Origin of the sequence: Actinotalea sp. Marseille-Q4924 (genome assembly GCF_916618755.1) — a bacterium.
GTDB lineage: Bacteria > Actinomycetota > Actinomycetes > Actinomycetales > Cellulomonadaceae > Actinotalea.
In genome coordinates this window covers 626514-855966 of sequence record NZ_CAKAKB010000001.1, presented here as the reverse complement: position 1 = coordinate 855966, position 229453 = coordinate 626514, and the positions used below count along the sequence as shown (strand labels likewise).

Below are 229453 nucleotides of genomic sequence, written 5' to 3'. Positions count from 1 at the left end.
GCGCACGGCGGGCAGTCGGTGGTCACTGACGCGACCCGCGCCCTCGTCGCCGCCCATCCGGTACCGGGCGTGCGGTTCACGGATCTCGGTCCGCACCGCCTCAAGGACCTGCCCGAGCCGGTGCACGTGCACCAGCTGTGCGTCGACGGGCTGCCGGCGACGTTCCCCCGCCTCAAGAGCCTCGGCTCCCCGTCCACCCTGCCCACGCCCGCGACCTCGCTCGTCGGGCGGACCGAGGAGCTCGGCACGTTGGCTGCCCTGCTGACCGCACCGGACGTGCGGCTCGTGACCCTCACCGGTCCTGCCGGCACGGGCAAGACCCGTCTGGCGCTCGCCGTCGCCGCCCGCGTCGACGAGCACTACCGCGACGGGGTCTACTTCGTGCCGCTGGCGCAGGCGCGGACCTCCGACGTCCTGTGGACGACGGTCGCGGACGCCATGGGGGTGCCGGGCGAGTCCAAGCCGCCGCCCGCGTTCCTGGAGCACCTCGCCGACCAGGAGGTGCTGCTCGTCCTCGACAACCTCGAGCAGCTGCCCGACGCGCCGTGGGTCGTCCGCGCCCTCCTCGGCGCCGGGACCGGCGTGCGGGTGCTCACCACGTCGCGCCGTCCGCTGCACCTCGCGGCGGAGCGCGAGGTGCCGGTCCCTCCCCTGCCCACGACTCCTGCCGCGACCGACGGCCACGAGTCCGACGCGGTGCGGCTCTTCGTCGAGCGTGCCCGGCTCGTGCGGCCCGGCTTCGCGCTGACGGACGAGAACCGGGACGACGTCGTCGAGGTCTGCCGCCGGCTGGACGGGCTGCCCCTGGCGATCGAGCTCGTGGCGGCCCGTACGCGGCTCCTGGGCCCCGCCGCGCTGAGGGCCCGGCTGGACCGGAGCCTGGACCCGCCGGGGCCCTCCGGCGCGGCGGTCGACGCGCCGGACCGCCAGCAGACGTTGCGGGCCGCGCTGGACTGGAGCCACGACCTGCTCGACGAGGACCTCGCGCGCGCCTTCCGCCGCCTCGGCGTCTGCGTGGGCGCGGTGGACCTCGCCGCGGTGGCCGCCGTCGTCGGCGACGGCGGCGACGCGGCGGACGCCGTGGACGTCGTCGGCAGGCTGGCAGACGTCAGCCTGCTCACGGTGCGGGACGGGCCCGACGGCGAGCCGCGGGCGCGGATGCTCCAGACGATCCGCCGGTACGCGCGCGAGCGCCTCGCGGCCGCGGGCGAGCTCGAGGCGGCGCACCGCCGTCACGCGGAGCACTTCGTCGGACTGGCCAGGGCGGCCGCGGAGGGTCTGCGCGGCGAGCACCACCTCGCCGCCCGCGACCGGATCGAGGCGGACCTGGACGACCTCCGTTCGGTGCTGACGTGGGCGTTCGGGCCCGGGACGGCCACGGTGACGGACGACGACGAGGGTCGCCTCGCGCTCGGCCTGCGGCTCGTGCAGCACCTCGCGTGGTTCTGGTACGGCTGCGGCTACCAGGCGGAGGGCCGCCGCTGGCTGCAGACCGCCGTCGACGCGGCGGGGACCCGCCGGACGCCGCAGGTCATGACGGCGCTGCACGGGCTCGGCGTCCTGGTGCTCCAGCAGGGTCACGCCGAGCGCGCCCGGGACATGCTCACGGTGTGCCTGGAGCACGCCCGGACCACCGGCGACCCCGCGCTGGTCTCCAAGGAGCTCAACAGCCTCGCCATGGCGCACCGGGCGCTGGACGAGCCGCGGCTCGCGACGGCGGTCGCCGAGGAGGCGGTCGCGGCGGCGCGCACGGCAGGCGACCCGCGCAACGAGGTGAACGCCGTGTCGAACCTGGCCCTCCTCGCCGCGGACGACGGCCGGCACGACGAGGCGATCGCGCTCCTGCGCCGGTGCCTCGAGCTGGACACGGAGCTGCAGGACGCGTGGGGGCTCGGGGCCGACCACGTGAACCTCGTGGGCTCCCTCCTGCGGGCCGGCCGGACCGCCGAGGCCCACGCCCACCTGCGCGAGCACGCCGCGAGCGCCGTGGCGCTCAACGACCTGGAGATCACCGTCGACGTGCTCACCCTGTTCGCCGTCGTGGCGGCGCGGCGCGGGGAGGCCGTCCGGGCCGCGCGACTGCTCGGCGCCTCGACCCACCTGCGCGAGGAGGCCGACCTGCCGATGGCGCCGGTCGACGCGGCCTGGGTCGGGGCCGCGATCGACTCCGTCCGCGACATCACCCCGGCGGACGCGTGGCAGCGCGACGTCGACACGGGCCGGGACTGGGGCGTGGAGGCGGCGCTGCGCGAGGCGGTGGCCGACTAGCGTGGGCGGCGCCGGCCGACGCGGTGCGTGGACGTCGGCCCGCTCGACCGTCCGTCATCGCTCAGGGGGAGCGCCGTGAGACCTGGACCCGTCCGTGCTGCTCTGGCCGTGGTCGTCACGGCCCTGGCCTCCGTCCTCGCGGGCGTCGGCGCCGTCGTCGTCGGACCCGGCCCGGTCCGGGTCGCCATGATCGTCGTGGCCGTCCTCGGCGTCGTCGCCGCCGGGGCGGCTCTGGCGGTGGCGGTATCACGCGCCGCGGACGGCGGCTGAGCCACCTACGCGTCGGGCGTCGCCGCCGGGCGCGCTGCGTCCGCGAGGAGGAACGTGCGCAGCGCGGAGACGAAGACCTCCGGCTGCTCCGAGTGGACCCAGTGACCCGCACCGCGCACCGTCACCAGGGTGGTGCGCGGGAACAGCGCGCGCATGACCGACCCGTGCTCGTCGCGCACGTACGGCGACCGCTCACCGGCGACCCACAGCACCGGGTGGTCGAAGGTGGCGTCACCGACATCCGGGAAGCCACCGATGGCCGGCAGCTCGCGGCGCAGGAGGCCCAGGTTGGCGCGCCACCGGAAGCCGTCGCCGTCGGGACGCAGGTTCTGCAGGAGGAAGCCGCGGACGCGGGCGTCGTCGACCCGCTCGGCGAGCTGCTCGTCGGCGTCGCCACGTCGCGTGATCGTCGAGAGGTCGAGGGCGACGAGGCTGTCGAGCAGGTGCTCGAACTCCCCCAGGGAGCCGCCCGACGCGGGCGCGATGTCGACGACGACGAGCCGGTCGACCAGGTGGGGGTGGCGCAGCGCGAGGACCATGGCGACCTTGCCGCCCATGGAGTGACCGACGACGTGCACGGGCCCGTCGGCGGCGAAGCCGGCCGCGAGGTGCTCGGCGACGAGGTCGGCGATCTCGACGTAGTCGAACCGCTCCGTCCACGCGGAGCGGCCGTGGTTCGGCAGGTCGACGAGCAGCGACCGCGCCTCGGGCTGCAGGTCCTTGGCGATCTGCGCGAAGTTGCGGCCCTGGCCGAACAGCCCGTGGAGGAACACCACGGGGACGCCGGTCTCGCCGACGGCGGTCGAGCTCACGGTGGTCACGGGCACCGAGCCTAGGCGCCGCTCGGTGGGGCCGGCAGCCCGCGACGGCCCTCAGCGCTGGGGCGCGCCGCCCCGGAGCACGACGACCGGACGCAGGTCCGCGTCGGTGAGCACGACGTCGGCGCGGGCACCAGCCGCGAGGGCCCCACGGTCGCCGAGGCCCAGCACGGCCGCGGGCACCGCGGACGCCATGTGCACCGCGTCCGCGAGCGGCACTCCCGCCGCCACCGTCACGCGAACGACGTCGAGCAGGTGCGCGGTACCTCCGGCGATCGCTCCTCCCCCGGCCAGGCGCGCGACGCCGCCCGTGACGACGACGTCGCGCGAGCCGAGCCGGTAGGCGCCGTCGGGCATGCCGGCCGCCGCCGTCGCATCGGTGACGAGCGCGACGCCGTCCCGGCCCACCAATCGCGCCACCTCGCGGACCACCGCGGGGTCCACGTGGGTGCCGTCACCGACGAGCTCGACGACCGCGCGTCCCTCCCGCGCCGCGACGAGGAGCTCGCCCGCCGGGCCGGGATCACGGTGCATCCACGGGCGCATGGCGTTGAAGAGGTGCGTCACGGTGGGTCGCCGGCCGGCGTCCGCCGGGTCGCCGAGGAGCCGGAGGGACTCCGCGAGCGCGCGGGCGGCGGCGGCGGGGTCGGCGTCGGTGTGACCCCACGAGGGCAGCGCGCCGCCGCGGACCAGGGCTGCCGCGACGCCGTCGGCGCCCAGCGCACCGCGCTCCTCCGGGGCGAGCGTCATGGTGCACACGTGACCGCCACCGGCCTCGAGGAGGGCGCGGGTGAGCACCGCGTCCGGCGGCAGGATCAGGGCGGGGTCCTGAGCACCGCACCGCGCGACCGAGAGGAACGGGCCCTCGAGGTGGATGCCGGCGATGTCACCGTCCTCAGCCAGCCCGGACAGCAGTGCGACCTGCCGCAGCAGGTCCGCCGGCGCCGCGGTCACGAGGGACGCGAGCATCGTCGTCGTCCCGTGCCGCCGGTGCTCGCGGACCGCGACGAGCGCCTCCTCGGCGTCCACCGCGTCGGGGAACGACGCCCCTCCCCCGCCGTGGCAGTGGAGGTCGACCAGGCCGGGCAGGACGTGACCGCCTGGCGGGGCCGCGAGCACCGGTGCGACGCGGAAGGCGTCTGGCAGGTCCGCCGCCGGCCCTACCCAGGCGATCCTCTCCCCGTCGACGACGACGGCGCCCGCGGGCAGCACGCCCGTCGGCAGCACGAGCCGACCTGAGACCACGGTGATCGGCACGGGACCTCCGGGAGCGGCGGGGACGTCGCCGACAGGCTACGGAACGGCACCGGATCGTCCGGCACCGTCGACGGCTACGCTCCGAGGATGCAGAGCGGACCCAGCGCCTCGTGGGACCTCGCCGGCCGCCTGCACGTGCGGTCCGAGGGCCTCGACCCGGCGCAGCAGCGTGCGGTCACGGCGGAGCTCGACCCCTTCGAGCCCGGTCCGCCGAACGGCTCGGAGCCCGACCTCCTGCTCGGCCGCCTGGCCCGACCCGAGCTCGTCGAGGTGCAGGGACCGGCCAAGGACCGGCTCACGACGGCCGTCGACCGGGACGGCCGGCTGCTCGCGCGGTACGGCGGGCACTGGATCCAGGTACCGGCACCGCGCACCACGCCGGTCCACCTGCACCTCGAGCCCGGGCTCGCCGTGCGGTCGTGCTGGAGAGAGCTCGTCCGCCCGGCCGCGCACCAGGCCCTGCGGGCCACCGGGTCGGTGGCCCTGCACGGTGCGGCGGTGGACGACGCCGGTGAGGCGACCGTGATCAGCGGCTGGTCCGAGACGGGCAAGACCGAGGTCGCACTGGCGATGGTCGAGGCGGGCGCGCACTTCCTGAGCGACAAGTGGACGGTGGCGGGCGTCGACGGGCAGGTCTCCGCCTTCCCCGTCGGCGTCGGGGTCCGCGGCTGGGTCCTGCCCGCGTTGCCCACGCTGCGCGCCTCCCTGCCGCCCCGCGCCCGCCTGCGTCTCGGCGCCGCCCGGGCCGCCCGGGTCACGGCCCTGCCGGCGCTCGACCGGGCACGGGGCGTGCGTGTGCTGGCGCGGGGCTCGGGCCTCGCCGCGCACGCGGTGGAGCTCGGGGACCGGGCGGGGCTGTCGCCCTCGGAGCTGCGGACCGTGTACGGGCAGTCGGACGACCCGGGCCGCCGGTCCCGGCTGAGCACGCTCGTCGTCCTGCTGACGGGCGCTGACGACCGGGTCCGGGCGGAGGAGGCGCCGCCGGAGTGGGCCGCCCAGCGGCTCGCACGGACGGCGGCCTACGAGCGACGCACGTACTACGACCTGCAGGAGCGAGGGGCCTACGCGGGCCTGCCCGGACGGGCCGGCGCCCGTGACGCGGCCGTCGCCGAGGAGGAGTCGTTCCTGACCGCGCTGCTGGACGGCGGCGTCCGTGTGCTCCGGGTCACGTGCCCGTTCCCCGGTGACCCGCGGCGTGTCGCCGAGGCCGTGGCGGCGCTGCGGTGACGGCCGAGGTGGACGTCTACCAGGCGGCCGAGGGGCTCCGCCTCGGTGTGACCGGCGCCCGCTCGGCCCGCGACCACTTCGCAGCCGAGTACGGCGGCGCGAGACGCGTCGCCGCGCCGGACGTCGAGGTGCTGGTCGACGTCCGGTTCGTGCGCTCCCTTCCTCCGACGCTCCGCGCCGACCGCCACAAGACCGTCCGATGGGCGGTCGACGTCGACGCCCCCGACGCACGCCCCATCACGGCACGCGTCTCGATCACCGGCCGTCCCCGGCGGTTCGCGCTGTCGCTCGTGCAGGGCTTCGTCGTCGAGCCGCTCGTCTCCGTGGCGGCGGCGCGCGCGGGCCTCGTCCTGCTCCCCGCCGCAGCCCTCGCCGACGACGACGGCGCCGTCGTCGTCCTGGGGCGCTCGCGCTCCGGCAAGACGTCCGTGGTGGCGCGTGCCCTCGTCACCGGGCACGGTGCGCTGGGTGACGACCAGGTCCTCGTCGACCGTGCGGGCGCCGTCCGTCCGTGGCCGCGCCGGCTTCGGGTCTACCCGGACCTGCGCCTCACCGCCCCGCGGGCCGTGGCCGCGCTCCCGGCTCGCCGTCGCGCCGCCCTGACGGGCCTCGGCTGGCTGCAGAAGGCCTCCCGCGGCGCCGTCGCACCGTCGCTGCCCCTGGCCTGGGGCGACCTCGGCGCGGCGCCCGTCGCCGGACCGGTCCCCGCGGTGCGGGTCCTCGTCGTCGAACGAGACGGCGCGGTCCCGGACGTCACCGTCGGGCCGCTGAGCACCCCCGAGGCGGTCGGGACGGCACAGGAGATCCTGGAGCAGCAGCGGGTGCGGCTCCGCCGGGTCACGGACGCGTCCTGGGACGCGGAGCTGCGGGCCGTGGAGCTCGTCGAGCGGGACATCCTGCGTGCCGGACTGAACGGCGTGCCGGTCCAGCGGTGGGCCGTGCCGGACCACTGGCCCGCGACCGTGGCGGTCACCGCCCTGGCAGAGGGCCTGGGGGTCCGCGGCTAGGGCCGCCGGCCGGGCGGCCCGCGCCTCACGCAGAGCTCACACGGTCGTACCACCGCTGCGTGGCCCGCGGCGACCGCAGCCGCACCACAGCGAGGTGCCGGTGCTCCGGCTCGGCGAACATCCGGAGGTACGTGCGCCGCTGCCCACGGTGCGACCGGAGAGCCGTCAGCACGCCCCGTGCACCTCGGACGAGCTGCTTGGGCAGCGACGACGTGGCTCCCCCGGCGGCCGCCTGCTCCGTCAGCGCGGAGGCCCGGCGGAGCCCCCGCTTGCCGAGCCTCCACGCGGTCACGACCAGCGGGTAGTCGAGCCAGACCACCGTGTCTGCGCGTGGCCAGACGAGGTCCCGCGTGGCCCGCTTGTTGCCGTCGATGACCCAGCGCTCCCCCGCGATGACGGCGCTCGTCCGCTCGCGGAGGACGGGCAGCGGCACCGTGCTGAAGTCGGCACCGAAGAACAGCGCGTCGAGCTCCACGTGCGGGACGCCGAGGGACGCGGACAGCCGGCGCGCGAGCGTCGTCTTCCCCGAGCCGGTCCGGCCGAGGACCAGGATCCGCTCGCACCCGTGCAGGTCACGGGACGGGTCCCGACCCGACGCCCCGTCGTTCCCAGCGGTCATGTCCTGGTCTCCATGCCCTCGCCCGGTGCAGCGACGGCGCAGCAGCGTCCGCCGGCACAGAGCCTAGGGACCGGTGGTCGCTCCTGTCCCCGACGGGGCCGTCCAGGTGCGGTCGAGCAGGCCCGCACCGATGACCGCGGCACCGCTAGAGCATGATCAGGAACAGGCGGAGCGCCACCAGGACGATGACGGCGACGAGGAGGGCGCGCACCGCTCGGGTCAGGATCACGGTGACCTGCTCGTGGGGGTCCCGGTGGAGCCGGAGCACCTCCCTGACCACGACCAGCACGATCACGAGCACCACGGCGACGCCCAGCAGGACGGTCGCGACGGGCGCCAGGAGGACGCTGAGCGCGGGGACCACGCCGTCGTCCCTCACGGCTCGACCGCTCGTCGGCGGCTCAGGTGGTGCGACGCGGCACTGATCAAGGACCCGACCACGAGCACGGCGAGCACCCGATCGGGGGACCACCAGCCGGCGTACAGCAGGCCCGTGGCGACGAGGGTGACCAAGGACACGCTGCACGCGACGACGGCCGTGGCCCACAGCAGCCAGGACCAACCGGGCGCGCCCCCGACCAGGGATGCACCGGGCACGACGAGGAGGAAGGCGGCGATGACGACCGGCTGCACGGGCGGACCGGCCTCGAGCAGCCGGACGAGGACGGCGGCGGCGGTGAGGCCCACGACCCAGAGGGTCCGGCGCTCCGCCCGGGTCATGACTCCGCCCCCGCGACAGGAGCCAGGATGACGGCGTCCTCGTTCTCGAAGACGACGCGGAAGCGCTCGTCCGCGCGCAGGGAGGTCTCGAGCTCCGCCAGCGTCCACGGGACCTGCCGACCGAGGAGCTCCTCGTAGTCGCGGTTCTGGCGGGTCAGGATCAGCAGCCCCGTGGGACGGGACCGCGTCAGCGTGCCGTGGATGAGCCCCTGCAGTCCGCGGACGTCCGCCACGTCGCCGTTCCTGATGAGTCGCGTGAGCGTGAGGTGCCGGTGGTCCGCGTACTCCTCGCCACGCCACGGGGTGTTCTCGTTGCCCGCCACGAGCACCGATCCCTCGGGGGCACGCTCGTAGAGCGCGCGGACGGCGAGCACCTCCGCGGCGCTGCGCTGGTCGATCCGCTGGTTGCCGTACCGCACGAGGACGGACGCCGGCGCCAGCACGAGTGTGGCGACGAGGAACAGCACGGCTGCGCCCCGCAGCGAGCGGGCCGGGGGCGCCGTCGGGGGCGTCGTGGGCCGTGCCCTGGGCCTGGCCTTGGCCCCCTTGGCCGTCGCGGCTCGCTTGGCCCCCTTGGCGGTCGCGGCTCCCTTGGCCCCCGTGGCGGTCGTGGCTCCCGTGGTCCCCGTGGCGGTCGCGGCTCCCTTGGTCCCCGGTGCCGTCCGGGCGGTCTTCGCCGCCTTGGCGCCATGGGCCCGCTTGGCGCCCCTCACCGCCTTGGCCGTCGTGGCCGTCGTGGTCGGGCTCCGCCGAGCACGGGGCACGAGCGCCGCTGCGATGAGCATGCACGTGAAGGGCAGGGAGAACAGGAAGATGCGCAGCAGCATCTCCCCGCCGTAGCTCTGGAGCGGGAAGAGCAGACCGGGCGCCACGGCGAGGGCCATGGTCGTGACGTACGGGCCACCCCGACGCCAGACCCGGAGCGCTGCCACCGCACCCAGACCCCACAGCGCGGCACTGAAGAGCAGGCGGGCGTTGACCACGAGGAGGTGCCCAGGACTCCCCTGCACCCGCTCGACGAGGTTCCCCTGCGTCGCGCCCGTCAGGTCCCCGACCTGATCGAGCAGGACCTCGAAGTTGCCCTGCATGTACGTCGCGGCCGGCAGGGCGAGCCACGCGGCCGTGATGAGCGCTGCCACCGACGGCAGCCCCCGGACGCCGGTCGCCCCCGTGACCGCGAGCGCGACCAGTGCGAACAGCAGGGCGAAGGGGGTGAGCTGGTGGCTGGCGGTCACGGCTGTCGTGATGATGACGACGGCGACCACGGCGCGCCCGCGCGCCCCGTGCTCCGTCCCGGCGACCGGCTGTCCCGCCCCGCCGCCCGTGGGATCGGGCTGGAGGCGTCGCCACCGTCGCGGGACGAGGCGCATCAGCAGCGGCGGGACGCGCTCCGGCGTGCGGAGCACGGTGAGCAGCAGCGCGAGGACGCAGAGGTAGAGGAAGAAGCCCGTCGCCTGAGGTGCCAGGTAGTCCTGGTCCACCCAGTTGCCCAGGACGAACAGGACGCACGCGCACCACGCGGCGCGCCGGTCCTGGGTCAGCACGCGGGCGATGACGAGGAGCGGTGCGAGGAAGAGCAGGTTGTTGACGACCGGCGCCCACTTCATCAACGCTGCGGCGTCGTCCAGGCCGGCCATGCCGGTGTACGACGCCAGCAGGGCGAAGTAGCCGGGCCAGTTGAAGTACGCGTCCACCTGCGGGTCGACCTCGCCGGTCGCCCCGATGTACGCGGCGATCCCGACGTGTCGCCACGGGACGGTCCCCCGGGGGTACGGCGAGACGGCTGCGGCGGCGCCGTAGAGCACGACGACCAGCGCGACGACGTGGGCCGCGACCCACCCCTCGTGCAGCGTCGGGCGCCAGACCGCAGCGCTCGTCCCGACCAGCAGCAGCGCCAGGGCGACCCAGTACCCGGCGGGCAGGACCGGCAGGAGCCCGACGTCCCCGACGTCGGCGAGCGAGACGCTGCCGATCGATGCGAGCCACACCGCCGACCCGACGACCAGCGGGAGCGCCGGCCACAACGTCGCGGCGGGACGCCACCGCTGCCACGTCCGGGGTGGGCGACGGCGGAGGACGTGCCCTGGTCGACGGGGAGGCGTCCCCGGAGCGTCCGGACGCCGCACGGGAGCGGCGACACGTGCGGCGTCGGCGGGCCTCATGCGCCCCGCCCCGCGGCGACGTCGGGCTCCGCCACGGGGCGGCTCGCCGGCATCAGCGCCCGGAGCCGGAACCCGGCCCACACCGACGCGACCACCTGCACGGCGAGCCAGGCGACGGCGATGCCCACCAGACCGTGCTCGGCCCCGGCCAGGGCAGCCCCGACGAGCGTCGCCACCGCGGTGAGCGACCCCGCCGCCACGGCCTCCCTGACCCGCGAGACCGCGCGGCAGATGGCGTAGTACGCCTGGATCACCAGGACCGGGACGACCCCGAGGAGCAGCCATCGCAGCGGGGCCGTGCCGGCGTCGGCGTACACCTCGCCCATGAGCCGGAGCACGAGCGGACCGACCAGGGCGACCGCGACCGCAGCGCCGACGCCGAGGACCAGGCCGGTCCGCACGCCCCGACGCAGACCGGCGCGCATGGCCGCCGGCTCCCTGGCGACCTGGGCCATCAGGGTCAGCCCGAACGAGACCGGGATGATCAGCACCGCCCAGGCCATCATCCATGCCACGTACCAGGAGGCGTTGAGCGCCGGGGAGAGGACCTCGGTGACCACCGCCGGCAGCAGGAGGTTCGGCGTGCGCTCGACGAGAGTGAGGGACTGGTTCGCCAGGCCGGTGCGCAGCAGCTCCCCGGTGAGCGGACGCGGCAGGCCCGGGTGGTAGGTGTAGCGGTCGAGTCGTCGGTGGAGCTGCAGCGCGCCGATGCCGCACGCCAGTGCGGCACCGAGCACCCAGCAGCCGAACAGCGCCTCCGGTCCCGGCCGCCATCCCACCACCAGGGCCACCGCGAGGGGCACAGCCGTGACCAGGCCACCGATCGTGTTGCGGACGAGCACCTCTCCGCCGCGGTCGAGGGCCACGGAGACGTGGTCGAGCAGGATGCCGAGCGTTCCCAGGGTGGTCATCACCACGAACAGGACGGCGAAGAGCGGCTCCGTCGCGATCGGGCGCAGCTGGTCCGACACGGCCGCCACCAGCCCGAGGGTGACGGCGGAGACGGCGGCGCTCGCCAGCAGCACGACGGTGATCGCCGCGTCCAGGAGACGGGCACGCTGGGCGGTGTGGGAGGCGTGCCGGAGGACGAACGACGATCCGGTTCCGGCGACGGCGAACTGGGTGCCGAGCATCATCAACGACACGGCGCCCGCGGCCAGCCCGACCGCGGGCGCCTCGGCGGCTCGTGCCGCGAGCAGCCAGAACAGGAACCCCGTGGCCATGGAGGCGAACCGGCCCGTGACGAGACCGAGGCTGGTGGCGAGGAACCCTCCCCCTCGGCGCCGTCGGCCCCGTGCCGAAGCCCGCGTCGTCGTCAACGCAGTCGCACCATGCCCCAGTAGTTGTAGACGGCGAAGCACACGTAGTAGGGGACGAACCTCATCTGGCGACCGGCGAGCGCCAGGGCGATCCCTCGGACCGCCGCCGCGGCGGGGAGGGCCACGAGACCGGCCCCCCGCCAGCCCTGCTGCCGCACCATCCGGCCGAGTCCGCGTCCGTCCATGAGGAACTGGTCCCGGGCGAACGCGAAGTCGTCGCCGGCGTACCGGTGCTGCACGGAGGTCCGCCTCGACACGCCGATCCGGGCCCCGGCCGCCTCCAGGCGCCACCGCAGCTCGATGTCCTCGCCGGAGGCGAAGTCGGGGTCGAAGCCGTGGTGGAGCAGGACCTCCCGCTCGAAGATCGTGCACACGAGCCCGAACCAGTAGCGGCTCCGCCCCGTGCGGTGGTGGTGCACCAACGCCTGGCCCCAGTAGCCGGGGCCGGAGACGCTCTCCTGGCCGGCCTGCAGCGCGGTGTAGCCCCCTTCGACGAACTCCGTCGCGAGGTCCTCGAGCGTGTCGGCGTCCGGGAGCACGACGTCGGCATCCACGAGCGCCACCAGACGCGTCGTAGCGGCCTGCGCGCCGAGGAGCCGAGCCGCCGGCAGGCCGCGACCCTCGTCGGAGAGGACCGTCACGGGGTAGTCCTGCAACCTCTCGAGCGTCCCGTCGGTGGACAGTCCGTCGACGACGACGACGGCGGCCGGGCGGCAGGCGAGGACGGACCGGAGGCACTCGTCCACCAGGTCCTTCGCGTTCCGCACGGGGACGACGACGGTGAGGTCGTCGCAGAGGCGTCCAGCGGACGGCCCACCGGCGGCACTCGGCAAGGGGGCGGTCATGGCTCCTCCGTGTCGCGTCCGGCCTCGTCCGGCCGACGGTGGCCGAGCCCGTTCATTGTGTCCCGCAGCCGTCCCATGTGTAAGGCCATCGCGAACGCCCGGTGACCCCGCGTGCGGCGGGGACCGTCCCGCGCCCACGGGGGCCACCCGTCCGGCCGAACGACGCCAGGCCGGTGTCTGCAGGCCGTGGGCGCATCGCGGGGCGCACGGCGAGAAATGCCCCAAATGGACGCTTCCGCCCGTTCTGTCCGAAATATAGGCTCGGACCTCGAGGACCCGCGGGCTCAGGCGTTTCGGCGTCGACCACGCGCCGAAGGGCTGGCCCGCTCGTTCTCCCGGACCCGAGGACCACCATGCCACTGGACGCATCCCCCACCGCCGGGTCGAGCCGCGGCCGCCGCGTCGTCGCCCGCCTGCTCGTCATCCTGCTGTCGCTCGCCGGCAGCGCGACGCTGCCCGTCGTCGCCACCACCCCCGCGAGCGCCGCCGCCGACGTCGGCTACCGGGACTTCTCGTACGGCTCCGGCACGTCCGCCCCGACGGCGGAGAAGGCCCAGAGCAAGCTGTGGTTCGCGGGCGGGTCGTGGTGGGGTGCGCTGTACAACAGCAGCGCGACGGACTTCCACATCTACCGCCTCGACTGGGCGACGCAGACCTGGAGCGACACCGGGGTGCTCGTGGACGCGCGGCCGCACGTAAAGATCGACACGCTGTGGACGGGGACCCACCTCTACGTGGCCGCGGCGGGCCAGAGCTCGAGCTCCAGCGGCGACAGCCCCCAGATCACCCGGTACACCCTCACCAACGGCCAGTTCTCCCGGGACCCCGGATACCCGGTCACGCTCGTGACGGGCGGCATGGACTCGATCGTCATCGACCAGGACTCGACGGGCCGCCTGTGGGCCACGTGGGTCAGGGGCTCATCGGTGTACGTCACGCACAGCACGACTGCTGACACCTCGTGGGTCACGCCGTACGTGCTGCCGGTGCCCGGCGCGAACGACGTCAAGGCGGAGCCCGACGGCGACAGCTCCACCCTGGTCTCCTTCGGCGGCAAGATCGGCGTCCTCTGGGGCAACCAGAACGCGAGCAGCCCGTCCGGCAACAGCTACTGGTTCGCCATCCACCGGGACGGCACCGACGACTCGGCCGCGTCGTGGACCAGGGAGCTCGCGTACGGCGGCGTGCCCTCGGACGAGAACGCGGACGACCACATGAACATCAAGTCGCTCCAGAGCGACGCGGAGGGTCGCATCTTCGCCGCGGTCAAGACGTCGCTCAACAACAGCACGGACCCGCTCGTCGTGCTGCTCGTGCGGCAGCCCGACGGCACGTGGGACCGCGACAACGTCTACGGCCGCGCCGGGGAGAACCACACGCGGGCGATCGTCCTGCTCGACGACGAGAACGACGACGCGCACGTCCTCGCCGCCGCGCCGTGCTGCAGCGGTGGCGTCGTCTACCACAAGAAGGTCAGCTTCCAGGCGCTGGCCAACGGCAACCCCTTCGCGAACGGCCTCGGCGCCCCGTTCATCAGCTCCTCCCTGGACACGGCGATCAACAACCCGACGTCGACCAAGCAGACGCTGAGCAGCGCGACCGGCCTGGTGGTCCTCGCCGGGGACGACGGCTCCCACATGTACCTGCACAACAAGCTGGACCTCGCCGGGGCGAGCACAGTGCCCGACACCACCCTGCTGTCCGGGCCGGCCGGGACCGTCGGGAGCACGACGGCCGAGTTCACCTTCACGGCCACCTACGGCGGTGCCACCTTCGAGTGCGCGCTGGACGGCCTCCCCTTCGCCCCGTGCACCTCGCCGAAGACGTACTCGGGCGTCGGCGCGGGAGCTCACCAGTTCCAGGTGCGTGCCATCAGCGCCGCCGGGACCGACCCCACACCGGCCACCGGGTCCTGGACCGTGGACCTCACCCTTCCGGTCACCGTCTCCCCCGCGGCGGACGCCAACGTCCAGTCGAGGTCCCCGAGCAGGAACTTCGGCACCGCGACGCAGCTGCTCGCCGACGCCTCCCCGCAGGAGGAGAGCTACCTGCAGTTCGACGTGCCGGCGAACGCCCCCACCGTGACGAGTGCGAAGCTCCGTCTGTTCGTGACGAACGGCTCCACGAACGGGCCCGCGATCCACTCCGTGCCGGACCAGTCGTGGACGGAGTCGGGGATCACGTGGAGCACCAAGCCGGCCCGTTCCACGACCGCGCTGGACAACAAGGGCACGCTCAAGACGAACACCTGGGTGGAGTACGACGTCACCCGCGCGGTCACGACACCCGGACTGCACAGCTTCGCGCTCGTCGCCGACAGCGGGGACGGGACGGTCGCCAGCGCGCGTGAGGCCGCGACGAACCGGCCGCAGCTGGTGGTGAGCTACCCCGCCGACTCGACCGCACCGGCGGTGACGGCGCGCAGCCCGCAGGACGGCGCGGCGGCCGTGGCGGTGGACGAGCCGGTGACGGCCACGTTCAGCGAACCGATGAACGAGGCGTCGCTGGCCCAGGCCGTCACCCTGACCGGGCCGAGCGGTGCGGTGCCCGGAACCCTCACCTACGACGCCGGCTCCAGGACCGCGACGCTGACGCCCGGTGCCGACCTCGTCGGCAGCACGACGTACACCGCGGCCGTCAGCACGTCCGCCACGGACCTGGCCGGCAACCCGCTGGCCGCTGCGGTGAGCTGGACCTTCACCACCGCCACGGTGGTCGACACCACGCCGCCGGACACCTCGATCACCGGCGGTCCGTCCGGGACGGTGCGCACCACCGAGGCCACGTTCGAGCTCGCCGCCTCGGAGGACGGGTCCACCTTCACGTGCAGCCTGGACGGGGCCGCGGCGGCGCCGTGCACCTCGCCGGTCACCTACGCCTCGCTGGCCGAGGGCGAGCACACGCTCACCGCCACCGCCACCGACGCCGCCGGGAACACCGACGCGTCACCGGCGAGCCGCTCCTGGGACGTGGACCTCACCGCCCCCGCCGTCACCGCCCAGAGCCCGCAGCCGGACGCCACCGGCGTCCCGGTCACGGGCACGGTCGTCACCGCGACGTTCAGCGAGGCCATGGACGAGGCGTCCCTGGCCGGGGCGGTCACCCTGACCGGGCCGAGCGGTGCGGTGCCCGGCGCCATCACCTACGACGCAGCCTCCAGGACCGTCACGCTGACGCCCTCCGGGACGCTCGCAGGCGGCACCGCCTACACGGCGGCCGTCAGCACCGCTGCCACCGACCTGGTCGGCAACCCGCTGGCTGCCGCGGTGACATGGAGCTTCGTCACTGCGACACCTCCGCCCCCACCGTCCGGACCGATCGACGACGACTTCGAGTCGGGGGCTTTCGGGAAGTGGTCCACCGTGCGGCTCGGTGGCGACGGGACCGCTGCGGTCCTGGCGACGGGCGGCCTCAACGGCACGGCCGGCGCCTCCCTGAGTGCGACGGTCAACACCGGGTCGCTGGCCTACATCCGGAAGACGTTCGAGTCGACCGCCGACCTGACCGTCGACCTGGACGTCACCGTGACGAAGGAAGGCCTGAGCGGCGCCAACGTGCCGCTGCTCCGCCTCTTCGACCCGTCCGGCAGACGCGTGCTCAGCGTGTTCCGTCAGAACCTGGCGTCGAACAGGGTCTACGTCTCGGACGGGTCGGCGAACGTCCTGACCAGCGGCACGCTCCCGCTCAACCGGTGGTCGCACCTGACCGTGGCCGTCACGGGCGCCGGCACGGGCAGCGCGACGATCCAGGTCCAGCTCGACGGCGTGACCATCCACTCCGTGAGCGCCAGCGCGATGGGAAGCGTGGGGGCGCTCCAGATCGGCAACGAGACGGCGAAGCAGGCATTCGCCCTCACCGCCGACAACGTCCGAGCCACCATCCCCTGAGGCGCGACGGACGGGCCCGGGCCTCGACGGGGCAACGGTCGGCCCCCACACCCGTCCAAGTCGCCACTCTGCGTCCGACCCGCATGGCACAGCATGCGGATCGGACGCAGAGTGGCGGATCAGGCGGCGTGCAGCTGCTCCTCGGCCTGCTGCGCCCCGCCGCACCGGGGCGGTGGCTGGCGGCAGTCGGGCTGACCCTCCGCGCCCTGGTTGGCGGCCTCCTGGTACCGCTGCCGCGGGGGGCCGCCGCAGTCCGACGACGGCCCGCGGGGACACCCTCCTGGGACCCGGGCGGCTGACGCGGCTCACACCCACGCCCCTCGTCCGGTCCGCCACCTCCCGTCCTTCTCGCACGGTGCGACTGGCGGACAGGAGGGAGGGTGGCGGGCAGGACGGGGGTGCCGGCTGGACGTCGTGCGGAGCGGAGCGGGGAAGGCGCCGGCGAGCGCCAAGCAGGGGCCTCGCCGAGGGCGCACGCGGAAGACCCCCGTCGGTCGAGGCGAGCTCCCTGGGGAGCTGCTGCCTGGACCGACGGGGGTCTCTCGAGCCGCGCCGTCTGGCGCGGCAGCGACGCGGGCCTGCGGTGGGGCTATGCCGGTTCGGGCGTCGGCATCGACGCGAACGGCGGGGCGAGGTCCAGCATGGACGGCTGCGTGGCGGCCGGCTGCGGGACGGGCCGGAGCGAGCCTGCCCGCTGCGGGCCGAACCGCTCGTCGAAGATCGTCCGCAGCACCCGTACACCGTCACGGAACGTGTTGAGGTTGCTCTCGCCGAACCGACGCTCGGCCTCGTAGGACGGGACCTCGACGACCCGGGCACCTGCCAGGACCACCCGAATGTTGATCATCGTCTCGATCTCGAAGCCGTCGCCCCAGACGGCCTCTCCGGGGGTCGTCGCATCCGGGAGGGCGAATGCCGCTACACACTCCCGCGAGAAGGCGTTGTAGCCGTAGCACAGATCGGAGTAGTCGCTCCCGAAAAGGGCGTTGGTCAGTCCGTTGAGGAACCTGTTGCCGGCCCGTCGCAGCACGGTGATGTCGTCACTCCCGCCACCGGCGGTGAATCGCGACCCCTTCGCGTAGTCGGCGCCCGCGAGCAGCGCGTCCACGAAGGCCTCGATCTCCGCGGGCGCCATCGACCCGTCCGCGTCGATCATCACGATGAGGTCGCTGGTCGCGAGCTCGAAGCCTCGAGCGAGCGCGTTGCCCTTCCCGCGGCGCGCCTGGTGAGCCACGATGATGTCGGGCCGATGACGCAGCGCGACCTCCACCGTGTCGTCCACCGAGCCGCCGTCGACGAGGATGACTTCGTCGATGAAGTCAGGAAGCCTGTCCAGGACCCAGCCGATGTTGCGACTCTCGTTCCGTGTAGGAATCACCACGGAAACCGATTTCAGCACATTCCCACACGCACGGACCATCGGAGTACCCCCGAGCACTGGCGCCATTGCCGACGTCACCCCGGTGCGGAGCGACAGGATCTTGTCATGGTATGTATCCGGACAACTCGGACACAAGGGGCACATCAGACATCACTCGCTTGGCCCATGCGCGTGTCCGCGGGCGACGCTGCCCGGAGCGCTGTACCGTTCGAGAGCAAACTGCGCGCGGCGGGCGAGGTTCTCCGCTCCGCGCGGCAGGTGTCCGCGACGTCCGACAGGTCACGAGGAGCGCCCGGGAGGTGCTGTGAGCAGGGGACCTACTGTCGAGGCCTCGACAGGCCGACCGGTGATCACGGTGGAGCGGCTCGCGCTCGGTTGGCGCGCGTCCTCAGCAGCGCTCCCCCGACCGCGCTTCGGCCTCACCGCCGCGGGCGCCACGCGCCGTATCCAGTCAGACCTCGACTACGAGTGGCATACCGGTCGCCAGCGGAGGCGGCAGCGCACTCCGCTCTGAGCAGCCGGCGCGCCGAACGTGAGCGAGCTCCCGTCGCCCTGATCGCGGTGAGCCGCGGCTGATCGTCACCCTCATGGGCCTTGTCATCGCTCCTCGGTGTCCCTGTAATCGGACGGAGCAGGACGGTCGAGCTCTCCTGTGCCCGAGCCGCAGGGTGAACGCTGTCGCTCCGCGTCGTGGCGGACACGGTCGGGGACTGCCACGGGACGTCTTGCCCAGGAGGAGCGATGGTGCCGAGCAGGATGACTGCGGCGGTCGTGGTCTGCGCGTACACGAACGACCGGTGGGACGAGATGTCCGCAGCCCTCCGGACGGCCGCGACCCAGGAGCCGGCACCTGACGAGCTCCTGCTGGTCGTCGACCACAACCCCGACCTCTGGCGTCGTGCGATGGAGGAGCTGCGGCCGGGCCTGCCGGTGCTGGAGGTCGTGGAGAACTCGCGGAGGAAGGGGCTGTCCGGCGCCAGGAACACCGCACTGCTCGCGGTGTCCAGCGACGTCGTGGTGTTTCTCGACGACGACGCCGCAGCCGAGCCGGGCTGGCTCGGCCGCCTGCTGGCGCACTACGACGACGACGCCGTCCTGGCGGTGGGAGGCTCCGCCGTGCCCGAGTGGCCGCCGGGGCAGGGCCGACCCGTCACCCTGCCGTGCCCGCCGGGGGCGACCCGCGGCGAGCTGGACTGGGTGGTGGGGTGCACGTACCGGGGGCAGCCCGAGGCCGCGGCCCCCGTGCGGAACCTCATGGGCTGCAACATGTCGTTCCGCCGGTCCGTGCTCGCCCGCGTCGGCGGGTTCGCGGAGAGCCTGGGACGCGTGGGCCGGACTCCCCTGGGCTGTGAGGAGACGGAGCTGTGCATCCGGGCACGCAACGCGTACCCGGGCCACTCGATCGTCTTCGAGCCACGCGCCGTCGTCCACCACAGCGTGAGCGTGGACCGGCTGACGTGGGCCTACCTGCGGCGCCGGTGCTTCGCCGAGGGCCTGTCCAAGGCCGCTGTCGCCGTCCTGCAGGGGCAGGAGCAGGCTCTGGACACCGAGCGACGCTACGCGTCCCGAGTGATCCCCTCGGGGCTGATCCGGGAGCTCACCGCCGCGGTGCGGCCGGCCCACAGTGCGCGGTCCCGTCACCTCCAGGGCGCCGCCGCCCTGGTCCTCGGCCTCGCCGTGACCACGCTGGGTTACCTGCGCGGCTCCGTCGCCCTGCGGGTCGGCGCGGGCGGCGGTGCGCTGGTGCGCGAGAGCCACGACCGCCTGGAGCTGCGCGGGACGTAGGACGCCGCCCTGCCCGCCGACCCCGAGCCCCCCGGACTACTCCCGGCCCTCGTCCAGCGGGATGAGCATCTCCCGGAACGGCCCGCGGGTGGTGTGGATCCGCCAGATGCGCTCCGCGACGTCGTCGAGCCCGCGCTCGAGCCTCAGCTTCGGGATGGCACCCGGGATGACGAGCTGACCGACGCGGATGCCCTCGCCGTCCAGCGCGTCGTGGAGCATCTCGCCGTACGCACTCTCGGCAGGGAACGCGACCGAGGTGCCGGCGAAGTCGCTGCGCGCCTTCACCGAGGTCCCGCCGTTGACGAGGACGATGGTGCCCTCCCCCGCCGTCCGCATCGCCGGCAGCACCGAGCGCACGGCGTGGATCAGCCCCAGCGCCGAGAACTGCAGCGCGTCCAGGGCCAGCTCGGGCGTCAGGTCGAGCACCGGCTTGAGGTACTCCCGCGCCGGCAGCGGGCTGTACTGCAGCACGGAGATCGGGCCCAGCTCGTCCGCGGCGCGCCGGAGCGCGGTCTCGAGGGCCGCCGGGTCCCGGACGTCGGCCGCGTACCCGCGCGCGACGAGGCCGGCGTCCTGCAGCCCGGCCGCCATCTCGTCGAGCTTCGCCTGGTCCCGCGAGATCAGTGCGACCGAGAACCCCTCGGCACCGAACCTCCGAGCCACCGCGGCGCCCAGGCCAGGTCCTGCGCCGATGATCGCGATCGTGGGCATGGCAGTCCCTTCCGCAGGTGTGTCGATCGACCCTAACCGGAGGCATGCTCGTCCCGTCCGGCTTCGGGGGCCGACAGACGTCCGCCGGCTCGGCGACGTCGGGACGTCGAGCGACTCCCGGGACATTCGGCCCTCGCGACGGCGCGCCGGCCGCGGCCACGCTGGGAGGCACCGACCGCCTCGGGAGCTCTCATGTCGCAGCTGGTGCCCTGGCTCGTGCTCTGCCTCCTCGTGCTCGCGGCAGCGCTCATCCGTCCCCAGGGGACGAGGTACGTCGTCGGCGTGTTCTTCATCGTCATGGGCGTCGGCGTCAACTGGGTGCTGAGCGTCGCAGCACCCGAGCAGTTCGTCGGTCTCGGGGTGAACGACCCGCTGCTGCCGGCCTACGCCTGGTTCTTCGAGAACGTGGTCGCCGCAGCTCCCGCAGCGGTCGGCATCCTCGCCGGGGCCGGCGAGATCGCCGTCGGCGTCCTGATGCTCGGTCGGCGCGGTGCGGCGCGGCTCGGACTGCTCGCCGGCGCCGCGTTCCTGCTCGTCATCACCCCGCTGGGACTGTGGACCCTGCCCAACGTCGTCCTCGCCGGCGCATTGGCCGTGCTGTCCCGCCACACGTACGACCACAGCATGGTGGACGCGCTGCGCCGGCACGTCCGCGCGCCCGCCCACGGGGTGCACCCGGCATCCTGAGCCGACGAGAGCCGGCTCGCCGGGGAGACGCGGGGCGGTGCGTCCCCGTGCTCAGGTCCGAGGGATCACCGTCAGGACGCGCTCGACGTGGATCCGGAACTCCTCCATGAAGGTGCGCAGGAACCCGGCGGTCTCCTCGTCGGTGACCTCACCGGACTCGTCGTAGACCTCCGGCCGGAAGTAGATATAGGCCTCCGGCGCAGTCATCTGCCGAGCGTTGCAGAAGCTCAGCACACCTCGCAGGCTCTGCTGCGCGACGGCGGTCCCGATCTGTCCGATCGAGGCGCCGATGACCGCGGCGGGCATGTGGTCGAAGGAGTTCTGTCCCCACGGGCGCGAGGCCCAGTCGATGGCGTTCTTCAGCGCTCCGGGGATCGACCGGTTGTACTCCGGCGTCACGAAGAGGACCGCGTCGGAGGCGGCGAGCGCGTCCTTGAGCGCCTGGGCCTCCGGCGGGTAGCTGCTGTCGAAGTCCGGGCTGTAGAGCGGCAGGTTGCCGATCGGGACCTCGGTGAACTCGAGGTCGTCCGGGGCCAGCTTGATCAGCGCACGGCTCAGCGTGCGGTTGATCGAGGTGGACGAGAGGCTGCCGACGAAGTACGCGACCTTGTACCCGCTCATGATCACTCCAGTCCTGGCGAGCCACCTCGACGGGTCGCCGAGATGCCGAGCCCGCTCACCCACCATCGCAGGGCTGACGCCATGCCGCCACAGGCGTGGACGGGCGTGCTCGGGGCTCCGGTCACCCATCCCGCTTCGGTGCGTCCTCTCCGAGGAAACGGGCCGCGTTGTCCGTGCTCATGCGTCGCACGGCGTCGGGCCCACGGTGCGAGACGAGACCGATCGGGTCGGCGCTGCCCATGGGGAACGGCCAGTCACTGCCCACGAGGACGTGCTCCTCCCCCACGACGGCGATCGCAAGGTCCACCGCGGACGGGTCGTGAGCGAGGGCGTCCACCCAGAGGCGTCGGGCCTCCGAGGCGAGGTCGGCGGACGGGCGATCGATGCCCGGCCGGGCGGTGTCGACCCCGCGCTGCCACCGACCGACGAGTGCAGGAGCAACTCCGCCGCAGTGGACCAGGCCGATCCGCAGACTCGGGTGCCGGTCGAGCACACCGCCGAGCAGGAGCTGCGCCACGGCGAGCCCCGTCTCGACGGGGTTCCCGAGGAGGTTCTCCAGGTAGAAGTCGCGCATCCGCATGTCGGGCGTCGCACCGGGATGGAGGAGGAGCGGGCGGTCCCTCGTGGTGAGCAGCGTCCACAGCGGCTCGAAGGCGTCGTCGGCGAGCGATACGGAACGCCCACCCGCGCAGCCGGACAGACCTGCCCAGCCGTCGCTCATCAACCGCTCGGCCTCGGCCAGGGCCACAGCGGGGTGCTCGAGCGGAAGGTGTCCCAGCGGGACGAGTGCCTCGTGCGCCGCCGTCACGTCCAGGAGCGCGTCGTTGACCGCGCGCACCCATGCTGCCGCCACCCGAGGATCGTCGTGCTGGCGGTACAGCGGTGGCGGCACGGACACCAGTGCCCGGTCGAGGCCTGCGCCCCGCAGCCACTCCACGAGCCGTTCCGGGCGGTAGAGGTCGCGGGGGCCGACGACGTGGTCCCCGGCCGCGACCGCGCCGTCGCGGGCATCCAGGCCCACGGAGGCGAGGACGGCGGCCGGGATGGGCGGGACGAGGTGCGTGTGCACGTCCGTTCGCACGGGTCCTCCTGGGTCAGCGGTGATCGGCGCGCGGCGAGTACCCGGCGAGGTCCGTCAGCACCATGGTGTTGCGGAGCTCGCCGAGTCCCTCGACGCGTGTGACGAGCTCGTCCCCCTCCGCCAGGAAGACCTGCGGTTCCCGCGCGTTGCCGATCCCGCTCGGGGTACCGGTGAGGACGACGTCGCCCGGGAGGAGCGTCATCCCGGCGCTGAGCTCGGCGACGATCTGGGCGACGCTGAACGCCATCTGCCGGGTCCGCGCGGACTGCAGCTCGTGCCCGTTGAGCTCGAACCGGATCTGGAGGTCCTGCACGTCCGGCACGTCGTCGGCCGTCGTGACCCAGGGACCGAGCGGCATGGTGCCGTCGATGCTCTTGCCCTTGAGCCACTGCCCCCCGTGTGCCCGCTGGAGGTCACGCTGCGAGACGTCGTTCGCCACCAGGTAGCCCGCGACGTGGTCGAACGCACGGTCCTCGGGGATCGACCGTCCGGCACGGCCGATGACGAGCGCCACCTCGGCCTCGTAGTCCCACTTCGCCGACAGGTGCGGGTCGAACGCTATGGGGTCGCGGGGACCGATCGCTGTGAGCGGGCCCTTGGTGAAGAACGTCGGGTGACTGGGCCGCTCCGCGGGGTCCTGGCCCTCCCGCTTGCCCGCCGACTCCTCGAAGTGGTCCCAGTAGTTCCACCCGGTGCAGAGGATGTCGCGATTGAACCGGCTCAGCGGGAGGAGCAGCGGAAGGTCCTCCACCGCTGCGCGCGGCGCGGCGATCACGAGGCCCTCGACGACCCCCCGGGCGGACGGCTCCCGGACGACGTCGTCCGGGGTGGGCGCACCGTCGGGGAGGACGGCCGCCTCCGCACCGGGACCACCGTCACCCAGGACGACCACGGTGCGCGTCCCCTGGTCCACGCGCGCGCGGCCGATCCTCACGGCTGCCCCTCCAGCACGGCGATGGCATTGATCTCGATGAGGTAGTCCTTGTTCACGAACTTGGAGACCTCGACCATCGTCGAGGCGGGCGCGACCCCGGTGAAGTACTGCTCGCGCACGGCATGGATGGCGCCGAAGTCCTCCATGTTGCGCACGTACACGTCGAGCCGCGCGATGTCCGCGAGCGTGCCGCCCGCCTCCTCCACAGCCGCCTGGAGGTTCTGGCAGACCTGGTGGGTCTGCGCACTGACGTCGCCGACGCCCGTGACCCCGCCCTCCTTGTTGCGAGCCGTCATGCCCGAGATGAACACCAGTCGCCCCGCCGCCGGCGTCCAAGTGGCCTGGGAGAAGTGGCCGTTGGGGACGGCAAGGCGGTCGCTGCGGATCTCGTGGACGGTCATGGTGTGTCTCCTGAGTCTCGTGCGCACCCGCTGGGCGCGCTCGGTGCGGGGAGGTGTCTCCCCTGGGCGTGGTGGCGCGGGTCAGCGCGCGTCGTCCGGGTTCGTGTACCAGCTCGGCTGGGTCGGGTAGTGCGGGCCGTCGTAGACCTCGAGCAGCACCGTCTCCTCCTCCGCGAGCGTCGGCCCGTGGAGCGAGCCCCGAGGGTTCCAGTAGAAGGAGCCCGCCGTCAGGGTGACCGCGGTGGGGAGATAGGTGTACCGGCCGGACAGGCAGAACATGAACTGGTTCGACGCGTGCGAGTGGCGGTCCGGGATCCCGCTGCCCGCCATGAAGCGGACGAGGGTGATGGAGGCGCCGGTGTCCTCGTTGCGCCACAGGGTCTTGTGGCTGAGTCCGGCGAGGGTCTTGTCCACCCACTGCAGATCCTGGGTCTCGAGGAGGATCTCGCGGAACCGGTGCGCCGCCGCGCCGTCGGACGTCGTCGCACGCTCCTCGCGCGAGCGGTCCGGGCCCTCGCCGCCGTAGCGCGCCGGCTCGGACAGGTTTGCGATCCATTCGGCGTCACCGACCGCCTCGGGCCGGGGGGGCCGAGGGACAAGGGGCGCGTCTGCGTCGTAGGCGGTCTCCAGGCCGGCGCTCATCGGTCCTCCAGGTAGTCCAGCGCGACGACGAACCACGTCCGCGGCTCCTCATCGGTGTTCTCGAGCGTCAGCGGTCCACCGGGGTGCTCGGTGACGGACTCCGCGAGCTCGTCGTCCTCCAGGTCCGCGTCGATGCGGGCCACGACGTGCGGCACGTGGTCGAGGTCGAGCTTCTGCTCGGTGCCGGGGTCTGCGCTGACCGTCCAGACGGTGACGTAGTCGGTGCGCAGCACGGGCCGGCGTCCGTCGGGCAGGGGCGCCGTGCCGTCCGGCAGCACGCCCTCCTCGCTCTGGGCGCCGCGGCCGACGTCCACCACCTCGGCGAGGTTCTCGCCGAGGTCCTTCAGCTCGACCAGCCGGTTCCGGTAGCGCTTGCCGCCCGTCTCGGTGAGCCGGTGCACCGGCGAGACCGGGCGGAAGACCGCGCCACCGGTGTACTCGCGGATGTGCCGCGGCTCGCTGCCGTCGAGCCAGTCCATCCGGCCCGTCGACCCGTCGATCGAGAGGACGACGTACGGGTTGTGGTGGAGGTGCCAGGGGTGGCGCCCGTGCGGCGGCAGGTGCACGTCCCAGACCCGCACCCGCGGGCTGTCGAGCACGACCGAGCTGCCGACGCCGACGAGGACCACCTCGGTCCCGTCCGGCGCAGCGACGACGTCTCCTTGCATCCTTCAGTCCTCCTGGTCGGCGTCGGGGTGGGTGATGCGGCGGTACACGTCCGCCGCTTTCAACCCCTCGGTGGGCCACGGCAGCACCGCAGCCACGTGGGCGTCCGGGCGGAGCAGGACGACGGCGTCCTCCTCGAGCCCGAGGCGGCGACGCACACGGTCGCCGGGGTCGAAGAACGACCGGTCCCGCAGGCCCGAGTCGTGCGGTGCGTCCCATCGGCTGACGACGACGTGCCGCAGGCCCGGCAGGGTGTCGTCCGGCAGCGCGGGCCGACGACGGGAGTCGGTGAAGTGGAGCGCGACGAAGCTGTCACGCACCAGCTCGTGCAGGTGGGTACGCCCCCCGGCCGGGTCGAAGAGCGGCAGGTCGGGCGCGCGGTCCCCGGCGCGCACGGCACCCGGCTCGTCGCCGGTCTGCACCATCGTCCACTCGCCCGTGCCCTCCACGTCGAGCCGGACCCCGAGGAGCGTGCGGGTCATCGCCCAGCCCCAGTCGGCCTGGTCGGCCGCGACAGCCGGCGCACCGCCGGACCCCATGGCCTGTCGGGCCGCCTCTGCCATCTGCCCGGAGCCCTTGATCGCCACGCTGGACTGCTCGTTCTCGTAGGCGTCCAGGAGTGCCGGTGAGCCCCAGCCCCGCACCACCCACGCGAGCCGCCACGGCAGGTTGGAGGCGTCGAGCACGCCGGTGTTGAGACCGAGGGCCCACATCGGCGTGATGAGGTGCGCGGCGTCGCCCATGAGGAAGATCCGGCCGTCGGCCCAGCGGTTCGCCACCCGCTGGTGGACCGCGTAGATGTTGGAGCCGAGCACCTCGACGTCGCGCACGTCGCCGATGAAGTGCAGGGCCTTGTCGCGCAGCTCGTCCGGACCCGGCTCGGGCGCCCCTTCCTTGAGCGGGAAGAGGAACCGCCAGCAGTGCGGCTGGCGGACGAGGATCATCCACTCCTGCGGGTCGGCGAAGTAGGCCAGGTAGGGGTAGTCCCGCGGGTTGTCGACGTCCAGGTCGGCCTTGAGGTCGACGAGCATGTACCGCTCCTCGAGCGTGCGGCCCTCCACGGTGATGCCGAGGGCCGTCCGCAACGGAGAGCGGCCGCCGTCGCAGCCCAGCACGTAGCGCGCGTCCATCGTCCGCTCGCCCTCGGGCGTGCTGATCGACAGCGTCACGTGGTCCGGGTGCTGCGTGAAGCCGGTGACGCGGTGCTGCATGTGCAGCACCTGCGGGGACCGCTGCTTGAGCGCGTCCTCCAGCACCGCCTCGAAGGAGTTCTGCGGGATGTTGACGACGAACGGGAACCGGGTCTCCTCGGTCAGGACGTGGGTCCTGACACTCATCCCGGCCCGTCCCGTGGGACGGTCGATCTCGCCGATCTCGTCGATCCGCAGCGACGCCGCCAGCACTGGCGCCGACGCCTCGTAGCGGTCCAGCACCTCCAGCGTCCGGGTGAGCACGGTCCCCGCCTTGGTGTCCAGGGAGAGCCGGTCGTCCTCCTCGAGCACGACGACGGGCACGCCGTGGTGGACGAGACCGAGCGCCGTGACCAGTCCGACGGGCCCGGCGCCGACGACGACCACCGGCAGGTCGGACGTCGCGCTGGCGACGTGCTGAAGGGGCGTGCTGACGGTCACCGTCACTCCTTGGGGAACGCGCGGTCGCGGGAGAGCGTCGAGCCGGTCATGGTCGCGGCCCCGGACAAGAGGTAGAGGAGCGGCCCGACGACGTCGTCGGGCGTGCCGATCCCGGTCGAGCGCAGCCAGTGCTCGCGCTCGCTGCCCGGGTTCGCGCGGCGGAACTGGTCGGTGTCGACCACGCCGGGGAACAGGACGTTGACCCGGACGCGGTGGTCGAGGACCTCGGCAGCCAGGGACTTGGCGAACGGCACCATCGCGCCCTTGGTCGCGGCGTAGGCCGACGCCTCGGCACGTCCCATGTGGGCAAGGCCCGAGCTGAAGAGGACGATGGACCCGTCCCGCCGGGCGATCATGCTGGGCAGGACCGCCTGACAGGCCCAGACGACCCCGTCGAGATTGACCGCGCGGACGCGGTGCCACTCCTCGGGGTCCATGTCCGCCACCGCGGTACGCGGCTGGACCGCGGCGCCGGCCACCAGCCCCGTCACGGCACCGTGGCGCTCAACGACGTCGCCCACCGCGGCGAGCACGGCGTCCCGGTCGGCCACGTCCACCTCGACCGCGTCGACGCCGTCCCGTGCCGGTCCCGGCGCGACGTCGAGGACGACCGCTGTCCCACCCGCCTGGGCGACCGCAGAGGCCAGGGCGGCCCCGATGCCCGCTCCTCCCCCGGTGACGACGACGACGTCGCCCGTCGCGTCGAACGTCGCCCTCATGCCGCCGCCCCCTCCGGCAGCGAGGCCCCCACCTCGTCCGCCGTCGCCCGCAGGGCCTCCAGCACCGCACGTGGCAGCACGACGCCCTCGGCTCGCTGCTGCTGCGCCCGCTCGCTCTCGCGCTGCCCCGGGAGCACCACCGAGGGGACGCCGTCCCGAGGGCGGGAGCCGACGACGAAGTCCATGAGAGCTCCGACCCGCTGGTCGAACCCCGCGGCGTCGCCGAAGTGCCCGACGTGGATCGCGAGGAACATGTGGGCGCAGTCGTTCGGTACGGACATGTCCGCGTACAGGCCGCGGACGCCCGCGCCCGATGCACCGCCGGACAGGACGCCGGTGAGCACGTCGACCATGAGGGCGAGGCCGAAGCCCTTGGGCCCACCGGTCGGCAGGAGCATGCCGGCGACGGCCTCGGCGGCGTCCGTGGTCGGGTTGCCGGCAGCGTCCGTGGCCCAGGTCTCCGGGATCGGCGTGCCCGCCGCCTCAGCCAGGCGGATCTTGCCCAGGGCCGCTTCCGACAGGGCCATGTCCAGAGCCACCGGACCGGCCGGCGTGGGGGCGACGATCGCCAGAGGGTTGTTCCCCACGACGGGCTCGGCGCCGCCCGGGGCGGGCATGAGCGGCCGGGTGTTCGACATCGCGATGCCGATGCAGCCGGCGGCAGCGGCCTGCTCCGCGTACGAGGAGGCGCGGCCGAAGTGGAACGCGTGGCGCACGACCGTCATGCCCAGCCCGTGCTCGCCTGCGGACTCGATCGCCAGCGCCATCGCCTGGTGACCCGTGAGCTGCCCCAGCGCGTGGTGGGCGTCGAGGACCGCCACAGCACCGTGCCGGTGCACGACCTCGCCCTCCTCGCGACGTGACACCGAGCCGGTCCGGAGCCGGTCGACGTACATGGGGACGAGCATCGTCCCGTGCGACGTCACGCCGGCCAGGTCCGCGCCCACGAGCACGTCGGCGACACGGCCCGCCGCGGCGGGGCTGAAGCCCTCCGCCTCGAAGACGCGTCGTACCGACTCGGAGAGCCATCGCTCGGCGACCACGACCTGCGTCTCGGCGCTCACCGCTCTGCCCCGCTCTCGGTCATGGCCGCGCGCATCCGGCTCATCGCCCCTTCGAGGTGGACCCGCATGGCCTCCTCCGCCCGGCGCGGGTCGCGGGCGCGGCAGGCGTTGAGCAGCTCGACGTGCTCCTCGTGGCTCCGGTCGCTGTAGGCGTCCTCGTGCTGGTGGGAGAACCGGTAGCGCTCGCTGTTCTGCCAGCCCGGCTCGATCGCACGCAGCAGCCACTTCGAGCCGGCGGCCTGGTACAGCAGGAAGTGGAACTCGGTGTGCGCCCGGCGTGCCTCGTCGTTCTCGCCGCGCGCGAGGTGCGTCTCGTGCCGCGCCAGCGCCTCCTGGGCCATGGCCGCCTGCTCCTCGGTGAACGTCGCCGCCGCCTCCGCGACGACAAGGGTCTCCAGGGCCAGACGGGCGCGGTACGTATCCTCGAGGTCGTCCACCGACAGCTCCCGTACCCGGGCACCCCGATGCGGGACGAGGTCGACCAGTCCGAGGGCGGCGAGCTTGCGCAGCGCCTCCCGCACGGGCATCGAGCTCGTGTCGAAGCGCTCCGCGAGCTCCTGGATCCTCAGGTGGGACCCTGCCGGGAGCACGCCGCGGAGGATGAGGCGGTGAAGCTCGCTGGCGACCTGCTCGGCCAGCGTGCGCTGCACGCCCTGGCTGTTCTCCGGGGAGAGCTGGAACATCGTCGGACCGCCGTTCGAGCCGTTCACCGGTTCTCCTCCGCCCACGGCAGCAGCAGCTTCTCGACGAGCTCGATCGCGTAGAAGAGGACGATGCTGATGAGGGCCAGCAGGGAGATGGCCGCGAAGGCCAAGGCGGTGTCCGCGCTGGCGCCGGACTGGACGATGACGTAGCCGAGGCCGGCGGACGACCCCACGAACTCCGCGATCACCGCGCCGATGACGGCGAGCGAGATCGCCGTCTTGAGCCCGACGAAGATCTGGGGCAGCGCCCACGGGAACCTGACCTTGACGAACTCCTTGAGCTCGCCCGCGTCGAGCGAACGCGACAGCTCGACGAGCTCGGCCGGGGTGGAACGCAGGCCGGCGACCGTCGACAGCACGATCGGGAAGAAGCAGAGCAGGACGACCATGACGACCTTCGGGGTCAGGCCGAAGCCCATCCACACGACGAGGATCGGCGCGATCGCCACCTTGGGGACCGCGTTCACCGCGAGGAGCAGCGGGTAGAGCATCTGCTCGAGGGTCCTGAACCGGGCGATGGCCATCGCGACCGGGACGCCGATGAGGATCGCCAGGGCGAACCCGATCACCGTCTCCCTGAGGGTCACCAGGGTCTGCGTGCTCAGGTAGCCGGCGAACTCCGCGAGCTTCGCGACGACCAGGTCCGGCCCGGGCACGAGGTACGACGGGATCGCGAGCACTCTCGTCGCGGCCCACCACAGCACGATGATGATCACCAGCGCCAGGACGGGCAGCCCGATCGCGCGGGCGCGGCCGGTGCCGCGACGGCTGCGCCGCAGCGAAGGTGCGACCGCTTCGGTCACCGGTGCCACCATCGTGGCCTCCTTCTGATCGGTGTCGCTGACGGGGGGGTGGGCGGTGCTGCGCCGCCGGGTGCCGAGCGCCGTCACGCCGCCGCCCTCGGCCCGGGCTGGAGGAGGTCGTGCAGCTCCGCGCTGATGTGCGAGACCTGGTCAGCGTGCGCGTTGCGGCCGAGGGTCCGGGGGCGCGGGATCGGGACGTCGACGATCTTCTGCAGCCGGCCCGGACGCGGGCTCAGGACCACGACCCGGTCGGCGAGGAGAACGGCCTCGTCGATGGAGTGCGTCACGAAGACGATGGTCGTGCTCTCCTCGGCGACGATCCGCTGGAGCTCCACGGAGAGCTCCTCACGCGTCAGGGCGTCGAGGGCGGAGAACGGCTCGTCCATGAGCAGCACCTTGGGCTGCTGGATGAGGGAGCGGACCAAGGAGACGCGCTGCTGCATGCCGCCGGACAGCTCGTGGGGCAGCTTCTCCTCGAAGCCGGCCATCCCGGCGAGCTCGAGCAACCCGTGGGCACGGTCCAGGTACTGCCGCTTGTCCAGTCCCAGCATCTCGAGCGGCAGCAGGACGTTCTTCAGGACGTTCCGCCAGGGGAGCAGGGCGGGGCGCTGGAACATGACACTGACGTCCCGCCGCGGACGGGTGACCACCTCATCCCCGACGTGGACCGCGCCCTCCGTCGGCGCGATGAGCCCCGAGATGATCCGCAGCAGGGTCGACTTGCCGCACCCGGACCGCCCGACGAGTGTGACGAACTCGTTCTCCCGCACCGTGAGGTCGATGTCCTCGAGCGCGTGCACCTGGCCGCGGGCCGTCTCGAAGACCTGGGAGACGCCGGCCACCGTGATCATGTCGCCGGTCACGAGCCGGGCACCAGGTCGAACGAGACGAGGTCCTCGGGCGTCACGTCGCCGGTCAACGCGTCCGCCATGATCTCGATGATCTTCTCGACGCGCTCCGGCTCGATGGACCCGATCGTCTCGGCGTCACCCCGGACGTACTCGGCCATGATCTCCACCTCCGCCGCGGCGACGTCGGCGTTCTGCGTCGGCTGCGCCTTCTGCAGGATCTCGCCGGTCTCCTCGGGGTTCTCGATCGAGTACTCCAGGCCCTTCATCAGCGCCCCGATGAAGCGCTCGACCAGCTCGGGGTCGGACTCCGCGAGCTCGTCGGAGGTGAGGATCACGTTGCCGTAGAGATCGGGGAGCACGTCGCCGTAGGGGAGCACCACGACCCCCTTGCCCTGCGCGGCGGCGGCGATGAGCGGCTCGCCGACCACGAACTGGCCGATCGCGTCCACCTGGTTGCTCACGAGCAGCTGCGGCAGGGAGGGCGGCGCGGACGGCACGAACTCGACGGCACCGGCGTCGATGCCGGCCGCCTCCGCGTAGGTCGGGAAGATGACCTGGTTCGTCGACCCGGGCTGATCGCCGATCTTCTTCCCCTCCAGGTCCGTCGGCTCGGAGATGCCGTACCCGTCGAGGGAGACGATCGCCGCCAGCGAACGCTGGTGGGTCACGCCGACGGTGGTGACCGGGAGCTGCTCGTTGGCGACCGTCACGACTGTGGCGGAGAAGTCGGCGGCGCCGAATTCGGCCTGGCCGCCGGCGATGAGCTTCATGACGTCCACCGATCCCGTGCCCGGCTCGATCGTCACGTCGAGGTTGACCTCCTCGAAGAAGCCCTTCTCCTGGGCGACGTAGGCGTAGGCGTCGCGGCCGAACGTGCTGAACGATGTCAGGTAGGTGACCGAGGCGGGCTCGTACTCGACGGCCTCCTCCGTCTCCTCGGACGTCGGCGCGTCGCCTGCTGCGTCCTCCGTCTGGTCCTCCTCCGCCGCTCCGGGCGCCGGATCGGCGTCGCCGCCGGCCCCGCACGCCGCGAGCACCAGGGCACCCGCCATGACGAGGGAGGAGATCGCTGCGTTCTTCCGTGTGTTCACTGCACACCTCTCGCTGGTTCGTCGACGAACCGGCAGACCGGTCGGCACTGACCGGCACCAGCCGGTTGGACTGGGCTCCTGCTTGGCGGCGGGTGACCGCCATCACGTTCACTGTCAGCATCGTCTGACATTTGATCAGATGTCAAGTGTCACGATGATCCGCGACGGGACGTCGCCCGGCTTCCGCGGACACCAACCGAGGTTCGCCGACCGTCGACCGCGAGCGTCAGCGTGCGGCAGCGACCAGACGCCGCGCCTCCAGCGCGAGCGCGAGGGCCAGGCGCGTGCGCGGTTCTCGCAGGTCGGCCCCGAGCAGGTCGCCGATCCGCTGGAGCCGGTGCTTCATCGTGTTGTAGTGCACGAACAGACGGCGTGCGGCCTCCGCCGCGTTGCCCAGCCCGAGCACCTCCTCGAGCGTGCGGCACAGCTCGCCGTCGGCCTGCTCGTCGTGACGGACCAGGGGCCCGATCTGGTCCTCGACGAACGCCTCCAGCTCGGCGCGCGGCAGGCTGAGGACGAGCCGCTCGAAGGCGAGGTCTGGGTACCGCACGGCCGTGCGGTGGGTGACGTGGGCGATCCGGAGCGCCTCCTGCGCGGTCGCGTGCCCCGCCGGCAGGTCGGTCAGCTCCCGCGCGGGCGCCCCGGACGCGACGACCGTCCGACCGGCGCCCGTGGCCTCGAGCGCCCGCGCGAGAGCCTCCTCCCGGGTGGTCCCCGTCGTGCCCGCCGCCGCGGTCGGCGCCAGCGCGATCACCTGGGTACCACGCAGCCACGCCACCGCTCGTGGACCGAGAACCCGCCGAGCCGTCGCCTGCAGCCCGGCCTCGAGCGGTTCGGTGGTGCAGGCGGCGACCAGCACGGTGGTGCCGCCGTCCAGGTCCCAGCCGAACAGGCGGGCCCGGCGACGCAGGGCGGCGGCGTCCAGGCGCGTCCCGGTGACGAGCTCCTCGAGGAAGACGACGCCGAGGCGCCGGTCCAGCTCGATGCTCGCGAGCGCCTGGGCGATGTGCATGCCGGCGGCGAAGCACGCCTGCCGGATGAGGCGCCGCTGCCCGAGGGTCGGTTCCTCCTCACCGCCGACGAGCACACGGCCGCGCGGGACCCCGGCGACGGTGATGGGGAACTCCCAGCGCCCGTGGTCGGCGTCCGGAGGCCCGACCTCGACGGTGGCGCGAGGCCGGCCACCCAGGACGACGGCGTCGTCGTCGACGATGGTCACGGAGCGGTCCAGCGCGCCGGCGAGCGTCCGGGCGATCTCCTCCAGGCCGCCGCCGGACAGCGCGATGCCGGTGAGGCGTTCCCGGATGGCCTCCGTGCGCGCGGGTTCCGCGCCGTACTCGGCGAGGACGACCGCGAGGACGGACCCGATCACCTCGTTGAACGAGGTGCCGTCGGGGACGATCAGCACGGGGAAACCCAGGGCGTCCGCCTGCTGCGCGAGGCGGTCCGGCAGTCGCTCGAGGTAGCGGAGCGGCTTGATGGCCAGACCGGCCAACCCCCGGGCGCGCAGCACGGGGAGGAGCTCGACGAGGCGCTCCGGCCGGTCCCGGACGGGGTACGCGGTCGTCAGGAGGAGCTCGCCCTCCTTGACGTACTCCTCGATGTCCGGCACCTCCATGACGTTGACGCCGGTGACCACCCGGTCCAGCCCTGAGGCACCAGCCAGGACGTAGGTCCCGTGCAGCGGCGCGAGCGTCATGATCTCGCGCACCGTCACCATCGCCACGCAGGTCCTCCCTTGTCCCTTTCGGACGATCACCTCGCCGAACGCGGTCCGATCCGGACGCAGCGCGGGAACCCTGACCGTCCGTACGGTCCCAGTATGGCGACGCAGCAGATCGACAGCCCTCGCGCTCTCCGCGTGGCGTCGCCCATGCCCGGCGCAGCGCTGGTGGCCGCACTCACCACCGTCCATGTCGGACAGTCCGCCGTCCTCCTGCGGACCACCACGGGCGACCTCCTCCCCGTGACCTCGTCGGCCCACGGCCTCGTCCCCGGCGGGTGGTGCCTCCCCGACGACCGGGAGTTCGCCGCCCTCGCCACCGCGGCGCGGCAGCGTGCCGTGCTGGACCTGCGCTCGTGGCAGGGGGTCCTCGCTGCGACCGCGGCGACGGACCTCTCCGTCCGGCCCGGCGCCGTCGACGTCGTCGCCGCTCGCGCTCTCGCGGACGCAGCGTTGAGCCGGACGGTCGGCGACGGCGCGAGCGCCCGTCCAGCCCGCCCCGACCACGGCCCCATGGACCCGTTCCCGCTCCGGCGCTGCGCCCGTGCCCTGGTCCGGGCCGCCGCTGCCGGCGACGGCGCGGCGGTGCATGACCTCCTCGAGCGCCTCGTCGGCGTCGGCCCCGGCTCGACCCCGAGCGGGGACGACGTCGTCGTGGGTGTCCTCGCGGGACTGGACCGCCGGGCCGACGGCGCCGCACGTTCGGCGGCGGCGCCCGTGCGGCAGGCGCTCCCCCACCTCCTGGACCGCACCACCAGCGTCTCCCGGCACGACCTCGTCGCGGCCCTGCGGGGCGAGGTCGCCGAGCGCGTCCACCACCTGCTCGCGGCGGTCGGCGACCGCAGCCTCGTCCCGACCGCCGTCGACGCTGCCCGCACGTGGGGCGCCACCTCGGGCCTGGACCTCGCCGCCGGCGTCGCCGCCGGCTCCCTCGCGCCCGCGCACAGCGCCCTGCGCCCGCGCGCCGCGACCCCGTCCCCCTTCGTCCCCCTCAGGAGGAGTGCATGAGCACGACCACGACCGAGACGCTGGCCGCGCGCGTCTTCCCCCGCCTCTACCGCGACTCCGTGACTCTCATGGCCCTCGCCTCCACGGTCGAGAAGCGCGACGGCGTCGAGCGCGTCGGTGCCGTCATGGGCACGCCCGGCAACCTCACGATCCTCGAGCGCTCCGGCATGCGGCCGGACGACCTCGCGCCCGCGCCCGACGACCTCGTCGTCGTCGTCCGCGGTGTCGACGAGGAGACGGTCGCAGCCGCGCTCGACGCTGCCGAGGCCGGCCTGACCGCCGTCGAGTCCGCACGCAGCTCCCACGAGGCCCCCGCGCCGCAGACCATCCATGAAGGCCTCGCCGTCGGTGACCGGGCGACCGTGGCGACCGTCTCGACGCCCGGCACGTACGCGCCGGTCGTCGTGGAGCAGGCGCTGCGTGCCGGTCTGCACGTCTTCTGCTTCTCCGACAACGTCCCGCTGGAGGACGAGGTGCGGCTCAAGGCCCTCGCCGCCGAGCAGCGCCTGCTGCTCATGGGGCCGGACTGCGGCACCGCGATCCTGGAGGGGGTGCCGCTCGGGTTCGCCAACGCCGTCCGCCGTGGGCCGGTGGGGATCGTGGCCGCCTCCGGCACCGGGGCGCAGGAGGTGTCGTGCCTGCTGCACCGCGCCGGCACGGGCGTGTCCCAGCTGGTCGGGGTCGGCGGGCGCGACCTGTCCTCCGCCGTCGGCGGCACGATGACGCACCTCGCGCTCGACCTGCTCGCCGAGGACGAGGCGACCCAGGTCGTCGTCGTCGTGTCGAAGCCACCGGCGGCCGAGGTCGCCGAGCGGCTGCTCGAGCGCCTGACGGGCCTCGGGAAGCCCGCCGTCGCGTGCCTGCTCGGCGAGGACGACCGGGATGGTGCCGTACCGGTCCGCGGCACGCTCGAGGGCGGAGCCCGCGCCGCCGCGGAGCTCGCGGGCGCCACGCTGCAGCTCGGCGAGGACGTCGCCGTCCCCGACGCGTCCGCGCTGCCGGCGGCGCGCGGCGTGCTCGGCCTGTACACGGGCGGCACGCTGGCGTCGGAGGCGAAGGTCGTCCTGCGGCACGCGGGGGTGCCCGCGGAGGTCCTCGACCTCGGCGACGACGAGTACACGGCCGGCCGGCCCCACCCGATGATCGACCCCTCCGGCCGCTCCGAGCAGGTCGTCCAGGCCGGGGGCCGCCCGGAGATCGGCATCCTCCTCGTGGACCTGGTCCTCGGGTACGGCGCCGCGACGGACCCTGCCACCCCGCTGGCCGAAGCGGTCGCCGAGGCCATGGCCGTCGCCCGCGCGGACGGCCGGGACCTGCTGGTCCTCGGCTCGGTCTGCGGCACGGACGCCGACCCCCAGGACATCGCCCACGCGCGCCGCACCCTGGCGAGCGCCGGCGTCCTCGTCCACCCCTCCAACGCCGCGGCGGCCCGCACGGCCGTCGCCGTCGCCACCCGGAAGGAGCTCGCATGATCACCGGAGGTGTCCGGGTCCTCAACGTCGGGCTGCCCGTCATCGTCGAGGGCGTCCCGCCCGAGGACGTCGTCCAGCTCGACTGGCGCCCGCCGGCCTTCGGCGACGCCGAGGCGGCCCGTCTCGCCGTCGCCCTCGACGACGACGTCACCCGTGCGGCGAACCGCCGTGCCATGGCGGCCATCCACGCGGTGCGGCCCCAGCTCGTCCGCGTCCGCCCCGCGCGCGACGTCGTCCCAGGCATCGGGGAGGGTCGCACCCTCCTGCACGCCGGCCCGCCGTTGGAGATGGCACGGATGTGCGGCCCCGTCCGCGGTGCGCTCGTCGGGGCCACCCTCTTCGAGGGCTGGGCCGACACCCCCGAGGAGGCGGAGCGCCTGCTCGACAGCGGGCAGATCGCCATCGACCCCTGCCACCACCACGGCGCCGTCGGCCCGATGGCGGGCGTGATCGCCCCGTCGATGCCTGTCCTCGTCGTCGAGGACGGCGACCGCCGCGCCTACGCCACCCTCAACGAGGGCCTCGGCAAGGTGCTGCGCTTCGGGGCGTTCGACGCCGAGGTCGTCGACCGGCTGCGCTGGATGCGCGACGTGCTCGGCCCGGTGCTCGACGCGGCCGTCCAGGCCGCCGGACCGCTCGACGTCACCTCGCTCATCGGCCAGGCGCTGGCGATGGGCGACGAGGGCCACAACCGCAACATGGCCGCCACCAGCCTGCTGAGCCGCAGGCTCGCGCCGTTCATCGCCCAGGAGGCGCGAGGGGTCGAGGTCCTGCGGTTCCTCGCGGGCAACGACCACTTCGCGCTCAACCTCTCCATGGCCAACGCGAAGCTGGCCATGGACGCGGCGGTCGGCGTGGAGCACTCCACGGTCGTCACCGCGATGGCGCGCAACGGCGTGGAGTTCGGGCTGCGGGTCGCCGGCACGGGCGAGCGCTGGTTCACCGCCCCGGTCGGACCGGCGGACGGCCTGTTCTTCCCCGGGTACGGGATCGAGGACGCCAACCCCGACCTCGGCGACTCCGCCATCACCGAGACGCTCGGCATCGGCGGGTTCGCCATGGCCGCCTCCCCGGCGATCACCCAGTTCGTCGGCGGCACGCCCGACGACGCCCTGGAGACCACCCGCTCGATGCGGCGCATCACGACCGGGCCGCACCCCGCGTTCCCGCTGCCCCCGCTGAACTTCGCCGGGACGCCCAGCGGCATCGACGTCCTCAAGGTGCTGGACACCGGCGTGCTCCCGGTGATCAACACCGGCATCGCGCACAAGGAGGCCGGCGTGGGCCAGATCGGCGCCGGCATCGTCACCGCCCCGTCGGAGGTCTTCCTCCTGGCGGTCCGGGCGCTGCACGAGGCGAGGGCCGGGCGATGAGCCGCACCGCCCTGGTCGCCATCGGCGGCAACGCCCTCGTGCTGGACGGCGAGCCGGGCTCCGTGGTCAGGCAGCAGGAACGGGCCGCCCACTTCGCCGAGCAGGTCGCCGACCTCGTCGCCGACGGCTGGACGATCCTGGTCACGCACGGCAACGGCCCGCAGGTCGGGTTCATCCTGCGCCGCGGCGAGCTCGTGGCCCCCGAGGCGACCCTGGAGGGCCTGCCGGAGCTGCCGCTGTGGCTGGCGGTCGCCGACTCGCAGGGCGGCATCGGCCACATCCTCGCGGTCGCGATGAACACCGAGCTCGAGCGCCGGGGCCTCGCCGCGCGCGCGATCGCGGTCCTCACGCACGCCGAGGTGGACGCCGACGACCCGGCGTTCGCCCGGCCGACCAAGCCCATCGGGTCGACCATGACGGCCGAGACGGCGCGCCTGCGCGAGGCCGAGGAGGGCTGGGCGGTCACCGAGACCTCCCCCGGCACGTTCCGCCGCGTCGTCCCGAGCCCGCGTCCGCGCCTCATCGTCGAGTCCGAGCAGATCCGTTCGCTCATGCTCGCGGGCGCCGTCGTCATCGCCGCGGGCGGCGGCGGGATCCCGGTCGTCCGGCAGGACGACGCGTGGCACAGCGTCGACGCGGTGATCGACAAGGACCGCGCCTCCGCGCTGCTCGCGGCGTCCGCCGGTGTGGAGACGCTGGTGCTGGTCACCGGGGTCGACGAGGTCTACGTCGGGTTCGGCACCCCCGACCAGCGCGCCCTGCGCGACGTCGACCCCGAGGAGCTGCGTGCGCACCTCGACGCCGGGCAGTTCCCGGCGGGGTCGATGGGGCCGAAGGTCGAGTCCGCGCTGCAGTTCGTCACCGGCGGCGGCCGTCACGCCGTCATCACGTCCCTGCCCCGCCTGCGCGACGCGCTGGAGGGCCGGGCCGGGACGCACCTCACCGTCCGGGACCGTCAGGGTTCCGCCGCATCAGCAGGAGCCTCACGATGAGGACACCAGGAGAACCGATGATCACCGTGCCCGCCGATCCCTTCCCGTTCGCGTTCGACCCCGACCACGTCGCGCTGCTGTGCATCGACTTCCAGCGCGACTTCATGGAGGCCGGCGGTTTCGGGGAGTCCCTCGGGAACGACGTGTCGCGGCTGCGCAGCACGATCGAGCCCACCGGCCGCGTCCTCGACCTGTTCCGCAGGCAGGGGTGGCCCGTCATCCACACCCGCGAGGGTCATCGCCCGGACCTGACCGACCTGTTCGCCGCCAAGCGGGACCGGGGCAACCCGACCCTGCGCATCGGCGAGGAGGGTCCGATGGGCCGCCTCCTGGTCCGGGGCTCCGCCGGGCACGGCATCGTGCCGGAGCTCGCACCGGTCGAGGGCGAGGTCGTCCTCGACAAGCCGGGGAAGGGCTCGTTCTACGCCACCGACCTCGAGACCATCCTGCGGGCCCGCGGGATCACCAGCCTCGTCGTCACGGGCGTCACCACGGAGGTCTGCGTCCAGTCGACCGTCCGCGAGGCGAACGACCGCGGCTTCGAGTCGCTGATCCTCGCCGACTGCACCGGGTCGTACTTCCCGGAGTTCCACCAGTCCGCCCTGGCCATGTTCTCGGCCCAGGGCGGGATCGTCGGGTGGGTCGGCACGTCCGACGCCCTGCTCGACGCCGTCCCCACCGCCACGGCCGGCACGGCCGCGGCGACCACCACCGACGAGGAGGTCGGGCAGTGAGCACTGCAGCACCGGCGGCACCCGCCGCCACCGGGTCCACGGGGCCGCAGGTCCGCCTCGCGTGGTGGACCAAGGGCGACTGGAACGGCCTCTTCGGCCTCGGCACCAACGTCCTGCTCAACGTCATCGTCCTGACCGGCCTGTGCCTGGTCGTCGTGCAGATCCCGTCCGACACGGTCTACGGCCGCATCCTGCCCGCTCTCGGCATCGCGCTCCCGCTGGGCAACATCTGGTACGCCGTCCTGGCCCGCCGTCTGGCGCGCCGCGAGAACCGCACCGACGTGACGGCCCTGCCCTACGGCCCCAGCGTGCCGCACACGTTCATCGTCGTCTTCGTCGTCATGCTGCCGGTCTACCTGCAGACGCAGGACGCGATCGCCGCGTGGCGCGCCGGCCTGGCCTGGGCGTTCATCATCGGCTGCATCGTCCTGCTCGGCGCCGTCTTCGGACCGTGGATCCGGCGCTGGACGCCGCGCGCCGCGCTGCTCGGCGCCCTCGCTGGCATCTCGATCACCTTCATCTCCATGAGTCCCGCCGCCCAGATGTGGCAGGCGCCCTGGATCGCCCTGGTGGCCTTCGGCTTCATCCTCGTCGGGTGGCTCGGCGGGCGCCGGATGCCCTTCGACGCGCCGGTCGGCCTCATCGCCGTCATCGTCTCGACCGCCATCGCCTGGGTCGCCGTCGCGGCCGGCTGGTCCGGAATCCTCGAGCCCAGCGCCGTCGCCCAGTCGCTCAGCGACCTCGCCCTGCGCCTGCCCTTCCCGACGACGGACGTCGTCACAGGCCTGCAGGACATCGCGCCTCTGCTCGCGTCGGCCATCCCCCTCGGCATCTACAACTTCACGGAGGGCATGACGAACGTCGAGTCGGCGGCCGCCGCCGGTGACCGGTACTCCACCCGTCAGGTCCTGACCGCGGACGGCCTCGGCGCCGTCGTCGGTTCCTTCCTCGGCTCGCCGTTCCCGCCCGCGGTGTACATCGGCCACCCGGGCTGGAAGGCCGTGGGCGGCCGGGTCGGGTACTCCCTGGCCACCGGCGTCATCGTCGCCGTCGTGTGCTTCACGGGTCTGGTCGGCACGTTCCTGGCGATCTTCCCGATGCAGGCCCTCGTCCCGGTCCTGCTGTACATCGGTCTGGTCATCGGGGCGCAGGCGTTCAACGTCAACGCCCGGCGGTACGCGCCGGCGATCGTGCTGGCCATCATCCCCAGCCTCGCCGAGTGGGCGACCGGCCTCATCAACAACGCGCTCGCCGCCGCCGGGACGAACGCCGGGGAGGTCGGCACGGAGACGCTGGTCGCCAACGGCGTCGTCTACGACGGCCTGCTGCTGCTGGGCCAGGGCGCGGTGCTGGTCGGCATCCTGCTCGGAGCGATCGCCTGCTTCGTCATCGACCGCCGGCTGTACGCCGCGGCCATCACCGCCGGCATCGCCGCCGTCCTGTCCTTCTTCGGTCTCATCAACGCGGTCGAGGTCGGCGTCAACGCCTCACCGGGCGTCACCCTCGGCTACCTCTTCCTCGCCGCCCTGCTCGCCGCGTTCGGCTGGCGGCTGCGGCACGAGAAGGACGAGGCGCTGGACGACGAGCTGCTCTTCGTCAACGGCACGCTGATGCGTGGTCTCGAGCTGCACGGCAACCTCTCCGGGGCCGAGCTCGTGGAGGAGACGACGACGGCGCCGCGCTACCGCGTGCACACGATCGGCGACGTGCACCCGGGGATGTACCGCGTCGGCGACGACGAGGAGGGGGCCGCCATCCAGGGCGAGCTGTACCAGGTGCCCGCGGAGGTCCTGCTCAAGGTCATCGAGGGCGAGCCGCCGGGGCTGTACCGGGGCGCCGTCGAGCTGGCCGACGGCCGGCTGGTGCCCGGGATCCTCTACCGGCGCGAGCTGGCCGAGCAGCACCCGGAGATCACCGAGCACGGCGGCTGGCGGCAGTACCGCGCCACGGTCGCGCCCTCCGCGCACTGACGGACGCGCGTCGCCCCTGATCGCACGGAGCCCGGTCGCCCTGAGGGACGACCGGGCTCTGGCGCGACGGCGGAGCACCGCCGGCGCCTCGGGGCGGTCAGGAGCACCACTCTTCCGTCCCGCGGGCGAGGGGCTTGAGGACCTGACCGAAGGGGGATCGCCACCCGGTCGGGCATCACGCCTCGCACCGTACGCAAGCACCTCGAGGGCACCTTCGCCGTGACGGGTTGCTCCAACCGGACCGCCGTAGCCCTCTGGTGGCAGCGGCACGCATGACCGCGGCCGTGGCCGTCCAGCGCCTGGGGGTGATCCCATCGGTCTCCGGAGGCGCTGCCGCGAGGGACCGGTCGGAGCAGTGCTTCGTGGCCATGGTTCCTGAGTCATCGGGGTTCCCCAGCACGTGCTCGACTCACCGTGCCCGCGAACCGAGGCCGGGCCCGCAGGTCACTCCGCCGGTCGGGAGCCCTTGACGAAGGCGAGCGCCGCGAGCACCCGACGGTGCACATCGGGTCCGGCCCGCAGACCGAGCTTGGGGAGGATCCGTGTGAGGTGGGCCTCGACGGTCCGTTCGGTGATGAACAGCCGCTCGGCAATGGCCTTGTTCGAGAGACCCTCCGCGACGAGGGCGAGCACCTCGACCTCGCGCTCCGACAGCCCGGCGAGCGGTCCTGGGTCCCGCTGCCGCCGCATGAGGGTCCGGACGATGGTGGGGTCGACGAGGGACTCGCCCTCGGTGAGCCGGTGCACGGCGTCGACGAGGACGGCCGCGTCGGAGATCCGCTCCTTGAGCAGGTATCCCACGCCGTCGGGACGCTCCTGGAGGAGCGTGAGGGCGTACCCGGGCTCGATGTACTGCGAGAGGACCAGCACCGCGACGCCGGGATGTGCACCCAGGATCGCGCGTGCGGCCTCGATGCCTTCGGTCGTGTGCGTGGGTGGCATCCGGACATCCACGATCACGAGGTCGGGAGCATCGACGGCCACCGCCGCGAGCAGCGCCTCGGCGTCACCGACCTGAGCGGTGACCTCGTTGCCCGCCCGTGCCAGGACGTGCACGATGCCCTCCCGTGTCAGCAGGCTGTCCTCGGCCACGACTACGCGCACGGGAGCTCCAGGTGCCAGGTGGCCTCCATGCCCTCCATGGTGCCGCCCAGTGCTCCTGAGCGATCGACCAGCGGGCGCACGTCGTGGTCGTCGAGCGGCACGCCGACGACGGTCAGCCGGAGGGTGTCGTCGTCATGGCTGACGGCCAGTCGGACCTGCCCGGCCCCGGCAGCACGGACCGCCGCCGCAGCGACGAGGTACGCCGTCAGCTCGACCGAGGGGTCCACGCGGGGCACAGGCGTGGCGTCCAGGGTCACGACGCCCTCGCTCTCCCGCGCGAGCCCCTCGAGCGCCGGCACCAGTCCGGAGTCGCCGAGCAGCACCGGGTAGATCCCGTGGGCGACGTCCCGTATCTCCCGGGCGGCCTCCGACACCTCGGAGGCGACGGTCGCCAACCGCTCCGCGCGGTCGGGGCGACCCGCCGAGCGCGCGAGCCGGAGCGCCTCCTGGAGTGCGAAGGAAGCGGCGAGCAGCAGGTGCTGCGCGCCGTCGTGCAGGTCGCGCTCGGCCCGTCGGCGCGCGAGGTCCGCCGTCCGGACGGTGCTCCGGCGGCTCTCCGTCAGGTGGCCGAGTCGGAGCATCTGCTCGGCACGGGTCCGCTCGGCCTCGAGCGCGAGGAGTGCGGCAGGACCTAGTGCGTCCTGCAGGTCCCCGGCGCGCGACCGCGGGCCGGCCGTGGTCAGCCGCGCCACCACGTCACCCCCGCGACGGAGCAACGCGCTCCGTCGCGCGGGATCGTCCTGCGGCGGCTCCGAGGGTCGACCGTCCTCGTCGACCCAGACCTCGTCGCCTGCGACGAAGTAGTCCAGACGCGCTCGCGGGTCGCCCAGGCGGGCGGCGACGACCTCGCTCACCGTCGTCGGCGGCGTCACCTCCGTGATCTCCCGTGCAAGGCGCCGCAGTGCCGCGCGCCGCCTCAGGCGGAGCAGCACCCCGGCGGTCAGGCATCCCGCGAGAAGCGCAAGGGCCCCGGCGCGCGTCACCAGCAGGTGCGCGGAGTCCCGAGGAAGCGGACCTCCGACCACCCGTGAGCCCGGCCACCAGGCCCATGCGGCCTCGACGGCAGCGGTCAGGGCGAGCACCAGCTGCGTCACCCGGGATGGGAGGCGATCCGCCCGCGCGTCCACCGATGCCACCGCAGAGGCGCTCGCGGCGACCGACCCCATCAGCACGAGGAGTGCGACGCCGGAGGCGTGAGCCAGCCGAGGCGCGTCGAGGACAGGGGTCACCGATTCGCACCGGACGAGACAACCGACGTCCGAGAAGGGGTCTCGCGAGAGAGCTGTCAGCAGTCCCGACGCACCGAGCACCAGGTAGGCGACGGTCGCGGTGAGCCTCGTGCGCTGCTCCACCGCAGCAGTCGCCTGTTGGGCGCGGCTGGCCAGCGCGAGGTGCAGCAGGGCAGCGGGCAGCAGGCTCGTGAGCGCGAGGCCGGCGCCGCGCACCCACGGCGTGGTCGCCCACAGCGCCGGGGCCAGGGAAGCCCAGCCCACCGCCGCGACCGTCGTGGCGAGTGCCACGTCGGGCGAGGCCGCGCGGCCGCCGGCCACCGTTGCCATCAACGCCGCGCAGGAGAGGCTGACGAGGGCGGTCAGGAACGCGGCTCGCTGGCCCCCGGAGGAGAGCCATTCCAGGGAAGCAGGGCTCCCGGCGAGGTCATCAGGGATCAGCTGCAGGGTGAACGCCGCCACTGAGATCGTCAGGACGGTCGCCAGCACCGCGACGACCACGGTCACCCAGTCGGGCGGGACGGTCCGAGTCACGTCCGTACCGCCTCTCGGACGGGCACCGTGAGGCTGACCCTCGTCCCCCGACCTGGGCGCGAGTCGATCTCCACGCGACCGCCGACCTCCCTGGCCCGGTCCCGCAGGCCGGTAAGGCCGGCGCCCGGCGTGCCGAGCAGGCCCGTGCCGTCGTCGCTGACAACCATCTCCACGACACCGTCGACCGGGTCGTCGACGCGCAGACGCACCCGCACCGCACGTGCCTCGGCGTGCTTCACCACGTTGGCGAGGGCCTCCGCCGCGACGTAGTACACGCAGGCAGCGACCCGCGGCGGCACCGCGTCCCACGACGTCCCGTCGGGCACCTCCAGGGACACCTCGGCCGGCGTCGCCGCGACGAGGCGCGCGAGCGCGGTGCCGAGCCCCGCGGCCAGCGCCTCGGGTGCCAGTCCTGCACCCAGCCCGTCGATCTCGGCGATGGCGAGGCGCAGGTGGTGCAGCGCGCGGACGACAGGGTCGGTGCTCGCGGACGAGGTCGAGGCGTCGCCGGCCAACGCCTCCAGCTGACTCACGGCGTTCTCCAGCCTGACGACCGCGACCTCGTCGAGGGCGCGTCGGATCGCACCACGCTCCTGCGCGTCCACACGTTCGAGACGACGCCGCGACCCTTCGATCTCCACCAGGGTCGCCGCGAGCCGCTCCTGACGCCTCGCCAGCCGACGGTGCAGCTCGTCAGCCGCCGCGCGCGCGATCTCCGCCTGCTCGAGGACGGTCCGTGGGTCCCTGCTGGTCGTCGCGAGCGCCTGCAGCAGTCGCTCGTGCGGTGCCTCGCCGAGCTCGACGGCGATGTCCGTTGCCCACGGCGGCGACCCGGGGCGGACCGCCGCCACGAGCAGGGCGATGACGAGCGCCTGGGTCAGGGCGTATCCGAGCAGCACGGGGACGGCCCAGCTCCGCGACAGGCCGGCTGACGCGAGCAGCGGCGGTGCCGCGAAGGACAGGGATGCCAGGGCGGTTGCGGCGCGCCAGGGGCTCGCCCCGGGTGACTCCCGGCGTCGACGACGCTCGACGGCCGCTGCGAGGAGGATCCCCAGGGCCAGCGTCGTGGCAAGCCATGGCCGGGCCCACGGCCACGGCGTCAGTGCCGCGGCATAGCCGGCGGCGACGACGGAGCGGGCCGTCCGAGAGCGGGGCAGCCAGGTCCCACCGGCGAGGAGGACGTGGACCAGGGGCCCGCGGTGCCAGAGCACGGCCACCGGCAGTGCCAGGCTCGCAAACCACGCGAGAGCGGCGAGCCCGGCGAGCACCGCGAACGTGCGACGGCCGCGCCCGACGACGAGCGCCGCGATCCACGCAGCGCCGACGGCGAGGGCGACCAGGTCGTTCACTCGAGCCGGGTCCAGGCAGTCGAGCCGAAGATGCCCGTGATGAGCAGGTCGCTGCCATGGCCCGACCGCACATCGGTGAGCATGAGCTGGTCGCCGTCGAGACGCCAGCCCGCCGAGTACAGCACCTGCCCCGCTGCTTCGCCGCAGCCCGGTCCTTCCGGACCGAGGGTGACCACGATGCGTCCGTCGACGACGTCGTAGGTGCTGCCGGGACATTCCTGGTCGTCCTCGGGTCCGTACCGTCCGTCGCGGATCACCATCATCCAGACGCCCGCGTGGGCGTGCGCATCCGCGGCGGTGACCCCGACGTCGATCAGCTCCTCGGCGGTGATCTCCTTCCGGTAGACACCTTCGGGGAAGTCGACCGGGATGTTGGCGCTCTGTCCGTCCGTCGAGGACCCGGCGTCGCCGTCCGCGTCGACCTCGGCGCCGTGGCACGGCCGCACCGCCGGTGCCGGCTCGGTCCGGTCGGCGAGGGCGTCGATGCGTTCGGCGAGGGCGTCCACGGCCGGGTCCGCCCGCAGCCCGCCGACGACGTCTGCGGCCGCGTCCTTCCAGGACCGGACCGCGTCGGGGCCGGCCAGCACGACCTTTGCCCGGGGGGCCCGCTCGCACAGCTCCTGCGCCTCCTGGGCCTCCGACGGGCGGGTGCTCGCGGCCCAGGCCGTCGTGTCCACCGCGGCGTCCCGCAGGGCTTGCCGATGTCCGACCGGCAACCGCTGGAGGCGTCCGTCGTTGACGACCAGCGTGAAGGCCAGGGGGTAGGGCGCCACGTCGCCGGCCGCGGCCGGCGCCCCGAGGGGGCCGTCCGCCAGCGCGAACATGCTGTCGAGGACGGTGACGCGGCCGGCTCTCAGCTCCTCGCCGACCTCGGCCCCGTTCGGGTCGTCCGGAGAACCTCCGAAGGCCTCGATCATCGACCAGACCGTCGTCGACAGGGCGGACCGCACACCCACCCCGTCGAGATCGTCCGGGACGACGGGCGGCGCACCATCCGCGAAGAAGTGCCGCATGCCGCCGGGCAGGAGCCCGAGACCGGTGACGCCGCTCCCGTCGAGTCCGGCCAGGAGCTCGTCGGCCACGTCGCCGGTCGCGAGAGCGTCGAGGTGCTCCTCGTCGCGCACGAGGAAGGGGACGTAGAGCGCCGTCAGCGATGGGACGTCGAGCACGTCCCAGGTCTGGGCGGGAAGCAGGGTGAGGTCCAGGTCGCCGTCGACCGCGCGCCGGGCCAGGGCCTGGTTCCAGCCCCTGATCTCGTCGCCCTGCGTCACCTCGATCTCGATCGCGCCGTCGGTCTCCGACGCCACCCGCCGGGCGAACTCCTCGGCGAGGGTCCAGGAGTAGAACCCGGGCGGATCCGCGACCCCGAGCGTGAGACGGACGCTCGGCGCGGCGAAGCCGGCCTGGGAGATGCCGCCGGGCGCACCACACCCGGCTGCGAGGAGTGTGGTCGCCAGCCCCACGACCACGGGGCCGAGCGACCGCGATGCTCCGCCCGGCACGGTGACCTCTCTCGGGCACGCGGAAGTGACCACGAGGCTACTCCTCCAGCCGCTCGAGCGGCTTGGTCCCGAGCAGGGCGCGCGTGAACCACCCGACGTCGGGCGTCGGCGAGAGCTCCCAGTCCGACAACGTCAGGTCGCCGTCGGCCAGGCGCCATGCTGCGTCCGCCACCGTCTGCCCCAGCCCGTCCCCGCAGTCCCACTCGCTCGGCACGGTGGTGGCGGTGAGGACGACGCGGTCGCCGTCCACGATGAACGTGCCGGGGCAGGAGTCGCCGAGTGCCGTGTAGACCAGGTCGTAACGCCCGCGGTCGAAGGTCAGCTGGATGGTGCCCGCGTTGTTGCGTGCGTCCTGCTCAGCGGTGGGGTTGTCCTCCCCGCCCAGGGCCTCGGTCAGGTCCTCGACCGTCCAGGTGATCGCGTAGGTCCCGTCGAGCTCCGTCGGTGCCCCGGCCGGGGCCGCACCCGGCTCCGCCGTGTCACCACCGGGCCCTGTCGTGCCGTCGCAGCCGTCGGGCACGGTGGGCAGCTCGGTCTCGACGTCACGGGTCAGGGCCTCGATCTCGTCGAGGTACAGAGCGACCGTGTCGTCGGCGCGGAGACGTTCGTGGACTGGCTCGACCGCGGCCCTGATGTGGGCCAGCTCCTCCGCCGGGGCGAGACCGAAGGTGAAGCCGTTGGCACAGGCCTGGTCGACGAGCTCCTGCTCGTCGGGCAGCCGGTCGAACGCTGTCGAGCTGGTGGCTTCGACGACATCCAGGAGCGCCGTGCGCTGCTCGGCGCTCAGACCCGCGAGGGTGTCGGGGTTGGCGACCAGCACGCTGACGGACGGCCAGAGCCCGACGTTCAACGACATCGCCCGGGTGGCCCAGTCCGTCTTGTCCGCCATGAACAGCAGCGTGTTGTCGAAGGCGTGGATCGTCCCGTCCTCGATGCCGGCGTTGCGCTCCTCGGGTGTGACCTCCACGGCCGTGGCTCCGAGCGCCTCGACGGTCAGCTCGCTGACGTCCCCGTCCCAGACGAAGAACGGGACGTCCTCGAAGTCGGCCCGGCCGATCAGCGGTTCACCCGCGGCGACAGGGCGTCGCACCGGGCCAGGGAACGCGGCGAGACCGGTGACGCCGACCGACCCCAGACCGTCGAGCATCCGGTCCACGAGGTCCGTCGACCAGACCGCCTCCTGGGCTTCGACGCTGGTCAGCACCATCGGGGCGACGAGCGCGTCGAGGTCGTGCGCGCCCAGCTGACTGAACACCCGCGCACCGACCACCGCCAGGTCGATGGTGCCGTCGGCGACCGCCTGGACGATCCGCTGCTCGCCGTCGCGGGTGTGCTGGACGTCCGCGGACTGGTCGACGGTCATCGAGAGCCCGGAGTCCTCCTGCGTCGCGATCGCGTCCTGCAGGGCCTCGACGTGCGCGTCAGCAAGTCCGCTCGTGAAGGCGAGGCGTAGCTCCGCAGGGGCGGCAGGTGATGTGCTCGCCTGCGCGGGCTCGAGGTCGTCCCCGCCCGAGCAGCCCGCGACGAGCATCGCGGAGACGACGGACATGGCCGACAAGCGGGTGAAGTGAGTCGTGTTCATGCCCTCCACGGTCTGACGTGACCGTCACCGCAGGCATCGGTGCGAGCACCACACTCCGGCGCCCCGGTACGTGGCCAGCCACACACCCGAGGCACACTCCCATCACCTGATCCCGACGGTGAGGTGTTCGTCGCAGGCACGGGACGTGTCCGGTTCGACGAGAAGCACGGCACGACATCCCCACGGTCCCCACAGCGGCCGTGGCGGCTCTGCTCGTCCAGCGCCGGCAGGTCGCCTGGGGACGACGGACCGCGGGGCGCGCGGCTCCGTGCCCGACGACGAAGGCCCGGACCATCAGGTCCGGGCCTTCGTCATGAGTAGCGGGGGCAGGATTTGAACCTGCGACCTCTGGGTTATGAGTGCAGGCCCTCTTGCCAGGGGACGACGCCTGAGTAGGCTCAATGCATGCATCTACCCACATCAGCATGGGTTTCGCGTACGCCGGCGTTCGCCGCTGTTCGCCAGTGCCCGGCGGCGTCTGCCCACATTGGGCCCACATGTCGGCCGGGGTGGTCGAGATGGCGTGGGTGACCGTGCGGCGGGCCGAGGACGGCAAGAAGCGGTACCAGGGCCGCTACCGCGACGCCTCAGGAGCCAAGCGCACCGTCGGGACTTTCAGCACCGACAAGGCCGCCATGCAGGCCGCTGTCCGCGCCGAGATCGCGCTCGCCGAGGGGACGTGGATCGACCCACGGGCCGGACGCATCACCTTCAAGGAGTATGCCCAGAACGTGTGGCTGCCCTCGCGCCACCTGGAGGTCACCACCTACGCCGCGTACGCCTCGAACCTGCGCATCCACTTCGTCCCCTTCTTCGGGGACTACCCAATGGCGCGGATCATGCCTGCCCTGGTCCAGGAGTGGGTCAACCAGGCGGCCAAACCCACGACGATCGCCGACAAGCGACGCAAGGGCCTGTCCGCGCGGTCCATCGTCAAGTACCACGTGATGCTGCACTCGATCTTCGCCCGAGCCGTGGCCGACCGGATCATCCCCTTCAACCCCTGCGCGGCGACCGACCTTCCGAAGGTGATCACCACCAGGACCCGCACCCTCACCCCGGATGAGTACACCCGGCTGCTGGCGCAGATCCCGCCGCGCTTCACGGTCATGGTCATGACGGCCATCGAGACCGGCCTGCGATGGGGCGAGCTCGTCGCGCTACGACCCCGGCACGTGGACACCGAGGCCCGCACGGTGACCGTGCAGGACACCATCGTGGAGGTGTCCACCAAGGACTCCCCAACCGGGCGCCGTATGATCGTCAAGCCCTACCCCAAGGACGACGAGCCGCGCACCGTCGCGGTCTCCCAGGATCTGATCGACGCCCTCCTCGCGCGGATCGATGACCTCGGCCTGGGACCGGCCGACCTGCTCTTCCCTTCCCGTGAGACCGAAGGAGGCCAACCCCTCTCGCGGGGCACGTTCAACACCCGCTACTGGCGGCCGGCCGTTCAACGCTCCGGCATCGACTTTCCCGTTCGCATGCACGACCTACGTCACGCACACGCATCCTGGCTGCTGGCCGGAGGAGCGGACCTTCTCTCCGTGATGGAGCGAATGGGCCACGCGCAGATCCAGACCACCCAGAAGTACCTGCACACCCTCGGCGACGCCGATCAGCGCGCACTCGCCGCCTTTCACGCCACCCGCTCCCGCGCCTCGAGGTGACCCACCCCGGGCTTCAAGCGAAGCGGTTCCGCGGGCCTCGGGCGCGTGGCGGGTTCAGGGTCCGGCTGGAGCTCGCGCGCACAGATCGCTGTCGAGACACGCACTACCCGCGTTGCTGGCCCACCGCGCTCTCCCGGCCGGTGTCACGGTGGTCATTCGTGACGGGTGGTGTCGGGCCACCGCCGGAGACGCCTCCGTGCCGGGCGAAGTGTTCGACGTCGACCGTGATGAACACCGCGCTCGACGTGGCCACGGTGCGTTCATCCAGGTCGCTCACGGTGGCGACGACGAAGACCTTGCGGTCCTCCCGGCTCGTCACCGTCGCCTCGATCCGGTAGGTGACTCCGACGAGCACCGGTGACAGGTAGTCCACTGTGAGCTGGCGGGTGACGGCCGGCGTTCCGACCAGGTAGGGCAGGAACCCGAACAGGTCGTCAAGGACGGTGGCGACGGCGCCGCCGTGCACGACTCCGGGAGCTCCGACGTGGCGCTCGTCGAAGACATGGTCAGCCATCACCCCGTCCCCACGGCGGTGGACCTGGAGGTGATGGCCGTGGGGGTTGTCCGGGCCGCAGCCAAGGCACCGTTCATGGTGCGGTTGCAGGAGCGCGCCCTCTGAGTGGGGCCCGGCCCTCTCGGTCCAGTGCGCGAGCATCGTTGCCATGTCAGGCATCAACTTCGTTGACCTTTCGCCATGCCGCGACCAGCGCCGCGGTCCGTGTTTGCCGGAGGGATCAGGTGGTGGCGGCCAACAGCACGACCGCGAGGCCCCGGCCGCGGGCGGGCCAGATCGGCGGCACCGAAGGGTCGGCGGCGTCGGTCACCGTCAGGCGCGCAGAGGGCAGGGAGCGTCGTCGAGGGCTCGCCTACATCCTCACTGTCAGGCGGTGGGGGCGTTGGTCAGCTTCTTCATCACCTCGCCGAAGATCTGTTCGATCTCGGGGTCGGGGCGGCCGACGCCGCCACCTGCGACCCAGCCGCCGTCGACGACCAGGTTCGCACCTGTGACGTAGTCCGCCTCGTCCGAGCACAGGTACACAGCTGCCATGGCGATGTCCTCCGGCCGCCCCACGCGCGGGTTGAGCAGTGCGCGTTCGACAGGTGCGCGCCCGCCGGCCTCCAGCAGCGGTCGTGTCGCGGGGGTGTCGATGAACCCTGGGGAGACGGTGTTGACGCGGATGTTCCACGGTGACAGCTCGACGGCGAGATTGGTCGTCAGGCGCAGGACGGCGCCTTTGGCGACGTTGTGCACGAGGTTGCCCGCGACGTTGCCGGGCATGGCCGAGCCGACCATCGCGGCGACCGAGCCGGTGTTGAGGATGGTGCCGCGGCCCTTGCGCTTGAAGACCGGCAGGGCCTTCTGGATGGCCAGGAACAAGATGGTGACCTCGTTGGTCATGTCGAAGTCCCAGTCCGCGCGGGTCAAGGACTCGATGGTGCCGCCGCGGACACCCGAGGCGTTGTTGTACAGGATGTCGAAGTCGCCGTACTGCTCGACGGCGAAGTCGATCCAGCGCTGCACCGCGGCTTCGTCGCCCAGGTTCAGCGGCTGCATCGAGACCATCTCACCGCCCTGCGCCCGGACGAGCTCGACGGTCTGTTCGGCTAGTTCCGCCTTGAGATCGCACCCGACGATCTTGGCGCCTTCAGCGGCGAAGGCGAGGGCGGCGGCCCGTCCCTGACCGTCCGCCGTACCGGTGATGAGGGCAACCTTGCCCTCGAGTCGTCCTGCCATGAGGCACTCCTCCTTGAGTGATCTTCGGATCGGGCGCGGACCGGAGAGTCGGGCCGCGGCGTCTTTGCCCGCTCAGGTTTTCGCTCTGAGCGAACGCGTCGAACCAGTTGCGTATGCGTAGGACGCCCGGACGAGGCCGGCGGCGATGTCCGCCTCGTGCGCGTCCCGTGGCGCGTAGACCATGACCGCACCCGGCGAGATGAGCCCGAGGCGGGCGATGGGGTGCTGCTCGGCCCAGCCGGCGTCGATGGCGGCTTCGGCGGCCGCCGACGGCAGTACCAGGTGAAGGGAGTGGTCAGGGGCCGGGTGGAGGTGGGCGAACTCGGTGTCGATCATGAACGCGTCGGGTGGCCCTCGGTGTGGGCCCCGAGGCAGCGTGAGCGCTTGTGCACCCGGGACAGAGATCGTCGAGGCCGCCCAGACCACATCCGGCAGGTCGGCGAGCTGCCCGATGAGGCGCTGCCGTGGTCGGTCGTCGCTCGGCTGCTGGTCGAGCTGGGTGTGCGGGTTGGTCGGGGTCGTCGAGGGTCGCGGGCCCGGGCGCTCGGGCATGGCCACGGGAACCGCGCCGCTCATGACAGGCTGAACAGCGGGCCGACCAGGACCAGGCCCAGATCGTCACCGAGGTAGGCGAAGACGGCGAACATCACCAGTGCCGCTCCGGCCAGGGCCAGGTCCTTGAGAAACTGAGTCTGCTCCATGGCCTTGGCGCCGGGGTCGGTCTCGGCCCAGAAGCCGTGCATGATGAAGGCTGTGGGCACCAGGAAGGTCACCAGCAGGAGGGCGCCGACGTCGGGCCAGATCCCCAGGGCCACCATCAGTGCGCCGGCCAGGAGCTGCAGCCCGGTCAGCGGGACCATCAGGTTGGCGGCAGGCACTCCCTTGCCGGTGGCGTAACCGGCCATCATCTGCCGCTGTGTGAGGTGGCCAAAGCCTGAGCCGAGGAAGAGCAAGGCGAAGACCACCCTGCCGATGAGCACCAGGACCTCCACGTCACCCTTCCAGGTCGCCGCTTACCAGATGTAAGTGATTGAGGTATAGCAGTACCCTGGGCGCGGGTCAATCACCCTTGAGCGGACGTGGAGGGCGAGGTGGCGGACGAGGCGGTCGGTCCCGCGGGCGACGACTGCGGTCGCTACTGCCCGTCGTTCCACCAGACCGTCGAGCTGCTCGGTCGACGGTGGAACGGTGTCATTCTTCACGCCCTGATGGCCCACGCGGAGCGCTTCAGTGAGATCCGCGCCGTCATCCCCGGGCTCTCGGACCGCCTGCTGGCCGAGAGGCTACGGGAGCTGGAACGCGAAGGACTCCTCTCGCGCACGTGCCCGATCGGCGCAGGCGCACCGCGCTACGTGCTGACGGCGAAGGGGCGGGCCCTCGGACCGGTCATCGACGCGATAGCTTCCTGGGCAGCAGAATGGAGCCGGGCGGCTGACTAGCCCGGACCGGGTCATGTCTGCTGTCTTCGGCCAGGCGGTGATGGCGGCGGGCGCCGCGTCAGCGCATGGTGCCGCTCGCCGTGGCAGACGCGCCTAGCGGGACGTGGACGAGTGTGCTCAAGGGATCAGGACGGCACGGCCCTGGACCTGCCCGGCGGCGAGGCGCGCGAACACGTCGTTGATCTCGCCCAGCGGATACCGCTCGATCGTGGAGACCAGGCGCCCGGTCCGGGCCATGGCGAGGACCTCCTCCAGCTCGTTGCGGCTGCCCCAGCTGCTGCTGGTCAGCGTCGCCTGGACGGGCAGGGAGAAGAACGAGAACGGGAAGGAACCTCCCGCCAGGCCCACCAGGACGAACAGGCCCTGCGGGCCCAGCGACGAGGCCCCCAGCCTCATCGTCGCGTCGGCCCCGACGAAGTCCAGCGCGACCGCCGCGCCTTCGCCGTGGCTGGCGGCCTTGATCTGCTCCATGGCGTCGGCGTCTGCCGGGTCGACCACCTGGTCGGCACCGAGTTCCAGGGCGAGGCGCCGCTTGTCCGCCGAGCTGTCGACGACAACCACCGTCGCCGGGGAGAGGAGCTTGAGGAACTGCAGCCCGTACTGGCCGAGCCCACCGGCGCCCACCAGCACCGCCGTGGTGCCGGGCACCAGACGCGGGAGGGCCTTCTTCACCGCCGAGTACGGGGTGAGCGCCGCGTCGGTCAGCGGGGCAGCGAGCGCCGGGTCCAGGTCGCCAGCGGCCAGCAGGTGCCGGGTGCTCGGCACGACCATGTAGTCCGCGTAGCCACCGTCGGGGCCGATACCGCCCCACCGCATGGTGTCGCACAGCTGCTCCTGGCCACCCAAGCACACACGGCAGCGGCCGCAGCCCCACCCACCGAACACCACGACGGGCTCACCGATCTCAAAGCCCTCGGCGCCCGGACCGATGGCGTCCACCCACCCGGCGTTCTCGTGCCCCAGCAGGGCGGGAAGGTGGACGGGGATCTCCCCCGCCCGGACGTGCAGGTCGGAGTGGCACGCGCCGGACCCGCCGACGCGGACCCGAACCTCACCGGCACCGGGCTCCGGCGTCGGAACCTCCTCCACCACGAAGTCACCGCCGAACTCGTGCAACCGCGCTGCCTTCATCGCCTAACCCCTTCGTTGAGGTCGTGCTGCAGGAGCCTGACCCGGTATCCCGGACGGCTCGTTGATCGTGCCACGGCCACTGCGGCGGTGTGAAGGTCCGCCAAGTCGTTCGGGCACCGGTAGCTGAGGCCGGGGTGGCGCCGGCACTCGAAGGTCGCCGAGGCGCGCTCGGCCTGGTTGGCACAGGTGCGCCGGTCCACGGTCGACCGGAACGGCTGTGAATCACGACCCGCCGGAGACCGCCGGGGGTGTCAGTGTCAGGCTGGGAGGGTGGTGGCCGTCCGGCGGCCTCGGCGCTCACGCAGGGCCGCGCTGGCGCGTTCGGTCAGGTTGTACAGGACCGGGACGAGCACCAGGGTCAGGAGGGTGGAGGTGGTCAGCCCGCCGATGACCACCAGGGCCAGCGGCTGGGAGATGAAGACGCTGCCGCCTGTCAGTCCCAGTGCCATGGGGGTCAGGGCGCCGATGGTCGCTGCGGCGGTCATCAGGATCGGCCGCAGGCGGTATCGGGACCCCTCGATCACGGCGTCGACCACGCTCAGGCCCTGCTCGCGCTTCTGGTTGACCAGGTCGATGAGCACGATCGCGTTGGTCACCACGATGCCGACCAGCATGAGGAGCCCGATCAGCGACGGCACGCCCAGGGGTGTGCCGGTGAGCAGCAGCAGGGCCAGTGCTCCGGTGGCGGCGAACGGCACCGACACCAGGAGGATGAGCGGCTGCAGCAGGGAGCGGAACGTGGCGACCATCACCAGGTAGACGATGGCGATGGAGGCCAGCAGGGCCACGTACAGGTCGGCGAACGCTGACTGCTGCTCGGCGCTGACGCCTGCGATCTCGGCTTCTGCGCCGTCGGGCAGGTCGAGGGCGTCGAGCTGTTCCTGCAGCCGGGTGGTGATACCGCCGAGGTTCTGATCGGTCGCGGTGGCGGTCACCGTGGCCGTGCGCTGCCCGTCCTGTCGGGTCAGGCTGGTGGGCTGCTGGACCTCGCTGACCTCGGCGACCTGCCCCAGGGGAACGATCCCGGTGGCGGTGGGGACAGGGGTGTCGCGCAGGGCCTGGACGTCGCCGGGGGCCTGGCCCAGGAGCACCACGACGTCGGTGGTGCGCCCGGCGATGTCCGCCTGGCCGATCGGCGCACCACGGAGCAGGCCGGCCACCGCCTGCCCGATAGCGCTCTCGCTGGTGCCAGCCTGGGTCGCTGCCGCCCGGTCGACCTGGATCTGGACCGCTGGTGCGTCTGAGGCAAGGTTGTTCACGACGTCGGTCGTGCCCTGGACGTCCGCCATGGCCTCGGCGACCAGATCTGCGGCCTCGCGCAGCGTCTGGTCGTCGTCGGCACGGACCACGACCTCCACCGGCGGCAACCCGAACCCGGCCTGCCCGGTGGTCACGGTCAGCTCCCCGGCGTCCTCCACGTCCGCGATCGCGGCACGAAGGTCCTGCTCGACCCGGGCCTGGTCGGCGTCCAGGTCGGTGGTGATCGCGAAGGTGGCCGTGTTCGACCCGCCGCCACCGCCCAGGAAGGCGGTCTGCAGCCCGCTTCCACCCGAGCCCACGGTCACCTGGTAGGTCTCGACGCCGTCCAGCTCGGCGATGACCTCCTCGACCTGCCGTGCGGCGGCGTCGGTGACCTCCAGGCTCGTGCCGGCCGGAAGCTGCTGGTCGACGCTGAGGGTATTCTGCCCGGCGTCGCCGATGAAGTTGGTCTCCAGCCTCGTGCCGGCCGCGAGGGTCCCGCCGAGGACGGCGACGGCGATGGCGAGAGTGATCAGCGGGTGGGCGATGGCCCCTCGGAGCACCGGCAGGTAGCTGCGCTGGAGAAGTCCGTGGCGCTCGCCCTGCTCGACACGGTCCCGGTCCACAGCCGCGTGCTGATGGTCGGCCGGGGCGCGCAGGAACCAGTAGGCCAGCACCGGGATGATGGTCAAGGAGACGACCAGCGAGGCCAGCAGGGCCACGGCCACGGTGAAGGCGAAGGGCCGGAACAGCTCGCCGACCTGACCGCCGACGATCCCGATCGGCACGAACACCGCCGCGGTGGTGATGGTGGAGGACGTCACGGCGCCGGCGACCTCACGCACCGCGGTCAAGATCGCTTGCGCCTTGGGCTCGCCGTAGCCGAGGTGGCGCTTGATGTTCTCGATCACCACGATCGAGTCGTCCACGACCCGTCCGACCGCGACCGTCAGCGCCCCCAGGGTCAGGATGTTCAGCGAGTACCCACCGACCAGCAGCCCGGTCATCGCTATCAGCAACGACAGCGGGATCGAGATCGCGGTAACCAAGGTGGAGCGCAGTGACAGCAGGAAGAGCATGATCACGATCACGGCGAAGATCAGGCCGAGGAGGCCCTCGGTGCTCAGGTCCTCGATCGACTTCTCGATGAACGGGGCCTGGTCGAAGACCACGTCGACCGCAGCACCCTCACCCAGCGCCGCCTCGATCCCCGGGATCAGGTCCCGCACGTCATGGGAGACGCTGACGGTGTTGCCGTCAGGGGTCTTGGTGATCGCCAGAGCGACGCTCGCCTGACCGTTGGTCCGGGCATAGGAGGTGGCGGGAACCTGTGCCTGCTCGACCGTGGCCACGTCTCCCAGCAGGACCGGTGCCCCTGAGGGGTCAGCGGTGGGCAGCGGGATCGCCGCGATGTCCTGCACCGAGGACAACCGCTCGCCCACCACGACGTTCAGGGAGCGCTGCCCGTCGGTGACCGTGCCGGCCGGGATGACCGCACCGTTGGCCTGCAGTGCCGAAGTGAGAGCATCCAGGCCGATCCCCGCGGCCCCCAGGGCCACGGGGTCCGGAACGATCTCGACCCGCGTCTCCCGCGCCCCGGACAGGGTGACCTCCCGAACCCCCTCCAGGCCCCGCAACCGCGGAACGACCTCTTCCTCCACCCGGGTCACGAGCTCCTGCTCGTCCAGCTGCGGGGCGGCCACCGCCAGCTGCACCACCGGGAGCTGGTCGATGCTGCCGGTGATCACAGACGGTGTGACGCCCGTCGGCAGGCCGGTGCCCGCCCGGGTCACGGCCTGCTCCAGGTCCTGCTGGGCCGCCTGCAGGTCGGTACCGTAGGCCAGCTCCACCGACACCACCGACAGGCTGTTGCGGCTCGTGGACTCGGTCCCCTCCAGACCTTCCACACCGCTGACGGCAGCCTCGACCACCTCGGTCACCTGCCGCTCGACCACGTCCGGCGCCGCACCCGGGAGAGGCGTCACCACCACCGCGAGCGGGATCTCCAAGGACGGGATGAGCTCCTGCTTCAGCGACGTCGTCGACAAGACGCCCGCCACGATGAGGATCAACGTCGCCAGTGCCACCACGGCGCGGTTGGCAAGGCTCAGCCGGGCAAGACGAGTCATGGAGATCTCCCGTATAGTCGGTGCGAGGTGAATAGTACGGGCTGACCGAAGAATCGAGTCACACGGTGGAACGCGATGCGGTGATGGCGGCGATCGCCGAGGACGAGGCGGCGCTGATCCGCCTCTTCTCGCGGGCCCAGTTCACCGCTCTGCTGCAGACGACCTTGACGATGCAGCAGCTGAAGGTGCTGCTGCTGCTGCACGCCGACGGCTCCCTGATGAGCCACGAGCTGGCCGACGCACTGAAGATCAGCCCGGCGTCGGTGACCGGCCTGGTGGACAGGCTCGAACACCGGGGGCTCGTCGAGCGCGTGGCCGACCCGACCGACCGGCGCGCCCGACAGGTGCATCCCACAGCTCAAGGCTCACAGCTGGTGGACACGTTGATGGCCGAAGGCGCCGGACATCGCGTCGCGCTCCTGTCCCTCCTGGACGACGACAGCGTGCGGACCATAGCCACGGCATTCGCGGCGCTGCGGCGAGCCGCAGAGCAGGTCTACGGTGACGAGGTCAGTGGAGCGCCAGAAAGGCCATCGGGGCCGGTGACGCCGCCGGAAGAGGCAGATCGAACCGTGCGGGCGGTCCGAGCGGCCGTCCGCGCTGGCAGCAGGTGACCGAAGCCCGTGCGCTCGTGTGAGTGGGTGGTCATGCCCGCGGCCCCGGTGAACGGGCTTGGCGCCGCTCGAGCCGGAAAGACCTGCACCTGCGCTGAGCGACCTACCCCACCGCGGGCAGCCCGCTGAGGGCTGTCGCGCCACCGGCCGGCACCGCCGGGGCGGGAATGCCCGTTTTCGCCGCGGTGTTGAGCAGGCATGGCGATCGACGACATCCCGGTCACGACGATCGACGACATCCCGGTCACGACGATCGACGACATCCCGGTCACGACGATCGACGGCGAGGTCACGACCCTGGCGAGGTACGCCGGGCAGGTCAGGCTGATCGTCAACGTCGCCTCGCGGTGCGGGCTCGCACCCCAGTACGACAAGCTCGAGGCCCTCCAGCGCACCTATGGGCAGCGAGGTTTCACCGTGCTCGGGTTCCCGAGCAACCAGTTCCTGCAGGAACTGGGCAGTGAGGACGCCATCAAGGAGTACTGCTCGACGACCTGGGGCGTGACCTTTCCGATGTTCGAGCGGGTCAAGGTCAACGGCAGGTCACGGCACCCTCTCTACGCCGAGTTGACCCGCACCCCCGACGCCAGCGGGAAGGCGGGGCGCATCACCTGGAACTTCGAGAAGTTCCTCCTCACCCCCGACGGCCATGTGCATCGATTCCGGCCGAAGGTCGAGCCCGACGCGCCCGAGATCATAGAGCTGATCGAGGCGCACCTCCCCCAGCCTGGCCGTGAGGCCTGACCTGGTCCGTCTGTTCAGTGGGCGAGAGCGTATGAGCTCCGCTGGTCGTCGTTGATCGCCAGTGCGGCGAACACGATCGTCGGGTGCACTCCGTCGGCGGGCGGGGTCGGCGGGCGGGTCCGCGAGGAGATTCGACCGGGCACCGCAGGTCGGTCGCGGCATCCGCAGCGACTGCTCGACCGGGCACAGGTCGCGGTGGCCGGCGAGCACCACGCCGCCGATCGGGACGGCGGCGGCACGGCCGGACGCTTCCGTTGCGCGGCCCGTCGTGGCAGGGTTGCTGACAAGCCCCCGGGAGTTGGCCCGGTGGCGCGATGCGAGCCGATGAGCGTTGCGAGACCCCGGGAAGAGGGGTGCCGTGGTGTTGCACCTTCGCGCCAGGCTGTACCTCTACACCCTGGCGACATGGCTGCTGGGAGCGGCCCGCCTCCTGGCGTGGTGCCTGATGACCGGAAGCCTCGCGATGGGCACCTACTGGTACGCACGTCCAGCGGTCCTGACCACGTGGCTGGCGGCCGGGCCCCCCGCCTGGCCCGGACCCGATCGCCGGCCCGTCGTCGTTGCGCTGGAGGCGGCCCGTGGGGTCGCCGCGATGGAGGCCTGGATGCAGGCTGGCTGTCCCGCGCTGGCTGATCGACCAGGGAGCCACCGCGCGGGACCGCCGGACGCGACCGGCTGACCCCCTCCCGGCGCGGCGGCAAGCCGGCCCCACGGCACGCGTCCCGCTGGGCTCAAGCGGCGTGCGGCCAACAGTCAGTGCTTGACCGCCGCGGACCCGCCACGCCCTCTGTGCGTGTCACGGCCACGATCCGCCGGTCAGGGCGACAACGGAGGGCGAACGGCGTCGGGGTCAGGACACCCGTTTCCTGCATCCCGCATGCGTCACCAGCTCCTGAACCACAACACCTAGCGACGCCGGGGCACCCCCGGTGGCTGGGGATCGCCCGGCGCGGGTGCGTCTTCTTCGGCGGTGAGGTGCGCGTCGGGGTCGACCGCGGTCTCGAACGCGGCGGCGACGTCCTCGCCCGAGGTGTGCCCCCGGGTGTGTCGCAGGGGAGCTTCGCGAAGGAAGAGCAGGATGACGAACCCGAGCAACGCGAAGGGTACGGCGGCCAGGAACGTGGTCTGCAGTGCCTCGGCGAACCCGGTGGTGACCGCGAGATGGATGGGCTCCGGCAGGTCGGCGATCTGCTCGGGACTGCCCAGGGTCGCGGCCCCGCGGGGCATCTGGTCGGCGGGGAAGCCTGCCGCCTCGAGCTGCGCGGGGATGGTGTCGCGGAGCCGGTGGGTGAGCAGCGCGCCGAAGACTGCCACTCCCATCGCGCCGCCGAGGGAGCGGAAGAAGGTCGCCCCGGAGGTGGCCACGCCGAGGTCGGCATGGGGCACCGCGTTCTGGGTCGCCAGGACCAGGACCTGCATCACCATACCGATGCCGGCGCCGGTGATGAACATGAACACCCCGGCGAGCCACAGCGGGGTGTCCACCGACAGTCGGCTCATCAGCGCCAGCCCACCGGCGGCGACCAGCAGACCCGCGACGGGAAACATCTTGTAGCGGCCGGAACGGGTGATCAGGCGCCCTGACCCAATCGAGGTGATCAGCAGTCCGACCATCAACGGAAGGGTCAGCAGACCGGAGGCGGTGGGCGACTCGCCCTTGACGATCTGCAGGTACTGAGGCAGGAAGATGATGGCGCCGAACATGGCGACCCCGACCACGAACCCGGCCAGGCTGGTGATGACGAACGTGTGGTTGGCGAACAGCCGAGGAGGCATGATCGGCTCGGCCGTCCGGCGTTCCTGCCAGACCGTGAGCGCGAGCATCACCAGCGCCACCGCGGCCAGGCCATAGGTCCAGACCGAGTTCCAGGCGAACTCCTTGCCACCGAGGGAGAGCATCAGCAGCAGCGCACTGATCCCGGCGACGATGAAGAACGCTCCCAGCCAGTCGATCGCGTGCTGGCGGCGGGGGAACGGCAGCTTCAGCACGCGTTCCGTCACCACGAGGGCGACGATGCCGACAGGGATCCCGACCCAGAAAGTCCACCGCCACGACAGGTGCTCGACCAGGAAGCCGCCGAGCAAGGGCCCGGCGACGGTAGCCAGGCCGAAGACCGAGCCGATGTAGCCCTGGTAGCGGCCACGCTCGCGAGGGCTGACGACATCACCGATGATCGCCTGGGAAAGTGCCATCAGCCCTCCCACGCCGATCCCCATCACGGCGCGGAACCCGACCAGCTGCCCCATGTTCTGGGCGAACCCGGCGGCAAGGGACGAGACCAGGAAGATCCCGATCGCTGACTGGAACATGATCTTGCGGCCGTACAGGTCCGAGAGCTTGCCCCAGATGGGGGTGGACGCGGTCGAGGTCAACAACGTGGCAGACACGACCCAGGCCAGCTGGTCCTGACCACCGAGCTCCCCGACGATCGTGGGCAGCGCGGTGGCCACGATCGTCTGGGACAAGGCGGAGACCAGCATGCCCAGCATCAGACCCACCAACACGATGAGGATCTGCCGGTGCGTCAGGATCGGCATCACCTGCTCGGTCGGCGCCGCGGGCTGCTCGGCTCGGGGCGACGGTGAGGTGCTCATGGCTGACTCTCTTCTCGGGTGGACTGGCTCAGCTGGTGGTCGAGGCCGGCGTTGAAGGCGGCCAGCAGGGACGCGAAGTTCGCCAGGTCCTCGCGAGACCAGGACTGCAGCAGCCCGCGGACGACGCCGCGCCGTTCCGCCCGCGTCGCGGTCAACACCTCCTGACCGTGCTCGGTGAGCCGCAGCCGGCAGGCACGTCGGTCCTCGGCGTCGGGCTCGCGCGCGACCAGGCCGGCCTGCTCCAGAGAGGTGACCTGGCGGCTGATCGTGGAGGCATCCAGGTGGAAGTGGGCCGCCAGAGCGCCGGGGCGCAGCGGGCCCATGTCGTGGAGCCACGCGAGAATCCCATAGGCCGCCCGTTCCACGACCTGCGCCGCCGGGGCCCCGCGCAGGTACACCTTCTGGGCCCGACGCACCAGCAAGGTCAGCTCCTGCTCGATCGACTCCACCGAGGCAAGGTCGGCCGTCGACTCAACTAGTTGCATGTACCAACCATACTCAATCGCACGGGCCGAAAACGAAGGTCACGGGTTGACGACAGCGAGCACTGGCGGGGGCAACGCCCGGTTCTGCGACCTGCCGGTCTCGTCGGCAGTCCACAACCGCCACAGGAGCCCACGCCGTCCCCGGCGGCCGACCACCAGTCCGCCAAATGATCAACCTCTGTGTCCATCACCGCCCAGGACCTCCACGTGACTGGGCAGTGTTCGGCGATGTCTGCGCCAGTTCGGGCGACTTCCAGGCAACCGGTGTTGACACCTCGTTGACACCAACGCCAGAGGCCCTCCCGATCCGAAGATCGAAAGGGCCTCTGAACTGCTACTTCAAGTAGCGGGGGCAGGATTTTAACCTGCGACCTCTGGGTTATGAGCCGAGTGCTCTACCGTCGACGCCCGTGGTTGAGTAGGCTCGCACGGAGCGAATGTGCAGGTCAACGGCTAACTCTGAGTCCGCCATCGTTCGGGACGGGCCGCATGTGTGCGCCCGTCGCTTGCCCACATTTTGCCCACACCACACGTACGGAAGAGGTCGCCGCATGGCCTGGGTCGCCAAGCGTCGAAGCGCCGACGGCTCCGTCCGACACCAAGCGCGGTACCGGGACCCCTTCGGCGAGAAGCGGACTGCCGGAACGTTCTCGACCAGCCGAGAAGCTCTGAAGGCGGCCATGAAGGCGGAGGGGAAGGTCGCCGACGGCACGTGGATCGACCCACGGGGTGGCGCCATCACCTTCCGCGAGTACGCCGAAGACGTCTGGCTGCCGTCACGGCACCTCGAGGTGAGCACCCGAGCCGGCTACGTGTCCTACCTTCGCAACCACTTCGTGCCGTTCTTCGGCAAGATGACGCTGGCCCGCATCATGCCGTCGACGGTCCAAGACTGGGTGACGCGAGGCGTCGAGCAGGGCCTGTCACCTCGGTCGATCGCGAAGTACCACGTGATGCTGCACTCGGTGTTCGCCCGCGCTGTGCGCGACCGTCTCATCGCCTTCAACCCGTGCGAAGACACCGAGCTGCCCAAGGTCGTCGCGAGGAAAGCGCGGACACTGACTCCCGAGGAGTACACGTCCGTGCTCGCCGAGATCCCCGACCGCTTCAAGCCACTGGTGATGACAGCGATCGAGACCGGCCTCCGTTGGGGTGAGCTCGTCGCGCTGCGCCCACGGCACGTGGACTTCCTTCGACGCTCGATCACCGTCGAGGAAACGATCGTCGAGGTCTCGCGCAAGGACTCCCCCACCGGCGAGCGGATGCTCGCCAAGCCCTACCCCAAAGACGACGAACCCCGGACGCTGCGGGTGTCGCAGAGGCTCCTCGACGTCCTCGCTGCACGCATCGCCGAGCTGGGCCTCGCCCTTGACGACCTAATGTTCCCGTCGCGCGAGGTCGCCGGTGGTCACCCACTCTCACGAGCGACGTTCAACACGCGGTACTGGAGGCCGGCGGTGCAGCGCTCCGGCATCGACTTCAACGTACGCATGCACGACCTTCGCCATGCGCACGCCTCGTGGCTGCTCGCTGGCGGGGCCGACCTGAAGACCGTCATGCAGCGCATGGGCCACTCGCAGATCATGACGACGCAGAAGTACCTGCACACCCTGCCCGACGCCGACGACAAAGCTCTTGCAGCCTTCGAGGCTGTGCGCAGTCGGACCCAATAGCCCGAGAAGAGCGGACTGCCGACCCGACACCCTGCCGGACCGCTGCCACCTTCGCAGGTCGCAACGTTGCCCCACGGAAACTCAGCCAGCGGTGATTTCGGTCGGCACCGGGATGCGGAGCTGGTTGGCGATGGGCGCGTACAGGTCGATGCTCTGTTCGTCTGTGCGCAGGGAGACCCGCAGCGCATATCGGACAGGCAAGCCCATGCGGTCGGCGCGGCGGGCCGCGCGCTCGCCGGCCTGCCGTGGGTCCTGCGCGACCGCCGACCCCTCCCGCCGCGTGCGGAGGCCCGGTTCCACGCCCGCGACAGATCGCGTTCAGTACACGAAGTCAGTCAGTCGCTGAATCAGGACCGGCCGTTGCTGGGTCTCCCCACATCCTCACTGTCAGTCGCGGGCGTGGAACCGGGCGGGGCGCGACCGCGTGGTGCATCACCAGAAGGGCACGCGGCGGTCGTCGATCGTGCGCACGGTCCCGCAGTGCCTCAAGGAGTGCGTCGGCGTCGGCGGCAGCGAGCCCGGCGGTCGGTTCGTCCAGGACCAGTACGGCCGGGTCACGCAGCAGCGCGCGCGCAAGGACGAGCCGTCGCCGCTCCCCCCCGGAGATCGTCGCCCCGCTCAGCCACGTGTCGAGCCCGTCCTCCAGGCCGGCGAACCACCCGCCCAGATGGGCGTCGTGCAGCGCCCGCACCAGGGCGTCGTCTGGGGCGTCCGAGCACGCGAGGCGAAGGTTCTCGCGCAGAGTCGTCGCGAAGACGTGGTCGGCGTCGCCGGCGAGCGCCACGAGGCCCTCCCGACGGGCGTCCGCCGGCTCCCGTCCGCACACCACGACCCGGCCGGCTGCGGGAGCCCGCAGCCCCACGAGCACCGCGGCCAGGGTCGACTTGCCGCCGCCGGAGGGCCAGGTGATCTCGCGCACCTGGGCAGGTGCGACGCTGAGGTCGACGCCATCCAGGACAGGTCGGCCGCCCCACCCCGCGTGCAGGCCCGCGACGACGACGCCCTCGCAGGCGTCGCTCTGCTGGGTCCGGCGGGCGCCGGCATCGGAGGCGACGGCGGGGGCGCCGGCTACCGCACCGAGTGCGGCGAGCCGGTTCGCGGCGGAGGCACCGCGATGACGGGCCCGGGCCGCTGGCAGGAGCTCCAGGAGCACCTGCCCGGTCGCGACCGCACCGAGCAGGAGCACCGCTACCTCCTCCGGTCCGAGGTCGCTGCGCGGGGCGAGCGCGGCGGCGAGTGCCGCGCCCACGACCGCCACCGCGGCACCGACCTCGGCGACCGCGCGCCCGAGGCCGTCGGTCCGCGCGTCCTGCGCGCGGGCCGCCTCCGCCGCCTGCTCGCGGGCGGCGAGCTCGCGGCGTACCGCCCGGTCGAGCCCGTCAGCGCCCTCCACCGCGGCCACGACGGCGTCGTGGAGCGCCTCGCCGGTCGACTCCAGGACCGGACCGTGGTGCCGGTCGGCACGGAGGACCGCCCAGGGTGCGAGGATACCCGCGGTCACCACCGCGAGCGCCCACGGCAGGAGGGTCGCTGGATGCAGCCACGCGAGGCCCGCCGTCGCGACGGCGAGCGCTGTCACTACGGCCGCGATCGGCACAGCCCCGCGCACGCGCCCGTCGAGCCTTGTGTCGACGTCCTCCACGACGCGGAGCAGGAGCGTCCCCCGGCGGGCGGTGAGACGGCCGGGCACCTGTGGGATCAGCGCCGCGACCACGTCCCCGCGCCACCCCGCCAGGAGGGACAACCCGGCGTCGTGGGAGGCGAGTCGCTCGAGGTAGCGGAAGAGGGGCCGCGCGATGGCGAAGCCGCGCACGGCGACCACCGCGAGCGACAGGGTGAGGATCGGCGGCTGAGCGGAGGCGCGCACGATCATCCAGCTGGCGGCCACCGTCAGGCCGACCCCTGAGAGCAGGGACGCTGCCCCCGCGACGGCCGCGACCGCGAACCGGGCGCGCGCGTCCATCGCGGACCACTGCCGCCGGACCCCCACGAGGAGGCCGGTGTCCTCCGTGGTGCCGTCGGAGGCGACCGGCAGCTCACGGCCCGTCACGTCGTCGTGCGGCGCCGCGGCCCCACCCGACCCTGCGCCCTCGGGCGTCGCACCGGGCGCCCGCTCGGTCAGACGGGCCTGCTCGACGCGAACCACCCGGTCCGCGGCCCGGGACACCGGTTCGCGGTGGGTGGCGACCAGCACCGCGACCCCGCGCGCCGCGGCGTCGCGCAGGCGCCGGAGGACGGCCTGCTCAGCGCCCGCGTCGAGGTGCGCAGTGGGCTCGTCCAGCAGCAGCGCGACGTCCTCCCCCGCCGCCCCGGCGTCCTCGGCCAGCACGAGCGCCCGTGCGAGCGCGAGGCGGTGCCTCTGCCCGGTCGAGAGACCGCCGCCGTCCTCCCCGAGCGGCGTGCCGAGGGCCACCTCGCCCAGCCCGAGCGCCGCGAGCACCTCCGCAGCACGCTCATCGCCGGTGCCGAGCGCCTCACGGACCGTACGAGCCGGCGGCAGCTGGGGCCGTTGGGGCACGTGCAGGGCGCCACGCGCCCAGACCCGGCCGCGGTCGGGCGTGCCGTGCCCGGCCATCAGCCGCAGGAGCGTCGTCTTGCCGCTGCCGGACCGCCCGACGATGGCGACCAGTTCCCCGGCTCGCACCGTCACGTCTGGGAGGACCACCGGCCGCCGGCGCCCCGCGAACCGAACTGAGGCGCCCTGTGCCCCCGCCGCCGACCCCTCCCCTCGCCGTCCTCACGTGCGGTGCCCCCGCCTGCCCCTGCCATCGCGTCGAGGCGGTCCATCACGGCGCTCGCCTGCGCGGACTCGTGGAACTGCGCCCCGGCTTCCCGCAGCGGGCGGTATGCCTCGGGCGCGAGCATGATCGCCGCGAGGGCCGGCCAGAGAGCCATCTCGCCGCCCGCCAGCCGCACCCCGGCGCCCACGGCGACGATCCCGACGGACACGGTCGCGACGAGGTCGAGCGCGGTCGAGGACAGGAAGGCCACGCCCAGCACCCGGGTCGTGGCTCGGGCGTACGCCCGACTGGACCGCCTGACCTGCTCGACCTGGCGCTCGGCGCGGTCGTAAAGCCTCAGCGTCACCAGCCCGCGGACCACGTCGAGGAAGTGCCCGGCGAGCCGGCCGCCGTGCGCGTACTGCTGGTCGGCGCCGCGTCGGGTGGCCCACCCGACGAGCACCGCGAATAGGGGCACCAGCGGCAGGGTGAGCAGCACGGTCATGGCGGACGGCCAGTCGACCAGCACGAGCAGCGCGAGCACGACCGGAGGCAGCACGCCGGCGACCACGAGCGCGGGCAGGTAGGCCGCGAACCAGGGCCGGAGTGGGTCGAGTCCCGTGGACAGGACCGCGGCCGGGTCACCGCCCGCCCGGACCGCGGCGCCAGGATCGCGCATGAGCGACTTGAGGCCGACCGCGCGTGCGCCCGCGACCGCAGCGCCGCTGACGCGTTGGGCGACCGTCGGCTGCGCGTGGGCGAGCCCCGTGCGCACGACGAGCGCCGCGGACAGGACGAGCAGGGCCTGCTCCCACCGCGCACCCTCGACCAGAGCCACCACCAGCCACGTCAGCGTGAGCGCCACCGCGACCGTCGTCAGGGCCTGCGCGACGGCCACCGCGACGAGCGCCGCGAGGGCACCGCGGACGGGCGCGGCGAGGCGGAGCAGACGCAGGTCGACCGGGCCGGGGCCACGCCCGCCGCGGGACGGGGCGGCGCTCATGTGGGCACGGGGTCGCTCGCCACGCGCCGCCGGAACACCCAGTACGCCAGCCCCTGGTACGCGAGGACGCCGGGGAGGAGGACCAGAGCCGCCCAGCTGATGGTGCTGAGCGCGTACGCGCTCGCCCGCGCAGACTCGATCGTCACCGACCACGCCGGGTCGAGCGTGCTGGACAGCAGCACCGGGGCGTCCTGCACAAACAGGGCGACGACGACGACAGCCTGGACGGCTACGGAGAGGGCGAACGCCCAGGCCTCCCTGCCGGCACGGGCCGCGAGGGCCGCAGCGCCGAGGACGGCGACGCACGCACCGACGACGGTGCCCGGGAGCCCTCCTCCGATGCCGGCGACCAGCACCACGGCGGTGAGGACACCGGCGGACGGGCCGACCCACGCCCGGGCCCGGTCCCGGACGCCACCCGTCGTGCGGAGCCCGAGGTACGTCGCGCCGAGCAGGGCCGCGGCGGCGAGGCCGCCGAGGGCGCCCAGGAGGGCACCGGGCTGGGCGAGCGTCCCGGCGGTCCGGGCGAGCGCGCCGCCGTCCGCTGCGACCTCCCCGTCCGGGCCGAGCGCGAGCCCGCCCGCGAGCACGCCGACCACCGCGCCGAGCAGCGAGGCCGTGGCGGCCGAGCTGACGGCGAGGGCCGCGTCGCAGCGCGCGCGCCACCGCTCGTCGTCGCGCTTGCCCCGGAACTCCAGGGCCACACCCCGCACCGCGAGGCACAGCAGCAGGGCCGCCATGGGCAGGTACAGACCGGACAGCGCGGAGGCGTACCAGTCGGGGAACGCGGCGAACATCGTCCCGATCGCCGCGACGAGCCACACCTCGTTGCCGTCCCACACCGGTGCGATGGTCCGCAGTGCTGCGCCGCGCTGCGCGCCGCCGCGGCCGAGGACGGGGGCGAGCATCCCGACGCCGAAGTCGAAGCCCTCGAGCACCAGGAAGAGCACCCAGCACAGGACCACGAGGCCGAACCACAGCAGGGCAAGATCCACGGGACTCCTCAGTAGGTGGGGACGGGCGCGCCGTCGCCGTCGTCGGCGTCGGCCCCGTTGGTGCGGACGGGGCGCGAGGTGAGGTCCTCTGCGACGAGGTGCCGGACAGCCCGGTACCAGACGAGCGCGAGGACGCCATAGACCAGTCCGAAGCCGACGAGGGAAGTGAGCACCTCGGCGCTGGTGAGGCCTGAGCCCACGCCGCCCTCCGTGCGGAACAGCCCGAAGACGAGCCACGGCTGACGGGCGGTCTCGGTGAAGACCCACCCGAAGCTGTTGGCGAGCACCGGCAGCGCGGGCAGCAGCGGCAGGCAGGCGAGAACGCCGGTGCCGAGGAGGGTCCGCAGGCTTTCCCTGCCGGCGAGCACGCCCCGGGCCGCGCCCGCGAGGCCGCCTCCGTGCCGCACGAGGCCGTGGCCGCGACGCGTGACCCACAAGAACAGGACGGCGAGGGTGGCCGCCAGCATGCCGGTGCCGATCATCAGCCGGAAGGTCCAGTAGGCGACGGGGACCCACGGCACGTAGTCGCCGGGGCCGTGCTCCTGCACGTACTGCGCCTGGAGGTCGTCGATGCCCTGGACGGTCGCGCCGGGGTCGCCGTGCGCGAGGAGCGAGAGCAAGTACGGGACGTCGAGGGAGAGCAAGGGCTCTCCGCCGCTACGTGGGTCCCCGATCGCGAAGACGGAGAACGGCGCGCCGGCCTGCGTGACGTACAGGGCCTCCGCCGCGGCCATCTTCATCGGCTGGACGGCCGTCATGACCTTGCCGAGCAGGTCCCCCGTGATCGCGACGGCAAGCCCGGCGACCGCCGTGACCCATCCGCCGAGGCGGGCGAGGGTGCGCCATGCCAGGTGGTCTTGCTCCCCCCGCGCGGTGGGACCGCGGCCCCATGCACGCCAGGCGCCGACGGCCATGAGCAGCGCGCCGCCGGTCATGGCGGCGCCGGCGATGGTGTGCGGGTACGCCACGAGGTTGACCTCGTTGACCATGAGGGCCCAGAAGCTGTCCAGCTGCGCCCGGCCCGTCCGCGGGTCGACCTGGTACGCGACGGGGTTCTGCATGAACGAATTGGCGGCGAGGATGATGAAGGCGGACAGCAGCGTCCCGATGGCGACCACCCAGATGGTCGCGAGGTGCGCGAGCCGGGGCAGGCGGTCCCAGCCGAAGAACCACAGGCCCAGGAATGTGGCCTCCAGGAAGAAGGCAAGCATGCCCTCGATCGCGAGGGTGGGGCCGAAGACGTCCCCGTAGAAGCGGGCGAAGTCGCTCCAGGACAGGCCGAACTGGAACTCCTGCACCAGGCCGGTCACGACGCCCACGGCGAAGGTGACCATGAGAAGCTTGCCCACAAGCAACGTGAGCTCTCTGTAGTGCGGGCGCCCCGTGCGGTGCCACGCCGTCTGGAGGCCCGCAGTCAGGGCCGCCAGGGAGATCGACAGGGGGACGAAGAAGTAGTGGTAGATCGTCACGACCGCGAACTGCAGGCGTGCGAGCTCCAGGGTGTCCACCGGGGCGATCTCCTGACGTTCGTGTTGTCTACTACAGAACGTCGTAGATGTTACACGGCCTAGTACGTGTCAAGTAGTACGACAAGGTCCAAAGGTCCCGGTAGGATCTGCGCCATGGCGATGGGTGAGCTCGAGAGCGCCGTCATGGCGCATCTGTGGGACGCCGAGCAGCCGTGCACCGTCCGCGAGGTGCACGAGGCGCTCCAGGCGGACCGGCCGCTCGCCTACACCACTGTGATGACCGTCATGGACCGCCTCGCCAAGAAGGGCGCGGTCACGCAGCTCCGGGAGGGCCGCGCCTATCGCTATGCCCCGCTGCGCAGCCGCGAGCAGACCACGGCCGAGCTCATGCTGGATGCCCTCGGCCTGAGCGACGGGACCGACGCCCGCGTCGCCGCCCTCCAGCACTTCATCGGGCGGGTCAGCTCCGCCGAGGCCGATGCGCTCCGCGCCGCCCTCGGGCGTCCCGCGCTCTGACCGGCAGCCCGCGACCGTGACCGCCCCGCGCGGAGCACCGTGACGGCACTGTCCCTCGCAGCCCTCGCCGTCCTGCTGTCGGTCGCTGCGCCTGTCGCGCTCGCGCGGCTCCGACCGCTGCACCGGGCGCCCCGGGCGGCCGTGGTGCTCTGGCAGGCTGGGGCGCTTGCCGCGGTGCTCGCCGCCGTCGGCGCCGCCCTCGCCGCGCCGGAGGAGATCTGGCGGGCGGTGCGGAGCGAGCAGGGCGCGCGCGACGCCTGGCTGCTGGTCGCGGCCTCCGTCGCCGCGCTCACCGCGGGCACCATCGTCCTGCGGCTGACCGTCACCACCCTGCGGCTCGGCGTCGTACTGCGACGCCGTCGCCGTCGGCAGCGGGACGCCCTTGATCTCCTGGGCGCGTTCGACGACGACGCCGCCCGGCTCCACGTTCTGAGCGGCACCGTCCCGCTGGCGTACTGCGTCCCCGGTCGGCCCGCGCGCGTCGTCGTGACCGAGAGGGTGCTCCAGGTGCTCGACGAGGCCGAGACGCGCGCCGTCGTCGAGCACGAGCGGGCCCATCTGCGCGCCCGCCACGACCTCGTCCTGGAGGCGTTCACCGCCCTGCACGTCGCCTTCCCCCGCGTGGTCCGCAGTCGCCTCGCCCTGGACGCCGTCAGCACCCTGCTGGAGATGCTCGCCGACGACGTCGCGGCACAGCGCACCGGGCCCGGGCCCCTGCGCCGTGCCCTCTGTGCCCTTGAGCCGAAGGCCGCAGGGCACGAGGTCGCGCTGCGCCGCGCGCGCCTGGAAGACGTCTACCCCGACGACGGGCCTCGGGGGCACGCCCGGGCAGTTGCCGCCGGCGCCTACCTCGCCGGCGCCGCCGTGCTCGCGGTCCCCACCGTTGCCCTCGTCACGCCCTGGCTCCGCGCGGCGGTGAGCGCCCTTACCGGTGCGCCGTCCGAATGACACCGACGAGAGATCCTCGATCCATGCGGGCCAGAGCGGCCACGGCACTCACTCGCGGCACGCCAGACCGCTCGACCGGATCTACCCGGTAGTCTCCCTGCACGCGGTCACCTGCGCGGCCCGCTCTCTCCGTGGGTGCCCAGCGCCGGCTCGTCATACCGATTGAAGAGAAGCGCCGGCCGAAGGACGGGGCAGGCGGTCCTTAATCAGGGAGGGATGCACGTGCTGGAGATCCTCGGTGCCCTCGCCCCGAGTGCAGGCGTCGGCCTGATCTTCTGGCTCGCGATGCGCAAGATCGTTCATGCGGACCGCAACGAGCGGGCAGCCCTGGCGGCGCTCGATCGACAGCACCTGCTCCAGTCCGAGCGGGAGCTAGATGCGGGACGTCAAGCGAGCGTCCTTGCCGGCGATACCCAACGAGTTGGGGCACCGGATGCGGAGGAGTGGCCAGGCGGTAGGCCTGCGCCTGCCGAACACGTGTCAACGTCGTCTGAATGGCAGACTCCCGAATCGTCCGATGTGGCACGTGCAGGAGGGGAAGATGACTAAGCCGCGCAAGCGGCCTTCCCGGCTCGGATTGGTGCTGCCGCTGGTCGCATTCGGGCTGGTCATCGCGGTTTACGCGGTCTCCCTCGTCATCGAGCTGACCTAGCCCCCCGGGGCGCCCGCCACGGCGAGTTCCCGTCCGACGATCCCGCCACGTCTCGCGGTCCGCCCACCGGTCGGACGGGGACAGATGGCATCTCGCCCGTTGCTCATGCTTCTTTCGTGCGGTGACCGGCCGATCTCTTCGGTGGCTCACGGTGCTCCGTGGGGCCGTCCAACGATAGATGTGGCCACGATGTGACTGAGCAGCGCGTTATCGCCAACAAGCCGAAGATCGGCGCCCAGAGCGGCGCCGCGCCAGCCAAGCCGTCGGATGCGGAGGCCCCGCGGACGCGGCGCAGCATGAAGATGGTCGTCATCCTGGCGGTCCTCGCCCTCCTCGGCGCGGCGGCGGGCTACTGGTTCCTCATGGGGTGGGCGCGATGTTCTTGCACCTGGTCGGTGCCGCGCTGTGGATCGGGGGGCTCGCGGCGATCGCGCTCGTGGCTCGTCATCTCGGCGGCGCCCTGGGCACCACCGTCGCGCGCTGGTCGCCGGTAGCGGCGTGGTCGCTGGCCGCTGTCGTGGTCTCAGGGCTGGTCAACGTAGTCCTGCGCACCGACGGGCCCGAGGATCTGACGACGCCCTACGGAACGCTGATCGTCGCCAAGGTGCTGCTGACCGGAGGCCTGGCGCTCCTGGCCTGGTGCATCGCCGGTCCGTGATACCCCGCCTCGGGCCGACAGCGTCGGGCCGAGCACCCGCGCTGTTCTGGCGCCTCGTGGCCGTCGAGCTCGCGGTCATGGGCGCTGTGTCCGGTGTCGCGGTCGGGCTCGGCAGCACCGAACCACCCGGCGCCGTGACGGCCAGCGGTGACCTCACCCCGGCCGAGGTCATCACCGGCCATCCGCTGCCGCCGGCCCCGACCGTCGAGCTGTGGCTGACGTCCTTCCGGTGGGACCTGATCATCGCGGCCGGCTGCGCCAGCGCCCTGGTCGTCTACCTGCGGTGGGTGCGCCGCCTACGTGCTCGCGGGGACCGGTGGCCGCTCACCCGGACGGCGTGTGCCGTCACGGGGCTCGTGCTGCTGGGATGGGTGACCTCCGGTGGCCCGGCGGTGTACGGGCACGTGCTGTTCAGCGCGCACATGATCCAGCACATGGTCCTGATCATGGTCGTGCCGATCTTCCTGGCCCTGTCGGCGCCGGTGACGCTCGCCGCACGTGCTCTGCCGGTGCGGCACGACGCCTCCTGGGGGCCACGGGAGTGGCTGCTGGGACTCGTCCACTCGCGCTGGGCGCGGTTCTGGTCGCACCCGGTCGTGGCTGCGGTGAACTTCGCCGGGTCGCTGGTGATCTTCTACTACACGCCGGCGTTCGAGTACGCCCTTCGGTGGCAGATCGGAACCGTGCTGATGGTGGCGCACTTCACGCTCGCCGGTTACCTGTTCGTCAACGCCCTGGTCGGCATCGACCCGGGCCCACGGCGGCCCGCGTTCCCGATCCGACTCCTGCTGCTCTTCGCGACCATGGTGTTCCACGCGTTCTTCGGCGTCGCCTTGGTCATGCAGGAGACCCTCCTTGTCCCTGAGTGGTTCGGGATGCTGGGTCGACCGTGGGGGCCGTCCGCGCTGGAGGACCAGCGGGACGGTGGCGCGATCGCGTGGGGCATCAGCGAGGTGCCGATGCTCGCCCTGGCCATCGGTATCGCCCTGGCGTGGACCAAGGACGACGAGCGCACCGCGAAACGTCTGGACCGCGCCGCGGACCGCAGCGGCCACGCCGATCTGGCCGCCTACAACGCGATGCTCACTCGCATGGCCGAGCGCGCCGACGCCAATGACCCCGGGGGCACGGAGCAACCTGGGTCCCCCAAGCGCTCGGCGGGGACGCCGGTCGATTGAGCGGCTACCAGGTCAGGTCCGAGCACTCGTGCTGCTGCTGAGCCGTTTCCACCTGGAGCGTGGCATGGGCGATGCCGAAGCCATCGCGCAGGACGTCCCGGGCACCGGCCAGGACCGCGGCGTGATCGGCGCCGCTGCTCGCGACGAGGTGAGCGGTGGCGACGTTCATCCCGGAGGTCAGCACCCACAGGTGAAGGTCGTGGATGGCGCTCACGCCCGGCACGGCGCCCAGCTCTCGGCTGACGGCCTCCGGGTCGATGCCGACGGGTGCGTGCTGGCCCAGTACCGCGAGGACCTGCCGCCCCAGCGTGACGGCACGGACGATGACGAAGACGGCGATCGCCAGCGCGACGACGAGGTCCCAGACCGGCCGCCCGGTGGCGATGATCAGAACACCGGCGACCATGACGCCGACCGAACCGGCAGCGTCGGCCACCACCTCGAAGTAGGCGCCCCGGACATTGAGGCTGTCCTTGGACCCGCTGCGCAGCAGCAGCATGGAGACAACGTTGATCACCAGGCCCACGAAACCGACCACGAGCATCACGCCCGAGGGCAGGGACGGGTCCTCGCCGATCCGACTGATCGCCTCGACCACCACGTACACCCCGACACCGAGCATGATCAGCACCGTCAGGCCGGAAGCGAACACTTCCGCGCGGTACGAGCCGTAGGTTCGCCGCCCCGTGGGGTCGGGGCGGGTGGCGATCCGGGTGGCGAGCAGGGCCGCCCCCAGTGCCACGACGTCGGCGGCCATGTGCCCGGCGTCGGAGATCAGCGCGAGCGAGCCGGAGACCAGCCCCGCTGCCAGCTCGACCGCGAAGAACGTCGCGGTCAGGAGGAACGCTCCGGCCAGGCGGCTGCGGTAACGCCCACCAGCGTGCTCCGCGACGGGGCCGTGACCGTGCCCGGCGCCCATCAGCGGCTGCCCTCGTGTCCGGTGTGCTCCCGGCACACGTCCAGCAACATCCGCACGTGGGCGTCGGCCAACCGGTAGTACACCCGTCGGCCCTCACGCCGGTTGTCCACCACCCCCGAGGCCCGCAGCAGACGCATCGTCTGGGACACCGACGCCTCGGGAACCTGCACCGCCGCGGAGATGTCGCACACACACAGCTCACCGGCCTCCAGCAACGCATAGAGGATCTTCGTGCGCCGTACGTCACCGAGGAGTCGGAACAGCTCGGCAAGCGACCCTGCCTCGGCGTCGTCCGGGACGCTGGCGCGGACCAGCGCCACGCGTTGCGACTGCGGATCGCCACCGATGCAGCCGTCCAGCGGCAGGACCCGACCCATGGGCATCTCCTCATCTGCGCGGATCTTCAGATAACGTCACCCTAGCGCGCTGTGGTCGCCCTCGCTTCGCGGCCCGGACGATGGCCTGCAAATCCATCTGGCCGTCGGAAGGAAGCGCACAGACTCGGAGGAGGAGCGGGTGCAGGACGACCCGGGCGTCACGGGGCCGGTGTGGCTGCCGACCGCACCACCGTCCCTGGAGACGATGCTGGCACCGACGCTGCAGCCCGTGCCGGTCCTTCCGGTGCTGGCCGTGGTGCTGCTGGTGCTGTACCTGGCGGGCGCGTGCCGACTGTGGCTGGGAGGGCGGCGCTGGTCGATCGGCGCGACCATCTCGTTCACGGTGGGCTGTGTGGTGCTGGCGGTCGTGACGGGCGCGGGCATCGAGGGGTACGGGCTGCGGCTGTTCTCGGCGTTCATGTTCCAGCAGCTGACGTTGATGATGCTCGTCCCGCCGCTGCTGGTGCTGGGGCGCCCCGGCACGTTGCTGCTGCGCGCGACCCCGCACCGGGGGGTGGGCCGGCTGGTGCTGGTCTCGGCGCGGCGGGCCCTGCGCAGTCCGGTCAGTCGGGTGGTGCTGCACCCGGCGGTGATGGTGCCGTTGTTCCTGCTCGCGTTCTACGGCCTGTACCTGGCCGAGCTCGCCGACCCGTTGCTGCGCACCTGGACCGGGCACCTGGCCCTGGAGGTGGGGTTCCTGGTGGCCGGGCTGCTGTTCACGGTGCCGGTGCTGTCCACCGACCCCTTGCCGATCCGGCAGACCCATCATGGCCGGGCACTGGACCTGGTGCTGGAGATGCCCCTGCACGCGTTCTTCGGGGTGATCGTGATGATGGCCACCGCGCCGATGGTCCCCTTGTTCGCTGCGCCGCCAATCGGCTGGGAGATCGATCCCCTGCGGGACCAGCAGCTGGCCGGTGGGCTGGCCTGGTCCTACGGGGAGGCGCCAGGACTGCTGATGCTCCTGCTGATCGCCAGTAGGTGGCAGCGCAACGACACCCAGCGGTCCAGGGCGCGGGACCGGCAGATCGACCGAGACGGCGGCGCCGACGCCGAGCTCGAGGAGTACAACGCCTACCTCGCGCGCCTGAACGGCTCGGGGCCCTCGGGGGCGCCACCGGGGCAACCGTGATGGTCGAGATTCACGGGACCGCGGCACCGGAAGTTGTCGACACCGCGGTGGTGGTCTTCTCCACGACGTCCTGGCCGAGCCGCACCCCGGTGTAGGCCGCGACGGCCACCAGCACGAGGAGACCGACGATCAGGCGCCACTCCAGCCACGGGGGCCACACGCGGCCGATCCACACCCGGGCCGGCATCCGCAGGGCCCGAGCGCGCAGCGTCGGGGTCTGGTCGCCCGGCGCGCGGAGCCGCCGCGGGGAGGGACGCCAGCTGTGGTCGCGGCCCCGTCGTCGGCGGCCTGCCAGCGCACCGCTGACGATGGCGGCCGCCGCCAGGAGGTAGAAAGCGGTCTGCGGCGCCGTGCCCAGTCGCGCCGCCGGGGTGAGCGTGGTGCGCAGCGGCAGCGAGGCGATGAGCTCCTGGTCGGTGAACAGGCCGGTGCGTGCGACGACCGTTCCGTCCGGCCTGATCATGGCGCTGACGCCCACGGTGGAGACCTGGACGGTCGACCTGCCGTGCTCCACCGCGCGGAAGCGCGACATCGCCAGCTGCTGGGTCGACTCCGGGGTGCGCCCGAACGAGGCGTTGTTGGTCGGGATGAGAATCAGCTCTGCCCCATCGAGGACTCCCTCGCGGATGAGGCTGGCGTAGGCGACCTCGAAGCAGATCCCGGTGGCGAGGCGCACGTCTCGTCCGAGCGCGTCGATCCGCACATCGATCACCGCGGGGGCGCCGCCGGCTGCCATGTCCGTGGCGACCCGGTCGACGAGTGGAGTCAGCCGCCGGAAGAAGGAGCGGAAGGGGACGTACTCTCCGAAGGGCACCGGGTGCTGCTTGGCGTACGTGTCGCCGACCCCCGCACCGGCGGTCCAGGTGATGATCTCGTTGTAGCGGATGTCCTGCCCTTTGGGGAACCGCTGGGTCCCGAGCAGCAGTGGGGCGCCGACCGCTGCGGCGGCGCGGTCTACGGTCGAAGCCTGCGCCGGGTCGGTGCGGGGGTCGATGTCGGCGGCACTCTCCGGCCACACCACCAGGTCCAGCCGACGCCTTCCGGCGTCGGCTGCGAGCCGCTCTGTACCTTCTGCGTGGTTGGCCGTGACGTCGCGGGCCTGCTCGGCCCAGTCGGCGCCCTGCTGCGGGACGTTGCCCTGGACGGCTCCGATCAGCAGTGAGCCGCTCTCCTGGCCGGCGTTCAGGGGAAGCAGGCCCGGGGCGCCGGCAAGGAGCGCCGCGGCGAGCAGCGCCCGAGCCGCGGCCGTCACCGCAGTGCGGCGCAGGTACTGCAGCGCAAGCGCCATCAGCGCCCCGGTCGCGGCGACGATCGCGGAGACCAGGACCTCCCCGCCGTAGGGCGCGAGTCGCAGCACGGGCGCCTCGGTCTGGGAGAAGGCCAGGAAGCCCCACGGGAAGCCCCCGAACGGCAAGGAGCCGCGGACCTGCTCGATGGCGACCCACAGCACGGCTGCGGTGGCTGCCTGGGCGAGCGGGCGGCCGGTGATCCAGACGGCTCTGCGCGCGTAGGCCCACAGTGCGCCGAAGCCGGCGACGTACAGCGCTTGGAACACGCTGAGCGCGACCCACGGCAGCACCGATCCGGTGGCCTGCAGTGCCCAGTGCACCAGCGGCAGGAAGAAGGCCAGGCCCCAGACCAGGCCGATGCCTGCGGCGCGGACCGGTGGTGCGCCGCGCATCGCCAACAGCAGGCACGCCATGCCGGCGTAGGCCAGCGGCCACCACCCCCGGTCAGGAAACGCCAGGCTCGTCGCCCAGCCACCCACGCCTGCTCCGACCAGCGCCAGCCCGGGCGCCATGCGGCCAGGTGGCGAGGCGCCACCAGCGCGGCGTTGCGCCTCGATGCGCTCGACCCCCCGGACGGGAGCGGCGTGAACACGAGGGTCCCCACCGGCCGCAGCAGCTGGACCAGACCCCCTGGCCGAGGAGGAGGCCCCGTAGGATCGTGTGCTCACCGGCGCGTCCCCGTTGGGTCGTCCCCCACCCTCCGGGTGCGCACCGGCATCGGCCGGTCGTCAGACGCCGGCATAGGAGTGCAGGCCGGTGATGAACAGGTTCACGCCGACGAAGTTGAACAGGAATGCGGCGTATCCGGCCAGGGCGAGCCACCCGGCCTTCCTTCCGCGCCACCCGGCGGTGGACTGGGCGTGCAGGTAGGCGGCGTAGAGCACCCAGGTGATGAAGGCCCAGGTCTCCTTGGGGTCCCAGCCCCAGTACCGACCCCAGGAGTCCTCGGCCCAGATCGCGCCGGCCAGCACGGCGAACGTCCACACCGGGAAGGCGAACACGTGGGCGGTATGAGCCACGCGTTCCAGGGCGGCGGCTGCGGGCAGCCGCCCGGCGTAGCCCCGGGTCGCCTCCCCGTCGGCGTCGCGCGCGTCAGCGCGGCGGCGCAGCAGGTACAGGCCGGTTGCGGCGGCCCCGACGGTGAAGACGCCACCGGCGATGATGGCCGCCGCGACGTGGACGACCAACCAGTAGGAGTTCAGCGCCGGGACCAGGTCCCCCGCCGGGGTGTACAGCACCGTCACGGCCAGCCCCAGGCACAAGGTGACCAGCGCGAGGATCCACACACCCAGGTCCCGCACCGGCTGGCGTCGCAAGAACACCAGATAGGCGGCCGTGGCGGCCAGTGTGGCGGCGGCCGTGAACTCATACATGTTGCCCCACGGCGCGCGGCCCGCCGCCAGACCCCGGGCCACGACCCCGGCCAGGTGCAGCACGAACGCCAGCGTGGTCAGTGCCGCAGCGATCCGCTCCGTGCGACGCGTGGCTGCGTCGCGGATCCCAGGCGGGGCCGCGGAGGCCGGCGACTGGGGGGCGAGCACGGCGCCATGTCTGCCGGCGGCGACCGGCTCGAGGAGAGGCGCGTCGTCCGCTGCCGGGCGAGATCGGCGCGCGGCCTGGTAGGCGTAGGCGAGCATCGCCAACGCGTAGACCGCGATGGCGCTGTAGATGAGCCGGTCGCTCAGCTCGGCCAGGAGGGTGGGGGTGGGCATGTTCAGTCCTCTCGGTCGTGCGGGGCAGTGCGGTTGCCGGCCGGTTCGGCGCCTGGCAGGACGGCGAGCAGCGACGAGAGCTCGCCGGGGACCGGCTCACGTCGGGTCAGGGCGTAGCTGGCAGCCTCGACGGTAACGGCGCCGCCTGCGGACGCTGCGGTGACACGGACCCAGACCCGGCGTCGGCGGACCGCCAGTGAGACCGTCAGGCCCAGCAGCAGGGTGACCCCGGCGACCAAGGAGAGTTCCTTGCCGGGGTCGTAAGCGATCTGAAAGTTCGCGAACCGCGAGACCGACTCGAACGTCAGGGTCCCCTGCCCGTCGGGCAACGTCATCGACGCACCGGGTCGCAGAGCGCGCGCAAACGGCTCGCCCCCGTCCATGACCTGGCTCAGATCGGTCTTGTCCAGGCGGAAGACCGACTGCGGTGCGCCGTCGCCCAGGCCGAGGTCACCGGTGTAGGCGGTCAGCAGCAGCTGGGGATCGACCAGGTCCGGGTACAGCGATCGAGGCCCGGCCTCCGGGTCGACGGAGGCAGTGGGGAGGAAGAACCCTTCGAACCCCAGCTGGGTCGGTTGCCCGTCCGGGACCTTGATCACGCCCTCGGAGGAGAGGTTACCGTCGAAGGGCACGAACACCACCGGCCCGGAGAACACCGTCTGACCGCGGCCATCGGTGACGCTCACCACCGGGGCGTAACCGTGGCCAGTGAGGAACATCTTGGTCCCCTCCACCTGCAGCGGGTGGTTCACCTCGACGGTGACCTTCTGCGCGTCGCCTCCGGGCGTGCGCAGCACAGTCAGGTCGGCCTGAAACTCCCGGGCGCTGCCGCGTTGGGGCCCGGCCGTCTCGAACCTGGCGGTGAAGTCGTCCAGCGTGACCGAGAACGGACTCAGCGCCTCGGCGTCAGTCAAAGGCCCGGGGGTGAACTCGTCGTACTGCAGCCGCGTGTTCGTGAAGGAAGCACCTTCCACGACGATCACCCGCCCCTCGAAACCGAAGAGCGACCCGATCGCGACACCCAAGAGCAGCACCAGCAGCGACAGGTGGAACACCAGGTTGCCGGCCTCGCGCAAGTACCCCTTCTCTGCCCGCACGGAATCGTCGTCGACAACGACGCGGAACCTCCGTGCCCTCAGGTGAGACGCGGCCGCCTGCAGGACCTGCGCCCGTTCGGCGTCCACGGTCGTACGACGGTGGCCGTCCAAGCGCGCGAGATTGGTCGGCGCCCGTGGGGGTTCGGCGCGCGTCGACCGCCACAGGCGCGCGGCGCGCGGCAGGACGCATCCAGTCATGGACACCATGAGCAGTAGGTAGATCGCCGCGAACCAGGGCGAGGAGTACACCTCGAAGAACCCCAGCCGGTCCAACAACGGGCCTACCACCGGGTTGTCAGCCACGAAGCGGGTCACGGCGCCGGGATCGAACGCGACCCCCCGCTGGGGAAGCAGCGACCCGGGCACGGCGGCCAGGGCCAGAGCCAGCAAGAGCAGCACCGCGGTCCGCATGGACGTCAGCGTCCGCCACGCCCACCGACCCCATGCCCGTAGCCCCTGCCCCGTCGGGCGCGGTGGCATCGCCATCACTCCAGGCCGAGCCGCCTCCTCAAGACGGTCACTGACCGCAGCATCCTCGAGCGCGTCCCCGATCGGCCGGGATCCCGCGGCCTCGGCGACGGCGCTGCCGGGCCAGGCGTCGATTGGCTCGGTCACTGGCCCGTCGACGCGGCTTCCCGCGCGTCGAGCATGTCGTTGAGCACCGCGAGCTCGGCGGTCTGGGAGCTGACGATCGCCTGCGCCAGACGACGGACGTCGTCGTCCTCGACCAGGTCGAGCGCCGCCTGAGCCATGGCCACGCCGCCTTCATGGTGCGCCACCATGAGCCGCAGGTACAGCACCTCGGCGTTGACCCCTCCTGCGTCGGCGAGCCTGCCCAGGTCCTCATCGCTCACCATCCCAGGCATCACTGCGTCGGATCCCGGCGCCGCGGTCGCGTCAGCACCGTGCTCAATGGGCCCCATGCCGGAGTCGGTTTCGCTCGTCCATTGCATCGGCGCGGCCAGGCTGGCCTGCGGCAGGTCCCACTGCTCCAGCCAGCCGTACATCTGCCCAGCCTGCTGCTGCTGGGTGAGCATGATGTCCAGCGCCAGGGACCGGACCTCGGGGTCCTCCGTAGCGTCACGCACCACCGTGGACATCTGCACCGCCTGGGCGTGGTGCGCCTGCATGTCGCGGGCGAACCCAGCCTCGGCGGACCCCTCAGCCGGCCGCGGGACAGGTTCCCCTCCACTGGTGAAGGCCGAGCCGGCGACCAGGCCGGCGACTCCGACCACGGCGGCCACGAGGATCACCACCGCAGCGGTCGGGATCCTGCGCGGCGCGGTAGCGTTCTCGCTCATCAGGCGTCCACCCCACCGGTGCACGGCGCACCTGGCTCCGGTGTCTGCTCACCCTGCTGGTACTTGACCAGGAACTGCTCCAGGCGCGGGTCATCCGCCGTCTCCAGCGCCAGCTGGGTCCCCCAGGCGCTGGCCACCACCGGCTCCTCGGGCAGCCCATCGAACGGACTGAGCAACACGTACGCGTTGCCCTCGGCCAGGTCGGCCAGCCGCTGCACCTGCTCGCCCGGCAGGTCCGAGCTGTAGGTGATCCACACGGCACCGTGCTCCAAAGAGTGCACCCCCAGCTCGTTGGGGATCGGCTCGGTGTACGTCCCGCAGTTGGCCCACACACCCGCGTGGTCACCACCGACCGGCGGCGTCTGCTCGTACTGCACCGCCTGCTGGACGTGGCCGGCTGACAGGTCGCTGAAGGTCGCGACGCCTTCGATCTCCCCCGAGGCCGCGTCGGCGACTTCGGCGGCGCGCCGCTGCTCGCCGACGAGCACGATGGTCGTCGCTCCGATGAGGACCCCGGCCACGAGCACGCTCGTGCCGGTGATGACCGCCGTGCGGCGGCGTTCGGCGCGCCGCTGCTGATCGCGGATCTCGGCCAGCCGGGCAGCGCGTTCGGCCGCTTCGTGCTTGTGGTTCACCATCAGTGGGCGCCCTTCGTTTGTCGACGTCGTTCACAGAACAGTGGTGTAGCCCGAGACCGTGGACTGCAGGCCGCGCATGAGGTGGTCCCACACCCCGGTGACCAGCAGCAGACCCGTGGTGATGAGAATGACCGCACCAGCGCGTTTGATCCCCACGGTGTGCCGGCGGGCCCAGTCGGTCGCGGTCAGTGCCCGGCGCATGCCCAGACCGACCGCGATGAACGGAAGTCCGAGCCCGGCGGCGTAGACGCCGGCCAGCACCGCCCCGCGCCCGGCGCTGGCCTCGGTGAACGCCAAGGTCTGCACCGTGGCGAGGGTCGGGCCCAGGCACGGCGTCCAGCCCAGCCCGAAGGTGACACCCATCAGCGGGGCGCCGACCAGGCCCGACCTAGGACGCAGCCGCGGCAGCATCTGGCGCTGGGATCGGGGCAGCCAGCCGGCGAAGACCAGCCCCATGACCACGACCACGACGCCCAGGACACGGGTGAGCACCGCTTGCGAGGACTGCAGCGTCGCGCCCAGACCGCCGAAGAGGGCCCCGTAGGCGACGAAGACCGAGGCGAACCCCAGGATGAACAAGGCCGTACCCGCCACCACCGGACGTCGCCGCGTCGCGACACCCTCATCGAGCAAGGCGCCGCCAGCGACGTAGGACACGTACCCGGGCACCACGGGCAACACGCAGGGGGACACGAAGGAGACCAGCCCCGCCACGGCCGCGACGACCGCGGCCGCAAGCAACGGGCCGGTCGCGACCAGATCCTGGACCGCGCTCACGACGACCCAGCGATCGGCGCGGCCAGGACCGTGTCCACCAGCGCGGTCAGGGTCGACTCCTGCACCGCGCCCAGGACGCGCGCCGCCGGCCTCCCGTCACGGTCCAGGAGCAGGGTCACCGGGACCCCGGCTCCGGGGAGGTGCTCGGCCAGGCTCAGCAGGGCCTTTCCATTGCTGTCGTCGATGCTCGGGTAGTTGATCCCGTAGCTCTCCTCGAACGCGATCGCCGCGGCCGAATTGTCGCGCACGTTGATTCCGACGAACCGCACCCCCTGGTCCGCGTACGCAGCCGACGTGGCGGCCAGGATCGGTGCCTCCTCACGGCACGGCGCACACCACGAACCCCACACGTTGATCACCACGACATCGCCGCGCCATGCGGCGATGTCGATCGCCTCACCAGTCAGCCCGGTTCCCGACAGGGCCACCGGTTCGCCTCGGTCCTCGGGTGCGTATTCCGTCACCGTCCTGTTGCCCGCAGCCACCGGGGACCGTTCTGCCGCCGGGCCTTGGCCTGCCGACAGGAAGCCGGCCAGCTGGACCGCCACCACAGCTCCGGTGACGACGACCAGGGCCAGGAGGATTGCCCGCGGGCCGGTCAGTGGCCGGCCCGACCGTGCCGGGGCGGCCGAGCCTTGAGCCGGAGGTCCGCCGGCTGCGGTCGGCTCATCCACTGACGGACGCCTTCATCAGCTCAGACTCTGCCGCCCACAGACTCTCATCCGGTGCGGCGACGCCCAGGGCGTCCAGTAGCGCCGCGCCCAGGGATGTCAGCCGGCACATGACCAGCTTGCCTTGTCGGCGGGAGGTCACCAGGCCAGCGCGGCGCAAGACGCGCAGGTGGTGCGAGACCAGGTTCGGCGCGGCCCCGACGACCCACGCCAAATCGCAGACACACAACTCGGCCCCCAGGGCCAGGGCCATCGCCGTGCGAAGGCGCACCGGGTCCGCCAGTGCCTTGGCGGTGATCGCCATCGCCTGGGAGCGGTGCGCCTTTGGCAGTGCTGCACGGACTGCCTCGGCGCGCGACACGTCCAGGCACAGCAGGTCGCACCCCTCGGTCGCCATACGGTCATCGTAACGAACGTTGATGTGAGCATCGGCCGCCGATCGCACTCGTGGCGGTGCTCAACGCGAGGCCTGCTCGGGTTCCCTCACCGGGCACCGATCGTGCCGTTCTCGCTCGGTGTTGCGGGTGCGGGCTGTTGCAGGGTGGACAGCACCAGCAGGGCGGCGCCGGTGACGATGGCGGTGTCGGCGAGGTTGAAGGTCGGGAACCACCCGCTGTGCAGGTAGTCGGTGACGACGCCGTCTGCGGCGCGGTCGGCGAGGTTGGCGGTGGCGCCGCCGAGGACCAGGGCCAAGGCAGCCAGCCGCACGTTGGTGCTGGCAGCGGCGGTGCGCCAGGCGACCACGCCGACCGCAGCGGTGACGATCGCGGTCACGGTCAGCACCAGCCATGCCGGTGCACCGGCACCGACGGAGAAGGCGACCCCGGGATTGTACGCCAGGCGCAGGTCGACCACGCCCAGGCTGATCACCCGATCCTGCAGCCCGTTCACCGCCCACGCCTTCACACCGAGGTCGGTGGCCGCGACCAGGACGACACCCACGCCTGCCGCCAGGCGTCGCCTCACCGGTGAGACCGCCGGCCGGACCGGCCTGTCAGTGGTCGGGGCGGTCAACGCTCGGCCATCGCTGCACGCTCGGCCGTCGCGGTCGTGTCTGGGATCGTGTCGTGGGGAAGGGGCCGCGTCCGGCCGGCGCGGACGCCGTTGGCGATGACGAAGACCTCGGCGACCTCGTGAACGAGGACCACGGCGGCCAAGCCGAGGACACCGGTCAGGGCCAGGGGCATGAGCACGATGATGATCGCCAGGGACAGGCCGACGTTCTGGAGCATGATGCGCCTGGCCCTGCGGGCGTGGGCGAACGCCTGGGGCAGGTGACGCAGGTCCTCGCCCATGAGCGCGACGTCGGCGGTCTCGATCGCGACGTCGGTGCCCATCGCGCCCATCGCGATGCCGAGGTCGGCGGTCGCGAGGGCGGGGGCGTCGTTGACGCCGTCGCCGACCATCGCGGTGCGGCGCTGGGTGCGCAGCTGGGCGACCAGTGCGGCCTTGTCCTCGGGTCGCAGATCTGCGTAGACGTCCTGGATGCCGACCTCGCGGGCCAGGGCGGTCGCGGTCAGTGTGTTGTCGCCGGTGAGCATGGTGACGTGGTATCCGTCGCGGCGCAGCTGGGCCACGACCTGCGCGGCCTCGGGCCGCAGCTCGTCGCGCACCGCGACGGCACCGAGCAGCGTGCCGTCCTCCTCGATCAGGACGGCGGTCGCGCCGGCCTGCTGCATCCGCTCCACCTCACCGGCCAGGGACCCGGCGTGGACCCAGCCCGGTCGCCCGAGACGGACCGGCCGACCCTCGAACGTCCCGATGAGACCCGCCCCCGGTACGGCCTCCACGTCGCTCGCGGGGCTGAGTGCGGGTACGGCGGCCAGGATGGCGCGCGCCAGGGGGTGCTCGCTGCGCGCTTCGAGGGCGGCCGCGACCTGCAGGACGCGCGCCTCGGTCCGGCCGGGCGCGGCGACGACGGCCACGACGGCCGGGGCGTTGCGGGTCAACGTCCCGGTCTTGTCCAGGGCGACCCCGCGGATCGCGCCGAGGGCCTCCACGGCCGCGCCGCCCTTGATGAGCACACCCTGCTTGGAGGCGGCCCCGACGGCGGCGACCACGGACACCGGGACGGAGATCGCCAGGGCGCACGGGGACGCTGCGACGAGCACGACCAGGGCCCGCTCGATCCACGTGCCCGGGTCGCCCAGGAGGCTCCCGGCGACGGCGATGAGCGCGGCGGCGATCATCACACCGGGCACCAGCGGCTTGGCGATGCGGTCGGCCAGGCGCTGCGCTTCGCCCTTGCGGGACTGCTCGGCCTCGACGATCCGCACGATCCGCGCCAGGGAGTTGTCCTGCGCGGTGGTGGTCACCTCTACCTCGAGGACCCCGGATCCGTTGATCGACCCCGCGTAGACGTCCTGCCCGGCTCCGGCCTCCACGGGCACCGACTCACCGGTGATGGCCGAGACGTCCAGGGCGGTGCGACCGGTGCGGATGATCCCGTCCGTGGCGACCCGCTCCCCGGGCTTGACCACCATCAAGTCCCCGACGCGCAGCTCAGCGGGAGCCACCGTGGTCTCTGCACCGTCGCGCAGAACCGTCGCGGTAGCGGGCACGAGGCTCAGCAGTGCACGCAAGCCGCGGCGGGTGCGGGCAAGGGAGTACTCCTCCAGGCCCTCGCTGATGGAGAACAAGAACGCCAGCGCGGCCGCCTCAGCGACCTCACCCAGCAGCACCGCGCCGATCGCGGCGATCGTCATCAGTGTCCCGACGCCGATCTTGCCCTTGACCAGTCGCCGGATCGTGCTGGGGACGAACGTCCACGCACCGACCAGCAGCGCCACCCAGTTCAGCACCGTCCCAACTGCGGACTGATCCCTGGACCCTGCGACCAGGCCCGCCAGGAGCAGCACGCCGGCGACGGCGGCGAAGCGGAGCTCGCTGACCTCCCACAGCCGCTCGGCCTCGTGCTCCTCGGCTTCCTTGCCGCTGGGGGTGGTCTCGTCGTCGCTGCAGCCGCAGGCGTCGCTCATCGTGCGCTCTCCTTGGTGATCGGGTCAGAGGTGGTGGGACGTGCGTAGGTGGGGCACAAGGCCACCGCGTTGCCGGTCGCGGCCAGCAGGCCCTCGGCCACAGCCAGCAGGTCCAGCAGCTCCGGGCGGGTCAGGTGGTAGACCGACGCGCGTCCCTGCGCGCGGTAGTCGACCAACCCGCACTCCCGCAGACAGGCCAGGTGTGAGGACACGGTGGACTGGCTCAGGCCCAGCTCGGTGCACAGGTCCACGACCCGCGCCTCGCCTGTCGCCAGGCGGCGCACCAGCGCCAGGCGCGTCGGATCGCCCAGCCCTCGGAACAACGCCCCCGCAGGCGCCAGCTCGACCCGGCCACTCACATCAGGACTTGCGATAATCATCGGCATGGATCGATGCTAGCGCCCCTCGGGTGTGGATTCGACCCCGGTCGTCCTCTCTATCGGCCGCCCCCGCCACAGCCGCGAAGTAGCGCGCCGGCGCCTCGCACCGCAACCAACCGAAAGGGCCCCCTCGATGGACCTGGCCGTAGCCGCCCTGCAAGCCGTCGGCCTGTTCCTGGTGACCAACATCGACGACATCATCGTGCTCTCACTGTTCTTCGCCCGCGGCGCCGGCGCCCCAGGCGCCACCGCCAAGATCATCGCCGGGCAGTACCTCGGCTTTGGCGCCATCCTCATCGCCTCCGTCCTGGTCGCACTCGGCGCCAACGCCTTCCTGCCCGAAGACGCCATCGCCTACTTCGGACTCATCCCCCTGCTCCTCGGCCTCTACGCCGCCTTGCGGGGCTGGCGTGGCCGCGACGACGACGATGACGACCCGGGCAAGGCCGCCGCCGTCTGGACCGTCGCAGCGGTCACCTTCGCCAACGGCGGCGACAACATCGGCGTCTACGTGCCGGTCTTCCTCACCGTCGGCCCCGCCGCGACCGCCGCGTACGCCGTCGTGTTCCTCGCCCTGGTCGCCGTGCTTGTCCTGGCCGCCAGGTACGTCGCCACCCGACGACCCATCGCCGAAGTCCTCGAACGCTGGGAACACGTCCTGTTCCCCCTCGTCCTGATCGGCCTGGGCATCGTCATCCTCATCGAGGGCGGCGCCTTCGGGCTGTAGAGCCGTTGTCCGTTGCCGGTAGCGGCGAGAAGGTCGTCGTCGGCGGGCGATTGCCGGTCACGGTTCTCCGCCGCCCCCTGACCTGCCGCCGATGCGCGAATGACGGTCGCGGCTCAGAGGTACCGACACACCGCGGTCGGGTCGCAGGCCCCTGGGTCAGGTTCGGCGGCGGCGTCCCGCAGCTCGGTGACGGTCTCGCGCAACGCCTGAAGGTGCGCGATCTGGCGGTCGAGCTGGTGGACGCGGCTGTCGAGCAGCTCGCGGACGTGGTGGCAGGGCGCCCCGCCGGCGTCTCGTACGTGCAGGACCTCTCGGATCTGCGCCAGGGTCAGGCCGGCGGCCTGACCACGGCGGATGAAGTTCAGTCGCTGGAGGGTCGCGGGCTCGTAGTCGCGGTAGCCGGTGATGGTGCGCTCGGGCGCCGGGAGGAGCCCCGCCTGTTCGTAGTAGCGCAGCGTCTTGGTCGTGGTGCCGCTCGCCTGGGCCAGCTCTCCGATACGCACATCGCCTCCAGCTGCCGAGCCTACCGGCCTTGACCTTCCAGTGCGGTGGAAGGTCAAGGCTGATGCCTGGAGCAAGGACCGGCGACGAAGGGATCTGGCATGAGCGCGGGCCATGACGTGGACCTGGCGGTGGTCGGCTCCGGTGGTGCGGCGATGGCGGCTGCGATCACCGCGCGGCAGGCTGGGCACAGTGTCGTGCTGATCGAACGCGGCGTTCTCGGTGGGACCTGCGTGAACATCGGCTGCGTGCCGTCCAAGACGCTCCTGGCGGCCGCCGGCGCCCGTCACTCCGCTCTGACCAATCCCTTCGACGGCGCTCCCACCTCCGCAGGTGGAGTGGACCTACGGGCGTTGGTTCAGCAGAAGGACGAGCTGATCGAGCAGCTGCGCGGTGCGAAGTACGCCGACGTCGCTGCCGCCTATGGGTTCGAGGTCGTGCCTGGGCACGCCGGGTTCCTTGATCGCGACACGCTCGCGGTCGAGGGCACGCCTCTGCGCGCCCAGGCGTACGTGGTGGCCACCGGGGCCGAGCCGGCGGTGCCCGAGCTGGCGGGTCTGGACGGCGTGGACTGGTTGACGTCGACGACGGCCATGGAGCTCGATCAGGTGCCGAGGTCTCTGGTGCTGATCGGTGGCGGCTACGTCGGACTCGAACAGGCACAGCTCTTCGCCCACCTCGGTGCGAGGGTGTCCCTGGTCGGGCGCGTGGCTCCACGGGCCGAGCCGGAGCTGGCCGAACGCCTGCGCGCGGTCTTCGCCGACGACGGCATCGGCGTCCTCGAAGAGCACGCCGTCGCCGTCTCGGTCGACGGAGGCGAGGTCGTCGTAAGGACTGCGTCCGGTGTTGTGGTCCGCGGAGAGCGGCTGCTGATCGCCACCGGTCGCGCGGCCCGCACCGACGGGCTGGGACTCGCCGCAGCAGGCGTCGACGTCGACGAGCGGGGTTTCGTCGTCACGGATGAGTTCCAGCGCACGACCAACCCGCGCGTCTACGCCGCAGGCGACGTGTCCGGTGCCCCGCAGTACGTCTACGTCGCCGCCGCCGCAGGCCGCGCTGCCGCCGCCAACGCACTGGCCGGCCCGGACGGTCCTGGGGCGCGGGTCGACTACACCGGCCTGCCCACCGTGGTCTTCACCAACCCCCAGCTCGCCTCGGCCGGGCTGAGCGAGAAGGAGGCCCTCGAGCGCGGCCACGACTGCACGTCCCGAGTGCTGAACCTCTCAGAGGTCCCGCGCGCCTTGGTCAACCGCGACACCCGAGGGACCGTGAAGATCGTCGCCGACGCCGCAACAGGCAAGGTCCTGGGGGTGCACGCCCTCGCCGACAGCGCCGGCGAGATCATGCTCGCCGCGACCTACGCCATCAGAGCCGGCATGACGGTCGACGACATCGCAGACACCTGGGCGCCCTACCTGACCATGGCCGAGAGCCTGCGGATCGCCGCAGGCCTGTTCCGCAACCAGATGCCGACGTCGTGCTGCGCCTGATCGCAGTGCCCGGCTGCGCCATCGGCGCCGAATCGGCCATCATGGATCATGACCGCGCCGCGCAGTGTCGCCCGCGACTCGGACCTGTGGTTGTTGCGGCCGACCTCGGCCCCATGCCGCGGAGCTGGGCAGCACCCCCAGCGTCTACATCTGCGTCGGATGCGCGCTCTGGGCAGCCCGCCGCTTGCTGATGAGCCGGTTCAGGGCCTCAGCCGCTGACGCAGAGCTGGCGCACTCGGGCAGCGCGGCGGCTGACGGCGCACTCGGCGGCCACGGCCACTGTTCCGGGCCATCGGGCTACTGGCTCCCGAAGGTGGAGAGGCCGCATCATGTGCCTCGGGTGACCGGAAGATGACCGCAGAACCTGTGGTGAGCCGCCCGACTACAACACCGCCGCCGTCCCCCTCGTCGCCGGTGTTCTCGCTCAGTTGGGCTTCGTCCTGCCAATGGAGATCGGCGAGATGCTCGTGTCCCTGTCCACGATGCACGACTGTGAGCGAGGATGTGCACATGCGTTCTCGGTTCCACGTCGCGACCGTTGTCCTCGCCAGCGCCGCTCTGCTTGCCGGCTGCTCCGCCACCACGTCAGAGGATGACGTGCTCGCCGATCTCGGTCTCGACGGCCTGACCGGTCAGGAGATCGTCGCGCAGCTCGACGCCTCCACCGAGAACCGGCCACTGGACTTCACGGCTTCCGTGCGCGAGGGCGAGGTGCTCCTCGGCGACGGCTCCACAGAGATCGGCCTCCCCTTCGCCAAGGGTCAGTTCTACGTGTCGATCGCGCCCTACATCCAGACCACGCACGAGTGCTTCTTCCACAGCCTCGCCACCTGCCAGGGCGAACTTGTCGACGAGCCGGTGGAGGTGACAATCACCGACTCCGACGGTGCGGTCCTCGTCGACGAGAGCGCCACGACGCACTCCAACGGCTTCGTCGGTTACTGGCTTCCCGAAGGCGTCGAGGGCACGATCGAGATCACCCAGGGCGACCTGAGCGGCAGCGTTCCGTTCAGCACGACCGAGGGCAGCCCGACCTGTGTGACCACCCTCCAGCTCACCTGATCCACCGCCCCTCCGGGCCGGCCTCGGCCGCTCCGGTCGCCGTCGACGCACTGCCCGTGCAGTGGGCGCAGAGGCTGGGGCCCAGCGGGCTTGGCACTCACAGGTCATGACAGCACACGAGCACCTGCACCTGCCCACGCCTAAACCCTCGCGCGAGAACTGGATGACCGACAGGACCGAGCGAGGGTCGCCCGAGGCCAAGACGACCCCGCCGGCGCGATCGCCACGTCCGTGCCGGCGCCGATCGCCACACCGATGTCGGCTGCGAGAGGCGTAAACGAACGTTTCCGCTACACCCGCCACAAGTCAGCCGACGCGGGTCTTCCAGCGGAAGGTGGCGGGAGTCTGCCGAAGCCGAGTGGCGGTCCGGCCGCTCTCTGACGTCGCCGAGCCACGCGGTCGCAGCAGCGCCGCTGGCGCGGGCTCGGGTCCCGGCGGAGGGTGGGGTGATGACGTCGTACTGGCTCGTGCTCGGTCTGGCGGCGCTGCCCGCGCTGGGCAACTTCGCCGGTGGGGCACTTGCCGAGTTCTTCCGGGTCTCGGACCGCACGCTGAGCCTGGCGCTGCACCTGGCCGCTGGCATCGTGCTCGCGGTGGTGGGGCTGGAGCTGATGCCTGAGGCGCTGGCGGGTAGCCCCGCGTGGGTCCCCATGCTGGCCTTCGTCGCCGGCGGTGCGGCGTTCATCGGACTCGACCGGGTGGCCGTCTTCGTCCAGGCCAGGCTCGGCCGACCCGACGAGGACGCCACCGGCAGCAGGACACGCGCCGTGGGGATCTTCTCCGGGGTCTCCATGGACTTGTTCAGCGACGGCGTCATGATCGGTACCGGTGCCGTCATCAACCGCCCGGACTCGCCGCGGCTGACGACCGGCGCGGAGGTCGAGCTCGTGGAGTTCCTCGACTTCGAGTGCGAGGCGTGCGGCGCGATCTACGCGGTGGTCGAGGACCTCAAGGAGCGGTACGGCGCGTCGCGGTGGTCGTCCGCTACATGCCGCTGCACGCCAGCTCGGTGAACGCGGCCCTGGCGGCCGAGGCCGCAGGCGAGCAGGGGCGGCACGAGGAGATATCCGACCTGCTCTTCACCAGACAGGCGGAGTGCGGACACCAGCAGACCGCTGAGCGTGACCTGTTCTTCGACTACGCGGAAGAGCTGGGCCTGGACGCAGCTCAGTTCGAGGAGGACTTCGACGACCCGGCGACACTGGCGCGCATCGAGCGCGATCAGGTGGACGGGCAGGCCGCTGGAGTCACCGGGACGCCGACGTTCTTCCTCGACGGCGCGCCGTTGCCCGTGGACAGCATCGATGACCTCGAGCGGGCGCTGACCGCGGCCCTCGATGGCTAGGCAGGCCGCCACCGGCACGGCCGGAACGCCCACGGGCCGCCCGGCCGAGGCCGCGCCCGCGCGCACGGCGACGGGGTGGCGCGCAGCTGTGGCGGCATCGCGCAGGCTCGGCCGGTCTGGTCATCATGGGCGGGATGGGGCTCGCCGCGCGGTCGCCCTCCTGCTGGAGCGGATCGCGATCCTGCTCGACTGGACCACATTCCCCAGCTGCACGCTCAACCCGGTGCTCTCCTGCGGCTCGGTGATGACGTCTCCGCAGGCGTCGGTGTTCGGCTTCCCCAACCCGGTCATCGGCGTCGTCGGCTTCACCGTGGTCCTGACGACGGGCGTGGCGATCCTCGCCGGCGCCCGGCTCGCCCGCTGGTACTGGGCAGGGCTGCAGGTCGGGGCGACGGCCGCGTCCGTCTTCGTGCACTGGCTCGTCTTCCAGAGCCTGTACCGCATCGGCGCCCTGTGCCCGGACTGCCTCGTCGTGTGATCGTGACCATCCCGCTGTTCGTGGTCATGACCGCGCGCAACCTCCGCGCGATCCCGTCGCCACGGCTCCCGGGAGCGCAGAAGGCGGTCGACGTCGTGCAGGAGTACCAGCTGCCGATCGTGGTCGCCTGGTACCTGGTCATCACCGCGTCGGCGGCGCAGCGGTTCTGGGACGTATTGGATCACGCCCCTGCCCTGAGGAGGGGGCGCCTCTCAGGTGGCCAGGTCCCACAGGAGGAAGACGTTGAGGGCGACGATGAGCGCCGCCACGACCCCGGCAGCCGCGGTCGTGACCGGGCGGTTGACCAGCGAGCCCATCAGGGAGCGCCGCGCCGTGAAGATCAGCAGCGGCACAAGGGCGAAGGGGATACCGAAGCTCAGCACCACCTGGGACCAGACCAGGGCCGCTGTCGGGTCGATACCCAGGGAGAGGACCACCAGGGCCGGCGCAAGGGTCAGCGCCCGGCGCAGCCACAACGGGATCTGGCGCTGCAGGAACCCCGCCATGACCACCTGGCCTGCGTAGGTCCCCACAGACGACGCCGCGAAACCCGAGGCCAGCAGGGCGAGCGCGAAGGCCAACGCCGCGCCCTCGCCCGCAGCTGCAGCGAGGCTGGCGTGGGCACCCTCCAGGGTGGCGGCGCCCGGGTCGCCAGCGAAGAGCTGGGCGGCGACGATCAGCATCGTGGCGTTGATCAGGCCCGCCCCTCCCATCGCCAGCAGGACGTCCAACCGCTGGCTGCGCAGGACACGGCGCAGCGCCGCCGGCGCCACCGTGGCCCCCGCCGGGCCGGGCAGCCCGTACCGGCCGGGCATGAGCGCCGAGTGCACGTAGATCACGTGCGGCATGACGGTCGCCCCGAGGATGCCGGTGGCCAGCAGGACGCTGTCGGTGTCGACGAACCCGGGCACGAGCCCGCCGGCCAGGGCCGCCGGCTCCGCGCCCGAGACCACCAACGTGTAGGCGAATCCGAGCGCGATCACAGCCAGCAGACCGGTGATCACCAGCTCGAAGGGCCGGTGGCCACGCGACTGCGCAGCGAGGAGGCCGAACGCGACGACAGCGGTGATGAGTCCGCCGACGGGCAGCGGGACACCGAACAGCAGGTACAGGGCAACCGCACCACCGACCACCTCCGCAAGATCGGTCGCGATCGCCACGGCCTCGGCCTGCACCCACAGCAACCTCGTGACCGGGCGAGGTAGGTGCGCCCGGCACAGCGAGGCGAGGTCCTGGCCGGTGGCCAGGCCGAGCTTGGCCGTGAGCGCCTGGATCAGCATGGCCATGAGGTTGGCGGCGACGATCACCCACAGCAGCCGGTACTCGTAGCCGGCTCCACCCGCGAAGTTCGTCGCGAAGTTGCCGGGGTCGACGTAGGCAACCGCGGCCACGAACGCGGGCCCGAGCAGCACCCACGTGCCCCCGGACCGTCGCGACGCGGGAGCCCCCGCGGCACGCGCACGTGCCGACCGGTTGTCGAGAACGCGCACAGGTGCTCCTTCGGCGGCGGGCTGATGGGGCCGAAACTAGCGTCGCGCAGCGGTGCGTCGCAGCCGCCGAGGGGTCCGTCCGTCGCGGTTCTGGTGGCGACCGGTGAGGAGGTGCGGTCTGGCCGCAAGCCCGTCGCGTTCGCCGTCGGCGGCTACATCGCTGCCGCGTACTGGTTCACCTCCACCAGCTTCGGAGGCCGGCTGTCACGCTCGCGAGAACGCTGAGCGACACGCTCGCCGGCATCGCACCGGCCTCGGTCGCGATGTTCGTCGCGATGCAACTCCTCGGTGCGGCCCTACCCTATGGGCCCGTGCGAGTGATGTTTCATCGGGCCGTCTAGCGTGACTCGACGCGCGAAAATCTCCACCCGCGCCCGACGTCACCCACTTGACCTTCCACCCGACCTGAAGGTCTAGCGTCGTCGACATGGGCTACCGCATCGCCGAAGCAGCCACGATGGTGGGCGTCCCCGCGACCACGCTGCGCTACTACGGGACATCGGCCTGGTCGAGGCGCCCGCGCGCGGCACGAACGGATGCCGGACCTACGACGAGGCCGACATCGCCCGGCTGCGGTTCATCACGGCCACGAAGAACCTCGGCATCCCGTTGTCCGACGTCGCCGACCTTGTGCGGGCCTTCGACGTCGAGGACTGCTCGAGTGTCGCGCACCAGGTCGTGGAGATGGTCGCCGAGCGCCTGACCGAGACCCAGACCCGCATCGGTGAGCTGGTCGCCCTGGCGGCGCAGCTTCAGGCGGTGTCCGCCCGGCTGGCCGCAGCGCCGACCGCCGGAGCGTGCGGTGTGGACTGCCCGTGCGCCACTGCGGCCCCGGTACCCCTGGCGGATCGCCGGACGTTCGTGCCCCTCACCCGTGGGCCGGCCATGGAGGGCGAGGCCGCGGTGCCGATCGCGTGCTCACTCGATGCCGGCGCCGTCCCGGACCGGGTCTCGCAGTGGCAGGCGCTCGTCCGGCGGGCCACCTCTCGTGAGCCCGTCTCGGGCGGGATGGCCCTGACGTTCCCTGCCTCCGCGGACCTTGCCGCTGAGGTCACCCGCCTGGCCGTCGCCGAGCAGGACTGCTGCTCGTTCTTCACCTTCACCGTTCGCCTTACCACCGGCAAGATCCGCCTGGAGGTCCAGGCCCCCGCCGACGCGGCCGCCGTGGTCGCCGCGATGTTCGGCACCGCCGCCTGACCGCACGCGACCCCACGACCCAGGCACCGTGCCTGCGGTCGCCATCACCCCTGCGAGGAGAACCGATGAGCGCCCCGACGACGCACCACCACGAGGACCCACGACGACCGCTGCCACGGGCACCCGGATGGGCGCGATCGCGGGGATCGGCGTCGTTCTCGCCTGTGCCATCGCATGCTCCGTGCCGCTGATCGCCGCCGGCGGCCTGGCCGCCGGGCTCGGGGCCTTCCTGGCTGGCGGTGAGGCCATCGCGCTCGGGGTGGTTGCTGTCGTCGGCGCGCTCGTCACCACCGCGATCTGGATACGCCGCCAACGACGGGCCGCTGCCACCACCGCGGCCGTGGGCGCCTCGGCATGCGGCTGCGGCGGCCGCTGACACGGCGCTCCGCACGGGGCCAGCCACCGACACTCACACCCAGGAGATCCAGTGCCCGCAACCATCAGCCGTGAGGAGCTCGTCGCCCTGGTCGAGCTCGACCAAGTCGCCCTCGTCGAGGCGCTGCCAGTCTCACTACGACGCCGAGTACCTGCCCGGCGCCGTCAACACCCCAGGAGCGCTGACCGCGGCCAAGGCCGCCCGCATCGTCCCCGACCGCGATCGCACCGTAGTCGTGTACTGCTCCGGCCCCGCCTGCGGCCGGTCCACGGTCACCGCCGCCGCCTTCACCGCCCTGGGGTACACCAACGTCCGCGTGTCTGCCGACGGGAAGGCCGACTGGTTCGCCGCCGGTCTACCCATGGAGCGTCCCAGAGCCGCGGGCTGACGGCGGGCACACTGGCACCCATGACGACGCTGCGCTCCCTGCTCCTGTTCGCCGTCGCCGCACTGGCCGAGATCGGCGGCGCCTGGCTGGTCTGGCAAGGCGTGCGCGAGCACCGCGGCGTCCTCTGGATCGGCGCCGGCGTCATCGCTCTCGGCCTCTACGGGTTCATCGCGACGCTCCAGCCGGACGCGCACTTCGGGCGCATCCTCGCCGCATACGGCGGCATCTTCGTGGCCGGCTCGCTCGCCTGGGGCGTCGTCGTCGACAAGTTCCGCCCTGACCGGTGGGACATCACCGGCGCCATCATCTGCCTGTTCGGCGTCGCCGTGATGATGTACGCACCGCGCGGGTGAGCACCCGCCCGCAAGGCTCACCAGCGCGCGGGGTCCGCGTCGACCTTCTGTGCCGGGAGGGGCGTGCGAGGAAGGGCCGCAGACCGGGCCGACGGCACCAGCAGTCGTCAGCGCAGCCGCACGCCTGCGCTCCGAACCGTTCCGCCAGCCGGCTGCCGGCCGCTACAAGCAGGTAGAGAGCAGCGACTAGGGCGACGGCGCGCTCACGACAGTGCCGCGAGGAGCTGGTCGATGGTCGGCGAGCCGCCGAGACCGACCGGTGTCGTCCAGTTCGGGCAGCCGTCGAAGTGCAGCAGCTCGACTCGCACCGGTCACCCTCCTGCCATCCGTCTCCGGCCCCAGTCTGCCACCCACTTGATGGCACATGAACGGACAACCGCTGCCCCGGCGCCGACTGGCCTCGGGCGGTGGGGTCACGCGGCGGATTGACGAAGACGGCCACGTGCTCGTCGGGGCAGCGCCTGTACCAGGGAAAGCGACGCCCATCTGGTGCGAGCGACGCGTCGCCGCGACGCAAAGCAAGCCGACCGACTGGCACTACTCGCCAAGCCCATGCCGGCCATGCTGCGCGCCGTCACCGGACTCGCCAAGACCGCGAGCGACCAGATGATCAATGAGAGCTTCGACGCGCTCTTTAACGAGGAACGGGCCGCGCTGCGCGCACCCGAGCTGCAGATCGAGTTCGTCGGCCGACAGGGTCGCGCACAGCGCCGTAAAGTCCTCACCGGGAAGCACAAGCCCTCGAAAGTCCTGTCCGAAGGAGAGCAGAAGGTCCTCGCCATCGCGGACTTCCTTGCCGAGGCGCGCCTCGCCGGCATTACGGCGCCGGTCATCTTCGACGACCCCGTCTCCAGTCTCGATCACCGTCGCATCAACGAGGTGGCTCAACGCATCGCCTCACTCGCCGACACGACCCAGGTCATCGTGTTCACGCACGACATCTTCTTCGCCACGACCCTCCTGAATCTCATGGCCAAGTCCAAGCGATGCTCGTACTTCCACATCACCGACGAGGACGGCAAGGGGCAGGTCGCGCGTGCCACGGGACCGCGCTGGGACAACCTCAACAACCTCAAGAGGAACATCAACGAGACGATCCAGGCGGCCAAGTCCCAGGAGGGCGATGCGCGAGCCGCCCTCGTCCGGACCGGCTATGACTGGATCCGCTCCTGGTGCGAGGTCTTCACCGAGACCGAGCTCCTGCAGGGCGTCACCCAGAGGTACCAGCCGAACGTGCGTATGACGAGCCTGTCGAACATCAAAGTCGCCGCCCTGCCGGCGGCTATCGAGACGGTGAACCGCATCTTCGAAGAGGCGTGCCGCTCCATCGACGGTCATTCGCAGCCCCTGCCCACTCTGGGAGTCAGCCCCACCCTCGCGGGACTCGAAGCCCACTGGGCCGAACTGACCGACGCGCGAGTGAACTACATCAACGCGGACGACCGACCCCATGTCGACCTCAGGCGCGAAGGCGACATCACGCCTCTCGTCGGCAGTGCTCAACGAACACCGCCAGGGCGTCGGCCGGCACCTTCCGGAGCCGGCCGACGTGGACGGACTCGATCTGACCCGAGCCAAGCAGCTCGTACATGAGCGTGCGACCGATACCCAGTCGGTGGGCTGCCTCTACGACGCTGAGTAGGAGCTTCTCGTCGTTCTCGATCGTCAGGTTGATCAGGTGGGCTTCCTGGGCCGTCGGGGCTCGAGTCGCGGTCGGGCTAACGAGGCGGAGCTGGGCAGTTGCGGTCATAGCAGGCCTCCTTGAAGTGCAACATGCCAGTCAGCGTGACGAGGGCCGATAGCCGCGACGATGACGGGGAGGCCACCGCTCGAGCGAACCGCAATGACGAGTTGTGGCGCGAGGCCGTCATCGGGGTTGGTACCGATGACGCGGGACCCCGTCATTGCCCCCACCTCCTCGTCAGCGCCTCATTGACCTGCCCCTTCGCAACCGTCATCCCCAGGGCTATACCCCCTGAGCAGCGTCTCTCGTGTCCGGTCGACACCAGGAGGCGATGATGAACAACCACCCGACGACAGGCCGAGGCAGCGCCTCGCCGACAGCCCCGCCCCGCATCACTCGCGACAGGCAGGCTCTGCTGCACGCATTAGCCACCATCGACGCTGAGGGTTGGGAAGGCCACACCGCAACCGTCCTGCTGCAGTACGTCCGCAACGAGGTCGTCCGACCGCTCGCCATCGACGCCGGCCTGCGCGGCGCGGCCGCGTCTCAAGCCGAAGCCACCGGATGGGAGGCGGTGTGGGTGACCCTCACCAAGCCGTCCCTACGGACGGCGGCCTCACCGTGGGGCGTGCTGTGGCAGGTGGCGCGGCGAGCGGTCCTGGGCGAGGTCGTGGCAGCGAGATACGGCACCGAGGAGCGCCGCGGTCGCAGACTCGATGCCGCAGCCCGATCAGGCGAGGGCGGTCCATTGGCGTCTCTCGACTCGCTCGCCAGCGCCGGCTGGGAGCCTGCACACACTGACCCGGATCCCGTCGCCGGGATGGCCTGGCGAGAGCTTCTCGTTCGGGTGGACCAAGCGCTCGTCGACGCTGGGTGGGAGCCGGCTACGGCCACGCGCATCGTCGACGCCGTCCTGTGCATGCCCACCACTCCTGACCCCCGGTGCACGCTCGTCGGCTGGCGACTGCTCGCTGTCGAGCTCGACCTACCGCCCTGGCAGGCGCGCCGGCTCGCGCTCGCACTGCGGGGGACTTCCGCGTCGCCGGGTCTGATTCCGCGGCTCCTGACCGCCGGCGACGAGGTACTCCGCGACCCCAGTGTTCGCAGCGAACTGAACGGCACCCTGCATCGACTGACCACGAGCCCGCCGTTCGCAACTGCGACCGCACCTGAGCGCGGCCGTCCACAGCGCGCTGCGGGCTGAAGTCGTCCACAGATCAAGGCCGAGCGCGCCCGAGGTTGCGTCGGTCGGCGCCTACCTATCTCTATGAGGACACCACGCACCCACGCGCCAGCTGTCGTCACAGGCCGAATTGACCCCTGTTGTTCTCGGGACAACGGGTGTCCAATGGAACTCCTGGCCCAGGACGCGGCTAGGACAGGGGTGGCGCGACAACCGTTGGGGGACGGTGACCGCCGATGACGATGCACCGCACGCCCACTCGCACGGCCGCGGCAATCGCGATCGCCGCCGTGGCGTTCCTTGGTGCCTGCACCGCCGACGGCAATGATCCGAATCCGAGCCCGACGCCGACGCGAACAGCCGCTGCGTCGCCGACCGCGACCCCGACGCCCACCCCGACCGCCGATCCCGAGGTCGCTGCCGCGGAGGCCGCCGTTCTTGAGGCGTATCAGGGCTATTGGGATGCCAAGGTGCAGGCCTTCTCCGATCCCTCGGCTCCGGAGGCTCCGAGCCTGCGGCAGTTCGCCGTGGACACCGCCCTCGCTGACGTTCGGACGAGCGTTCAGTCGCTAGAGTCCAGCGGGATCGCGGTCGTCGGTGAGCCTCTCCTCGCCCCGGAGGTCTCCGATGTCGTGCTCGCTGACACCTCGACCGCGACGATCACCGACTGCGTCGATGTCAGCAACTGGCAGCCGATGTTCACGGAGAGCGGCGAGTCGGCCGCGGACCCGAACCAGGCGCTGCGCGTGCTCACGACCTCGACGGCTTACGTCTACGACGGCCGCTGGACGATCCGGAGCTCTGAGGTCGACCGGGACTCATCGTGCTGAGGCGGCTTGCTCCCGGCGTGATCCTCGGTCTGGTGTTCCCGCTAGCTTCGGCCACGAGCGCCACGGGTGGACCTCCCGTCGTCTGCCTGCCCGGAACGCAGATCTGTTGGGTCGAGGTCGAGAGTCCTGGAACGCCACAGCCGGATCCCGTATCGAACGAGGGCACCTCAGGCCGTGACGGCGGGCGCGTCTGCGTGATCGGCCGGACGGGCGAAGCGCTCCCCTGCTACGACGGCACCTTCGGCTGGTTCAACGACGTCGACGACTGCTACTACATGCTGCTCGACCCGCAGCCGCCCGGAGACGACCCCCTCTGGGAGGGCAACTACCCCTCTGGGGCCATGTACCAGGTGACGTGCATGGACCGGATACCCGGCACCAACGGCGGCTGGACGTGGCTTCCGGCGGCGCCACCTGGCTACGGCGGCATCGCGATCACTCCGGCTCAGCTCGCTGCCCGCGCCGTGGACCAGATGCACCTGGCGGGTCCCACGATCGGCATCACGGTGCCGCCGGATCGGACGGGATTGGTCGGTGTCCCGGTCTGGCTGTGGACCGAGGTCGCCCCGACCACGTGGGGACCGAACTCGGCCACCGCAGCGGTCCCTGGGCTCTCGGTGACCGCAACGGCTCAGGTCACGCAGATCGCGTGGGACATGGGTGACGGAAGCACTGAGGTCTGCACGAACGCAGGGACGCCGTGGTTCGAGGGCGGCGTCGAGTCGCCGACCTGCGACCACGTCTACGAGGCGCCATCGGTCGGCCAGCCGGACGACGCCTACACCGTGACCGCCACGTCGACGTGGGAGGTCACCTGGACCGGCGGCGGGACCTTCGGCGCCCTGACCGTCACACGGTCGTCGACGACGCCCGTGCGCATCGGCGAGCTGCAGGTGCTCGTCACGAACTGACCCCGGCCGCCACGGGCCGACCGTCATCGGGAGACGCCATGACGACACACACCACGCACACCCCGGCTGCGACGAACGGCCAAACCCAGTCGCTCCGCGCGCCCGTCGTCCTCACTCCTCGAGGACGACGTCGCCCCGGGCTGATCGTTGCGGGGATCGCCCTGGCGATGGTCGGTGCCCTCACCGCCGTCTGGCTAGTTGCCGCCGCGGGCCAGCGCTCCGGGGTCGTGGTGATGGCGCGGGACGTCGCCTACGGCGCGACGCTGACTACGCAGGATCTGGCGGTCGCGGACGTTTCCCTCGACCCTTCGGTCGCGGCGATCCCCTCGAGCGACGTTGGGAGCCTTGTCGGTCAGGTCGCGGCTGTCCGGCTGGTGGCCGGCTCGGTGCTGGCGCCCAGCCAGGTGACGGCGGCCGGTCCACCGGGACCCGGCGAGGTCGTCGTGCCCTTGTCCCTGGACCACGACCGTGTCCCCGCCGGGGGCCTGCTGCCGGGTGACCGGCTGCTGGTCGTCGACACCCCTCCCGAGCAGGCGGACCCGCCCTCGACCGACCCCGCCGTCTTCGAAACCATCGTCGCGCGGGTCGGGGTGCCGGACCTGAACGGTGTCGTCGTCGTCGACGTCGTCGCGACCGATGACGACGGGCCGGCGCTTGCTGCGCGAGCGGCGACCGGCCGATTCGCGCTGGTGGTTCAGCCACGTGGGGACGACTCATGAGCCTGTTCACCCTGTGCTCGGCGACCGGAGCTCCGGGCGTCACGACGACAGCGCTGGCACTGGGATGGGTTTGGCCTCTCGTGCACCCCGACAGGCGGAACCTCGTGGTGGATGCCGACGTCTCTGGGTCGGGAATCCTGCCGGGCTACACGCAGGCGGGAGTCCCAGCGGGCGGGGGTGTGCTGGCTCTGGCGGCGGCGCGCAGGGTCGGGACCGCGGAGGAGATCGTCGAGCACGCCGTCGCCCTCGATCCCGACGCCCGTCGATTCGTACTCACGGGCTTGAGTGCCACCACGCAGGCACGGCCGCTCGGGCCGGTGTGGCAATCGCTGGCCGACGCCGCCCCGAGTCTCGGCGCGGCCAGCACGGACGTCTTGGTGGACCTCGGCAGGCTGGGGCACCGTTACGAACCGACGCCGCTCATCGAGCAGGCGGACACGGTCGTGGTTGTCCTGGGCTCGACGCTGGCGTCGGTGACCGCCGCCGTGGAGGCAGTCCGAGCGCTGCGTGGGTCTCGCGGACCGAGCCAGACGGCGGCGCTCCTCGTCAGCGACGGTGGCCCGTACTCGGCGCGAGAGATCGCCGCCGAGCTCGAAGTCGACCGCCTACCGGTGATCGAGACGGACCGGTGGGCGGCTCGTGCGCTCACCGAGGCCGCCACCACCGGCTGGCGGTTCGATCGCTCGCCGCTGCTGCGCGCGGCACGTGAAGCCGCAGCGCACCTGCGGGACACCGTCGCCACGCTCCGCACGGGGGCGTTGTCATGAGCGGGTTCGAGCGTCTCACCCCCGATCCACGAGACCCAGGCCCACCACACAACGGCGACGCCTTGAACGGGCACCCCCGTCTGACCGCCGTTCCCAGGCCCGGATGGGCTGACGGCGCCGGGGCCCACGCGACCGTCGCTCTCGACGCGAACTCGGCCGCCTCCGCCGTTCCCAGGGCGTTGAGCACGCCCGGCGAACACGTACTTGCGGGCCCAGCGACACCAGACGCTCAGACCGTTCGGCACGTACGTCGCGCGGTGGCCGAACGGTTGGCCGCACGGCTCCAGGTGGAGCAGATCACCGACCACTCCACCCGGCGCGAGCTCGCCCGTTCGCTGGTCGCCGATGAGCTCTCGGACCGTGCACGTGGTCAGGTGCGCGACGGCGTCGAACCGTGGTCCGCGGCAACCGAGATCGGGCTCGCCGCAGCGGTGATGGCCGACCTGTTCGGGCTGGGACGGCTGCAGCCTCTCGTGGACGACCCGGACGTGGAGAACATCGAGGTCGACGGCCATGACTCGGTCTGGATCTCCTACGCCGACGGCAGCGACCAGCGCGGCCCCTCGGTGGCCGACTCCGACGACGAGCTCATCGAGATGATCCAGCTACTCGCCGCCCGCAGCGGATCGGCAGAGCGAACCTTCTCCTCCGCGCACCCGTCGCTGCACCTGCGGCTCGACGACGGCTCGCGACTGGCGGCGATGGCCTGGACCACCCCGCGCCCTCACGTCGTCATTCGCCGTCATCGGGTGCGCGACGTCGACCTGAACGACCTCGTCAAGCTCGGCACCCTCGACAGCGCGCTGGCGGCGTTCCTGCGCGCGGCGATCGGGACCGGCAAGAACGTCGTCGTGACCGGACTTCAGAACGCAGGCAAGACGACGCTGGTCCGCGCGTTGGCCAACGAGTTCGCGCCGATGGAGCGCTTCGCGACCATTGAGAAGGAGTACGAGCTGCACCTGCACGACCTGCCCCACCGCCATCCCCGCGTCGTCGCGATGGAAGGCCGCGAGGGCTCGGCGGAGAAGGACGCCCACGGACACCGCGCCGGCGAGGTCACCCTGACCGATCTGGTGCACGACGCCCTGCGGATGAACCTGCGTCGGATCATCGTCGGCGAGGTGCGCGGCCCTGAGGTGCTGCCGATGCTCGAGGCGATGTCGACCGGCGACGGGTCGCTGTGCACGCTGCACGCCCGGACCGCCCAGCACGCCATCGACCGGATCGTCACCCTGTGCCTGTCAGCCGGTGTGTCGATGACCGAGGCTTTCGCCTACCGCCTCCTTGCCGGGTCGGTCGACCTGATCGTGCACCTCGCCCTCGTCGACGAGTCCGCGGCCGGAGGGCACAAGCGCCGGTTCGTCGCCCAGGTCGTCGAGATCAACGGTCTCGGTGAGGGGTACCGCCCAGCCACGACGACGGTCTTCGGCCCGGGTTACGACGGTCGCGCCGTGCCGCTGCATCGACCCGGCTGCCTGGACGACCTCATTCGGGCGGGGTTCGACCCGACGTTTTTCGACCACCGCGGCGGCACGTGGACCACCGCCCTCGACGTCGGGGGACAGCCATGACGCCGCTGCTCGCCGGCCTCGCTGGCTCCCTGGTGGCCATCGGGCTCGTCCTCGCAGTCGTCGGGTTCCGTCGCTCGGCAGTCACGCCTCCCCTACCTGCCGCGGCGAGGCGTCGACCACGCCGACTCGCCACCTCCGGCTGGGCACGATGGCGGTGGACTGTGGCCGGCGCCGCCGGGCTGGTGACGTGGGCCATCTCTGGGTGGCCTGTCGCCGGGGCCGTGATCACAGCGACCATCGTCGGCCTGCCGGTCCTGTTTGCCACGGGCACTGTCGCCGCCCGGCGGATAGGTCGTGTCGAGGCGATCGAGGAGTGGACACGGCGCCTGTCGGACATCCTCGTTGCCGGCGTCGGCCTGGAACAGGCGTTGACCGCCAGCCTGCGGACCTGCCCACCTGCGCTTCGCGCCGAGGTCACCGCGCTGGTCGCACGACTGTCGGCGCGGTGGCCCACCGAGCAGGCCCTTCGCGCATTCGCCGACGACGTGGATGACGCTGCCGCGGACCTGGTCGTGGCGGCCCTGGTGCTCGCATCGCGGCGCCGTGGACCCGGGTTGGCGCGGGTGCTCACCGCCGTAGCGGACTCGGTCGCCGAGGACGTTGCCGTCCGCCGCAAGGTCGAAGCCGAGCGAGCCAAGCCGCGGACGACGGCGCGTGCCGTCACCCTCATCACGCTAGGCGCCGTTGCGGTCGGTGCGCTCAACGGCACCTACCTCAGCCCGTACGCCGGGCCGCTCGGGCAGCTGGTGCTGGCCGTCATCGCCACGGCGTTCATCGGCTGCCTGGCCTGGATGCGGGCCTTGACGCTGTCTCCACCGGAACCACGCTTCCTGACCGACCGTGGGGCGGCGCGCTCATGACCCTCTGGCCAGTTCTCCTCGCGGGTGCACTCGTCGGCGTCGGCGTCACCGTCGTCGTCGCCGGTCTCGTACCAGCGGCCCCCAACCTGCACGCGGCGCTCGCCCGCCTCGACCCGCACACCGCTCCGACCCCGGCTACGTTCCCCGTCGGCGAGTCCCGGGTGGCCGGCGCCCTGAAGCGTCGCGCTCTTCCCCAGCTCGTCGAGTCCCTCGGCCTTCGCCGCTACGCCACCGATCTGCGGATGGTCGACCAGACCGCCGAGGCTCTGGCTGCCCGCAAGGTCGGCTTCGGCCTGCTGGGAGTCGCGTTCCCCGCGATCCTGGCCGGCGCTGCCGCCGCGATGGGGCTCCGTCCGCCAGCGGCGCTACCGGTCGCGTTCGCCGTGATGCTCGGTGGCGCCCTCTTCGTTGTCCCCGACGTCGACCTACGCCGCCGGGCGGTCACCGCTCGCGCCGACCTGCGACGCGCCGCCTGCGTCTACCTCGAGCTCGTAGCCCTGGAGCGAGCCGCCGACGCGGGCACCACCGAAGCCCTCGACCGGGCGGCGGCCATCGGCACCACACGCGAGTTTCAGCGAATCCGCGACGCGCTGCTGCGTGCCGAGGTCACGGGTCGGCCGTCCTGGCAGGGACTCACCGACCTAGCAGACAGCACCGGTGTCGCCGAGCTGGGCGACCTCGCGGACATCATGCGGCTGTCCGGGCACGACGGCGCCGCGGTGTACGCGACGCTGCGTGCTCGCGCCGCGTCCTTGCGCACCCAGCTCCTGACGACAACGACAGCGAAGGCCAATGCCGCCTCGGAGCACATGGTCGTGCCCGTCGCGCTCCTTGGCGTCGCCTTCATGGCCTTGATCGCCTACCCCGCTTTCGCCCGCATCTTGTTCAGCTGACCAGCACAGCAAGGGAGTGAACGTGAACACCTTCGCCGCCCTCATCATTCTCAATGGCTACGTGGCCACCCTTCGCAGGGAGGTGCGCGATCGGCTCGGCGACAACGACGTCGGAGCCTCCACCCTCGAACTGGTCATCATCGTCCTGGGCCTGATCGCTGTCGCCACCCTGCTCGTCGTGGCCATCACCGCGGCGGTACAGCGACGCGTCGATCAGATCAACTGAGACCTGTCGAGCCATGAGCGCGAAGACGCCTCAAGGACCGGCACCGACCCGTCGGGCGCATCGGCGCGCGACGAGTCAGCGCCATCCGCGCGCCGCCCGGGACGCAGGGTCTGCCAGCGTGGAAGTCGCGATCCTGTTCCCGGTCGTGCTGCTCGTCGTCACCGCAATCGTCCAGTACGGGCTCTGGTTCCATGCCCGCTCGATCGCCCTGGCGGCAGCGCAGGAGGGTGTCACCGCTGCCCGGCTCTATCAGGCCGATCCAGTTGCGGGTCCCGACCGGGCGCGGGCCTTCGTCGAGACCCACGGCTCCGACACCCTCACCGAGGTCACCGCCACCGCCACCGTTCCGGGCCGCGACCAGATCGGAGTCCAGGTCACCGGGCGAGCCCTGTCGCTCCTTCCCGGCATCCCGGGGCTGACGGTGTCCCAGTCGGCGGAGGGTCCGATCGAGCGCTTCACAACGGCCGGTGGACCATGATTCGATCCGCTGCGCGTCGCCATTCGTGGGCCGGACCGGATCGCGAGCGCGGCAGCGCGACCCTCGAGCTCTCCATCCTGGCGCCGGCCCTCCTGCTCCTGTTCGGCCTGGTGGTCCTCGCCGGGCGCGTGCAGGTCGCCGCAGGCGCCGTCGAACACGCCTCGACCATCGCCGCTCGTGAGGCCTCACTCGCACGAACGGCCGTCGCGGCGCAGTCCACGGCCGCCGCCGCGGCGTCCCGCGAGCTGGAGGGCCAGGACATCCGCTGCGTCACCTCGAGCGTCACGGTTGACACGTCGGGGTTCGCCGTCGCGCTCGGGCAGCCGGGAAGTGTCTCGGCCAGCGTCACCTGCACGGTGTCCTTCGCCGACCTCGCCCTCCCCGGCCTGCCGGGGTCGCGGACTCTGACGTCGACAGCAACCTCGCCTCTCGACCAGTTCCGTGCGCGATGATCACCCGGCTGCGGCGTCGCATGGTCGGTACCGGCTCCGACACCGGGTCGGTGACGATCTTCATGGCCATCACCGTCGTCGGCCTCTTGGTCCTGATCGGACTGGTTGTCGATGGTGGAGCAAAGGTCCGTGCTGCTCAGCGCGCCGACGCGGTCGCCGCCGAGGCTGCGCGAGCGGCCGGCCAGGCGGTCGCCCTGCCCGGCGTCGTGGGCCACCAGAACGTCGCCGTTGACCGACAGGGTGCTGTCGGCGCGGCCAACGCGTACCTCGCTGCCGCGGGTGAGACCGGCAACGTCGCCATCGGCCCGGACGGCACCTCCATCGAGGTCACCGTCACTACGAGTTCCCCGACAGCGTTCCTGGCCCTTATCGGCGTCACCGATCTCACCGTCACCGGCCACGGCGAGGCCACGCTCGTCCATCGAGTCTCCGGAGAACGACCATGAACCCCACCTACGCCCCGACCCGCCGGCGCGTCCGCACCGCGCAGGACATCACGCGCGGGCTCGGCGCCGCTGCGGCGCTGGTCGCGTTCGTTGTCGGGCTGCCGCTGGTGCTCGCCGTCGTGGCGCCCTTGAGCTGGCCGCAGTCGGGGCCCACATGGGAGTCGATCCGGACTGCCCTGACGCGGCCCGATGACGGGTCGCTGCTGCTGGACGTCATCGTGGTCATCGCGTGGCTCGCGTGGGCAGCTTTCAGCGCCAGCGTCACCGTGGAGGTCGCCGCTAGCCTCCGCCACGTTCGGGCGCCTTCCATCCCGATGCTGGGCTGGTTCCAGCGGGGAGCCGCAATGCTCGTCACGACCACTGGGCTTGTTCTGAGCACCGCGGCACCATCGCTTGCGACTGGCGTGACGCCCGTCGCGGCAGCGCCCGTGTCCGCTGCCGACGTCGCACCCTCGACGATGACGGGCCTGAGCGAGCCGATGACGGCGACGCCGGCGGCAGTGACGCGCCTCCCGGCCGCGATGACGGCAATGGAGGCAGCCGGAGCTGCACATGAGGAGGCTGACCGACACCCCGTCATCACGGCCGCCCGCGGTGACACCTTGTGGTCGCTGGCCGAACGGCACCTCGGGTCCGGGCACCGCTTCACCGAGATTCGCGACCTCAACCTCGGCCGTCCACAACCCGATGGCGGTGCCTTGACCGACGCACACTGGATCTACCCCGGCTGGCAGCTTTGGCTACCCGCGGACGCCACCAACCTCCCCGCTCTTGCCGCCACGTCGGAGGCTCGCCTGGGCCCCGGTGCGACCGCGGGGGTGCACGAGGTCGTCGCGGGCGACACCTTGTGGGAGATCGCCGCCGCGCATCTCGGCGACGGTGCCCGATACCCCGAGATCTTCGACCTCAACGCTGGCGTCACCCAGAACGGCGGGAGCGGCCTCACCGACCCGGACCTCATCCGCCCCGGGTGGCGTCTCGCGCTGCCGGTCCCGGCCGAAGTCGTCAGCTCTGCGCCGCTTGAGAGCCCACCAACCGTTCCCGCGCAGAACACCCTTGCCGATTCTCCAGAGACGGCGACAAGCCGGGCCCCGGCACCTCCGCCCTCCGCTCAGCAGCACGACGGAGCGTCGAGGCCTGCGGTCGGCGTACAAGCGACGGTGCCTTCGGCCCCCGACGTCGACGGCGGCGTCGAAGACGACGACGCCGAGGACGCCAGGCCGACCCGCCTCTTCCTTGGGCTGACGGGTCTCGCCGCCCTTGGTGTCATCGGCGAGCTCGCCCGGCGCCGCCACCTCCAACACCGCACCCGCCGCACCGGCGAGCGCATCCCCCTTCCACCTCCTGGATCGCCCACCGAGGAGGCCGAACGAACCCTGCGTACCGCCACCACCCCGCTGTCGATCCCGCAGCTCAAGACGTCCCTGCTCAACCTGGCCAGTCGGGCCTACGCGGCGGAGCGCGACCTCCCCCGGATCGGCACGCTCATGCTGAGCGACGAGACCATCGAACTCCACCTCGTCAATGACGACAGCGACCCCATCCCCCCGTACGAAGCCGCCGGGCCACGCACCTGGTCCGCGCCCACAGCGGCTCTCGCTGACGATGTACCGATCGATGATGATCCCGGTCGGCCGGAGCCATACCCCGCCCTGGTCACAGTGGGCCACACCGACAGCGCCACCGTCATCGTCAACCTCGAGGCGGCCGGCACCCTCGTCGTCGCAGGTGATCCCACCGGGGCCTCCGACGTCCTGCGTGCCCTGGTCACGGAACTCGCTACGAGCGACCTGACTGGTCGAATCGGGTTGATCGCCGGCCCGCAGTTCGCCGGTCTCGCCGCTGCATGCGACCCGGCGCGCCTGCAGTGCGTCGATCCGGGTGACCTCACGGCACAGCACGTCAGTCGGTCCGCGGCCATTACTGGTGTCCTCGGAGCCATCGGCGTCGACGACACCCTCGAGGCCCGCTCCGACCGCTCGGGGGGAGACACGTGGCTCCCCGTCACCTATGTGGACGAAGCCGAAGATGCCCAATGGACGCCACCCGCTGCGTGGTCCGGCTCTGTCCTGCTGACAACGGCCCATCGAGCTGGCTGGACCCTCACAGTGGCGTCTCACGGCAGCGCGAACCTTGACGGTGACGGGATCCACTTCGTGCCTTCACGACTCACAGACGCGGACCTCCGACGGATCGTCGACCTACTGGCGGCGGCGGCCCCGGGCCCCGGACCTGACGGCACTGCGAACAATGTGATCTGTGACGAGATGGCCGAGGCGCTCGCGGCGATTCCAGCTTCTCGTGCCGTCCACTCTGAAGGCAGTAGCGACACCTCCGGACGGACTCTCCAGGTGAACGTGCTCGGCCCGATCGAGATCGTCGGCCTCCCCGAGGGTGCGCGGCCGCTCGGGAAGCGCTCCATCGAACTCCTCGTCTACCTCGCGCTCCGCGGCAAGGCGACCGGCTCCGAACTCGACGAGGTCCTCTGGCGTGGCCGGCGGGTCGAGAATCAGACCCGCAACAGCCTTCTCTACCGCACCCGACAGCGCGTGGGCGTCGCTCACCTCCCGCCGGTGGACGCGGACGGCTACTACCGGCTCGGCCGAGAGGTCGCATGCGACTGGACCGCGTTCCAGGACCTCGTCCGCCGGGGTTACGCAGAGGGCGAGAAGGGTCGCGACGCGCTGCAGGATGCGCTGAAGTTCGTCCGAGATCGCCCTCTGTGCGGCCTGGCCGGCGCCGACTACGCCTGGGCCGAGAATGACATCCAGGAAATGATCAGCGCGATCGTCGACGCCGCACACGTGCTCTCGGCCAGCCTCCTTGCGGCCGGCAAACATCAAGGTGCTCTGTCCGCCGCCACCCGAGGACTCCTCGCCGAGCCCTGCTCTGAGCGCCTGTACGACGACGCGATTCGTGCCGCCCGTGGTCGGGGCGACGCCGACGAGGCGGAGCGTCTCACGTCGAGGCTTCGAGCCACTCTGGAGAGCCTGGACCCCGAGTACGTCGGGTGACGGATGGGAGTGGCCGCCAGCCCACGCAGCGACTGCCCAGCGGAAGAAGCGGCGTGGAGGTCGGTCATCAGCTCCACCACGGAGTGGAGCCGTGGTGGCGACTCCGACGAGTCGGCGAGCAGTTGCTGACGGTCTGGGACGGCTGGCAGGGCGGCGTGGCGAAGTGGAACGACGAGCGCGCGGGGACCTCCGAGTGACCCCGACAGTCGCATTCGACAACGGCTTCTGCCCTCGGACACTTGACTTCCGTGCCGTGGCGGTCGGCAGTGACACCGACTTCGAGCCCGTCGACGCCGAGGGACAGCACGTCATGCCGTCGCCGCACCCCCCTTCCGTCCCTCGGACCTCGAGCTCGACCGCTACGCCGCTGATGTGGAGACGGCTCGAGACCTGGGGACGCCGAGAACCTGGCGCTTCTGCGAGGCCGACGACGTCGACATGCAGCGTCGATCACGTGATCGCCGGGCGCTGGGCGTCGGCGTCGGCGACCAGCACTCAGACCACCTCGCCGAGGGCGTCGGGCAGCGCATCGGGGGCGCCCGCACCGGACCGCACGGATCCCTCTGCCCCTCCACCGAAGGTCGCGAGCATCCAGCCACATGTCCACAGACCAAACGATGCGGGCCGAACCACCCGCGTCGCGGACCGAGGCTGTCCGTGTGACTTAGTACCCTCCACAGGACGGAAAGAGGGGGCCTTGTGACTGGCGGAGCGTTCGAGCGGCCGACACCGGCTGTCGTCGTGGTCGACTCGCGGAATGTCTGGGGTGCCGCGACACGCCACTTTGGAGCCGGGCGAGCGGTGCTCCCCGACGGGGTACGTGCCGCTCTTCGGAGCTATGGCTTTGAGGCCGTGGAGGTCCACGTTGCGATCGGCACCACCACAACTCCGAACGCCACCGTTTCCGAGCGTCTGAGGCACGCGCTCGAGACCAACCAGAGGTACGCCGCCGCAGTGAACGCGAGCTCGTTGGGCACCACGCTGCACGGACGCCTGGTCGAGCGCAAGGGTGAGCTGGAGGAGAAGCTCGTCGACGTCCTCTGTGCAATGCAAATCGCGCGATCCGCGCACGACATCGTTGCGGGGCGTTCCCAGGCCAGAGCGATCGTGGTCCTCTCCGAGGACATGGACCTCATCCCGGCGTACCAGTTCGCCCAGGACCTTCAGGTGCCCGTGTACGCCGCCGCCTGCGCAACCGTAGACACGCGACCGGACGCTTCCTGGATCCTTCTGGGGGAAGGCAGTCTCCGCTTGCTCTGCGAACGCCCGTTGGGCCGCTTAGTCGGACGTGACCTGCGCCAGGAGATGTGCCGTTGGCTCACAGCACCGACTCCATACCGCATGCAGTTTCGGGTGATCGCATGGGAGAAGGGCAAGAACAGGCTCCGCCTGCGGCACAACTCCGGGGCGCTCGGCATCTGGGACGCGCCGCCTTCGAACACCTCCACGGACCGAGAGGCCCGCCATGAGTTGGAAGTTGTTGGCCTCGAGCCGTGTGGGTCTGACCGGGACTTCCCGCATCTGACGCTGCGTCCCCGCAGCACCGCCTGGCCGATCCCTGGTCTCTCCATCGCAACCGTGACGCGCTGGAAGACACCGACCCGGGTCGAAGTCCGTTTGCCGGGCGGCTCCTCCCGAGCGCTTTCCGCCCCGATCGGTTCTGCCCTGCCGGGTGACGAGGTCTTGGTAGCGGAGGACCCGGGGCGGCGGCAGGCATCGTGGCGGCTCGTGGGGCCCCTCGGGACTCAACAGGAGGTTCCCGGTTGGTCGGACTCGACCGTGCCCTCACTTGCCCGAGTGACCACGGGAGGGACCTCACCGGGCGCGCGCGTCCGTGGCATGCTTGCCGAGGGCCAGGAGGTGACGATCCAGCCACCCGGTTCCGACACACCCAGAACCGGCGATCTCTACGCCGTCGTGCCGATACAGAAGGTCGGACTTCCAGACGGCGCCTTCCACGTCATGACCGTTGCCGTCTCGCGTGCTCTCACCGCAGCAGGGTGAAACTTTGGTAACGATCTGGTCCGCGGCCCCTCTGGGCTTGACTCGAGTATCCGGTTTGCCGATGCTAGGGATGCGCGCCGCGAGGTGTCGCTTTCAGCAGTGCCGGACATGTGGGCCGGCGGGATCGGGGCCGACGCTAGTGCGTCCGGCCCCTATCTCATGTATCGGGGCGCTGAAGCGCCCGCGTGCCTCCAGACTCTCCGCCTCAGGCCCTCCGGCGAACGTCGCGAGCGTCCAGCCCCACGCCCCGGAACTCGCATCGGGCGTCCGAGACCAGGACAGGACGAACGGCGGCGAGGCGCCGCCTTGCCTAGACCGCCCGTGGGCCAAGTGGCCGGTACGGCAGGTCAGGTTTCGCTAGGTCGCGCAGCATCTCCTCGACTCGCTCCTGAAGATGCTCCGTCCGCTGCTCGCCGATCCACATCACGATCGACGCGAAGAGCTCCGGGTTCCGGCTAGCGGTCAGGAGGAGCGTGAGGGCCGCGGCCGCGCTCAGTGCCGCCCAGACGCGCCGCGGCACGACGAGACGGACGATGTCGATGAGGTCCAGCGCGTTCATGACCATACCGTCGCACCACCCGCTGACACGGCGACGCCCGTCAATCCCTGGGCGTCACGAGGCGCTTGCTGGCGGGTCGCAGGAGGCGCCAGTCGCGGTCGACACGGCGCCCGGGGAGCGACCCTGAGGAGACTCGCTGCAGCACGGCTGACGCGGTCACGCCGAGCAGCTCGGCCGCCTCCTGGATGGAGAGGGTCTCCACCACGCCGAGCCAGTACCCCATCGTCGAAGTCCTCGGTCGCCTTGAGGTGCAGCGACGCCGGCTCGCGGCCGACCGCGGCGGTCCTATGTGGCGTCACGAGGACCGCAGTCGCTTGAGTGCTCATGCCCAACACCACTCGCGGCGACGAGCACGCCGCAACGATCCGCGACGTCGGGGCTTGGAAGCGCACATCGGGTGCTGCCGGTTCGCGCGTGGCATCCTCCCGGAGGTCGGGCGCAACTGACAGGATCAAGCTGTCCGACCTGCATGAGGGAGAACGGTGCCACCGAAGAAGAAGACCCAGTCCGAGAGTTTGGAAGCCACGCTCTGGGCGGCCGCGGACAAGCTCCGCGGGAAGATGGACTCCGCCGTCTACAAGCACGTCGTGCTCGGTTTGATCTTCCTCAAGTACGTCTCTGACACGTTCATGGTCCGCCACAACGAACTGGCCAAGCTGGTCGACGACGAGTCATCCGACTACTTCATGCCGACACCCGAGGCGAAGAAGTCGGTCTTGGAGGACCGTGACGAGTACACCGCCGAGGGCGTGTTCTGGATCCCCGAGGGTCACCGTTGGGACGACCTGCGCAAGGCCGCGAAGCAGGCCGACATCGGCAAGCGCGTCAACGACGCGATGGACGCGATTGAGCGGGAGAACCCGACGCTCAAGGGCGTGCTGCCGAAGAACTACACACAGGCTGAGCTTCGGAGCGAAGACCTCGGGGGGCTCATTGACACGTTCTCCCGCCAGGACCTCGCCGCCGCCGAGTACTCAGGCCTGGACGTGCTGGGCCGGGTGTACGAGTACTTCCTGGGCCAGTTCGCCTCGAAGGAGGGTAAGAAGGCCGGCGAGTTCTACACACCCCGATCCGTAGTAGAGCTGCTGGTCGAGATGCTCCAGCCATACCGCGGGCGGGTCTTAGATCCCGCCTGCGGGTCGGGCGGCATGTTCGTGCAGGCCGACAAGTTCGTGGCCGCCCACGGCGGGTCACGCAACGACATCTCGGTGTTCGGTCAAGAGTCCAACCCCACTACCTGGCGCCTCGCGAAGATGAACCTCGCCCTGCGCGGCATCGAGGGGAACCTCGGCCCCCAGTGGGGCGACTCCTTCCACGCCGACGCGCACGCCGACCTTCGCGCCGACTTCGTGATCGCCAATCCGCCGTTCAACGACAGCGACTGGGGAGGCGCACGACTCCGCCAGGACCCGCGCTGGAAGTACGGGATCCCGCCCGCGCAGAACGCGAACTACGCGTGGCTGCAGCACTTCCTGCACCACACCTCGCCCACGGGAACCGTCGGTACCGTCCTTGCGAACGGGTCCGTGTCGTCGCAGCAGAACGGCGAGGACGAGATCCGCAGGGCGATGGTCGACGGCGACATAGTGGAGTGCATCGTCGCCCTCCCGCCGCAGTTGTTCTACGGCACGGCTATCCCGGTGTGCCTGTGGTTCCTCACGCGGAGCAAGGGGTCGGTCAACCGGCATGGGCGCACGACCAGGGTGCGGACAGACGAGACTCTGTTCATCGACGCCCGCAAGCTAGGAACGATGACGACGCGCACTCTGCGGGAGTTCACCACCGACGACGTGCTCCGCATCGCGGACACGTACCACTCCTGGCGCGGCACCGATACGAGCGCCGATACGCGGTACGAGGATGTGGCAGGCTTTTGTCGATCGGTTTCGACGGTCGAAATCGCCGACCACGGCTACATACTCACGCCCGGCCGGTACGTCGGGAGTGAGGACGTCGAGGACGACGATGAACCACTCGATGTGAAAATTGCTCGACTCACTGCGCAGATCCAAGAAGGCTTTCGGAAGCGCGAAGCACTGCAGAGACAGGTTTCGGCCGCCCTCGAGTCCCTGGTGCCCGCTGATGAGTGAAGTGAACTGGGTTCCGCTCGGAGAGGTCGTTGAGCTCACCTCCGGCGGCACGCCAAGCATGACAAACGGCGACTACTGGCGGGGCGACATTCCATGGATCAGCGCCGCATCGCTGACCTCGACGAGAGTCGCGTCATCGGACCGAAACGTGACCCGAGCGGCGATCGGAAACGGGACGCGCATCGCACCCGCGGGATCGACCTTGCTGCTTGTCCGGGGCATGAGTCTGCACAAAGAAATCAGAGTTGGCGTCGCTATGCGCGACGTTGCGTTCAATCAGGACGTAAAGGCCATAAATGCGCGCAGCGGAGCAGATCCCGGGTTTGTCTATTACGCGCTCGCTGGGCGCCGACAAGAACTCCTGGGCCTCGTTCACGCGGCTGGGCATGGAACAGGTGTGCTCGCCACCGATCGGCTGCTGAAGGTGCCGATCTGGCTACCAAGCTTGGCCGAGCAGAGTCGGATCGCTGGGGTGCTTGGTGCGATCGACGACCTCATCGAGGCGAACCGAGCCGAGGCCGCGCGGCTTGTGCTCCTCGCCCAGTCAATCCTGTCGGGAGGAGACGCGGGGGCGGTGGTCGTATCGGATGTAGCGACGCTCTCGCGGGGCCTCTCCTACAAAGGATCGGGCCTAGTAGCGCGAGGCACGGTCGGCTCGGTTCCGATGGTGAACCTCGCAAACTTCACGACTAATGGGTGGGCCAGCGAGGACGGCCTGAAGTACTACGGCGAGTGCTTCAAGGAGCGGCATCTGCTCCTGGAGGACGATCTGCTGATCGCCAACACGGACCTAACTCAGCGTAGGGAGATCCTCGGACGGGCCGTGCTGGTCCAACCCTCTCTCGTGGGTGCAATCTATTCGCACCACACGAGTGTTGTGCGGTTCACGCGCGACGGGTGGCTGCGCCTGTTTCTGTGGGCACAAACTCAGGGCCCGACGTTTCGCGAGCGTGCGATGGGTTATGCCACCGGAACGACCGTCGCAGCGCTCCCGAAGGAAGCGGTACTTGACTTCGCGATTCGGCTGCCCGCAGATCCTGAGCAGGTCGCGGACGGCGCCAGCACCCTCATTCTCGAGGCGTGGAGCCGAGAGGACGAGATGACGGAACTCACCCGCACCCGCGACGAGCTCCTTCCGCTACTGCTGGCCGGCAAGGTCCGCGTCTCCGAGGATCTGGCGGTGGCGTGATGGCCGGGCTAACGGAGGACGAGCTTGAGCGCTGGGTCCTGGCGATCCTCGGCGAGCTTGGCTGGTCTTACGTCCATGGTCCGGACATCGCGCCTGGAGAGGTCGCCGCGGAGCGTTCGCACTACCGTGAGGTCGTCCTCGTCGACCGCCTCCGCCAGGCGGTCCAGCAGCTCAACCCTGGGCTTCCGCCCCAGGCAGTCGACGACGTCGTCGGCACAGTTGCGCGCACCGAGTCGCCGGCGGTGGAGTCGGAGAACTGGACTGCGTACGGTTACCTGACCCAAGGCGTTCCGGTCGAGTACCACGACGCCGACGGCGCCCTCCGCTCCGACCGTGCTCGTCTGGTCGACTGGGAGCACCCGCGTGTCAACGACCTGGCGGCGGTCAACCAGTTCTCGATCGAGGGTCCGAAGAGAGTGCGCCGCCCGGACGTGCTGCTGTTCGTGAACGGACTGCCGATGGCCATCTTCGAGCTCAAGCGCATCGGGAAGGCGTACGCGAAGATCAGCGGCGCGCACCGGCAACTGCAGACCTACCGCTCTCAGATCCCGGACGTCTTCAAGTGGAACCAGGTCGCCGTCGTCTCCGACGGCTACCAGGCCATGGCCGGGTCATTCTCGGCGCCGTGGAACCACTGGGCGGCATGGAAGACTATCGACGGCACGATCCGCGATCCGAAGAACGTCGACGGCCACCGCATCCCGCAGATCGAGGTGCTCACCCGGGGCATGTTCCGCCCCGAGGTGTTCTTCGACCTTGTGCGGCACTTCGTCGCCACGTTCGGCGAGGGCGTCGAGACGCGCAAGGCGGTGGCGAAGTACCACCAGTACTGGGCGGTGAACAAGGCGGTCGACCAGACGCTGGAGTCCGTCGAGACGGACGGGCGCATCGGTGTCGTGTGGCACACTCAGGGATCGGGCAAGTCGCTGGAGATGGCGTACTACGCCGGCAAGGTGATGACCCATCCCGGGATGGAGAACCCGACACTCGTCGTGCTGACCGACCGCAACGACCTGGATGACCAGCTCTTCGACGAGACGTTCGCGCCATCCAAGCCGGGCTCGCCCTTGCCAGAAGCGCCGGTGAAGGCAGAGTCTCGCCAGCACCTCAAGGATCTGCTGGTCGGCCGAGAGTCGGGTGGGATCATCTTCACCACGCTGCAGAAGTTCGGTTTAACGAGGGAGGACCGCGAGGCCGGCCGGTCGTTCCCGCTTCTGTCGGAGCGGCTCAACATTGTCGTGATGGTCGACGAGGCGCACCGGTCCAACTACGACGTCATCGACGGCTTCGCGCGCAACGTACGCGACGCGCTGCCGCAGGCCTCGTTCATCGGGTTCACCGGCACACCGATCGACGAGAAGGATCGCTCAACTGCGGAGATCTTCGGCGAGTACATCGACGTCTACGACATGACGCAGGCCATCGAGGACGGCGTTACGGTCAAGGTGTACTACGAGCCCCGCCTGGCACGGGTCGAGCTGCCCGAGGACGCCAAGGCGGAGATCGACGACGAGTTCGACGACGCCACCGTTGGGTCGGAGGAGGACATCTCCGAGCGACTGAAGTCGAAGTGGGCCAAGGTCGAGGCGATCGTCGGCTCGGACAAGCGGATCAAGCAGCTCGCCGCCGACATCGTCGAGCACTGGGAGGCACGCCGGCAAGTGCTTGCGGGCAAGGCGATGATCGTGGCGATGTCACGGCGCATCGCCGTCGACCTGTACGAGGCGATCGTCGCGCTACGGCCCGAGTGGCACTCGGACGACGACAAGGCTGGTGTCGTCAAGGTCGTAATCACCGGCAACGCGACGGACCCGGCATCGTTCCAGCCGCACATCCGCAACCAGCAGGAACGCCGCGCGATGAAGGCGCGTGCGTCGGACGCGAACGACCCGCTGGAGCTGGTGCTCGTGCGCGACATGTGGCTGACCGGGTTCGACTCCCCACCGATGCACACCATGTACGTGGACAAGCCGATGCGCTCGGCCGGGCTCATGCAGGCCATCACCCGCGTGAACCGCACCTTCAAGGACAAGCCGTCGGGGCTGATCGTCGACTACATCGGGATCGCCGAGAACCTCAAGGACGCCCTGGCCACCTACACCGACCGCGACAAGCAGGACCGCGCCATCGGAGAGGACGTGCGATCGGCCGCGATCCCCGAGATGCTCACCGAACACGCCGTCGTCTCCGACCTGCTCCACTCCATCGACTGGGTCACCATCCTCGGCTCCGGGAGCGCCAAAGCGTTCGTTTACGCGGTCACCGCGGCCGTGGACCACCTGCTTGAGTCGGAGCGCGGGGTCGAGGAGACCGGTGATGACGTCCAGACCGGGGAGTTCGGAGCCGAGACCCCGGACGGCACGTCTCTCAAGAAGCGGTTCATGGCGCACACCGGCCGTCTGAAGCGGCTTTTCTCGCTCGTGCCGACCTCAGACGAAGCGACCGCGATCCGCGACGACGTGGCCTTCTTCGACGCCGTACGCCAGTCCATCGCCAAGATCGAGAGCGTTGATCGCTCCCCAGACGGCGAGGCGCTCCTAGACACAGCCGTGCGGCAGATCATCAGCGAGCACGTGTCCGGGTCCGGGGTCATCGACATCTTCGCCGAGGCCGGGCTCGACAAGCCTGACATCTCCGTGATCGACGACGAGTTCAGCGCAAAGTTCGCCGCGTCAGAAAACAAGGCACTGCAGCTCGAGGCAGTGCGCCGCCTGATCTCCAAGGAGGTCAAGGTCGTCGGCAGGCGCAACGTGGTGGCCGGGCGCAAGTTCTCCGAGATGCTGTCGGACGCGCTCAGCCGCTACCAGAACCGCACGATCGACGCCGCTCAGGTCATTGCCGAGATCGTCGAGATCGCGAAGGCGATACGCGAGCAGCGCAAGCGCGGCGAAGACACCGGCCTGACCGAGAACGAGCTCGCGTTCTACGACGCGCTGAGCAGCAACGAGTCCGCGCGCGAGGCGATGAAGGACGAGGTCATGCTGCTCATCGCGCACGAACTCACCGCGATCGTCCGCAACGACGCCAAGACCGACTGGCAGGTCAAGGAGACCGTGCGCGCGAAGTTGCGGACCCGGATCAAGCGGCTCCTGCTCAAGCACGGGTACCCACCGGACAAGGAGCCGCTGGCAACCGAGCTGATCATCCAGCAGGCCGAACAGATCGCCGAAGCAGACACAATGTGACCCGCTAGAAGCGACTCGCCGGCCTGAACCCTCTCGGCTGCCTCGTGGCCGGACCGTTCGACCGCCGCGGCCGCTTCGCGCAACCAGTGTCCTGTGTCCCGGGCCCTACAGGCCCGCCGCAACCAGCCGGACGTCGTGCCGACAGGTTGCATCCGGCTGCGCCTACCTATTGGTGAGGCACCCCGCCGCTTGGGGCGGGTGCCCGGCCGAGCGGGTTGGGGGTACGGCGCATGTGGGCATCCATGGTGGCGGCGCGAATCGCGCCGATGGCGGATCCGGGGATCACTCCGAACGAGGACGGGCTCCCCGGCCTGCCGGTGGTCCGCAGCATCGTCGGTGCGCTGCTGACGTGGGGACTCGTTGCCTGCGTGGCTGGACTGGTGATCTCGGTGATCATCTGGGCAGTGGCGCACCAGCAGGGCAACTACTCCTACGCCTCGAGCGGCAAGACGGGGGTCCTGGTCGCGGCCGGGGGTGCGCTCCTGATCGGCGGGGCGAACGCGATCGTGACGTTCTTCTCCGGTCTGGGTTCGGCGATCTGAGATGCCGGTCCTGGCCCTGGACCCCTGCGTCGGTCCGATCACGTTCCTGTGCGATCTGGCGAGCAACGCCGCCGGCTCGGCGGCCGCCGGCGCCTCGGACTACGTGCTGGGCGGCTTGGGTGCGGCGTTCATCGACGCTGCCGCGCAGATCGGCACGGGCGCTCTCACGGCGCTGGACGCACTGACGCCGATCGACCTGTCGGTGTCGTGGCTACGCGACAACGTCGCAGTGATCGCCACGATCACCCTTCCCGTGCTGGTGGCGTTCTTCGTTCTGCAAGTGATCACCTCGGTGCTCCGACGCGAGCCAGGCGGCCTCGCGCGCGCCGTCGTCGGCGTGGGCAAGGCGATCCTCGGTGCTGCGTTGGCCCTGGGCGTGACTCAGGTGGCGCTGACCGCGGTCGACGAGCTTTGTGAGTACGTGGCGGCGTCGGCCGGCACCAGCGTCGCGGCCTCGGCCGGGCGGTTCTTCGACTTCGCTGCCCCCGTGCTCACGACCTCTCCCGGACTGGCGATCCTGTTCGGGCTGGCGATGATGATCGGCTTCCTGCTGCTGTGGGGCGTACTGCTGTTCCGCAAAGCTGCGCTGATCCTCCTTGCGGTCCTGGCGCCGATCGCGTTCGCCGGCTCGGCGTGGGACCAGACGCGGGTGTGGACCCGGCGCTGGCTCGAGATCGTCGCCGCGCTCGTGTTCAGCAAGCTCGTGATCGTCGTCGTGTTCGTCCTCGGCGCGTCGGCGTTCTCCGGCGTCGGCCCGAGCACTTCCACCTCGAACGCCTCGGAACCACCCGGCATAGCCGGACTGTCCGACCTGCTCGTCGGCCTCCTGCTCCTCTCGATCGCCGTGTTCGCGCCGTGGCTCACGTGGCGGTTCGTCCACTGGTCGGGCATGGAAGCCGCAGCGGTCATGAACTCCGCGGTCGCAGCCGGGCCGATCACCCGCGGCGCACGCAGCGCCGGCGCGCAGACACGGGGCCTGGCCCAGCACGCGGCGACCACGATGCTGCTCGGGCACGTCGGAGCAGCGGGGGCGGCGGGCAAGGCCGCGAGCGCTGGCAAGGCCGCCGGTGGGGGCGCGACCCCCGGCCCCGTCCGGCCGTCCGCGCCACCGGCCGCGACGACGGCCGGGGCCGCGCGTCCCGCTTCTGCGCCTCCCCGCGGCTTGGGTGGTGGTGGGTCGTGAGCACGCATGAGGTCGCGACGGTGCGCTTCGGCCCGCTCGAGCAACGGGGCGTGCTCCTCGGTCTGGGATTCGGCCAGCTCGGCATCCTGGGGTTCGCGCTGTTGGTCGCGTTGGTCGGGGTCTACTCCGGTGGGCCGTCCGGGCTGATCGACGGGGCGCCGATCTGGTTACCGCTGGCGATCCTGGCAACGGTGAACATGCGAGGCCGTCCCCTGCTGGCCTGGCTACCCCTCGTCGCCACCTGGCAGGCACGATCGAGGACTGGGGCGACCACCCTGGTCGCACGCCCAACCCCGCCTACCCCGCAAGCCCTCACGCTTCCAGGGGTCCGAGGACCGCTCTCGGTGACGGCGTCGCCGACCCTGGCTGCTGCGCTCGTCCTCGACCAGCGAGCGGGCACGGTGACGGCGATCGCGCGCGTTCGCGGCGCTGGCTTCGTGTTGGACGACGCCGCCACCCAGGACACGAAGGTCAGTGCCTGGGGGCGCGTGCTCGCGACGACCTGCCAGATGCCCCGCGTCCTGCGTGTCCAAGTGCTGTCGCGCACCGTGGCGGGAGGCTCGGCAGCCGCGCGGTCGTGGTGGCAGCGCAACGCGGCCACCACTCCGTCCTTGGCCGGGCGTGTCGTTGCGGAGCTGCTCGAGGGCGTCACCGCCAGTGCACGCCGACCGGAGGTCTTCGTCGCCGTGGCCCTGCGCAGCCCACGCGGGAGCGTCCGACGCCTCTCCGCGACCGGGGCCGAGACGCTGCAACAAGACCTCGCAGCGATCGGCGATGCGCTGCGAGCTACCGGCCTGGTGGTGGACAGCTGGGTCGACATCAGCGATCTCGGGGCGGTGCTGCGCACCACCTACGACCCGGTCGGCGCGCGCGACGCCTCCTCCGCGGCGCCGACGTCCCCGGGCGACGACGAGCGGCCGGCCGGGTCCAGCCTCCTCGGGCCGATGGGCGCCGAGGAGCACTGGGCGCACTTGCGCACCGACTCCGGGGTGCACGCCACCTACTGGGTGGTGCAGTGGCCACGCAGCGAAGTGCACCCGGCATTCCTCAATCCTCTGCTGGTGTCGGCCACGACGACTCGCACGGTCAGCCTGATCGCCGAGCCGGTCACCACGGCGCAGGCACTGCGGGAGATCCGCCGGGCCAAGGTCGAGCACGCCGCCGACGCAACCAGACGAGTGCGGATCGGTCAGATCGAGGACGAGGCCACCCGAGCCGAGGTTGCCGAGCTGTCCCGCCGTGAGGCGGAGCTCGTCGCTGGCCACGGTGACCTGCGGTTCACCGGACTGATCACTGTGACGGCCCCGACTCTGGACGAACTTGAGGTGGCGTGCACGGCGACCGAGGCCGCCGCCGCGCAGGCCATGTGCGAGGTGAGGCGTCTGGTCGGGCAGCAGGCCGTCGCCCACGCCGCCGCAGCCTTGCCACTCGCGCGAGGTGTGCTGTGAGTCGGCGAAGGATGCCGGGCGGACCGCCCCTGCGGCTGCCGGCGCACCGAGCATCGTCGGCCACCCTCGCCGGGGCCTACCCGTTCCTGGTGACGCCCTCGTGCGCGACCGGCGTGCTCGTGGGAACCGACGCGCTGACCGAGGAGCCGTTCTGCTTCGACCCCTGGGACCTGTACGCCGCCGGGGTCCTCACCAACCCGAACGTGCTGCTAGCCGGGGTCATCGGTCAGGGCAAGTCCGCCCTCGCCAAGACTCTGGCCTTGCGTTCGATCGCGGCCGGGCGCCATGTTTACGTCCCCGGCGACCCGAAGGGCGAGTGGGAGCCGGTCGCCCGTGCCGTGGGCGGTGTCGTCGTGCGTCTGGGCCCTGACTCGCCCACCCGCCTCAACCCGCTCGACGTGTCGACCACCGAGCCGGCTGTCGCGCACACCCGCCGCCTGCGGCTCCTCGCGGCGCTGGCCGCGACCGCGCTGCGTCGCGACCTATCCGCCGCCGAGCACACCGTCCTCGACACCGCCCTGAGCCTCGCGACCACCTCATCGACGACAGCAACGGTCACCGTCCCCGGTGTCGTCGACGCCCTCGACGCGCCACGCCAGGACCCCGACGGCCGGGACCTGGCCCACGGATTGCGGCGCGTGGTCCGCGGTGACCTGGCCGGGATGTTCGACGGACCTTCCACGCACCGGCTGGATACAGACGCACCGATGGTCGTCCTCGATTTGTCCGCCCTGGGCGGCGACGACGAAGCGCTCGAGCTGGCGATGGCCTGTGCTGCTGGGTGGCTCGACGCCGCCTTGACCACTACTCCGGCAGGCGGTGGTCCCGCGCGACGGTGGGTCATCTACGACGAGGCGTGGCGGCTGCTTCGCTCCGTGCCACTGATCCGGCGCCTGCAGTCGCAGTGGAAGCTCTCCCGCGCCTACGGCATCGCGAATCTCATGGTCCTGCACCGCCTGTCCGATCTCGACGCCGTCGGGGCGGCCGGGTCGGAGGCCCGCGCCCTGGCCGAAGGACTCCTGGCGGACTGCTCGACGCGGATCATCTACCGACAAGAAGCGGACCAGCTCACCGCCACCGCGAGCGCGCTCGGCCTGACCCTCCCGGAACGGGACGTGCTGACGGGCCTGCCTCGGGGCGTCGGGCTGTGGAAGATGCCCGGTCGCTCCCACCTCGTGAGGCATCACTTGCATGCCGACGAGGTCGCCATCGTCGACACCGACGCCGCCATGCGCGGCACTCCGCACCGGCCCCAGGAGGTGGCCTGATGATCGACCACGACGACGCCGTCCGGCTGGCCGAACAGGCGACCCTCGGCTCCCTGCTCTACGTCCCCGAGGCCACCAAGGTCATCGGAACCTGGCTGCGGCCGGGCGACTTCGCCGACATGTGGCATGCGCACGTTTACCGAGTCATCCACGAGCACTACCTCGCCGGACGTCCGCTCAACGCCTCCGAGCTCGGGTCCCAGATGCTCGGGGACCTCGGTCCACGCCGCGCCAACATCGTCGCGATCCACGACCTGCTCGCTGCGGCGCCGACTGCCCCACGCCCGGCCGTGTACGCACGCATGGTCCTTGACGCCGGGCTGCGGAGGGAGATCGCTGGCCTTGGTGTCCTGCTCCGTGCCGGCGCGCTCCAGTCGGCACTGAGCGGCGGACCTGCCCCAGTAGTCAATTCCTCCGCCGTCGTCGACGCCGGGCTGGACTCAAGCGCCAACCGGTGGAGCCTGGCCACGGGCGAACCGAGCGGGTGCGACGAGCCGCCGATGCGCCTGCGGGCAGCGCTGTCCAGCCGCGACCTGCGCTTGTCGGCCGACAAGTACCTGCGTGCCCACCCCCGGCGCGACCTCGTCACCGAGCACGCCCACGAGGCCGCACTCGTCGGCTCGTTGATCGCCCACCCGGACGCCATCGGACCGGTCGCCGCGTGGCTCCCGCCGACGTACGTGGTCACGCCGATCTGGCGAACCGTCTACGCCGCGACCGTCGAGCTGGCTGAACTCGGCCAGCCCGTCGACCTCGTGACCGTCGCAGAGGCAACGCTCCGACTGAGCCACCACCAGCCCGCCCCCGACCTACCCGACCTTCGTGAGGCAGTCGAATCGGGACGACTGGTCGCCCCGCACCGCGCCGCCGGCGACGTCGCTGCCGACCAGGTTCAGCGCATCGCAGACAACGGCGCGCACCAGCTTCAGGTGGGCGCGGACAACCCGGGTCTGCGCATCGAGGACCTGGTCGACACCGGTCACCTCGTCACCGGCGCCCTGCGACGCATCGCGCGCGAACTTCCCCACGCTGTCTCCGGTGCCGGGCGCCCGGCCCTGGCCGTGGTTCGCGAGCTGGAGGCCGCGCCCCAGGCGGTCGGCCAGTGACCCCGCCGCGCCGCCCAGCCCGCTACGGCGGCGCTCCCGCGCCGTCGATGGCACCGGATCTCACCAACTGGCTGCTCGCCGCCGGGTCCGCCGTACTGGCATTCGGGGCGATCTTGTGGTGCGGGGCGGCCCTCGCCTGCCTGGTCACGGGCCGAGCCGTGCCCGACGGCGGGCCGCTGGCCGCGCTCCGCGCGCTCGGCTCGATGAGAGACCCCGCGGCCGCGTGGCCAGCACCGGAGGGCCTGCCCGGCCCGGCCGCCTACTGGACCTCGACGGCCGTGGTCATCACGGTCCTCGCATGCGCGGGGGTGGTGGCGTGGCGCGTGGGCGCGCTGCGGTCCGACTCCGGCGGAGCATCGTCTCGGGTTCGGGACCTTCCAGGCCTGGCAACACCGAGCGAGGTTCAGGCGACCGCCGGACGCAAGTCTCTGGTTCGCCGAGGCCGCGTCATCCGACCGACCCTCAACCACCCAGGTGCTCACGACCTCGGCTACCGGTTGGGTCGCGTTCGCGGACGCGAGCTGTGGTGCTCCGTCGAAGACTCCGCGCTGCTGGTAGGTCCTCCCCGGATGGGCAAGGGGCTGCACGTGGTCATCCCGTGGATCCTCGACGCTCCGGGACCGGTCGTGGCGACGTCAACCCGACCCGACACGCTCGCGGTGACGATGGACGCTCGAGCGCGACGGGGACCGGTCGCCATCTTCGACCCGCAACGCCTCGCCGGCCTTTCTGGCGGCCTGCGCTGGTCCCCGGTCCGAGGCTGCGAGACGCCGCGCACCGCTCTCGTCCGGGCCCGTGGTCTCGCCGCCGGCGCCGGGTTCGGACGCACCGTGTCGGACTCGGACTTCTGGGCCGGGCAGACCGAGACCGCGCTGCGTTGTCTGCTGCACGCCGCCGCCCTGGACGGGCGCCGCGCCGTCGACCTGTACCGCTGGTCCCTGAACCCGGCCTTGGCCGAGGACGCCGTAACCATCCTCAACAGGCACGACGACGCCGCGAACGGATGGGCCGACGCCCTCGAGGCCGCCGTGCACTCCGACCCGCGCACCCGCGACTCCGTCTGGCTCGGCGTGCGCCAGTCCCTGGCCGCGCTGGCCGACCCGGACGTGCTGGCGGCCGTCGACCCCGCCCCCGGCGAGGAGTTCGACCCCGTTGGGTTCCTACGCGACTCGGGGACGCTCTACCTGCTGGCGTCAGCGGTGACTTCCGGGTCCTGCGCCCCGTTGGTGGCCGCGTTCGTCGAAGACATCACGGAGACCGCCCGCAGCCTCGCCGCCCGCTCCCCCGGCGCCCGCCTGGACCCCCCGCTCCTGCTGGCGTTGGACGAGATCGCCAACCTCACCCCACTGCCGTCCCTGCCCCAGCTCATGGCCGAGGGCGGCGGGTCCGGGATCACCACCCTCGCCGTCCTGCAGTCCCTGGCCCAGGCCCGCAACCGGTGGGGCGAGCACGCCGCCGACGCCATCTGGGACGCCGCCACCGTCAAGGTCGTCCTCGGCGGTCTGGCCAAGTACCGCGACCTGGACGACGTCGCCCGCCTCCTGGGCGAGATCGACGAGCTCACCGAGACCCGCAGTCGCGGTCGCGCCGGCGACCGCTCTACTTCGACGTCGGTCCGCATGGTGCCGGTCATGCCGCCCTCGGTCCTGCGGACCTTGCCCTTCGGCACAGCGGTGCTGCTGCTCCGCCAGGTCCGCCCGGTGGTCATCGACCTGTGCGGCTGGCCGAGCCGGCCGGACGCTGACGCCCTGCGGGCCGGACAGCGCCACATCGAGGGCGCCACCGCGGCGGCTGCTGGGGGTGCGATCCGATGATGAGGTCCATCGTCACTGCCACTGGCCTCGGCGTGTTGACCATCCCCCTCATCGCCGTCATGGCCGCGCTCGGTGCCGGCGGCTCGGCGCTCGCGTGCATCGAGACCTCTGCAGGAGGCTTCCTCGCCGACGACGCCCCCGTCCCTGCGGAGGCCCGCGCCTGGGTGCGGGCGACCAAGGCGGCCTGCCCGGACCTCCCCGAACCCTGGATCGCCGCAGTGATGGCACAGGAGTCCGGGTTCCGGCCGGACGCCTACGCCGACGACTCCAACGGCGGCACCTGGGGTCTGTTCCAGATGAACGCCAGCGTCTGGGCCGGTGCTTACGGGCACCCGTGGTCGGCCGACCTGAACAGCAACGGCGTGTGGGACGTCAAGGAGGGGGCGATCCACGCCCGCGTCGGTGGTGAGTACCTGTGCGCCCGGCTCGCCGGCGTCCGCGAGCTTCGCGGCGCCCACCCCGACTGGCCGTCATCAGCGCTGCCGGTTCTCGACGCACTGATCATCGCCCACAACGCGGGCGAGTCCCGGCTCCGGACCTACCCGACCTTCCCCTCGACAACTCAGGCCTTCATCGAGAACGTGCGCCGGCGGGTCGCGGACTGGAGTACCGTCACCGACGCTGGGACGGAGTCCGACCTGCCGATCGATGCCCTCAGCCCCACGATCGCCCCAACGCCCGAGCCGTCTGGCCCCCTGGATACCTCGGGCGTCGGGTGCCTACCCCACCTCGGCACCACCGGTGACGTCGTCGTGCCGCCCGGCACCCCGCACGACGTCGCCACCGCCGTCGAGACGGCGCTCGCGTACGTCGGCGTCACCTCTGGGTGGCATCAGCTCTGCGATCGCCTTGCTTGCCGCGCCTACGGGTTCGTCGGCTCCGGGTACACCACGGCCAAGGCCCACTGGAACACCATGGTCGCCACCGGCAACGCCCACCCTGGCGACGCCTGCCCGCCCCTCGGGTCGTTCGTCTTCTGGAGCACCGGCAGACCCGCTGGCCACGTCTCGGTCGTTGTTCAAGCCGACGCCGGGTGCGACCCGGACCGCATCCTCGTGACGTCCAACGGCGTGTACGACTCCGCCACCGGCAACCACGGCGGGGTCTACCTGCTCTCGTTCGCGAAGATCAACGCCGGCTACGTCGACGGGCGCGGCTACCTCGGTTGGTCCAACCCGATCTGCCAAGGCGTGAAGCTCCCTCCCGGGACCGTCCACCCGGCTCCCTCGGGTCGGTGAGCGACCATGCGGACTCGCCGCGACGGACCGCCGGTTCAGGACAAGCTCGAAGTCCTCCACCGCCAGCTCGTCGACGCCGTCGCGGATCTCGCGAGCTCTGACGCATGGATGCGGATGCTCGAGGCGGCGGCTCGCTTCTACGACTACTCACCGTCGAACATCCTGCTCATCACGGCACAGCGCCCGGACGCGACCCGGGTTGCGGGGATTCGGACGTGGAACAGCCTCGGCCGACATGTCAACCGCGGTGAGCGCGGCATCGCGATCCTCGCCCCGTGCATCTATCGGCCTTCGGGCGACGTCCTCGCTACGGGAGTGCTGAAGCCTGGCGCCGAGGGTGGTCGACCTCCGGAGCCACCGACCGGCAACGAGTCGACGAACGACTCACAGCGGGTCCTACGCGGGTTCAAGGTCGTGCACGTCTTCGACGTCTCCCAAACCGATGGCGAACCCCTGCCCGACGTCGCTCCACGACTCCTTGACGGCAACGCACCCAGCTCCCTAATGGACCACCTCGCCGGGCTGGCCACGGACGCCGGGTACCGGCTCGAGCAGGGTCCCTGCGGAGCAGCCAACGGCTACACCGACTACGGCGCGAGGATCGTGCGCATCGGTGACGACCTCAGCCCCGCCCAAGCGGCCAAGACACTCGCTCACGAGGTCGGCCACATCCGCGCCGACCACGAGCACCGGTTCACCGAGTACGCCAGCAGCATGGCCTGCCGGGGGCAGGCCGAGCTCGAAGCGGAGTCCATCGCCTACCTCGTCACCGCCCAAGCCGGGCTCGACGCAACCGACTACTCGGTGCCGTACCTGGCGGGATGGTCGGGTGGCGACGTCGGCCTCCTGCGTGAGGCGATGACGCAGGTGATCAACGTTGCGCGGAGAATGACACCGGCGGCTGCGGAGGCCCCCGTCACTATGTCGCGGACGAGCCAAGAAGTGGCGATGGGCGTCTCGACGCCGCCTACTTCCTCCGCTGCCGGTGCCCGAGCCCTCTAGGTTCGCCGGGGACAGGCCGGGACGTACAGGTGTGGTGCACGACGCAGCAGACGTTCGCCGCAACACCTCGTGATCTGGAAGTGTTCGTGGTTCGTCGACGGCGTCCAGCCGATCGCGCGGTCCTGCTGGCGAAGCGGTCGCCGGGCATCGCAAGGCGGCCGGGACGTGGAGTGCGCGTTCTGGCTCGGGACCGCCCAGAGGTGCTTCCTAAGGATGAGGCGTGCCCGTCGGGGCGTCGCAGCCGGTCGGCCACAGTTCAGGTTTCGTCACGCTGGCGGCATGGCGCGCCGTTCGATCTCTGAGACCTCCGTCGGGTCGGGAGCTTTCATTTCCCGAGCGCGAGGAGATCGCGTTCTCGAAGGCTTGAGGCGTTGGGGTTCGCGCGATCGGCGGCGCGACCGTCACCAGCCCTCCAAGGATGCGGTCACCGTGGGCGCGTCCTTCACAAGCGTCGTTCTCCACGGAATCCGGCCATCTTTCTGAAGTCGCCCGACCAGCACAATCGGATGGACTCCCATCGCGGCCGCCACGTTGTTCACCCACGTCGAGCTGATCCGTGCCGGGACCGTCGGGAGCGTCGAGGGGAAGACCCACGAACCCGCGAGCTCGTTCGCGGGCCCCTCCAGGCCCAGGGTCGGGCCGTCACTCGAGTCGTCGATGATGCAGGAGTCGGCCTCCAAGTGCCCGAGCACCACGTGCGCGGCCTCGTGAAGGATGGTGAAGAGCACCTTGTCCATACGCCGGCCTCGGCCCGACACCCCTATCACTGGCGACCGATCGTCGAGGAGAAGCGAGCAGCCGTCCATCTTGCTCGAAGGGAAGGCTTCCACGTAGACGAGCCGAACGCCGACCGCGGCGAACTCGCGAGGTAGCTCGGCGAAGGCTTCCGGGACCCGGACGAACTGTGTGAGCCTGCGCGCAAGGTCCTCGAAGTCACGAGGTGAGTACGCAGCCGCGGCCTTTGCCTCGGCTTCCTGCCGGACGCATGCGGCCCACGCCACCTGCGTTGATGTGAGCGCGGCGTCCGCGACTGAGCGTCGCGCAGCAACTAGGATTTCGGGGTCCTCCCAGATGTTCTTGGTCCTGTACAACCGCTTTAGGTCGGCCTCGACCTCCCGCAACGTGTCGCCGCGGATGAGGCCGCGCTGCTTCAGAACGGCGACGGGGGCCAGGGTCGTGAGCCGAGCGCGCAGGCGCACGTCGTCAAGCTCGCTCTGCGTACGCCCGTCTTGTGCCTGCCGCCAGAGGTGGTACCGGTCCTGCAGGTTGAGCCAGAATTCCGGAGTGGTCCCAAGGGCAGCGGCAATCTGACTCGCGGACTCGCGGGTGATCTCCTTCTTGCCGGCGATGATCTCGGAGACCAGCTGCGGAGGCCGACCGAGGACCTCAGCAAACTCGGCCTGGGTCCAGCCGCGGGCGTCCAGCTCCTCAGCGAGAATCTCGCCTGCGGGGAAGGCCTCTGCGAGGGTGTTCAAGAGGGAGCCTCCTTTTCAGTGGTAGTCGACCATCTCGAGGATCTCGACCACGCGGTCGGAGCCTTCGGTTCGAAGATCGAGGATCAGGCGGTACTGGTCGTTGAGCCTGATCGAGTAGGTACCGGCACGGGCGCCGTCCAGGCGTTCGAGCCGCAATGAGCGCATGGCACGGAGGTCGCGGTCGTCGGTCGCCGCCGCCAGGACCTGCACCTTCTTCCGGTAGGCCCTGATGAGGTCACGGCTCCATCGTGCGGAAACGAAGTTCGGGTTACATGCGAGACGCCGGAGATCCGCGTCCCCGTACTCGATGCGCACTCGGCCTCGCTTCGTCACCCATGCCCTGATGACGACACGGTAGCTGGTTAGAGCGACCGCCTCCTCGCGGCCACGCCGAGCCACTTCCTCGGGTTGTCGTCATCAGCCTATCACCCTTGCGGTGATGCGACTAGTGCGGGTATGGTCTTGACCCAGGGCCGAACCAGTCGGCCGCCAACCGTGAGGAGAAGGCCATGTCGATCGAGACAGGGAGCAAGCCGGAGCACAAGGCGATCGAGATCGTCATCAACGGCACCGAGGTCGAGGTACGAGAGCGGGAGCTGACGTTCGAGAGCCTCGTCGAGCTTGCCGAACTCGACGCGGCGGGGGACGTCGAGTACTCGGTGAAGTACTCTCGCGGCCCGCACGAGGCCGCGTCTGGGCTCCTGCGACCCGGACAGAGCGTCAAGGTCCGAAAGGGGATGAGATTCGTTGTCAAGGCCACCGTTCGCTCCTGAGGAAGCAATCGAGCAGCTGCGAAGGGACGGCTTCGACGTCGAGGCCGCCGAGGGTGTGCTGCTCATCCACGACGTCCCCGCCGTCACCCCAGTGCGCGGCGTGGGACGGGTGACACTCGCCGAGCCGCTGCAGTACGCCGGCGACGAACTGCAGCCGCCGACCGACCACACCCTGATCCTGTGCGGCGAACACCCATGCGACGATCAAGGCAAACCGCTGACTCGGATGGTCGCGGGTCCCGACAACTCCGCCGTGAAGCCCGGCCTGACCGCCGCACTGCGGCTGTCTTCCAAGCCGCCGGGTGGACTGTACGTTGACCTGCACGACAAGGTCACGCACTACGTCGAGCTCATCGAGCGCTGGGCGCAGGCGATCGAGCCCGGGGCAAGTTCCCGCACCTTCGGAAGGTCGGCGACCGACGAGCACCCTTCGCCGTTCCACTTCGCAGACTCGGCCACGCCGCGGGCCGGGATCGCCGACCTCGGCCACCGCCTGGCCGGGCAGCGGCTCGCGGTCGTCGGGGCAGGCGGTACGGGCTCATACCTGCTCGACCTGCTCATCAAGACCAGGGTTGCCGAGATCCACATCTTCGACGGCGACGTCCTGCTCTCCCACAACGCCTTCCGCGCACCCGGCGCCGTCAGCATCGAGACACTTCGCGCGCGCCCGTCCAAGGCACAGCACTGGGCGACCCAGGCCGCAGCGATGCGCCGCGGGGTCGTCGCACACGACCGGTACGTGACGTCCGACGACGTTGACGAGTTGGCGGGCTTCGACTGCGTCTTCCTCGCCGTTGATGATGGCCCCGCTCGCGGTGAGCTCGTCGCGGCGCTGGAAGGCGCCGGCGCGACCTTCATCGACGTCGGCATGGGTGTGGACCGAGCCGGACCGGCCGGGCAGTTGCTCGCCGCTATCCGCGTGTCGGTCAGCACGCCGCAGGCGCGGGCGCACGTACCCAGCGGTGCGACGGCTGACGAGTACGGGTCGAACATTCAGGTCGTCGAGCTCAACGCCCTCAACGCAGCCTTGGCCGTTATCGCTTGGAAGCGGATGAACGGCTTCTACCTGGACGCCGTGCTCGGCACGACCAGCATCTACACCACCGACGACAACACCATCGGAGAGGACGTGGCGTGAGGACCATCACGCACGTTCTCGTCGACTCGGTCCCAAAGGTCCTGGCGCCGCACACGCTCTACGTCTGCCCCGGGTACGACCTGGTGGTTCACTTGTGTCTATGCGGGTGCGCCACCAAGGTGGTCACTCCGCTCGGCCCAGCGGAGTGGTCGGTGCGTCTAGAAGACGACACCATCAGCCTGACTCCCTCGATCGGCAACGGCGCACTGGCCTGTCGGTCGCACTACTGGATCACGCGCAGCCGCGTCCGCTGGTTGCCCCAGATCACCGCACGGCAGCACGCCGTGGCTGCCGCGCGGGACGACCGCGACATGGCCGCTCACCTTGCGCGCGAGCGTGTGTGGTGGCGCCGACTAACAGCACCCGTTCGCCTTCGAGCACAGCGGTGGCGAGCGAGGAGGGCCTCCTGAGAACGACGGCTCACCGCCGTGAAGCCCGGCACTCGTGATCGGTCGGCCACGGCGTACGGGGTGAATCACCAACTCATTGGCGACGGATCGTCAAGGGGCTACAGACCTGCGGGCGTCAGGTCATCCCGAGCCTGCACAAAGCCAACGTCCCAGTTCTCGGCGACGCTGAGCTCTGGGCCACGGAGAAGGATGGAGGTGATCCTTCTGGAGGTGCACGCCACCACGCTCAGAGTGTCGCAATCCCAGGCGACCGGGACCGATGTGCACCGGGGCGACAACCCGTCCGCGAGGCCCATTCGGCCAGCCGACTTCGGGACGCGGCGAAGCGCTCGTGCCAGGCTAGCGGCGCGTCCGCCTGCGCGGTTGTTGCGAAAGCGCCTTCCCATGCGAGGTGCAGGGCGGCGAGCTCCTCAACGAGCTCCCAGTGCTCGTCCCAGCACTCGGGAACGTGGCGACGGTCGAGACTGTAGTGGGCGACGAGCCAGGTGACCCAGGTGTCAAGGTCCTCGAGGTACAGGCGCTGGCTGTCAGGCGTCTGAGCAGCCCAGCAGATCGGCATGGCGGGGCCGAAGGGTTGAGGTAGTTCGGCGCGGGGAAAGAAGGCGTCATCGACAGACTCTGGTCGGGAGCGACGTGCGGTCATCGGAACCAACTCCTCTGCGCTTCGGTGCTGGAGTCGACCGGCGCCACGTACTCGCCAGCACGCGGCGAGACCGGCACGACGGTGGTGCCGCACGTGAAGTCCTGATGTGCGAGAGCCGCAGCGAGCTGGCGGCGCCAGGCCCGACGTCCGGCGTCGTCTTCGGGCATCGGTTCTAGGTCGGCCAGCCAGGCGGAACGGACGTTGATGGCGTTGTCCGTCAGGGCTTCGATGCGGGCCTCGATTAGTGCGTCGACCTGGCGCAGTGTGTCGCGCGCCCCTGGTGACAGGTGCGCACTCTCGGGGTGGGTGGTGATGGCTGTGGGGTCTTCAACCTGAGCCGCCAGCCAGGCGCTGACGCGTCGGTGAAGGACAGCGGCGAGGTCACCGACCGGCTCGCCAGTTTCGTGGATGGGTCGGATGCCGCTGAGCTCGCGTAGAACATCGTCCATCGCCGCACCGAGGGCGGCGCCGCGTTCGAGGTTCGCGAACAGGGGGCCGCATGCGGGCGAGGTGGTGATCTGCTCGACGGCGGCGTCGCCCAGCCCGGCTCGGCGCAGAGCTGAGATCCAGCGAGGTGCGGTGGCGTCGGCAAGGAGGGTCTGGCGGATCGGTTCGAGGCGCTTGAGGGATCCAGCGGCGTTCTGGCGAGCGGCGATGGTCTGCGTCGCGGAGAGCTCAGCCCCCGAGGTCGCCAGGATTCCGGCGAGAACGGTCCGCCCGTCGGGCGCGGCGTGGGTGTCCGGCAGGTAGTGGCACGCCGGGTCGACGTCGTCGACGGCGACGTAGACGCGATTGTCCTGGCGCCCGCGGGTCATCGCTACATACAGGTTCTCCCGGGTCATGCCCGGCGCTGCCAGGACGTGGGCCTGGTCGACTGTCAGACCCTGGGCGCGGTGAGTGGTGGTCGCGTAGGCCAAATCGACGTCTTGCGCGACGTACGCGGCCGGCAAGACGACAGTGTCACCGCTCTGCTCACCACGGCCGGTGAGACGAGTCACGGCCATGGATCCGTCCGGCTCGGTGGCCGTCACGGTCCACAGGTCACCGTTGCGCACGAACCTGCCGCGAGTGCGCAGGCGCCGGTTGTTGGCGCGAGTCACGACTCGGTCGCCGACGGCGATGACGGATCCGTCCGTCGTCGTGATGCCGCTGGCCGCGACGAGACCGTCACAGACGCGGTCGTTGTGAGCGCGGGTGTTGAGGACGCTGACGGTGTGGGCGTCGGCGGCCAGAAGGATCGCCGGGACCCCGTTCTCGGTGTCGGCCTGCCAGGCGGTGTAGGCGGCCTCGCACATGGCCTCGGCGGCCCCGGCGGTAATCCGGTCGTGCTCGGCGTAGACGTCCAGGACGGCGGGGTTACCGGCGCGCAGCGCACGGGTGGCGTCGGCCTCCCACCGGTGGCTGAACCGCCACAGGGACGTCAGCACGGCGGGGCGGGTCCGCTCAGCCAGGAGGTTGAACGCACCACCGGCGTCGACGGCCGACAGCTGAGCGTGGTCGCCGACCAGTAGCACCTTCGCCCCGGCTGCGGTGGACTGAGCGGTCAGCTGGTCGAGGGTCTCGGTGCTGGCCAGGGACGCTTCGTCGACGATCACGAGCTGGCCCGGGCGCATCGTCCAGTGCTGCTGCTGCCCGGCCAAGTTGTTCGCGGCGGTATCGACTGTCCGAAGCCGCCGAAGGTCACCGGAGCGCTGCGACGCCTCGCGCTCGGCCGTGAGGTACTGCAGGTAAGTCGAGCGCAGGGTGGCGCCCGGCCCGCTCGACTCGTGGAGCCACTTGGCGGTGTTCTCGCACGTGATGCCCAGGGCTTCGGCGAGCTCGGCGGCCGCAGCGGAGGATGGGGCAAGGCCCATCACAGCCCCGCGACCGTGGACGGCCTCCCAGACCGTCTTCAAGCCCGCCAGCGTCGTGGTCTTGCCGGTGCCGGCCGGACCGACCAAGACCTCCAGCCGACGCCCGGAAGCAGCGATGAGGCGGATCGCGTTGACCTGGTCCCCTGCCAAGGCCACGGTCCGGCCGTCGATGCGGCGCACCGGGGCAGTCAGGTCCACCGCCGTCGCACGGGCGGTGTCGGCTCGCGGCGCTGTCCGGTCCTCGGTGGCGGCGAGGAGGCGCTCCTCGGCCGCTAGGACGTCTGCGTGGGTGTAGCGAGCCTCACCAGACCGGGTGAACACCGACGACCCGTCCGGGCGCTGGTACTCGGCCGGCACGGTGAACAGCTCGGGCGGCTCGAGGCTGACGCACCGGGCCAGCACCTCCTCGCACACTCGGTCCAGCAGCTCTTGCCGGTCGTCGGGACTGGCGGTGCGCAGTCCGCGAGTGGCGCGCGCCGTCTCCGCGAGGACGTTCCATCGGGTCCACGTCGAACGACGCTCCATCACCTGGGTGACCGTGTGGTCGGCGAGGTGGTCGATGACGGGTTGGGGCACCTGCGCGGCCGTCATCGCCACGTTCTGCGAGGAGCGCAGGACTGCGGCCGTCAGCTCTTCCGGCGTCCGCCCGGTGCGGTCCGTAGCCCGCCGCCGCCAGGTCGCGACCAGCTCCAAAAGCGGGTGGACGTGCTTGTCCGGGCGGGTGGTCCGGGTGACCTGCTGGCGTAGCCGGGAGATCTCGATGCGGTTGGGGCCCCGCCCGTGAGTGGCGTAGAACTCGGCGACGGTGGCCGTCATCGCCTCGTCGATCTGCGTGGTGCGGGTGGAGAACTCGCGCATGAGCCCGTCATCGACGCCGTCGACCTCGAACCCCGGGGAGCGGCGAGGGCCGCGATGCCGCCACGACCACGAGACCGGCAGTCTGCGGGCCAGCTCGTCGGCCATGAGGTCGTCGTAGATCTCGGAGATCGCCACCACTGCGTGGTGCAGGGCGCGCGAGTCGACCGACAGCCATCGCCCGTCTGGGGCTTGCACCTTGTTGGCGACGACCACGTGGGTGTGCAGGTTCGGGTCCCCCGCGCGGGAGTCCCAGTGGTCGAACGCCACAGCGAGCATCCCCCGGGTCGGGTGCTGCTGGCACCCCGCAGTCCCCGTGCGGGTGAAGAGTGCGGTGCGCTCGAAGAACGCCAACGCCTCATCGACGGCCGCGCGGTGCGCATCGACGACGGCCGCCTGGGTTGATCGGTCGGCCACCGCCCACATCGTGGAGACGGACTTCGGCGGCGTGAAGGTCATGTCGAAGCCGGCCACCGCCGTCGGGTGCGCCTTGGCCAGCTCCACTCTTGTGATCGCCTCGACCGCGGCGGCCCGGGCGTCGTCCGTCATGGCGTCCGGCAAGTCCGCTACCTGGGACGCAATGCGTGCCCGGGCGGGGGTGAATGACGGGTAGGCGCGGCCCAGCGGGGAGCCGGTGACGGGGTCCGTGCCAGCTCCGAACAGGTTCGCCATGGCCTTCTCGATGACCACGGCGCCGGACGCCAGGCCCTTGCCTCCGCCGACGCCAGCGAGGCCCGCGCCGAGCCAGCGGCCGGGCGGGTTTCCGGATGCGGTGTAGTACGCCGTGAGCGGCGCCGACCCGGACCGATCACAGTCGCCGGTCGCGGTGTGCTTCAGCAGGTACTGGTAGCCCGCCCCGGCGGACAGCCGGTGCAGCGTCATCACCATGTCTGGCCGGCCCTCGTGTCGGCGTCCGCGGCGCAAGCGCCGCCCAGCACCACGACTCGCAAGTGCTCCATGCGGGCAGGTAGGCACCTCGTGCCGCAACGTGGAGGACCGCCTGGCCATGATCAAAGCGCTAGTGCCAGAGGTGTCCCGAATCCTTCCGCCCCGCCCGGCCCATGACCGGCCGGAGCCGCTCGGCCGCGCCCGATCTCGGGCACGCCTTGCCACCGCATGCGGTTGTCAGCCGTTCTCCCCACCTGCTCGCGGGGCGCCGTCGTCCACATGCGCGAGATCACCAGGGCTGGCGGGTGGTTGCCCAGGACGACTGTGGAAAGGGCGGCGTCGGACCGAAGAAGGGCGCCTGGGTGGAGGACGCGATGACCGCAGCGACGACGACGACGGTGACGGCGCTGCGGGCGTGGGCCGTCGGCTCCTATCCCGCCATGGCGGCCGTCGAGCTCTTGGCTCGGGCCTTCGGAGGGCGCTTCGCTACCCGGGGCCACCCGTGGATCGTGGACGACGACGGGCGGGCCCGGCTGGAGACCAGAGCTTTGCGCTCAGCTCCGGCGCTTTCGGGTGGCGAGCGCCGCGTGCTGCGACTGGTCGCTGCGCTCGTCGACGCGGAACCGATCGACATTGTCGACGTCGTGACCGGTCTGGACCGCACCCACCTCGACCTGGTCCTTGCGGCGCTGGCGCACGCCGGCGGCAGCCACGAGCACGCTGCCGTGACGCTCGACGGCGCCGGGGCGATGCGCCTGTCCCAGCCCGGCCCTCTGCATCGGTGGCCGCCCGATGGCGCCCCGTGACCAGGTAAAAGGGCGATGTTGCCGCAGGCGACGCCTACCTGCTTGAGAAGACCGCCGACCACGCAGCACGGGCCGGTTCGAAGTTGAGAGGTGAACTGCGATGAGCTCTTCCTGGACCGCACCCGCCGAGGTGCTGACCGAGGACGCTGAACCGGGGTGGGCCGGCATCTGGACGTTGACCCACGCAGCCTCCCGCGCCGCTCTTCGTCTGGCCGACGCGCTTCCCCTGGTCGACACCCTGGATGTCATCTACGCCGCCGCTGATCTGCGCGAGGCGCAGGACAAGCTCGAGTGGGCCCATCCCGCGTTGCCCGCCCGGTGCGCTGCCGTCGACCTTGGCCCTCTCGAGTCCGATGAAGGGTTCACGCGCGGGCGCGTCGTCCTCGGCCAGCTGACCACCGCCGCGCTGAACCGCGCTGCGGACCTGTTCGACGCGGACCTTACGATCGCCGACGTCCTGACGCTGGCTGATGTGGAGGCTGCCCTGCGTCGGGCGCGGGACAAGATCCTCGGGGCCGGGCCATGACGCCAGCGACCTACCCCGAGCTGGTCAACCGGGCCACCCGACTGGTTGAAGCGGGTCGACCGTCGGCCACCATGCGGCTGGACAACCGTGAGAGCGCCCTTGCGTTCATCGTGGACAGCCACGCGGTGCTCTCGGCTCTCGAGGCTCACATCTGGGCACTGGTCAGCCCTGGACGGGCTGCTGGGGTGCGTTCCGCTGCGCACCCGGACTCCGTCGAGGCGGCCGCGCTGCACCTTGCGGCGGCGATCTCCGAGACCGTCGGTGTCGAACGGCCGCACCCTTCGCTGCTCGCCGGATCCGGGAGCGCCTGGACCGAAGCCGCCCGGACCATCAGGGCAGCGACCGACCTCGTTCACCTCCACCACGACGCGATCGGCGCGCCCCGCTCCCCCGTCGCGCACATCCTCGAGTCCCCCGACGCTCGTGACGCTGCCCTGGGCCGGGTGGCAGTCCTCGCGTTGACGACGGCGTCGGTCAAGGACGCGCAGGCGCTTCGAGTCGGGCAGGCCGGGGTGCTCTGGGGAACCGTCGGCAAGTGGTTGACCGGGCTCCAGAACGTCGTCGTCCCCGCCGAGCAGCTCGCGCACGCAACTGAGTCAGTCGAACCGCGCTCCCTCCCAGACGTCGGCTTGATCACCAGTCGCGTGCACACCGACGACGTCATCGTCGAGCTCACCGACCGCCTCGCTCGCGTGCGACAACGAGCCTGGGAACTCGTGAACTCCCCCGACCGCTCGGTGGCCGCACTGCGCGACCTCGCCACGATCGGCGTCGCCGTGCACGCCCACGCCGCCGCGTTCCACGCCGGCCCTACCGGACCCGCCAGCACACTCGTCGCCCGCGGTCGGAGCTGGCAGACCCTAGGCGGCAGGCTCGCCGCCCTGGTCAGCCCAGCACCGCACGACGACGTCGTCCGCGCCGACCTCACCGCACTCGCGCGCATCCTGCCCGCCGTGGCGCCTCTGTCGGGCCCTGGAAGGGCGCATGAGGCAGACCCGACCATCCGCCGGACGGGCGCCGCCCTCGGCGGAGCGGTCGCGGTGATGACCGAGGTCGCCGACCACAACGCCCGAACCTTCGCCAAGATCACCCGCACGAGCACCGTCTATGTCCCTGCGCGGGCCCTGACCGGTGACGAGATCACCGACCAACCCGAGCTGGTGCGTGCGCGCCTGGACGGCAGGCTCGCACCCGCACCCGAGCGTCAGCTCGACGAGGTCGACAAGCTCTACCAGGACCTTCGCAATCAATCGAGCCACACCCCCCCGCGCGGGCCGGCACTCGTCCACGCCCAGGCGGACCGGGTCGTCGACGTCGAGCCGATAGGCGTGCAGGTGGACGCATGAACCTCAACGCCGAGTTCGTGCACGACATCAACCTGCCGGGATGGGCCGAGCAGTCGATCTGGGGCTACAACGCACTCCTCGAGTGCTACTGGGCCGCTCTGTGGCGCGACGGAGACCGCACAGACGCCCCCAGGATCGAGTTCAGCGTCTACCACCTGATCCCGACCATGGCCCTGTTGACCCGGCTCCTCGCCGACGCGCTGGACCTACCTGAAGCTCAGGTCGTCCGGGCCTTGACGACCTGAGGGGTAGCAGATTTGTCGGGTCAGCTCCAATAGCCACCGCGGCACGAACCCGATGAAGTCCGTTTCGCGCAGCCCTGGGAGGATCCACTCGCGGATCTCAATCACGGCGACGGTCTACCGAGCGTCCGGGTGCAGAACCGGGACCGGGCCAAATCCGTGGCGCCCCATTGGCCGGACCTCGCCACGGTAGGGGTCGCCACTCACGCTCTGACTTTCCGAACGCAAGACCGGCCAGGCGCACCTGTAGTGCTCGAGCAGAGGGCGCCGCGACCGTGTGTGCGTCGCCACGAGCCGCATCTGCTCGTCAAACACCGCGCGCTGGACCAGCACCTCTCCGGCCCGCCTCTGTGACAGAAGCAGAATCGGCTCACCCAGCGCCCTGCCACCGCCCTTTCCCGCCCGCTTGCGGTGCGCAGCCACGAAGCCCTCTTCGTAGAGGCGCGCCGCCCGGGACAGCGCGCCCGCCGAGCCTCCGAGGGCCGCCCGGGCCTCGGAGCATCGCCGCGAGGTCGCGGTGACCTTCTCCCGGAAGGTGTTCGTCCAGCTGATGCGAGCGTTGTGGCTCGCAGCACGACTTTGGACCTCCTCGCACTCGTCCCGCAGGGCAAATAGGTACGCCATGTGGCCGGCGACGGAGTCGGGAAGCAAACGTGGGCCAGGGACGGGTAGGCCGCCTTCGAGCATTCGCTCGAGCTCGACGGCACACCCTGCGAGGCGGTTGCTCAGTCGATGCACGCGGCGATGATCCTGCTCGACCTGTCGCAGGTGCGCCCGGTGCATGAGCCTCTCGTACGCCAAGGCAACCAAGCCGACCACCGCTGCACACGCCGCACCGATCTCCATGATCGTCGTCATCCACTCCGGCACGGCAATGCCCTCCTCGATCGGTCATTTCTGGGCCACAGTCTGACCGACACCACTGACAAGCCTCGTGAGTGAAGGGCCTGGAACCCGCCGCCTTCGTTGCCGCACTGGGCCGACGTCCACGCCGGCGCGACCACACCCGTCGGAAATCCCTCATCCGACGGCGGCACGCTGCTTGCCCTCGATTGCGATGAGTCCCTTTGGCATCACCTGAACCCGATCAGGCCCTCTTCGCCATGCGCCGGAGCCTACTGATCCCCCTTGCCGCCGCTGCCCCCTGGCGACCGCGGCGCAACTCCTGCCACGCTGACAGCGTGACCCCCGAAGCCGCTGACCTGACCCTCTCGGTGACCGGCGACATCGAGATGCTGCACACCACCGAGTGTCCCCACTTGGGCGAGGCGGCGCTTGCGGCGCTGACCCCGGCCACCGCCCAGCAGCTCGAGCAGCTACCGGTGTGCTCCTCGTGCCGTGGCATCCTCGACGGAGCGCGCCGAAGCACGTACGCGACGCTGGACCAAGCGCTCGAGGCGTTCCAGATGCCACTTGAGAACCGTCCGCGGGCGCGGGAGGTCGCTGCGGGCCTGGCGTTCTCCCGTGTGTGGATCCCATCGTCGGGCTCCTACATCGGCGTAGGCGGCCCTCCTGGCACCCCGGCGGCGGCGTACTTCGGCAAGGGGTACGTCGCGCTGCGACTCGCCGAGGGCGGGTACGAGACCGAGTGGCTACCGGTCAACGGCGCTGGCGGAGGACGTTCGTCGTCGGGTCACGCGGAACGAGTGAACCTCTGCTCCACGTGCTTCACCCAGTTGCCCGCAACGAACGTGTGCGACAACTGCGTCGGATGAGGCGCGGCCGGGCGACACCGGCTTGCTGAGGCGCCAGACCCGGCCGGTCCTGCTTCCTCGTGAACAGCTTGCGCAACTCGTCAAGCAAGTCTTCGAGGCGAGCTGCCGCCCCAATCCGGCGCTGCCCGCCACCGTCCGCTGACGGCCTCTGCCCACATTCTGCCCACATCAACGTCAGAGGCCCTCTCGATCCGAAGATCGAGAGGGCCTCTGAACTGCTACTTCACAAGTAGCGGGGGCAGGATTTGAACCTGCGACCTCTGGGTTATGAGCCCAGCGAGCTACCGAGCTGCTCCACCCCGCGTCGGTGAGACCACCATACGTGGGATGTCCGGGCCGGGGCAAATCCGTCCCGGCCCGGACGTCCCTCGTCGTTCAGCCGCCGGTCACCCGGCGTCGATCTCCGCCTCGGCCGCGATCGCCCGTTCCAGCGCCTCCTGGAGGCGCTGCTGCGCCTCGCCGTAGGCCGCGAAGTCACCCTCGCCGAGCGCCGTCTGGCCGTCCTGGAGGGCGTCGCGGGCGTCCGTGAGCGCCGACTCGAGTCGGGCCCGCGCGTCGCCGGTCTCCGCGGGCGTCGTCGGCTCGGTGGTCGCCTCCTCGGTCGGCTCGGTCGTGGGCTCGGTGGTCGGGGCCGGCTCGGGCGCCTCGCCCCCGGGCAGGTCGTCGATCGGTGCCTCGGGCGCCGTCGGCAGGTTGTCGTCAGGCACCAGGTCGTCGACTCCCGCATCCCCGCCGAACACCTGGTCCAGCGCCTCCTCGAGGGTCTCGGCGAAACCGATCTCCTCGCCGAAGGACACGAGCACGCGCTGCAGCAGCGGGAACTGCGTGCCCGTCGCGCTCTGCACGTAGACGGGCTGGACGTAGAGCAGACCGCCACCGACGGGCAGCGTCAGGAGGTTGCCGTTGACGACCTCCGAGCTGCCGAGGGTCAGCACGTTGAGGCTCTCGGAGACCTCCGGGCTGGAGCGGAAGGCGTTCTGCACCTGGCCCGGTCCCGGCACCGTCGAGTTCCGTGGCAGCTCGAGCAGCCGCATCGTCCCGTAGCCGTCCCGGACCTCGCCCGGTGTGTCGCCGGTCTCGGCGTCCACGGCGAGGAACCCGGTCAGCACCTGCCTGTCGGTGTTGCCACCGGGCACGAACGTCGACGTCAGGGAGAAGGACGGCTCGTCCTGCGTCGGCATCTGCAGCGTCAGGTAGTACGGCGGCTGCGCCTGGGACTCGGTCACCGGGTCCTGCGGGTTCCGCCAGAAGTCCTGACCGGAGTAGAACTCCGCCGCGGTGTCCACGTGGTACGTCGACAGCAGGTTGCGCTGGACCTTGAAGAGGTCCTCCGGGTACCGCAGGTGCGACATGAGGTCGCCGGAGATCTCGTCGATCGGCTCCAGCGCGTCCGGGAAGACGTTGTCCCACGCCCGCAGCACCGGGTCCTCGGTGTCCCACGCGTACAGCGTCACCTCGCCCGTGTACGCGTCCACCACGGCCTTGACCGAGTTGCGGATGTAGTTCACCTGCTGGGGCGCCAGCGCCGCGATGACGTCGGACTGGCCCGTGAGCGCGTCGACGGTGATCTCCTCGAGCGCGCGGGACGACGAGTACGGGTACTGGTCGGAGGTGGTGTAGCCGTCCACGATCCACACGACGCGCTCGTCGACCACGGCTGGGTACACGCGCGTGTCGAGCGTGAGGAACGGCGCCACCTTGCCCACGCGGTCGCGGGGGTCGCGGTCGTAGAGGATCTGCGACTCCGAGGTCACGCGGTCCGAGAACAGCAGCTGCTCGGATCCGAACTTCAGCGCGTACAGCAGCTGGTTGAACACGTTGCCGACGCTCGGCCCGGCCTCGATCTCCTGCGTCGGGAAGGTCGTGTTGACCTGACCCGCTGCGGAGTCGTCGTCCGGGAAGTCCAGCTCCCAGGGCTCCGTGCCCTCCGGGGCCCCGACGATCGAGTACTCCGGCAGGCTCTGCCCGAAGTAGATCCGGGGTTCGTAGTCGCCCAGCGCACCGGTCGAGGGGATGCCGCCCTGGAAGAAGGCGGGACGACCGTCGGCCTGGGTGGTGTTGCCGTAGGCGGCGACGACGCCGAACCCGTGGGTGTAGACGGTGTGGTCGTTGACCCAGGTGCGCTGCCCCGCGCCGAGGCCGTTGAGGTTCAGCTCGCGCACCGCGATGACGGTGTCCCGCATCTCCCCGTCGATCTCGTACCGGTCGACCGAGAGGGTCTCGGGGAAGTTGTAGTACTGCTTGTTCTGCTGGAGCTGGCGGAACGAGTTGCTCACGACCGACGGGTCCAGGAGCCGGATGCTGGCCGTGGTGTCCGCGTCGGCCCGCAGCGCGCCCTCCTCGCCCTCGAGCGCCGCGTTGTACGTCTCGACCTCGATGTCGTCGATGTCGAACGCGGCGCGGGTGGCGTCGATGTTCCGCTGGATGAACTCCGCCTCCGCCTCCTGCTCGTTCGGCGCGACCTGGAACCGCTGCACGACCGACGGGTACACGCCCCCGATCGCCACCGCCGAGACCACCATCACCCCGACGCCGATCGCCGGGAGCCGCCAGCTGCCCTGGAACGCCGCGACGACGAAGAGCGCCGCCACGAGGACCGCGACGCCGGCGAGGATCAGCCGGGACGGCATGACCGCGTTGACGTCGGAGAAGAAGGCACCCTGGACGCCGGCCGTCCCCAGCTCGCTGGGCTGGATGAGCAGGGAGTACCGGTCCAGCCAGTAGTTCGCCGCGATGAGCAGCATGACGACGGTGGCGATGCTCGCGAGGTGCACGCGTGCCGCCCGGGTGGTCCGCTCCCCCTCGCCGCCGAGCCGCAGGCCGCCGTACAGGTAGTGCGTGGCCACCGCGGCGATGCCCGCGATGATCGCGACGGCCATCAGGAAGGACACGACGAACCGCAGCGCCGGGAGCGTGAAGACGAAGAAGCCGATGTCCATGCCGAACTCGGGGTCGCGCTCGCCGAACGGCTCGCCGTTGAGGGCGAGGAGCACCGTCTGCCACTGCGCCGACGCCGCCGCACCCGCGAAGAAGCCCAGCAGACCCGGCGCGGCGACCATCACCAGGCGGCGCAGCGGCTCGATCATCTCGCGGTACTGGTCCAGCGACGCCTGCTCCGGCGTCGACGGCGCGTAGACGGGCCGCGAGCGGTACGCCACCGACAGGCTCGCGAACACGGCGCCCGCCATGAGGAGGAAGCCACCGGCGAACAGCGCGCCCCGCGTCAGCCACTCCGTGCGCAGCACGTCGATGTAGCCGACGACGTCGAACCACAGCACCTCGGTCCAGAGCTGGGCGGCGATCATGACCAGCACACCCAGCGCACCGAGCACGATGATCGTCGGCGCCAGGGCGCCACGTCGTCGGTCGGCTCGCGGTGGTGCCGGGGTGGGGCGGGGGGCGGAGGCGAAGCTCACGTCACTACCTTCAGGTCGTCCAACCGGGGCCTGGCCCGACCGCCCAGGTCAGAGGGGAGGACGAGCACCTGGCAGCACAACGTTCCTGCCGGGACCCAGGTTCCCACACCTGCGACGATGGACCTCATGACCGACGAGGCACCGCTCAGCGACCCGGACCAGCCCACCCCCGAGCCGGCGGCCGCCTTCCTCGCCGAGTCGGTCCGCGAGATCGAGCGGCACGTCTCCCGCGGCGGCTGGGACGGGCCCGTCCGCGTCTTCGCGCTCGTCGGGACGCAGGCGGCGCTGGAGGCCGAGCCCGGTCTCGCCGCGCAGCTCGCCCCCGAGGTGGTCGCGGCCGCTCGGGCCGACGCCGCCCACCTCACGTCCGTCGAGCAGGAGGGTCTGCCGCAGGTGGAGAGCCTGGAGGAGCTGCTCGGGGTCCTCACCTGGCCCGACACCGTGGACGGCGCGGCGATCGTCGTCGAGCGCGTCGTCCTGCCCACGGCGGCGGAGGACGCCATGCCCCCCGACCCGGGGGAGGCCCTCGCCTACCTCATGGGCCACCCGGACCGGCAGGACGTGCGGATCGCCGTCGGCGTCCTGCGCTCCGGGCCGGCCTGGTCGGTGCTGCGCACCCGCGCCCACGACGACGACGCCGCGGTGGCGGGCGGTCCCGACCTCGTCCCCGGGCTCACCGAGGCGCTGCGCGCGACCTTCCTCTGACGCGTCAGCGCTCGCAGGTCGGCAGGTCCTGCGCGGTGCCCGCACCGATCGCCTCGACCGCCGCGCGCGCGTCGTCGAGCGTCGCGACGCGGACGACGCGCAGCCCGTCCGGCACGGACCCGACCACCTCGTCGCAGTTGTCCTCGGGTGCCAGGAACCACGACGCCCCGTCCCGGACCGCACCGTGGAGCTTCTGCCGGATCCCGCCGATGGGGCCGACATCGCCGCTGAGGTCGACCGTGCCGGTGCCCGCGATCGTCTCGCCGCCGGTCTCGTCCTCCGGCGTCAGCGTGTCGATGATCCCGAGGGCGAACATCATCCCTGCGCTCGGCCCGCCGATGTTCTCGATCTGGATGCTGACCTCGAAGGGCAGCTCGAACGTCGGGTCGATGTAGACGCCGAGCAGGGCCCGGCCCTCACCGCTGTCACCCGTGACCAGGTCCAGGTCCACGCGCTCGCCGCCGCGCAGGACCGTCAGGACGACGCTCGACCCGGGCTCGACCTGCTCCAGCTGCTCGGTGAGCTGCGCGAAGGACGTGAGATCCGTCCCCTCCAGGGCGACGATGACGTCCTCCGGCTCGACGACGCCCTCGGCGCCGGTGCCCTCGACCGGGTCGACGACGACGAGCTCCGTCGGCACCTCGTAGCCGAGCTGCTCCAGGGCTGCGACGGTCGCGTTCTCCTGCGAGGAGACCATCGCGGCCTGGTTGCGCTCATCGATCTGCTCCTCCGTCTCGGTCGGTGCGAACACCTCCTCGACGGGCCGCACCGCGCGGGAGTCGTCCACCCACCCGCGCAGCAGCATCGGCAGGCCCACGGGGAACCCCGGTCCGCCCGCGACCGCGACGGTCGTGAGCAGCAGCTCACCCGTCGACTCGTACGTCGGCACCCCGTCCACCGTGACGAGGGGCTCACCCCTGCTCTCCCCCAGCGTGTCCCGCGTCGGTCCCGGCGAGGACACGGCGTACGGCGCGGGGAGCAGCGCGGCGACGGCCACCAGCAGCGACGTCGTCACGGTCGCGCCCGCGAGCACGAGCGAGCGGGGCGTCACGGGCGGGGGCTCCCAGCCCGGCGCGACCGGGCCGTGCGCCTCCGGCGGCGCGGGTTCCCCCACCGGTCCGCCGAGCGGCGGCCCCGCGGCGCCGACGGGCGCGACGGCCGTCGTCTGGTCGGGACGACGACGCGGCGCGCGCGGGCGGGGACGGATCACGCGGCCCATCATCACCGCGAGAGCGTCCCGTGACGAACTCGGACCCGGCGCCGACCCCGGGGAGGGGCCGTCGCGGACCGCTCGCCGCCGCCCCCGCGGGCGCCGAACGGCGCTGCGCCGTGAGCGAAGCGGACCCCCGAGGCCACCCGCAGGCGGGCGCGGGTGTCTACCGTGGGAGTCCGGCCCGACCGAGGGAAGGACCACCGATGAGCATGCCGCCCGACCGACCCGACGAGCAGCCGGGCGTCCCGCCGCAGTGGGAGGCGCTCCTGCGCCAGATGCTGGGTGACGACGCGGACACCGTCCTGCGCGAGATCGCGGAGCGGGGTGGCCTGCCCGGCATGACCGACGCGCAGGGCAACCCGGTCGACCTGGCGCAGATGGCCGCGGCCGCCGGCCTCCCGGCGGACCCGGCAGCCCTGGGGCAGGTCTTCGGGCGCGTGCAGCGCATGTTCGCCGCAGGCGGCGACGAGCCGGTCAACTGGGAGATCGCGCACGACCTCGCGCGACAGGCAGCCGTCGCGGAGGGCGACCCGAGCGTCAACGCGGTGCAGCGCAGGGAGGCCGGGGAGGCGCTCCACGTCGCGGAGCTGTGGCTGGACCAGGCGACCGAGCTGCCCGCCGCCGGCGGACCGGTCCGCGTCTGGAGCCGCTCGGAGTGGGTGGAGAGCACCATGCCCGTGTGGCGCTCGCTCGCCGAGCCCATCGCCGAGTCCGTCGCCGACGCCCTCGCGACGGTCCTCGCCGGCCAGGCCGACGACGTGACCGGCCCCGACCCGTTCGGCGGCGCGATGGGCGACATGAGCGGCCTCATCGCCGGCGCGAGCCAGATGATGCGCAAGGTCGGCGGCGCCGTCTTCGGCATGCAGGTCGGCCAGGCCGCGGGGACCCTCGCCCGCGACGTGTTCGGCGCGACCGACATCGGCCTGCCCCTGCTTGCCGGGCCCGGGACCGCGCTCGTCCCCCGCAACGTCGCCGCCTTCGCCGAGGGCCTGGACGTCCCCGTCGACGAGGTGCGCCTCTTCCTCGCGCTGCGCGAGGCGGCGCACGCCCGCCTCTTCGCGCACGTCTCCTGGCTGCGCGGTCACCTCCTGGGGGCCGTCGACGCCTACGCGCGCGGCATCATCATCGACATGGAGACGCTCGAGGAGTCGGTGCGGTCCATCGACCCCAGTGACCCTGCGGCGCTCCAGGAGGCGCTCTCCGGCGGCGTCTTCGCACCGCAGACGACTCCGGCGCAGCAGGCGGCGCTGGCCCGTCTGGAGACGGCGCTCGCCCTCGTCGAGGGGTGGGTCGACGAGGTGACCGCCGCCGCGGCGGAGCCCCACCTCCCCCACACGCCCGCGCTGCGGGAGATGCTGCGCCGTCGTCGTGCCGCGGGCGGCCCCGCCGAGGACACGTTCGCGACGCTCGTGGGACTCGAGCTGCGGCCGCGACGGTCACGGGACGCCGCACGGCTGTGGGCCCAGATCACCGCCGACGGCGGTCCGGCGGCACGGGAGGCGGTGTGGGACCACCCCGACCTCATGCCCACCGCCGAGGACCTCGACGACCCCAGCGGGTACGCGCGCCGCCGGGCCGAGGACCGCACGGATCACGCGGACGTCGACCGCGCGCTGGCCGAGATCTTCGGCGAGAGCGGGAGCGAGAGCGAGAGCGGGACGACGAGCAGGGACGAGGACGAGACAGGGGAGCAGAAGCCCGACCAGGGCTGATCAGTCGTCCTCGTCCGCGTCGTCCGCCTCGTCGTCCTGCGGGATGTCCGCGGCGAAGGCGTACCCCTCGAGGAACCCCCGGGCGCGCTCCGTCCTGGGGTAGGCCGCCACGGCCGACCAGAACTCCGGGCCGTGGCCGTGGTGCATGAGGTGCGCCAGCTCGTGGACCAGCACGTAGTCGAGCACCCATGCCGGCATGCCCCGGACGCGGTCGGAGATCCTGATGGTTCCCTCGGACGGCGTGCACGAGCCCCAGCGCCTGCCCTGGTTCGACGACCAGGACACGCTGACGGGGCGGGCCTGCCCGCCCAGGTACCGTCGCGACAGCTCCGCCGCGCGAGCGGCCAGCTGCGTGTCCGACGGCTTTCGACGACGGTCCTGCGCCTCCAGCTTGGTGACCATGCGGCGCACCCACTCGCGCTCCTGCGCGACGGTGAACCGCGCCGGGATCGCCACGACCGTGCGCCCGTTCTCGCGGAACGCGGTGACGGTGCGGACCCGGCGCGCGCTGCGACGCACCTCGACGGGCGTCGCGGCGGCGAGGTGGTCCGGTCCGGGCACTGGTGCGACCGGCACGTCGTCGTGGGGCACCCGATCACCGTAGCGCGCGGCGCCGACACCGCCGGGACCCGGCCTGAGGTGGCCGGCAGCACGCCGGGGTGCCCCACGTCGAGGCGACACGCACGGACGCGCCGAGCACGCCCGAACGGACATCCCCGCACGGGCGCACTACGCTGTCGGTCGCGTGAGGACGCCGGGACAGGACCTGTCCGGGGCTCACAGCCGGCCGGGTGATTCCACGTCCGGTACGCAAGACGTCGAACGGAGAACCTCATGGCCGAGACCTACAAGGGCGAGTTCTACTGCGTGAAGTGCAAGGAGAAGCGCGAGGCGGAGGGCGAGGTCGTCGTCGCCAACGGGCGCAAGATGGCCAAGGGCACCTGCCCGGTGTGCAGCACCAAGCTGAACCGGATCCTCGGCAAGGCCTGACACCAGCCGATCCAGCGCTGCAGAAGGCGGCCCCCGTTCGCGGGTGAGCCGCCTTCCGCATGTCCCGGGCGACGCCGCGGCCACCGCTCCCTGTGGACAACCCGGTGCCCCGCACACCGTGAGCCACGCTGGACCCCCGACGACGAGAGGGGGCCGGCGTGCGGCTTCGAGGTGGCCTGCCCGTGCTGTGGCGGGGGATGACCCAGCTCCAGATCGGCACCGACCCGCGCTGGAGCATCGCCCTGAGCGACCTCAGCCCGGCCGCCGCCCGGTGCCTGGCCGGGCTGCCCGCGGGCAGTGACCTGCGCGTGCTGCGCAGCCGTCTGACCGCCGCGGGTTCGGGGGCGGAGGAGATCGAGGCGATCGTCGGCCACCTCGGCAGGGCGGCGCTCCTCGTCGAGCCCACCGCGCCGCGGCCGACGACGCCCGACGCGCTCGCCTGGTCCCTCGTCGACGGACCGGGCGCCGGGCCGGCTGCCCGGGACCGGTTCGTCGTCCGGGTCGAGGGCCTCGGCCGGCTCGGACTGCGCGTCGCCGCCGCGCTGGCCACAGCGGGCGTAGGCGCCCTCGACCTCGTCGACCCCGGCGGCGTGACCGTCGGGGACGTGGAGGCGGGCGGCTACCGCGCGCAGGACGTCGGCGCCCCACGGGTCAGCGCCGCCGCGCGCGTCCTCCACGACGCCGTGCCTCGCCTGCGGCTCGTCCGGCCGGTCCGCCCGCCGGCGCTGGTCGTCCTCGTCGAGCGGCACGTGGCCGACCCGGTGCGCCACCGGGAGCTGTTGGGTGAGGACGTCCCCCACCTCTCGGTCCTGGTTCGGGAGGCATCTGCGCTCGTAGGGCCGCTCGTGCGGCCGGGGCGAGGCCCGTGCCTGCGTTGCGTCGAGCTGCACCGTGCGGACGCGGACGAGCGGTGGCCCGCCGTGGCAGCCCAGCTCGTCGCGACGCGGACCCCGTTGGTGGGCGGGGAGGAGGTGACCGTGGCGGCGATCGCCTCCGGGCTGGCGGCGGCACACGTGCTGGCGTACCTGGACGGACGGGGCGACATGCCGCTGGGGACGGCCGAGGAGGTGCGCGTCCCCGACGTGCTGCCGCGGCGCCTCACGTGGGGCACGCACCCCGAGTGCGGGTGCACCGCACCGCCCGCCGGGAACGCCGGCGAGCGGACCGCCCACGGTCGACGCGCCGCCACCGGTCCCGCCATGAGCGCGACGGCGGCGGTACAGCCGGCACGAGCCTGACCTGCCTCACGTGAGGAAGCCCCCGACCGCCGAGGCTGTGCCTGGTGGTCGGGGGCTTCCGTGACGATCACGCCGCAGGGGCGGACTGGTCCTTGCGCGGCCGGCCGCGGCCCCGCTTGCGCGGGACGACGACACCACCGACGAAGACCTCTCCACCCCAGACACCCCACGGCTCCTGGCGGTCGACCGCGCCGGCGAGGCAGCCCTCTCGCAGGGGGCACTCCTGGCAGAGCGACTTCGCGAGCTCCACGTCGACCGTGGACTCGGCGAACCACAGCTCGGCGTCGTACTCCCGGCAGGGGATGAGGGTGGCGACCAGCTGGTCGAAGGTGTCCGCCTCGGTGGCGGCGGGCGTCGGGGTGGGCCAGGGGCCGGAACCGCCCTGGTTGAGCGTGTCGAGCAGCATGGTGAGCCGCACGAGGTCCTCCCGGGTGTGGAGATGGTCAGCTGGTTCTCGCCGGGACGGCGGACCTTCGTGACCACCCCTGGGGTGGGACGACGAAGGCCGCGGGTCCCGAGTGGACTCCGCGGCCTGTGCTGCTCGGGTCGGTCAGACCCTGTGAGCCCTGGGTACGGAGTCGGTCGTGAAGGACGGGGTGCCGGGACGGCGGAAGCCGCCGGCAAGGCCGCGGGGGCGGGACGCGTCGAGTCCGCCTACGGGCACACCCGTCCCCTGGATCGGGGCAGCGGTGGGCGCGATGCGAACGTCGAGGTACCGACCGGTCATCGCGATCTGCTTCTCCATCAGGTGCCCACCTCCTCCGTGATCCGGGCCCGGCCTCTTCGGCTGGACCGCTCCTGCAAGGACGGATGAAACCCTAGGACTGTCACGACGGGCGGCACAAGCGAATATTCATGGCGATTCGTGAACTGCTCCGAACGGGTGAACGCCGCAGCCGTGACCAGCGCCGACGCGCCGCCCTGTCAGCGACCGCCGAGGCCCCCGGCGCGTGGCCCGGCGTCCCGCGCGGGCGCGACGATCGCCAGGAGGGAGGGGCCGTACCGGTCGATCTTCGCCGGGCCGATCCCTCGTACCCGGGCGAGCTCGCTGGTGGACGACGGCCGGAGGGCGGCGACCTCCTCCAGGCATGCGTCGGTCAGCACGGTCCACGCCGGCTTGTGGCTCTCGACCGCGACCTCGCGCCGCCACTCCCGGAGCGCCTCGAGCAGCACGGGGTCGGCGTCGGCACGGTCGGGCGGACGCTCGACGCGGCCCGCGGCGGGCCGCCGACGTCCGACGCCGTCGGCGTCCGGGAAGATCCGGTCGAGGAACCGGGTGCGGGTGCGGCTCGAGCGACCGCCGGGGTTGCGCGCCCGCGCCCAGGACAGCTCCAGGTGCTCCCGGGCGCGAGTGATGCCGACGTAGAGCAGGCGGCGCTCCTCGGCGACAGCGGCATCCGTCTCCGCGAGGGAGATGGGCACGAGGCCCTCGCTCAGCCCCGTGAGGAAAACGGCGTCCCACTCCAGGCCCTTGGCGGCGTGCAGTGACGCCAGCGTCACGCCGTCCACGGCCGGCGCGTGCTGGGCGGCGGCGCGCTCGTCGAGCTCCGCGACCAGGTCGACGAGGGTCGCGCCCTCCCGTCCGCCGACCTCGTCCGCGAGCCCCACGAGGGCCTGCAGCGAGTCCCAGCGCTCCCGCAGCGCGCCGCGCGCTGCCGGGGGCTCGGGCGACCATCCGGCGGTCATGAGGACGTTGCGCGTGGCCTCCCCCACCGACTCGTCCGCCGTCGACCGTGCCGCCCCGCGCAGCAGGACGATCGCGTCGCGGACCTCCTTGCGGGCGAAGAAGCGCTCGCCGCCGCGCACGAGGTAGCCGATGCCGGCGTCCGCCAGCGCCTGCTCGAACGCCTCGGACTGGGCGTTGGTGCGGTAGAGCACGGCGACCTCCCGCGCCGGCGTCCCCGCGCGGATGAGGCGGCCGATGCGGGCCGCGACACCCGCGGCCTCCGCCTCGTCGTCGTCGTACGCCGTGAGGCCCACCGCCGGGCCGGGCGGTCGCTGGGCCACGAGCTCGAGCCCGCCGATCTGGTCGCGGCCCGCCGCCCTGAGGGTGCGGTTGGCCAGGTCCACCACCTGCGGCGTCGACCGGTAGTCCCGCACCAGGCGCACGGCCTGGGCTGCCGGGTGCCGCTGGGTGAAGGACAGGAGGTGGTAGGGCGTGGCTCCGGTGAAGGAGTAGATCGTCTGGCTCGGGTCGCCCACCACGCAGATCTCGTGCCGGTCGCCGAGCCACTGGTCGAGGAGGTGCTGCTGGAGGGGCGACACGTCCTGGTACTCGTCGACGACGAAGTGCCGGTACTGGCGCCGCACCTGCTCCGCCACGTCGCGGCGGGACTGCAGGATCCCCGCGAGCACGAGCAGGACGTCCTCGAAGTCGATGACGCCGCGGTCGGTCTTGGTCTCCTCGTACGCCGTGAGCAGCCGGGCCACGCTCGCCGCGTCGAAGCCGGCCGGCGGTGGGCGGTCGGCGGCGGCCGCGGCTGCCACGTAGTCGTCGGCGGGGACGAGGCTGACCTTGGCCCACTCGATCTCGGAGGCGAGGTCCCGGACGCCGAGGCGGTCCACGGACAGACCGATGCCCGCGGCCGCCTCCCCCACGAGGCGCGCCTTGTGGTCGACCAGCCGGGGGACCGCCCCGCCGACCACCTGCGGCCAGAAGAACCCGAGCTGGCGCAGCGCCGCCGCGTGGAAGGTCCGGGCCTGCACGCCGGCGACCCCGAGGTCGCGCAGCCGGGTGCGCATCTCCCCGGCGGCCCGCGCCGTGAACGTCACGGCGAGGACGTTCATCGGCGCGTAGGTGCCCGTCCGGACCCCGTAGGCGATGCGGTGCGTGATCGCGCGGGTCTTGCCCGTGCCGGCGCCCGCGAGCACGCACACGGGTCCCGTGAGCGCGAGGGCGACGGCCCGCTGGTCGGGGTCGAGGGCGTCGAGGAGGGCGTCGGCGGACATCGGCACGAGTCTCGCAGGCGCCACCGACACGACACGTCGGACCGCCGCTGCCTGGGGACGGGAAGCCCTGGGGGCCGCACGTGGTTACGGTGTCGACAGACCCCGTCCAGAAGGGACCCGACGTGACGACCACCCTCCCCGAGACCGGCACCGTGACGATGTTCTCGACCACCTGGTGCGGCTACTGCCGCCGCCTCAAGGGCCAGATGGACGACGCCGGCATCGCCTACACCGAGGTCAACATCGAGGAGCAGCCGGACGCCGCCGCGTTCGTCGAGGAGGTCAACGGCGGCAACCAGACCGTGCCGACGGTCCTGTTCCCGGACGGCACCGCCGCGACGAACCCGTCGCTCGCCGAGGTCCGCGCGCGCCTGTCCTGAGGCGTCGGCGGGGCGCGCAGGCTGCGCTCTCGCTGGGCTCGCGCACGGCGGGGCGGTGCGTCACTCCCCGGCCACGCGGTGGCCCAGCCACTCCTCGATGAGGACGCGGGCCACCGAGGTGCGCATGGGCAGGAGCACCTCGCCCGCCTCCACCGCCGCCACGAGCTCGGCGCGGGTGAACCACCGTGCGTCGGTGATCTCCTCGTCGTCCAGCCGCAGCTCCGTCGTCGTCGCGTGGGCGACGAAGGCCAGCATGAGGGAGGCGGGGAACGGCCACGGCTGGCTGCCGCGGTACGCCACCTCGCCGACGACGACGCCGACCTCCTCGGCGACCTCGCGGCGGACGGCGCTCTCGAGCGACTCCCCCGGCTCGACGTACCCCGCCAGCGTGGAGAACCGGCGCTCCGGCCAGTGCGGCGCATGGCCGAGGAGGAGGCGGTCGTCGGCGTCCAGCACCGCCATGATCACCGCGGGGTCGGTGCGCGGGTAGTGCTCGCTGCCGTCCTCGACGCAGCGGCGGGTCCAGCCGGACAGGTTCGGCTCCGTCCGCGACCCGCACTGCGGGCACCGTGGGTGCCGCTCGTGCCAGGCGGCCAGGCCGACGGCGGTCGCCGCCAGGCCCGCGTCCCGGTCGTCGAGGGCGTGCCCGACGTCCCTCAGCGTGGCCCAGGTGAGGCGGCCGACGAGGTCGTCGGTCGACGTCGGCACGCCCTCGATGTCGACCGTCCCCGGGCCGCCCCAGGCCCGGTCGGGCAGGACGAGCGCCACGTAGGCCGCCGTGTCGTCCTCGCCGAGGAAGAGCCGCAGCACGCCGTCGGGCGTCCGGTCGGGTGCGAGCCCGCGCAGGTCGCCGGCGGCGCGAAGGTCGAGCCGGACGCCGTCGTCGTCCCGGACGACGGCGAGGCGGCCCTCCTGCAGGAGCAGGACGCGGGTGCGCCCGTCGGACCACGCCGCTGCGAGCGTGCGCGCGTCGGTGCGTCGGTGCGCGGCACGGTCGACCGTCGCGCGGGACAGCGGCAGCTTCGTCCAGTCCACCGCCTCACGGTACGCCGTGCCGACGTGTGTCCCGCGCCCCCAGGGAGCGGTCCCCGCAGGTAGCGTGGGCGCGTGCCGCGCTCACCCCTCGCCCTCGCCGCGCTGGCGACGGTCGCCGTCCCCGGCCTCGACGCGTTCGACGTCCGTCCGGCGGGCCAGACCGGGGGGGACGTCGATGCCGCCGTCGTCCTGGGGGCGGACGGCCGGCGGTGGGTGGTCCGGGCGCCACGCAGCGCCGGCGCCGGCGCCGCGCTGGAGGCGGAGTCGACGCTCCTGAGGAGCCTGGTCGACCACGTCGACGCGGGCCGCCTGCCCTTCGAGGTGCCGCGTCCGACGGGCTTCGTCCACCTGCCCGAGGGTGGTCGGGCGATGGTCCACCCGCTCCTGCCCGGCCGGCCGCTCTCGCTGGAGCTGCTCGGGCCCGGTCCGGGCCTGGCCGCCGACGTGGGCCGCGCCATCGCGGCGCTGCACCAGCTGCCCGCGTCGACGGTCGAGGACGCCGGCCTGCCGGTGTACGAGGCGGAGGCCTACCGCCGTCGGCGGCTCTCCGAGGTGGACGAGGCGGCGCGGACCGGGCGCGTGCCCGGCGGGCTCCTGCGCCGGTGGGAGCGGGCGCTGGAGGACGTCGCCGTGTGGCGCTTCCAGCCCACCGTGGTGCACGGGGACCTGTCCAGCGAGCACGTGCTGTGCAGGGGCGAGCGGCTGACCGCCGTGCTCGGGTGGTCCGAGGCCAAGGTCGCGGACCCTGCGGACGACCTCGCGTGGCTCCTCGTCGCGGCGCCGCAGGAGGCGGTCGACCCGATCCTCGAGGCCTACAACCTGCACCGCACCGAGCTGCGGGACCGCCACCTGGCCGACCGTGCGCTGCTGGCCGGTGAGCTCGCCCTGGCCCGCTGGCTGCTGCACGGGGTCCACACCGACGACGCCGAGGTGGTGGACGACGCGACCGCGATGCTCGTGGAGCTCGACGAGCAGACCACGCTCGAGGGGGCGGCGCCGGTGGCGACCGGCTGGACCCTCCCCGCGGACACCCCGGCGCCACCGGACGCGGACGGGGCCGCCGCGGGCGACGCGACGCCCGTCGAGGACGTGACGCCGGACGAGGACGCGGTGGTGGAGCGCTCGACGGCCGAGGAGCCGGCCGCTCGACCCGCTGACGAGGGTTCGGACGAGGAGCAGCCGCCCGGGGACACGACGGGCCGGTGACTCAGGGGCGCCACGCACCTCCCGCCAGCACCGCCTCCAGCTCCGCGACGTCAGGCAGGGCCGTCGGTCGGAGGGTCTCGCCGCTGCCGACGTAGTAGAACGCAGCGCGGACCTGGTCGAGCGGGAGTCCGCGCCAGCGGGACCACGCCAGGCGGTACAGCGCGAGCTGCAGCTCGCGGCTGCGCAGCGCCGCCGCGTCCGTGGGCGGCCGACCGGTCTTCCAGTCGACGACCACCACGCCCCCGTCGGGCTCGGGGAACACCGCGTCGATCCGCGAGCGCACCACGAGGCCGCCCACCGGCGTCTCGACGTCCACCTCGATGGCGAGCGGCGTCCGGCCGGCCCACTCCGAGGCCAGGAACGTCCGTTGCAGCTCCGCGAGCGCCGGGTCCTCGGTGACGGAGTCGTCGTCGGCGCCGGGAAGGGCGTCCAGGTCGACGAGCGCCGCTCGACCGAACCAGTGCTCCACCCAGGCGTGGAAGGCGGTGCCTCGCCGCGCGTGCAGCGACGGCGCGGTGGGGACCGGACGCCTCAGCTGTCGGGCGAACGCCTCACGGTCGTGCGCGAGACGGACGACCGCCGAGGCGGAGAGGTGCGCGGGAAGCCCGACGACGGAGCGCTCGGCCCGCCGCCGGCGCCGCTCGTCGAGGAGCACGTCGACGAGGTCACCCAACGCCGCCAGCTCGTGGGCGGTCTCGGCCTCGGGGGGCCTCGCGTCCCCGCGGTCGACGCCGGACGCCGCCGGACCCGGCGCGTCCTGGACGTCTGCGCCGAGGGCGGCGAGCACCGCACGCGCGGCACGGCCGACGCGCTCCTGACGGACCGCTCCGAGGGGGGCCGCCACGGGCCACTCCGCCGGGTCGACGGGCGGGGGTTCGGGCTTGCTCGGCGGCACGCCGTCCGATCCCGGGGGCGCCGTCCACACCAGCCGCTCGGCCGCCACCGTGTCGGCGTCCGCGACCTCCTCGAGGAAGGGCGACGTGGTGGTGGACGTCGCGCCGTCACGCCACCACGAGCCGGTGAGCAGCAGGTGACTGCGCGCGCGCGTGACGGCGACATAGGCCAGCCGCCGTTCCTCCTGCCGCAGGTGCGCGACGTTGTCCGCCTTGAAGGCGTCGAGCCGGTCGTGGAGGTCCGCGAGATCCTGCGCGCCGCTGAGCCGCAGCTGCGGGAGGCTGTCGCGGTCACCTCGCAGCGTCGTCGGGATGCTGCCGCGTTCGGTGATCCAGCCGTGGCTCTTCGGCTTGTCGGGGAACGTGCCCTCCACCAGTCCGGGGACGGCGACGACGTCCCACTCCAGGCCCTTGGAGGCGTGCACGGTGAGCAGCTGGACCGCGGCGGGGTCCATCTCCGCGACGGGGGCCTCGAGCCCGCGCTCCTCGCTCCGGGCGGCGTCCAACCACGCCAGGAAGGCGCCGACCCCGCTGACGTCCGCGGAGTCGCTGAACGATGCGGCGACCGCACGGAAGGCGTCGAGGTTGGCGCGGGCCGCCGCCGCACCACGTCCCGGGACAGCGGCCACCTCGATGTCCAGGGCGAGCACCCGCTCCGTCTCCGCCACCAGGTCCACGACGGGCAGGAACGCCTGCTGCCGCAGCGCCCGCAGCACGATGGCGAGCTGAGCCAGCCGGGACCGCCCGGCGTCGGACAGCGCGCGGCCCCGCGTGCTGACCCACCCGGGCGGGGGCAGCTCGTCCAGGGCGTCGACGATGCTGCGGTCGTCGACGACGTCCGGCTCCGCGTCCACCCGGTCCGTGCGCCCGTCCGACGACGACTCCTGCTCCTCGACGCCCGCCCCGCGTCGCGCAGCGACCCGCTGTGAGCGGCGGACCTGCTCACCGGCCCACTCGCCGAGCGCCGACAGGTCGGCCAGCCCGAGCCGCAGCCGTGGTCCGGTCAGCAGCCGCATGAGGGAGTCCCCCCGCGCCGGGTCGTGCACGACCTCGAGGGCGGCGACGAGGTCCACGACCTCAGGGGTGTTCAGCAGTCCGCCGAGGCCGACGACCTCGACGGGCAGGCCGGCGTCGCGCAGCGCCGTGTGCAGGAGGGCGAACTGGGACCGCTTGCGGCACAGGACCGCAGCCGTCACGGGCTCCGGCGCGCGATCGCCGTCGGCGGCGGCGACCGCCGCTCGGCCCTCGGCGAGCGCAGCCCGGTGGTGCGCGACGAACTCGGCGACGGCACGGGCCTCGTCCTCGACGGTGTCGAGCATCGCGACACCTACTCGCCCGTCGCCGGCACCGGGCCGAGCCCGCAGCACCGGGAGGTCCACGGCGTGCGACGTGCTGCGCAGCGGCGCGGCGACGACGTTCGCCGCAGCCAGGACCGCCTCGTCGTTGCGCCACGACGTCGACAGGGCGAGGACGTGTGCTGGTCGCGTACCGCCTGCCGTCCGCGCGGGGAACTGCTCCGGGAACCGCTCGAGACCGCCGGCGCTGGCGCCGCGCCAGCCGTAGATCGACTGGTGCGGGTCGCCGACGGCGGTCACCGCGTGGCCGATGCCCTCGCCTGCGCCGCCGAAGAGGTGGCTCAGCAGCTGCAGCTGCGCCACCGACGTGTCCTGGTACTCGTCGAGCAGGACGACCGCGAAGCGGTCGCGCTCCGCCCTGCCCACCTCGGCGACCTCCCGTGCGAGTCGGGCGGCGATGGCGACCTGGTCGGAGAAGTCGATGAGGTCGTGGGCCCGCTTGCGGGCGGTGAACTCCACGACGAGGTCGACGAGGGCCACGCGGTCCCGGAGGGAGGCGGCGACCTTCTCGACCGCCGTGCGGTGCGCCGCCTTGGGCTTCTCGCCGACGGGCACGGACGTGAGCACCTCGACGAAGCGCTCCGCCTCCTCCCTGAGCCGGTCGGGCTCGCACAGGTGCTCGCCGAGCGCGCCGGCGAGGTCGAGGACGGCGGCGGTGACCGTGGACGGAGCCAGGTCCAGCCCGAGGTCGACGGCCCAGTGCTCGACGACGTCGTAGGCGAGCTGCCAGCGGGCTGCCTCGCCGAGCAGCCGCGACCCCGGCTCGATGCCGAGACGCAGGGCGTGGTCGCTCACGAGGCCCGAGGCGTAGGAGTTGTAGGTAGCGATGGTCGGCGCCACGAGCGCGGAGCTCTCGGCGCCGATCCCCCGGCGCCGGAGCGCCCGCAGGCGGCGACCGACCCGCTCCGAGAGCTCCCCCGCGGCCTTGCGCGTGAACGTCAGCCCGAGGATCCGGTCGGGCTCGACCAGACCGTTGGCGATGAGGTGCACGACGCGAGCGGACATCGTCTCGGTCTTGCCGGACCCGGCACCGGCGACGACGAGCACGGGGTCGAGCGGTGCCTCGATCACGGCCACCTGCTCCGGGGTCGGCGGGTGCTGGCCGAGCCGCAGGGCGATCTCCGTGGCGTCGAGCCCGACGGTGGTGACGGTCATGCGCCCACCGTCCGGCCCTCGTCGTGGACCGGGCACGAGCGACGCACCGGGCACACCCGGCACAGGGCGTTCTCGCGGGCCGCCATGACGGATCCGCTCACGGTCGTCGCCACCTCATGGATGAGCTCGTCCGCCCACCGTGGTCGGGCGTCCTCCGCCAGGGCACCCTGCGCCTTGACCGCCGGGTTCTTGTTCACGGTGCCGACGTAGACGAGCGCCGCACCGGCGCTGCGGGCAGGCTCGCCGACGACGTCGTCGAACGCACCGGCGTCGACGGCGACCTGGTAGGCGCCGAGCTGGGCATGCCGCTCGGTGTCCGCCCTGGTCGCCTGGGACCTCCCGGTCTTGAGGTCCACGACACGCACGAGGGCGGTGCCGTCCTCTGCCCGGCCGACGCGCTCGATGCGGTCGACGGCACCGCGGAGGACCACACCGCCGAGGTCGACACGGAAGTCCCGCTCGACCGCGACCACCTCGTGACCGGACCGGAGGTACCGCCCGAGGTGGTCGAGCATCCGATCGGCACGACGGTGTTGCGCGGCCGCGATCCACCCCTCCGCGAGCCCCAGCCGGGGCCACAACCGGTCCAGCTCCTCGCGCAGCCGCTGCGCGTCGCCGTCGGGGACGGCCGCGGCGACCTCGTGCAGCAGGGTGCCGAGCGACTGCTCGCCCGACTGCCCGGGCCGCCCGCCGGCCTCCTCCAGGGCCCAGCGCAGGGCGCACGTGGTGACGGACTCGAGCCGGGACGGAGAGAGCGTCACGATCGCGCCCGGTTCCCACAGCGGAGCGAGCGTGGAGTCGCTGCGGGCTCCGACCCACTCGTCGGGGTGGGCGCCGGGCGCCTCCTCGCGCGCGAGCCGGGCCAGCAGGGCCGCGGCCGGATCGTCGGGCCCCGGCGCGCCGGTGGCCGCAGCGGCCTCGAGGAGCGCACGGCACCGCGCCACCGCCCCCCGCAGGTCGAGCGAACCGGGCACGGTGACGTGCCGGTCCCGCTCGTCCTCGTCGTCCTCGGGCGCGAGGTCGACGAGGTCCACGAACGCGGACGGCTGGTGATCGGCGTCGTCGACCGCCGTGACCACGAGCCGGCGCGTCGCGCGGGACACGGCGACGGCGAAGGCGCGGAGCTCGTCGTCGAGGACGGCGGTCCGTGCAGCCGCCGCGTCCTGGAGTCCGGGCACCGCTCGACCCGCGAGCACGTCCACCAGCTTCTGGGCACCCAGCATGGAGTCCCGCAGACGCAGGTCGGGCCACGTGCCCTCCTGCACGCCGGCGACCACGACGAGGTCCCACTCCCCGCCGGCGGCACCCGCCGCGGTGAGCAGCGAGACGGCCTGCGTCGTGTCCCCCTGCGCCGCCAGGGTGTCCGCGGGCAGGTCCTGGGACTCCAGGTGCTCGAGGAAGGCCGTGACCGGCGCCTGCGTGAGTCGGTCGACGAACTGCTCCGCCGCCTTGAACAGCGCGAGGACCGCGTCGAGATCGCGGTCCGCCCTCGCTCCGCCGGGTCCGCCGGCCAGGGCGGTCCTCCGCCAGGGCTCCGCGAGCCCTGACGTCTCCCACACGGCCCACAGCACGTCGAGGACCGTCGCTCCGGGCTCCTGAGCGGCGGCGGCGCCGGACGCGAGCACGTCGATCACGCGCCGGACCGGTCGGCGCACGGCGGCGGGGAGCGCGTCGACGCGCGCGCCGTCGGCCACCAGCTCCGTGAGCAGCGCGTCGCTCGCACGCCCGCCACCATGCGCCACCTCCTCGGCGCGCAGCGTCCGCCGCAACCGGCGCAGGCCGACGGAGTCCAGCCCGCCGAGCGCCGATGTCAGCAGCGCTGCGACGTCCTCCGCCGACGGCGGCTCGTCGGCGACCGCGCACGAAGCGGCCAGCAGCAGGGGGCGAACGGCCGGCTCGGAGCGCAGCGGCAGGTCGCTGCCGACCACCGTGACCGGGACCTGAGCGCCGAGGAGGGCGCGACGCAGCTCACCGAGCTGTGCGCCGGAGCGCACGACCACGGCCATGCGGTTCCACGGCAGGTCCTCGTGCAGTCGCGCCGACCGCAGGACGTAGGCGACGTAGGCCGACTCCTGGGCCGGGGACCGGAGCAGCGCGACGCGCACCTCGCCGGGCGGGGCGTCGTCGGCGGCGGACGCGCCGCGCGAAACGCGGTCCGGCCCGTGGATGTGCCGCGTGACGGCGCCGACGGCGGCCCGGAGCGCGGATCCGTGACGACGCACCACGGGAAGCGTCAGCTCGACCGCCGCGAAGGCACCGAGCTCCCCTCCCACCGGACCGACGGAGGCCCGGTCGACGAGCCCCGGGGTCGCCCCGCGGAAGGTCTGCACGGCGCTGTCGGGGTCGGCCAGGAGCACGAGGTCCGACCCGTCGTCGACGAGGGCGTGCAGGAGGCGAGCCGTGGCCGCCGTCGCCTCCTGGTAGTCGTCGACCACGACCAGGGCCCAGCGCGGCCGTGGGGAACCCGGCACCTCCGACTCCCACGCCCGCAGCGCCTCGGCGGCCTCGTCGACCACCACGGCGGGGTCGAAGCGGCTCCCGACGTCGGGGGTGCCGGTCCGCAGGCGGGTCACGGCCATGTACTCCGCGTAGACGGTGGCAGCGGCCATCCACTCCGGGCGATCGTGCTTGCGGCCCAGTCGCTGCAGGTCCTCGGGCCGCAGGCCCCGCTCTGCGGCACGCATGAGCAGGTCACGCAGCTCGTCCCGGAACGCGCGCACCGCGAGCGCCTCCGCCGGCACGGACGGCGGCCACCGGACGTCGGCACCTTCGCCCGCCGCGTGCCCCGCCAGGAGGTCAGCGAGCACGAGGTCCTGCTCCGGGCCGGTGATGAGGGCCGGCGGCGGCTCCCCGAGCAGGGCCGCCCGCGCACGCAGGACGGAGAAGGCCGCCGACGCGGCGGTACGGACCACCGGCTGCCCGGTCGTGCGGACGAGCCGCGCCGAGAGCTGGTCGCGCAGGTGTGCCGCGGCACGGCGCGTCGGCGCGAGCAGCAGCACGTCCTCCGGTGCCAGCGCCCCGGAGGACACCCTGTCGACCGCGAGCGCGAGGGCTGTCGTCGTCTTGCCGCTGCCGGCCGCGCCACGCACCAGCAGCGCGGGACCTCGGTGCTCCAGCACCGCACGCTGGACCTCGTCCAGCGCAGGCGACGGCGCCGCGAGAGGCGGCGGGAGCAGGGTCAGCGACACGGCGACGATCCCATCACAGCGCACCGACACCACGTCCACCGGCGACGGCACCGTCCACAGCGCGGTGGGCCGGGCCTTCGCAGGCCGCGGACCTCCCGCTAGGGTCCGATGCTCATGAGACAGGGGGCGTTTCTGAGTGGTCGTCGCACGCGCCGGCCGGGCCGACGGCGGAGCGCGGTGATCGCCATGGTCGTCTCCGCGGGGCTGGCGGGGTGCACCGGTGGGTCCGCCGCTCCGGAGCCCACGCCGAGCCCTCCCGCGTCCGCCCCGGCCACCTCGCCGGCACCCACGCCGACGGCGGCCGCCGAACCCACACCTGAGCCGCTCACCGCGCCCGTGCGGCCGCCGGAGATGAGCCAGCCCGACGAGGCGGGCGCGATCGCCGCGGCAGAGTACGCGCTGCTCGTCGCGCACTACGCCGTGGTCAGTGGCGACCTCACGGAGTGGGACCGACTGGCGACGTCCGACTGCGGGTTCTGCGCAAACATCCGTCAGTCCGTGACGGACGCGTACGGCCCTGGCGGTCGGTTGGAGGGCGGTGCGTTCACCCTCGGGGACGGCACCGTCGTCGCCACAGATCCGTCTATGAACATCTTCGCCGTTGACATCCCCTATGCGAACGCGGCGGTCAACGAGTACGACTCGGCGGGCGCACTGGTAGACACGGAACCGCCTGGTGACGGGATCTTCACTCTCGAGGTCATCCCGGCTAGAGGCGGGTGGCGGCTCCTGGGCGCCGCAGCCAGAGGCTCCGACGAGTGATGAGCTCTGTTCGCAAGCCCGCAGCGGCTGTTATCGCGGTGTCGATCGTCATCGCGCAGCCGTGGGCAACTTCCGCGGCGGAGTCCGACCGCGGCTATTTCGGCGGGCAGTCTGAGGCAAGCGACATTGTGATCGGCGGAGGTCGGTCACGAGCATCGACACCGGCCGCGAGCGCTACACCGCAACGCCAAGCTGCCATGACCCACAGCTTTAAGCGGATGCCCGACCAGGTCTGCGGGTCCCTCGCCGGCGCTGCCGCGTCACCGACGACGTGCGTCGACGGCGCCGGCACGGTTGACGTCGTCCGATCCTGCGCGGACGGGACGGCCGCCCTGGACCCGCTCTTCCGCCGCCCCACCGACCCGACCACCGGGCTGTTCACCGGCCCGTGGGAGCAGGTCGACGACGGCGGGTGCCCCGAGGACCCCGCGGTGACCGTGGCGATGACAGCGGAGGACTTCCGGCGGCTACCCCTGGTCCCCTCGACACCGTCGTACCAGCCGGTCGACGGCCGCGGCCTCGTCAACAAGCCGCTCATCGTCTACACGGATCCGGCGCCCCAGACGCTCGCGACGACCGTGCTCGGTGTGCCCGTCACGGTGCGCGCCACCCCGGTGCAGTACGCGTGGGACTTCGGCGACGGCGCCTCCCCGCTCGTGACGACCGACCCCGGTGCCCCGTACCCGGATGACACCGTCTCGCGTCCTTACGCGGTCCCGGGCGAGTACGCCGTGCGGCTCACGACGACCTGGAGAGGGGAGTTCCGAGTCAGCGGCACGGGTCCGTGGACCCCCGTCGACGGCACCGCGACCACCACCTCCGCTCCCTTCACCGCTACCGTCGAGGAGGCGATCCCGCGCCTCGTCGCCGGCCCCTGACAACGGCCGACCCCACCGCGGCCGAGCGGCGGCGCGGAGTGCGCTCGGGTAGCGTCGCCGTTCCACCACGCGAGGGGCCACCGTGCACGACACCACGACGATCACCGGCCCGGCGCTGTCAGCCGCGCTGCGCGCCGGGACCCGCGCGGAGCACGCGGCCGCGAAGGAGACCCCTTTCGTCGAGCACCTCCTCAACGGGCGCCTCGACCTCGCGGCGTACACCGACCTGGCCGTCCAGCAGCACGCGATCTACACCGCCCTGGAGTCGGCCGGGGACCACGCCCTCCAGCACGACCCCGACGCAGCCGGCGTCGTGCTCGACGAGCTGCGCCGGGTGCCCTCCATCGAGGCGGACCTGCACCACCTCCTCGGGCCCCAGTGGCGCTCCCGCGCCCGCGTGCTGGACGCGACGCGCGCCTACGCCGACCGCCTCCTCCAGACCGGCTCGCGCCTGACGCTCTGGGTGGCTCACGCCTACACGCGCTACCTCGGCGACCTGTCCGGTGGGCAGGCCATCCACCGTGCCCTGCAGCGGCACTACGGCCTGGCCGACGACGGCCTGTCGTTCTACCGCTTCACCGCCGTCCCCCGGCTGAAGCCCCTGAAGGACCTCTACCGCGAGCGGCTCGACGCCCTTCCCCTCACGACGTCGCAACGACGCGACGTGGTGGCCGAGGCGCAGGCGGCGTTCCGCCACAACCGCGCCGTGCTGGCCGCCCTCGGCGCGCGCCACCCGGGACCCGCGGACGCTCGCTGAGCCTGGTCGGCGGACTGTCCGCCTAGGACGCGTCGGGGTACGGCCACCCGTTGGGCACGCAGGGCGCGACCTGGATCGTCTGCTGCTGCATGATCGGCGCAACCTGCCCGGCGCCCGGGCAGCCCACGTGGCGCCGGCCGAGCAGGTGACCGACCTCGTGGTTGACGAGGTACTGCCGGTACTGGGTGAGGTCCGTGAACTCCTCCGTGCCCTGCACCCACCGCATGTGGTTGAGCGCCGCGTGACCGTACGCCCCGCACGAGTACAGGCTCTCCGTGCGCAGCGGGGCGCACATCTCGTCGACCTTCTGCGGCGAGGCGAGCACGACCCGCAGCTCCGCGTCACCGTCGGTGCGTGCGAAGGACACCTCGCCCTCCGCGACCCATCCTCGGGGGTCGTTGAGGGCATCCATCACCGTGCGGGCGAACAGGGCGCCGTCGACCTCCAGCCCCGCCTCCACCTCCACCCGCACCGTCCGGACCCGGCGGTCGGGCAGCGGGGCCGGCTCCGAGCCGGGCACGACGACCAGCTCGCCGCCCGCCGCCGCCGGCGTCGCCAGGCTGAGCAGGCCCGCCGCGGCGTCCGCCGGCGTCATGCCGTCGGGCAGGGCGGGCTCGACCGGCGCGGCGAGCTCGACGGGCGGGGCGGGCTGGACCGGCGCGGGGACCTGAGGCAGCACGTCGGCGATGGGCTCCCGGTCGGGGGTCACCCCGGGGGCCGACCCTGCAGCAGAGTCCCCGACCACGCCGCGCACAGTGGGGGCATCGGCTCCGCCGTCACCCTGCACGACCCCGGCGGAGCGCACGTCCTGCATCGGGGCCGCGTCGGTCACGGACGCCGTCACGCCGCCGACCGGACCGGTGACGACGTCGACCAGCGCGGCCGCGGCGGTCCCGCTCGCGAGGGCGAGCACCGCCCCGACGACCAGCGCCGAGCGGCCGACCCAGCCGGGCGCCCGCGACCGCAGCGCACGATGACGGCCGTGGGCCGATCGGGTCACGCGCGCGGAGGGGGGCACCACCCCATCGTGACATCGCGAGGTCGTCGCGGCACAGGGTGGCTCGTCGTCGCTAGCATCGACGGATGACCGACCCGGCGGGACGTCCCCGCGCCGCGCGGATGGCCGCCGGGGCACGGCGCGCGCAGGTCCTGCAGGTCGCACAGGAGCTCTTCGCCCGCGAGGGCTACCACCACGTGTCGATGGACGACATCGCCGACGCCGCCGAGGTGAGCAAGCCGGTCCTGTACCGGCACTTCCCCTCCAAGCTCGACCTGTACCTGGCCGTCGTCGACCACCGCGGTGAGGCGCTCGTGGCGCGGATCGATGCGGCCCTGGCCGCGATCCCCACCGGGGAGGGTGACACCACGGGTCGCGACGTCGTCCGCGCGATCGTGCGTGCGTACGTCGAGTTCGTCGAGCAGGCCGGCGAGTCCTTCTCCCTGCTCTTCGAGTCCGACGTCACGCGCGACGCCGACGTGCGCCTGCGCGTGGAGCACGCCTCCGCGGAGGCCGCCCGCGCCATCTGCCGCGGTCTGCAGGGCGTGGCGGGGCTGCCGGACGCCGAGGCACGGCTCGCGGGCGCCGCGCTCGTCGGGATGGCGCAGGTCGCCGCGACGACCAGGTACCGGACCGGTGACGTAGAGGTCGACGCCGCGGTCGAGCTCGTCACCGACCTGTCCTGGCGGGGGGTCGCCGGCCTCGTCCGCGGGCGTGGTGCGGCGAGCGGTCCGGAGGCCTCGACCACCGACGACGCCCGCTGACCGACGGGTCGTCGGGTCGTCGGGGACGGTGATCGCTCTCGGCGGACAGAGGCCGCCCGGGCACCGTCTGGGCGAGGACGCGTGCCTAGGATGGCGCGCAGGTTCCGAACCCCGACGGCTGAGGAGTATGGACGTGGAGATCACGATCGGCGTGCAGAACGTGGGGCGCGAGCTGGTGTTCGAGACCGACAAGTCGGCCGACGAGGTGTCGGAGTCCGTGGCGCAGGCGATCGAGGCGGGCGCGGCCCTCCGGTTCACGGACACCCGCGGCCGCCACTACCTCGTGCCGAGCGCGACCGTCGCCTACGTCGAGATCGGCAGCGACGAGACCCGCCGGGTCGGCTTCCACAACATCTGACCGGCGGGCGGGCGCCGTCCCGCCCCCGTACGCGTCCGACGGCGGCCCCCTTGCGGGCCGCCGTCGTCGTCTCACGGCGCGACAAGCGGTTCAGGTCCCGGGCGGCTCACCGCCGCGGCCCCTCACCACCCGGCCGGCTCACGCGGCGAGGCCGAGCCGCCCCATGCGCCGGCTGTGCTCGGCGGTGAGCAGGGCGAACAGCCGCTGCTGGGCGTCCGGGCCGCGCTCGTCGGTCATCGCCGCCTCGAGCAGCGGCCGCATCTCGGGGTGCGCGGCGAGCACCGCCGACACAGAGTTGAGCGCCTCGCCGACCAGTCGCCGCCCCCACAGGGCCAGGCGTGAGGCGAGCGTCGGGTCGGCCTCGGCCGCCCGGGCGAGGGAGCGCACGACCAGGTCGGTGTGGACCTCGCCCTCGAGCACCTCCTCGACCACCGCGCGCGTCCGCTCGTCGACCGTCCTGGCGAGGGCGCGGCAGAAGTCGTCGGCCACCCCGTAGCCCACGTACGCCTTGAGCAGGCGCTCCCACCAGGTGCTCGGCACGGTGCGGGTGTCGAACTCGACCAGCACACCGGCGTGCGGGGCCATGACGGGCTCCAGGTCGCCACCCAGCTCGACGATCCGTTCCCGGACCCGGTCGAGGTGGCTCAGCGACTCGCGGGCGAGCTCGCTCAGCTCGAGCCGCTGCGCCAGGGTGGGCGCGAGGCCGGCGTCGGCAGCCAGGCGGGAGAACGCGGCGAGCTCGAGGTACGCCACCATGCCCAGGACGGCCAGCGAGTCCTGCACCGCTGCGCTGCCGGTCGACGCCGGGCCGCCCGAGGGGGCCGACCCGGCGGCGTCGGACGTCGTGGTTCCGCTCATCCCGCCAGGCTAGTCCCGGGCCGCTCCCGGCCCGTCGAGACCCTCCTCCCGCACGCGCGCACGCCGTCCGATACGATCAGCCCGTTCATTCGGTTGACCGGTCGTCCCGACATCCTCGCCCCGGACCTTCGCCGGGGTCGGCCCTTCGCGATCGGCTACCGGCCCCATCCGCGGCGCGGCCCGCTCCGGTACGAGTCCGGGACCCGACACCCGCAGCCCCGGCTGCGACGAGGTCCCGACGACCACCCGACGCGTGTGGCCCCGCGGCAGACACCGTGGAGTACCCGCATGTCAGAGACCACCGACCAGACGACCGACCTGACCCCCGACCAGCTGGACGAGAGCCTCCCCGAGCCGATCGTCGCCGCGCCGGCGGACGTCCCGGTCCAGCAGACCTTCGCCGACTTCGGCATCCGCGCCGAGATCGTCGACGCCCTCGCCGACTCGGGGATCACCCACCCGTTCCCGATCCAGGCGCTCACGCTGCCGGTCGCGCTCTCGCGGCACGACATCATCGGCCAGGCCAAGACCGGCACGGGCAAGACGCTCGGCTTCGGCCTGCCGCTGCTCGAGCACGTCGTCGCCCCGGACGAGGACGGCTTCTCCACGCTGCCGGCGCCCGGCAAGCCGCAGGCGGTCGTCATCGTGCCGACGCGCGAGCTCGCCGTGCAGGTGGCCGGCGACCTCGAGACCGCGTCGCGCCGGCGCTCGGTCCGCATCGTGCAGATCTACGGCGGTCGCGCGTACGAGCCGCAGGTCGAGGCGCTGCACCGCGGGGTCGAGGTCGTGGTCGGCACGCCCGGCCGCATGATCGACCTCATGAACCAGGGCCACCTGGACCTCACGCGCGCCAAGACGATCGTGCTGGACGAGGCGGACGAGATGCTGGACCTCGGGTTCCTGCCCGACGTCGAGAAGCTCCTCGCCAAGACACCGGCGACACGCCACACGATGCTCTTCTCGGCGACCATGCCCGGCGCCGTGGTCGCGATGGCCCGCCGCTACATGACCCAGCCGACCCACATCCGGGCGGCCGACCCCGACGACGACGGCGCGACCCTCAAGGCGATCAAGCAGGTCGTCTACCGCGCGCACGCGCTGGACAAGGTGGAGATGCTCGCACGCATCCTCCAGGCGCGCGGCCGTGGCCTGACCATCGTCTTCGCCCGGACGAAGCGCACCGCGGCCAAGGTCTCCGACGACCTGGCCGAGCGCGGCTTCGCGGCCGGCGCCATCCACGGCGACCTCGGCCAGGGTGCGCGCGAGCAGGCCCTGCGCGCCTTCCGCTCCGGGAAGATCGACGTCCTCGTCGCGACCGACGTCGCGGCGCGCGGAATCGACGTCGACGACGTCACGCACGTCATCAACTACCAGTGCCCCGAGGACGAGAAGACCTACCTGCACCGGACCGGACGCACCGGTCGCGCCGGTCGGACCGGGACCGCGGTCACCTTCGTCGACTGGGACGACATCCCGCGCTGGGGCCTCATCGACCGCGCGCTCGACCTCGGGTTCCCCGAGCCGATCGAGACCTACTCCTCCTCGCCGCACCTGTACGACGAGCTGGACATCCCCGGGGGCACCAAGGGCCGGCTGCCGAAGACGGCGCAGACGCGCGCGGGCCTCGGCGCGGAGACCCTCGAGGACCTCGGCGAGACCGGCAAGCGTGGCGGCAAGCGCCCCGGCGGCGAGGGCCGTGACAGCCGCGACGGCGGACGTGACGGCGGACGCGGTGGCCGCGACGGTCGGCGTGGTGGTCCCCGGGACGGCGACGCCCCGACGCGGGGCCGCCGGTCCGAGGACGCCGAGCCCCGGCGGCACCCTCGCCGCGGCGTCGACACCGACGACGTGACGGAGGCCCGGACCGGAAGCACCTCCGGACCGGAGCAGCAGACCGCCGAGGCCGGCGAGGGTCGCCCGCGGCGGCGCCGCAACCGCCGCCGGACGAGCGGCGACCGGTCGACGGAGAGCCCCGCCCCCGCGGAGGCCTGAGGGCTGCCGTCGCGGCACGCCCGCTGCTACCTTCCTGACCGTCGGGAGACACCGTCCATCGACCGCCGGAGGACGTCATAGTCGCCGAGCGCACCGGCCCGGGACAGGTCCGCGGGCCGGCGACCCCCCGGTGGGCCGGCGCACGCGCGACGGCGGCAGCGGTCGCCGCGTACGTGGTCAGCCTCCTCGCGCTCCAGCTCAGCGATGCGTCGGTGCAGCGCTACGACGACGCGACGAAGCCGGACCTGCGCGCGGGCGGCTACTCGCGGGACGACCTCGTCGAGCTGCTCGCGGCCTACGGCCCTGAGGGGAGGGTCGCCTACGGCGTCAACCTCGTCGTGGACACGGTGTACCCCCTGGCCCTGGCGGCGGCGACGGTGCTCCTCGCGGCACGCGCCTTCGACGGGCGTCGCCGCTGGCTGTGGGCGGCCCCGCTGGCCTTCGCGGGCCTCGACGTCGTCGAGAACGTCCTGCTCGGGGTCGCGACAGCCGTCCACCCCGACGTGCCGGCTGCGCTCGTCGCGGTGTCCTCGCCGCTGACCCAGGTCAAGCTCGTGACGTTCCTCGCGACGATGGCGGTGCTCCTGGTGTCGGTCGCCGTGGTGGTCGTCCGGTGGTGGCGCGGCAGGTCGGTGCGGCCGTCGGCCTGATCTCGGGGCGCACGACACGCCCCGGGCGGGGCAGCATGCGGGCATGAGCCTCTACGCGGACGTGCCTGCCCTGCGGACGCGGCAGGTCCTCGGTGACCTGCTCGTCCTGCTCTGGGTCCTGCTGTGGGTGGGGATCGGCAAGGCCGTGCACGAGCAGGTGAGCCGGCTCGCCGCACCCGGCCGCACGATCGAGGACGCCGGCCGCTCGCTCGAGGACGGCCTGCGGTCGGCGGGCCGCGAGGTCGCCCGCACGCCCCTGGTCGGGGACGACCTGCAGGTGCCGTTCGAGGGCGCCGGCGATGCCGCCGCCTCGCTCGCCGCGGCCGGGACCGCCGTGCAGGACGGGGTCGCCCGCGCCGCGCTCCTCACCGCCCTGGCGGTCGCGGCGTGGCCGATCGTGCTCGTCCTCGGTGGCTGGGTCGTGCACCGGTGGCGGCAGGCGCGGCGGCTCGCCGTCGGCCGCCGGCTGGTCGCGACCCCGGCGGGCCGGGACCTGCTCGCCCTGCGCACGCTGGCGCACGCACCGCTGCGCTCGCTCACGGACGAGGACGTCGCGGGGTGGCGGCGCGCGGACCCGGACGCCGTCGCACGGCTGGCGGCCCGCGGCGCCCGCGACCTCGGTGTGCGGGCGGTCAGCCCGCCTCGATGAACGCCCGCACCGCGTCCGCGACGAGCTGCACGGCGATCGCCGCGAGCAGGAGGCCCGCGATGCGGCTGATGAGGATGGTCCCGCTGTCCTTGAGCACGCGGTGGATGACGTTCGCGAACCGCATCGACAGCCACAGGCACAGGTGCACGCCGACGATCCCCAGGGCGATGGCGACCCAGTCGGCCAGGTCCTCGGCGCGCTGCACGAACACCATGGTGGCGACGATCGCGCCGGGGCCGGCGAGCAGCGGCGTGCCGAGCGGGACGAGCGCCACGTTGACGCCCGTCGCACCGGACGGCTGCGCGGCGGACTCCATCTTCCCCGTGAGCAGCTCCATCGCGACGAGCAGCAGCAGCAGGCCCCCCGACGCCTGCAGCGCGGGCAGCGAGATGTGCATGTACGACAGCAGCTGCTGACCGAACAGCGCGAAGCTGACGATGACGCCGAACGCCACGAGGATCGCCTGCCGCGCCGCCCGGTTCCGCTGCCGCCCCGTCATGGCGCCGGTCAGCCCGAGGAAGATCGGTACCGTCCCCGGCGGGTCCATGATCACGAAGAGCGTGACGAAGACCTCCGCGAGCACCCTCGCGTCGAGGAAGTCGCTCACCGACCCACCACCGGCCACCGTCCCTGGTCCACGATCCGCTCGAGCACCTCGGGCGCCGTCGTGCGCTCGCCGAGGAGGTTGGGCTTGCCCGCACCGTGGTAGTCGCTGGAGCCGGTGACGAGGAGCCCGAGCGAGTGTGCCAGGTCCAGGAGGTGCTCCGTCTGGGACCCCGTGTGGTCGCGGTGGTGCACCTCGAGCCCGGCGAGGCCTGCGTCGGCCATCCTCCGGATCGTCGCCTCGCCGACGACGGCGCCGCGCACCGAGGCGGCCGGGTGCGCCATGACGGGCACGCCACCGGCCGCCCGCACCAGGCGCACGGCGGTGACGGCGTCGGGCGCGTGGTGCGGCACGTAGTACGGCGAGCCGGTCGCCAGCAGAGAGTCGAACGCCGCGGAGCGGTCCGGCACGTGGCCGAGCGCGACGAGGGCGTCCGCGACGTGAGGGCGGCCGACCGTGGTGCCCGGCTCCGTCTGCGCCTCGACGTCGGCCCACGTGATCGGGAGGTCCTGCGCCAGCAGCTCGACCATGCGGTGCGCCCGGTGCAGCCGCGACTCGCGGGTGAGGTCCAGCTCGGCCAGCAGGGCCGCGTCCGACGGGTCGTGCAGGTAGCTGAGCAGGTGCACGCTCACGCCCCCGGCGCGGCAGGAGATCTCGATGCCGGGAACGAGCACCACGCCGTGCTCCAGCGCCGCCGCGGACGCCTCCGCCCAGCCGGCGGTGGTGTCGTGGTCCGTCAGGGCGACGACGTCCAGACCGGCTTCCGCGGCACGCGCCATCACCTCACCCGGCGCGTCGGTCCCGTCGGAGACCGTCGAGTGGGTGTGGAGGTCGATGCGCACGAGGACCCAGGGTACGGCCGCGGGCGCCACCGGATCGGCGCGGGCGCCGCGGCCGTGGCCCCCGGGCGAGCGATGCGGGCGGCGCGCAGCGTGCTCGGAGCCGGTTGGACAGCGGTGCGACGATGGTCCGCATGACCGAGAGCACCGCCGCACCCGGCACCCCCTCCACCGGCGCCACCACCCCGGCCCCGCAGACCGCGCCCGAGACGTCGCCGAGGGACCAGGCCCTGGCCGACCGCGGGTCCAACCGCTCGCAGCGACCCAGCTCGCCCGCGTTCCGTCGCTTCATCGCCGAGCGGTGGGCCGACCGTCCCGCGGGGACGCCGGCGCCGCTGCCGTCGGCCCCGTACGCGGCCGCCCGGCGCGCCCGGATCAGCGAGCTGTTCCCGGGCGAGCGTCTGGTGCTGCCCGCCGGCCCGCTCAAGACCCGGTCGAACGACACGGACTACCGGTTCCGCCCGCACTCGGCGTTCGCCCACCTCACCGGGCTCGGCACGGACCAGGAGCCCGACGCCGTGCTCGTGCTGCACCCCACCGACGACGGCGGGCACGAGGCCGTCCTGTACTTCCGCCCACTGGCCGGCCGGGACACCGAGGAGTTCTTCGCCGACGCCCGGTACGGGGAGTTCTGGGTCGGCGCGCGCCCGACCCTCGAGGACCTCGCGGCGCTCACCGGCGTGACCACGGCCGCCCTGTCCGAGCTCGCGGACGCGCTCGCCAAGGACGTCGGCGAGGGCGGCGTGCGGGTCCGGGTCGTCCCCGGGGCCGACGACGCCGTCGCGGCGCAGGTCGACGAGGCACGCTCCGGCACCGCCTCGGCGGAGGAGTCCGCGGCGGCGGACGCCGAGCTCGCCGAGGCGCTGTCCGAGCTGCGGCTGGTCAAGGACGAGCACGAGGTCGAGCAGATGCGCGCGGCCGTCGCGGCGACTGTCGCCGGGTTCGCGCGCATCGTGCGCCACCTCCCTCGTGCGGTCGAGCACCGCCGCGGGGAGCGCGTCATCGAGTCGAGCTTCGACGGTCACGCCCGCGAGGAGGGCAACGCCGTGGGGTACGAGACGATCGCGGCGTCCGGGGACCACGCGACCACGCTGCACTGGACGCGCAACGACGGCGAGGTCCGCACCGGGGACCTCGTGCTCGTCGACGCCGGTGTCGAGGTGGACTCCCTCTACACCGCCGACATCACCCGGACGCTGCCCGTCGACGGCACGTTCACCGACGTCCAGCGGCGCATCTACGAGGCGGTCCTCGACGCCGCGGACGCGGCGTTCGCCGTCGCCGTGCCCGGGTCGCGGTTCCGCGACGTGCACGCCGCGGCCATGGAGGTCATCGCGGCCCGCCTGGCCGAGTGGGGCCTGCTGCCGGGGACCGTCGAGGAGTCCCTCGCGCCCGAGGGGCAGTTCCACCGCCGCTGGATGGTGCACGGCACCAGCCACCACCTGGGCATCGACGTGCACGACTGCGCCCAGGCCCGCCGCGAGACGTACCTCGACGCCGTGCTCGAGCCCGGCATGGTCTTCACGATCGAGCCGGGTCTGTACTTCAAGGCGGATGACCTGGCCGTGCCGGAGGAGTACCGCGGGATCGGCGTGCGCATCGAGGACGACGTCCTCGTCACCGCCGACGGGAACGAGAACCTCAGCGCGGCGCTCCCCCGCCGCCCCGACGAGATCGAGTCCTGGATGGCGGGGCTGCTCGGCCGCTGACCCGCCGCCCCGGCCCCGGCTCCGCTCAGCCGCGGGGGTCGGCCGGCGGCTGCGCCGGAGGCGCCGCGGGGGGCTGCTCCGGGGAGGACGCGGGCGTCGGCGGCTGCTGCGGCACCGTCGGCTGGGCCGTGGGCGGGTGCTGAGTGGTCGCGTGCGGCGACGTCGGCTGCTGCGGCGGCGGCCACGGGCGCCCCCCACCGAGCTCGGCGAGCAGGCCCCGTGCCTTGTGGGCGTGCTCGCCCTCGCACAGCACCGCGTACTGCGACGCCACGATCTGGCTGGCGGAGGTGAAGTCGCGCTTCCCACCCGTGAACGCGTAGGAGATGACCGAGAAGAGGATCCCGAACGCCGCGCCGATGGCGATGGCGGGGAAGATGATCGACCCGCCGCCGGTGGGCGCCGCGAAGAACGACAGCAGCAGGCCGACGAAGAGGCCGAACCAGGCGCCCGACGCGAGCCCGGCCAGCGCCACGCGGGAGTAGGTGAGCCGGCCCGTGACCCGCTCCACCATCCGCAGGTCCGTGCCGACGATCGTCACGTGCTGGACGGCGAACTCCTTGTCCGACAGGTGGTCGACGGCCTTCTGGGCCTCCAGGTACGTGTCGTAGGACGCGATCTGCTCTCCCCGCGGAGGCGTCGGGACGGCAGGCGGTCGGGTGCTGCGGCTGAGGCTCATGGGCAGATTCTCCCCCGGCACAAGATCACGGGCCACATGCCGGGTCGCCGCCGGGCGCGAGAGGGGTCCGCCACTACGCTGACGACGTGAGCGCGACGCGGGTCTTCGCCGCGCGCCTGGCCGGGACCACGGTGTTCGACCCTCTGGGCGACCAGGTCGGCCGGGTGCGCGACGTCGTCGTGCTCCTGCGCGCCAAGGGCGCTCCCCGGGCCGTCGGGCTGGTCGTGGAGGTGCCCGGCCGGCGTCGGGTGTTCCTCCCGCTCACGCGCGTCACGAGCATGGACACCGGCGCGGTCATCAGTACGGGCCTGGTCAACATGCGGCGCTTCGAGCAGCGCGCGTCGGAGACGCTGGCGATCGGCGAGCTGCTCGACCGCCACGTCGAGCTCCTCGACGGCTCGGGCGAGGCGACGATCGTCGACGTCGCCATGGAGCAGCAGCGCAACCGCGACTGGCTCGTCACCAAGCTCTTCGTGCGGCGGCAGAAGCCGGGCAAGTCCGGGCTCGGCCTGCGCCGCCGGGGCGAGACCGTCCTCGTCGACACGACGGCGGTGCGCAGCCTCGCCGGTGGTGGCCCGGAGCTGCAGGGCGCCGAGCTGCTGCTCGCGTCCTACGAGGACTCCAAGCCCGCGGACCTGGCCGACGTGCTCCACGACCTGGGCGACGCCCGGATGGTCGAGGTCGCGGCGGCCCTCCCGAACGAGCGCCTCGCCGACGTGCTCGAGGAGCTGCCCGAGGACGACCAGGTCGCGATCCTGTCGGGCCTCGGCGTCGAGCGCGCCGCCGACGTCCTCGACGCCATGCAGCCCGACGACGCCGCGGACCTGCTCAGCGAGCTGCCCGTCGAGCAGGCCACCGAGCTGCTCGAGCTCATGGAGCCCGACGAGGCGCGCGACGTCCGCCGCCTGCTCGCCTACCGGGAGGACACGGCCGGTGGTCTCATGACCACCGAGCCGATCGTGCTCGGCCCGGAGACCTCGGTCGCGGCGGCGCTGGCGCACCTGCGCCGGCAGGACATCACGCCGGCGCTCGCCTCGATGGTCTTCGTCTGCCGGCCTCCCCTGGAGACGCCGACGGGACGGTTCCTCGGCGTCGTGCACTTCCAGCGGATGCTGCGCGAGCCGCCGTCGGAGTCCATCGGCGGCCTGCTCGACGCGGAGATCGAGTGGGTGGCGGCGGACGCCGGGCTCGGCACGCTCACCCGCCTCCTCGCCCAGTACAACCTCCTCGCGCTGCCCGTCCTGGACGCGGAGCGGCGGCTGCTCGGCGCGGTCAGCGTCGACGACGTCCTGGACCACCTCCTGCCGTCCGACTGGCGCGAGGCCGAGGACGAGGCGACGGACGCGGCGATCGAGGCGGCCCAGGCGCAGCAGAACCAGCTCCAGGCGCAGCGGGAGGCCGCCGGTGGCTGAGCGCCTCGACCAGCCGCGCGAGGTGCGCCGGACGTTCCTGTCCCGCCCGCAGCTGGGCGACGACGCCGTCGGCCGGATCTCGGAGGGCATCGCGCGGTTCCTCGGCACCCCGCGGTTCCTGCTGTACCTCACGCTCTTCTGCGCGGCGTGGCTCGTCTGGAACAGCTGGGGTCCGGAACGCCTGCGGTTCGACAGCGCGGAGTTCGGCTTCACCGCGCTGACCCTCATGCTGTCCCTCCAGGCCTCCTACGCGGCGCCGCTCATCCTGCTCGCCCAGAACCGGCAGGCCGACCGCGACCGCGTGTCGGCGGAGCAGGACCGCAGCCGCACCGAGCGGTCGCTCGCAGACACGGAGTTCCTGGCGCGGGAGATGGCCTCGCTGCGCATCGCCCTCGGTGAGGTCGCGACCCGCGACTTCGTGCGGTCCGAGCTGCGCAACCTCCTCGAGGAGATCGAGGAGGCACGCGCCGCGGAGCGTGCGGCCGACCGTCCGGCCGACGACGACGACGCGCCCGTGCCCGAGGGCGGTCCGCGGCACCGCAGCTGACGGTCGCGCCCTACTGCGTCGCCTCGACCATCAGCTGCCGCACCCGCTCCAGCAGCGCCGCGCCCCCCGGCCCGCTCACGTCGAAGCCGTCGGCCGGCCCGCGACCCCACAGCCACATGTCGAGCTCCCACGCGGGGGCGCGGACGAGCAGGTCGACGTCGTCGCGCGCCGCGCCGGTGACGTCGGCACCGTGGGCCGCGACGTCGCGCTGCACCGCGGCGGCGTCGAGGTCGTAGGGGGTGCCGGACTCCGGACCGGTGCCGGTGAACCGGCCCAGCCGCAGCAGCCACGACGCGTCGACGTTCGTGCACTCCAGCCGCACGGTCACGCCGTCGGGCGTGAAGGTGCCCCAGTCCGGGACGCCGTCCAGCATGACGTGCAGCACCTCGTCGACGCCGTCGGCGGCGAGCTCGACGGTCGGCGGGGTGACCGCCCGGCCCGCCGTGAGCTCCGCGTCGACGCGGTGGACGACCGCCTCGTGCGCCTGCCGGCGGGCCACCCAGGCCACCGTGCCGCCGTCCTCGTGCCAGGACCACGCGGCGTCGTCGGGCGCGGCCTCCGCGAGCGCGCCGGCCAGCTCCGTGCCCGCGGTCGCCGCGAGGGTGCGCAAGGCGTCGAGGTCCTCGGGGCGGTCCGGCGCCACGACGGCCTCGCCGTGCGCACCGCGGACCACCGCGGCCCAGTGGTGCTGCACCTCCGCGACGTGCCACAGCAGGTCGGCCGCGGTCCAGTCGCAGGTCGGCACGGGCGCGTCGGCGTCCGTCGTCCCCAGAGCGTCCAGGAACCGCTCGGTCTCCTCGCGCACGGCGAGGACGTACGTGTCGTACTCCATCTGCGCAGCGTAGGACCGGCGGGGCCCGGCCACGAGGCACCCGGCCGCCCGACCTACGATGGACGCATGCCCCTCCCCACCGTCGAGGCCGTCACCGCCGCGCTCGCCACCGTCCTGGACCCCGAGATCCGTCGACCGATCACGGACCTCGGCATGGTGCGCTCCGTGGAGGTCGCCGACACGGACGCCGACGGCCTGCACGCGGTGACCGTCGGCATCGACCTCACCACCGGCGGCTGCCCCCTGCGGGACACGATCACCAAGGACGTCACGGCGGCCGTCGGCCGCGTCGAGGGCGTCGGCGAGGTGGTCGTGACCATGGGCGTCATGGACGAGGAGCAGCGCGCGAAGCTGCGGTCCACGTTGCGGGGAGGGGTGGCCGAACCCGTCATCCCGTTCGCCCAGCCCGACAGCCTCACCCGCGTCTACGCCATCGCCTCGGGCAAGGGCGGGGTCGGGAAGAGCTCCGTCACCGCGAACCTCGCGGTCGCGATGGCGCAGGAGGGCCTGTCGGTGGGCGTGGTCGACGCCGACGTCTACGGCTTCTCGATCCCCCGCATGCTGGGCATCACGCAGCAGCCCACCAAGGTCGACGACATGATCATCCCGCCGATCGCGTACGGCGTGAAGGTCATCTCGATCGGCATGTTCGTGCCCGCGGGTCGACCGGTCGTGTGGCGCGGGCCGATGCTGCACCGGGCGCTGCAGCAGTTCCTGGCAGACGTCTTCTGGGGCGACCTCGACGTCCTCCTGCTCGACCTGCCGCCCGGGACGGGCGACATCGCGATCTCCGTGGCGCAGCTGCTGCCGGCCAGCGAGCTCGTCGTCGTGACCACGCCGCAGCAGGCCGCGGCCGAGGTCGCCGAGCGGGCCGGGTCCATCGCGCTGCAGACGCGTCAGCACGTCGTCGGCGTCGTGGAGAACATGTCGTGGCTGGAGCAGCCGGACGGCACCCGGCTGGAGGTCTTCGGCTCCGGGGGCGGGCAGACGGTCGCCGACAACCTCGCCCAGGCGACCGGCACCGCGGTGCCCCTCCTGGGGCAGGTGCCCCTGGACCTCGCGCTGCGCGCAGCGGGGGACGCCGGCACGCCGGTCACGCTCACGGCACCGGACTCCCCCGCGGCCGCGGTGCTGCGCGACGTCGCGCGCACCCTGACCCGCCGGTCCCGCGGTCTCGCGGGGCGCTCGCTCGGCCTCACACCCGCCGGCCGCTGACGCCGCGTCGGCGACCCGCGCGCGTGTTGCCTTCTGTTCGTTCATGGTGAACGATGTTCGGGTGCTCGCACAGCAGCGGCAGGACCTGATCCTCCAGCGGATCCGCACCCAGGGTGCGGTCCGCGTCGCCGACCTCGTCACGAGCCTCGACGTCTCCGACATGACGGTCCGGCGCGACATCTCCGAGCTCGTGCGCCGTGGGCTGGTGCAGCGCGTGCACGGCGGCGCCGTCGACGCCCGCCACGCCGCGCACGAGCCGGGCTTCCAGGCCAAGCGGGACCTCGCCGCTGCCGAGAAGGCCGCCGTCGCGCGCGCCGCCCTCGCCCACGTCGCCCCGGGCAGCGCCGTCGCCCTCTCCGCCGGGACGACGACGGCGCTCGTGGCCGGCCTCATCGCGCAGGACCCGGCACGGCGACCGCTCACCGTCGTCACGAACTCCCTGCCCGCGGCGGAGGCGCTGCACCTGCCGGACGACCACGGACTCACGGTGGTCCTCGTCGGCGGCACCCGGACGCCGTCGGACGCGCTCGTGGGCCCCGTGGCGACGCGCGCGCTCGAGGCCCTCCGCGTCGACGTCCTCCTGCTCGGCGTCCACGGCTTCGACGTCGACGCGGGGCTCACCACCCCGAACCTCCTCGAGGCCGAGACCGACCGGGCGCTCATCGCGAGCGCCGGGCAGGTCGTGGTCGTCGCCGACCACTCGAAGAACGGCACCGTGGCCCTGAGCCGCATCGCGGACCTCGGCGCCGTGGACGTCCTCGTGACCGACGACGCCCTCGCGCCCGACGCGGCGGACGCCCTCCGCGACGCCGTCGGCACCCTCGTGCTCGCCCCCACGCACACGAACGGAGCACCCCACCCGTGAGCGCCCCGACGGACGAGGACCGCCCGACGCCCGGACCCGCCGTCCGCCGCACCGCCACCCGGCTCGCGGACGGCCGCGACCTCCTCTACTTCGACGACTCCGAGCCGTACGTCTCCGGTGCGGCGACCCGCCGGCTCGACGACCCCCGCCCCCTGCCGGACCGGTTCGCGCCCGTGGTCGGCGAGGACGGCACCGAGCGGGCCGTGAGGGGACCGGAGATGCGCAGGGACCCGCTCACCGGGGACTGGATCCCCATGGCGTCGCACCGCATGAACCGCACGCACCTGCCCGCCGCGGACTCGTGCCCCCTGTGCCCCGCGCGGCCGGCTGCGTCCGGTGGCGCCTACAGCGACGGGGAGGTGCCGGACACGGACTACGACGTCGTCGTCTTCGAGAACCGGTTCCCCGCCCTCATGCAGCTGCCCGGGGTCGCGGTGGACCACACCTGGCAGGTCGACGACGAGCCGCTGTGGCAGGCCCGTCCGGCGGCAGGCCGGTGCGAGGTCGTCTGCTTCTCCTCCCACCACGAGCAGTCCTTCACCGACCTCACCCCGCGGCGGGTCCGGACGATCGTCGAGGCGTGGGCCGACCGCACCCGCGCGCTCTCCGCACTGCCCGGCATCGAGCAGGTCTTCTGCTTCGAGAACCGCGGGCGGGAGATCGGCGTGACGCTGCCGCACCCCCACGGGCAGATCTACGCGTTCCCGTTCGTCACCCCGCGCACCGAGGCGATGCTGCGCCGCGCCGCCGAGCACCGTGAGCGCACGGGCGGCCACCTGCTGCGTGACGTCCTCGACGCCGAGCGCCGGGCCGGTACGCGCGTCGTCCTGGAGTCCGAGCACTGGACCGCGTACGTCCCCGCCGCCGCGCGCTGGCCCGTCGAGGTGCACCTCGCACCGCATCGCGACGTCCCCGACCTGCCTGCGCTCACCGACGCCGAGCGCGACGACCTCGCCGTCGTCCTCCTGGAGCTGCTGCGGCGCCTGGACCGCTTCTTCGTCGACCCCACGACCGGCGCCCCGATCCCCCTGCCGTACATCGCGGGGTGGCACCAGGCCGTCGTCGGCGAGGGTCGGGACCTGGGTCGCCTGCACCTGCAGGTGCTGTCCGTGCTGCGCGCCCCGGGCAAGCTCAAGTACCTCGCCGGGGTGGAGTCGGGGATGGCCGCCTGGATCAGCGACACGACTCCCGAGCGGGTGGCGGCCCGGCTGCAGGAGCTCGGCCCCGTCCGACCGCCCACGACGCCGCGCAGAGCCGACGACGCCGCCGCCCACCACGACAGCGAGGACGCCCGATGAGCACCGAGCCGACGCACGAGCCGACGCACGAGCCCACCCACCGGCCGGCGGTCGAGATGCTGCCCGCGTGGAGCCAGGCCGAGGGCGCCGCACGGGCCGCGGCGGCGTTCCGCGAGCGGTTCGGCGGCGAGCCCGACGGCGTGTGGTCCGCCCCCGGGCGCGTCAACGTCATCGGCGAGCACACCGACTACAACGGCGGGCTGTGCCTGCCGATCGCCCTGCCGCACCGGACGTACGTCGCCCTCGCGTCCCGTGCCGGCCGCCCCGCGGACGAGGGCGCGGCGGCGGACCGGGACCTCGTGCGGCTCGCCTCCGCGCAGGAGGCGGGGACCTGGGAGGGTCGGATCGGCGACGTCGCACCGGGCTCGGTGCAGGGCTGGGCCGCGTACGCCGTCGGGGTCGCGTGGGCGCTGCGTGAGGCCGGGCACGAGGTGGCCGGCTTCGACGCCGTCGTCGACTCCTGCGTGCCGTACGGCGCGGGCCTGTCGTCCTCCGCCGCGCTGGAGTGCGCGGTCGCCGTCGCGCTCGACGACGTCCACGGCCTCGGGCTCGGCGGCGGCGACGCGGGTCGTGCGCAGCTGGCGGCCGCGTGCATCCGGGCCGAGAACGAGATCGCGGGCGCACCGACGGGCGGCATGGACCAGGCGGCGTCCCTGCGGTGCACGGCCGGCCACGCGCTGCTGCTGGACAACCGTGACGGGTCGACCCGGCACATCCCGCTCGACCTCGCCGCCCACGGTCTCGCGCTGCTCGTCGTCGACACGCGAGCGCCGCACCAGCTCGCCGACGGCCAGTACGCCGCCCGGCGGGCCCAGTGCCGTGAGGCGGCCGACGCGCTCGGCATCGCGACGCTGCGCGAGGTGGACGACCTCGACGCGGCCCTCGACCGCCTGGGCGAGACGCTGCCCGGCGGGACCGACGTGGCCGTGATCCGCCGCCGGGTGCGCCACGTCGTCACCGACACCCGCCGCGTCGAGCTCGTCGAACGGCTGCTGGACGCGGACGAGGTGGAGGAGGTGGGCCCGGTGCTCACGGAGGCCCACGCCTCCCTGCGGGACGACTACGAGGTGAGCGTCCGCGAGCTCGACCTCGCGGTCGAGGCCGCGATCGCCGCGGGCGCCCTGGGCGGCCGGATGGTGGGGGGCGGGTTCGGCGGCTCTGCGGTCGCGCTGGTCCGCACGGCGGACGTCGACGGGGTGACGGCGTCCGTGGCGCGGGCCTTCTCCGAGGCCGGCCTGGCGGCGCCGGCGTTCCTCGTCGCGACGGCGGAGGCGGCGGCGGGACGCTCGGCCTGACGCCTCCCGGACGCCGCTCGGCGGAGCGGCCGCAGGCTGTGCGACGCCGCCGCGCGGGAGGGGAGAGGACATTTCTGCGCCCGGCGACCTCGCGGGGGGTCCGGGGATTGTGCGGCCTCGTGGTCGTGATCGCACGCGGGGAGACAGACGCTGCGCGCCTGGCCCCCTGACCTGCGGAAACAGCAACGGTCACATACCCCTGGGTGCATTCAGCCCGCTTTGAGAAATGCCAGACGATATGCCCTCCGAGGGAATACTGATCTCCGTCACGAACTCTTCACATGGTGATCTAGGGCTGCATTTGCGGGGCCTTTCCTGCGGTGTTCGCATGGAGCAACGGACGACGCCGGTCCGGGCCTCCCGGACCTCCGGCGATTCCCGTACTCGCGTCACCACACCACGACCCAGGAGGTCACCCGTGATCACCACCGAGCAGGTTCAGCAGGCCATCGGCTCCACCGTCCGCGGCACCGACGGCGACAAGATCGGCAAGGTCGGACAGGTCTACTTCGACGACGTCTCGGGCCAGCCGGCCTGGGTCACCGTCCAGACCGGTCTCTTCGGCACCAAGGAGACCTTCGTCCCCGTCGACGGCGCGGACCTCCGCGACGGCGAGATCACCGTGCCGTACTCCAAGGAGAAGGTGAAGGACGCGCCGAACGTCGACGCGGACCAGCACCTCAGCGAGGCCGAGGAGGCGGAGCTCTACCGCTACTACGGCGTTGACTACACCACCGCTGGGACCGACACGGGCTACGTGGCCGACACCGGCACGGACACCGGGGTCGACTACTCGAAGACCGCCCGCCACGGCGACGACGTCGACGACGCGATGACTCTCTCCGAGGAGCGCCTCGACGTCGACAAGGAGCGCGTCGAGACGGGCCGCGTCCGCCTGCGCAAGCACGTGGTGACGGAGAACGTCACCCAGACCGTGCCGGTCACCCGCGAGGAGGTCCGGCTCGAGCGCGAGCCGATCACCGAGGCCAACCGTGACCGCGCCGTCGACGGCCCGGAGATCACCGAGAACGAGCACGAGATCGTCCTGCACGAGGAGCGGCCGGTCGTCCACAAGGAGACCGTGCCGACCGAGCGCGTCCGCCTCGGCACCGAGACGGTGACCACCGAGGAGACCGTCTCGGACCAGGTGCGCCACGAGGAGATCGACACCGAGCGCGACGGCGGCACGCTGCGCTGAGCTCCACCCCCCCTCGCCGCGACGCCGCTCACGCGGTGCCTGCGGGCAGCCGACGGCCCCTCGCTCCCGCGGGGGGCCGTCGTCGTGCGCTGGGCCGACGCCGACCCGCCGGGGCGTATGGTCGGGAGGCCGTCGGAGCCGATCACTAGACTCGGCTCACGTCGGCCGGGGACGGCGTGAGCCCGAGGTCGCCGGACGGCGGGGAGGACCGAGGTGGGGACGAGGCAGGTCGAGGGCGACCGCGCCCACGTCCGCCTCCCCCCGCACGGGAGCAGCGTCGGTGCCGCCCGACGCTTCGTCACCGCCACCCTCGAGGCGCACGGCCTCGACGAGGACCTCGTCGACGACGCCGCCCTGGCGACCAGCGAGCTCGTCACCAACGCCGTGCTGCACGCGCGCACGGACCTGGGCCTCCTCGTCGAGGTGGCCGACGGCGAGGTCCGCGTCAGCGTCGACGACGACGACGCGTCGCTGCCGGTGCTGCGCGACTACGGCAGCACGGCGACCACGGGCCGCGGTCTGGCGGTGGTCAGCCGGCTCGCGTCCCAGGTGGGCGCGGAGCCGACCGCCGCCGGCAAGCGCGTGTGGTTCACGCTGCGCACCGTGCCGACCCAGGCGGGCGGGGCCGACGCCACCTCGGCGCTGCCCACGGTCGCGCAGGGCGGCGGGCCCTCCGCGCGGGCGGCGCTCCTGCTGGACCTCCCCGTGGCCCTGTGGGAGGCGGCGCGCCGGCACGAGGAGGCAGCGCTGCGTGAGATGGCGCTCTTCCACGGCGAGCGGCTGCCCGAGGCGTTCGACGCCTGGGACTGGTTCGACGCCGCGATGACCGCGCACAGCGAGATCGACCGGGCCGTCGAGCACGAGGTCCACGAGCAGCGCAGGATCGCCGCCGAGCTCACAGGTCCACGAGCGCGCCCCGCCCTGCCCGGGATCGAGACGGTCACCGTGCCGGTCCCGCTGGAGGACGACCTCCCCGACCGGCTCGTCCAGCTGCTCCGCACGCTGGAGGAGGCCGAGTGGCGTGCCGCCGGCGGCCAGCTGCTCATCCGTCCGGCGCTGCGGGAGGTCGTGGCGCTGCGCGACTGGCGCTGCGAGCAGATCATCGCGCAGGCGCGCGGCGGCACCCCGCGCGCCTGGCCGGAGGTCCTCGCCGACGACGACGCCGCCCGTCCCCATGGTCGCCGCGTCCGTGAGGCGGTCCCCGCGCCGGACTGGGACGCCGCCGTCGTGCGCCTGTCGACCGCGCCCGTCGTCGCCGTCGACGACCACGACCGGGTCCTCGCCGTCAGCGGGTCCGCCGCCGCGCGGTTCGGGTGGGAGCCGGCCGAGCTCGAGGGGCGGCGGGTCGTCTCGCTCGTCCCGCCGCGGCTGCGGGACGCCCACGTGGCCGCGTTCACGCGGCACCAGGTCGCGGGCCGGGGCACGGTCATCGAGCGCGACTTCGTCCTGCCGGTCCTGCGCGGAGACGGCGGCGAGGCGCCGTGCCGGGTGCGCCTGGAGGTCACCAAGGTCTCCGGCCGGACCGTCTTCCTCGCCTGGCTGCGCTGACTGCTCCGATCGGGTGAGGTGCACGCACGCCTCGTCGGTTCGAGATCGATCTCATCCCCGAGGATGATCTGCGGCGCCTCGACCGGCCGCTAGGGTCGCGCCAGCAGCCGGTCACACAGGGGGAATCAGCACCATGACACGTTCCATGACCCGACGCACGTCGAGCGCCGGAGACCGCCACCGAGCACTCGCCGTCCCGGCCGCGGCCGGTGCGCTCGTCCTCGTGCTGGCCGCCTGCGGCGGGGGTGCCGGGGCGAGCACCGGAGAGGACGACGGCGAGGCGGCCCTCGGCACCGGACCGCTGGACGCGTACTTCGAGCGCATCTACGAGGAGGCCTGGGTGGACCCGAACCAGGCCTACGTCGACGCGATGACGGAGGGCGAGCGCGACGCCTACTACGTCGCCCTGTACGGGGACCAGACCGGGCCCGAGGAGGGCGCCGAGGAGGAGTGGGAGTACGACTGGACCACGGCCGGCTGCCAGGGCAGCTCCCAGCACGCGATCGAGGAGAAGTACGGCCTCGGCGGCGAGGAGATGACCGCGCTCCAGGAGGAGATGGAGGGGCTGTGGGCCCAGATCTCCGCGGACGAGCGGATCACGGCGCTCACGTCACGGTGGTCCGACTGCATGGCCGACGCCGGGTACCCGGGGCTCGCGGCCATGGAGGACGCCCAGAACGCCGTCATGGAGGAGCAGAACGCCATCTACGAGGAGGTGTTCGAGGGCGCCGGGGAGGACGCCGACTACGAGGCGCTGGACGCCGAGGTGCAGGAACGCACCGCCGCGCTGACGGGGAAGGAGATCGCCACCGCTGTCGCGGACTTCGACTGCCGGGAGGAGATCGAGTTCGACGAGGTGCAGGTGGAGGTCACCAACGAGTACCAGCAGACATTCGTCGACACGCACCGCGCCGAGCTCGACGCCTGGGCGGAGTCCGTCGAGGCGGCGCGCTCCTGATGGACCGCTCGACCCGCACGATCGCGGTCCTCGCCGTGACCGCGGTGGTGAGCCTGGGCGCCGGCCTGGGCCTGGGCCGCATGGTCCAGTCCCCCGCGGAGGCCGCCGCCGCGGCGTCGCCGCCCGACGCGGGCCTCATCACCGTCCCCGTGGAGATGCGCTCGTTGACGAACGACGTCGTGCTGCGCGGTGACGTCCTCTACGAGGACCCGGTGCAGGTGGTGCTGGAGACGGGAGACCTCGGCGGCCCGGCCGTCGTGACGGGCCAGGTCCCCGAGCCCGGCGCCACCATCGCGGCGGGGGACGTCCTGCTCGAGGTGGCCGGCCGCCCGGTCGTCGCCCTCGCCGGACAGCTCCCCGTCTACCGCACCCTCCGCGCCGGTGTGTCCGGACCGGACGTGGTGCAGCTCAAGGAGGCCCTCGCGGCGCTCGGGATCGACGCGGGGGACGTCGCCTCCCCCGTCTACGACGCGCGCGCAGCTGCCGGGGTCGAGGCCCTCTACGCTCGGGTCGGCTACCCGGCTCCGACGGCCGGGGACGACGTCGCCGCAGCGGTCGAGTCCGCCCGGGAGGGTGTGCGGGCCACCCAGGACCAGCTGACGCAGGCCAGGGCGGACCTCGCGCGTGCCCAGGCCGGCGGGCCGCGGTCCGAGCAGGTCCGGCTCCAGGCCGACGTCGACAGCGCGCAGTACCGGCTCGAGACCGCCCGTGCCGCGTGCGCGACACCGGCACCGGAGGTGCCGTGCGACCGCGGGGCCGTGATCGACGCCGAGGGCACGCTCGCGGTCGCGATCGCCGCGCGCGCCGAGGGGCAGGTCGCCCCGGACACCGCAACGGAGCGCTCCGCGGTGCAGGCCGCCGAGCGTGCCGTCGGCGACGCGCAGTCCGACCTCGCCGACGCGCTGACGGACGCGATGACGCCGCTGCCCGCCGGGGAGGTGGTCTACCTCGACGCGCTGCCGAGGCGGGTCGACGGCGTCGAGGTGCGCCGCGGGTCCACGGTGGGCGGGTCCCCGGTGATGAGCGTCTCGGGTGCGACGCTCCAGGTCGTGGGCACGGTCCCGGCCGCCGACGCTGCCCTGCTCACCGTCGACGCACCGGCCGTCATCCAGCTGCCCGACGGCGCCGAGGTGCCGGGCACCGTGGCGCAGATCGGCGGTGAGGACCTCACGCCCGCGGCGGGTGGTGGCGAGGAGGGCGGCGACGACGCCGGCGCGGCGCAGGAGCGCAGCCGGACGCGCGTCGTCGTCGTGCCCGGCGAGCTCACCGAGGACCAGCGGCTCACGATCCAGGGGGCGAACGTGCGCATCACCGTGCCCGTCGGGTCGACCGCCGGCGACGTGCTCGCCGTGCCGATCGCGGCGCTCGACACGGGTGCCGCCGGGGAGGCGCGCGTGGAGGTGGTCGCCGACGACGGGTCGAGCGAGGTCGTCGTCGTCCGGACGGGACTGGCCGCGGGCGGCTACGTCGAGGTCAGCGCGGTGGACGGCGCGCTCGAGCAGGGCGACCGCGTGTCGGTGGGCGTCGCGGCGGCGGGAGCCGACGCGGACGAGGACACCTCCGGGGAGGACGCCCCGGAGGACGAGGCGTGACGATGCTCCGGCAGGACCCGCCGCAGGGGGTCGGGTCCGGTCCGGGCGACGTCGCGCGCACGGCCGAGCACCTCGCGGACGACGTCCGCGAGGTGCTCGCGCTGCGCTCCGTCGGGCGGACGTTCCCGGGGACACCGCCCGTCGAGGCGTTGCGGGACGTGGACCTGGTGGTACGCCGCGGGGACTACGTCTCCGTCGTCGGGCCCTCGGGCTCCGGCAAGTCGACGCTCCTGCACATCCTCGGTCTGCTGGACCGGCCGACGTCGGGCGACTACCTCCTCGACGGGACCCCGACCCGCGAGCTCTCCGAGGCGGACCGGTCAGCCCTGCGCGGTGGCCGGATCGGGTTCGTCTTCCAGTCCTTCCACCTCCTGCCGCACCGATCCGCCCTGGACAACGTGCTGCTCGCGACGCTCTACAGCGCCGTCCCGCGCGCCGAGCGCAGGACGCGCGCCCTGGAGGCGCTGGACCGGGTGGGCATGAGCCACCGCCTGGACTTCCTGCCTCCCGTGCTCTCCGGAGGTGAGCGCCAGCGGGTCGCCGTCGCACGGGCCGTCGTGGCCACGCCGCGGGTGCTGCTGGCGGACGAGCCCACGGGCAACCTGGACTCCGCGAACTCGGCCGGCGTGCTGGACCTGTTCGACGAGCTCCACCGCGACGGGCTGACGCTCGTCGTGATCACCCACGACGACGAGGTCTCCGTCCGCGCGCGGCGCCGGGTCAGGATCGCCGACGGCACCCTGCGGGAGGTGTCGTGACGCTGCCCACCGCGACGCCGCCCTCCACCCGACCGGACGGCGGGGGGCTCGCCGACCTGTCGGCGGCCGCGGCCGAGCAGGCCGCGGCGGACGAGCGTGCCGCGCGGACCGGTCGGCTGCGGGGGCTCCGGCCACGGCTGCCCGGCACCGTCCGCGCCCGGCGAGCCGGTGGGGGCCGGTCACCGCGGCTCGTCCCTCCCCCGCCCGCGCGCGACCGCTTCGGCCCCGCCGACCTCCTCGCCGAGGCCGCGCACGGCATCGGTGCGCGTCCGGGACGCCTGCTGCTGACGATCGTCGGCACCGTGCTCGGCATCGGCTCCCTCGTCGTGACGACGGGCCTGGCCCAGACGGCGGCGGGCCAGATCAGCCGGCAGTTCGACGCGGTCGCCGCCACCCGTGTCGTCGTCGAGCCGGCGAGCGCACGGACCGCGAGCGGCGAGCGGACGATCGGCCGGATCCCCTGGGACGTGGAGGACCGTCTCGGTCGCATCGCCGGCGTGGAGCTGGTCGGTGCGCTCGGCCCGGTCGACACCGGCGACCTCGAGGTGACGGCGCAGCCGGTCAACGACCCCTCGGCCCAGGCGTTCGCCCCGCCCGCGGTGGTGGCGGCCACGCCGGGCCTCCTGCGGGCGGTCGACGGGCGCGTCGTCACGGGACGGTGGTTCGACGCCGGCCACGACGTGCGGGCCGACCGCGTGGTCGTGCTCGGGGCGCGAGCGGCGCAACGGCTCGGCGTCCTGCGGGTGGACCGGCAGCCGGCGATCTTCATCGGGGACCGCCCGTACGCGGTGATCGGCGTGGTCGACGGCGTCCAGCGCCGCTCGGACCTGCTGGACGCGGTGTTCCTGCCGGTGGGCACGGCCAGGGCGGACTTCCGCGTCAGCGGGCTGGACCAGGCGCACGTGCGGATCGCCGTCGGCGCCGGACCGGTCATCGCGGAGCAGGGACCGTCCGCGCTGGAGCCGAACAACCCCGAGGCGGTGAGCGTCCAGGTGCCGCCACCGCCCCCGCCGGTCCGCGAGAACGTCCAGGCGGACGTCAACGCGATCTTCCTGGCGCTGGGCGCCGTGGCGCTTCTCGTCGGCGCGCTGGGCATCGCGAACGTCACGCTGCTGTCGGTGCGCGAGCGGCTCGGCGAGATCGGCCTGCGGCGGGCGCTCGGCGCCCGGACCCGCGACATCGTGGCGCAGTTCCTCACGGAGTCCGGGGTCATCGGGCTGCTCGGGGGCCTGATCGGCGCGTCGCTGGGCGTCATGGTCGTGGTGGGGGTGTCGGTGGCCAAGCAGTGGACGCCGATCCTGGACACCGGTGCGGTGGTGGGCGCGGCAGCGCTGGGCGTCGTCATCGGCCTGCTCGCCGGCGCCTACCCGGCGTTCCGCGCCGCGCGGATCGAGCCGATCGCCGCGCTGCGCGGCACGGCGCACTGACACCTGCACGCGCCGTGCCGTGCGGTCCGGTGGGGAACCGACGGGCTGCAGGGCGGGCGCCACGTCCCCACGAGCGACGGCGGCGGTCAGGCGCCGTCGGCGCGGCGCCGGCGGATGTCCTCGTGGGCGGCGAAGAAGAGCGAGAACGGGACGCCGTCGGGGTCGGGCGGGAGGTCGGCCAGCTCCTGGAGCACCTCGCTGACGCGCGTCATGGCGCGCTCCCAGGCGTCGGCGGACAGGCGCACGCCCAGGCGGGCGGCCACCACCGACGACGGCGGTGCCTCGGCGAGCTCCTCGAGGAACGCGTCGACGAGCACCTGGTAATGGCCGGGCACCTGCGGCGCGCGCCACGACCTCCTGGTGGCCAGGTACGGGACCTCGCGCGCGCCACGTGCCCCGCGGCGCTCCTCCTGGGGCGCCAGGAACCCGCGCTCGGCGAGGGTGCGGACGTGGTGGTAGGTCGTCCCGGGGTCCTTGCCCAGGCGGCCCGCGATCTCCTTGTTCGTCAGGGCCTCGTCCAGGCAGAGCCGGAGGATGCGCATCCGCAGGACGGATCCCAGAGCGCGCGCGTCCGCCTCGGAGGCGCGGTCGTCGGACGTGCTCGGCTCGTCGTGCGGCATGCCCGAAGCCTAGACCGATTGACTTTTCCCAATCGGATGGCCAGGCTCACGCTGTGAGCACCACTCCCCCGCGGACCGCCCGGCGCCGCTCGTCCCTCGCGTTCCACCGTGACTTCCGTCAGCTCTGGGCCGGCGACGCGTTCGGCCAGTTCGGCGCCCAGCTCACCGGGCTCGTCCTGCCGATCTACGCGGTGACGGCCCTCCAGGCGACGCCGTGGCAGATGGGTGCACTCACCGCGGCGGAGACCGCGGCGTTCCTCGTCATCGGGCTGCCGGCCGGGGCGTGGGTCGACCGGATGCGCAAGCGACGCACGCTCGTCGTGGCGGACGTCGTGCGGGCTGCCGCGCTGGCCGTCGTCGTCGCGGCCGCGGCCACCGGGTCGGTCTCCATCCCGCTGCTCATCGCCGCGGCCCTGGTGATCAGCGGGGCGACGGTGTTCTTCGACGTCGCGCACCAGAGCTACGTGCCGGGGCTCGTCGGCCTCGACCACGTCGTCGAGGGCAACGCGAAGCTCCAGGCGACGCAGTCCGTCGCGATGGTCGTGGCGCCGGCGGTGGGAGGTGCTCTGCTCCGGGTCATCAGCGCTCCGGCGCTCATCGCGACGACGGTGGGGACCTATCTCCTCTCGGCCGCCTTCCTCGGTCGCATCCGGCACGAGGAGACCCTGCCGAGGCGCGAGGACCGGCGGCCGCTGCGCACGGAGATCGCGGAGGGGCTGCAGTTCGTCGTGCGCCAGCCGCTGCTGCGGCGGATGGTGGCGTGCACGTCGCTGAGCAACCTCGCCGGCTCCATCGGCGGGGCGCTCATGGTGATCTACGCGCTGCGTGTCCTGGGGCTGGACGCGGCGGCGCTCGGCCTCGTGTTCTCGCTGTCCGCGGCCGGCGGCCTGCTCGGGGCGGTCGCGGCGGAACGGATGGCGCGGTGGATCGGTGAGGCGCGGGTCATCCCGGTCTCCGCGGTGGCCGGCGGTCTGACGTTCGTGCTCAACCCGCTCGCCGCAGTCCTCGCCGACGTCGTGCCCGCTGCGGCGGTCCTCGTGGTCGCCGGCTTCGGCTTCAGCTTCTGGGTCGTCGTCTACAACGTCGCGCAGGTCAGCTTCCGTCAGCGGCTCTGCCCGCCGGCCCTGCTGGGGCGGATGAACGCCTCGGTGCGATTCATCGTGTGGGGCACCATGCCGATCGGCGGCCTGCTCGGGGGATGGCTGGGCACCGCCGTCGGCGTCACCACGTCGCTGTGGATCTCGGCGATCGGGATGACCCTCGGGTCCCTGCCGGTGGTCCTCTCGCCGCTGCGGTACCTCACGGAGCTGCCCCGTCCCGGCGCCGAGCCGTCCGCCTGAGCCTTCGCTCCCGGCGAAGCACCGACGACGTCAACTGGGGTTGACGCGCCGTGCTGATGTCAACCATCATTGACGCCATGGCGGACGGATCGACGGAGGAGGACCCGATGGGCGCACTCGTGGCCCAGTCCGAGGACGAGGACCCGCTGCGCGCGCTGCGTGCGGTGGCGCGGCTCCGACGCGAGGTGGACCAGAAGGAGGCGGTGATCGTCCGCCGGGCCCGGAACCGTGGCGTCTCCTGGGCGGCGATCGCGGCGGTCCTCGGTGTCAGCCGGCAGGCGGTGCACCAGAAGTACGGCGGGCGACGCCGTGAGGCGTGACCGGCGGACCTACGGTGGTCAGAGGTCGTAGGTGACGACCAGCGGCGCGTGGTCGGAGAACCGCCGGTCGTACGACGGCGCCCGATCGACCTCCACCTTCTGCGCCCGCTCGGCCAGCGGCGACGTCGCGATCTGGTAGTCGATGCGCCAGCCGGAGTCGTTGTCGAAGGCCTTCCCGCGCCACGACCACCAGGTGTACGGGCCGGGGCCGTCCCCGCCGAGGTGCCGGCCGAGGTCGACCCAGCCGCTGTCGAACCAGCGGTCGAGGTAGGCGCGCTCCTCGGGCAGGAAGCCGGCGGCCTTGACGTTGCCCTTCCAGTTTTTGATGTCCACCTCGCGGTGGGCGATGTTGACGTCCCCGGCGACGACGGCGAGCGCACCGGCTGAGCGCAGCTCCGTCATGCGCGTGCTGATGAGCTCCAGGAACGCGTACTTCTCGTCCATGGACGGCGTTCCCAGCGTGCCGGAGTGGATGTAGGTCGAGACCACGGTGAGCGTGCCGCCGTCCGGCAGCCCGAGGTCCGCCTCGACCCAGCGACCGGAGTTCGTCCCGACGCCGTGGTCCAGGCCGATGCGGATGCCCCGCATCGGCAGGCGCGACGCGATCGCGACGCCGGACCGGCCCCTGGCCGTGGACTCCGCGTGCGCGAGGTCCCACTCGTGCTGAGGGAGGAACTCGGCGAGCATCTCGTCGGGCGCGCGGACCTCCTGCAGCAGGAGGACGTCCGGCCGGCGCTCGGCCAGCCACTCCCCCATCCCGCGCTTGAAGGCGGCGCGGATCCCGTTCACGTTCACGGTGGCGATCGTCAGCACCGCACGATTCTCGCCCACACCCGCGCCCGCCCGTACCGAGCGACCGGACGGACGGACGACCGGAGGAGCATCATGGTGAGCGTCCGCCGGTGTCGACCGTGAGGTGGGGCCATGAGCACGCAGGACGACCGGGTCGCCGAGTTCCACCGCCTGCACGAGTCGGGCTGCTTCGTGATGCCGAACCCGTGGGACGTCGGGAGCGCACGGGCCCTGCAGGGGCTCGGCTTCGCGGCGCTGGCGACGACGAGCGCGGGCTGTGCGTGGACGGTGGGCCGGCAGGACAGCCACGTCGACCTGGAGCCGGTGCTCGACCACCTGCGATCCGTCGCTGCCGCGGTGGACGTGCCGGTGAACGCGGACTTCGAGGGTGGGTACGCGGTCGAGCCCGAGCAGGTCGCCACCCATGTGCGCCTCGCCGCGGCCACCGGGATCGCCGGCCTCTCGATCGAGGACGCGACGGGCGACCCGGCCGAGCCCCTCCACGACATCGATCTCGCCGTGGAGCGCATCCGCGCGGCCCGCGAGGCGATCGACGCCGGCGGCACCGGCATCGTCCTGACGGGCCGGTCCGAGGGCTTCGTCGTGGGCCGCCCTGACCTCGAGGAGACGGTCCGCCGTCTGCGCGCCTACGCGGAAGTGGGAGCGGACTGCCTCTACGCGCCGCGGATCGGGACGGTCGACCAGATCCGGACCATCGTCGCCGCCGTGGCACCGAAGCCGGTGAACCTCCTGATCAACGCGCCGTTCATCACCGTCGCCGAGGCTGCGGAGCTGGGGGTCCGGCGGATCAGCGTCGGCGGCACGCTGGCGCGCACCGCATGGGCCGGCTTCCTCCAGGCGGCCCAGGAGATCGCCGACGCAGGGACCTTCAGCCGTTTCCAGCAGCTGCCGGACATCGACGCGCTGCTCGGCCCCTGACGCGCCGCCCGGACCGCCCCGTCACCTCAGCGGAGGCCCGCAGCCGCCTCCGCCGCGTCGACGACGTTCGCGAGGAGCATCGCCCGGGTCATCGGACCGACCCCGCCCGGGTTCGGCGAGATCCAGCCGGCCACCGTCCGCACGCCCGGGTCGACGTCGCCGACCAGACGCGCCCTGCCCGTGTCCGGGTCCTCGGTCCGCGAGACACCGACGTCGAGCACGACCGCGCCCGGCTTGATGTCCTCCGCCCGCACGATCCCGGGCACGCCGGCTGCCGCGACGACGACGTCGGCCGTGCGCAGGTGCGCGATGAGGTCGCGCGTGCCGGTGTGGGTCAGCGTCACCGTCGCGTTGTGCTCGCGGCGCGTCAGGAGCAGGCCGATCGACCGGCCGACCGTGGTCCCCCGCCCGAGCACGACCACGTGCGCACCGTTGACGCCGATCCCGTACCTGCCGAGCAGCTCGAGGATGCCCCGCGGGGTGCACGGCAGCGGCGAGTGGACCGGCTCGTTGACCCGCAGCACCAGCTGGCCGAGGTTCGTGGGGTGCAGGCCGTCGGCGTCCTTGCGCGGGTCGATCCGCTCGAGCACCGCGTTGACGTCCACGCCTTTGGGCAGCGGCAGCTGGACGATGTAGCCGGTGCACGCCGGGTCGGCGTTGAGCCGGTCGATCGCCGCCTCGACGGCGGCCTGCGTGGCCGTCGCGGGCAGGTCCTCGCGGATCGAGGCGATGCCCACCTCCGCGCAGTCGCGGTGCTTGCCCGCGACGTACGCCTGCGAACCGGGGTCGTCCCCGACGAGCACGGTCCCGAGGCCCGGCACGATCCCGTGCTCGCCGAGCCGTGCGACGCGCTCGGCGAGCTCGGCCTTGATCGTTGCGGCGGTCGCCTTGCCGTCGAGGACCTGCGCCTCGCCGGTCGGGCTCGCCGTCTCCGCGGCGCCGACCGCCCCGGTGGGCAGGGCGTCGTCCGTGGCCACGCGCGCGGCGCCGTCGGTCAGGCCGGCGCCCTCGTTCGCGGTGGCGTCCGTCGTCACTGCTGCAGGCCCGGGTAGAGCGGGAAGCCGTCGGTGAGCTTGCGCACGCGGGCGCGCAGCGCCTCCACGTCGGCGGAGGTGCCGTCGACCAGGGCGGTCGCGATGATGTCCGCGACCTCCTCGAACTCCGCCTCGCCGAACCCGCGGGTCGCCAGCGCCGGGGTGCCGATGCGCAGGCCGGACGTCACCCGCGGCGGCCGCGGGTCGAACGGCACGGCGTTGCGGTTCACGGTGATGCCCGCGGTGTGCAGGAGGTCCTCGGCCTGCTGGCCGTCCAGCGCCGAGCTGCGCAGGTCCACGAGGGCCAGGTGCACGTCCGTGCCGCCGGTCAGGACCGACACGCCCGCCGCGGCGACGTCGGGCCGGGACAGCCGCTCGGCGAGCAGGCGCGCGCCGTCGAGCGTGCGCTGCTGACGCTCACGGAAGCCCTCGGTCGCGGCCACCTTGAACGCGACGGCCTTGGCCGCGATGACGTGCATGAGCGGGCCGCCCTGCTGACCCGGGAACACCGCCGAGTCGATCTTCCTGGCCAGCTCCTCGGTGCTGAGGATGAAGCCCGCGCGCGGACCGCCGAGCGTCTTGTGCACGGTCGAGGAGACGACGTCGGCGTGCGGCACGGGGCTGGGGTGCAGGCCCGCGGCGACGAGGCCGGAGAAGTGCGCCATGTCGACCCACAGCGCGGCGCCGACCTCACGGGCGATGTCCGCGAACGCTGCGAAGTCGAGCTGCCGCGGGTAGGCCGACCAGCCGGCGATGATGACCCGCGGGCGGGCCTCCAGGGCCTTCTGCCGCACCACGTCCATGTCGACCAGGTGCGTGCCCGGGTCCACGCCGTACGCGGCGACCTCGTAGAGCTTGCCGGAGAAGTTGAGCTTCATGCCGTGGGTGAGGTGACCGCCGTGGGCGAGCTCCAGGCCGAGGATCGTGTCACCGGCGTTGGCCAGCGCATGCAGCACGGCGGCGTTGGCCTGCGCGCCCGAGTGCGGCTGGACGTTCGCGTGCGCGGCCCCGAAGAGCGTCTTGGCCCGCTCACGCGCCAGGTCCTCCGCGATGTCGACCTGCTCGCACCCGCCGTAGTAGCGCTTGCCCGGGTATCCCTCGGCGTACTTGTTCGTCAGCACGGAGCCCTGCGCCTGCAGCACGGCCCGCGGGACGAAGTTCTCGCTCGCGATCATCTCGAGCGTCTCCTGCTGGCGCAGGAGCTCCCCGTCCAGGACGGCGGCGATCTCCGGGTCCAGCTCGGCGAGCGGCTGGTTCATGACGTCGTCGGCGCTCATGTCTCTCCTCGCATCAGCAGTGCGCGTGGTGGTCCCGGCACGTCCGGGCACGCACACCTCGTGTGGGTGACCCGCGGCCCAGGCGAACGACCCGGAGTCTGCTGTGCTGTGCCGCTCCCTGATGGTGACCCACCTGCGCCAGTCGCGACCGGGCCAGGGTAGCAACCCGCACCCGACCTCGGTCGACCGGTCACAGGGTCGGAGCGGTCCGCACAGCGGCCCGCCGCTCGCGCCACGTCCTCAACGGTGGCGGCATCCACGCACTCGACGCCGAGGCGAAGCGGTCCCGGTCAGGCGCCGCGGTCGTCCTCCACGTCGCCGTCCCCGAGGATCTTGCGCAGGTACGCGTACGTGAGTGATCCCGCCGTCTCGTCGTGCTGGTGGGTGTAGCCGTGCTTCTGGTACAGCGCGAGGTTCTGCACCGAGTCGCGCCCGGTGAAGACCCACAGCTCGCTGGTGTCCTCGGGCAGGTGGGGCGGGATCGCCAGCAGCATCTGCGTGCCGATGCCCTGCCCCTGCAGGTCCGGCGCCACGGCGAGCCTGCCGAGGGTCGCCTTGCCCGGCTCGAGCTGGACGCGGACGGATCCGACGAGCCGGTGCCCGTCCCACGCGCCCAGCGTCACGATGCCCGGCGCCCCGAGGTCGGCGCGGAGCTCCTCGAGCGTCTGCGTCAGCGGCGGGATGTTCGGGTCCCCGTACGTCTGCGCCTCGGTGACGAAGGCCGCCCGGCGCAGGGTGAGCAGCTCGCCCGCGTCGTCGTCGGTCACGGGCCGGATCGTCACGTCCACGCTCATGGGCCTCATCGTGGCACCCGCGGCGCGTCCGCGGCGACCGCCGTTCCGCTGACGAGACGCCGCTGCCCCCGCAGCCGCGGACACGACCGCGCCGTCGGGGGTGCGCGAGTACCCTCACGAACCGTGACGACGCCCGACGACGCCCTGCCCGCCCCGGCGCAGGACCAGCCCACCCACTGGGTGCTGAGCCTGTCGTGCCCGGACCGCCCGGGGATCGTCGCGGCCGTCGCCGGGATGCTCGCGGCGCACGGCGGCAACATCACCGAGTCGCAGCAGTTCGGTGACCCGCTCAGCGGACTGTTCTTCATGCGGGTGCAGGTCGAGGCCTCCGCGCCCGAGGCCGACCTGCGCGGCGCGCTCGACGAGCTCGCCGAGCGCTTCGACATGACGTGGGACCTGGACGTCGCCGGTCGGCGGATCCGGACCGTCGTCATGGTGTCGACCGCGGCGCACTGCCTCCACGACCTGCTGTTCCGGCAGCAGTCCGAGGGCCTGCCCGTCGACATCGTCGCCGTCGTCTCCAACCACACGGCCCTCGCGGACGTCGCCGCGTTCTACGGCATCCCGTTCCACCACGTGCCGGTCACCCGGGCCAGCAAGGCTGCAGCCGAGGCGCGACTGCTGGAGCTCGTGGAGGAGACCGGCGCCGAGCTGGTCGTGCTGGCCCGCTACATGCAGATCCTGTCCGACGAGCTGTGCCGCACCCTCGCCGGGCGGGTGATCAACATCCACCACTCGTTCCTGCCCAGCTTCAAGGGCGCCCGCCCCTACGCGCAGGCGCACGACCGAGGTGTCAAGCTCATCGGTGCGACGGCGCACTACGTGACGGGCGACCTCGACGAGGGCCCGATCATCGAGCAGGACGTCGAGCGGGTGGACCACTCCAAGCGCGTCGAGGACCTCATGGCGCTCGGGCAGGACGTCGAGCGACGCGCCCTGGCGCGCGCCGTCCGGTGGCACGCCGAGCACCGCGTGCTGCTGGACGGCCACCGCACCATCGTCTTCCGCTGAGCCGCTGAGCCGCTGAGCCGGGAACGACAGGAGGGCGTGGACCGCGGTCCACGCCCTCCTGCCTGTTGTTGCTGACGCCCCCCGGCGGTCATGACCGCCGGGGGGCGTGCCCGGCTACCCCTCCGGGTCGACCAGCACGGCGACCGTGCGGGCCGGGACGCTGACCGTGCCGGTCGCGGCGTCCCAGGTCGTGCTGCGCACGACGTCGTCCGACCCCTCGGCCTGCACCTCGGAGAGGGCGTAGTCGCGGCCGGCGTGGCCCGCGACCGTGGCCGAGTACGCCTCGTCGGAGGCGTTGAAGACGACGAGGACACCGTCGAGCGCCCCGTCCACGTCCTCACCCACGAGGTCGTCGATGCTCATGACGATGACGCCGGCCGTCGCCGTCGGGCCGCTGCCCGGGAAGGTGACCTTCTCCTGGATGAGCTCGGGGTCACCGAGACGGAACAGCTCCGTGGAGAAGCGCAGCTCGAGGAGGTCCTGGTAGGACTCCGTGGCGGTGGAGATGTGCTCCGGCGCCGGCTTCAGCGACGCGTCCGCGAGCAGCGGGCGCATGAACGGCCACTTGTCCTGGTTGTCCCCCGCCTGCGGCAGGCCGCGGGCGAACCCGTTGTCCTGGCCGGAGAAGTCGAGCAGGTTGAACCAGTCGCCGGAGTTGTAGCTGTTGCGGTCCAGCGACTTGCTGCGCAGCAGGTCCGAGCCGGCGTGGAAGAACGTCGGCGTCTGCGACAGCGCGGTCGTGGCGAGAGACACCGTGTTCATCCGCACGCGGTCCGCCATCGGGGTGTCCGTCGGCAGCTTGAGCGTGAGGACGTCGAACAGCGTCTCGTTGTCGTGCTTGTCGACGTACGTGATGATCTCCTCCGGCGAGTCGGCGTACCCGGCCGGCTGGCCGTTGTAGTCGATCTGGTCGCCGCGCTGCACCTGGCCCTTGCTCGTGAGGAACGAGTAGGCGCGCAGGTTGCCCGCCAGCCCCAGCCGGACGAGGTCCGCCTGGTGCTGGGCGTCCGTGAGGAGCTCGCCGTCGGGGCGGTTGTCCAGCCCGTTGCGGTCCGTGTACGCGCCGGTGCCGAAGCCCTGACGCACGCGCGGGTCGCTGTCGAACGGACCGCCGCCGCGGACGGCGTCGCGGAGCCGGTCGGAGAACGTCCCGATGCCGGTGCCGCCCAGGTTGCCCTGGCGCGCCTGCTCGAACCGGGCGTCGTCGGCGACCTCACCGAAGTTCCAGCCCTCGCCGTACAGGTAGACCTTCGAGCCGTCCACGCCGTCCTTCGTGACGGTCAGCGCGTCCAGCGCGTCGCGCACCGCGAGCATGTTGTCCCGCGAGTGGTGACCCATGAGGTCGAAGCGGAAGCCGTCGACCTTGTAGTCCCGCGCCCACGTCACGACCGAGTCGACCATGAGCTTCTCGGCCATCTGGTGCTCGGTGGCGATGTTCTGGCAGCACGTGGACGTCTCGACCTTCCCGGCCGCGTTGAGGCGGTGGTAGTAGCCGGGCACGACCCGGTCGAGGACCGACTTGGCGTCCTGACCGCTGGCGGCCGTGTGGTTGAACACCTGGTCCAGGACCACCTGCAGGCCGTCGGCGTGCAGCGCCCCGACCATGCTGCGGAACTCCTCGACCCGGGCCCCACCGTGCGCGTCCACGGCGTAGGAGCCCTCGGGCGTCGTGAAGTGGAACGGGTCGTATCCCCAGTTGAAGCCGTCGGCGTCCCGGATCCCGGCGATGCACGCCTGCTGCTCCGAGGAGTCCGCCGGCAGCGACGCGAGGTCGCACGGCGGCTCCACCTGGGCGGAGCGCTTCTCCTCGATCGTGGCGATGTCGAACGTCGGCAGCAGGTGGACGGTCGTCAGACCGGCCTCCTGCAGCGCCCGCAGGTGCTGGCGTCCGGCCCCGTCGGTGGTGAAGGCGGAGTAGGTGCCGCGCAGCTCCTCAGGAACCGTCTCGTCGCTGATCGAGAAGTCCCGGACGTGCAGCTCGTAGATCGTCTGGTCCACGGGGCGCACGACCGGCTGGCCGGCCTTCTTCCACTCGCCGGGCATCCAGCGCTGGTCGGCGAGGTCGACGAACACCGAGTGGGTCGAGTTGACCGTGAGCGCGACCGAGTACGGGTCCGTCACCCGGTTCTTCTCGACGGCGCCGGTGGAGGGCACGTAGACCGTGACCTCGAACTGGTAGGCGCCGTGGCGCCACTTCTTGTCACCGTCGACCGTCCACGAGCCGTCGGCCTGTCGCCGGAGCTCCACGCGGGTCGGCTCGGCGTCCAGCGTGGCGGGGTCCTGCCAGACCAGCAGGTCGACGTCCTTGGCCGTCGGCGCCCACAGGGCCACCGAGGGGCGCTTGCGGGCGTCCCACGTGACACCGAGCCGGCGGTCGGTGGCGTCCTCGGCGAAGAGGGCGTCCACCACGCCGGGGATCTGCACCCCGGTGAACACCGCGAGCGCCTCCTCGGCGTCCGTGGCCGTCACCACGAGCTGGCCCGTGAGGGCCGCCTCGACGTCGGCGCGGTCGGCGCCCTGCAGACGCAGGACGACGTGGCCGGCGAGGTGCGGGTAGAGCGTTGCCAGGTCCTCCGGCAGGCCGGTGCCCTCGGCGACGAGGTCGTACGCCACGGCGCCCTCCGGCAGCACCGGCGTCTCGCCGTCGAGGCTGATGCCCCCCTCGGGCGCGGTGTGCAGGCGGAAGGTCAGGTCGGCCAGGTCACGGCCGCCCAGGAGCGCCTCCGGCACGGCGAGGACGTCCTCGCTGAGCCAGTGGACCCCGAGCTGACCCCGGCCACCGATGCCGGCCGTCGGCCCGCCGATGGTGAGCACCTTGGTGGCGGGGTCGAACGTGAACGCCACCGTGTCACCGTCGTTGCCCACGGTGAAGGCGATGTTCGCCCCGCCGGGTGCGCCGCCGGCGCCGTAGTTCTCGTCCCAGCTGAAGTTGTACGCGACCTTCGCCTCGTAGCTCCCGGCGGGCAGCTGGTCCGTGACGAACGTGAAGATGCCGTCGCGGTCCAGGTCGGTGAGCAGCGTGGCCGCGCACTCCGGCTGCCAGTCACCGGGGCAGCCGAGCTCCTGCTGGTGGCTGCCGGGGATCGTCATCGGCGCGTGCATGGAGCTGTTGAAGTAGTACTTCGTCTCCGGGTCGAACCAGAAGGTGATCGGCCCACCGCCGTGCGTGTAGGCCAGGTTGGGTCCGCCGGGCTGCCCGTCGGCACCGAAGTTGATGTCCCAGCTCTCGTTCGCGGCGACCTTGAACTCGTAGTCGCCGGCCGGGAGGTCGAACGTCTTGGACCACAGGCCGTTGGCGCCGAGCGTGAGCTGCGCCTCGGAGCAGGCCGGGTTCCAGTCCCCGCCACACCCCATCTCGTCGTTGTGGTTGCCCGGGACCGAGACGGTGTCGAAGTCCGACGGCGGCGGGCCGACGACGGGCTCCTCGACCAGGGTCGTCACGGTGGACGCCGCGGAGGCGTTGCCCGCTGCGTCGACGCTCACGGCGCGGTACTCGATCATCGTGCCGAGACCGTGCTCGGTGACGAGGTCCTCCACGTCGTGGAAGACCCGGGGCGTGTCGTCCTCGGCGGTGCCGAGCAGGGTCCAGTCCTGCTCCCCGACGACGCGGTAGGCGAAGGACGTCTCCTGGTAGCGGTTGTCGGCGACGACGGCGCTGATGGGGGCCTTGCCCCACACGCCCGCACCGTCGCGGCCGGCGACGACCTGCACGTCGACGTCACCGGCGGCCGCGACCGTCGAGTCGGCGACGAGCACGACGGCCCCGCGTGCGGGGACGCTGACCGAGATCACGCCGTCCGCGTCCGCGGTGACGGCCTGGTCCGTGCCGAGCAGGCCGGTGTACGTCGCGCCCGGGGTGAGGGTCGCGAACGTCGCCGTGGCCGCGGCGCCGCCGTTGTTGGTGACGACGACGTGCTCCACGTCCTCGTCACGGTCCACGCGGGCGAAGGCGTAGAGGCCGCCGTCGGCGAGGAGCTCGACCTGCGCTCCGTCGCTGAGCGCGGGGTGCGCGTCGCGGAGCGCGGCCAGGGAGGAGATGTGGGTGTACAGCTCGGTGTCCGTGTCGTAGCGGTCCACGGACCCGGCCTGCTCACCGCTCAGCAGGACCTGGTTCTGGTACTCCGGCACCTGGCTGGCGAAGAGGGACTGGCGCGCGGCCTTGTCGTTGCCCTCTCCCCCCGCACCCTGGCCGATGAAGCCCTGCTCGTCGCCGTAGTAGACGACGGGCTGGCCCCGCGTGAGGTACATGAGGGAGTGCGCGAGCTTCGAGCGCTCCAGCGGGGCGTCGGTGCCGCGGACGAAGTAGCCGATCCGGCCCATGTCGTGGTTGCCGAGGAAGGTCGGCAGCGCCGTGGCCGAGGTGTCCGGCGTCGTGTAGATGTCGTCGGACGCGTACAGGTCACGGAGCTGCGCCGAGGACGCGCCGGTCACGTACGCGGCGGCACGCTCCTGGAACGCGAAGTCCAGGACCGAGCTCATCTCCGTCTCCCGCACGTACGGGGAGAGGATGCGCGTGTCGGAGGAGTACACCTCGCCGAACATGAAGAAGTCGTCGTCACCGCGCACCTGCTGCGCGTGGTCGACGATCTGGGGCGTCCACTGCTCCCAGAACTCGAAGTTCACGTGCTTGGCCGTGTCGATGCGGAACCCGTCCACGCCGAGGTCGATCCAGTCCTTGTAGACCTGGACGAACTCCGCGACGACGTCCGGGTGCTCGGTCATGAGGTCGTCGAGGCCGACGAAGTCGCCGAGGGTCTCGGACTCCCCGGCCCACGTCGAGTCACCGCGGTTGTGGTAGTACCGGACGTCGTTGAGCAGCGCCGGGACCTTGACCTCCGCGTCGGCCGGGTCGACGACCGGGGTGTACGGGAACGAGTCGGTCGTGAGCTCGGGGAAGTCCGCGGCGCTGAGACCGGCGACGTCCTCCATACGGAAGGTCGTGCCGTCCGCGGCGACGTAGGGGGTCGTGTCCTGCGGGATGTACGAGTACTGGTTCTCCTCGTACGAGATCACGTCCGCGGTGTGGTTCGTGATGATGTCGAAGAACAGGTCGATGCCGCGCGCCTCGGCCGCCGTGATGAGCTCCTCGAGCTCGGCGTTCGTGCCGAGGTGCGGGTCGATCTGGGTGAAGTCGGTGATCCAGTAGCCGTGGTAGCCGGCCGAGGCGTTCGCGCCCTCGCCCTGCACCGGACGGTTCTTGAAGGAGGGGGTCAGCCAGATCGCCGTCGTGCCCAGGCCCTCGATGTAGTCGAGGTTGTCGATGAGGCCCCGCAGGTCGCCGCCGTTGTAGAACGCGCGGTCCGTCGGGTCGAAGCCGTGGGCGAGACGGTCGCCCTCGATGCCCGCCGTGTCGTTCGCGGCGTCGCCGTTCGCGAAGCGGTCGGTCATGACGAAGTAGAAGCGCTCGTCCCCACCCGGCTGGCGGACCGGGTCGGCGACGATGGCGGCGTCCGCGGCGGCGTCGTAGGCGCCACCGAGGTTCGCGGGGGTCACGGTCGTCTGCTTGGTGCTGTCGTCGAAGACGAACCGCATCTCGGCGGGGGCGCCGAGCCGGAACGTGACGTTCCCGTCGCCGGCACCGTACGACTCGTCCCAGGTCCCGTTCATCGCGACCTTGAACTCGTGGCTGCCCGCGGGGACGGGGAAGACGCCCTCGTACACGCCCTCGGCCCCGGTGGGGGTGAGCAGCGTCTCGGCGCACTCCGGCTGCCAGTCGCCCGGGCAGCCGTTCTCGTCCTGGAAGGTGCCGGCCAGCGTGGCCGTGCGGTCGACGGCGACCGCGGAGCCGGTACCGACCGCGGACACGAGCCCCGCGAGCGCGACCGAGAAGGCCGCGGCTGCCGCGACCGTGGACCGTGCTCGAGCACGGGATGGGTGGGGGTGGCTGTGGTGGGCCGGTGCCATCTGGGGGACTCCCTCGTCGCCAGGCTTCACCCGGGTGAGAACCGCGGGCCCCCGGACTGTAACCGTTTGCAGCAACAGGCAGCAATGGGATGACTCGCGGACCTCCATCGGACCCGTCGGCCGCCTCCCAGCCCGCGCGGGGACGCACGGCAGCGCCGTGTTTACGATCTTGCTGCAAGCGTTGCACGCATCCGGGTGACGACCGACGCCGCGTGGAGGGAGGGCGGACGACGACGGCGCCGCACCCCTGAGGGACGCGGCGCCGTCGTCGGGCGTCAGCGGGTCAGATCAGGCCGAGCTCCCGCACCGCGTCGCGCTCCTCGGCCAGCTCGGCGACGGAGGCGTCGATGCGCTGCCGCGAGAAGTCGCCGATCTCCAGGCCCTGGACGATCTCCCACGTCCCACCGGTCGAGGTGACCGGGAAGGACGAGATGAGCCCCTCCGGGACCCCGTAGGAGCCGTCGGAGACGATCGCCGCCGAGGTCCAGGAGCCCTCGGCGGTCCCGAGCACCCAGTCGCGCACGTGGTCGATCGCCGCGTTCGCCGCCGAGGCCGCCGACGACGCCCCGCGGGCCTCGATGATCGCCGCGCCCCGCTTGGCGACCGTGGGGATGAACGTGCTCGTCAGCCAGTCCTCGTCGACGAGCTCGGTCGCCGGGCGACCCGCCACCGTGGCGTGGAAGACGTCCGGGTACTGGGTGGCGGAGTGGTTCCCCCAGATGGTCAGGCCCTGGATGTCGGCCACACCCGTGCCGGTCTTCTGCGCGAGCTGCGACAGCGCCCGGTTGTGGTCCAGGCGTGTCATCGCCGTGAACCGCTCGGCCGGGACGTCCGGCGCGTGCTGCTGCGCGACGAGGGCGTTGGTGTTGGCCGGGTTGCCGACGACGAGCACGCGCACGTCGTCCGCCGCCACCGCGTTGATCGCCTCGCCCTGGGGCTTGAAGATGCCGCCGTTCGCCTCGAGCAGGTCGCCCCGCTCCATGCCTGCCGAGCGGGGCCGGGCGCCGACGAGCAGCGCGACGTCGGCGCCCTCGAAGCCGACCCGCGCGTCGTCGGTGATGTCGATCGACTGCAGGAGCGGGAACGCGCAGTCGTCGAGCTCCATCGCGGTGCCCTCCGCCGCCTTGACCCCCTGCGGGATCTCGAGCAGGCGCAGGCGCACCGGGGTGTCCGCGCCGAGCATCTGGCCGGACGCGACCCGGAACAGCAGCGCGTAGCCGATCTGGCCGGCCGCGCCGGTCACCGTGACGGTGACGGGTGCCTTCTGGGACATCGGTGTCTCCTTCCACGGGCCCGTTGCCGGGCCCGCTCGGTCGGGCTCAGCCCAGGCGGGCGGCGAGGTTCTCGTCGATGGCGCCCAGGAACTCCTCGGTCGTGAGGAACGGCTGGTCGGGCCCGACGAGCAGGGCGAGGTCCTTGGTCATCTTCCCGCTCTCGACCGTCTTCACGACGACGTCCTCGAGGGTGTTCGCGAACTCGGTGACCTCGGGGGTGCCGTCGAGCTTGCCGCGGTGGGCCAGGCCCCGCGTCCACGCGAAGATCGAGGCGATCGGGTTCGTCGAGGTCGGCTTGCCGGCCTGGTGCTGGCGGTAGTGCCGCGTGACCGTGCCGTGCGCCGCCTCGGCCTCGACCGTGCGGCCGTCCGGGGTCATGAGGACCGACGTCATGAGGCCGAGCGAGCCGAAGCCCTGGGCGACGGTGTCGGACTGCACGTCGCCGTCGTAGTTCTTGCATGCCCAGACGTAGCCGCCCTCCCACTTCATCGCGGCGGCGACCATGTCGTCGATGAGACGGTGCTCGTACGTCAGGCCGGCGGCCTCGAACTGGTCCTTGAACTCGGCGTCGAAGACCTCCTGGAAGGTGTCCTTGAAGGCGCCGTCGTAGGCCTTGAGGATCGTGTTCTTCGTGGAGAGGTACACCGGGTAGCCGCGCTGCAGGCCGTAGGCGAACGACGCGCGCGCGAAGTCGCGGATCGAGTCGTTGAAGTTGTACATCCCCATCGCGACGCCGCCGCCCTCGGGGTACGTCACGACCTCCTGGTGGATCGGCTCGCTGCCGTCCGCCGGGGTGTACGTGATGGTCAGCGTCCCGGCGCCGGGCACCTTGAAGTTCGTCGCCTTGTACTGGTCGCCGTGGGCGTGACGGCCGATGATGATCGGCTTGTTCCAGCCCGGGACGAGCCGCGGGATGTTGCTGATGATGATCGGCTCGCGGAAGACGACGCCGCCGAGGATGTTGCGGATCGTGCCGTTGGGCGAGACCCACATCTTCTTGAGGCCGAACTCCTCGACCCGCGCCTCGTCGGGCGTGATCGTCGCGCACTTGACCCCGACGCCGTGCTCCTTGATCGCGTGCGCCGCGTCGATCGTCACCTGGTCGTCGGTGGCGTCGCGGTGCTGGATCGACAGGTCGAAGTACTTGAGGTCGACGTCCAGGTACGGGTGGATCAGGCGGTCCTTGATGAACTGCCAGATGATCCGGGTCATCTCGTCGCCGTCGAGCTCGACGACCGGGTTGACGACCTTGATCTTGCCCATGCGTGATCTCCCGTGTGATCGGTGGTGGCTGGTGCGCCGTGCGTCCCGTCGGCGCTCCGACAGGTTCCCCGACCCTCACCCGCAGGGCGGGCCGGCGTCCGCGCCGGTTGGTGCTCGGCCAGATTACTCGACATCAAGAGATCTGGGCACGCCGTGGGGCGGCCTCACACGCCCGGGGTGCCCTGGAGCAGGAGGATCCCGCCCCCGAGCCCCCACAGCACGACGGCGTCCCACCACGTCGAGCGCACGGCGATCCCCTCGGGCTCCCGGCCGCGACGGGTCACGCGCGCCAGGCCCGCCGCCAGGAGGGTCACTCCGAGGACGATCGCGGCCGAGCGGGCTCCGTCGACCGCCGCCGCGACGGCGGCCACGACGATCGCGCCGACGACGAGCCAGAGCGCCGGTGCCCGGTGACGGTCCGGCTGGCGGTCCGACGGGCGGTCGAGCGGCGGCTCCGTGGCCGACGACGACGCCTCGGTCCGGCCGCGCCCGGTGGGCGCGTCGGTGGGCTCGTCGGTCACCTCGGGCACGGCCCCGACCCTAACGCGGAGAGGGCCGTCGGGGACGCGCCGCCGGTCCCGTCCGCCGGGCCGTGCCGCGCCGTGCCGGGCCGTGCCGTGCCCCGGCAGATGCCGTCGGCCCGGTGCCCGGCCGATACCGTGAGGCGTGCTCCCCGCGACCCCCACCGCGCTCACGCGCGCGCCCCGTTCCGTCGTCGTGGTGGGCGCAGGCCTGGCCGGCGCCGGCACCGTCACGGCGCTGCGCGACCAGGGCTTCACCGGCCGGGTCACCGTGCTCGGCGCGGAGACGGAGGAGCCGTACGACCGCCCGCCCCTGTCCAAGGAGCTGCTGACCCGGACCACGCCGGCGCGCCTGTCGGACGAGATCGGCATCCGCCTGCACGCCGCCGACGACGTCCGCCTCGGCACCGCGGCCACGGGCCTGCACCTGGGCGGGGCGTCGGCGACGGGCGCGACGACCGCGCCGGTGACCGTGACGACCGCGGACGACGCGCTGGAGGCCGATGCGGTCGTCCTCGCCACCGGCGCGCGGGCCGTCCTGCCGAGCGCGTGGAGCGGGGCCCTCACGCTGCACACCGCTGCCGATGCCGCACTCCTGCGCGCCGCCCTGGCGCCGGGGCGCCGGCTCGTCGTCGTCGGGGCGGGGTGGATCGGGGCCGAGGTCGCCGGGGCGCGGCCGCCGCGGGCGTGGACGTCACGGTCGTCGAGGCCGCCGAGGCGCCGTTGGCGACGGCCCTCGGCGCCCGCGTCGGCGCCTGGACCCGGCCCTGGTACGAGGCGGCCGGGGTCCGGCTCCTCACGGCATCGCCCGTCGCGTCGGTCACGGCGGGCGAGGTCGCGCTCGGCGGGGGCGAGGTGCTCCCGGCCGACGTCGTCCTCGTGGCCGTGGGCGCGCGCCCCGCCTCGGCGTGGCTCGCCGGGAGCCTGCCGCTCGAGCCGGACGGGTCGCTCGCCGTCGACGAGGCGTACCGGGTGCTGGCCGTCCCCGATGCGCCCGTGGTCGCCCTCGGCGACCTGGCCCGACGCCGGTCGGCCCGGCACGGATGGGTCCCGGGCGGCCACTGGGACGGTGCCCTCAGGGCGCCCGGGGTCGCGGTGCGTCGTCTGCTCGGGGGCGCACCGCAGCCCGCCGACGACCTGGCGCCCTACGTCTTCTCCACGCAGCTCGGGCACGAGCTGGGGCTCTACGGCGCCCCGGCGGCGGACGACGACGTCGTCGTCCGGGGCGACGTCGAGGGCGCGTTCAGCGTGCTGTGGTTCGCCGCGGGCACCGACCGTCTCACGGCGGTGCTCGCCGTGGACCGGCCGCGCGACGTCGCAGCCGCGCGCAAGCTCTTCGCCGGGGCGACGCTGCCGCACCTGGACCGGGACGTCGTCGCTGAGGAGGGGCAGCCCCTGCGGGCGCCCCGGGCGTGAGGCGGCGGCTCAGGTCAGGATCTTGACCTGACGGACGACGAGCAGCGCGCACACGATCGCCACCAGCACGACGACGGCCGTGGAGACCGGACCCATCCAGCCCTCCACCCGCTCCCACTGACCGCCGAGGGTGTACCCCGCGTACAGGAAGATCGCGTTCCAGATGCCGCTGCCGAGGGCGGTGAGCCCGGTGAACCGGAGCAGGGGCATCCGCACCACGCCCGCGGGCACGGAGACGATGGACCGGAGCAGGGGCACGAACCGCGCGACGAGGACGACCTTGCTGCCGTGCCGGTCGAAGAAGCGCTCGCCGCGGTGCAGGTCCTCGGTGTTGAACAGGAGGAACCAGCGCTTCGCCGCGAGCCCGTGGAGCCGTTCGTACGCGATGAACGCACCGAGCCCGTAGAGCAGCCACGCGCCGACGAGCGACCCGAGCGTCGCGGCGACCCACGCCCCGACGAGGCTGATCCGGCCCTGGGCGGCGCTGAAGCCCGCGAACGGGAGGATCACCTCCGAAGGGATCGGCGGGACGACGTTCTCGAGCGCGATGAGGAGCCCGACGCCGACCTCCCCGATGCTGCCGATGACGTCGACCACCCATCCACCGATTCCGTCGACCTGCGCGTCCGCCATGGGGACAAGCATCCCGGACGTCGACGCGCGCTCCGTGCACCGACGTGGAGGAGCGGTGAAGACCGGGCGGCGCTGTCGTGGAGACCTCCCCGCGCGGGACGCGGGGAGCTCTCCACCGAGGCGTTCGGGGGCCGGACCCAGCGGGTCAGTGGGCGAAGTGGCGGGTTCCCGTGAGGTACATCGTCACGCCCGCCGCCCGGGCGGCCGCGACGACCTCCTCGTCCCGCACCGACCCGCCGGGCTGGACGACCGCGCGCACGCCGGCGTCCAGGAGCACCTGCAGGCCGTCGGCGAACGGGAAGAACGCGTCGGACGCCGCGACCGCCCCACGGGCGCGCTCGACGTCCCCGGTGTTCGCACGCTCGACCGCGAGCCGGCACGAGTCGACGCGGTTGACCTGGCCCATCCCGACGCCGACCGAGGCGCCGTCCCTCGCGAGCAGGATCGCGTTCGACCTCACCGCACGCACCGCGCGCCAGGCGAAGGTGAGGTCCGTGAGCGTGGCCTCGTCGGCGGGCTCCCCCGCCGCCAGCGTCCACGACGCCGGGTCGTCGCCGCCGCCGTCGACCACGGCGTCGATGCTGTCCACCGACTGCAGCAGCAGCCCGCCGGACACCGGCCGCATCTCGATGCCGCCGCCCGGGCTGCCCTCCACGACGAGGATCCGGAGGTTTTTCTTCCCCCGGAGCACCTCGAGCGCGTCGTCGTCGAAGCCGGGGGCGACGACGACCTCCGTGAACACCGGTGCGATCTGCTCGGCCGCCGCCCGCGTGATCGGACGGTTGGCGGCGATCACCCCGCCGAACGCGGAGACCGGGTCGCACGCGTGGGCGCGGGCGTGCGCCTCGGCCACGTCGGCGCCGACCGCGATGCCGCACGGGTTGGCGTGCTTGATGATCGCCACCGCCGGCGCCTCGTGGTCGTAGGCGGCGCGCCACGCGGCGTCGGCGTCGACGTAGTTGTTGTAGCTCATGGCCTTGCCGTGCAGCTGCTCCGCCTGCGCGAGCCCGGACGGACCGAAGCCGGACGTGTACAACGCCGCCCGCTGGTGGGGGTTCTCGCCGTACCGCAGGACGTCGGCGCGGTTCCAGGTGGCACCCATCCAGGCGGGGAAGCCGGTGCTCACCGGCCCGTCCTCGCCCTCCACCTCGTCCGTGGTGGTCAGCACGTTGCCGATCCACGACGCGACGGCGACGTCGTACGTCGCGGTGTGGACGAACGCCTCGGCGGCGAGCGCCCGCCGCTGCGCGAGCGTGAAGCCGCCGTCGGCGACCGCGTCGAGGACGGCGCCATACCGCGCCGGGTCGACGACGACCGCGACGCTCGGGTGGTTCTTCGCGGCGGCACGGACCATCGACGGGCCACCGATGTCGATCTGCTCGACGCACTCGTCGGGCGTCGCACCGGACATCACGGTCTCGACGAACGGGTAGAGGTTGACGACGACGAGCTCGAACGGTGCGACCTCGAGGGCCTCCAGCTGGGCCACGTGCTCGGGCCGCCGGGTGTCCGCGAGGATCCCCGCGTGCACCCGCGGGTGCAGCGTCTTGACCCGCCCGTCGAGGCACTCGGGGAAGCCGGTGAGGTCCTCGACCGGGGTGACCGCCAGGCCGGCGTCGGCGATGCGGGCGGCGGTCGAGCCGGTGGAGACCAGCTCCACGCCCGCGGCGGCCAGCGCGGTGGCGAGCTCGACCAGGCCGGTCTTGTCGTAGACGCTGAGCAGCGCCCGGCGCAGCGGACGTCGGGTCTCGGGCGCCGTGGCGTCCTCGACGAGGGGCAGGGTGGGAAGGTCGTGCGCCATGCGCTCTCCTGGGCTCGGGGCATCGCCGGACGGTCGGCGGAGCTGGGTCGGTCGGTGCGGCGGGACCGCCGGTCGGCGGCCACGCAGCTCGAGGGACCCAGGCACCCAGGCGGGCGGTGCGCTGCAGGGCACTGCGGCCGCTCCCCGGTGGTCGGTTCCACCCTCGCCAGTCGCGGCCGGGTGGAGTCTATCCAGCCGCGCGGTGCCGACGTCAGGGGCCGGGGTCGACCGCACGGACCTCACCCACCGTGAGCCGCCGGTCAGCCGCCGAGGCGGACCCGGCGACCCTCGACCGTCAGCCCGTGCCGGGCGACCCGCCCGACGACGTCGACGAGCAGCGCCCGCTCGACGACCTTGATGCGCTCGTGGAGCGCCTCCTCGTCGTCGTCGTCGCGGACCTCGACCACCTGCTGCGCGATCACCGGGCCGGTGTCCGTGCCCGCGTCGACGAGGTGGACGGTGCAGCCGGTCACCCGCACCCCGTACGCCAGGGCGTCGCGCACGCCGTGGGCCCCGGGGAACGCCGGGAGCAGCGCGGGGTGGGTGTTGAGCACGCGCTCGCCGAAGCGCCCCAGGAAGGGCGCGCCGAGGATCCGCATGAACCCGGCGCTCACCACCCACGCCGGCCCGAAGGACGCGACGGTCTTCGCCAGCGCCGCGTCCCAGGCGGCGCGGGCCGGGAAGTCCGCCGGCGCGACGACGGCGGTCGCCACCCCGGCGTCCCGCGCGACGCCCAGCCCGCCGGCGTCGGCCCGGTCGCTCACCACGCCCACGACGCGCGCGCCGTACGCCGGGTCGTCGTGCGCGGCCAGCAGCGCCGCGAGGTTCGAGCCGCCCCCGGAGACGAGGACGACGACGCGCGCCGCCGTCGGCACGAGGGCACGGTCGGCGGCAGCGGGTCCGGGCGCGGAGCTCACACGGCGGACCTTAGCGGCGGCCGTGGGCGCACGGGCGAGGTCGTCCCCAGGTGTGAGACTTGTCCCCGTGACGAACCCGTACGCCCCGCCCCCGGACGACCACCGGCGTGACGCGGACGGCGACGCACCGACCGACGCCCCCACCGGGGCCCCCGGGCCGCAGCCGGGGCGGGACCTCCCCGCGGAGCGCTACGGCCGCCGCCCCGCCGCGCCGCAGTCGCCGCGTCGACCCGAGGACCCTGCCGCCTTCGAGGCGCTGCGGAGCCGCCTCGGCCTGTTCCTCCTGCTCCTCGTGGCGTCGCTGCTCGTCCTCACGCTGCCGCTGCCGTTCCAGGCGGCGTCGATCGTCTTCTCGGCCTGGGCCGTCGTCGTGGGCGCGCGCGCCGTCGCGGCCGCCTGGCGTGCGGGGATCCGCCGCGCTGCCGTGCCGCTCGCCGCGGCCCTCGTCGGCATCGCGATGTGGATGACGCTGTCCGCCGCCCTGCAGCTGGCCCTGTGGCCGGTGCTCCAGGACCGGCAGGACTGCTTGCGCGAGGCGTTGACCACGTCGGCCCGGGAGTCCTGCGAGGACCGCTACCAGCGGGACATCGAGGACCGCCTCAACGGTCTGATGCGGCCGGCCGACGCCTGACCCGGTCGGCGGTCGCGCGGGCGGTCCCCGCGACGGCCGCGCGCACGTGCCGGTCGGCGGGCAGGGCGACGACGGCGGCCCCCGCGAGCGCGAGCCCTCCCGTGACCGCCGCGACGAGCAGCGCCGACCCGCCGACGACCGCCATGCGCCCCGGCCCGACCGCGCCACCGGCCGCGAGCGTGAGCGCGCCGAGCAGCAGCGCGGCGGTGACCGCGAGGACACCGACGGCCGCCGGGGCGTGCCGGCCGCGCGAGGTCGCCTCCGCCCGGTGGACGTACCACCCGCCCGCCGCCCCCGCGAGCACGACCAGCACCGGCACCACGACGAGCACGCCGCCCGCGGCGCGTTCCGTCGGCAGCGAGCCGAGCACCGGCAGCGCGGGCAGCGCGGCCGCCGTGACCTCCGCCGGGGAGTACAGCGTGCCGGCGCCGACGGAGAAGCCCGGGCCGACGACCCAGGCCGTCGCCCACGCGACGAGGTTCGGCACGACCGCGAGCTGCGCCACGGCGAGGAGCGCCCCGCCGAGCAGGTCCACCCGGAGCCCGGTGATGACGTCGCCCGTCGACGCGCGCCCGGAGAAGGCCCACCAGCACGTCACGGCGGCACCGGAGAGGAGCAGCAGCCCGCCGACGACGACGCCCCCGCCGACCCCGGCGGCGACGAAGGGCGGGAGGCGTCGCATCCCACGCCGGACGCGTCGGCCCAGCTGGGCCGTGCCGAGGCCGGTGCCCACCGTGACCAGCACGGTCGCACCGACCAGGGTGCGCACCACGGCGGCCGCACCGGCCCCCGCAGGCCCGGCGCCCCCGACACCGACGAGGACCACGACGACGAGCGCGAGGTAGCCGACGACGCCGGCCCACCAGGCCGACGCGGTCGGGTACGCCGAGCGGCGGGCGGAGGCGTACGCGACGAACAGGACGAGGGCCGACAGCCCGAGCGGCACGAACGTGATCGTCGTCGCCCCCGCGGGCAGCATCCCGCCGTGCCCGAGGAGCCAGACCGCCCCGGCGACGACGACGGCGCGCGGCCAGCCGACGTCGGCGTTGGACGGGTCCGCGGACGTCGCGACGTAGGCCGCGAGCGCCGGAGCGGTGACCACGAGCAGGGACAGGACGGCGGCCTGCACGCCCGCCAGCAGCCCGGAGACCCACGACGGCGCGCCGTCGTCGCCGCCGTAGCCGCTCAGTGCCGCGCGCAGGCGCCGGGCCGTGGCGCGCGGGGAGCGCAGCGCCCCGAGGGCTGCGCCGGCGCGGGTGGCCCGTGCCGCCCCGGGCGTGCGCGAGCGCAGCGCGTCGGGCAGCACGGGGGTCCTCACCCCGTCATGGTCCCCCGGGCCGTGCGGAGCCCCGGTCAGGGCGGTGGGCGTGTCGGCGGGCGACGCTGCTCACACGGCGGAGCGGGCTACATCCGGTGCACGCCCCGCCCACGCCAGAACGCCTTCTCCACCTCGACGGCGAGGAACACCAGCATCCCGAGCCCGCCGAGCACGAGCCACGACGTCCCGCCCAGGGGGACCGTCTTGAACACCGCCTGGAGGGGCGGGGCGTACGTGAACGCGAGCTGCAGCACGATCATGATCCCGACGACCACCCACACGGCCCGGTTGCCCGTGACGGCGACCCGGGCCAGCGCCGTGCCGGTGAACCGACGGGCGTGGAAGAGGTAGAGGATCTCGGCGAACGCGAGGGCGTTGACCGCCGTCGTCCGGGCGAGCTCCACCGAGCTGCCGCGCCCGAGCTCCCACTCGTAGGCGGCGAGCGCCGCGGCTGCGAGGAGCAGGCTGACGACGACGACGCGCGCCAGCAGCGGCGCCGTCAGGAGCCGCTCGCTGGCCGGCCGGGGCGGCTGGTCCATGACGTCCTTCTCGCCCGGCTCCCAGGCGAGCGCGAGGGCGAGCGTCACGGCGGTGACCATGTTGATCCACAGCACCTGGCTGACGCTCACCGGCACCGCGATCCCGAGGACGAGCGCGACGAGGATGAGGGCCGCCTGTCCGCCGCTGGTCGGCAGGATGAAGAGCAGCGACTTCTTGATGTTGTCGTAGACGACCCGGCCCTGGTGCACGGCACGGGCGATCGTCGCGAAGTTGTCGTCGGTGAGGACGACGTCCGAGGCGTCCCGCGCCGCGTCGGTGCCCCGACCGCCCATCGCGACGCCGACGTCGGCCGCCTTGAGCGCGGGCGCGTCGTTGACGCCGTCGCCGGTCATCGCGACGTACGCGCCGTGGGACTGCAGCGCCCCGACGAGCCGGATCTTGTGCTCGGGGCTGGCGCGTGCGACCACGTCGTGGTCGACGGCCGCCTGCCGGAGCTCCGCGTCGTCCATGGCCTCGACGCGCGCGCCCGTCAGCGCGTCGCGCGCGTCGAGCCCGAGGCGTCGGCCGATCGCCGCCGCGGTGACGCCGTGGTCGCCGGTCACCATGACGACACGCACGCCGGCCCGCCGGCACTGCGCCACGGCGTCCGCGGCCTCGTCGCGCGGCGGGTCCATGATCCCGACCATCCCGACGACCTCGAGGTCGGGCAGGTCGTCCATCGAGATCGACCTGCGGCCGGCCGGGACCTCCGCCCGCGCGACGGCCAGGACCCGCTCGCCCTGCGCGGCGGCGTCGTGCACCCGCTGCGGCCAGGCACCGTCGTCGGCGGCGCACAGGGCGAGCACCGCCTCGGGTGCGCCCTTGCAGAGCACCCAGGCGCGGCCGTCGCCGTCGTGGTGGAGGGTGGCCATGAAGCGGTGCTCGGACTCGAAGGGCACGACGTCCGTGCGCGGGAGATGGCGGGCGAGCGCGGCCGGCTCCTCACCGGACTTGAGCGCGAGCGTCACGAGGGCGGCCTCGGTGGGGTCGCCGGTGGTCCGCCACTCCTCGCCGTCGCGCTCCACCCGGGCGTCGTTGCACAGCGCACCGCCGACGACGACGTCGCGCAGGCCGGCGAGCGCGGTCGGCTCGACGGTGGCGCCGTCGGCGTCGGTGAACCGACCCTCAGGGCCGTACCCCGTGCCGGTGACGAGGACCTCGCCGTCGGGCAGCAGCACCCGCACGGCCGTCATCTCGTTGCGCGTGAGGGTGCCGGTCTTGTCGGTGCAGATGACGCTGACCGATCCGAGCGCCTCCACGGCCGGGAGGCGGCGGATGATGGCGTTGTTCGCGGCCATGACCCGCGTGCCGATCGCGAGGATGATCGTCACGACGGCGGGCAGACCCTCGGGGATCGCCGCGACCGCCATGCCGACGACGACGAGGAACGCCTCGCCGGGCTCCATCCCGCGCCCGAGCCAGGCGAGCGCGAACGCGCCGACGGCGACGACGAGGACCAGGCCGGTGATCTGCGTCGCGAGCTGCCCGAGCCGGCGGGTCAGCGGCGTGTCCAGCGCCGGTGCCTCGCCGACGAGCGCCCCGATGCGGCCGACCTCGGTGCGCGGGCCCGTGCCGACGACGACGCCCAGGCCGCGCCCCGCGACCACGAGGGTGCCCGAGAAGGCGCTGCTGGTCCGGTCGCCGATGCCGGCGTCCGCGGCGACGGCGTCCGTGGTCTTGTCGACCGGCAGGGACTCGCCCGTCAGCGCGGACTCCTCGATGCGGAGGTCCCGCACGGACACCAGGCGCAGGTCCGCCGGCACGCGGTCGCCGGACTCCAGCAGCACGACGTCGCCGGGGACGAGGTCCGCCGCGTCGAGCGTGCGCCGCCGTCCGCCGCGCTCGACCGTCGCGGTCGTGGCGAGCATCGCGCGGACCGCCGCGAGCGCCCCCTCCGCCTTGCCCTCCTGGATGAAGCCGATGACCGCGTTGATGAGGACGACACCGACGATGACGGCGGAGTCGACGTAGTCGCCGAGGAGGAACGTCACGACGCCGGCGGCGATGAGGACGAGGATGAGCGGGTTGTCGAGCTGGCCGAGGAACCGGCGCAGGGGGCCGCGCTCCCGCTTCTCCGGCAGGCGGTTCGGGCCGACGTCGCGCAGTCGTGCCGCGGCGTCGTCCTCCGCGAGACCGTCCGCGACGTCCGTGCCGAGGCGCGCGACGACGTCGTCGGCGGACAGCGCGTGCCAGGCCGGCTCGGTGGCCGGTGGTGCCGCGCCCCGGTCGGCGGGTGCCGTCGTGCGCGTGCTGTCGTCCATGCGTCGTGCTCCTCCGGTCGCCTCCGTCCATCGGACCACGCGCGGTGGCGCCGGGACAGCCCGAACGTCCCGTCCCCTCTCAGGACGGGCTGCGCACCGGCGTCCGCGCCGCGAGGCGCACCGTCGCCCGGCTCAGAGGTCCGCGACGGGGTGGGCCGTCGGCGGCGGCGTGCCGACGGCCTCGAGCGGGATGTCCCTGGCGGGCACCGACGTGACGTGGGCGGCCCGGATCTCGTCGAGCCGGATCCACCGGAGGGCGTCGTCGGAGCGGCAGTGCCCCACGAGGAACCACGCGCCCCGGGTGTGCGCGAGCAGCACGGGGTCGACCGTCGAGGCGCGGACCCCGCCGTGCCCGTCGCCGTACCGGAGCGACAGGACGCGCCGCTCCTGGAGGGCCTGCTCCACCGCACGCCGCGTCCGGGCGGGCGTCCCGCCGTCGACGCCGTCGATCCACAGGCGGGCGCCCAGGGCGGTGGCGCGCTGTCGCGCGTCCGGTCCCATGACGTCGAGGATCTTCGCGAGCGCCGCGCGGGCGTGGCTGTCGAAGGGCTGGCCGCGGTGCGCGGCCACCGCGGCGGCGAGACCGGACACCTCGGCAGGGGTCACGTTCACCGGCGGGAGCGTGGCCGCGGCGTCGACGACGTAGCCGCCGCCGGGGCCGGGACGCGCCCACACGGGGAAGCCGCCCTGCTGCAGCGTCGAGATGTCGCGCTTGATGGTCCGGACGCTCACGTCGAGGGAGGCGGCCAGCCGGGCGGCGCTGCGTCCCGCGGACCCGGCTCTGCGCAGCTCCTCCCGCAGTGCGTAGAGGCGATCCGTCCGGCTCATACGGAGATGGTGACATACCGGTGACATCGCGAGCCGCGAGGCTGGCTGGCATGACCATGTCACCGCATCCGCCCGTCCGTCCCCCCGTCCTGCTCGTCAGCGGGGCAGGCCTCCCGGCGTGGGTCTGGGACGGCACGCGCGCCGCGCTGGCCGACACGCACGCGTCCACGGTGGCCGCGCGGCCGACCCCGGTCTCCACCGCACGGCTGCCCGACTACGTCGAGGCCGCCGTCGCCGCGGCCCCACCGGGTCGGTTCGCCGTCGTCGCGCACTCGTCCGGCGGTCTCGTCGGCGCCGAGGTCGCGCGGTTGCTGCCCGACCGCGTCGTCGCGCTGCTGGCCGTGTGCGCCGTCGTGCCCGGGCCCGGGGGCTCGTTCCTGTCGGCGATGCCCGCGCCGCAGCGCTGGGTCCTCCGGGCGGCGATGCGGGTCGCCGGGACGCGACCGCCGGACTCCGCCGTGCGGCGTGGGCTCGCAGCGGGTCTCGACCGCACGGCGACGGAGCGCCTCCTCACCGACCTCACCGCGGAGTCGGCCCGCCTCTACCGGGACGGGACCACCCGAGCTCCCCTCCCCGTCCGGCGTGGCTACGTACGCACGAGCCGCGACCGCGAGCTGCCGACACCCCTGCAGGAGCGGTTCGCCGAGCGCCTCGACGCCTCGTGGTGCGCGGACCTCGACACCGGGCACCTGCCCATGCTCGAACGGCCCGACGCCACGGCCGACACCATCAGGCGCTTCCTCGCCGCGTGACCCCCGCCGCGTGTCCCGCCGCGCCACGCAACCACGACGACGACGGCGCCGCACCCTCGCGGGGACGGCGCCGTCGGGACGCGTGGGGACGGACGGTCAGGACATCAGCCGACGCATGAGGTCGGCGGTCTCCGACGGCGTCCTGCCGACCTTGACCCCGGCGGCCTCGAGGGCCTCCTTCTTGGCCTGCGCGGTGCCGGACGAGCCGGAGACGATCGCGCCGGCGTGACCCATCGTCTTGCCCTCGGGGGCGGTGAAGCCCGCGACGTAGCCGACGACCGGTTTGGTGACGTTGGCCTTGATGAACTCGGCCGCGCGCTCCTCGGCGTCGCCGCCGATCTCGCCGATCATGACGATGGCCTCGGTCTCGGGGTCCGCCTCGAACGCCGCCAGGGCGTCGATGTGCGTCGTGCCGATGATCGGGTCCCCACCGATGCCGATCGCGGTGGAGAACCCGAAGTCCCGCAGCTCGTACATCATCTGGTAGGTCAGCGTGCCGGACTTGGACACGAGGCCGATCTTGCCGGGGCCCGTGATGTCCGCGGGGATGATCCCGACGTTGGACTTCCCCGGGCTGATGATGCCGGGGCAGTTCGGGCCGATGAGGCGCACGCCCTTGGCCTGCGCGGCGGTGAAGAACTCCGCCGTGTCCGCGACGGGGACGCCCTCGGTGATGATCACCGTGAGGGGCATGCCGGCGTCGACGGCCTCGAGCACGGCCGACTTGGTGAAGGCCGGCGGCACGAAGATCACCGACACGTCGGCACCGGTCGCCTCCATCGCCTCGGCGACGGAGCCGAAGACGGGGATGTCGACGGTGCCCTCCCCCTGGGGGAAGGACACGGACGTGCCGGCCTTGCGGGGGTTGACGCCGCCCACGACGGTGGTGCCCGAGGCGAGCATGCGCGTCGTGTGCTTCATGCCCTCGGAGCCGGTCATGCCCTGGACGATGACCTTGGAGGCCTCGGTCAGGAAGATCGCCATCTGTCTGTTCTCTCTTCTCTGCTCGGGGTCTCAGACGGCCGCGGCGGCGTACGCCAGCTGGGCGGCCTTGTCGGCGCCGCCGTCCATGGTGTCGGCCAGGGTGACCAGCGGGTGGTTCGCGGCCCGCAGGATCGCGCGGCCCTCGGCGACGTTGTTGCCGTCCAACCGCACGACGAGCGGCTTCGTGGCGTGGTCGCCGAGGATCTCCAGCGCCTTGACGATGCCGTTGGCGACGGCGTCGCACGCCGTGATGCCGCCGAAGACGTTCACGAAGACGCTCTTGACCTGCGGGTCCCCGAGGATGACGTCGAGGCCGGCCGCCATGACCTCGGCCGAGGCGCCGCCGCCGATGTCGAGGAAGTTCGCGGGCGCGACGCCGCCGTGCGCCTCACCGGCGTAGGCGACCACGTCCAGCGTGCTCATGACCAGGCCGGCGCCGTTGCCGATGATGCCGACGGAGCCGTCGAGCTTGACGTAGTTGAGGTCGTGCTCCTTGGCCTGCGCCTCCAGCGGGTCCGCCGACTCGGCGTCCTCCAGCTCGGCGTGGTCGGGGTGCCGGAAGTCCGCGTTGCCGTCGAGCGTCACCTTGCCGTCGAGGGCGACGATGCGGCCGTCCTCGGTCTTGACGAGCGGGTTGACCTCGACGAGGGTCGCGTCCTCCTCCGCGTAGACGGTCCACAGCCTCTGGATCGTCGCGACGACCTGGTCGCGGATGTCCTCGGCGAAGCCGGCCGCGTCGACGATCTCCTCGGCCTTCGCCTGGTCGATGCCCACCAGCGGGTCGACCGCGACCCGGGCGAGCGCCTCGGGACGCTCCACGGCGAGCTGCTCGATCTCGACCCCGCCCTCGACGCTGGCCATCGCGAGGTAGCGGCGCTCCGCGCGGTCCAGCAGGACGGAGAAGTAGTACTCCTCGGCGATCTTCGCGCCGGCCGCGATCATGACGCGGTGGACGGTGTGGCCCTTGATGTCCATGCCGAGGATCTCGCGGGCGCGGTCCTCCGCCTCCTGCGGCGAGTGGGCGAGCTTGACGCCGCCGGCCTTGCCGCGGCCACCCGTCTTGACCTGAGCCTTGACGACGACGGTCCCACCGCCGAGCTGCTCGGCCGCCGCGCGGGCCTCCTCCGGCGTGGTCGCCACGACGCCGCCCAGCACGGGCACCCCGTGCTTCTCGAAGACGTCCCGTGCCTGGTACTCGAACAGGTCCACCCTGTCGCCCTTCCGTCGAATCGGCCCCGGCCGTTCGTGGCCGCGTCGCCCCCGCGATGGTAGCCCTCGCCCGAAGATCTCTTCACATCGAGATATCTCGGCCCGGGCGTGAAGCCGGTCACAGGCGACGGCTCGGGCGCGCCCCCCTCAGGTCGCGCAGAACTCGTTGCCCTCGGGGTCGGTCATGACCCACCAGTGGCCCACAGGCCCCTCGTCGATCTCGCGCAGGCGACGGGCTCCGAGGCCCTCCAGGCGGCCGACCAGCTCCTCCAGCCTGCCTCGCTCACCATGGATGTCGATGTGGAGGCGGTTCTTCACGGTCTTGGACTCCGGCACGTCCTGGAACAGGATCCTCCGTCCCTGGCCGATGCCGCTCGTCTCGTCGAACGGGTCGTCAGGGTGCCGGATCGCGGCGTAGCCGCGGAAGAGACGCATGCCGGCGTGCTCGGTGACGACCTCGGCGGGTACCTGGCCGGCCTCCAGGAGCTGCTCCACGAGGCGGCTCGGGTCCTCGACCACGTAGCCGAGCGCCGCCGCCCAGAAGTCCGCGAGCGCAGGCGCGTCCCGGGTGTCCACCACGAGCTTCCAGCTGAGTGCCACGGACCGGTTCTACCGCTCGCACCGGGACGACGCCAGCGCGCCGGCGGGCACCGGCGCTGCCCGGGCCGATGAGTTCCGTGCCCGCGCTCGGTCTACCCAGGCATGACCACCGCACCTGCCCCGCAGGCCTCCCTCGCGACCGCCATGTTCGGCGTGTCCGACCAGGACGCCGCCCTCTCCTTCTACACGGACACGCTCGGCTGGGAGCTGCGCGGCGACGCCCGCTTCGGCCCCGACGGCGAGCACCGCTGGCTCGAGGTGGCCCCTCCCGGGTCCACCGCCCGGCTCGCCCTCAACCCGCCCATGGGCGGGACGCCGGGCGGTTCGGCGATCGGCGTCGAGGTTCCGGACGTGCTCGCCGAGCACGCGCGCCTCAGCTCCGTCGGCGGCATCGACCTGGACCCGGCGCCGAACCAGATGCCCGGGGCGCCACTGCTCTTCGCCCTGCGGGACCCGGACGGCAACCACATCTGGATCGTCTCGGCCACGGACTGAGGACCACGAACGGCCGCGGGCGGACCACCTCGCGGCCACGACCTCGAGCCGCCCCGTCGCCGCCAGAGACCACCCACCGCCCTCGGAGGAACAGATGATCATCGTTGCCGGGCACCTCGTCGTCGATCCCCCGGTCCGGGAGTCCTATCTCTCCGACTGCGCCGACGTCGTCCGCCAGGCCCGCGCCGCTGACGGCTGCCTCGACTTCAGCCTCGCGGCGGACGTCCTGGACCCCGGTCGCATCAACGTCTTCGAACGCTGGGTGTCACGAGCCGCCGTGGAGACGTTCCGCGGGAGCGGACCCAGCGACGAGCAGAGCGCCGCCATCCTCGCCGCGTCCGTGGCGGAGTACGACGTCTCCGGCGAGCGATCGTTGACGTGACGGCTGATGCCGGTGCCCGCGGCGAGGGCGGGCATGGCGGGAGCCGGGCTCGGCCGCCGGACCACCGTCCGGCTCAGAGCCGTTCGACGCGGTCCGCCTGCGGTCCCCGATCGCCCTGACGGACCGTGTACCGGACCCGGTCGCCCTCCTCCAGCGCCTGGGCGCCCTTCACGACCGACACGTGCACGAACAGGTCCGCGCCGCCCGCGTCCGGGGCGATGAAGCCGAAGCCGCGGTCGGCGTCGTAGCGCGCGACGACGCCCTCGCCGCCGCGCACCGGCGCCCCGGACGTCTCCTGGCGGCCCGACCTGCCGCGGGCGGGCGCCGTGGGAGCGCCCCGCCGCGCGGCACCGCCCACGAGCCGCACGTCGCGGGCCTGCAGCCCCCGCTCGCTCGCGGCGACGTCGAAGGTGATGCGATCGCCCTCGGACAGCTCGGTCAGCCCTCCGGCCAGCGCGCGGGCATGGACGAAGACGTCCTCCCCGCCGGAGTCCTGGGTGGCGAACCCGAACCCCTTCTCCGCGTCGTAGAAGGACACGGTGCCGTCCGCCCCGTCGGCCGCCACGACCTGCTGGGCAGCCTCCGCACCGAGGGGCAGCAGGTGGTCCGCCTGCGGCCCCTTCTCCCCCTCCACCACCAGGAACGCCACGCGCTGCCCGTCCACGATCACGCCGCCACCCACGATGGCCGAGCTGTGCACGAAGATCTCGGCGCCACCACCGTCGGGGGCGATGAAGCCGTACCCCTTGGTCGGCTCGTACCAGCTGACGGTGCCGAGCACGCCCAGGGGCCCGTCGACGGCCTGGTCGCCCGTGACCCGGACGCGGCGCGCCTGCGGGCCGCGGTCCCCCTCGCCCACCTCGAACTCGACGACCTGCCCCTCCCGGAGGAGCCGCGTCCCGTCGCCGCCGAGGATCTCGGACGCGTGCACGAACAGGTCCTCGGCGTCGCCTCCGAGGTCGAGGAAGCCGAACCCCCGGTCGGCGTCGAACCAGCGGACGGTTCCCTGGGGCACGGTGGTGACTCCTCGTCGGTGGGATGGGCGTTGTCGCCCAGTCTCCCGCAGAACCGCGGCGGCGGCGGCGCGCCTCCGCGCCACCCGATCCTCACCTGTGCCGTGCCTCCTCGCCGCCACCGTGCCGATCTGTACGGATCCGTGGCGATCCGACCCATCTGCTCCACTCCCGGTTCCGAACCTCACGGGACGGCGGGGCCCACCCGCCCGGTCGAACCGAGGAGCAGACAGTGAACAAGCGACACGGCACGGCACGACTCGGCACCACCGCGGCGGCTCTCTGCGCCGTCGCTCTCGTCGGAGCCACCCCGGCCCTGGCCCACCCGCAGGAGGGGAACCGCGGCCAGGACAAGACGGTCACGCTCAACGCGGACCTCGCAGCGCTCAACGGCTCCGGCGCGCACGGCACGGCGACCGTCGTCGTCCGCAACCAGAAGATCCTCTCCGCCGAGGTGCACGCCCACGGCCTCACGCCGGACGCCCCCCACGCCCAGCACATCCACTACGGCGACGACGCCCGCAACGAGTGCCCGGGCCTGTTCGACGACGCCGACGGCGACGGCCGCATCAACACGGTCGAGGGCGTGCCCGCCTACGGCCCTGTCGTCCTCTCCCTGACCACCACGGGCGACACCTCCCCCGCCAGCGTTCTCGCCGTGGACCGGTTCCCGGTCGCGCAGGACGGCAGCTACCACTACCAGCGCGGAGACATGAACGTCACCCGGGTGGCCGGCACCGGCTACGCCGGTGGCGAGGGCACGCCGAAGCAGATCGCCGACGCGATCCGCGCCGGTGAGGGCGTCCTCGTCATCCACGGCGTCGACTACGACGGCGACGGGATGTACAGCTTCAGCGACGAGGGCGCCAGCGAGCTGGACCCGAGCCTGCCCGCCGAGGCGACCGACCCGGCGGTCTGCGGCATCCTGCGCTGACCTGCACGGTTGTCTGTGCGGACGCCCGCACCGGCCCACGCTGACACCGTGCCTGTGCGCCGAGACCGTGCCCCTGGAGGCACGGTCTCGGCGTCGGTGCACGGCCGACGAAGGCACACCGAGAGCGCGGCGGGTCGCCGCTGCGAGCGGTGCTTCAGAGCTTGGTGACCGGCGAGTAGCGCAGCAGGAGGCGCTTGGTGCCGTCCGCACCGAAGTCGATCTTCGCGACGGCGTTCGGCCCGGCGCCCTCGACCGCGACGACGGTCCCCATGCCGTAGGCGTCGTGGGTCACCTTGTCCCCGATCTCCAGAGAGGGGACATCACCGGCCGGCCGCGGTGTGGCCGAGCCGAACGTGGCGCCCGTGGAGGGCAGGGCCTTGCGCGTGACGACCGGGCTGTCGAGGTCCCGGCGCGGGCGCGATCCTCCGGAGCCGCCGCGGCTGCCCCACGCCGAGGCACCGGACCCCCACCCGCTGCTGCCGCCGGCCCGCAGGACGGCCATGCTCGACTCCTTGCGCTTCCAGTCGACGAGCTCCTCCGGGACGTCGTCGAGGAATCGGCTGGCGGGGAACTCGTTGGGGGCCCCCCACGCCGTCCGGACGGCAGCGCGGGAGATGTAGAGGCGGAGCCGGGCGCGCGTCAGTCCGACGTAGGCGAGGCGCCGCTCCTCCGCGAGCTCGTCGGGGTCCGACAGCGAGCGCAGGTGCGGGAACGTCCCGTCCTCCCAGCCGGTCACGAAGACCACGGGGAACTCCAGCCCCTTCGCGGTGTGCAGCGTCATGAGGGTCACGACGCCCTGCTCCCGCGCGGCGGCGACGGCCGCCTCGACGTCCTCGCCCTCACGGACGTCCGGGATCTGGTCGGAGTCGGCGACGAGCGAGACGCGCTCGAGGAAGTCCGTGAGGTCGCCGTCCGGCTCGGCCTGCTCGAACTCCGTGGCGACCGCGTGGAGCTCGGCGAGGTTCTCGACGCGCGTGCCGTCCTGCGGGTCGTCGCTGGCGCGGAGGTCGGCGAGGTAGCCCGTGCGGTCCAGGACCGCGCCGAGCACCTCGGCGGGGCCGGCGCCGGAGGCTGCCAGGTCCCGCAGGCCGGCCATGAGCTCGGCGAACGCCCGCAGGCCCGTGACCGCGCGCGTCCCCACGCCCGGGGCCTCGTCGGCCCGCTCGAGAGCGGCGCCGAACGAGATGCGCTCCCGCTCGGCGAACGCGGCGACCATCGCCTCGGACCGGTCCCCGAGCCCGCGCTTGGGCGTGTTGAGCACCCGGCGCACGTTGACGTCGTCGTCGGGGTTCGCGATGGCGCGCAGGTACGCGACGGCGTCCTTGATCTCCTTGCGCTCGTAGAAGCGCGTGCCCCCGACGACCTTGTACGGCAGGCCGACGCGGATGAGCACCTCCTCGAGCGCCCGGGACTGGGCGTTGGTCCGGTAGAAGACGGCGACGTCGCCCGGCCGCACGCCCTCCGCGTCCCCGAGGCGGTCGATCTCCTCCGCGACGAACCGCGCCTCCTCGTGCTCGTTGTCCGCGACGTACCCGACGATCTGCGGGCCGGCGCCGGAGTCGGTCCACAGCCGCTTCGGCTTGCGACCCGGGTTGCGGGAGATGACGGCGTTCGCCGCGGACAGGATCGTCTGGGTCGACCGGTAGTTCTGCTCCAGCAGGATCGTGCGGGCGTCCGGGTAGTCCGCCTCGAACTCGAGGATGTTGCGGATGGTGGCGCCGCGGAACGCGTAGATGGACTGGTCCGCGTCGCCGACGACGGTCAGCTCCGCCGGCACGCCCTGCTCGCCGGCCGCCGCGAGCTCCCGCACCAGCACGTACTGCGCGTGGTTGGTGTCCTGGTACTCGTCGACGAGGATCTGCCGGAACCGCCGGCGGTAGTGCTCGGCGACCTCCGGGAACGCCTGCAGCAGGTGCACCGTGGTCATGATGAGGTCGTCGAAGTCCAGGGCGTGCGCCGCCCGGAGCCGCTGCTGGTAGCGCGTGTAGACCGAGGACAGGACCGCGTCGAACTGGTCCGCCTCCCCCGACGCCGCCCCGGAGCTCTGCGCGTAGGTGTCCGGGTCGACGAGCTCGTCCTTGAGCTTGGAGATCTTCGACGCGAGCGCCCGGGCGGGGTACTTCTTGATGTCGAGGTCCAGCTCGCGGGCTACCAGCGTCAGCAGACGCTGGGAGTCGGCCGAGTCGTAGATGGAGAAGGACGACCGCATGCCGAGCGCGGCGTGCTCGCGCCGCAGGATGCGCACGCACGCCGAGTGGAAGGTCGACACCCACATCGAGCGGGCCGCAGGTCCGACGATGCTCTCGACGCGCTCGCGCATCTCGCCGGCGGCCTTGTTCGTGAAGGTGATCGCCAGGACCTCCGACGGACGCACCTGGTGCGTCGCCAGCTTGTGCGCGATCCGGTGCGTCAGGACGCGCGTCTTGCCGGAGCCCGCCCCCGCGACGATGAGGAGCGGGGAGCCGGCGTGCAGCACCGCCTCGCGCTGCTCGGTGTTGAGGCCCTCGAGGAGCGAGTCCGCACGTGCGGTGTCCCGGGCCTGGGCTGTGCCCGCCGGGACGTCTGCCGGCGCGTCACCTGCCGGGCCCGGGGCGTCGTCGTCGGCGGTCGGGCGCGGCGGGACCGCCCGCGGGAGGCGACCCTCGGCGGTGCGGGGGACGCCGGCCAGCGGGAGGTCGGAGAAGAGCGTGTCCATGTCGAGGTCCAGGGTAGGCGCGGCCCCTGACAGACGCGGCACGGCTAGCCTGGGCGAGAGTCAGGCCCGCCCGCGGAACGGAGGAGGCGAGATGGCCGGACACCGGATCTTCGGCGCGAGCTTCGCGAGCATCTACCCGCTGTACGTCGCCAAGGTGGAGCGGAAGGGCCGCACCCGCGACGAGGTGGACCGGGTCATCACCTGGCTCACCGGCTACGACACGGCCGGCCTCGAGGCGGCGGTCGCCTCCGACGTCGACCTGGAGACCTTCTTCGCCCGGGCGCCGGCGATGAACCCGCACACCTCCGAGATCCGGGGCGTCGTGTGCGGTGTCCGGGTCGAGGAGATCGACGACCCGCTCATGCAGCAGATCCGGTGGATGGACAAGCTCGTCGACGAGCTGGCGCGCGGCAAGGCGATGGCGTCGATCCTCCGCGGCGAGGGGAGCAGCGCGGCCGGACGTCGCTGAGCCCGTTCGCCGGCACCGTCCTTCCCGCGCCGCTGCTGCGTCAGCGAGGTGCGGGGGGAACCTCCGCGGGACCCTCCGGGACGTGGAACACCAGCAGCGCGAGGTCGTCACGGAGCGCTCCGCCGGTGAACGCCTCCACGGCGGCGTGGACCGCAGCGGCGAGCCGGCTGGCCGCGTCGTCGTCGGACGTGGCGCCGGGGGACGCGGAGGCTGCCGTCAGCGCCGTGCGGACCCCGGCCTCGCCGAACATCGCGATGGGCGTGGACGGCGGGGCGCCCTCCGCGAGCTGCGTCGACCGCGGCACCCGCGCCTCGCTGACCCCGTCCGTGTAGATCACGAGGCTCTCGCCGGGCCCCAGGGTGGTCGTGCCCGCGCGGTAGCCGGTACCCCGCACCGCGCCGAGGAGCAGGTTGGGCGGCCCGAGGCGTTCGATGCCGACCGGGCCGTCCCCACGCCCGCCCCGGACGACGAGGGGCGCCGGGTGCCCGGCCGCGACGCCGCGAACGGACCACGAGACCCCGTCCCGTTCCACGAGGAGGCACACGGCGGTGCACGTCCGGTCGTCGTCCAGGTGCATGAGCACGTCGTTGACCGTGGACATGACACGGGCCGGGTCCGGGTCGACGACCGCAGCGGCGCGGATGGCGAAGCGCAACGCCCCGCTCAGCGACGCGGCCAGCGGCCCCTTGCCCTGCACGTCACCGATGACGAGCAGCCATCGCTGATCGTCCACCTCGACGACGTCGTAGAAGTCACCACCGACCGCGGAGGAGCTGCTCGCGGGCCGGTAGACCGCCGCGACCTGGGCACCCGGCACGACCATCGGCGGCAGGAGGTCCCGCTGCAGGTCCTCGGCCAGGCGCTGGTGAGCGCGCTGGGCGACCGCGAGGGCGTCGTACAGGTCCTGCTCGGCGGTGACGTCGTCGACGATGACGCACAGACCGATCACCACCCCCGCGCGCCGCACCGGGTGGAACGTCGTGCTCCAGTGGCGCACCTGCCCGGGCCGCGCCGCGACCTGGCCGGTCAGCCGCACGTCGCGCATGGCGACACCGCTGTCCATGACCTCCCGGTACAGGACCTCCGCCTGCCGGCCGATCTCGCCGTTGACCTCGGCGGGCGTGCGGCCCAGGAGCACGTCCGCGGGCTGACCGTTCATCTCCTCGAGCACGGCGTTGACCCGCACGTGGCGCAGGTCCCGGTCGAAGATGCCGATGCCCAGGGGGGCGGCCTCCAGCAGGCTGTCGAACTGCGCCAGCACCTCGAG

Annotated in this window: 209 protein-coding genes, 1 tRNA gene and 1 pseudogene (2 of these 211 only partly in view); 110 read left to right on the top strand and 101 right to left on the bottom strand. The window is 72.5% G+C overall.

What is annotated here, in order from left to right:
• Together LG379_RS04080 and LG379_RS04075 are read left to right on the top strand one after the other, a co-directional pair.
• Nucleotides 1–2268, top strand: the 3' portion of a protein-coding gene (locus LG379_RS04080; RefSeq protein ID WP_225753267.1) for an AAA family ATPase. Its footprint begins 390 nt before the window's first position; the window shows 2268 of its 2658 coding nt (coding positions 391–2658); its start codon lies beyond the left edge, outside the window; its stop codon occupies nucleotides 2266–2268.
• Nucleotides 2269–2343: 75 nt separating this feature from the next.
• Nucleotides 2344–2538, top strand: coding sequence for a hypothetical protein (locus LG379_RS04075; RefSeq protein ID WP_225753266.1), 195 nt, complete (start codon nucleotides 2344–2346; stop codon nucleotides 2536–2538).
• Nucleotides 2539–2543: 5 nt separating this feature from the next.
• Here the strand turns inward: LG379_RS04075 and LG379_RS04070 are convergent, their stop codons facing one another.
• Both LG379_RS04070 and LG379_RS04065 read right to left on the bottom strand, forming a co-directional pair.
• Nucleotides 2544–3359: an alpha/beta fold hydrolase gene (locus tag LG379_RS04070; protein WP_225753265.1), complete on the bottom strand. Its 816-nt coding sequence runs from the start codon at nucleotides 3357–3359 to the stop codon at nucleotides 2544–2546.
• A gap of 51 nt (nucleotides 3360–3410) precedes the next feature.
• The gene (locus LG379_RS04065; protein ID WP_225753264.1) at nucleotides 3411–4613 is read right to left on the bottom strand and encodes an N-acetylglucosamine-6-phosphate deacetylase; all 1203 of its coding nucleotides are present in this window, start codon (nucleotides 4611–4613) and stop codon (nucleotides 3411–3413) included.
• 87 nt (nucleotides 4614–4700) lie between these two features.
• Between LG379_RS04065 and LG379_RS04060 the strand changes: the two genes are divergently transcribed.
• Together LG379_RS04060 and LG379_RS04055 are read left to right on the top strand one after the other, a co-directional pair.
• Nucleotides 4701–5840 carry a hypothetical protein gene (locus LG379_RS04060; RefSeq protein ID WP_225753263.1) on the top strand — a complete coding sequence of 380 codons (1140 nt, stop codon included), beginning with the start codon at nucleotides 4701–4703 and terminating at the stop codon, nucleotides 5838–5840.
• Nucleotides 5837–6847 carry a hypothetical protein gene (locus tag LG379_RS04055; protein WP_225753262.1) on the top strand — a complete coding sequence of 337 codons (1011 nt, stop codon included), beginning with the start codon at nucleotides 5837–5839 and terminating at the stop codon, nucleotides 6845–6847. Before LG379_RS04060 ends, LG379_RS04055 begins: the two co-directional genes overlap by 4 nt.
• 25 nt (nucleotides 6848–6872) lie before the next feature.
• On the opposite strand, the gene LG379_RS04050 is transcribed toward LG379_RS04055, so the two are convergent.
• The 6 genes from LG379_RS04050 to LG379_RS04025 form a co-directional block, all read right to left on the bottom strand.
• Nucleotides 6873–7466, bottom strand: a complete 594-nt coding sequence (locus LG379_RS04050) for a hypothetical protein (RefSeq protein WP_225753261.1) — start codon at nucleotides 7464–7466, stop codon at nucleotides 6873–6875.
• Between the two features lie 145 nt (nucleotides 7467–7611).
• Nucleotides 7612–7845, bottom strand: coding sequence for a hypothetical protein (locus LG379_RS04045; RefSeq protein WP_225753260.1), 234 nt, complete (start codon nucleotides 7843–7845; stop codon nucleotides 7612–7614).
• Complete coding sequence (locus LG379_RS04040; protein WP_225753259.1) at nucleotides 7842–8186, bottom strand: hypothetical protein; 345 nt, start codon at nucleotides 8184–8186, stop codon at nucleotides 7842–7844. The genes LG379_RS04045 and LG379_RS04040 overlap by 4 nt, the downstream gene beginning before the upstream one ends.
• Entirely contained in the window at nucleotides 8183–10174 is a 1992-nt protein-coding gene (locus tag LG379_RS04035; protein WP_225753258.1) for a hypothetical protein, read from the bottom strand. The genes LG379_RS04040 and LG379_RS04035 overlap by 4 nt, the downstream gene beginning before the upstream one ends.
• A gap of 170 nt (nucleotides 10175–10344) precedes the next feature.
• Nucleotides 10345–11571, bottom strand: coding sequence for a polysaccharide biosynthesis protein (locus LG379_RS04030; RefSeq protein ID WP_225753257.1), 1227 nt, complete (start codon nucleotides 11569–11571; stop codon nucleotides 10345–10347).
• 92 nt (nucleotides 11572–11663) lie between these two features.
• Nucleotides 11664–12512: a glycosyltransferase gene (locus LG379_RS04025; protein WP_225753256.1), complete on the bottom strand. Its 849-nt coding sequence runs from the start codon at nucleotides 12510–12512 to the stop codon at nucleotides 11664–11666.
• Between the two features lie 353 nt (nucleotides 12513–12865).
• Here LG379_RS04025 and LG379_RS04020 point away from each other — a divergent pair, with 353 nt between their 5' ends.
• A complete protein-coding gene (locus LG379_RS04020; protein WP_225753255.1) occupies nucleotides 12866–16399 on the top strand; it encodes an Ig-like domain-containing protein in 3534 nt (1177 codons plus the stop codon).
• Nucleotides 16400–16988: 589 nt separating this feature from the next.
• Here LG379_RS04020 and LG379_RS04015 read toward each other — a convergent pair.
• Nucleotides 16989–17846 (bottom strand): glycosyltransferase family 2 protein, encoded by an 858-nt coding sequence (locus LG379_RS04015; RefSeq protein WP_225753254.1) that lies wholly within the window; start codon nucleotides 17844–17846, stop codon nucleotides 16989–16991.
• Between the two features lie 675 nt (nucleotides 17847–18521).
• Here LG379_RS04015 and LG379_RS04010 point away from each other — a divergent pair.
• Nucleotides 18522–19565, top strand: a complete 1044-nt coding sequence (locus tag LG379_RS04010) for a glycosyltransferase family 2 protein (protein ID WP_225753253.1) — start codon at nucleotides 18522–18524, stop codon at nucleotides 19563–19565.
• A gap of 36 nt (nucleotides 19566–19601) precedes the next feature.
• Here the strand turns inward: LG379_RS04010 and LG379_RS04005 are convergent, their stop codons facing one another.
• Nucleotides 19602–20276, bottom strand: coding sequence for an SDR family oxidoreductase (locus LG379_RS04005; protein WP_225753252.1), 675 nt, complete (start codon nucleotides 20274–20276; stop codon nucleotides 19602–19604).
• 192 nt (nucleotides 20277–20468) lie between these two features.
• Here LG379_RS04005 and LG379_RS04000 point away from each other — a divergent pair, with 192 nt between their 5' ends.
• On the top strand, nucleotides 20469–20963 hold the full coding sequence (locus LG379_RS04000) for a hypothetical protein (protein ID WP_225753251.1): 495 nt from the start codon (nucleotides 20469–20471) through the stop codon (nucleotides 20961–20963).
• A 51-nt stretch (nucleotides 20964–21014) separates the two neighbouring features.
• On the opposite strand, the gene LG379_RS03995 is transcribed toward LG379_RS04000, so the two are convergent.
• From LG379_RS03995 to LG379_RS03930, 14 genes are all read right to left on the bottom strand, one after another.
• Entirely contained in the window at nucleotides 21015–21584 is a 570-nt protein-coding gene (locus LG379_RS03995; protein WP_225753250.1) for an NADPH-dependent FMN reductase, read from the bottom strand.
• 121 nt (nucleotides 21585–21705) lie between these two features.
• Nucleotides 21706–22665: an amidohydrolase family protein gene (locus LG379_RS03990; protein WP_225753249.1), complete on the bottom strand. Its 960-nt coding sequence runs from the start codon at nucleotides 22663–22665 to the stop codon at nucleotides 21706–21708.
• 13 nt (nucleotides 22666–22678) lie between these two features.
• A complete protein-coding gene (locus LG379_RS03985) occupies nucleotides 22679–23599 on the bottom strand; it encodes a fumarylacetoacetate hydrolase family protein (protein WP_225753248.1) in 921 nt (306 codons plus the stop codon).
• Entirely contained in the window at nucleotides 23596–24000 is a 405-nt protein-coding gene (locus LG379_RS03980; protein WP_225753247.1) for a RidA family protein, read from the bottom strand. The genes LG379_RS03985 and LG379_RS03980 overlap by 4 nt, the downstream gene beginning before the upstream one ends.
• Before the next feature lie 81 nt (nucleotides 24001–24081).
• Nucleotides 24082–24642 carry a cupin domain-containing protein gene (locus LG379_RS03975; RefSeq protein WP_225753246.1) on the bottom strand — a complete coding sequence of 187 codons (561 nt, stop codon included), beginning with the start codon at nucleotides 24640–24642 and terminating at the stop codon, nucleotides 24082–24084.
• Nucleotides 24639–25310: a hypothetical protein gene (locus tag LG379_RS03970; RefSeq protein WP_225753245.1), complete on the bottom strand. Its 672-nt coding sequence runs from the start codon at nucleotides 25308–25310 to the stop codon at nucleotides 24639–24641. The genes LG379_RS03975 and LG379_RS03970 overlap by 4 nt, the downstream gene beginning before the upstream one ends.
• A 3-nt stretch (nucleotides 25311–25313) precedes the next feature.
• Nucleotides 25314–26939, bottom strand: a complete 1626-nt coding sequence (locus LG379_RS03965) for an FAD-dependent monooxygenase (RefSeq protein ID WP_225753244.1) — start codon at nucleotides 26937–26939, stop codon at nucleotides 25314–25316.
• 2 nt (nucleotides 26940–26941) lie between these two features.
• Complete coding sequence (locus LG379_RS03960) at nucleotides 26942–27658, bottom strand: SDR family NAD(P)-dependent oxidoreductase (RefSeq protein ID WP_225753243.1); 717 nt, start codon at nucleotides 27656–27658, stop codon at nucleotides 26942–26944.
• Entirely contained in the window at nucleotides 27655–28722 is a 1068-nt protein-coding gene (locus tag LG379_RS03955) for an Ldh family oxidoreductase (RefSeq protein ID WP_225753242.1), read from the bottom strand. Before LG379_RS03955 ends, LG379_RS03960 begins: the two co-directional genes overlap by 4 nt.
• Nucleotides 28719–29432, bottom strand: a complete 714-nt coding sequence (locus tag LG379_RS03950; RefSeq protein WP_225753241.1) for a GntR family transcriptional regulator — start codon at nucleotides 29430–29432, stop codon at nucleotides 28719–28721. Before LG379_RS03950 ends, LG379_RS03955 begins: the two co-directional genes overlap by 4 nt.
• A complete protein-coding gene (locus LG379_RS03945) occupies nucleotides 29429–30241 on the bottom strand; it encodes an ABC transporter permease (RefSeq protein WP_225753240.1) in 813 nt (270 codons plus the stop codon). The genes LG379_RS03950 and LG379_RS03945 overlap by 4 nt, the downstream gene beginning before the upstream one ends.
• A gap of 71 nt (nucleotides 30242–30312) precedes the next feature.
• Nucleotides 30313–31092 carry an ABC transporter ATP-binding protein gene (locus LG379_RS03940; RefSeq protein WP_225753239.1) on the bottom strand — a complete coding sequence of 260 codons (780 nt, stop codon included), beginning with the start codon at nucleotides 31090–31092 and terminating at the stop codon, nucleotides 30313–30315.
• Complete coding sequence (locus LG379_RS03935; RefSeq protein WP_225753238.1) at nucleotides 31089–32171, bottom strand: ABC transporter substrate-binding protein; 1083 nt, start codon at nucleotides 32169–32171, stop codon at nucleotides 31089–31091. Before LG379_RS03935 ends, LG379_RS03940 begins: the two co-directional genes overlap by 4 nt.
• 226 nt (nucleotides 32172–32397) lie before the next feature.
• Nucleotides 32398–33891, bottom strand: coding sequence for a PucR family transcriptional regulator ligand-binding domain-containing protein (locus LG379_RS03930; protein WP_225753358.1), 1494 nt, complete (start codon nucleotides 33889–33891; stop codon nucleotides 32398–32400).
• A 102-nt stretch (nucleotides 33892–33993) separates the two neighbouring features.
• Here LG379_RS03930 and LG379_RS03925 point away from each other — a divergent pair, with 102 nt between their 5' ends.
• From LG379_RS03925 to LG379_RS03900, 6 genes are read left to right on the top strand one after another with little or no spacing between them, the layout of a single operon-like run.
• Nucleotides 33994–34902 (top strand): DUF2877 domain-containing protein, encoded by a 909-nt coding sequence (locus tag LG379_RS03925; protein ID WP_225753237.1) that lies wholly within the window; start codon nucleotides 33994–33996, stop codon nucleotides 34900–34902.
• The gene (gene fdrA / locus LG379_RS03920) at nucleotides 34899–36374 is read left to right on the top strand and encodes an acyl-CoA synthetase FdrA (RefSeq protein ID WP_225753236.1); all 1476 of its coding nucleotides are present in this window, start codon (nucleotides 34899–34901) and stop codon (nucleotides 36372–36374) included. The genes LG379_RS03925 and fdrA overlap by 4 nt, the downstream gene beginning before the upstream one ends.
• The gene (locus tag LG379_RS03915) at nucleotides 36371–37747 is read left to right on the top strand and encodes a DUF1116 domain-containing protein (RefSeq protein WP_225753235.1); all 1377 of its coding nucleotides are present in this window, start codon (nucleotides 36371–36373) and stop codon (nucleotides 37745–37747) included. Before fdrA ends, LG379_RS03915 begins: the two co-directional genes overlap by 4 nt.
• Nucleotides 37744–38739, top strand: a complete 996-nt coding sequence (locus LG379_RS03910; RefSeq protein ID WP_225753234.1) for a carbamate kinase — start codon at nucleotides 37744–37746, stop codon at nucleotides 38737–38739. The genes LG379_RS03915 and LG379_RS03910 overlap by 4 nt, the downstream gene beginning before the upstream one ends.
• Before the next feature lie 17 nt (nucleotides 38740–38756).
• Nucleotides 38757–39473, top strand: coding sequence for a cysteine hydrolase family protein (locus tag LG379_RS03905; protein ID WP_225753233.1), 717 nt, complete (start codon nucleotides 38757–38759; stop codon nucleotides 39471–39473).
• Nucleotides 39470–41443, top strand: a complete 1974-nt coding sequence (locus tag LG379_RS03900) for a gamma-glutamylcyclotransferase (protein WP_225753232.1) — start codon at nucleotides 39470–39472, stop codon at nucleotides 41441–41443. Before LG379_RS03905 ends, LG379_RS03900 begins: the two co-directional genes overlap by 4 nt.
• A gap of 444 nt (nucleotides 41444–41887) precedes the next feature.
• Here LG379_RS03900 and LG379_RS03895 read toward each other — a convergent pair whose 3' ends face one another.
• The 5 genes from LG379_RS03895 to LG379_RS03875 are packed head-to-tail and all read right to left on the bottom strand — an operon-like array spanning nucleotide 41888 to nucleotide 48743.
• The gene (locus tag LG379_RS03895; RefSeq protein WP_225753231.1) at nucleotides 41888–42547 is read right to left on the bottom strand and encodes a response regulator transcription factor; all 660 of its coding nucleotides are present in this window, start codon (nucleotides 42545–42547) and stop codon (nucleotides 41888–41890) included.
• A complete protein-coding gene (locus tag LG379_RS03890) occupies nucleotides 42538–44310 on the bottom strand; it encodes a histidine kinase (RefSeq protein WP_225753230.1) in 1773 nt (590 codons plus the stop codon). The genes LG379_RS03895 and LG379_RS03890 overlap by 10 nt, the downstream gene beginning before the upstream one ends.
• Nucleotides 44307–45659 carry an ATP-binding protein gene (locus LG379_RS03885; RefSeq protein ID WP_225753229.1) on the bottom strand — a complete coding sequence of 451 codons (1353 nt, stop codon included), beginning with the start codon at nucleotides 45657–45659 and terminating at the stop codon, nucleotides 44307–44309. Before LG379_RS03885 ends, LG379_RS03890 begins: the two co-directional genes overlap by 4 nt.
• On the bottom strand, nucleotides 45656–47161 hold the full coding sequence (locus LG379_RS03880; protein WP_225753228.1) for a TRAP transporter substrate-binding protein: 1506 nt from the start codon (nucleotides 47159–47161) through the stop codon (nucleotides 45656–45658). Before LG379_RS03880 ends, LG379_RS03885 begins: the two co-directional genes overlap by 4 nt.
• Before the next feature lie 37 nt (nucleotides 47162–47198).
• Nucleotides 47199–48743 (bottom strand): TRAP transporter substrate-binding protein, encoded by a 1545-nt coding sequence (locus LG379_RS03875; protein WP_225753227.1) that lies wholly within the window; start codon nucleotides 48741–48743, stop codon nucleotides 47199–47201.
• A 425-nt stretch (nucleotides 48744–49168) separates the two neighbouring features.
• Here LG379_RS03875 and LG379_RS03870 point away from each other — a divergent pair, with 425 nt between their 5' ends.
• Entirely contained in the window at nucleotides 49169–50413 is a 1245-nt protein-coding gene (locus LG379_RS03870; protein WP_202595119.1) for a site-specific integrase, read from the top strand.
• 103 nt (nucleotides 50414–50516) lie between these two features.
• Here the strand turns inward: LG379_RS03870 and LG379_RS03865 are convergent, their stop codons facing one another.
• From LG379_RS03865 to LG379_RS03850, 4 genes are all read right to left on the bottom strand, one after another.
• A complete protein-coding gene (locus tag LG379_RS03865) occupies nucleotides 50517–50927 on the bottom strand; it encodes a PaaI family thioesterase (RefSeq protein ID WP_225753226.1) in 411 nt (136 codons plus the stop codon).
• Between the two features lie 366 nt (nucleotides 50928–51293).
• Nucleotides 51294–52148, bottom strand: a complete 855-nt coding sequence (locus LG379_RS03860) for an SDR family NAD(P)-dependent oxidoreductase (protein WP_081802176.1) — start codon at nucleotides 52146–52148, stop codon at nucleotides 51294–51296.
• Nucleotides 52149–52220: 72 nt separating this feature from the next.
• Nucleotides 52221–52484: a luciferase family protein gene (locus LG379_RS17055; RefSeq protein WP_368731348.1), complete on the bottom strand. Its 264-nt coding sequence runs from the start codon at nucleotides 52482–52484 to the stop codon at nucleotides 52221–52223.
• Nucleotides 52485–52720: 236 nt separating this feature from the next.
• Nucleotides 52721–53140 (bottom strand): DoxX family protein, encoded by a 420-nt coding sequence (locus LG379_RS03850; protein WP_034221092.1) that lies wholly within the window; start codon nucleotides 53138–53140, stop codon nucleotides 52721–52723.
• Nucleotides 53141–53239: 99 nt separating this feature from the next.
• Here LG379_RS03850 and LG379_RS03845 point away from each other — a divergent pair, with 99 nt between their 5' ends.
• The gene (locus tag LG379_RS03845; protein WP_052022181.1) at nucleotides 53240–53587 is read left to right on the top strand and encodes a helix-turn-helix domain-containing protein; all 348 of its coding nucleotides are present in this window, start codon (nucleotides 53240–53242) and stop codon (nucleotides 53585–53587) included.
• Nucleotides 53588–53704: 117 nt separating this feature from the next.
• Here the strand turns inward: LG379_RS03845 and LG379_RS03840 are convergent, their stop codons facing one another.
• Nucleotides 53705–54718, bottom strand: a complete 1014-nt coding sequence (locus LG379_RS03840; RefSeq protein ID WP_034221087.1) for an NAD(P)-dependent alcohol dehydrogenase — start codon at nucleotides 54716–54718, stop codon at nucleotides 53705–53707.
• A gap of 257 nt (nucleotides 54719–54975) precedes the next feature.
• Complete coding sequence (locus tag LG379_RS03835; protein WP_052022177.1) at nucleotides 54976–58086, bottom strand: efflux RND transporter permease subunit; 3111 nt, start codon at nucleotides 58084–58086, stop codon at nucleotides 54976–54978.
• 65 nt (nucleotides 58087–58151) lie between these two features.
• On the opposite strand from LG379_RS03835, the gene LG379_RS03830 reads away from it, so the two are divergent.
• The 3 genes from LG379_RS03830 (at nucleotide 58152) to LG379_RS03820 (ending at nucleotide 60123) form a co-directional block, all read left to right on the top strand.
• Nucleotides 58152–58700 carry a MarR family winged helix-turn-helix transcriptional regulator gene (locus tag LG379_RS03830; protein ID WP_225753225.1) on the top strand — a complete coding sequence of 183 codons (549 nt, stop codon included), beginning with the start codon at nucleotides 58152–58154 and terminating at the stop codon, nucleotides 58698–58700.
• A 198-nt stretch (nucleotides 58701–58898) separates the two neighbouring features.
• The gene (locus tag LG379_RS03825; RefSeq protein ID WP_225753224.1) at nucleotides 58899–59444 is read left to right on the top strand and encodes a glutathione peroxidase; all 546 of its coding nucleotides are present in this window, start codon (nucleotides 58899–58901) and stop codon (nucleotides 59442–59444) included.
• A gap of 361 nt (nucleotides 59445–59805) precedes the next feature.
• Nucleotides 59806–60123 carry a hypothetical protein gene (locus LG379_RS03820; protein WP_155855120.1) on the top strand — a complete coding sequence of 106 codons (318 nt, stop codon included), beginning with the start codon at nucleotides 59806–59808 and terminating at the stop codon, nucleotides 60121–60123.
• A gap of 227 nt (nucleotides 60124–60350) precedes the next feature.
• Here the strand turns inward: LG379_RS03820 and LG379_RS03815 are convergent, their stop codons facing one another.
• Nucleotides 60351–62039 (bottom strand): MDR family MFS transporter, encoded by a 1689-nt coding sequence (locus LG379_RS03815; protein ID WP_043601933.1) that lies wholly within the window; start codon nucleotides 62037–62039, stop codon nucleotides 60351–60353.
• A complete protein-coding gene (locus LG379_RS03810) occupies nucleotides 62036–62524 on the bottom strand; it encodes a MarR family winged helix-turn-helix transcriptional regulator (RefSeq protein WP_052022175.1) in 489 nt (162 codons plus the stop codon). Before LG379_RS03810 ends, LG379_RS03815 begins: the two co-directional genes overlap by 4 nt.
• A gap of 551 nt (nucleotides 62525–63075) precedes the next feature.
• Between LG379_RS03810 and LG379_RS03805 the strand changes: the two genes are divergently transcribed.
• A complete protein-coding gene (locus LG379_RS03805; protein WP_225753223.1) occupies nucleotides 63076–64197 on the top strand; it encodes a tyrosine-type recombinase/integrase in 1122 nt (373 codons plus the stop codon).
• Between the two features lie 81 nt (nucleotides 64198–64278).
• Here LG379_RS03805 and LG379_RS03800 read toward each other — a convergent pair whose 3' ends face one another.
• Genes LG379_RS03800 through LG379_RS03780 form a run of 5 tightly spaced genes read right to left on the bottom strand, consistent with a single transcriptional unit; the run spans nucleotide 64279 to nucleotide 70423 of the window.
• Nucleotides 64279–64497, bottom strand: a complete 219-nt coding sequence (locus LG379_RS03800) for a hypothetical protein (protein WP_225753222.1) — start codon at nucleotides 64495–64497, stop codon at nucleotides 64279–64281.
• Between the two features lie 31 nt (nucleotides 64498–64528).
• Nucleotides 64529–66847: a thiol reductant ABC exporter subunit CydC gene (gene cydC, locus LG379_RS03795; RefSeq protein ID WP_225753221.1), complete on the bottom strand. Its 2319-nt coding sequence runs from the start codon at nucleotides 66845–66847 to the stop codon at nucleotides 64529–64531.
• Complete coding sequence (locus LG379_RS03790) at nucleotides 66844–67920, bottom strand: ABC transporter transmembrane domain-containing protein (RefSeq protein WP_225753220.1); 1077 nt, start codon at nucleotides 67918–67920, stop codon at nucleotides 66844–66846. Before LG379_RS03790 ends, cydC begins: the two co-directional genes overlap by 4 nt.
• Nucleotides 67917–68915 (bottom strand): cytochrome d ubiquinol oxidase subunit II, encoded by a 999-nt coding sequence (gene cydB / locus LG379_RS03785; protein WP_225753219.1) that lies wholly within the window; start codon nucleotides 68913–68915, stop codon nucleotides 67917–67919. Before cydB ends, LG379_RS03790 begins: the two co-directional genes overlap by 4 nt.
• Nucleotides 68916–68923: 8 nt before the next feature.
• Nucleotides 68924–70423: a cytochrome ubiquinol oxidase subunit I gene (locus LG379_RS03780; protein WP_225753218.1), complete on the bottom strand. Its 1500-nt coding sequence runs from the start codon at nucleotides 70421–70423 to the stop codon at nucleotides 68924–68926.
• A gap of 114 nt (nucleotides 70424–70537) precedes the next feature.
• Here LG379_RS03780 and LG379_RS03775 point away from each other — a divergent pair, with 114 nt between their 5' ends.
• A complete protein-coding gene (locus tag LG379_RS03775; protein WP_043601938.1) occupies nucleotides 70538–70900 on the top strand; it encodes a BlaI/MecI/CopY family transcriptional regulator in 363 nt (120 codons plus the stop codon).
• Between the two features lie 39 nt (nucleotides 70901–70939).
• Nucleotides 70940–71848: a M56 family metallopeptidase gene (locus LG379_RS03770; RefSeq protein ID WP_043601941.1), complete on the top strand. Its 909-nt coding sequence runs from the start codon at nucleotides 70940–70942 to the stop codon at nucleotides 71846–71848.
• A gap of 153 nt (nucleotides 71849–72001) precedes the next feature.
• Here the strand turns inward: LG379_RS03770 and LG379_RS03765 are convergent, their stop codons facing one another.
• Nucleotides 72002–72199 carry a hypothetical protein gene (locus tag LG379_RS03765; protein WP_161784004.1) on the bottom strand — a complete coding sequence of 66 codons (198 nt, stop codon included), beginning with the start codon at nucleotides 72197–72199 and terminating at the stop codon, nucleotides 72002–72004.
• Nucleotides 72200–72374: 175 nt separating this feature from the next.
• Between LG379_RS03765 and LG379_RS16920 the strand changes: the two genes are divergently transcribed.
• The 3 genes from LG379_RS16920 to LG379_RS03755 all read left to right on the top strand — a co-directional run bounded on the left by LG379_RS16920 (nucleotide 72375) and on the right by LG379_RS03755 (nucleotide 74336).
• Nucleotides 72375–72500, top strand: coding sequence for a hypothetical protein (locus tag LG379_RS16920; protein WP_255632885.1), 126 nt, complete (start codon nucleotides 72375–72377; stop codon nucleotides 72498–72500).
• Nucleotides 72501–72876: 376 nt separating this feature from the next.
• Entirely contained in the window at nucleotides 72877–73158 is a 282-nt protein-coding gene (locus LG379_RS03760) for a CopD family protein (RefSeq protein WP_225753357.1), read from the top strand.
• The gene (locus LG379_RS03755; protein WP_225753217.1) at nucleotides 73155–74336 is read left to right on the top strand and encodes a cytochrome c oxidase assembly protein; all 1182 of its coding nucleotides are present in this window, start codon (nucleotides 73155–73157) and stop codon (nucleotides 74334–74336) included. Before LG379_RS03760 ends, LG379_RS03755 begins: the two co-directional genes overlap by 4 nt.
• A gap of 4 nt (nucleotides 74337–74340) precedes the next feature.
• On the opposite strand, the gene LG379_RS03750 is transcribed toward LG379_RS03755, so the two are convergent.
• The gene (locus LG379_RS03750; RefSeq protein WP_225753216.1) at nucleotides 74341–75255 is read right to left on the bottom strand and encodes a cation diffusion facilitator family transporter; all 915 of its coding nucleotides are present in this window, start codon (nucleotides 75253–75255) and stop codon (nucleotides 74341–74343) included.
• Complete coding sequence (locus tag LG379_RS03745) at nucleotides 75255–75632, bottom strand: helix-turn-helix transcriptional regulator (protein WP_225753215.1); 378 nt, start codon at nucleotides 75630–75632, stop codon at nucleotides 75255–75257. The genes LG379_RS03750 and LG379_RS03745 overlap by 1 nt, the downstream gene beginning before the upstream one ends.
• A 139-nt stretch (nucleotides 75633–75771) precedes the next feature.
• Here LG379_RS03745 and LG379_RS03740 point away from each other — a divergent pair, with 139 nt between their 5' ends.
• Nucleotides 75772–76764, top strand: coding sequence for a cytochrome c oxidase assembly protein (locus tag LG379_RS03740; protein ID WP_225753214.1), 993 nt, complete (start codon nucleotides 75772–75774; stop codon nucleotides 76762–76764).
• A 10-nt stretch (nucleotides 76765–76774) separates the two neighbouring features.
• On the opposite strand, the gene lnt is transcribed toward LG379_RS03740, so the two are convergent.
• From lnt to LG379_RS03685, 11 genes are all read right to left on the bottom strand, one after another.
• Nucleotides 76775–78565: an apolipoprotein N-acyltransferase gene (gene lnt / locus LG379_RS03735; RefSeq protein WP_225753213.1), complete on the bottom strand. Its 1791-nt coding sequence runs from the start codon at nucleotides 78563–78565 to the stop codon at nucleotides 76775–76777.
• 216 nt (nucleotides 78566–78781) lie between these two features.
• Nucleotides 78782–79765, bottom strand: a complete 984-nt coding sequence (ccsB, locus tag LG379_RS03730) for a c-type cytochrome biogenesis protein CcsB (protein WP_225753212.1) — start codon at nucleotides 79763–79765, stop codon at nucleotides 78782–78784.
• A 2-nt stretch (nucleotides 79766–79767) separates the two neighbouring features.
• Nucleotides 79768–81273, bottom strand: a complete 1506-nt coding sequence (locus tag LG379_RS03725) for a cytochrome c biogenesis protein ResB (protein WP_225753211.1) — start codon at nucleotides 81271–81273, stop codon at nucleotides 79768–79770.
• A 200-nt stretch (nucleotides 81274–81473) separates the two neighbouring features.
• Entirely contained in the window at nucleotides 81474–82163 is a 690-nt protein-coding gene (locus tag LG379_RS03720; protein ID WP_225753210.1) for a DUF305 domain-containing protein, read from the bottom strand.
• A complete protein-coding gene (locus LG379_RS03715) occupies nucleotides 82163–82801 on the bottom strand; it encodes a DUF3105 domain-containing protein (RefSeq protein WP_225753209.1) in 639 nt (212 codons plus the stop codon). The genes LG379_RS03720 and LG379_RS03715 overlap by 1 nt, the downstream gene beginning before the upstream one ends.
• 30 nt (nucleotides 82802–82831) lie before the next feature.
• A complete protein-coding gene (locus LG379_RS03710) occupies nucleotides 82832–83578 on the bottom strand; it encodes a cytochrome c biogenesis CcdA family protein (protein ID WP_225753208.1) in 747 nt (248 codons plus the stop codon).
• Nucleotides 83575–84126 carry a TlpA disulfide reductase family protein gene (locus LG379_RS03705; RefSeq protein ID WP_013882298.1) on the bottom strand — a complete coding sequence of 184 codons (552 nt, stop codon included), beginning with the start codon at nucleotides 84124–84126 and terminating at the stop codon, nucleotides 83575–83577. The genes LG379_RS03710 and LG379_RS03705 overlap by 4 nt, the downstream gene beginning before the upstream one ends.
• A 118-nt stretch (nucleotides 84127–84244) precedes the next feature.
• Entirely contained in the window at nucleotides 84245–84646 is a 402-nt protein-coding gene (locus LG379_RS03700; protein ID WP_161915742.1) for a helix-turn-helix transcriptional regulator, read from the bottom strand.
• Nucleotides 84647–84732: 86 nt separating this feature from the next.
• On the bottom strand, nucleotides 84733–85215 hold the full coding sequence (locus LG379_RS03695) for a signal peptidase II (protein WP_161915743.1): 483 nt from the start codon (nucleotides 85213–85215) through the stop codon (nucleotides 84733–84735).
• 44 nt (nucleotides 85216–85259) lie between these two features.
• Nucleotides 85260–87227, bottom strand: coding sequence for a cation-translocating P-type ATPase (locus tag LG379_RS03690; RefSeq protein ID WP_225753207.1), 1968 nt, complete (start codon nucleotides 87225–87227; stop codon nucleotides 85260–85262).
• A complete protein-coding gene (locus tag LG379_RS03685; RefSeq protein WP_188484734.1) occupies nucleotides 87224–87613 on the bottom strand; it encodes a helix-turn-helix transcriptional regulator in 390 nt (129 codons plus the stop codon). Before LG379_RS03685 ends, LG379_RS03690 begins: the two co-directional genes overlap by 4 nt.
• Nucleotides 87614–87740: 127 nt before the next feature.
• On the opposite strand from LG379_RS03685, the gene LG379_RS03680 reads away from it, so the two are divergent.
• Nucleotides 87741–88334 (top strand): cadmium resistance transporter, encoded by a 594-nt coding sequence (locus tag LG379_RS03680; protein ID WP_043601971.1) that lies wholly within the window; start codon nucleotides 87741–87743, stop codon nucleotides 88332–88334.
• Nucleotides 88335–88447: 113 nt separating this feature from the next.
• Here the strand turns inward: LG379_RS03680 and LG379_RS03675 are convergent, their stop codons facing one another.
• Nucleotides 88448–88837 (bottom strand): heavy metal-responsive transcriptional regulator, encoded by a 390-nt coding sequence (locus LG379_RS03675; RefSeq protein WP_043601974.1) that lies wholly within the window; start codon nucleotides 88835–88837, stop codon nucleotides 88448–88450.
• 99 nt (nucleotides 88838–88936) lie between these two features.
• On the opposite strand from LG379_RS03675, the gene merA reads away from it, so the two are divergent.
• The 5 genes from merA (at nucleotide 88937) to LG379_RS03650 (ending at nucleotide 93210) form a co-directional block, all read left to right on the top strand.
• Nucleotides 88937–90325, top strand: coding sequence for a mercury(II) reductase (merA, locus tag LG379_RS03670; RefSeq protein ID WP_043601976.1), 1389 nt, complete (start codon nucleotides 88937–88939; stop codon nucleotides 90323–90325).
• Nucleotides 90326–90817: 492 nt separating this feature from the next.
• Nucleotides 90818–91387 carry a CueP family metal-binding protein gene (locus LG379_RS03665; RefSeq protein ID WP_225753206.1) on the top strand — a complete coding sequence of 190 codons (570 nt, stop codon included), beginning with the start codon at nucleotides 90818–90820 and terminating at the stop codon, nucleotides 91385–91387.
• A 449-nt stretch (nucleotides 91388–91836) separates the two neighbouring features.
• Nucleotides 91837–92400, top strand: coding sequence for a hypothetical protein (locus LG379_RS03660; protein ID WP_188484735.1), 564 nt, complete (start codon nucleotides 91837–91839; stop codon nucleotides 92398–92400).
• Entirely contained in the window at nucleotides 92376–92732 is a 357-nt protein-coding gene (locus LG379_RS03655) for a DsbA family protein (protein WP_161784005.1), read from the top strand. Before LG379_RS03660 ends, LG379_RS03655 begins: the two co-directional genes overlap by 25 nt.
• Before the next feature lie 88 nt (nucleotides 92733–92820).
• On the top strand, nucleotides 92821–93210 hold the full coding sequence (locus LG379_RS03650; RefSeq protein WP_225753204.1) for a vitamin K epoxide reductase family protein: 390 nt from the start codon (nucleotides 92821–92823) through the stop codon (nucleotides 93208–93210).
• Between the two features lie 212 nt (nucleotides 93211–93422).
• Here LG379_RS03650 and LG379_RS03645 read toward each other — a convergent pair whose 3' ends face one another.
• Entirely contained in the window at nucleotides 93423–94700 is a 1278-nt protein-coding gene (locus tag LG379_RS03645; RefSeq protein ID WP_225753203.1) for an Nramp family divalent metal transporter, read from the bottom strand.
• 93 nt (nucleotides 94701–94793) lie between these two features.
• On the opposite strand from LG379_RS03645, the gene LG379_RS17050 reads away from it, so the two are divergent.
• The 6 genes from LG379_RS17050 to LG379_RS17045 all read left to right on the top strand — a co-directional run bounded on the left by LG379_RS17050 (nucleotide 94794) and on the right by LG379_RS17045 (nucleotide 98607).
• On the top strand, nucleotides 94794–94925 hold the full coding sequence (locus tag LG379_RS17050; protein WP_370634420.1) for a hypothetical protein: 132 nt from the start codon (nucleotides 94794–94796) through the stop codon (nucleotides 94923–94925).
• A 273-nt stretch (nucleotides 94926–95198) separates the two neighbouring features.
• A complete protein-coding gene (locus tag LG379_RS03635) occupies nucleotides 95199–95897 on the top strand; it encodes a MerR family DNA-binding protein (protein WP_370634428.1) in 699 nt (232 codons plus the stop codon).
• Nucleotides 95898–96024: 127 nt separating this feature from the next.
• Nucleotides 96025–96273, top strand: coding sequence for a hypothetical protein (locus LG379_RS03630; protein ID WP_225753202.1), 249 nt, complete (start codon nucleotides 96025–96027; stop codon nucleotides 96271–96273).
• A gap of 70 nt (nucleotides 96274–96343) precedes the next feature.
• On the top strand, nucleotides 96344–96661 hold the full coding sequence (locus LG379_RS03625) for a rhodanese-like domain-containing protein (protein WP_225753201.1): 318 nt from the start codon (nucleotides 96344–96346) through the stop codon (nucleotides 96659–96661).
• 20 nt (nucleotides 96662–96681) lie between these two features.
• Entirely contained in the window at nucleotides 96682–97014 is a 333-nt protein-coding gene (locus tag LG379_RS03620) for a YnfA family protein (protein ID WP_225753200.1), read from the top strand.
• 561 nt (nucleotides 97015–97575) lie between these two features.
• Nucleotides 97576–98607: an AAA family ATPase gene (locus LG379_RS17045; protein WP_225753199.1), complete on the top strand. Its 1032-nt coding sequence runs from the start codon at nucleotides 97576–97578 to the stop codon at nucleotides 98605–98607.
• On the opposite strand, the gene LG379_RS17040 is transcribed toward LG379_RS17045, so the two are convergent.
• Entirely contained in the window at nucleotides 98492–98764 is a 273-nt protein-coding gene (locus LG379_RS17040) for an excisionase family DNA-binding protein (RefSeq protein WP_225753198.1), read from the bottom strand. The genes LG379_RS17045 and LG379_RS17040 overlap by 116 nt on opposite strands.
• A gap of 268 nt (nucleotides 98765–99032) precedes the next feature.
• Here LG379_RS17040 and LG379_RS03605 point away from each other — a divergent pair, with 268 nt between their 5' ends.
• The 15 genes from LG379_RS03605 (at nucleotide 99033) to LG379_RS03535 (ending at nucleotide 113052) form a co-directional block, all read left to right on the top strand.
• Entirely contained in the window at nucleotides 99033–99902 is an 870-nt protein-coding gene (locus LG379_RS03605) for a hypothetical protein (RefSeq protein WP_225753197.1), read from the top strand.
• A gap of 215 nt (nucleotides 99903–100117) precedes the next feature.
• Nucleotides 100118–100711 carry a hypothetical protein gene (locus LG379_RS03600; RefSeq protein WP_225753196.1) on the top strand — a complete coding sequence of 198 codons (594 nt, stop codon included), beginning with the start codon at nucleotides 100118–100120 and terminating at the stop codon, nucleotides 100709–100711.
• Between the two features lie 194 nt (nucleotides 100712–100905).
• Nucleotides 100906–101622 carry a hypothetical protein gene (locus LG379_RS03595; RefSeq protein ID WP_225753195.1) on the top strand — a complete coding sequence of 239 codons (717 nt, stop codon included), beginning with the start codon at nucleotides 100906–100908 and terminating at the stop codon, nucleotides 101620–101622.
• 38 nt (nucleotides 101623–101660) lie between these two features.
• Complete coding sequence (locus LG379_RS03590) at nucleotides 101661–102341, top strand: SAF domain-containing protein (RefSeq protein ID WP_225753194.1); 681 nt, start codon at nucleotides 101661–101663, stop codon at nucleotides 102339–102341.
• Nucleotides 102338–103108, top strand: a complete 771-nt coding sequence (locus tag LG379_RS03585; protein ID WP_225753193.1) for a hypothetical protein — start codon at nucleotides 102338–102340, stop codon at nucleotides 103106–103108. Before LG379_RS03590 ends, LG379_RS03585 begins: the two co-directional genes overlap by 4 nt.
• A 257-nt stretch (nucleotides 103109–103365) precedes the next feature.
• Entirely contained in the window at nucleotides 103366–104679 is a 1314-nt protein-coding gene (locus LG379_RS03580) for a CpaF family protein (protein ID WP_225753192.1), read from the top strand.
• Nucleotides 104680–104900: 221 nt separating this feature from the next.
• Entirely contained in the window at nucleotides 104901–105539 is a 639-nt protein-coding gene (locus tag LG379_RS03575; protein WP_225753191.1) for a type II secretion system F family protein, read from the top strand.
• Between the two features lie 161 nt (nucleotides 105540–105700).
• Nucleotides 105701–106432 (top strand): type II secretion system F family protein, encoded by a 732-nt coding sequence (locus LG379_RS03570; RefSeq protein ID WP_225753190.1) that lies wholly within the window; start codon nucleotides 105701–105703, stop codon nucleotides 106430–106432.
• A gap of 22 nt (nucleotides 106433–106454) precedes the next feature.
• Nucleotides 106455–106658 carry a hypothetical protein gene (locus LG379_RS03565; protein WP_225753189.1) on the top strand — a complete coding sequence of 68 codons (204 nt, stop codon included), beginning with the start codon at nucleotides 106455–106457 and terminating at the stop codon, nucleotides 106656–106658.
• Nucleotides 106659–106671: 13 nt separating this feature from the next.
• Nucleotides 106672–107136: a TadE/TadG family type IV pilus assembly protein gene (locus tag LG379_RS03560; RefSeq protein WP_225753188.1), complete on the top strand. Its 465-nt coding sequence runs from the start codon at nucleotides 106672–106674 to the stop codon at nucleotides 107134–107136.
• A complete protein-coding gene (locus LG379_RS03555; protein ID WP_225753187.1) occupies nucleotides 107133–107588 on the top strand; it encodes a TadE/TadG family type IV pilus assembly protein in 456 nt (151 codons plus the stop codon). The genes LG379_RS03560 and LG379_RS03555 overlap by 4 nt, the downstream gene beginning before the upstream one ends.
• Complete coding sequence (locus tag LG379_RS03550; RefSeq protein ID WP_225753186.1) at nucleotides 107585–108034, top strand: pilus assembly protein TadG-related protein; 450 nt, start codon at nucleotides 107585–107587, stop codon at nucleotides 108032–108034. The genes LG379_RS03555 and LG379_RS03550 overlap by 4 nt, the downstream gene beginning before the upstream one ends.
• Nucleotides 108031–111048: a LysM peptidoglycan-binding domain-containing protein gene (locus LG379_RS03545; RefSeq protein ID WP_225753185.1), complete on the top strand. Its 3018-nt coding sequence runs from the start codon at nucleotides 108031–108033 to the stop codon at nucleotides 111046–111048. Before LG379_RS03550 ends, LG379_RS03545 begins: the two co-directional genes overlap by 4 nt.
• Before the next feature lie 53 nt (nucleotides 111049–111101).
• Nucleotides 111102–111245, top strand: coding sequence for a hypothetical protein (locus tag LG379_RS03540; protein WP_225753184.1), 144 nt, complete (start codon nucleotides 111102–111104; stop codon nucleotides 111243–111245).
• Nucleotides 111246–111900: 655 nt separating this feature from the next.
• The gene (locus LG379_RS03535; RefSeq protein ID WP_225753183.1) at nucleotides 111901–113052 is read left to right on the top strand and encodes a hypothetical protein; all 1152 of its coding nucleotides are present in this window, start codon (nucleotides 111901–111903) and stop codon (nucleotides 113050–113052) included.
• 310 nt (nucleotides 113053–113362) lie between these two features.
• On the opposite strand, the gene LG379_RS03530 is transcribed toward LG379_RS03535, so the two are convergent.
• Together LG379_RS03530 and LG379_RS03525 are read right to left on the bottom strand one after the other, a co-directional pair.
• Nucleotides 113363–113611 carry a hypothetical protein gene (locus tag LG379_RS03530; RefSeq protein WP_225753182.1) on the bottom strand — a complete coding sequence of 83 codons (249 nt, stop codon included), beginning with the start codon at nucleotides 113609–113611 and terminating at the stop codon, nucleotides 113363–113365.
• Nucleotides 113612–113651: 40 nt separating this feature from the next.
• Nucleotides 113652–113834, bottom strand: coding sequence for a helix-turn-helix domain-containing protein (locus tag LG379_RS03525; RefSeq protein ID WP_225753181.1), 183 nt, complete (start codon nucleotides 113832–113834; stop codon nucleotides 113652–113654).
• Nucleotides 113835–114093: 259 nt separating this feature from the next.
• On the opposite strand from LG379_RS03525, the gene LG379_RS03520 reads away from it, so the two are divergent.
• The 11 genes from LG379_RS03520 (at nucleotide 114094) to LG379_RS03470 (ending at nucleotide 129676) form a co-directional block, all read left to right on the top strand.
• Nucleotides 114094–115701, top strand: a complete 1608-nt coding sequence (locus LG379_RS03520; RefSeq protein ID WP_225753180.1) for a class I SAM-dependent DNA methyltransferase — start codon at nucleotides 114094–114096, stop codon at nucleotides 115699–115701.
• Entirely contained in the window at nucleotides 115694–116890 is a 1197-nt protein-coding gene (locus LG379_RS03515; RefSeq protein ID WP_225753179.1) for a restriction endonuclease subunit S, read from the top strand. Before LG379_RS03520 ends, LG379_RS03515 begins: the two co-directional genes overlap by 8 nt.
• The gene (locus tag LG379_RS03510) at nucleotides 116890–120075 is read left to right on the top strand and encodes a type I restriction endonuclease subunit R (protein ID WP_225753178.1); all 3186 of its coding nucleotides are present in this window, start codon (nucleotides 116890–116892) and stop codon (nucleotides 120073–120075) included. Before LG379_RS03515 ends, LG379_RS03510 begins: the two co-directional genes overlap by 1 nt.
• A 266-nt stretch (nucleotides 120076–120341) precedes the next feature.
• A complete protein-coding gene (locus LG379_RS03505; RefSeq protein WP_225753177.1) occupies nucleotides 120342–120617 on the top strand; it encodes a DUF6112 family protein in 276 nt (91 codons plus the stop codon).
• A 1-nt stretch (nucleotide 120618) separates the two neighbouring features.
• Nucleotides 120619–121800 carry a conjugal transfer protein TrbL family protein gene (locus LG379_RS03500; RefSeq protein ID WP_225753176.1) on the top strand — a complete coding sequence of 394 codons (1182 nt, stop codon included), beginning with the start codon at nucleotides 120619–120621 and terminating at the stop codon, nucleotides 121798–121800.
• Nucleotides 121797–123248 (top strand): SCO6880 family protein, encoded by a 1452-nt coding sequence (locus LG379_RS03495; RefSeq protein ID WP_225753175.1) that lies wholly within the window; start codon nucleotides 121797–121799, stop codon nucleotides 123246–123248. The genes LG379_RS03500 and LG379_RS03495 overlap by 4 nt, the downstream gene beginning before the upstream one ends.
• Nucleotides 123249–123337: 89 nt before the next feature.
• Nucleotides 123338–124516, top strand: a complete 1179-nt coding sequence (locus LG379_RS03490; RefSeq protein WP_225753174.1) for an ATP-binding protein — start codon at nucleotides 123338–123340, stop codon at nucleotides 124514–124516.
• Nucleotides 124516–125622 carry a DnaB-like helicase N-terminal domain-containing protein gene (locus tag LG379_RS03485; RefSeq protein ID WP_225753173.1) on the top strand — a complete coding sequence of 369 codons (1107 nt, stop codon included), beginning with the start codon at nucleotides 124516–124518 and terminating at the stop codon, nucleotides 125620–125622. The genes LG379_RS03490 and LG379_RS03485 overlap by 1 nt, the downstream gene beginning before the upstream one ends.
• A 47-nt stretch (nucleotides 125623–125669) precedes the next feature.
• Nucleotides 125670–127436, top strand: coding sequence for a type IV secretory system conjugative DNA transfer family protein (locus LG379_RS03480; protein ID WP_225753172.1), 1767 nt, complete (start codon nucleotides 125670–125672; stop codon nucleotides 127434–127436).
• Between the two features lie 35 nt (nucleotides 127437–127471).
• The gene (locus LG379_RS03475) at nucleotides 127472–128674 is read left to right on the top strand and encodes a transglycosylase SLT domain-containing protein (RefSeq protein ID WP_225753171.1); all 1203 of its coding nucleotides are present in this window, start codon (nucleotides 127472–127474) and stop codon (nucleotides 128672–128674) included.
• Nucleotides 128675–128680: 6 nt separating this feature from the next.
• A complete protein-coding gene (locus LG379_RS03470) occupies nucleotides 128681–129676 on the top strand; it encodes an ArdC-like ssDNA-binding domain-containing protein (RefSeq protein WP_225753170.1) in 996 nt (331 codons plus the stop codon).
• Between the two features lie 401 nt (nucleotides 129677–130077).
• Here LG379_RS03470 and LG379_RS03465 read toward each other — a convergent pair whose 3' ends face one another.
• Both LG379_RS03465 and LG379_RS03460 read right to left on the bottom strand, forming a co-directional pair.
• The gene (locus LG379_RS03465; RefSeq protein WP_225753169.1) at nucleotides 130078–131151 is read right to left on the bottom strand and encodes a HigA family addiction module antitoxin; all 1074 of its coding nucleotides are present in this window, start codon (nucleotides 131149–131151) and stop codon (nucleotides 130078–130080) included.
• A gap of 15 nt (nucleotides 131152–131166) precedes the next feature.
• Entirely contained in the window at nucleotides 131167–131466 is a 300-nt protein-coding gene (locus tag LG379_RS03460) for a type II toxin-antitoxin system RelE/ParE family toxin (RefSeq protein ID WP_225753168.1), read from the bottom strand.
• A gap of 194 nt (nucleotides 131467–131660) precedes the next feature.
• Here LG379_RS03460 and LG379_RS03455 point away from each other — a divergent pair, with 194 nt between their 5' ends.
• The 3 genes from LG379_RS03455 to LG379_RS17035 are packed head-to-tail and all read left to right on the top strand — an operon-like array spanning nucleotide 131661 to nucleotide 133472.
• Nucleotides 131661–131924 (top strand): multiubiquitin domain-containing protein, encoded by a 264-nt coding sequence (locus tag LG379_RS03455; protein WP_225753167.1) that lies wholly within the window; start codon nucleotides 131661–131663, stop codon nucleotides 131922–131924.
• Nucleotides 131899–133062: a ThiF family adenylyltransferase gene (locus LG379_RS03450; RefSeq protein WP_225753166.1), complete on the top strand. Its 1164-nt coding sequence runs from the start codon at nucleotides 131899–131901 to the stop codon at nucleotides 133060–133062. Before LG379_RS03455 ends, LG379_RS03450 begins: the two co-directional genes overlap by 26 nt.
• Nucleotides 133059–133472, top strand: a complete 414-nt coding sequence (locus LG379_RS17035; protein WP_225753165.1) for a DUF6527 family protein — start codon at nucleotides 133059–133061, stop codon at nucleotides 133470–133472. The genes LG379_RS03450 and LG379_RS17035 overlap by 4 nt, the downstream gene beginning before the upstream one ends.
• Before the next feature lie 639 nt (nucleotides 133473–134111).
• Here the strand turns inward: LG379_RS17035 and mobF are convergent.
• Nucleotides 134112–137711: a MobF family relaxase gene (gene mobF / locus LG379_RS03440; RefSeq protein ID WP_225753164.1), complete on the bottom strand. Its 3600-nt coding sequence runs from the start codon at nucleotides 137709–137711 to the stop codon at nucleotides 134112–134114.
• Between the two features lie 173 nt (nucleotides 137712–137884).
• On the opposite strand from mobF, the gene LG379_RS03435 reads away from it, so the two are divergent.
• The 4 genes from LG379_RS03435 to LG379_RS03420 all read left to right on the top strand — a co-directional run bounded on the left by LG379_RS03435 (nucleotide 137885) and on the right by LG379_RS03420 (nucleotide 140634).
• Nucleotides 137885–138517 carry a hypothetical protein gene (locus LG379_RS03435; protein ID WP_225753163.1) on the top strand — a complete coding sequence of 211 codons (633 nt, stop codon included), beginning with the start codon at nucleotides 137885–137887 and terminating at the stop codon, nucleotides 138515–138517.
• Between the two features lie 130 nt (nucleotides 138518–138647).
• On the top strand, nucleotides 138648–139043 hold the full coding sequence (locus LG379_RS03430; protein WP_225753162.1) for a hypothetical protein: 396 nt from the start codon (nucleotides 138648–138650) through the stop codon (nucleotides 139041–139043).
• Complete coding sequence (locus LG379_RS03425) at nucleotides 139040–140389, top strand: hypothetical protein (RefSeq protein ID WP_225753161.1); 1350 nt, start codon at nucleotides 139040–139042, stop codon at nucleotides 140387–140389. Before LG379_RS03430 ends, LG379_RS03425 begins: the two co-directional genes overlap by 4 nt.
• The gene (locus LG379_RS03420; RefSeq protein ID WP_225753160.1) at nucleotides 140386–140634 is read left to right on the top strand and encodes a hypothetical protein; all 249 of its coding nucleotides are present in this window, start codon (nucleotides 140386–140388) and stop codon (nucleotides 140632–140634) included. The genes LG379_RS03425 and LG379_RS03420 overlap by 4 nt, the downstream gene beginning before the upstream one ends.
• A gap of 114 nt (nucleotides 140635–140748) precedes the next feature.
• Here the strand turns inward: LG379_RS03420 and LG379_RS03415 are convergent, their stop codons facing one another.
• The gene (locus LG379_RS03415; protein WP_225753159.1) at nucleotides 140749–141501 is read right to left on the bottom strand and encodes a hypothetical protein; all 753 of its coding nucleotides are present in this window, start codon (nucleotides 141499–141501) and stop codon (nucleotides 140749–140751) included.
• A 311-nt stretch (nucleotides 141502–141812) separates the two neighbouring features.
• On the opposite strand from LG379_RS03415, the gene LG379_RS03410 reads away from it, so the two are divergent.
• Nucleotides 141813–142346, top strand: a complete 534-nt coding sequence (locus tag LG379_RS03410) for a hypothetical protein (protein ID WP_225753158.1) — start codon at nucleotides 141813–141815, stop codon at nucleotides 142344–142346.
• Nucleotides 142347–142576: 230 nt separating this feature from the next.
• Here the strand turns inward: LG379_RS03410 and LG379_RS03405 are convergent.
• Nucleotides 142577–142650 (bottom strand) — tRNA-Met (locus tag LG379_RS03405).
• 82 nt (nucleotides 142651–142732) lie between these two features.
• Nucleotides 142733–145762, bottom strand: coding sequence for a UPF0182 family protein (locus tag LG379_RS03400; RefSeq protein WP_225753157.1), 3030 nt, complete (start codon nucleotides 145760–145762; stop codon nucleotides 142733–142735).
• A gap of 126 nt (nucleotides 145763–145888) precedes the next feature.
• Between LG379_RS03400 and LG379_RS03395 the strand changes: the two genes are divergently transcribed.
• Nucleotides 145889–146467: a PPA1309 family protein gene (locus tag LG379_RS03395; protein WP_225753156.1), complete on the top strand. Its 579-nt coding sequence runs from the start codon at nucleotides 145889–145891 to the stop codon at nucleotides 146465–146467.
• Between the two features lie 4 nt (nucleotides 146468–146471).
• On the opposite strand, the gene LG379_RS03390 is transcribed toward LG379_RS03395, so the two are convergent.
• A complete protein-coding gene (locus tag LG379_RS03390; protein WP_225753155.1) occupies nucleotides 146472–147677 on the bottom strand; it encodes a PDZ domain-containing protein in 1206 nt (401 codons plus the stop codon).
• A gap of 206 nt (nucleotides 147678–147883) precedes the next feature.
• Between LG379_RS03390 and LG379_RS03385 the strand changes: the two genes are divergently transcribed.
• Nucleotides 147884–149392 (top strand): zinc-dependent metalloprotease, encoded by a 1509-nt coding sequence (locus LG379_RS03385; protein ID WP_370634419.1) that lies wholly within the window; start codon nucleotides 147884–147886, stop codon nucleotides 149390–149392.
• On the opposite strand, the gene LG379_RS03380 is transcribed toward LG379_RS03385, so the two are convergent.
• Nucleotides 149393–149983 (bottom strand): M48 family metallopeptidase, encoded by a 591-nt coding sequence (locus LG379_RS03380; protein WP_370634418.1) that lies wholly within the window; start codon nucleotides 149981–149983, stop codon nucleotides 149393–149395.
• A 243-nt stretch (nucleotides 149984–150226) separates the two neighbouring features.
• On the opposite strand from LG379_RS03380, the gene LG379_RS03375 reads away from it, so the two are divergent.
• Together LG379_RS03375 and LG379_RS03370 are read left to right on the top strand one after the other, a co-directional pair.
• Entirely contained in the window at nucleotides 150227–150382 is a 156-nt protein-coding gene (locus tag LG379_RS03375) for a DUF5679 domain-containing protein (RefSeq protein ID WP_188484738.1), read from the top strand.
• A gap of 158 nt (nucleotides 150383–150540) precedes the next feature.
• Nucleotides 150541–151620: a ThiF family adenylyltransferase gene (locus LG379_RS03370; protein WP_225753154.1), complete on the top strand. Its 1080-nt coding sequence runs from the start codon at nucleotides 150541–150543 to the stop codon at nucleotides 151618–151620.
• Between the two features lie 67 nt (nucleotides 151621–151687).
• On the opposite strand, the gene LG379_RS03365 is transcribed toward LG379_RS03370, so the two are convergent.
• Nucleotides 151688–152026: a WhiB family transcriptional regulator gene (locus LG379_RS03365; protein ID WP_370634427.1), complete on the bottom strand. Its 339-nt coding sequence runs from the start codon at nucleotides 152024–152026 to the stop codon at nucleotides 151688–151690.
• Nucleotides 152027–152544: 518 nt separating this feature from the next.
• A complete protein-coding gene (locus LG379_RS03360) occupies nucleotides 152545–154569 on the bottom strand; it encodes an ATP-dependent DNA helicase UvrD2 (protein ID WP_304522418.1) in 2025 nt (674 codons plus the stop codon).
• Between the two features lie 122 nt (nucleotides 154570–154691).
• Here LG379_RS03360 and LG379_RS03355 point away from each other — a divergent pair, with 122 nt between their 5' ends.
• Complete coding sequence (locus tag LG379_RS03355; RefSeq protein WP_370634417.1) at nucleotides 154692–154949, top strand: mycoredoxin; 258 nt, start codon at nucleotides 154692–154694, stop codon at nucleotides 154947–154949.
• Nucleotides 154950–155009: 60 nt separating this feature from the next.
• Here LG379_RS03355 and nudC read toward each other — a convergent pair whose 3' ends face one another.
• Nucleotides 155010–155984: an NAD(+) diphosphatase gene (gene nudC / locus LG379_RS03350; protein WP_225753152.1), complete on the bottom strand. Its 975-nt coding sequence runs from the start codon at nucleotides 155982–155984 to the stop codon at nucleotides 155010–155012.
• A 72-nt stretch (nucleotides 155985–156056) separates the two neighbouring features.
• On the opposite strand from nudC, the gene LG379_RS03345 reads away from it, so the two are divergent.
• Nucleotides 156057–157190 carry a phosphotransferase gene (locus LG379_RS03345; protein ID WP_225753151.1) on the top strand — a complete coding sequence of 378 codons (1134 nt, stop codon included), beginning with the start codon at nucleotides 156057–156059 and terminating at the stop codon, nucleotides 157188–157190.
• Nucleotide 157191: 1 nt separating this feature from the next.
• Here the strand turns inward: LG379_RS03345 and LG379_RS03340 are convergent, their stop codons facing one another.
• Together LG379_RS03340 and LG379_RS03335 are read right to left on the bottom strand one after the other, a co-directional pair.
• Nucleotides 157192–160593 (bottom strand): ATP-dependent DNA helicase, encoded by a 3402-nt coding sequence (locus LG379_RS03340; RefSeq protein WP_225753150.1) that lies wholly within the window; start codon nucleotides 160591–160593, stop codon nucleotides 157192–157194.
• Nucleotides 160590–163820 (bottom strand): ATP-dependent DNA helicase, encoded by a 3231-nt coding sequence (locus LG379_RS03335; protein ID WP_225753149.1) that lies wholly within the window; start codon nucleotides 163818–163820, stop codon nucleotides 160590–160592. Before LG379_RS03335 ends, LG379_RS03340 begins: the two co-directional genes overlap by 4 nt.
• Before the next feature lie 69 nt (nucleotides 163821–163889).
• Between LG379_RS03335 and LG379_RS03330 the strand changes: the two genes are divergently transcribed.
• The 3 genes from LG379_RS03330 to LG379_RS03320 all read left to right on the top strand — a co-directional run bounded on the left by LG379_RS03330 (nucleotide 163890) and on the right by LG379_RS03320 (nucleotide 166178).
• Nucleotides 163890–164543: a DUF6318 family protein gene (locus tag LG379_RS03330; RefSeq protein ID WP_370634416.1), complete on the top strand. Its 654-nt coding sequence runs from the start codon at nucleotides 163890–163892 to the stop codon at nucleotides 164541–164543.
• A gap of 197 nt (nucleotides 164544–164740) precedes the next feature.
• Entirely contained in the window at nucleotides 164741–165421 is a 681-nt protein-coding gene (locus tag LG379_RS03325) for a PKD domain-containing protein (RefSeq protein ID WP_225753147.1), read from the top strand.
• An 82-nt stretch (nucleotides 165422–165503) separates the two neighbouring features.
• Nucleotides 165504–166178: a heme oxygenase (biliverdin-producing) gene (locus LG379_RS03320; RefSeq protein WP_225753146.1), complete on the top strand. Its 675-nt coding sequence runs from the start codon at nucleotides 165504–165506 to the stop codon at nucleotides 166176–166178.
• A 22-nt stretch (nucleotides 166179–166200) separates the two neighbouring features.
• Here the strand turns inward: LG379_RS03320 and LG379_RS03315 are convergent, their stop codons facing one another.
• Nucleotides 166201–167196 carry a DUF3152 domain-containing protein gene (locus LG379_RS03315; protein WP_225753145.1) on the bottom strand — a complete coding sequence of 332 codons (996 nt, stop codon included), beginning with the start codon at nucleotides 167194–167196 and terminating at the stop codon, nucleotides 166201–166203.
• Between the two features lie 65 nt (nucleotides 167197–167261).
• Here LG379_RS03315 and LG379_RS03310 point away from each other — a divergent pair, with 65 nt between their 5' ends.
• Together LG379_RS03310 and LG379_RS03305 are read left to right on the top strand one after the other, a co-directional pair.
• Nucleotides 167262–167939, top strand: a complete 678-nt coding sequence (locus LG379_RS03310; protein WP_225753144.1) for a TetR/AcrR family transcriptional regulator — start codon at nucleotides 167262–167264, stop codon at nucleotides 167937–167939.
• A 133-nt stretch (nucleotides 167940–168072) separates the two neighbouring features.
• A complete protein-coding gene (locus LG379_RS03305; RefSeq protein WP_225753143.1) occupies nucleotides 168073–168297 on the top strand; it encodes a DUF3107 domain-containing protein in 225 nt (74 codons plus the stop codon).
• A 138-nt stretch (nucleotides 168298–168435) separates the two neighbouring features.
• On the opposite strand, the gene LG379_RS03300 is transcribed toward LG379_RS03305, so the two are convergent.
• Entirely contained in the window at nucleotides 168436–169155 is a 720-nt protein-coding gene (locus tag LG379_RS03300; protein WP_225753142.1) for a ferritin-like fold-containing protein, read from the bottom strand.
• A 288-nt stretch (nucleotides 169156–169443) separates the two neighbouring features.
• Here LG379_RS03300 and LG379_RS03295 point away from each other — a divergent pair, with 288 nt between their 5' ends.
• From LG379_RS03295 to LG379_RS03285, 3 genes are all read left to right on the top strand, one after another.
• Nucleotides 169444–171147, top strand: a complete 1704-nt coding sequence (locus tag LG379_RS03295) for a DEAD/DEAH box helicase (protein WP_225753141.1) — start codon at nucleotides 169444–169446, stop codon at nucleotides 171145–171147.
• A 173-nt stretch (nucleotides 171148–171320) separates the two neighbouring features.
• Nucleotides 171321–171797 (top strand): hypothetical protein, encoded by a 477-nt coding sequence (locus LG379_RS03290; RefSeq protein ID WP_225753140.1) that lies wholly within the window; start codon nucleotides 171321–171323, stop codon nucleotides 171795–171797.
• A 43-nt stretch (nucleotides 171798–171840) separates the two neighbouring features.
• A complete protein-coding gene (locus LG379_RS03285; protein WP_225753139.1) occupies nucleotides 171841–172446 on the top strand; it encodes a hypothetical protein in 606 nt (201 codons plus the stop codon).
• On the opposite strand, the gene LG379_RS03280 is transcribed toward LG379_RS03285, so the two are convergent.
• A complete protein-coding gene (locus LG379_RS03280) occupies nucleotides 172430–173053 on the bottom strand; it encodes a MarC family protein (RefSeq protein ID WP_225753138.1) in 624 nt (207 codons plus the stop codon). The genes LG379_RS03285 and LG379_RS03280 overlap by 17 nt on opposite strands.
• Complete coding sequence (locus LG379_RS03275; RefSeq protein ID WP_225753137.1) at nucleotides 173050–173892, bottom strand: PHP domain-containing protein; 843 nt, start codon at nucleotides 173890–173892, stop codon at nucleotides 173050–173052. The genes LG379_RS03280 and LG379_RS03275 overlap by 4 nt, the downstream gene beginning before the upstream one ends.
• A 131-nt stretch (nucleotides 173893–174023) precedes the next feature.
• Between LG379_RS03275 and LG379_RS03270 the strand changes: the two genes are divergently transcribed.
• Entirely contained in the window at nucleotides 174024–175598 is a 1575-nt protein-coding gene (locus LG379_RS03270) for an aminopeptidase P family protein (RefSeq protein ID WP_225753136.1), read from the top strand.
• 25 nt (nucleotides 175599–175623) lie between these two features.
• Here LG379_RS03270 and LG379_RS03265 read toward each other — a convergent pair whose 3' ends face one another.
• Nucleotides 175624–176274 carry a general stress protein gene (locus LG379_RS03265; protein WP_225753135.1) on the bottom strand — a complete coding sequence of 217 codons (651 nt, stop codon included), beginning with the start codon at nucleotides 176272–176274 and terminating at the stop codon, nucleotides 175624–175626.
• Between the two features lie 86 nt (nucleotides 176275–176360).
• Here LG379_RS03265 and LG379_RS03260 point away from each other — a divergent pair, with 86 nt between their 5' ends.
• Nucleotides 176361–177686, top strand: coding sequence for a magnesium transporter MgtE N-terminal domain-containing protein (locus tag LG379_RS03260; protein ID WP_225753134.1), 1326 nt, complete (start codon nucleotides 176361–176363; stop codon nucleotides 177684–177686).
• Complete coding sequence (locus LG379_RS03255; protein WP_225753133.1) at nucleotides 177679–178233, top strand: DUF1003 domain-containing protein; 555 nt, start codon at nucleotides 177679–177681, stop codon at nucleotides 178231–178233. The genes LG379_RS03260 and LG379_RS03255 overlap by 8 nt, the downstream gene beginning before the upstream one ends.
• A 10-nt stretch (nucleotides 178234–178243) precedes the next feature.
• Here the strand turns inward: LG379_RS03255 and LG379_RS03250 are convergent, their stop codons facing one another.
• The gene (locus LG379_RS03250) at nucleotides 178244–179065 is read right to left on the bottom strand and encodes a maleylpyruvate isomerase N-terminal domain-containing protein (protein ID WP_225753132.1); all 822 of its coding nucleotides are present in this window, start codon (nucleotides 179063–179065) and stop codon (nucleotides 178244–178246) included.
• A gap of 66 nt (nucleotides 179066–179131) precedes the next feature.
• Here LG379_RS03250 and LG379_RS03245 point away from each other — a divergent pair, with 66 nt between their 5' ends.
• From LG379_RS03245 to LG379_RS03200, 10 genes are all read left to right on the top strand, one after another.
• Nucleotides 179132–180280 carry an Mrp/NBP35 family ATP-binding protein gene (locus LG379_RS03245; RefSeq protein ID WP_225753131.1) on the top strand — a complete coding sequence of 383 codons (1149 nt, stop codon included), beginning with the start codon at nucleotides 179132–179134 and terminating at the stop codon, nucleotides 180278–180280.
• Between the two features lie 43 nt (nucleotides 180281–180323).
• The gene (locus tag LG379_RS03240; RefSeq protein ID WP_225753130.1) at nucleotides 180324–181145 is read left to right on the top strand and encodes a DeoR/GlpR family DNA-binding transcription regulator; all 822 of its coding nucleotides are present in this window, start codon (nucleotides 180324–180326) and stop codon (nucleotides 181143–181145) included.
• Nucleotides 181142–182443: a galactose-1-phosphate uridylyltransferase gene (gene galT / locus LG379_RS03235; protein WP_225753129.1), complete on the top strand. Its 1302-nt coding sequence runs from the start codon at nucleotides 181142–181144 to the stop codon at nucleotides 182441–182443. Before LG379_RS03240 ends, galT begins: the two co-directional genes overlap by 4 nt.
• On the top strand, nucleotides 182440–183738 hold the full coding sequence (gene galK / locus LG379_RS03230) for a galactokinase (protein ID WP_225753128.1): 1299 nt from the start codon (nucleotides 182440–182442) through the stop codon (nucleotides 183736–183738). Before galT ends, galK begins: the two co-directional genes overlap by 4 nt.
• A 418-nt stretch (nucleotides 183739–184156) precedes the next feature.
• The gene (locus LG379_RS03225; RefSeq protein WP_225753127.1) at nucleotides 184157–184936 is read left to right on the top strand and encodes a DUF2382 domain-containing protein; all 780 of its coding nucleotides are present in this window, start codon (nucleotides 184157–184159) and stop codon (nucleotides 184934–184936) included.
• 213 nt (nucleotides 184937–185149) lie between these two features.
• Nucleotides 185150–186484 carry an ATP-binding protein gene (locus tag LG379_RS03220; RefSeq protein ID WP_225753126.1) on the top strand — a complete coding sequence of 445 codons (1335 nt, stop codon included), beginning with the start codon at nucleotides 185150–185152 and terminating at the stop codon, nucleotides 186482–186484.
• A 145-nt stretch (nucleotides 186485–186629) separates the two neighbouring features.
• Nucleotides 186630–187442, top strand: a complete 813-nt coding sequence (locus tag LG379_RS03215) for a hypothetical protein (RefSeq protein ID WP_225753125.1) — start codon at nucleotides 186630–186632, stop codon at nucleotides 187440–187442.
• Nucleotides 187442–189034, top strand: a complete 1593-nt coding sequence (locus tag LG379_RS03210) for a hypothetical protein (RefSeq protein ID WP_225753124.1) — start codon at nucleotides 187442–187444, stop codon at nucleotides 189032–189034. Before LG379_RS03215 ends, LG379_RS03210 begins: the two co-directional genes overlap by 1 nt.
• 2 nt (nucleotides 189035–189036) lie before the next feature.
• The gene (locus LG379_RS03205) at nucleotides 189037–189792 is read left to right on the top strand and encodes an ABC transporter ATP-binding protein (protein WP_370634426.1); all 756 of its coding nucleotides are present in this window, start codon (nucleotides 189037–189039) and stop codon (nucleotides 189790–189792) included.
• Nucleotides 189789–191219: an ABC transporter permease gene (locus LG379_RS03200; protein WP_225753122.1), complete on the top strand. Its 1431-nt coding sequence runs from the start codon at nucleotides 189789–189791 to the stop codon at nucleotides 191217–191219. Before LG379_RS03205 ends, LG379_RS03200 begins: the two co-directional genes overlap by 4 nt.
• Nucleotides 191220–191305: 86 nt before the next feature.
• Here LG379_RS03200 and LG379_RS03195 read toward each other — a convergent pair whose 3' ends face one another.
• A complete protein-coding gene (locus LG379_RS03195; protein WP_225753121.1) occupies nucleotides 191306–191839 on the bottom strand; it encodes a transcriptional regulator in 534 nt (177 codons plus the stop codon).
• A 53-nt stretch (nucleotides 191840–191892) separates the two neighbouring features.
• Here LG379_RS03195 and LG379_RS03190 point away from each other — a divergent pair, with 53 nt between their 5' ends.
• Nucleotides 191893–193179 (top strand): MFS transporter, encoded by a 1287-nt coding sequence (locus tag LG379_RS03190; RefSeq protein ID WP_225753120.1) that lies wholly within the window; start codon nucleotides 191893–191895, stop codon nucleotides 193177–193179.
• 107 nt (nucleotides 193180–193286) lie between these two features.
• Complete coding sequence (locus LG379_RS03185) at nucleotides 193287–193499, top strand: hypothetical protein (protein WP_225753351.1); 213 nt, start codon at nucleotides 193287–193289, stop codon at nucleotides 193497–193499.
• Nucleotides 193500–193517: 18 nt separating this feature from the next.
• Here LG379_RS03185 and LG379_RS03180 read toward each other — a convergent pair whose 3' ends face one another.
• Entirely contained in the window at nucleotides 193518–194312 is a 795-nt protein-coding gene (locus tag LG379_RS03180; RefSeq protein WP_225753119.1) for an exodeoxyribonuclease III, read from the bottom strand.
• A gap of 111 nt (nucleotides 194313–194423) precedes the next feature.
• On the opposite strand from LG379_RS03180, the gene LG379_RS03175 reads away from it, so the two are divergent.
• Entirely contained in the window at nucleotides 194424–195230 is an 807-nt protein-coding gene (locus tag LG379_RS03175; protein WP_225753118.1) for an oxaloacetate decarboxylase, read from the top strand.
• A gap of 26 nt (nucleotides 195231–195256) precedes the next feature.
• Here LG379_RS03175 and LG379_RS03170 read toward each other — a convergent pair whose 3' ends face one another.
• The 3 genes from LG379_RS03170 to LG379_RS03160 all read right to left on the bottom strand — a co-directional run bounded on the left by LG379_RS03170 (nucleotide 195257) and on the right by LG379_RS03160 (nucleotide 198344).
• Nucleotides 195257–196189, bottom strand: a complete 933-nt coding sequence (locus LG379_RS03170) for a bifunctional methylenetetrahydrofolate dehydrogenase/methenyltetrahydrofolate cyclohydrolase (RefSeq protein WP_225753350.1) — start codon at nucleotides 196187–196189, stop codon at nucleotides 195257–195259.
• A gap of 71 nt (nucleotides 196190–196260) precedes the next feature.
• Nucleotides 196261–197541, bottom strand: coding sequence for a serine hydroxymethyltransferase (gene glyA, locus LG379_RS03165; protein WP_304522417.1), 1281 nt, complete (start codon nucleotides 197539–197541; stop codon nucleotides 196261–196263).
• A gap of 290 nt (nucleotides 197542–197831) precedes the next feature.
• A complete protein-coding gene (locus tag LG379_RS03160; RefSeq protein ID WP_370634415.1) occupies nucleotides 197832–198344 on the bottom strand; it encodes a GNAT family N-acetyltransferase in 513 nt (170 codons plus the stop codon).
• A 114-nt stretch (nucleotides 198345–198458) separates the two neighbouring features.
• On the opposite strand from LG379_RS03160, the gene purU reads away from it, so the two are divergent.
• On the top strand, nucleotides 198459–199346 hold the full coding sequence (gene purU, locus LG379_RS03155) for a formyltetrahydrofolate deformylase (protein WP_225753116.1): 888 nt from the start codon (nucleotides 198459–198461) through the stop codon (nucleotides 199344–199346).
• A gap of 114 nt (nucleotides 199347–199460) precedes the next feature.
• On the opposite strand, the gene pulA is transcribed toward purU, so the two are convergent.
• From pulA to LG379_RS03135, 4 genes are all read right to left on the bottom strand, one after another.
• Nucleotides 199461–205250 (bottom strand): pullulanase-type alpha-1,6-glucosidase, encoded by a 5790-nt coding sequence (pulA, locus tag LG379_RS03150; protein WP_225753115.1) that lies wholly within the window; start codon nucleotides 205248–205250, stop codon nucleotides 199461–199463.
• A 283-nt stretch (nucleotides 205251–205533) separates the two neighbouring features.
• Entirely contained in the window at nucleotides 205534–206523 is a 990-nt protein-coding gene (locus LG379_RS03145; RefSeq protein ID WP_225753114.1) for a malate dehydrogenase, read from the bottom strand.
• Between the two features lie 46 nt (nucleotides 206524–206569).
• Nucleotides 206570–207787, bottom strand: a complete 1218-nt coding sequence (locus LG379_RS03140) for an NADP-dependent isocitrate dehydrogenase (RefSeq protein ID WP_225753113.1) — start codon at nucleotides 207785–207787, stop codon at nucleotides 206570–206572.
• 164 nt (nucleotides 207788–207951) lie between these two features.
• Entirely contained in the window at nucleotides 207952–208317 is a 366-nt protein-coding gene (locus LG379_RS03135; protein WP_225753112.1) for a DUF3017 domain-containing protein, read from the bottom strand.
• Between the two features lie 136 nt (nucleotides 208318–208453).
• Between LG379_RS03135 and LG379_RS17030 the strand changes: the two are divergent.
• Together LG379_RS17030 and LG379_RS17025 are read left to right on the top strand one after the other, a co-directional pair.
• Nucleotides 208454–209274 (top strand): annotated as a pseudogene (locus LG379_RS17030) (FAD-dependent oxidoreductase); the annotation flags it as partial.
• A 6-nt stretch (nucleotides 209275–209280) separates the two neighbouring features.
• A complete protein-coding gene (locus LG379_RS17025; RefSeq protein WP_370634425.1) occupies nucleotides 209281–209724 on the top strand; it encodes an oxidoreductase C-terminal domain-containing protein in 444 nt (147 codons plus the stop codon).
• 9 nt (nucleotides 209725–209733) lie between these two features.
• Here LG379_RS17025 and LG379_RS03120 read toward each other — a convergent pair whose 3' ends face one another.
• The 3 genes from LG379_RS03120 to purN all read right to left on the bottom strand — a co-directional run bounded on the left by LG379_RS03120 (nucleotide 209734) and on the right by purN (nucleotide 213075).
• Nucleotides 209734–210357: a DedA family protein gene (locus LG379_RS03120; protein WP_225753111.1), complete on the bottom strand. Its 624-nt coding sequence runs from the start codon at nucleotides 210355–210357 to the stop codon at nucleotides 209734–209736.
• Between the two features lie 145 nt (nucleotides 210358–210502).
• Nucleotides 210503–212158 (bottom strand): bifunctional phosphoribosylaminoimidazolecarboxamide formyltransferase/IMP cyclohydrolase, encoded by a 1656-nt coding sequence (gene purH, locus LG379_RS03115; RefSeq protein WP_225753110.1) that lies wholly within the window; start codon nucleotides 212156–212158, stop codon nucleotides 210503–210505.
• Nucleotides 212159–212418: 260 nt separating this feature from the next.
• Nucleotides 212419–213075: a phosphoribosylglycinamide formyltransferase gene (gene purN, locus LG379_RS03110; RefSeq protein ID WP_225753109.1), complete on the bottom strand. Its 657-nt coding sequence runs from the start codon at nucleotides 213073–213075 to the stop codon at nucleotides 212419–212421.
• 67 nt (nucleotides 213076–213142) lie between these two features.
• Here purN and LG379_RS03105 point away from each other — a divergent pair, with 67 nt between their 5' ends.
• Complete coding sequence (locus LG379_RS03105) at nucleotides 213143–213706, top strand: hypothetical protein (protein ID WP_225753108.1); 564 nt, start codon at nucleotides 213143–213145, stop codon at nucleotides 213704–213706.
• Here LG379_RS03105 and LG379_RS03100 read toward each other — a convergent pair.
• The 3 genes from LG379_RS03100 to LG379_RS03090 form a co-directional block, all read right to left on the bottom strand.
• A complete protein-coding gene (locus LG379_RS03100; RefSeq protein ID WP_225753107.1) occupies nucleotides 213675–215024 on the bottom strand; it encodes a DUF6350 family protein in 1350 nt (449 codons plus the stop codon). The two genes, LG379_RS03105 and LG379_RS03100, sit on opposite strands and share 32 nt — an antisense overlap.
• 86 nt (nucleotides 215025–215110) lie before the next feature.
• Nucleotides 215111–217825: an HAD-IC family P-type ATPase gene (locus tag LG379_RS03095; protein WP_225753106.1), complete on the bottom strand. Its 2715-nt coding sequence runs from the start codon at nucleotides 217823–217825 to the stop codon at nucleotides 215111–215113.
• A gap of 132 nt (nucleotides 217826–217957) precedes the next feature.
• Nucleotides 217958–218653, bottom strand: coding sequence for a YafY family protein (locus LG379_RS03090; protein ID WP_225753105.1), 696 nt, complete (start codon nucleotides 218651–218653; stop codon nucleotides 217958–217960).
• A 50-nt stretch (nucleotides 218654–218703) separates the two neighbouring features.
• Here LG379_RS03090 and LG379_RS03085 point away from each other — a divergent pair, with 50 nt between their 5' ends.
• Nucleotides 218704–219405, top strand: a complete 702-nt coding sequence (locus LG379_RS03085; protein WP_225753104.1) for an alpha/beta fold hydrolase — start codon at nucleotides 218704–218706, stop codon at nucleotides 219403–219405.
• A 96-nt stretch (nucleotides 219406–219501) separates the two neighbouring features.
• Here LG379_RS03085 and sucD read toward each other — a convergent pair whose 3' ends face one another.
• The 3 genes from sucD to LG379_RS03070 all read right to left on the bottom strand — a co-directional run bounded on the left by sucD (nucleotide 219502) and on the right by LG379_RS03070 (nucleotide 222198).
• A complete protein-coding gene (gene sucD / locus LG379_RS03080; protein WP_225753103.1) occupies nucleotides 219502–220389 on the bottom strand; it encodes a succinate--CoA ligase subunit alpha in 888 nt (295 codons plus the stop codon).
• 30 nt (nucleotides 220390–220419) lie between these two features.
• Complete coding sequence (sucC, locus tag LG379_RS03075; protein WP_225753102.1) at nucleotides 220420–221598, bottom strand: ADP-forming succinate--CoA ligase subunit beta; 1179 nt, start codon at nucleotides 221596–221598, stop codon at nucleotides 220420–220422.
• Between the two features lie 147 nt (nucleotides 221599–221745).
• A complete protein-coding gene (locus tag LG379_RS03070; RefSeq protein WP_225753101.1) occupies nucleotides 221746–222198 on the bottom strand; it encodes a VOC family protein in 453 nt (150 codons plus the stop codon).
• A 102-nt stretch (nucleotides 222199–222300) separates the two neighbouring features.
• On the opposite strand from LG379_RS03070, the gene LG379_RS03065 reads away from it, so the two are divergent.
• On the top strand, nucleotides 222301–222693 hold the full coding sequence (locus LG379_RS03065) for a VOC family protein (RefSeq protein ID WP_225753100.1): 393 nt from the start codon (nucleotides 222301–222303) through the stop codon (nucleotides 222691–222693).
• Between the two features lie 94 nt (nucleotides 222694–222787).
• Nucleotides 222788–223075 carry a putative quinol monooxygenase gene (locus LG379_RS03060; RefSeq protein ID WP_225753099.1) on the top strand — a complete coding sequence of 96 codons (288 nt, stop codon included), beginning with the start codon at nucleotides 222788–222790 and terminating at the stop codon, nucleotides 223073–223075.
• Between the two features lie 73 nt (nucleotides 223076–223148).
• Here the strand turns inward: LG379_RS03060 and LG379_RS16975 are convergent, their stop codons facing one another.
• On the bottom strand, nucleotides 223149–224090 hold the full coding sequence (locus LG379_RS16975) for a cold-shock protein (RefSeq protein WP_304522416.1): 942 nt from the start codon (nucleotides 224088–224090) through the stop codon (nucleotides 223149–223151).
• A gap of 230 nt (nucleotides 224091–224320) precedes the next feature.
• Between LG379_RS16975 and LG379_RS03040 the strand changes: the two genes are divergently transcribed.
• The gene (locus tag LG379_RS03040; RefSeq protein ID WP_225753098.1) at nucleotides 224321–225022 is read left to right on the top strand and encodes a hypothetical protein; all 702 of its coding nucleotides are present in this window, start codon (nucleotides 224321–224323) and stop codon (nucleotides 225020–225022) included.
• A 154-nt stretch (nucleotides 225023–225176) separates the two neighbouring features.
• On the opposite strand, the gene pcrA is transcribed toward LG379_RS03040, so the two are convergent.
• On the bottom strand, nucleotides 225177–227717 hold the full coding sequence (pcrA, locus tag LG379_RS03035; RefSeq protein ID WP_225753097.1) for a DNA helicase PcrA: 2541 nt from the start codon (nucleotides 227715–227717) through the stop codon (nucleotides 225177–225179).
• Nucleotides 227718–227808: 91 nt separating this feature from the next.
• Here pcrA and LG379_RS03030 point away from each other — a divergent pair, with 91 nt between their 5' ends.
• Nucleotides 227809–228186, top strand: coding sequence for a DUF2200 domain-containing protein (locus LG379_RS03030; protein WP_225753096.1), 378 nt, complete (start codon nucleotides 227809–227811; stop codon nucleotides 228184–228186).
• Nucleotides 228187–228226: 40 nt separating this feature from the next.
• Here LG379_RS03030 and LG379_RS03025 read toward each other — a convergent pair whose 3' ends face one another.
• On the bottom strand, nucleotides 228227–229453 hold the 3' portion of the coding sequence (locus LG379_RS03025; protein WP_225753095.1) for a PP2C family protein-serine/threonine phosphatase. It continues 33 nt past the right edge of the window; 1227 of the gene's 1260 nt are visible here — the last part of the coding sequence; its start codon lies beyond the right edge, outside the window; its stop codon occupies nucleotides 228227–228229.

What these genes read in the sequence shown, in the direction of transcription:
- LG379_RS04060 (WP_225753263.1), top strand. Translation starts at nt 4,701, where the DNA reads ATGCAGAGCGGACCCAGCGCCTCGTGGGACCTCGCCGGCCGCCTGCAC.
- LG379_RS04050 (WP_225753261.1), bottom strand. Translation starts at nt 7,466, where the DNA reads ATGACCGCTGGGAACGACGGGGCGTCGGGTCGGGACCCGTCCCGTGAC.
- LG379_RS04040 (WP_225753259.1), bottom strand. Translation starts at nt 8,186, where the DNA reads ATGACCCGGGCGGAGCGCCGGACCCTCTGGGTCGTGGGCCTCACCGCC.
- LG379_RS04030 (WP_225753257.1), bottom strand. Translation starts at nt 11,571, where the DNA reads ATGGCCACGGGGTTCCTGTTCTGGCTGCTCGCGGCACGAGCCGCCGAG.
- LG379_RS04025 (WP_225753256.1), bottom strand. Translation starts at nt 12,512, where the DNA reads ATGACCGCCCCCTTGCCGAGTGCCGCCGGTGGGCCGTCCGCTGGACGC.
- LG379_RS04020 (WP_225753255.1), top strand. Translation starts at nt 12,866, where the DNA reads ATGCCACTGGACGCATCCCCCACCGCCGGGTCGAGCCGCGGCCGCCGC.
- LG379_RS04015 (WP_225753254.1), bottom strand. Translation starts at nt 17,846, where the DNA reads ATGGCGCCAGTGCTCGGGGGTACTCCGATGGTCCGTGCGTGTGGGAAT.
- LG379_RS04010 (WP_225753253.1), top strand. Translation starts at nt 18,522, where the DNA reads ATGGTGCCGAGCAGGATGACTGCGGCGGTCGTGGTCTGCGCGTACACG.
- LG379_RS04005 (WP_225753252.1), bottom strand. Translation starts at nt 20,276, where the DNA reads ATGCCCACGATCGCGATCATCGGCGCAGGACCTGGCCTGGGCGCCGCG.
- LG379_RS04000 (WP_225753251.1), top strand. Translation starts at nt 20,469, where the DNA reads ATGTCGCAGCTGGTGCCCTGGCTCGTGCTCTGCCTCCTCGTGCTCGCG.
- LG379_RS03995 (WP_225753250.1), bottom strand. Translation starts at nt 21,584, where the DNA reads ATGAGCGGGTACAAGGTCGCGTACTTCGTCGGCAGCCTCTCGTCCACC.
- LG379_RS03980 (WP_225753247.1), bottom strand. Translation starts at nt 24,000, where the DNA reads ATGACCGTCCACGAGATCCGCAGCGACCGCCTTGCCGTCCCCAACGGC.
- LG379_RS03975 (WP_225753246.1), bottom strand. Translation starts at nt 24,642, where the DNA reads ATGAGCGCCGGCCTGGAGACCGCCTACGACGCAGACGCGCCCCTTGTC.
- LG379_RS03970 (WP_225753245.1), bottom strand. Translation starts at nt 25,310, where the DNA reads ATGCAAGGAGACGTCGTCGCTGCGCCGGACGGGACCGAGGTGGTCCTC.
- LG379_RS03960 (WP_225753243.1), bottom strand. Translation starts at nt 27,658, where the DNA reads ATGAGGGCGACGTTCGACGCGACGGGCGACGTCGTCGTCGTCACCGGG.
- LG379_RS03945 (WP_225753240.1), bottom strand. Translation starts at nt 30,241, where the DNA reads ATGGTGGCACCGGTGACCGAAGCGGTCGCACCTTCGCTGCGGCGCAGC.
- LG379_RS03930 (WP_225753358.1), bottom strand. Translation starts at nt 33,891, where the DNA reads ATGGTGACGGTGCGCGAGATCATGACGCTCGCGCCGCTGCACGGGACC.
- LG379_RS03925 (WP_225753237.1), top strand. Translation starts at nt 33,994, where the DNA reads ATGGCGACGCAGCAGATCGACAGCCCTCGCGCTCTCCGCGTGGCGTCG.
- fdrA (WP_225753236.1), top strand. Translation starts at nt 34,899, where the DNA reads ATGAGCACGACCACGACCGAGACGCTGGCCGCGCGCGTCTTCCCCCGC.
- LG379_RS03915 (WP_225753235.1), top strand. Translation starts at nt 36,371, where the DNA reads ATGATCACCGGAGGTGTCCGGGTCCTCAACGTCGGGCTGCCCGTCATC.
- LG379_RS03910 (WP_225753234.1), top strand. Translation starts at nt 37,744, where the DNA reads ATGAGCCGCACCGCCCTGGTCGCCATCGGCGGCAACGCCCTCGTGCTG.
- LG379_RS03905 (WP_225753233.1), top strand. Translation starts at nt 38,757, where the DNA reads ATGATCACCGTGCCCGCCGATCCCTTCCCGTTCGCGTTCGACCCCGAC.
- LG379_RS03875 (WP_225753227.1), bottom strand. Translation starts at nt 48,743, where the DNA reads ATGAACACGACTCACTTCACCCGCTTGTCGGCCATGTCCGTCGTCTCC.
- LG379_RS03870 (WP_202595119.1), top strand. Translation starts at nt 49,169, where the DNA reads ATGGGTTTCGCGTACGCCGGCGTTCGCCGCTGTTCGCCAGTGCCCGGC.
- LG379_RS03865 (WP_225753226.1), bottom strand. Translation starts at nt 50,927, where the DNA reads ATGGCTGACCATGTCTTCGACGAGCGCCACGTCGGAGCTCCCGGAGTC.
- LG379_RS03860 (WP_081802176.1), bottom strand. Translation starts at nt 52,148, where the DNA reads ATGGCAGGACGACTCGAGGGCAAGGTTGCCCTCATCACCGGTACGGCG.
- LG379_RS17055 (WP_368731348.1), bottom strand. Translation starts at nt 52,484, where the DNA reads ATGATCGACACCGAGTTCGCCCACCTCCACCCGGCCCCTGACCACTCC.
- LG379_RS03840 (WP_034221087.1), bottom strand. Translation starts at nt 54,718, where the DNA reads ATGAAGGCAGCGCGGTTGCACGAGTTCGGCGGTGACTTCGTGGTGGAG.
- LG379_RS03835 (WP_052022177.1), bottom strand. Translation starts at nt 58,086, where the DNA reads ATGACTCGTCTTGCCCGGCTGAGCCTTGCCAACCGCGCCGTGGTGGCA.
- LG379_RS03825 (WP_225753224.1), top strand. Translation starts at nt 58,899, where the DNA reads ATGGCGATCGACGACATCCCGGTCACGACGATCGACGACATCCCGGTC.
- LG379_RS03815 (WP_043601933.1), bottom strand. Translation starts at nt 62,039, where the DNA reads ATGAGCACCTCACCGTCGCCCCGAGCCGAGCAGCCCGCGGCGCCGACC.
- LG379_RS03810 (WP_052022175.1), bottom strand. Translation starts at nt 62,524, where the DNA reads ATGCAACTAGTTGAGTCGACGGCCGACCTTGCCTCGGTGGAGTCGATC.
- LG379_RS03805 (WP_225753223.1), top strand. Translation starts at nt 63,076, where the DNA reads ATGGCCTGGGTCGCCAAGCGTCGAAGCGCCGACGGCTCCGTCCGACAC.
- LG379_RS03790 (WP_225753220.1), bottom strand. Translation starts at nt 67,920, where the DNA reads ATGAGCGCCGCCCCGTCCCGCGGCGGGCGTGGCCCCGGCCCGGTCGAC.
- LG379_RS03775 (WP_043601938.1), top strand. Translation starts at nt 70,538, where the DNA reads ATGGCGATGGGTGAGCTCGAGAGCGCCGTCATGGCGCATCTGTGGGAC.
- LG379_RS03760 (WP_225753357.1), top strand. Translation starts at nt 72,877, where the DNA reads ATGTTCTTGCACCTGGTCGGTGCCGCGCTGTGGATCGGGGGGCTCGCG.
- LG379_RS03750 (WP_225753216.1), bottom strand. Translation starts at nt 75,255, where the DNA reads ATGGGCGCCGGGCACGGTCACGGCCCCGTCGCGGAGCACGCTGGTGGG.
- LG379_RS03745 (WP_225753215.1), bottom strand. Translation starts at nt 75,632, where the DNA reads ATGGGTCGGGTCCTGCCGCTGGACGGCTGCATCGGTGGCGATCCGCAG.
- lnt (WP_225753213.1), bottom strand. Translation starts at nt 78,565, where the DNA reads ATGGCGCCCGGGCTGGCGCTGGTCGGAGCAGGCGTGGGTGGCTGGGCG.
- ccsB (WP_225753212.1), bottom strand. Translation starts at nt 79,765, where the DNA reads ATGCCCACCCCCACCCTCCTGGCCGAGCTGAGCGACCGGCTCATCTAC.
- LG379_RS03725 (WP_225753211.1), bottom strand. Translation starts at nt 81,273, where the DNA reads ATGCGGACCGCGGTGCTGCTCTTGCTGGCTCTGGCCCTGGCCGCCGTG.
- LG379_RS03720 (WP_225753210.1), bottom strand. Translation starts at nt 82,163, where the DNA reads ATGAGCGAGAACGCTACCGCGCCGCGCAGGATCCCGACCGCTGCGGTG.
- LG379_RS03715 (WP_225753209.1), bottom strand. Translation starts at nt 82,801, where the DNA reads ATGGTGAACCACAAGCACGAAGCGGCCGAACGCGCTGCCCGGCTGGCC.
- LG379_RS03700 (WP_161915742.1), bottom strand. Translation starts at nt 84,646, where the DNA reads ATGGCGACCGAGGGGTGCGACCTGCTGTGCCTGGACGTGTCGCGCGCC.
- LG379_RS03690 (WP_225753207.1), bottom strand. Translation starts at nt 87,227, where the DNA reads ATGAGCGACGCCTGCGGCTGCAGCGACGACGAGACCACCCCCAGCGGC.
- LG379_RS03685 (WP_188484734.1), bottom strand. Translation starts at nt 87,613, where the DNA reads ATGCCGATGATTATCGCAAGTCCTGATGTGAGTGGCCGGGTCGAGCTG.
- LG379_RS03680 (WP_043601971.1), top strand. Translation starts at nt 87,741, where the DNA reads ATGGACCTGGCCGTAGCCGCCCTGCAAGCCGTCGGCCTGTTCCTGGTG.
- merA (WP_043601976.1), top strand. Translation starts at nt 88,937, where the DNA reads ATGAGCGCGGGCCATGACGTGGACCTGGCGGTGGTCGGCTCCGGTGGT.
- LG379_RS03660 (WP_188484735.1), top strand. Translation starts at nt 91,837, where the DNA reads ATGACGTCGTACTGGCTCGTGCTCGGTCTGGCGGCGCTGCCCGCGCTG.
- LG379_RS03655 (WP_161784005.1), top strand. Translation starts at nt 92,376, where the DNA reads ATGCCGCTGCACGCCAGCTCGGTGAACGCGGCCCTGGCGGCCGAGGCC.
- LG379_RS03630 (WP_225753202.1), top strand. Translation starts at nt 96,025, where the DNA reads ATGGGCGCGATCGCGGGGATCGGCGTCGTTCTCGCCTGTGCCATCGCA.
- LG379_RS03620 (WP_225753200.1), top strand. Translation starts at nt 96,682, where the DNA reads ATGACGACGCTGCGCTCCCTGCTCCTGTTCGCCGTCGCCGCACTGGCC.
- LG379_RS17045 (WP_225753199.1), top strand. Translation starts at nt 97,576, where the DNA reads ATGCTGCGCGCCGTCACCGGACTCGCCAAGACCGCGAGCGACCAGATG.
- LG379_RS17040 (WP_225753198.1), bottom strand. Translation starts at nt 98,764, where the DNA reads ATGACCGCAACTGCCCAGCTCCGCCTCGTTAGCCCGACCGCGACTCGA.
- LG379_RS03605 (WP_225753197.1), top strand. Translation starts at nt 99,033, where the DNA reads ATGAACAACCACCCGACGACAGGCCGAGGCAGCGCCTCGCCGACAGCC.
- LG379_RS03600 (WP_225753196.1), top strand. Translation starts at nt 100,118, where the DNA reads ATGACGATGCACCGCACGCCCACTCGCACGGCCGCGGCAATCGCGATC.
- LG379_RS03590 (WP_225753194.1), top strand. Translation starts at nt 101,661, where the DNA reads ATGACGACACACACCACGCACACCCCGGCTGCGACGAACGGCCAAACC.
- LG379_RS03585 (WP_225753193.1), top strand. Translation starts at nt 102,338, where the DNA reads ATGAGCCTGTTCACCCTGTGCTCGGCGACCGGAGCTCCGGGCGTCACG.
- LG379_RS03560 (WP_225753188.1), top strand. Translation starts at nt 106,672, where the DNA reads ATGAGCGCGAAGACGCCTCAAGGACCGGCACCGACCCGTCGGGCGCAT.
- LG379_RS03555 (WP_225753187.1), top strand. Translation starts at nt 107,133, where the DNA reads ATGATTCGATCCGCTGCGCGTCGCCATTCGTGGGCCGGACCGGATCGC.
- LG379_RS03550 (WP_225753186.1), top strand. Translation starts at nt 107,585, where the DNA reads ATGATCACCCGGCTGCGGCGTCGCATGGTCGGTACCGGCTCCGACACC.
- LG379_RS03545 (WP_225753185.1), top strand. Translation starts at nt 108,031, where the DNA reads ATGAACCCCACCTACGCCCCGACCCGCCGGCGCGTCCGCACCGCGCAG.
- LG379_RS03530 (WP_225753182.1), bottom strand. Translation starts at nt 113,611, where the DNA reads ATGAACGCGCTGGACCTCATCGACATCGTCCGTCTCGTCGTGCCGCGG.
- LG379_RS03525 (WP_225753181.1), bottom strand. Translation starts at nt 113,834, where the DNA reads ATGGGGTACTGGCTCGGCGTGGTGGAGACCCTCTCCATCCAGGAGGCG.
- LG379_RS03515 (WP_225753179.1), top strand. Translation starts at nt 115,694, where the DNA reads ATGAGTGAAGTGAACTGGGTTCCGCTCGGAGAGGTCGTTGAGCTCACC.
- LG379_RS03510 (WP_225753178.1), top strand. Translation starts at nt 116,890, where the DNA reads ATGGCCGGGCTAACGGAGGACGAGCTTGAGCGCTGGGTCCTGGCGATC.
- LG379_RS03505 (WP_225753177.1), top strand. Translation starts at nt 120,342, where the DNA reads ATGGCGGATCCGGGGATCACTCCGAACGAGGACGGGCTCCCCGGCCTG.
- LG379_RS03500 (WP_225753176.1), top strand. Translation starts at nt 120,619, where the DNA reads ATGCCGGTCCTGGCCCTGGACCCCTGCGTCGGTCCGATCACGTTCCTG.
- LG379_RS03485 (WP_225753173.1), top strand. Translation starts at nt 124,516, where the DNA reads ATGATCGACCACGACGACGCCGTCCGGCTGGCCGAACAGGCGACCCTC.
- LG379_RS03480 (WP_225753172.1), top strand. Translation starts at nt 125,670, where the DNA reads ATGGCACCGGATCTCACCAACTGGCTGCTCGCCGCCGGGTCCGCCGTA.
- LG379_RS03470 (WP_225753170.1), top strand. Translation starts at nt 128,681, where the DNA reads ATGCGGACTCGCCGCGACGGACCGCCGGTTCAGGACAAGCTCGAAGTC.
- LG379_RS03455 (WP_225753167.1), top strand. Translation starts at nt 131,661, where the DNA reads ATGTCGATCGAGACAGGGAGCAAGCCGGAGCACAAGGCGATCGAGATC.
- mobF (WP_225753164.1), bottom strand. Translation starts at nt 137,711, where the DNA reads ATGGTGATGACGCTGCACCGGCTGTCCGCCGGGGCGGGCTACCAGTAC.
- LG379_RS03435 (WP_225753163.1), top strand. Translation starts at nt 137,885, where the DNA reads ATGACCGGCCGGAGCCGCTCGGCCGCGCCCGATCTCGGGCACGCCTTG.
- LG379_RS03425 (WP_225753161.1), top strand. Translation starts at nt 139,040, where the DNA reads ATGACGCCAGCGACCTACCCCGAGCTGGTCAACCGGGCCACCCGACTG.
- LG379_RS03420 (WP_225753160.1), top strand. Translation starts at nt 140,386, where the DNA reads ATGAACCTCAACGCCGAGTTCGTGCACGACATCAACCTGCCGGGATGG.
- LG379_RS03395 (WP_225753156.1), top strand. Translation starts at nt 145,889, where the DNA reads ATGACCGACGAGGCACCGCTCAGCGACCCGGACCAGCCCACCCCCGAG.
- LG379_RS03385 (WP_370634419.1), top strand. Translation starts at nt 147,884, where the DNA reads ATGAGCATGCCGCCCGACCGACCCGACGAGCAGCCGGGCGTCCCGCCG.
- LG379_RS03375 (WP_188484738.1), top strand. Translation starts at nt 150,227, where the DNA reads ATGGCCGAGACCTACAAGGGCGAGTTCTACTGCGTGAAGTGCAAGGAG.
- LG379_RS03365 (WP_370634427.1), bottom strand. Translation starts at nt 152,026, where the DNA reads ATGCTGCTCGACACGCTCAACCAGGGCGGTTCCGGCCCCTGGCCCACC.
- LG379_RS03360 (WP_304522418.1), bottom strand. Translation starts at nt 154,569, where the DNA reads ATGTCCGCCGACGCCCTCCTCGACGCCCTCGACCCCGACCAGCGGGCC.
- LG379_RS03340 (WP_225753150.1), bottom strand. Translation starts at nt 160,593, where the DNA reads ATGACCGTCACCACCGTCGGGCTCGACGCCACGGAGATCGCCCTGCGG.
- LG379_RS03330 (WP_370634416.1), top strand. Translation starts at nt 163,890, where the DNA reads ATGCTCATGAGACAGGGGGCGTTTCTGAGTGGTCGTCGCACGCGCCGG.
- LG379_RS03325 (WP_225753147.1), top strand. Translation starts at nt 164,741, where the DNA reads ATGACCCACAGCTTTAAGCGGATGCCCGACCAGGTCTGCGGGTCCCTC.
- LG379_RS03310 (WP_225753144.1), top strand. Translation starts at nt 167,262, where the DNA reads ATGACCGACCCGGCGGGACGTCCCCGCGCCGCGCGGATGGCCGCCGGG.
- LG379_RS03300 (WP_225753142.1), bottom strand. Translation starts at nt 169,155, where the DNA reads ATGAGCGGAACCACGACGTCCGACGCCGCCGGGTCGGCCCCCTCGGGC.
- LG379_RS03295 (WP_225753141.1), top strand. Translation starts at nt 169,444, where the DNA reads ATGTCAGAGACCACCGACCAGACGACCGACCTGACCCCCGACCAGCTG.
- LG379_RS03285 (WP_225753139.1), top strand. Translation starts at nt 171,841, where the DNA reads ATGAGCCTCTACGCGGACGTGCCTGCCCTGCGGACGCGGCAGGTCCTC.
- LG379_RS03270 (WP_225753136.1), top strand. Translation starts at nt 174,024, where the DNA reads ATGACCGAGAGCACCGCCGCACCCGGCACCCCCTCCACCGGCGCCACC.
- LG379_RS03265 (WP_225753135.1), bottom strand. Translation starts at nt 176,274, where the DNA reads ATGAGCCTCAGCCGCAGCACCCGACCGCCTGCCGTCCCGACGCCTCCG.
- LG379_RS03250 (WP_225753132.1), bottom strand. Translation starts at nt 179,065, where the DNA reads ATGGAGTACGACACGTACGTCCTCGCCGTGCGCGAGGAGACCGAGCGG.
- LG379_RS03245 (WP_225753131.1), top strand. Translation starts at nt 179,132, where the DNA reads ATGCCCCTCCCCACCGTCGAGGCCGTCACCGCCGCGCTCGCCACCGTC.
- LG379_RS03240 (WP_225753130.1), top strand. Translation starts at nt 180,324, where the DNA reads ATGGTGAACGATGTTCGGGTGCTCGCACAGCAGCGGCAGGACCTGATC.
- galK (WP_225753128.1), top strand. Translation starts at nt 182,440, where the DNA reads ATGAGCACCGAGCCGACGCACGAGCCGACGCACGAGCCCACCCACCGG.
- LG379_RS03215 (WP_225753125.1), top strand. Translation starts at nt 186,630, where the DNA reads ATGACCCGACGCACGTCGAGCGCCGGAGACCGCCACCGAGCACTCGCC.
- LG379_RS03210 (WP_225753124.1), top strand. Translation starts at nt 187,442, where the DNA reads ATGGACCGCTCGACCCGCACGATCGCGGTCCTCGCCGTGACCGCGGTG.
- LG379_RS03205 (WP_370634426.1), top strand. Translation starts at nt 189,037, where the DNA reads ATGCTCCGGCAGGACCCGCCGCAGGGGGTCGGGTCCGGTCCGGGCGAC.
- LG379_RS03195 (WP_225753121.1), bottom strand. Translation starts at nt 191,839, where the DNA reads ATGCCGCACGACGAGCCGAGCACGTCCGACGACCGCGCCTCCGAGGCG.
- LG379_RS03185 (WP_225753351.1), top strand. Translation starts at nt 193,287, where the DNA reads ATGGGCGCACTCGTGGCCCAGTCCGAGGACGAGGACCCGCTGCGCGCG.
- LG379_RS03175 (WP_225753118.1), top strand. Translation starts at nt 194,424, where the DNA reads ATGAGCACGCAGGACGACCGGGTCGCCGAGTTCCACCGCCTGCACGAG.
- glyA (WP_304522417.1), bottom strand. Translation starts at nt 197,541, where the DNA reads ATGAGCGCCGACGACGTCATGAACCAGCCGCTCGCCGAGCTGGACCCG.
- LG379_RS03160 (WP_370634415.1), bottom strand. Translation starts at nt 198,344, where the DNA reads ATGAGGCCCATGAGCGTGGACGTGACGATCCGGCCCGTGACCGACGAC.
- pulA (WP_225753115.1), bottom strand. Translation starts at nt 205,250, where the DNA reads ATGGCACCGGCCCACCACAGCCACCCCCACCCATCCCGTGCTCGAGCA.
- LG379_RS03145 (WP_225753114.1), bottom strand. Translation starts at nt 206,523, where the DNA reads ATGTCCCAGAAGGCACCCGTCACCGTCACGGTGACCGGCGCGGCCGGC.
- LG379_RS03140 (WP_225753113.1), bottom strand. Translation starts at nt 207,787, where the DNA reads ATGGGCAAGATCAAGGTCGTCAACCCGGTCGTCGAGCTCGACGGCGAC.
- LG379_RS03120 (WP_225753111.1), bottom strand. Translation starts at nt 210,357, where the DNA reads ATGGCGGACGCGCAGGTCGACGGAATCGGTGGATGGGTGGTCGACGTC.
- purH (WP_225753110.1), bottom strand. Translation starts at nt 212,158, where the DNA reads ATGGCGCACGACCTTCCCACCCTGCCCCTCGTCGAGGACGCCACGGCG.
- LG379_RS03095 (WP_225753106.1), bottom strand. Translation starts at nt 217,825, where the DNA reads ATGGACGACAGCACGCGCACGACGGCACCCGCCGACCGGGGCGCGGCA.
- LG379_RS03090 (WP_225753105.1), bottom strand. Translation starts at nt 218,653, where the DNA reads ATGAGCCGGACGGATCGCCTCTACGCACTGCGGGAGGAGCTGCGCAGA.
- LG379_RS03085 (WP_225753104.1), top strand. Translation starts at nt 218,704, where the DNA reads ATGACCATGTCACCGCATCCGCCCGTCCGTCCCCCCGTCCTGCTCGTC.
- sucD (WP_225753103.1), bottom strand. Translation starts at nt 220,389, where the DNA reads ATGGCGATCTTCCTGACCGAGGCCTCCAAGGTCATCGTCCAGGGCATG.
- LG379_RS03065 (WP_225753100.1), top strand. Translation starts at nt 222,301, where the DNA reads ATGACCACCGCACCTGCCCCGCAGGCCTCCCTCGCGACCGCCATGTTC.
- LG379_RS03060 (WP_225753099.1), top strand. Translation starts at nt 222,788, where the DNA reads ATGATCATCGTTGCCGGGCACCTCGTCGTCGATCCCCCGGTCCGGGAG.
- pcrA (WP_225753097.1), bottom strand. Translation starts at nt 227,717, where the DNA reads ATGGACACGCTCTTCTCCGACCTCCCGCTGGCCGGCGTCCCCCGCACC.
- LG379_RS03030 (WP_225753096.1), top strand. Translation starts at nt 227,809, where the DNA reads ATGGCCGGACACCGGATCTTCGGCGCGAGCTTCGCGAGCATCTACCCG.